Genomic DNA, 229,719 nt, shown 5'->3' with positions numbered 1-229,719 from the left:
TGAGCCTATCGCCGATTGCTCGAGTGGCATGCGACGCGAAAAAAAAATGGAGCCGCCTGGGGGAATCGAACCCCCGACCTTCTCATTACGAGTGAGATGCTCTACCGACTGAGCTAAGGCGGCGCACCCGGTGAACCGGGCGGCACCACTTTACGGCAGACGCCACCCAGGACCCAACTTGATCCCCGAGTCGCTGCGCTCCTGCCCGCCGGACCTCACCCACGCAGCGCCTGCCCGACCGTCGCCACCATGGCGTCGACGGCGAACTTCGGTTTGACGTTGATCGCCAGCGCCTCGCGGCATTCGAGCACCGCCTCGATGCAGCGCAGCAGCCGGTCGGGCGGCACGTGGGCGGCCATGGCCTCCACTTTCTCGGCCATGTCCGGGTGGTTCGCGGTGACTCCGCCGGCTCCCGAGGACACCAGCAGCGCATCGCGGAAGTACGTGGCGAGGTCGATCAGGGCCCGGTCCAAAGCATCGCGATTGGCCCGCGTGCGTCGTGACTTCTGCCGATTCTCCAGCTGCTTGAGCGCACCGGCGGTCCCGCGGGTGGTGGCGGCGGTGCCTTTTCCGGTTCCACCGGCACCGAGGGCGGTCTTGAGCTCCTCGGTCTCGGTCTCGTTGCGCCCCGCAGTCAACGCGAGTGCCTCGGACTCGGCGACGGCCACCATCTCCTCGGCAGCCGCGAACGCCCGCGCCGGCGTCGCAGCGTCCCGGGCCAGCCCGAGCGCCCGCTTGCGCCGCTCTCTGGCCTCCGGATCGGTCGCCAGCCGTCGAGCCCGGCCCACGTGGCCGCCGCTCACCGAGGCTGCCCAGCGGGCGTCGCCTTCCGGCAGCCCGTCTCCGGAGATCAGCACGTCGGCGATGGCGTCCACCGACGGCGTGGTCAGCGCCACGTGCCGGCAGCGTGATCGCAGCGTGATCGCGATGTCCTCGGGGTCTACCGACGGTGCGCAGAGTAGGAACACCGTCGATGCCGGCGGCTCCTCGACCACCTTGAGCAGTGCGTTGGCGGCACCCTCGGTGAGCCGGTCGGCATCCTCGATCACCACAACCTGCCAGCGTCCGGTCCCGGGACGGCGCGACGCGATCTGGACGATGTCGCGCATCTCCTTGACCGCGATCGACAACCCCTCGGGCACGATGCGGCGCACGTCGGCGTGGGTGCCGGCCATCGTCGTCGTGCAGGCCCGGCATTCACCGCACCCCGGCGTCCCCTCTGACGTGCACTGCAAGGCCGCCGCGAAGCACAGCGCGGCCACCGAACGCCCCGACCCGGGCGGGCCCGTGATCAGCCAGGCATGTGTCATGGTCCCGACAGTGGTGCCACTGTGTGGCGAATCACCGCGGGCCGCCGACGCGGCCGCCACCAGCTCCTGTTCCACCGCGTGCTGGCCCACCAGCCGCGTAAAGACCCCGCTCATCGTCCCCAACAGTAGTGGTCAAGCCGACACAACCACGTCACAGCAGGCGCTGAACGTCCCTGCGGCCCGATACGGTGAACGGGTGACCACGGAGCCGATACCCGTCGCGCGAATCGGTGCATTCGCGCGCTGGGTGGCGCGCACCCCGTGGCCGGTGTTCACGCTGGGCATGTTGCAGGCCGACATCATCGGCGCGCTTTTCGTGCTGGGCTTCCTACGGTTCGGCCTGCCGCCGGAGGACCGCATCCAGCTCCAGGACCTTCCGGTCGCCAACCTGGCGATCTTCCTGGGGTACCTGTTCGTGTCGTTCACGGTCGGCGCCTACCTGGCACTGCGGCTGCTGATCCCCATCATCCGGTGGCAGCGCCGCGACACCTTGTTGTCCAAGTCCGACCCCGCCATCACCGAGCTGGCGCGGGTGCGGACGCTGAAAATGCCGTTCTACCGGACCATGATCAGCGTCACGAACTGGTTCCTGGGCTCGATCGTGTTCATCGTGGCCAGCTGGCCGGTGGCCAGCAAGTCAGCTCCGGTGGTACTGGTTGCCACGGCGCTTGGCGCGACCGCGACCGCGATCATCGGCTACCTGCAGTCCGAACGGGTGCTGCGGCCGGTGGCGGTCGCCGCGCTGCGCGGTGGGGTGCCGGAGAACTTCCGCGCCCCCGGGGTGATCCTGCGCCAGGTGCTGACCTGGGTCCTCTCGACGGGTGTGCCGGTCCTGGCCATCGTCCTGGCCCTGGTTGCCAGCAAGTTCTCGATCCTCTCCGCATCCGCGGACCGGCTGATCACCCCACTGTTGCTGCTGGCCATCGCCGCGCTGGTGATCGGATTGTCCGGCACCGTGCTGGTGGCGATGTCGATCGCCGATCCGCTGCGCCAGCTGCGCTGGGCGCTGGGCGAGGTGCAGCGCGGTAACTACAACGCGCACATGCAGATCTACGACGCCAGTGAGCTGGGCCTGCTGCAGGCCGGGTTCAACGACATGGTGCGCGAGCTGGCCGAGCGGCAACGGCTACGTGACCTGTTCGGCCGTTACGTGGGTGAGGACGTGGCCCGACGCGCCCTGGAACGCGGCACTGAGCTCGGCGGCCAGGAACGGGACGTGGCGGTGCTGTTCGTGGACCTCGTGGGTTCGACGCATCTGGCGTCGACGATCCCCGCCGGTGACGTGGTGAACCTGCTCAACGAGTTCTTTCGGGTCATCGTCGACACCGTCAACCGTCACGGCGGGTTCGTCAACAAGTTCCAGGGTGACGCAGCCCTGGCCATCTTCGGTGCCCCCATCGAACACCCCGATGCCTCCGGCGGCGCGCTGGCGGCATCCCGTGAACTGCACGACGAGCTGCTCAGCGTTCTGGGCACCGATACCGAGTTCGGCATCGGGGTCTCGGCCGGCCGCGCGATCGCCGGCCACATCGGCGCTCAGGCCCGATTCGAGTACACGGTGATCGGCGACCCGGTGAACGAGGCTGCGCGCCTCACCGAGCTCGCCAAGCTGGAGGAAGGCCACGTGCTGGCCTCCGCGATCGCGGTCAGCGGCGCACTGGATGCCGAGGCACTGAGCTGGGACGTCGGCGAGATCGTCGAGCTGCGTGGGCGCACCGGGCCCACCCAGCTGGCCCGCCCGATGAACCTGGTGCTCCCCCGCGATCTGGAGCGCGATGACGCCGAGAGCGACCTGACCGGCTAGAGCAGGTCAGGCTTTCTTGGCCGCAGCCTTCTTCGCCGGAGCCTTCTTGGCTGCCTTCTTCGCCGGGGCCTTCTTGGCAGCCTTCTTCACCGGCCCGCGGGCCCGACGATCGGCCAGCAGTTCCGAGGCACGCTCATCGGTGATCGACTGCACGTCATCGCCCTTGCGCAGGCTGGCGTTGGTCTCACCGTCGGTGACATAGGGGCCGAATCGGCCGTCCTTGATCACCATCGGCTTGCCCGAGGCCGGGTCGGTGCCCAGCTCACGCAGCGGCGGGGCCGCAGCAGCCTGGCGCCCACGGCGTTTCGGCTCGGCGTAGATCTTCAGCGCCTCGTCGAGGGTGATGGTGAACATCTGCTCCTCGTTGGCCAGCGAACGAGAGTCGGTGCCACGCTTGAGATATGGGCCGTAACGGCCGTTCTGCGCGGTGATCTCCTCGTTGTTCGACGGGTCGACGCCGACCACGCGCGGCAGCGACAGCAGCTTGAGCGCGTCGTCCAGCGTCACGGTCTCCAGATCCATTGAGCGCAAAAGGGAACCAGTGCGCGGCTTGGGCCCGGTCGGCTTCTTGCCCTTCTTGGCCGTCGTCCCGGCGTCCGGGTCCTCGGGCGGCTCGGGGAGAATCTCGGTGACGTAGGGGCCGAACCGTCCGTCCTTGGCCACGATTTCGTGCCCGGACACCGGGTCGACACCCAGCACCCGGCCCTCTTGCGGTGTGGCGAAAAGCTTTTCGGCCAGCTCGAGGGTCAGCTCGTCAGGGGTCAGCTCATCCTTGAGGTTGGCGCGCTGCGGCTTCAGCTCCCCGGGATTGTCAGGGTCGGCGATCATGCGCTCCAGGTACGGCCCGTTGCGGCCCACGCGGACCACCACAGCACGGCCCTCGGAATCGTCGAAGAGCTTGATGGAGTTGACTTCTCGCGCGTCGATACCTTCGAGGTTCCCGCCGACCAGGTGCTTGAGCCCACCGGCCCGCGCGATCGAGCCCTCGACGCCGTGCTCACCACCGAAGTAGAAGTTCGACAGCCAGTTGGTGCGCTGCTCCTGCCCGTTGGCGATCTCGTCGAGCTCGTCCTCCATGGCCGCGGTGAAGTCGTAATCCACCAGCCGGCCGAAATGCTGCTCGAGCAGGCCGATCACGGCGAAGGCGACCCACGACGGGACCAGCGCACTGCCCTTTTTGACCACGTAGCCGCGGTCCTGGATGGTCTTGATGATCGAGCTGTAGGTCGACGGGCGGCCGATGCCGAGTTCTTCGAGGGACTTGATCAGCGAGGCCTCGGTGTAACGGGCCGGCGGGCTGGTGGTGTGTCCGTCGGCCGTCAGATCGGCAGCATCGACGCGCTGCCCCTGGGTCAGGTTCGGCAGGCGGCTCTCGGCGTCGTCGGCCTCACCGCCCGCCTGCTCGTCGAGGCTCTCGACGTAGGCCTTGAGGAAGCCCGCGAACGTGATGGTGCGGCCGGAGGCGTTGAAGACGACCTGCTCGCCCGAACTGGCGGCTCCGGCGATCCGCAGCGACAGTGTGGTGCCGCGCGCGTCGGCCATCTGCGAGGCCACGGTGCGCTGCCAGATCAGCTCGTAGAGCCGGAACTCGTCGGTGTCCAGAGCGCTGTGCAGCTGGCCCGGGGTCTGGAACACGTCCCCCGAGGGGCGGATCGCCTCGTGCGCCTCCTGGGCGTTCTTGACCTTGCGGGTGTACTGCCGCGGCGACGGATGCACGTACTCGTCGCCGTAGAGCTGCCTGGCCTGGTTGCGCGCGGCGTTGATCGCGGACTCCGACAGCGTCGTGGAGTCGGTACGCATGTAGGTGATGTAGCCGTTTTCGTACAGCCGCTGGGCGATGCTCATGGTGCGCTCCGAGGAGAACCGCAGCTTGCGGGCGGCCTCCTGCTGCAGCGTGGACGTCATGAACGGCGCATAGGGCTTGCGGGTGTACGGCTTCTGCTCGACGGAGCTGACGGCCAACTGGGCGCCACGCAGACCGGCGGCCAGGGCCCCGGCGCTGGCCTCGTCGAGCACGAGCACCTCGTCGGGCTTGCGCAGCTGGCCCAGCGAGTCGAAGTCACGACCGGCGGCGACCCGGCGGCCGTCGACGGTATTGAGCTTGGCGGTGAACTTGGGTGGCGTGGCCTGCGGGTCGGAGACCGACGCGTCCAACTCAGCACTGACGTCCCAGTACCCGGCGCTGCGGAACGCCATGCGCTCCCGCTCGCGCTGCACGATGATGCGCGTGGCCACCGACTGCACCCGGCCTGCGGACAGCTTCGGCGCGACCTTCTTCCACAGCACGGGTGAGACCTCGTAGCCGTAGAGACGGTCGAGGATGCGCCGGGTTTCCTGTGCGTCGACCAGGGCGATGTCCAGGTCACGGGGATTTTCCGCGGCGGCCCGGATGGCGGGTTCGGTGATCTCGTGGAACACCATCCGCCGCACCGGCACCTTGGGCTTCAGCGTCTCCAGGAGATGCCAGGCGATCGCCTCACCCTCGCGGTCACCGTCCGTCGCGAGGTAGAGCTCGTCGACACCCTTGAGCAGGTCTTTGAGCTCGGTGACGGTGCTCTTCTTCTCCGGGCTGACGATATAGAGCGGTTCGAAGTTGTCGTCGACATTGACCCCGAGGCGCGCCCACGGCTCGGATTTGTACTTGGCGGGCACGTCAGCGGCATTGCGCGGCAGGTCGCGAATGTGTCCGCGGGAGGATTCGACCACGTAGTTGGAACCGAGGTAGCCGGCTATCTTGCGCGCCTTTGTCGGCGACTCGACAATTACGAGTCGCCGGACGGGTCCCTTGCTTCCGCTGCCGCCATTATCGCCAGCCACCTGTGCTTACGCTCCACTCCTATAGTTGCCGCGCCACGCCCGGCAACTGACAATTTCGCATTACGCACGAGCCTACGCAAACCGGCTCTCCGTATGTCCACCATTAAATACGTGGCCACTGCGCCAACGCCGCCGCCTCCCCGGGCGGTTCCCCCACGTTCTCTACCAGGCGTGACAGCCGTCGCCGCCCACCGATTCGCAGGGCCGGATGAGCGCCTCTGGTCCCGATCAACGTCGGGGCGATTCCCACCCGCATCATCGCCGCGGCCAGCGCCGCGTGGGTATCGGGCGCATGCGGGTCGAGCCCCAGCACATAACGGTCGTCGGCCTCGGGCGTACCCGCCGCCAGCGTCCAAGCCCGCAACTCACGGGCGCCGGGCAGCCATCCCGGCGGCACCGTCTTGACCGCGCCACGGGTCCACTCCCTGGCGATCAGCATCAACTGCGGCTCCAGCTCGGTACGCACCAGCGGGTTGTTCTCGTCGGTGCGGGAGATCTCCGGCACCAGACCGGCGTCACTGATCATCTCGGCCAGGCCCTGGGCCCGCCACAGCTCGTCGACGACCACCGAGATCCGGGCCGCCTGCCGATCGCCGGTGCCCGCGAGGACGATCTGTCCCGGCCCGGCAAGAACGCCGGTCAGGTCGGCTACCGCGGGCGGCAACGACTCGGCCGAGAAGAACGACAGCTGGCTCACAAATCGACACTAGGCCAGCGCAGGCCGCAAAAACGAGAACACCCCCGCGGTGTCCGGTACGGACTCAGCGGGGGTGTCTGTGTTGGGTTTTTGTCTCAGACGGCCCGAACACCCGTGGCCTGCGGCCCCTTGGGGCTCTGGCCAACCTCGAACTCAACCTTCTGGTTCTCCTCCAGGGTGCGGAATCCGCTGCCCTGGATTTCCGTGTAGTGGACAAACACGTCGGCAGAGCCATCCTCCGGAGCGATGAAGCCGAAGCCCTTCTCCGCGTTGAACCACTTCACAGTTCCCTGTGGCATCTTTTGTTCTTTCCTTCTCTTTCAACCGGGTGCGGTCCACCGACTTCCGGTGCACCGGGCCCGTTCCGACCGCCATACCAACGCGCGAGCCGCCGGAACTGACCCGACCTACAACCCTCGCAGGAACCGCGATCGCAACGACGATCCTGCGAGTGCGAGTACAAACACAGAAGCTGCGACCGCGATTAGTCAATCATGTTCGGGGCGACTGCGACAGTCTCGGTTTGCGGCGCGTGGTGAACAATTCGTTTACAAATCCGGGCCGACGACGGCGGGGTGGATCGTAGGAGGACAGACAGTGCTGGAGCAGGGGTCAGATTTCGGCCGTGAGCTGCTCGCTTGCGTTGTCGAAGGCACCCCGTCGGACGAAAATCCGCTACGCCATGTCGCGGATATCCCTCCGCGACACGGCAAACCCCATCAGTGGCCGCAATGGGCCCCTCCAGAGATCGTGCAGGCGTTGCGGGATCGCGGCGTCACCGCGCCGTGGTCACATCAACTCGACGCCGCCGAGTTGGCCCACGGCGGTCGGCATGTCGTGGTGTCCACCGGAACTGCATCGGGCAAGTCCCTTGCCTATCAGCTGCCGATCCTGACGGCCTTGGCCGAGGACCGGCAGGCTCGCGTGCTCTACCTGTCACCGACCAAGGCGCTGGGTCACGACCAGCTGCGCACGGCGCAGAGCCTGACCGAGACCGTCGCTGCCCTGCGCGACGTCGCACCGGCACCGTATGACGGTGACAGTCCCACCGAAGTGCGCCGGTTCGCCCGGGAGCGGTCCAGGTGGATTTTTTCCAACCCGGACATGATCCATCTGTCCCTCCTGCGCAACCATGCCCGCTGGGCGGTGTTCCTGCGTCACCTCAAGTACGTCGTTGTCGACGAATGTCATTACTACCGTGGCATTTTCGGTTCCAACGTGGCTATGGTGCTGCGCCGGCTGCTGAGGTTGTGCGCGCGATACTCCCCTGATGACTCGGTCCCGACAGTCATTTTCGCCAGCGCCACCACGGCGTCACCTGCAGAGACCGCCGCGGAATTGATCGGGCAGACCGTCGCCGAGGTGACCGAGGACGGCTCACCGCAGGGCGCGCGCACGATCGCGCTGTGGGAACCGGCGCTGCTGGACGATCTCACCGGCGAGAACGGCGCGCCGGTGCGGCGTTCGGCCGGCGCCGAGGCCGCCCGGGTGATGGCCGACCTGATGACCGAGGGCGCACGTACCTTGACCTTCGTCCGGTCCCGGCGCGGTGCGGAACTCACCGCGCTGAGAACCCGGGCCCGGCTGGAAGACACCGCACCCGAGTTGGCCGATCTGGTGGCGTCCTACCGGGCCGGTTTTCTCGCCGAGGACCGCCGCGAGCTGGAACACGCACTGACCGACGGCCGGCTGCGCGGGCTGGCCACCACCAACGCGCTGGAGCTCGGCATCGATATTGCCGGGCTGGATGCGGTGGTGCTGGCGGGGTTTCCCGGCACCGTCACCTCGTTCTGGCAGCAGGCCGGCCGGTCCGGCCGGCGTGGGCAGGGCGCGCTGATCGTGTTGATCGCCCGCGACGATCCCCTGGACACCTATCTGGTGCACCATCCCGCGGCGCTGTTGGACAAGCCGATCGAGCGGGTGGTCATCGACCCGACGAATCCGCACGTGCTGGGCCCGCAATTGCTCTGTGCCGCAACCGAGCTTCCGCTCACCGCGGCCGAGGTCCGGTTGTGGAACGCCGAGGCAGTGGCCGAAACCCTGGTCGACGACGGACTGCTACGGAAACGCCCCAGCGGCTACTTCCCCACTCCTGGAGTCGATCCGCACCCCGCCGTGGACATCCGCGGCTCCAGCGGCGGTCAGATCGCGATCCTGGAGGTCGATACCGGCAGGATGCTGGGCAACACCGGCGCCGGGCAAGCGGCGGCGGCACTGCATCCCGGCGCGGTATACCTGCACCAAGGTGAGACCTATCTGGTCGAGTCGTTGTCCTTCGAGGACGGGGTGGCATTCGTGTATGCCGCCGATCCCGGCTACAGCACGTTCGCCAGGGAACTGACCGACATCTCGGTCACCGGTCCCGGCGAGCGCAGCACCTTCGGCCCGGTCACCGTCGGTCTGGTGCCGGTGTCGGTGACCAACACCGTGGTCGGCTACCTGCGCCGACGGATGGACGGCGAGGTCATCGATTTCGTGGAGCTGGACATGCCGCCCAGCACCCTGGACACCATGGCAGTGATGTGCACTGTCACCCCGGAAGCATTGCAGGACAATGGCATTGATCTGCTATCCATGCCGGGAAGCCTGCATGCCGCCGAACACGCGGCCATCGGCCTGTTGCCCCTGGTGGCCAGTTGCGACCGCGGTGACATCGGCGGGGTCTCGACGGCCGTCGGACCGGTGGACGGCCTGCCGTCGATCTTCGTCTACGACGGCTATCCCGGCGGCGCAGGTTTCGCCGACCGCGGATTCCGCAATCTCAGTACCTGGTGGGGAGCGACGGCCGACGCGATCGAAGCGTGTGAGTGCCCACAAGGTTGTCCCTCGTGCGTGCAGTCACCGAAATGCGGCAACGGCAACGACCCGTTGGACAAATCTGGTGCAGTACAAGTACTCCGCCTGGTGCTCGGCGCGCTGAGTACGTCCTCAGCGTGACCCCCGACCGCGTTGACGACCGACCCCTCGACGGCCGACTACGCGGATCTACAACTGCGTGGCTGCATTCGGCCACGCCGAACACACAGACGGTGCGACGAACGGTCGGACAACGCGATCCGTTCCCAATCCCGGAGGCCGGGCGCAGTGGCAAATTACGTGAACTCACTCATGTTTGCAACCCGAACGGCCGTACTTCGGATATCCGCGACCGTAATCCGCAGGTTTCTGCTGCGGATTACGTCGTCGCTGCGCGCGAATACAGCTACGCGCACCCCGGTAAAATGCCGCACATGACCCACGACTGGCTGCTCGTGGAGACACTGGGTAGCGAGCCTGTTGTGGTCGCACGAGGTCTGCAAACGAAGAACCTCGTCCCCATCAGTGTGTTTCTACGACGAAATCCGCACCTGATGGCTATTCAGAGCGCCATCAGGGAAACCGTGCAGGCCGGCCAGGGCCTCAGCAGCATCACACCCAAGCACGACCGCGTAATCCGCACCGAAGTGGTGCGAATGTCCGACGGACGCATCCACGGGGTGCACGTCTGGATCGGGCCGACGGACGTCGACGCGCCCGAGCGGCCCATTCCCGGCCCACTGATCTGGGACCTGACCGCCGGCGTGGCCACCGACACCGCAGAATCACTGCGCAACAGTGGAATGAACCCGGAAACCGAAGCCACCCACGGCCGAACCTTCGCCGACGACCTACCGGCCCGGGACCTCAACGGCAGCGAGGCCAAAGTGCTGGCCATGACCGTCAAGCCGGTCGTCGGCAGCACCTTGTGCACCACCTGGGATGTCACCGACCACCGCGGCGATCCCATCACGGTGGGATTCGTGGCCCGGGTGACCCTGGAACCCCATGACGACGGCTCCGACCGGCTGATCTCCCGGGCGATGAACTGGCGCAGCGAGCGCGAGGGTCCCGCGACACCCGTCGACAACCTGGCCCAACGCATTCTCGACGGGCTGGCTTGTCCCGGCGTGCACCGGGCCCTGGTCGGCCTCGACGACTGGAAGTTGCTGAAATGGCTCGACGAGCCGGCACCGTTCTTCGACTGGAGTAACCGCGACGGCGGAGCGTCGCGCATCAACCCGGCCGATGCCCGGCACATGGCGCGTATGACCACGGACTTCTCCGACGGCGTCACCACGGCTGTGTTGCGGATGCGCGCCGACGACGGCGGCTGGCGACCGGTGCACATGACGATCAACCGGATCGAACTCGCCGAGGACACCTTCGCGGGCCTGATCGCCTTTCGGTTGCCGACCGACGACGAGGTCGCCGCCGCGGACCTCGACCAGCTCGACTAGGCCACCTTCGACTAAACGACGAGATCCACCGGGCCCGCGCGCGCCACCGCCCGGGCCGGACCTATGCCCCACCGCCCGAGGCGGACCGGAACCGATACCTCGAGCACCACGTCGAGCCTCTCGATCCGGCAGGCGCCGAGGACCGAACGCATCCGTACCGCGATCCGGGTGGCCTGCGCGCATGCCGCATCCGGCCCGGAGACCACGGCGCTGGCTGCGCTCAGAGCGGCCAGATCCGCCGCGGCCTGGGCCCGGTGCCGGGCCGTGACGGCGGCGCCCAGATAGGCGCCGCCGGCCGCAAATGCGATCACCACCACGATCATCGCCGCAGCCAGCAGCGTGGCCGACCCGCGCTCACCGCGCGCCGGGTTCGGGGGCCGCGGCCGCCTCGGCCGACACCGTGAAGCCCGGCAGCGCTGTGGCGGCGCTGACCCGGGCCACCACCAGACCGCCATCGCGGCCGACGTGCACCACTGCCCCGGACGGGGCGACTCGGCGAGCGGCGGCCGCCGCCGCTTCCCCCTCACCGCGTGCCGCCAGGCGGACGGCTTCACGCGCCGCGTCGATACACCGGATCTGCATGCCCACCGCGCCGAGGCCGCCGACGCACAACGCCAGGACAACCACCAACGATGCGATGGCGAAGGCCGCCTCGACAGTGACCGCACCCCGGTCGTCCAGCCGGTCATCTAGACGTTCGTGTTCAGCGCCCGGCTGATGATGTTGGTCAGCGCACTCACGATCGAATCCCCCGTGACCACGGTGTACAGGATCGCCCCGAACGCCGCAGCAGCAATCGTGCCGATCGCATATTCGACGGTGCTCATCCCCGACTCGTCGAGCATCAACAGCGCCACCCTGGCATTCGTCTGCCGAATCATGTTTCCTGCCATGAAATTTCCTCCCTCTGCGATGTGTAATCACAACAAACCCGAACCCAGCACATCACCGGCCAAACCGGCGACTACCGGGATGACACCGAGGCACAGGAACGCCGGCAGATAACACAGCCCCAACGGCCCGGCGACCAGTACCGAGGCACGTTCTGCCACCGCATCGGCCGCGGCGATGGCATCGTGTCGGGCCTGGGCAGCCAACTCGGCCACCCCGTCGGCCAAGGCGCTGCCCGAGGCGGCCGACCGACGAGCCAGCCGCAACAGTGCCTCGGCATTTTTGTCCTGCGGTACCGCGTCAGTGCTGCCGGACCAGGCTCGGGCCGGGTCCGCCCCGAGCGCGAGGAGCTCGGCTGCGCGCCGCAGCATCGGCGCCAGTGACGGTGGGGCCGATGGGGTGGCGGCCGCAGCCGCGGTCGACACCGCCATCCCCGCAGCCAGGCATGCGGAGAACAAGTCGAATGTCGAGGCCGCAGCGAGCGGGTCATCGGTGCGCCGGCTTCGGGGGTTTGCCCTTGTCACCGGTGCGGGTGCGGCGCGGGATCGCACCTGGCCCGGATCTGCACCGATCAGCAGTGCAGCAGCGAGAAGCAGTGCCGCCCAGCTCATCTCAATGCCTTCTCGGTGATCTGATCCGACCACATCAGTCCGGCACAGGCCAGCAGCGCTCCGATGACCAGCAGCCAACCACCCGCGCCCGGGCCGCACAGAAACGCCAGGGGCTGCGCGCCGATCAGCTGACCCAGTGCAATCCCGGCCACGGGCAGCCCGGCCAGCACGGCCGCCGTCGCCCGCGGGCCCGCCATCGCCGCTTCGACATGACTGGAAAAGCGTTCGCGCTCAACGATGTCGCGCTGCGCGGTGCGCATCAGGGTGGCGATCGAGAGTCCGTATGCGTGGGCCAGCCGCCAGCAGACCGCGAGCCGTTCCCAGTGCATCGGCAATTGCGACGCCGCCGCGACATCTTCGAGACCGGCCGCGACATCGGCGCCCAGGCGGGCCCGTGCGGCGACTGCTCCCATGCCCCGGCGTACCGGTCCGGTCACCTCGCCGGCCGCGGTGCCGAAGGCGTTGACGGGATGCACTCCGGTGCGAAGTTCACCCACCAACACGTCCAACGCGGCCTGCAGCGCCGCGGATTCCTGTTGCCGCTGCCGCAGTGCAGCGCGACGCCTGCGGCGTACCACGACCGTCCCGGACACCAGAGCCGTGGCCACGGCGGCCGGCAGTGAAACCAGCCAGGCCAGAACGACTCCCAGCACCACGACGACGGGTGCTGCGCGCAGTCGACGCTGACCCGGCGCATCCGTTCGCCGGAGCGCATCCGTTCGCCGGAGCGCGGCCGCCCGCCGGGGCGTGGCCGGCCACAGCAGAAGCGCGGCAGCCAACGCCAGTGCACTCGCCGTCACGGCGACACCCGCTGTTCGACGAGACCATGGAGAGTCTCTGCGCCGCAGCCCAACCCGGTGTCGATGTGCCAGGCAGTGACCACCTCCAGATCACCCCGGGTCGATCGGCGTAGGACCGCGATCTCGGCGAGCCTGCGCCGCCCGGCGCCGTCACGCCCGACATGCAGCAGCACCTGCCCGAGTTATCTGTAGTTAACTCGATAAAGAGTGCCATAACTACGTGTTTATCAGCACAAATACCTTAGAGTACATGTACTCTATGAGGGTGCGTAGCAATATCAATCCCCTCGCCACGCCGGTACGGCGTGTTGCTTGCGCTCCCTGTTTTTGTGTGCGAAATTCGCCGTGTGAACCTACAAGAGCGGTTGCGCAAGGCGGTGTCGGATCATGGGCCGTCGTTGGCGACGCTGCGTTACGACTTGGAGGTGGTGATCCCCAAGGTCGGCCAGATGTGGCAACCGTTGTTCGAGGATCCATTGGACATTCACGGTCAGGCGTTTTGCACGTGTGTGCGCCAGATGGTGTTGCGGATGCGCGAGCTTCGCAAGCCGATTCCTGGGGACACGTTGTTGACTTCCCGCGGCAGTGGGTTGTCGGTGCAGATCGCCGATTCGCGGGGGATGGATTTTCGGGCCCGTCGGTGGCCGTCGAAGGTGTTGCACGGGGAGCGGGTTCGGGTGGTGACACATCCGGCCGGCGGCGATCTTCCGGTGCTGCGGCCGCCGAAGGCTCAGGTCGACGAGCAGATGTTGTTGGACGAGGAGGAGCCGGCGCCGTTGTTTCCGTCGCCGATTGTGACTCCGGCCGGTACACCGGATATCTTCGCCCTGTGGTGGCCGACCGACGATGGATGGGGATTGTCGGAGGCGGTGTTGGCGTTCGTGGTGGATGTGGACAATGCGTCGCGGGTGCAGATTTTGGCAACCGAGCCGCTGCCACCGGTCACCGACTCTCCGCTGGTGAATCCGCCGGCGCAGGGCCAGGGACTCACCGACGACTTCGGCGAGTACGAGCCGCCGGCGCTGGGTACGGGCGAGGATCCCGAGGAGCCCGCTTAAGGGGTCGTGGTGTCGGGGGTCGATGCGAATGTCAGCGGGTGGCTGTTGAATCGAGGTCGCAATGACGACGACCGTGGACGTGTATGGGTTGCGGGTCAACCAGGCCCGGGTCATGCGCGCGATGACTGCCACTGCGGTGATGGAAGCGTTGGGCTGGAAGCATTCTCGGTTGAATCGGCTGGAGAAGTCGACGATGACGGCGTTGCCGGTCGAGGATTTCGAACGGCTGGTGGCCGTGTTGCGGTTCCCGGCGAAGTTTTTCACCACGGCCCCGACGTCGCGGGTGCACCAGTCGGATCTGTTGTTTCGGGCACCGCGGTCGATCACGGCGACCGAGCGGGAGTATTTGGCGCAGTTCGCGGCGTTGGCTGGAGAGTTTCTCGACGAGCTCAATGGCCGCACTCAGTTACCTGCGGTGAAGTTGCCGATACTTCCGGTCGACACCGCGGTGGTCCAGGCCGCTGCGGCGGTGCGTGCCAGTTGGGGGTTGGAGCACGATCGGCCGATCGAGTACTTGACGCATGAGATTGAACGCAGCGGTGTGGTGGTCGTGGTGCGCCGATTGTTGACCTCGTCGTCGCGGCGGATCCTGGGTGACGGGGATTCCACCGGCAAGATCGACAAGCATTTGGGTTATTCGGTGCGTGTCGGGGAGTTCAATACTCGGCCGTTAATCGTTGTGCGGCAATCGAATTCGTGGGAACGCACCCGCTGGACGCTGGCTCATGAGGTGGGTCATTTGGTGTTGCATGCCTCGGGCAGTGTCACAGAGGCGTGTGAGGAGCAGGCTTCGCAGTTCGCGTCGGAGTTGTTGGCGCCGGCGGCGGTGCTGGCCAAGGAAGTGTCGCGGGCGCCGTCGCTGGCGGAGTTGTTGCCGGTGAAAGCCAAGTGGGGTGTGTCGCTGGGGGCGTTGATCAAGCATCTGCATACCTCGGATTTGTTGACTGGGGCGCGGTTTGAGGCGTTGCGCCGTCAGCTTTACACGCGGGTCAACCCGGATACCGATACGACGTGGGGTCGGGTGGAGCCGGGCTGGAATGACCGTGAGGTGGAGCGGCCCCGGTTGATCAGCAAGTGGCTGGAGATGGCGTTTTCGGCGCGTTCGGCGGCGATGCTGGCGCCCTATGACTTGGTGTGGCCCCAGGATCTGCTGGAGGACTTCATGGCTGGGCAGCGGGCCGCGCCGGGCGCGGCGGCGGTGCGGGTGGCGGCCGGCAGCGGCAGAGCGACAGCGGGCCCAGCGACACCGGTGCCCAGTACTGGGAGCAGCAATGTGATTCCGTTGCGGCAGCGAAGCCGGCGCGGCTAAAACACAAGGGGTCGGGGGGCCGGTGGCGCGGGTGCAGCGGGTGATCTTTGCCGATGAGCCCGTGACTTACACGATCGTCGGCGCGGATCATCTGCCGGTGGCCCCGGCTGCGGAGTACTTGAGGTTTCTGCGTGAGGGGGGCGCGTCCCCGCACACGGTGCGCGGCTACGCCGCGGGTTTGGCGCGGTGGTTCACGATGCTCGAGCACACCGGCCACCGCTGGGATGACTTCCCCACCAACCTGTTCGGGCAGTACCTGCAGTATCTGCGGACCGGGGATCTGCCCGGAACGCTTCGCATCGGTGCCCCCGAGATCAAGATGGTGGCCAGTTCTTTGCAGCCTCGGGCGGCCGCGGTGTTGTCGATGTATCGCTATCACGCCGATGCCGGCACCACCGAGGTGCCCTATCGGCGATTGACCACTCAGCGGGGCAGCTGGCGGCGCCACACCCGCTACGTCGGGTTCCTCGACGGCGTCGGCCCACACCGCGACGGCGAGCATCCGATCTACCCGGTGCGCAACCCCCGGCGCTCAGCCACCCCGGTCCTGTCGCCTGCTCAAGTGACCACGATCCTCGACGGCTGCTCGGTACAGCGCGACGGTGGGGACTGGACGGGTGGGCCGGCCGGGGTGCGCAACCGATTGCTTTTCGCTGTGCTGGCCGAAACGGGAATGCGCCTGGGTGAAGCCTTATCGCTACGCCACAACGATTTTCATATCGGTGCCGGTGCGACGCCGTGGATCGACATCGTGGAACGCCAAGATCATCCCCATGGCGCTCGGGTCAAGACCGGGCCGAGGCGGATCTATGTCGGCGATGACCTTGAGGCCCTGTATTCGGAGTATGTGTGGCAGCTGGTGGCGATGAACGCCGACCAGGTGGTGGCGGATCTGTCGCATCATTTTGTGTTCGTCAATCTGCAACGGGGACCGCAGTTTTCGCCGATGCGCCAGGAGAATGTCTACGAGAAGGTGCGTGGCCTGCGCTCAGCCCATCCGAGCTTGCCGCCGGATTGGTCACCGCACTGGCTGCGCCACACGCACGCCACCGCGCTGCTGCTGGCGGGGGTGCCTGAGCATGTGGTGATGCGGCGTCTGGGCCACGCGGATGTGCAGACCACCCTGTCCACCTACGGCTGGGTCACCCAGGACGCAGCGATGCGGTCGCTGGCCGGATGGAAAAACTATGTCGCCGGATGGAAAGGGCTGCACGATGGCCAGCCATGAGGACCGCCTGATCAGGCAAGCAAGCGACCTGTCCACCGCGGCGTGGCAGGGGCAGTGGGCCCAGGTGCCCGAAGGGTGGCGCCGCCCGGCCTATCAGGTCCATCTGCCCCCGGCAGATCGGGTGTTCCTGTCCCGCAAGAACGATCTGCCGCCCGCTGCGGCCGTCGGGGTGTACGACTTCACCCCGCACGCCACCCCGGCGCGGTTCGCCGACGAAATCGCCTGGTGGGTCTGGGTGTGCTACCAGGAGGGGCTGCGCAAGATCGAGCATTCCCTGCTGCGCTGGGCCACTCAGGCCATCAGCGCCGCCACGGCCGAGTACCGCAGTGCCCACGGCCGCCACCCGGTGAGCATCACTGACCTGGCGGTCACCGACATGGTGCGCCACGCGGTCGTGGTGTTCGAGCGGCGCAACGCGCGGCTGCCCGCCGGCGGCACCCGCCGCAACATTGTGGGCCTGATCGAGCATCTGCACCTGTTCTTGTCGGTGCGGGCCACCACCATCGACTGGTGGGCCTATGACACCTGGGATCTGCGGGCCGATCCACGGATCCCGCAACGCGAACACGAACCGTGCCACGAGAAATCGGTCCGGATCGGGGTGGTCGAACCGGCCTGGCTGCGCGAAGGGGTGCGGTTTTGGCTGCGCACCTGCCTGGATGCGGAGTTGCTGCGTTGGTCATCGGCAGTCGATCGTGCCCGCGAGATGGCACGCCACTTCGGCGAATTCGTGATCGAGCGTGGCTACACCGATCCGGTTCTGTCCGATGACCCGGCGCAGCTGCGCCTGATTTTCACGGCCTACAACGAATACCTGCGCTCCCCAGCCGCGGCCGCCAGACCCGACAAGCCGTTGTCTGCCACGGCGATCGGCGACAGCCAATCCCAGCTCCAGAGCTTCTACACGTTCATGCTCGACCATGCACCCGAGGCCGCCGCAGCCACCGGCGATGCGCGTTGGGAGAACCTGTCCGCGGCACACACCCGGCTGTGGGGGCCGGCGTTTCGCACCCGACGCGCCCACCGCACCCGGGAACTGACCTGGTATTCCACCGGAGACCTTCAGCAGATGCTGGCCTACCTCGACGTGCTCGCCGCCATCCGCGGCGCCCTGGTGTCGGTGACCCACCCCGATGGCACCGTGTCACTGATCAAGGGCCTCGGCGACCCTCAGGCCGCCCGGATCTGGCTGCTGCAAGCGCTGACCGGGCGGCGGGCCTCAGAAATCCTCATGCTCGACCACAACCCGCTCGAAGCGATCCCCGGAGCGCAGCGGCCCACCGCAACCGATGACCCCGATGTGTTCGTGGCCAAACTGCGCTACCAACAGACCAAAGTCGACGGAGTCATCCCGACCATCCTGGTCGAGCAGGCCGTGGTCAACGTGATCAGAGAACAACAACGCTGGCTTGCCGACACCCACCCCCAGCTGTCCCCGAAGTACCTGTTCATCGCGGTCAAACAGAACCTGGCCGGGCACCGGCCCCGCCCGTATGCGACCTATCGGGCCGCCCTGGACAAGCTCGACGTGATCCACGGGTTGACCGATACGGCGGGAAACCCGTTGCGGTTCACCCAAACCCACAGGCTGCGCCACACCCGGGCCACCGAACTGCTCAACGGCGGCGTGCCGATCCACGTGGTGCAGCGCTACCTGGGCCACAAGAGCCCCGAGATGACCATGCGCTATGCCGCCACACTGGCCGCGACCGCCGAAGCCGAATTCCTCAAACACAAGAAGTTCGGCGCCCACGGGACCGACATCGGAATCAGCCCGTCCGACATGTTGGACATGACCCAGCTGTCGGTGCGCACCGACCGGGTGCTGCCCAACGGGGTGTGCCTGTTGCCGCCACTGAAGACGTGCGACAAGGGCAACGCCTGCTTGTCGTGCGGGCATTTCGCCACCGACGCCACCCACCTCGACGAACTCAAAGACCAGCACGCCAAAACCACCGCGTTGATCGAGATCAGGCGCGAGCAGTACCGTCAGCGCACCGGTCGCGAACTCACCGATGACAACGTGTGGGTCGCTGAGCGCCTGCGCGAATTGCACTCGTTGCAAGCCATTCTGGATCGCCTGACGGCCGAGCAGGCCACCCACGCCGAAGCGATCGCCGGGGCCGGAACGGCCAACCGTATCCCGCTGCAACCTGTGGCCACCCGCGGTACGCATGATTCCGCACTGCGCAAAGCCGACCCCCACAGGCCCGCATGAGCGTCACCCAAGCGTCGCGCAAAGCGTTGGAGGCCAGCGCCCGAAAACGCAGTCACGATGTGGAAGCCCGAATCGAGCGGGCGATCAAAACGATGCGTAAGCAGGGCCTCGACATCACCATCTCCGGTCTGGCCCGCCACGCCGGAGTGTCACGCAGCGTCATCCATCGCCGCCCCGAACTGCGCGAAAAGATCCGCACGCTGGCGCCGCTGGCCGCCGCCCCCGACCTTGCGCCGCTACCGCCAGCTTCCGACTCCGAAAACAGCATCATCGCCGCGTTACGGATCCGGCTGAAGACACAAGACGGCCAGATCGCCGACCTGAAAGCCCAACTGCGCGAACGCGACCACATCATCGCGACCCTGCACGGAGAACTGGCCCGCAAGTCCTAACGCCGATACCAGCGCCCGGGATCTGCCCCCTTGCACAAACCGGTTGCGCCGCGAGTGGGAACCGTGCGCCCACACACACCGTCTAACCCCTTATGGACAGCCACCCACGCGACGAACTGCACTCAGAAGGCCTCGATCCCGACGACCCCACCGTGGCCGCACCCTAGCTGGCTGGTTGTGCGGGTCGCTGCGTGGTTTGCGCGGTGATGAAGTCGTCGACGATGCGGGTGCAGTCGTGGTGGCCGATGGCGCGTAGGCCGGTCATTCTGGCGAAGACCAGGGGGCCGACCAGTTGGCACAATGCCAGTTCGATGTCGAGTTCGCCGAGTTGGTCGAAGGTTTCGGGGCTGTGCAGGATTTCGTCGAAAGGCCGCCGGTACTGCTCGATCACCCGGGTGCGCAGCATGCTGGCAGTGGCGTGTTGGCCGGTATCGCTGTCGCTGTCGTGTGTTTCGGTGGGGCCCAACGCGGCCCAGGCCAAAGTGGTGACGTGCAGTGGCGCTTCGGCGAACAGGTCGGCTTGGCGCGAGAGCAGTTCGATGAGCCGCTCTCGCAGGGTGCCGCTGGTCGGGGCGGGCGGGATGACTTGGGGCAGCAGACGTTCGAAGGTGGCCGCGAGCAGTTGTGAGGAACTGTTGAAGTGGCGGTAGAGGGTGGTGCGGGCGACCTTGGAGGCTTTGGTGACCGCGTCGATGGTGACGGCTTCGATCCCACCGGTTTTGAGCAGGGTGGCCGCGGCGTCGAGCAGTCGGGTGCGTGACCGGGTGCGGCGCGGGTCGACGTCGTCGTCGGGTGTCGCCGCGGGTTCTGTCCCCACCTGACCTCCTGGTGTGTTCCGATCGCCGGTGCGTTGCCCCCGCTCTCCCGGTTATGGTACCGATAGTAGCGCAGCGAAACTGCTAGTACCGGCGGTATCGGGTCGGGACGCGGTGGTGGCGGGGCTGCCCGGGTGCCAGGAGGCCGTGATGGATGCTGATGAGCCGCAGCGGTTGCCGTCGCACACGCCGACCTGCATGGGCTGCGGGTCGGATAATCCGCACGGTTTGCAGCTGGAGGTGTTTCGGTGCGGCGATGAGGTGTTCGCTGATCTGGTGTTCGATGAGCGCCATATCGGTGCGCCGGGGCTGGCGCACGGTGGCGCGATCGCCGCGGCCTGTGATGACGTGCTGGGTTTTTCGTTGTGGATCGCGGCCACTGCGGCGGTGACGCGCCGTTTGACGGTGGACTATCTGCAGCCGGTGCCGTTGGGGTGTACGCATCGGCTGACCGCGCGGATCGCCTCCCGTGAGGGCCGGGCGTTGCATGTGGACGGGGTGGGGGTCGGTGTGGACGGTGTCACCCGGTTCACCGCCTCGGCGGTGTTCATCACGGTGGATGCGGCCCATTTCGCCGCCCACGGTGACATCAGCGGTTTCGGGGAGTTGTTCGCCGAGCTGACCCGCTACGGTGGCGCCGGTGACGACGCGGGGTCGCGGTGAGCGTGCCGACCGCCGCACCCCGGGACCGGGTGCGGCGCCCGCGCCGGCCGGCGGCCTCGGTGTTGGTGCGCCGCGAGGCGATCCTGGATGCCGCCTGGGCGGTAGCCTCAGCACAGGGTTTTGACGGTGTGCAGATGCGGGCGGTGGCCGCGCAGGCCGGCATTGCCGCCAGCTCCCTGTATCGGCATTTCCGATCCAAAAGCCATCTGCTGGTGACGGTGCTGGCCCGCGAATTCGAGCATCTCGACACCGAGTTCGACTGGAGTACCGGTGATCTGGCGCCGCAGGCCCGGCTGGGGCGGTTGACCACGCACCTGCACCTGGCCTGGCAGGGCAACCCGCGCCTGACCGAGGCGATGGCGCGTGCGTTCGTCGTGGCCGACGCCGAGGCCACCGGCGCGATCGAGCACGCCGCCGCGGTGATCGAGGACATGCTGGCCCGCACCCTGGGCGGGCCCACCCCCACCGCCCATGACCGCGACGTGGCCGGCCTGATCGCCGACGTGTGGCTGGCCAACCTGATCGCCGTCATCGGCGGCCGGATCGATGCGGACCTGGCCCGCGAGCGCATCGACCGCGCCACCCGACAGCTGACATCAGGGTCCGGCCCCGGTACCACCACTTAGTGAGACTAGTAGTATCGCTGCGCTACTCCCAGTACCATAAAGCGACACAATGACGTGTCGAAGGGAGCCGGGCATGCACACCCCCTGGATCGAGCGGTGCACCGTTCAGCGTGTCTCGTTGCACGACGGATTGGTGCTCGACCTCGACGACTACAACGAATTGGTGATCGCCACCCCGATCCGGCTCACCCTGCCGCCGATCGGTTCGTCTTATCCCGAAGAGCAGGTCCTCATCGATCCGGGCAACGTCTCAGCCCAGCAGCGTCCGCTGCTGGACCTGGCCGGCGCGGTGTGCACGGGGGCGTGGTGCGACGAGGACGGCGGGTTGCACCTGGGTTTTTCCCGCGGCCATCGCATCGATGTCGCCCCCCAGGAGGCCGCGACCTCCTGGGAGCTCTACGGCAAACGGCACGGCTACATGGCGTGCCTGCCCCGCGGGCGGGTGCGGGTGGTGCGCCACGACCTACCCGACGACGAATCTGACGACGCCGCAAGTTAATTCACCCCCCGACGCCCTAGACCGGAATCCATGGCACGAAAGGTCCGCACGGCCCTTCCGATCCCCGTGTGGGACTATTAGTATCGTAGCGATACCGATAGTTTCGTTTCTGTGGGAGGCGTGGGGATGGCCGATCGAACCGGAGATGCTGGGCCTTGCCGTGGCCGGCGCGGGGTCGACCTGTCCGGATCCTCGGAATACAGCGCCCGGCTGGGGCGGCTGGCGGCGTTCACGGTGGGCCACAAGGCATTAGTGATCGGTGGATGGATCGCGGCCGCGGTGGTGCTGGCGCTGCTGTTCCCGCAGCTGGAGACGGTGGTGCGCCAACAGTCGGTCGATCTGATCCCGCGTGATGTGCCCTCGTTTCAGACCGTGGACCGCATGAGCGCGGCGTTCGGTGAGCAGGGGTCCAAGACGATGCTGTTCGTCGCGATGCAAGACCCGGCCGGTCTGACCCCCGACAATCAGCTGCGCTATCAGGATCTGGTGGGACGGTTGCGGGCCGATCACGACCATGTGCTGCTGGTCCAGGATCTGCTGGCCGACCCGATCACCAGAACCCAGGCGGTCAGCGGAGACGGCAAGGCCTGGTATCTGCCGGTCGGGGTGGCCGGCACCCTCGGTGATCCCACCGCGGCCGAATCCGTGCAAGCCGTGCGCGACCTCACCGACGCGGCGTTCGCCAACACGTCCACCACGGCCTATGTCACGGGGCCACCGGCCACGTTCGCCGATCAGATCTCCTCAGCCGAGCACGATCTGGTGTTCATCTCGATCGCCACCGCCGGGCTGATCGCCCTGATCCTGCTGATCGTGTACCGGTCGGTATTCACCGCGCTGCTGCCGCTGCTGGTGATCGGGCTCAGCCTGGCCGTCGGGCGTGGGGTGCTGTCTGCCCTCGGCGAACTCGGCATGCCGGTCTCGCAGTTCACCGTGGCGTTCATGACCGCGATCCTGCTCGGCGCCGGCACCGACTACACCGTGTTTCTGATCAGCCGCTACCACGAACAACGCCGCGCCCAGGTGCCCGCCGATCAAGCGATCATCGCAGCCACCGCCAGCATCGGCCGGGTCATCTTGGCCTCGGCGGGCACCGTGGCCCTGGCCTTTCTGGCCATGGTGTTCGCCACCTTGAGTGTGTTCGCCGGACTCGGCCCGGCCTGCGCGGTCGCCGTGGCAGTCGGATTCGCCGCCACCGTCACCCTGCTGCCGCCGGTGCTGGCACTGGCGGCCACCCGCGGCATCGGCGAACCCAAACCCGACCGCACCCGACGCTACTGGAACAGCGTGGCCGTGGCGGTGGTGCGCCGCCCGGTGCCGCTGCTGGTCATCAGCCTGACCATCCTGGTGGCACTGTCAGCGGCCGCGGCGACCATGACCATCAGCTACGACGACCGCCAAGGACAACCCGCCACCACCGCCAGCAACCAGGGCTACCAGCTGCTGGACCGCCATTTCCCCAAAGACGTCGTCATCACCGAATTCCTCGTCGTGGAAAACCCGACCGACATGCGCACCGGCAAAGCCCTGGCCGACCTCGACGAGATGGCCTCACGCATCGCCCAAATCCCGGCCGTCACCCGTGTTTCCGGGGTCACCCGACCGGCCGGGCAACGCCTCGACCAAGCCCAACTGTCCTGGCAGAACCGACAAATCGGCGACAAGATGGCCGACTCGGTCGCCCAGGGCAACGACCGGCGCAGCGACCTGGACAAACTCACCGACGGCGCCGACCAACTCGCCGACGGCCTGGCCCAACTCGACACCACCGTGCGCACCGCGCTCACCCCCCTGGGCGGTGTACTCACCCAAGCCGGTACCGCCGGAAAGAACATGCAACGCTTCGGCCCACTGCTGCAACAACTCTCAGCCACCGCACCCGAGGTCGACACCGCCATCCAAGCCGGCCCCGGCATCCGGCCCCTGGCCGAACGAGCCCAGACCGCCATCGCCGCCCTCGACCCGCTCGTCACCGCACTCAACACCTCACCGTGGTGTGTGACCACCCCGCAATGCACCCAGATCCGCGACCAGGTCACCGTGCTGACCACCCTGCGCGACAACGGGTTTTTCACCCAACTCGCCACCCTGGGCGACCAGTACAACCCGGCCACCAACGCCACCGTCACCGGCACCCTCACCGAACTGCAACACACCGTGGCCGCCATGAACAGCGCCTTCAAAACCCTCGGCAACCCCGAGAACCTCGCCGCCAACATCGGCCGACTCCAACACGGCATCGGCCAACTGGCCTCCGGCGCACGCGCCCTGGCCACCGGCGTGCACACCCTGGCCGACAGCAACATCCAAATGCTGTCCGGGATGAGTCAAATCGCGGCCCAACTGCAAAACTCCGCCCGCGCCACCGCCGGATCCGACGCCGCCACCGGCTTCTACCTACCCCCCGAAGCCTTCGACAACCGCCAATTCGCCGACGTCGCCAAACACTTCCTCTCACCCGACGGCAAAACCGCCCGCTTCGCCATCGACACCAGCACCGACCCCTACAGCGGCGAGGCGATGAACCTGGCCCGCCACATCACCGACGTCGCCAACACCGCACGCCCCAACACCTCCCTGGCCCACGCCACCGTCTCGGTTGCCGGATTCCCCGCCGTCAACTCCGACATCCAACGCCTACTCTCATCCGACTTCACCCAACTGGCCATCGCCACCCTGGTCATCGTCGGACTCATCCTCATCGCCCTGCTGCGCGCCCTGATCGCCCCGCTATATCTGCTGGGCACCGTCGTGCTGAACTACCTGGCCTCACTCGGTATCGGGGTCATCGTCTTCCAATGGATCCTCGGCCACCAAATCGCCTGGCCCGTACCACTATTAGCGTTCATCATCCTCGTCGCCGTCGGCGCCGACTACAACATGCTGCTCGTATCCCGACTCCGCGAAGAATCCACCCACAACATCCGCGTCGGCGTGCTGCGCACCGTGGCCACCACCGGCTCCGTCATCACCTCCGCCGGCCTCATCTTCGCCGCCAGCATGTTCGGCCTGATGATCGGATCGATCGCCATCATGATCCAAACCGGCCTCATCATCGGCTGCGGACTCCTACTGGACACCTTCCTCGTGCGCACCCTCACCGTCCCAGCCATCGCCACCCTGCTCCGCCACGCCAGCTGGTGGCCACAACGCCCCACCACACACCCCACACGCCCCACACGACAACCAGCCACCGCCACAACCTGACACCGCCAACAGATTCCAACCACCGCCACACGCGGCATTCCCGATTCACACCGATCCGCCGAAACCCGCCGCCGCGGAACGCAGATCATCGAGTACAGCACTACAGATAAACCTGTCGCCCACGGTCGCAAACACAATCCCCACCACCGTCAGCGACAGTCGAGGACACCCACAACCGACCTACAGATAACACGGCGGCGGCCAACTGACTGATCAGCGCCGCACGGTCCAGACCGCCGAGTGCGCCGAGGGCCTCCAGCCGGGCCGGAACTTCGGCCGGGTTGTTGGCATGCACGGTGCCCGCCCCGCCGTCATGCCCGGTGTTGAGCGCGGCCAGCAGATCCACCACCTCGGCTCCGCGAACCTCGCCGACGACGATGCGGTCTGGGCGCATCCGCAACGCCTGCCTGACCAGATCGCGCACGGTGACCTCACCGACGCCCTCGATGTTGGCGCCCCGGGCCACCAGCTTGACCAGATGGGGATGCGGCGGAGCCAGTTCCGCGGCGTCCTCGACACACACGATGCGTTCGTGGGCGGGAACGGCACCGAGTGCCGCGGCCAGGAGAGTGGTCTTACCGCAGCCGGTGCCGCCCGAGATCAGGAATGCCAACCGCGCCCGGATGATCGCCCGCACCAGATCGGCAGCGTGTGCAGGGATCGCGCCGGAACGGGTGAGGGTGTCGAGGTTCTGAGTGGCCGGGCGCAACACCCGCAGCGACAGGCAGGTTCCCTCGGACGCCACCGGAGGCAGCACCGCATGGAGCCGCACGGTGAACGGGCCGATGCCGCAGAGTTGACCGTCCACCCAGGGCTGTGCCTCGTCGAGACGGCGCCCGGCCAGCAGCGCCAACCGTTGGGCCAGCCTGCGGACCGCGCTCTCGTCGGGGAAACACACTGCGCTGCGGTGCAACCCGCTGTCGTCGTCCACCCACACCGCGTCGGGGGCGGTGACGAGAACATCGGTGGTGGTCGGTGCGCACAACAGTGGTTCCAGGACGCCGGCCCCGGTCAGTTCGGTCTCCAACAGCCGCAGATTGCTCAGCACCTCGGTATCTCCGAGGAGGCCGCCGGACTCCGCCCGGATCGCCGCGGCCACCACGCCGGGGCTGAGTGGAGAGGCTTCGGCCACCAGCCGTTCGCGTACCCGGTCGATCAGCGAGGTGTTCACGCCGGCTCCTGCACCGGGTGCCGGGCCAGGACCGACAGCACCCGCCGCGCCGCCGAGCCGAGTGGCGATCGTGACCGCACCCGTAGGCCGCCACGCTCCAACACCTCGGCGATACCGGCCTGTGGTCGCATCGCAGCGAGCAGCGGCAGGTCCACGATGCGGGCCACCTCGGCCGCCCGCAGCCCGCCCGGTGACGGGCCGCGCACCACCACACCGGCATTCGGGTTGCAGGCCAGCACCCACGGCCGTGCGGCAGCTGCGGCGGTACACGACCGCACGTCGGCCGGTGTCACCAGCACCACGAGATCTGCTGCGTTCAAAGCGGTTTCGGCCGCCTCCGTGGCGCGCCGCGGCACATCGCACACCACCGTGACGCCGCCCCGGCACCCCGCCTCGATGACCGCCGCCACCGGCCCGGCCTCGATATCGGCTCCCGAGCGCCCGCTGGAGAGCACGCTGACCCCGTCACGGCAGGGCAGCGCGTCGCGCAGTGCCGGATAGCCCAACCGCCCGCCTTGCAGGGCCAGGTCCGGCCAACGCAGGCCGGCAAGGTGCTCACTGCCCGCCACCAGGTCGATCCCCCCACTCCACGGGTCGGCCTCGATCAGTAACGCGGCCGGCGCCGATTGAGCCAGAGCCACCGCGAACACCGATGCCCCGGCACCGCCTCTTGCGCTCACCACTGCCACCGCGGGGCCGCGACCGCCGTCGTCGCAGCAGGCCGCCTCGGACAGGGCCGCCACCAGGTCGGCGTCCTGGGCCGGCAGTGTCACCACGTGTTGTGCGCCGACCGAGATGGCGGCCTGCCAGTCGTCGGGCCGCGGGTCGTCACGACCGACGAGGACCACCCGGGTGCGACGGGGCAGCCCCCGGGCGGCGCACCGCAGGGCGGCCGCGGCATCGAGCAGCACCGCGGCGGCAGCCGTCCAGGCCTTGCGCCCGGACGGGTCGTCGAGGACGACGAGCCCGACGCCCGCGGCAGCGGCCACCCGGGACACGTCCTCACGCAGCTGGGGGTCGCCGATCAGCGCCAGCACGGTGCCGGACGGGGTGATCGAGGCGATCGGAGTGGCCATGTGCCCACCCTGCGGGCAACGACGGGGTCGGCACCATCACCAATTCACGGATTGTGGATGAATTGCGCGCTGTGGATCAATCCCGAGCGCAGAACACGCCGGGCGACACGCTGAAAATGCTATTCCGCAACCACCGAGGCCGGGCCGGGAAGAATTTTCCCCCCAGAAAAGGGACGACCCCCGCCAGGGGGGGAGGAGGCGGAGGTCGTCGTGTATCAGCCCCGGGGGGTCGGGCTGATACACCCTCGGCATAAGCCGAGTAATGCTCACTATACACACGGAACTGCCAAAACATGCAAGAGACACCGCTGCGGGCTACCGCGGTGATCCGGCAATCACCGTCCGAAAGAATGTGTCTTGAACTGCCATTTTGCGTTGCCGGTCGGATAACTGGTCGCACGTGCCTCTATGCTGGCGCTTGTGACCGCATCCGATCGGGCTGCCGGGGAATTGATCGCACAGCAATCCGGGCCGCTCGACCGTCGGCCGGTACGCACAGCGGCCTTTTTCGACCTCGACAAGACCGTCATCGCCAAGTCCAGCACACTCGCTTTCAGCAAACCTTTCTTCAATCAGGGTCTGCTGAACCGGCGCACCGTTCTCAAGTCGACGTACGCCCAGTTTCTGTTCCTGATGTCCGGTGCCGACCACGATCAGATGGACCGGATGCGCAGCTACATCACCAACATGTGCACCGGTTGGGATGTCGAGCAGGTCAAGTCGATCGTCGGCGAGACCTTGCATGACATCGTCGACCCCCTGGTGTTCGCCGAGGCCGCCGAGCTGATCGCCGACCACAAGCTGTGTGGCCGCGACGTCGTGGTGGTTTCGGCCTCGGGCGAGGAGATCGTCGCGCCGATTGCCAGGGCGTTGGGCGCCACCCATGCGATGGCCACCCGGATGGTGGTCGAAGAGGGTCGGTACACCGGCGAGATCGCGTTCTACTGCTACGGCGAGGGCAAGGTCGAGGCGATCCGCGCTCTGGCCGCACGTGAGGGCTACTCCCTCGACCACTGTTACGCCTACTCGGATTCGATCACCGACGTTCCGATGCTCGAATCGGTGGGCCACCCCACCGCGGTGAATCCCGACCGGGGACTGCGCAAGGAGGCCGCTTCACGCGGCTGGCCGGTGTTGACCTTCACCCGGCCGGTGTCGTTGCGCGACCGGTTCCCGGCGCCGTCGGGGGCCGCTGTCGCCACCACCGCGGCCGTCGGCATCAGCGCCTTGGCGGCCGGCGCCCTGACGTACTCGCTGCTGCGCCGCTTCACTTCCTGAGCTACTGCATGTAGTAGCTGAAACCCAGGCGTAACGATCGGAACTCGGGTGCATTTCACCCTTGCTGTGACCGTGGTCACGTAGTACAAAGGAACCACGGAAGCTTGGATGAGGCCAAGGTGTAGCCGGAAGAGAAGGCTAAATCTCCCGAACCAGGCTCCCTAGCACGGGTCCGGCACCCACGCGGAGCACATGCCGCGGAATAGGCAAAAGTGTTGCGGGCCTGCGTGATTGCGAGGAGCGGACGGCCACGACGGCCCTTTGGGTAGGGTTGCAGCCGAAGCGCATCGCAAGGACGCCGAGGCCACCCACGCAACCCACGTTGGCACGCTTGGTAACCGGTATCCGTGCTAGCGGGCGACGAGCCGAGACACTGTTTCGGACCGTCGCCCGCTTTCGTTTGCTGCCAGTAGTTCGAGCGGCAGCCTCAGCCTGCCGCCGACTGGGCGATCTGCAACGCCTCGCGCGCACCGCCCTTCAGTGCCTCACTGCTGAGCAGCAGCCACGCGGTCAGCCCGTCCGCTGTCCCGGAGGCGAATCCCCGTGCAGCAGCCCGGTACTCCCCCGACTTCCGCATCCAGTGCACCTCGGGGACACCAAGACCGTGCGGATCCAGCCCGCTGGCGATGGTCACCAGGCGCGACACCGCGCGTGCCACCACCCCGTCGGCGGTCCCAAATGGAGCCAGGGTGATGAGTTCGCCATGGGCGACCGCGGCCAGCACCGGAGCAGGCACCTTGGAGCCGCCGGCCACGATCTCGGTCAGCAGCTCGAGGCGGCGTCCGACGTCGGGGTCGGTCCGTGGCCGGCCCAGATGCTCGTCATCGGTGAGGTCGGCCGCGGCCAACGCGTGCAGCCGGGCCAGCGCCTGCATCGGCGCCCGCTGCCACACACCGACAAGCGAGGTAGCGCCACCTTCCAGCGCCTCGGCGACGCGGATGGCGCCTGCGGTCACCGAATCGGGTTCACCGTCGGCGGACAACTGCAGGGCCCCGCCGTCGAGCACTGCGGAGGCCCGCGCCGCACGCATGGCGGCCTCGGACGCCGTCTGCGGCCAGCCGCGCAGATTGAACTTGTGTCGATGCGCCCGGCCCAGGGCCTCACGCGCCTCGTCGCTGGCCGCAGAAACACCGGGCAGGTCGACCAGCGGTGCGAGTGGATCGGTCATACGCGAAACGCTAGCGGACCGCTGAACTCCGTCACGCCGACCGTTGGGCGCATCAGGACCGCCGCCCACCCGGCATCTTGTGACGTCCCAACGCCGGTGCAACGTTTGGTGACTACGCTCACACCCATGTCAAACGCGCCAGCGACGCCTATCGAAGTTCCGTCAGCCTATCCGCCGCCTGCCGATTTCGCGGCCAATGCCAACGCGACGGGCGAGTTGTACGCCGAGGCCGAGAAGGACCGGCTGGCGTTTTGGGCTGCCCAGGCCAACCGGCTGAGCTGGCAGACCCCGTTCACCGAGGTGCTGGACTGGTCGGAGGCTCCGTTCGCGAAGTGGTTCACCGGCGGCAAGCTCAACGTGGCCTACAACTGCGTGGATCGTCACGTCGAGGCGGGCAATGGCGACCGGGTCGCGATCCACTGGGAGGGCGAGCCGGTCGGCGACGCCCGCGACATCACCTACGCCCAACTCAAGGACGAAGTCAGCAAGGCCGCCAATGCGCTGGCCGCCCTCGGCCTGACCGCCGGCGACCGCGTCGCGATCTACATGCCGATGGTGCCCGAGGCGATCGTGGCGATGCTGGCGTGCGCGCGCCTGGGCGCCATGCACAGCGTCGTGTTCGCCGGGTTCTCAGCGTCGGCTCTCAAGGCGCGGGTTGAGGACGCGCAGGCCAAGCTCGTCATCACCACCGACGGCCAGTACCGGCGCGGTAAGGCCGCCTCGCTCAAAGACGCCGTCGACGATGCCGTCTCGGACCAGCCGTCCGTCGAGCATGTGCTGGTGGTGCGCCGCACCGGCATCGACGTGAACTGGACCGAGGGTCGCGACCTGTGGTGGCACGAGACCGTCGACAAGGCGTCGGCCGAACACACCCCGGAAGCATTCGACTCCGAACAGCCGCTGTTTTTGCTGTACACCTCCGGCACCACGGGCAAGCCCAAGGGAATCGTGCACACCTCGGGCGGCTACCTGACCCAGGCGGCCTACACCCACTACAACGTGTTCGACCTCAAGCCCGAGACCGACGTGTACTGGTGCACCGCCGACATCGGCTGGGTCACCGGCCACACCTACATCACCTATGGCCCGCTGGCCAACGGCGCGACCCAGGTGGTCTATGAGGGCACCCCCACCTCGCCGACCGAGCACCGTCACTTCGAGATCATCGAAAAGTACGGCGTGACAATATATTACACCGCGCCCACGTTGATTCGCACCTTCATGAAGCTGGGCCGGCAGATCCCGGCCGACCACAATCTGTCCAGCCTGCGGCTGCTGGGTTCGGTGGGCGAGCCGATCAACCCCGAGGCCTGGCGCTGGTACCGGGAAGTCATCGGCGCCAACAAGACTCCGATCGTGGACACCTGGTGGCAGACCGAGACGGGCGCGATCATGATCTCCCCGTTGCCCGGTGTCACCGCGGCCAAGCCCGGCTCGGCGATGACCCCGCTGCCCGGCATCTCGGCCAAGATCGTCGACGACGACGGCAACGAGCTGGTGCCCGGCGCCGACGAAGCCGAGCACGTCACCGGCTACCTGGTGCTGGACAAGCCGTGGCCGGCGATGCTGCGCGGCATCTGGGGCGATCCCCAGCGGTTCAAAGACACCTACTGGTCACGCTTTTCCGAACAGGGCTGGTACTTCGCCGGTGACGGCGCCCGCTATGACGCCGACGGCAACATCTGGGTACTGGGCCGCATCGACGATGTCATGAACATCTCCGGGCACCGCATCTCGACCGCCGAGGTGGAATCAGCTCTGGTCGGCCACTCCGGGGTAGCCGAAGCGGCCGTGGTCGGCGCCAGCGACGACACCACCGGACAGGCGATCTGCGCGTTCGTCATCCTCAAAGCCTCCGCGCACGGCGGGGCCGACACCATGATCGAGGAACTGCGCGCCCAGGTGGCCACCGAGATATCCCCGATCGCCAAGCCGCGAGAGATCCACGTGGTGCCCGAGCTGCCCAAGACCCGCAGCGGCAAGATCATGCGCCGGCTGCTGCGCGATGTGGCCGAGGGCCGCGAACTCGGTGACACCTCAACCCTGGTCGACCCCAGCGTGTTCGAGGCGATCCGCGCCGGCAAGTAACTCTGCCGAGCAGTCCCCCCGCTTGCGGGGGACTGCTCGCGGGATCACGGAATCGGGACGAAACCCGTTCCCGGTCGGTTCTTGGCGGTGATGTCGGCCAGCTGCGTGTTGAACGACATCGTCACTGCGGGCGTGTGAAGGGGCACGAACTTCACCACGCAGGTGGGCAATTCCTCGCTGTAGGCGCCGTGGATCATGCCGACCAGCCGGTTGTTGACCGTGACGGGCGCGCCCGAGTCTCCCGGCTGGCCGCACACCTGGTTGACGATGGTGCCCGGGTCCTTGCCCGGACCCCAGGTGACGCCACACGAATAGCCGGTGGTTCGGCCGAGCTTGCAGGCCACTTCACCGAACGCCGGGTCCGGCCCGAGCCCGTCGATCTGGAAACCGTTGACGTTGTTGGTCGGCGTCACCTTGGCCGGATCGAACTGGATGACGGCGTAGTCCAGCCCCTCATTGCCGGCCACCATCGTGCCCACCACTCCGGCGCTGTCGGCACCTTCAGCCGACACAGTGGCACCCGGCCCGCCGCAGTGTGCCGAGGTGAAGCCGATGAGCCGGCCGGCGTTGTCGTGCCCGATCGCTGTGAGGGTGCAGAACGCGTCGCCGTTGACGACGATCCCCGAGCCACCACCCAGTACCACCGGCGGATCAGCATGTGCAGGGGCCGAAGTCAACAACGCAAGGAGGGCGATGATCGGCGCACCAATGTGCAACTGCCAGCGGTGTCTGCTCGTCAAGTGTCCTCCGATCGACGCGCCCGACCCGCGCAACTCAAGAATGGGGTCAGTCTACTAAGAGCCGGATGTCGGCCGGGATCGTTAACGGCTTCGCCGCATGGCAACATGAACGCCATGAGCACTGGCGACCGCAGGGACGGCGTTCCGACGACGGTGACCTCGATTCCGCTCGTCGACCCGCATGCCCCCAAGCCGGACCCCTCGATCGGTGACCTGGTCAAGGACGCCACCGCGCAGGTCTCCACCCTGCTGCGCGCCGAGGTGGAGCTGGCCAAGGCCGAGATCACCCGGGATGTGAAGAAGGGCCTGACCGGCAGCGTGTTCTTCATCGCTGCCCTGGTGGTCCTGTTCTACTCGACCTTCTTTTTCTTCTTCTTCCTGGCCGAGCTGCTGGACACCTGGCTGTGGCGCTGGGTGGCTTTCCTGATCGTGTTCGGCCTGATGGTGCTGACCACCGGTGCGCTTGCGGTGTTCGGCTTCCTGAAGGTGCGACGGATCAAGGGCCCGCAGCAGACCATCGAATCGGTCAAGGAAACGCGCGAGGCACTGACGCCCGGCCATGACAAGGCCGCGCTGCCCGCTATCCAGACCACACCGGCCTCCGATCCGTCAGGCTGGTAATGGCTCCACCCGCCCCGTCGGTCGCCAGGATCGAGGGGCCGTGGCGGCATCTGCAGGTGCACGCCAACGGTATTCGGTTTCATTTGGTGGAGGGCGAGCGCTCGCAGCCCGACCGTGTGAGAGAGGGCGAGGCCGGTGAGCTCTCTCAGGCGGACCGCCCGCTGGTCATTCTGCTGCACGGTTTCGGCTCGTTCTGGTGGTCGTGGCGTCACCAACTCACCGGGCTGACCGGCGCCCGGGTGGTGGCGGTCGACCTTCGCGGCTACGGCGACAGTGACAAACCGCCTCGCGGTTACGACGGCTGGACCCTGGCCGGGGACACCGCCGGGCTGGTGCGCGCACTGGGGCACAAGACCGCGACGCTGGTGGGGCACGCTGACGGTGGCCTGGTGTGCTGGGCGACCGCGGTGCTGCATCCGCGTGTGGTCAACGCGATCGCCCTCGTCAGCTCGCCGCACCCGGCGGCGCTGCGGGCCTCCACCTTGACCCGTCGCGACCAGGGGCGCGCCCTGTTGCCGTCGATGCTGCGCTACCAGCTGCCCGGGTGGCCGGAACACGCGCTGACCCGCCACGACGGCGCGGAGTTGGAGCATCTGGTCCGTAGCCGGGCCGGAGCCAAATGGCAGACCAGCCAAGACTTCTCCCTCACCATGGGCCATCTGCGTCAGGCCATCCAGATCCCGGGGGCCGCGCATTGTGCACTGGAGTACCAGCGGTGGGCGGTGCGCAGCCAACTACGCGGCGAGGGCCGGCGGTTCATGCGCTCGATGAAGCGTCCGGTCAACGTGCCGGTGCTGCACATGCGCGGTGACGCCGACCCGTATGTGCTTGCCGACCCGGTACACCGGACGCAGCGCTATGCGCCGCATGGACGGTACGTATCGATCACGGGCGCAGGGCATTTCGGCCATGAAGAACAGCCGGACGCGGTCAACGAGCAGCTGAGCCGGTTCCTGGCCCAGCTGCACGCCAACTGATCAGGAGTTGATGCAGGTTCCGGTCGCGACGCGCTGGGTGTTGCCGATCTTGGCCAACTGATGTTCGACTTCCTTGGCGGTCAGTACAAACCCGGTGTCGGCGTCGTCGACTGCCGCACCGAACACCACACCCAGCACCTTGCCGGCCCGGTTGATCATCGGCCCGCCCGAATTGCCTTGCCGCACCGTGCCCCTGACCGTGTAGACCTCACGGGTGACGGTGGTGGTGCGGTAGATGTCGGGTCCGTTGAGCTCGATGATCTCGCGCACGCGGGCCGGGGTGGCCAGGAAGTCACCGCCGCCCGGGTAACCCATCACCACGGCGTCGGTGCCCTTCGGAGCCGGTTGTTCGGCGAACTGCAGCGGGGTGATCGGCAGATCCGGAACGTCGAGGATGGAGATGTCGGCGTTGGGGTCGTAGGACACCACGCCCGCGTCGTAGGTCTTGCCGTCGGCCTCGATGGTGACGCTGTCCGCACCGGCGACCACGTGGGCGTTGGACATCACTCGGTTGGGGGCGACCACGAACCCGCTGCCCTCAAGCACCTTCTGGCAACTCGGCGCGACACCGCGGATCTTGACCACACTTGCCCGGGAGGTCGTCACCACCGGGTCGGTGGCCAGCGCGGCGTCCGGGGCGTCGACGTTGACGATCGGGGTGCGGCTGAACGGTTCGAGCACATCGGGCAGCCCGGAGGTGTCCAACAACGCCGACAATCGGTTGGGCACTGAGCGCAGCCAGTCCGGCGCCACCTTGTCGACCTCGGTGAGCACCCGCGAATTCTTCACGGCCGCAGCGAGATTCGGCTGATCGGAGGAGGTCAGCAGGCTACCCAGCAACCAGGACGCGACGAGGACGGCGACCAGCATCAGGCTGACGCCGACCGCCGAGTCCAACACCCGGAACAAGGGGTTTCGGATGGTGCCGCGCACGGCACGGCCCAGCACCACGCCGGCGATCTCACCGATCACCACGAGGGCGAGGATGAGGAACAGGGTGGCGAACAGTTTGGTGCGGTCGCCGCTGACGTGAGGGATCACGTGCGGTGCCAACAGCACGCCTGCCACCGCACCCAGCACCACCCCGATGAAGGACAGCAGGGAGCCGAGTGCGCCGGAACGCCAGCCGGAGATGGCTGCGACGAACCCGATGCCGAGGATGGCGAAATCGAGCCAGACCGAAGGTGTCATCTATATCCACTTCAACATTGGGCTTCACCGTAACCGTTGTGATGCCCGACAAGGGCCATTGCGTCGTCGAGTCCGCGCACGTCGTCGGTGTTCCACGGTTTGGCCCAACCGGCGACGTCGAGAATCGCCGAGATGACCTGGCCGGTGAAACCCCATACCAACATCTCGTTGAGGAGGAACGCGGGCCCGGCGAACTGGCTGGTGTTGGCCTCCCGATACACCATGAGGCGGTTCTCCGGGTTGATGAAGGCGCGCACCGGAACCCGGGCGACGACGGCGGTCTCGGATTCGTTGACCACGGCGACGGGCCCTGGGTCGGGCGAGTAGGCCAGCACCGGGACCACATGGAACCCGGACGGCGGGATGAACATCTTCTCCAGCGTCGCCAACGGGGCGAGCCGGCTGGTGTCGATGCCCGTCTCTTCCCACGCCTCACGGAAGGCCGTGCCCACCGGCCCGTCGTCGCCGGGATCGGTCGCCCCGCCGGGGAACGCGGCCTGGCCGGCGTGGTGACGCAGAGTCGAGGCGCGGACCGTCACGAGCAGGTCGGCGTCTTCGGGAAGGATCGCGGGCGTGCCCCCGGACGGGCCCGCCGGACCGGAGAACAGCACCAGCACTGCGGCGTCGCGCCGCGCACCGGCCTGGGCGGCTTGATTGTTGGCTTCGACGATGCCCGCCAGCACTTCCGGGGGAACCCGTCGCCGGTAGGCGTCCGGCACCCGGTCGAGGTTGTCCACCAGCGGTTTGAGCCAGGCCGGAGCGGCACCCGGGAACAGCCCATCGCGCGTCGATCTCACCCCGGTGCTCCTATCGGCTAGAGCGGATCTTCTCGTCGACCGCCGCCGCGATCTCGTCGGCGCTCACGAAGGATCGGGGTAGGGTCCCGGCCACGCTACCGTCCGAGCGCAGCACCACCGTCGCAGGCATGACGTTGGGCACCTTGAGGGCGGCCGCGATCAGTCGGCGACCGTCCTGCAGAGTCGGCAGCCGTACTCCGAGTTCGGCCAGACGCACCAGCGCCGCCGTCTCGTTCTCGTCCTGGTGCACGGTCACGACCAGCACGTCGTCGCCGACGCGACGCTGGTATGCGGCCATCGCCGGGAGCTCGTCGGCACATGGCCCGCACCAGTACGCCCAGAGGTTGAGCACCACGGTCCGGCCGGCCAGCGCGCGGGCCACATCCACGGACTTCCCGTCACCGGCGCATTCCAGGGTGATGCCGCGCAGCGCCCCAGAATCGGGCCCGGCCCCGTTCCCCGGTCCGGGGCACGGCGGCAGATCCGCGCGGGCCCGGGGGCCGGCCAGGGCCTCGGGCGTATCGGCATCGCGGTGATCACGGGACGTGGACTGCCCGGCCCCGGCCTGCGGTGCGGGCTCGTCACGCAATTCCATCCAGAACGCGGCGCCCAGCGCCACCAGGATCACCAGCACCACGACGGTCCAGCGGGCCGATCGACTCATCGTGTGTTCACAGCCCGGCCAGCGCCAGCAGATGCTCGGTTTCGGGACCTTTGACCAGTGCGGCGGCTGTGGGCGGATCGGTGGGCCCGAGCCCGAACGACGGGCAGTCCTTGGCCAGTACGCACACGCCGCATGCCGGCTTGCGGGCGTGGCAGACGCGGCGGCCGTGGAAGATCACCCGGTGGCTGAGCAGGGTCCATTCCTTGCGTTCTATGAGCTCACCGATCGCGAACTCGACCTTGACCGGGTCTTCCTCAGCGGTCCAGTGCCAGCGGCGCACCAGCCGTCCGAAATGGGTGTCGACGGTGATCCCGGGGATGTCGAAGGCGTTGCCCAGGATGACGTTGGCGGTCTTGCGCCCCACCCCGGGCAGCGTCACCAGGTCCTCGATGTTGTCGGGCACCTCGCCGTCGAACCGGGCCACCAGCTCCTGGCCCAGCCGGATCAGCGAGTTGGTCTTGTTCCGGTAGAACCCGGTGGGCCGGATCAGCTCCTCCATCTCGGTGCGATCGGCCTGCGCATAGTCCAGTGCCGTGCGGTATTTGAGGAACAGGGCGGGCGTCGTCAGGTTCACCCGTTTATCGGTGCTCTGTGCCGACAAGATGGTCGCGACCGCCAGCTCCAGCGGATTGGTGAAGTCCAGCTCGCAGTAGACGTGTGGAAATGCCCGAGCGAGTTCACGATTCATCCGTCGAGCCCGACGAACCAGGCCCAGGTGGGTTTCGGTGTCCCACTTCTTGGACCGGCGCGTTTTCCCTGTTGGGGCGGCAGCTTCAGTCACGTCGATCAGCGTACTGACCTCGCCGGACATTCTCCTGCGCGGACCGGTGATGATTCGTGACCCCACTGAGACCTACGCCGTGTTAACTACTGCCTTGTGTCGTGGTTGCTGGTAGCGCTCATTCCGGGGTTGCTCATGCTGGCGGCGTTCGGGCTCGAGCGGCTGGAATCGGGTTTGGACCGAAAGCCCGTGCCGGCGGCGGCCGTGCCGCGGGTCAAGCCGGTGCTCCTCGACGTCGAGAGTGAGCGTTTGCCGACGCGCTACTACGAACCGCAGGCCATAAATACCGGGTTTCCTGCGTCTCGACCTGTCAATCGTGTGTAGCGTGGGCTAGTCGCGAAACCGCGTACCTCTAGACTGAGCAGGAAATATCAGTAAGAGGACAACACACCCAATAGCTTAAGGGGCAACGTGGACGAGATCCTGGCCAGGGCCGGAATCTTCCAGGGCGTCGAACCGACCGCCGTTTCGGCGCTGACGAAGCAGTTGCAGCCCGTCGACTTTCCGCGCGGGCATACGGTCTTCGCCGAGGGCGAGCCCGGCGACCGCCTGTACATCATCATTTCCGGCAAGGTGAAGATCGGCCGCCGTTCACCGGACGGCCGGGAGAACCTGCTGACCATCATGGGGCCGTCGGACATGTTCGGTGAGCTGTCGATCTTCGACCCGGGGCCTCGTACCTCGAGCGCCACCACCATCACCGAGGTGCGCGCGGTGTCGATGGACCGCGACGCGCTGCGCGCGTGGATCGCCGACCGTCCTGAGATCGCCGAGCAGCTGCTGCGGGTGCTCGCGCGTCGTCTGCGCCGCACCAACAACAACCTGGCCGACCTGATCTTCACGGACGTTCCCGGCCGGGTGGCCAAGCAGCTGCTGCAGCTGGCCCAGCGGTTCGGAACCCAGGAGGGCGGCGCGCTGCGCGTCACGCACGATCTCACGCAGGAAGAGATCGCCCAGCTCGTCGGCGCTTCCCGCGAGACCGTCAACAAGGCACTGGCCGATTTCGCCCACCGCGGTTGGATCCGGCTGGAGGGCAAGAGCGTCCTGATCAGCGACAGCGAGAGGTTGGCGCGCCGCGCGCGCTAGCCTCTCCGCCGAGCAGACACAAAACTGCCCCTTTTCATTGGAAAAGGGGCAGTTTTCTGTCTGTCCGCTAGGCCGTCAGGTAATCCAACTGAGCCTGCACCGACTTCTCGGCGGCATCCCAAAGTTTCTGGTCGACATCGGTATAGACGTGCTCGACGACCTGACGGGCCGAGGCGTCCTCGCCGAGTTCTCGTAGTGCTGCCCGGATCTGGTCCAACCGCTCCTCGCGGTGCGCCAGGTACATCGTGGTCACCGCATGAAGATCGGGAAGGTCGGGTCCGTGGCCGGGAAGTACCGGGCGGGCGCCCAGGCCTTGCAGCCGGCGCAGCGAGTCCAGGTAGTCACGCAGGCTGCCGTCCTCGGTGTCGATGACGGTCGTGCCGCGGCCCAGCACGGTGTCGGCGGTCAGCACCGCCCCTGGTCCGTTGTCGTCGTCGAGCACGAAGCTGAGTGAGTCGACGGTGTGGCCGGGCGTGGCCATCACCTTGATCCGCAGACCGGCCGCGTCGATCACCTCGCCGTCGCTCAACGGGCCGCCGAGGCCTCGCAGGAAGCCACTACCGACCGAGCGGACGGTGGCGCCCGTCAGGTCCACGAGCTTGTCGATGCCGCCGGTGTGGTCCTCGTGCTTGTGACTGATCAATACCAACGCGACGGTGCCCAGTTCGGCGATGCGGGCGATGTGCGCCTCATCGTCGGGACCGGGGTCGACGACGACGATCTCGTCGCTGCCCCGGCCGCGCAGGACCCACGTGTTGGTGCCTTCCAAGGTCATCAGCCCCGGGTTGTCGCAGAGGAGTACGGAAGCCGACACCGCATCCGTTTCGATGACCGGCCGCAACAGCCCGTAGGCCGGGTGCTCGGCTGCCGTCACGCCGTTTCGGCGATGATCTCGACTTCGACCGGCGCGTTACGCGGCAGTTCCGACACGCCGACGGCCGAACGCGCATGAGCGCCCGCCTCGCCGAAGATCTCGCCGAACAGTTCGGAGGCGCCGTTGACGACGCCGGGTTGTCCGCTGAATCCGGGTGCGGAGGCGACGAACCCGGTCACCTTGATGATTCGGACGACGGAGTCGATGCCGACCAGCGCATGCACGGCGGCCAACGCGTTGAGGCCGCAGACCCGGGCCAGTTCGTGACCCTGCTCCGGGCTGATGTCCGCGCCAACCTTGCCGGTGGCCAGCAGCTCACCGGCCTGGATCGGCAGTTGACCGGCGGTGTAGACCAGGTTGCCGGTTCGTACCGCGGGCACGTAGGCGGCCAGCGGCGCGACCACGTCGGGCAGTTCGATCCCGAGTTCGGCCAGCTTCGCGGTGACCGTCATTTCGGCCGCTTCAAGTAGGCGACATGCTGCTCACCGGTCGGGCCCGGCAGCACCGACACCAGCTCCCATCCGTCCTGACCCCACTGATCGAGGATCTGTTTGGTCGCATGGGTCAACAACGGCACCGTGGCGTATTCCCACCGGGTTGGTTCGCTCATGACCCGAGCCTATCGGGCGGACGCTCAGGCTTGGTTAGCATGCACTGGTGGCAACCACAGAGAGCGGCGCCAAACACGTCGGCTGGCCGTCAAGGCTGACAAAGGCCCGGCTCCATTTCGTATCCGGCAAGGGCGGCACCGGCAAGTCCACCGTCGCGGCGGCATTGGCACTGGCCTTGGCGGCCGGCGGCCGCAAGGTGCTGCTGGTCGAGGTCGAGGAACGTCAGGGCATCGCGCAGCTGTTCGACGTGCCGCCGCTGCCGTACGAGGAAGTCAAGGTGGCCACCGCCGATGGCGGTGGCCAGGTCAACGCGCTCGCGATCGACATCGAGGCCGCATTCCTGGAGTACCTCGACATGTTCTACAACCTGGGCCTGGCCGGCCGGGCGATGCGCCGCATCGGGGCGATCGAGTTCGCGACCACGATCGCGCCCGGTCTGCGTGACGTGCTGCTCACCGGCAAGATCAAAGAGATCGTGACGCGCACTTCCAAGGACGCAAAGGGCAAGCGCGGCGTTTATGACGCCGTGGTGGTGGATTCCCCTCCCACCGGCCGTATTCCGCGATTCTTGGACGTCACCAAGGCGGTCTCTGACCTCGCCAAGGGTGGGCCCGTGCACTCGCAGGCCGATGGCGTGGTCAAGCTGCTGCACTCCGAGCAGACGGCGATCCATCTGGTGACGCTGCTGGAAGCGCTGCCGATCCAGGAGACCCTGGAGGCGATCGACGAGCTCACCGAGATGGGACTGCCGATCGGCAGCGTCATCGTCAACCGCAACATCCCGGCGTACCTACCCGCCGAGGATCTGGCCAAGGCCGCCGAGGGTGACATTGATGCCGACGCCGTCCAGGCAGGCCTGCGGAAGACCGGTATTACGTTGGCGGACAACGATTTCGCCGGCCTTCTTACCGAGTCCATCCAGCACGCCACCCGGATCTCGGCACGTGCCGAGAGTGCCGAACTGCTCGACGCCATCGATGTACCCCGCCTGGAGTTGCCGGCGCTGGCCGACGGTGTGGACCTGGGCAGCCTGTACGAACTCGCCGAAGCACTCGAACAGCAGGGGGTCAGATAGTGAGCACCAAACCGCCCGCCCTTGACATGCACACAATCCTGTCCGACACCGCCAACCGCGTCGTAGTCTGTTGCGGCGCAGGCGGAGTCGGCAAGACCACCACTGCGGCCGCGATGGCGTTGCGCGCCGCCGAGTACGGCCGCACCGTCGTGGTACTCACGATCGACCCGGCCAAGCGATTGGCCCAGGCGCTCGGGATCAAGGATCTCGGAAACACCCCGCAGCGGGTTCCGTTGGCCCCGGAGGTCACCGGTGAGTTGCACGCGATGATGCTGGACATGCGCCGCACATTCGACGAGATGGTGGTGCAGTACTCCGGCTCGGACCGCGCCGATTCGATTCTGGAGAACCAGTTCTACCAAACCGTGGCGACCTCGCTGGCCGGCACGCAGGAGTACATGGCGATGGAGAAACTCGGCCAGCTCCTGGCCGAGGACAAGTGGGATCTGGTGGTGGTGGACACCCCGCCGTCACGCAACGCGCTGGACTTCCTCGACGCTCCGAAGCGGTTGGGCAGCTTCATGGACAGCCGGCTGTGGCGGATGCTGCTGGCGCCCGGGCGCGGGATCGGCCGCTTGGTCACCGGCGCCGTCGGGCTCGCGATGAAGGCCCTGTCCACTGTGCTGGGATCGCAAATGCTCTCCGATGCAGCAGGTTTCGTCCAATCACTGGACGCGACTTTCGGCGGGTTCCGAGAGAAGGCCGACCGCACCTACGAATTGCTCAAGCGCCGCGGAACCCAGTTCGTGGTGGTGTCGGCGGCAGAGCCCGACGCGCTGCGCGAGGCCTCGTTCTTCGTCGACCGACTGTCGAACGAGCACATGCCGCTGGCCGGTCTGATCCTCAACCGCACCCATCCCACGCTGTGCGAACTTCACGCCGACAAGGCCGAGGAAGCCGCCGACGAGTTGGCGGCCGAGGATCCGAATTCGCTGGCCGCAGCCGTGCTGCGCATCCACGCCGACCGGGCACACACCGCCAAGCGCGAGGTGCGGCTGCTGTCCCGGTTCACCGGGGCCAATCCGCATGTGGCGATCGTCGGGGTGCCGTCGCTGCCGTTCGATGTATCCGATCTCGACGCGCTGCGCGCGATTGCCGATCAGATCACCGGAGTGGCCGAGCCCGCCTGATATCAGGCGGGCTCTGCGGGGATTGCCGGATCGGCGCGGTCAGACCGCGCTGCGGTGGTGCTTGCGCTGGGCGGCGAAGAACTCGGCCCACGAATTGACTTCGGGGTGCTGCTTGAGCAGGGCACGACGCTGACGTTCGGTCATTCCGCCCCAGACGCCGAACTCCACGCGGTTGTCCAGCGCGTCGGCACCACACTCGAGGATCACGGGGCAGTGCCGGCAGATCACCGCGGCTTTGCGTTGCGCAGCACCGCGGACGAACAGCTCGTCCGGATCGGCCTGACGGCAGCGCGCCTGCGAAACCCACGCGATCCGGGCTTCACCCTCACCTCGGTGGACCAGGTTGGTGGCGGGGGCGGAAGCGTTCATGTTGTCTGCGACAGTTCGTGTACCTGACACCAGCGATCCCTTCGTTCCTGCCATCTCCCCAGATGGCGGGCTTTGAACCTTCCGGTGTAGAACGCCATTGCGATCTACGCCACATTGCGCCAGCCCGTGTTACCTGGATCGCACTGTGTGTCCAAGCTAGGTGGTCAGAGGGTATTAACGCAACAGTTTGTGGACCACTTTTTTGGGACGGCCGTCCCGTCTGACCGGCATTTGGGCGCACTGCGGTGTTTCTGCAGGCAAGCGGGATGTGCCCAGGGGCCTGCTCTCAGAAAGTGCCGCTCGGCGAGCTGGCTACTCTGTACCCATGCCGGAGCCGCCGACACGACCGCCCGCGCAGCCACCCCAAGCGGTCACCATCATCAAGCTCGCCTGGTGCTGCCTGCTGGCGAGCGTGCTGGTGGCCACGTTCATGTTCCCCTTGGTGGGTGGATTCGGCCTGATGTCCAACCGGGCCTCCGACGTGGTCGCCAATGGCTCGGCCGCCCTGGTCGACGGTGAGGTTCCGCAGGTCTCGACCATGGTCGACGCCAAGGGCAACACCATTGCGTGGCTGTATTCGCAGCGCCGCTTCGAGGTGCCGAGCGACCAGATCGCCAACACGATGAAGCTCGCCCTGGTCTCCATCGAGGACAAGCGTTTCGCTGAACACAACGGCGTCGACTGGCAGGGCACGCTGACCGGCCTGACCGGATACATGCGCGGCGACTCGGACACCCGCGGCGGTTCGACGATCGAGCAGCAGTATGTGAAGAACTACCAGCTGCTGGTGATCGCCCAGACCGAGGCTGAGCGCCGCGCCGCCATCGAGACCACCCCGGCGCGCAAGCTGCGTGAGATCCGGATGGCCCTCACGTTGGACAAGACGTTCACCAAGCCCGAGATCCTGACCCGCTATCTCAACCTGGTCTCGTTCGGCAACGGCGCGTTCGGCGTCCAGGACGCCGCACAGACCTACTTCGGAGTCAACGCCTCCGAGTTGAACTGGCAGCAGGCCGCGCTGCTGGCCGGCATGGTGCAGTCCACCAGTGCGCTGAACCCCTACACCAACCCCGACGGCGCCTTGGCCCGCCGGAACCTGGTGCTGGACACCATGATCGACAACATCCCCCAGGAGGCCGAGGCCCTGCGCGCCGCCAAGCAGCAGCCGCTGGGCATCCTGCCGCAGCCCAACGAGTTGCCGCGCGGCTGCATCGCCGCCGGTGACCGGGCGTTCTTCTGCGATTACGCGCTGGAGTACCTGGCCCGCGCCGGGCTTTCCAAAGAGCAGGTGGCCAAGGGCGGTTATCTGATCAAGACCACGCTGGATCCCGATGTGCAGGGTTCGGTGAAGTCGTCGATCGACAGCATCGCCCGCCCGGATGCGCCGGGCATCGCCAGCGTGATGAGCGTGATCAAGCCGGGCAAAGAATCCCATCCGGTCCTGGCGATGGGCAGCAATCGCACCTACGGTCTGAACACCGACGCCGGCGAGACCATGCAGCCGCAGCCCTTCTCGCTCGTCGGCGACGGTGCCGGGTCGATCTTCAAGATCTTCACCACGGCCGCGGCCATGGATATGGGAATGGGCATCAACACCCAACTGGCGGTGCCCGGGTCCTTCCAAGCCAAAGGGCTGGGCAGCAGCGACACCCCGGGTTGCCCGAAGGACACCTGGTGTGTGAAGAACGCCGGCGGCTACCGGGGTTCGATGAGTGTCACCGATGCCCTGGCCACCTCGCCGAACACCGCATTCGCCAAGCTGATCTCGCAGATCGGCGTCCAGCGGTCCGTCGACATGGCGGTCAAGCTGGGGCTGCGGTCCTACGCGTTGCCCGGCACCGCCCGCGACTACGACCCGGAGAGCAACGAGAGCCTGGCCGACTTCGTCAAGCGCCAGAACATCGGCTCCTTCACCCTGGGCCCCATCGAGGTCAACGCGCTCGAGTTGTCCAATGTGGCCGCCACCTTGGCCTCCGGCGGCACCTGGTGCCCGCCCAACCCGATCGCCCAGGTGCTCGACCGCCACGGTCAGGAGGTGTCGGTGACCACCGAGACCTGCGATCAGGCGGTGCCCGAGGGCCTGGCCAACACGCTGGCCAACGCGATGAGCAAGGACGACCAGGCCGGCGGCACCGCCTCCGGTTCGGCCGGTTCGGTGGGCTGGGACCTTCCGATGTCGGGTAAGACCGGCACCACCGAGGCCCACCGCTCGTCGGGCTTCCTGGGCTTCACCAACCAGTACGCCGCGGCCAACTACATCTACGACGATTCCACCAGTCCCGGCGAGCTGTGCTCGTTCCCCCTGCGCCAGTGCGGGGACGGCGACCTGTTCGGTGGAAACGAGCCGGCCCGCACCTGGTTCACGGCGCTGAAACCGATCGCGAACAGCTTCGGCCCGGTGGTCATGCCGCCGACCGATCCGCGCTACGTCGACGGCGGCCCCGGCTCGGTGGTGCCGACCGTGACGGGACTGGATGAGACGGCCGCGCGTCAGCGGCTCAAGGAGTCCGGATTCCAGGTGGCCGACGGCGCCGCTTCGGTCAACAGCAGTTCGCGCTACGGGACCGTGGTCGGCACGGCGCCCAGCGGACAGACGATTCCGGGCTCGATCATCACGATCCAGATCAGCAACGGGATTCCGCCGGCCCCACCGCCGCCCCCAGTGGCATTCCCGTTCCCCGGCGGCCCGCCGCCCGAGATCGGTCAGACGGTTGTCGAGATCCCGGGACTGCCGCCGATCACCGTTCCGGTGCTCGGGCCTCCACCGCCCCCGTGAGGACACGTTCGCAGTAGGCTTGCCTGCATGTCAGTCAAGAAGGCAGCGGCCATCACCGCCGGTTCGCTGGTCGCCGGGATCGGCTACGCGTCCCTGATCGAGCGCAATGCGTTCGTGCTGCGGGAAGCGACCATGCCGGTACTGGCGCCTGGCTCCTCGCCCCTGCGAGTGCTGCACCTGTCCGATCTGCACATGCGTCCCAATCAGCGCCGCAAGCAGGCCTGGTTGCGTGATTTGGCGCGCCTTGAGCCCGATCTGGTGGTCAACACCGGCGACAACCTGGCCCATCCCAAGGCAGTGCCCGCGGTGGTGCAGTCACTGAGCGATCTGCTTTCGGCGCCCGGCCTATTCGTGTTCGGCAGCAACGACTATTTCGCGCCGCGCTTGAAGAACCCGCTGAACTACGTCACCAACCCTCAACACCGGACGCACGGTGAGCCGCTGCCATGGCAGGACCTGCGCGCGGCGTTCACCGAACGCGGCTGGCTCGACATGACCCACATCCGTCGCGACGTCGAGGTGGCCGGGCAGCACATCGCGGTGGGCGGGGTCGACGATCCGCATCTCAAACGCGACCGCTACGACACCATCGCCGGCCGGGCCAACGGTGCGGCGAACCTGACGTTGGGGCTCACACACTCCCCCGAACCGCGGGTGCTGGACCGCTTCGCAGCCGACGGCTACCAGCTGGTGCTGGCCGGGCACACCCACGGCGGGCAACTGTGCCTGCCGTTCTACGGCGCCATCGTGACCAACTGCGAGCTGGACCGGTCCCGGGCCAAGGGCGCCTCGAAGTGGGGATCGCACATGCAGCTGCATGTGTCGGCGGGAATCGGCACATCGCCGTTCGCGCCGGTACGGTTCTGCTGCCGTCCCGAGGCCACCTTGTTGACGCTCGTCGCGGCGCCGACCGGCGGCGGCCACGTCGGGATCAGGGCCGGGCAGTCCAGCCCCGCCGTCTCGGCCCGGTGAGCCAGCCGGGCTGCACCGCCTCGCGTCCCCGGCCACGCCGGTGGGTCGACAATGCGGTGCGGCTGATCGAGGCCGATTCCAAGCGCAGCGCCGACACCCATCTACTGCGCTACCCACTGCCGACGGTCTGGCGCGACGACATTGACGTCGCGCTGTATCTCAAGGACGAGTCGACGCACATCACCGGCAGCCTCAAGCACCGGCTGGCCCGGTCCCTGTTCCTGTACGGGTTGTGCAACGGCTGGATCGGTGAGGGCACCACGATCATCGAGGCGTCCTCGGGGTCGACGGCCGTGTCCGAGGCCTACTTCGCAGCGCTGCTGGGGCTGCCGTTCATCGCAGTCGTGCCGGCCTCGACCAGTGGCTCCAAGATCGCATTGATCGAAGCCCAGGGTGGCCGTTGCCATTTCGTCGCCCAGTCCTCGCAGGTATACGCCGAGGCCCAACGGTTGGCCGAGGAGACCGGCGGGCACTATCTGGACCAGTTCACCAATGCCGAGCGGGCGACCGACTGGCGCGGCAACAACAACATCGCCGAGTCGATCTACGAGCAGATGCGTCTCGAACCACATCCGGTTCCGGAGTGGATCGTCGTGGGGGCCGGCACCGGCGGCACCAGTGCGACCATCGGTCGCTACATCCGCTACCGCAGGCATGCCACACAGTTGTGTGTCGTCGACCCGGAGAATTCGGCGTTCTTCCCCGGCTATGCGCAGGGCCGCGATGACGTCGTCACGGGCGCGTCCTCACGTATCGAGGGCATCGGCAGGCCGCGCGTGGAGCCGTCGTTCCTGCCCGGCGTGGTCGACCGGATGATTGCCGTCCCCGACTGCGGATCGGTCGCCGCGGCGCATCACGCCAGCCGGGTATTGGGCCGTCGGGTCGGGCCGTCGACCGGCACCAATCTGTGGGGCGCGTTCGGCCTGTTGGCCGAGATGATCGCGCACGGCCGCAGCGGATCGGTGGTGACCCTGCTGGCCGATAGCGGCGACCGCTACGCGGATACCTACTTCGATGCGGACTGGCTCAGCGCCCAGGGACTGGACCTGTCGGAGTCCGCGGAGGTGCTCTCGGAGTTCGAGTGCTCAGGCAGCTGGTCCTGATCCGTCTCGGCCGTCAGGAACAGCCAAAACGCTGCCAGGGCGAAGAACCCCAGGTAGATGGTGGCGCCCAGGACGGTCATGATGTGAATAACGCCACCGATAGCTCGTTGCTTCCCGGTTTCTCGCCGATTTCTACCTGAGGGCTGTGAAACGTCCCGCCAACAACCCTCAAGTGGAAAACGACGACGATCCGTGGCGCGTCGGCGCAGACATGGCCGTTTGGCTTTCGAGGTACCCGGTGCGATACGCTGTCGGAGCTTCACGCGGGGTGTGGCGCAGCTTGGTAGCGCGCTTCGTTCGGGACGAAGAGGTCGTGGGTTCGAATCCCGCCACCCCGACTCGTGTGTCCGCAAGTGAGAGGCCCTGACTGGTTATCCGGTTCAGGGCCTTCTTGCTTTCTGGCCCGCAGTTGGTCCGGTAGCGGATTTCAGAGCATTCCTGATTCGCCATTGCGCCGGCGAGATCGATGAGTGCATGCTGACCGCGCCGGGGGCGGCTTTCCCGAAATCGCAAGGTACCCAGTCAGTTACGCCGCGCCTGACGCCTGGCCGATATACGACGCGGTAGCCCCGATCATCGACGGTGCGTCGACAGCTGGTACAGCTCGCCTATCCCGGTAGTCCTTGTTCTTCCGGCGGCAGTGGAGCAGGTCCCTTGATTCCCGGAGTGGCCATGGGGATCTCGGGTGCCTGCGCCGGGTTGGATGGCGTGATGGTTACCCCGGTCTGCATCGGAGATGACGGCTCGAACCCGAGAAGAGAGACGGGATGACTCTGCTGACCCCCGACGACCCCGAAGACACCCAGCGCAACGGCAGCGCACCCACCGATCACGGTGGCGACCTTGATGCCGAATTTACTCATAATCGAACCAATCCATCGAACGCATAGCTTTCCTATGCATTAGGGAACGTCGCGGCCCCGGCGTCTATTCCCAACCTCGGGCCTGTCCCCAGACGGATCGCCAAGCGGGTCAGGCGCCGTCAGCCATGCGGATGGCCTTTCTTGCCGTGGCCCTTGCCATTCCCATTGTCATTTCCGTTGCCGTGACCGTTCCAGTTGCCCCAGTCCCCTTCGTCCTCGGGCAGCGTCGGCGTGACGGTCGGGATGCTCGTCGCGGCAGGCACGGTCGGCGCGACAGAGGTGATCACCGGCGTCACGGCCGGCGCACGCTGCGGCGGCGGATCGGCGATCAGCAGCATCGCCCCGAGGATGACGGCAGCGACGACACCCGCGGCCGCCAGCACCCACCGGACCGGCGACCGACGAGGCGGCAGCGGGGCCGGCAGAAGCAGGGTCGCCGGTCGCGCAGGCGGCGCGGCGTGCAATGCCGCCCGCATCGCGGCAGCATCGGCGAAACGGTAGGCCGGGTCCCGCGCCATGGCACGCTCCAGCGCCTGAACCAGAGCAGGATCGACATCGGGGCGCAGCATGCCGATCGGCACCGGGGCTTCGTCGACGGCGGCGCGCATGGTGGCGATCGGGTGGTCCCGCGCGAAGGGCCGCCGCCCGGTCAGCGCCTCGTAGCCGAGCACACCGACGGAGTACAGATCGTCCGAGGCGGATGCCGCTTGTCCGGTAATCCGTTGCGGGCTCAGGTAATCCGGTGTGCCGAAGACCGTTCCAGCGTGGGTGTGGGCGGTTCCGGCGGTCTTGGCGATACCGAAGTCGGCAAGCTTGGCGGAGCCGGATGCGGTGATGAGAACGTTGCCGGGCTTGATGTCGCGGTGCAGGATGCCTGCACCGTGGGCGGCTGTCAGCGCGCCGAGGAGGTCGGCCAGCACCCAGCGCACGCGGTCGGCTGAAAGTGGTCCGGCCGCAATCTCTTCGGCCAGGGTGGGCCCGGGCAGTCGTTCCATCACGATGTACGGCGTGCCGTGGTCTTCACCGCTGTCGTGGACCGCGACGATGTTGGGGTGGTTGAGTGCGGCAGCGGCCCGCGCTTCGTCCTCGAATCGCCGACGCGTGAACTCGTCGGCGGCCAGGGCCGGATAGAGAAGTTTGATCGCGACCGGACGCGACAGCCTGGTGTCCCAGCCGTCACGCACCTCGGCCATGCCGCCGCGGCCGAGCACGCCACGTAGCTCGTAGCGGTCGGCGAGCGCCGCCGTCATAGGTCTCCCTCCGGTATGCGCGTGTATCCGAGTATCCCGCAGTGACGTGCCGGGGCATTCCAGGGCATGCTGGCACCATGCCCCGGTTCACGCTGGAACCCGCCGACTCGGACTTCTTCACGACCGCGCCGCACATCTTCACCTATCGGAAGCGTTTCGCGGCACCGCCGGAAAAGGTATGGGAGTCGCTCGTATCCGATGAGTCCCTGGCCGCCTGGGGGCCGTCGGTCAAGGACGTGACCTGGTTGGCGCCGCGGCCGTTCGGCGTCGGCACCTCCCGCGAGGTGACGCTGGCGCCCGGGGTGGTCCGGGTGCACGAGACGTTCTTCCGGTGGGAGGACGGCCGCCGGTATTCGTTCACCGTCGATCACGCCAGCATTCCGTCGCTGCGCCGGTTCGCCGAGGATTACCTGGTCGAACCCGCCGGCGACGGGCAGACGCAGTTCACCTGGATCGTCGCGATCGAACCGAAGCCGCTGTTCGCGATCCCGTTCAAGGGCCTGGCGCCGGTGGTCAAAGCGGCGTTCGGGCGGCTGGCCTCCGATGGCCGGCGCTATTTCGCCGAGCAGGTGTGAGCGCGGTCCCAACCAAGCAGTTGATAGCCTCGGCCGATGGCCGCGCTGAGCTGGATCGCCCAACTGTTGCAGTTCGATCGTCACGGCGATGACTTCTGCGTTCGCGAGCCGCGCCGAGGTGCGGTAGAGCGGTTGTTCGGCGGCCTGATCGCGGCGCAGTCACTGGCGGCGGCCGGAGCCACGGTCGACGACGGCAAACTCCCGCAATCGCTGCACGCCTACTTTGTCCGCGGCGGACGCTACGACGCCGACGTCGAGTTCCACGTCGACCGCATTCGGGACGGACGCGCGTTCGCCACCCGCCATGTCACCGCCAGCCAGGGCGGGGCGGTGATCCTGGAGATGATCGCGTCGTTCCACCATCCCGAACCGGGACTCGACTGGTTCCCGGATGCACCGCCGGCGCTGGAGTTCGCCACGGCGGTTCCCAAGGCCGAGGTGTTGGATTTCGGTGACAAGTTCGAATTGCGAACCACTCACGACGACGCCTCGGAGTTCGCCATCCCGCCGTTCTGGGTGAGGGCCAGCACCCCGATCGAGGACGATCCGCTGATCCGCGCCTGCACGCTGACGTTCATGTCCGATCTCGGTCCGGTGCCCTCGGCACTACCTCCGACGGTGCCGCTACGGTCGGACCTCGGCTTCGCCGCCAGCCTGGATCATTCGATCTGGTTTCACCGCCCGTTCCACCCGGAGCACTGGCACCGCTATGAGATCCGGCCGGCCAACCACAACGACTCGCGGGGTCTGGCGGTCGGTTCCCTCTATGACGCCGACTCCACGCTGATCGCCAGCGTCACCCAAGAAGCACTCTGGCGGATCTAGCCCGGCACGTTTGCAAGGCCGCCGCGGCGGGCAGTCGGTGGCATGAAGATCTCCGATGTCGCGTCCTGGCCGATCGAGTTCGGTGCTGCGGTGCGGCACCGGCGGCTGTTCCACCCGAACGGCGTGCTGGCACGCGGCGCCCTCGAGCGCACGGCGCCCCCCAGCAGGGGACTGCCGCTCTACTCGTGTGACGTCGTCGGGCGATTGTCCAAAGGGATCGGCACACCCGATTCCGTGCCGGACATTGCCGGCCTGGCCTGGCGGATGCCACCGCAACTGTCCGGCACACCGTGGGATGTGCTGCTGGCCTCGACCCTGGCCGGCAATCGATTTGTGTTGTGGCCGGCCAATTCCTGGGCGGGGATCACGTTCTCGAGCGTGATGCCGTTGCGTTTCGGCGGTGCACTGTGGTGGCTGCGGGCTCGCCTGACCACCGAGTTCGACGGCGGCGGGCTCTGCCTCGACAGCGTCAACAGTCAGTTGGAACGTGGTGGGGTCCAGTTGGACATCGAACAATCCCCCGTCACCGGCGAATTCGAGCCATTGGCCCGGTTGTCACTGCTCGAGAAGCTCCCGCACGGCCGCGACGTCTCGTTCGACCCCGCGCTGCACGAGGCCGACGGTGTCCGCCTGGTGCCCAACTGGCTGGCCGACGTTCGACGCACCGCGTATCACAGCAGCCGTGTCGGGCGTTCCGCTGAATAGCCTCGCGGCGTGACACTGCCCGGAGTCAGGCTCAGTCGGGTGGTTCCTGGCTGGTGCTCTCGGTGGTGTCCACGTCCGGGGTGTCCTCCGGCACATTCTTGACCCGAGCCCGCCGTGCGGCGGCATCAGCTTTGTCGCCTTTGCCGCCGTGATCCGCCCCGTGCTCTCCGTCGTAGATCCCTTTACCCGTTGGCATCTAGCTGAGATACCCGTCGCCATGAGTTTCAACCCGATGGCCGGGGCAGGACCTAAAGCCGCGCCTTGACCGCTGCCGACAACCGCGCACCGTCGGCCTTGCCCGCGGCAATGGCTGTGGCGGCCTTCATCACCTGGCCCATCTGGCGCATGCCCGGCCGTTCCCCGATCTGCTCGGCGACCTGCGCGATGGCGGTGTCGGCGACGTCGGCCAGCTCGGCATCGGTCAGCGGGGTGGGCAGGTATTCGTCGATGACCCGGGCCTCGGCGTGTTCCCCAGCCGCCAGTTCCCCCCGGCCGTTCTGGGTGTAGATCTCGGCCGCCTCGCCACGCTTCTTCGATTCACGGGCCAGCACCGCGATCACCTCGGCGTCGGACAGTTCGCGGGCCTGTTTACCCGAGACCTCCTCGCTCTGGATCGCCGCCAGCACCATGCGCAGGGTGGCGGTGCGCAGTTTGTCCTGCGACTTCATCGCGCCGGTCAGATCCGCGCGCAGCTTGTCCTTGAGGTCGGCCATAGCGTCAACCTAGCTGCGATCAGTTCTCGCCCGCCACGAATTTGGCGTCGACCGACATCGAGACCTCGATATCGGCGGGCGCGAATTCGAGTTGAGGTGCCCCGCCGCCGCCTGCGGGCGCCGCCATGGCCCGCACGAATCCCGGCCCGGACGCCCCCGCGGGGCTGTGCCCCAACATTCCGGCGTCGCCGATCGCCACCGGCCGCACCGGACCGAGAGCAAGCGCATCGGAGTAGCGCTGGGCACGGATGACGGCGTCCTGCACGGCGCGGGTGTGTACCTGGGCGACGAGCTCATCGCGATGCTCGGTGGTCAGGGCCCATTCGATCCGCGACAACGAAAAGCCGCCCGTCTCGGTGACGTGGCCGCCGACCCATCGCGACAGGGCGGTGAAGTCGCTGAACTTGACCTTGATGTCGACGCTGGCATGGTGCACCAGCGGCAGCTGCTTGCCCTCGTTGTTCCAGGGCCGGTTGGCCCAGGTGCGCACCTGGCCGGTGGACCACCACGTGACCGGGCCGGCATCGGGCTGGTGCAGTGGGGTGATAGTGGATTTCACCGTGTCCAGATCACGGACCACCCGCTCGTAGACCGGTTCGATCGCCGGCCCCTCGTAGCCGAGCGTCGCGTGGACCGTTGCACGTTCGGGCGACTGAAAAGCGGAAAAAGAGCCCTGCACGATGATCTCGGTCGGCATGGGGTCCACCGTAGTTGCTGGCGGGAACTACGGTGAAAGGATGACGAGCGGTCGGCCATATTTGGGGAGTGTCATTCCGCTTCGCCCGTTGAGCCTGACCGACATCCTCAACGGAGCCGTCGCCTACGTCCGCACCAATCCGAAAGCGACGCTGGGTCTGGCCACCGTGGTCGTTCTCGCGTCGCAGATCATCACGCTTGCACTGCAAGTCGGGCCACTGTCGGCACTCGGCGAATTCGACTCGACGGTGCAGGGTGAGGCGCCGTCGCCCGGGACGCTCGCGGTGTTCGCCACCGGCGCGTTCGTCGGCATCGTCGTCACGACGCTTGCCTCGCTTCTGCTCAGCGGCATGCTCACGGTGGTGATCGGTCGCTCGGTATTCGGCGGGAGCATCACCATCGGTGAGGCCTGGCGGCGGCTCCGCGGACGGTTACCCGCGCTGATCGGGTTGACGGTGCTGCAGGCCCTGGCCCTGGTCGTCTTCGCCGGCGGGGTCGCCGTCGTGATCGTCGGTGCAGACGCGCTCGGCGGCGGGCTGGCGGCGTTCGCCGTCGGGGCGCCGCTGGTGCTGCTCACCCTGGTCGGTGTGCTCTACGTGTCGACGGTTCTGCTGTTCGCCCCCGCGGTGATCGTGCTGGAACACCGCGGCATCGTCGATGCGGTCAAACGGTCATTCGCGTTGGTGAACAAGGACTTCTGGCGCGTCTTCGGCATCTGGGTGCTGTCCTCGATCGTGGCCTCGGTGATCGCCTGGGGGGTGGGTGCGCCGTTCAACGTGGCCGGGCAGATCATGTCGATGGTCGCCGACGGCCCGACGGTGCCGGCGCTGATCCTCGGTGCCGTCGGCGCCGCGATCGGGCAGATCGTCACCGCGCCGTTCAGTGCGGGCGTGGTGGTCCTGCTCTACGCCGACCGGCGGTTCCGGGCCGAGGCGTTCGACCTGATGTTGCAGACGGGTGCGGGTGCACCGGTGGAAACTGCCGACCAACTATGGCTGCCGCGGTACGTCTGAGGTGACAGGCATCGACATCGACCGCGACGCTGCGCACGACGCTGCGCAGAACGAGCTGACCAAGCCGATCTACCCCCGGGCTTCACCGACCGATCAGATCGGGGACTGGCTCAAGGATCTGCTGTACCGGATCACCGCCGCAGGATCCACGATCCCCGGTGGCTGGTTCACCATCTCGGTGCTTGCCATCCTGCTCGTGGTGGCCGTCGTGGTGGCGGTGCGGATCGCACGGCGCACCATGCGTACTGCGCGCGGCGCGGACCGTGCCCTGTTCGGCAGCGCGGAGCTCAGCGCCGCGCAGCACCGCTCCATCGCTGAACAATATGCCGCACAAGGAGATTGGTCGTCCGCGATTCGCCACCGGGTCCGCGCCCTGGCCCGTCGCCTTGAGGAGACCGGGGTTCTCGACGCGGTCCCGGGTCGTACTGCCACCGAACTCGCGCGCGACGCCGCGGCGGCGCTACCGGGTCTGTCGGCCCAACTTTTCAGCGCGGCCACCACATTCAACGACGTCACCTACGGCGAACTACCGGGTACCGAATCGGCCTACCGGCAGATCGCCGCGCTCGACGAGGCCCGGGTGCCATGACCACTGCTTCGGTCAAACACCGATTCCGCACGGCACGCTGGGTCCTGTTGGCATTCGCCGTCATCGTCGCGGTGGCCGTGGCGACGGTGTATCTGACCGCACCGCGCCCGGGTGGCGCGATGGATCCCGAGTCGACGTCGCCGGAGGGCACGCACGCGTTGGTCAGTCTGTTGCGGGATCACGGGGTCGAAGTGATCACCGCCGACGATGTCGACGCGGTGAAACGCGCCGCCCGGCCCGGCACCTTGCTGGTGGTGGCGCAGACGATGTTCCTGTCCAGCGACAAGACCGTGGGCCGGCTCATCGATACCCCCGGGGATCTGCTGCTGATCGCGCCGTCCGGGCTCACGCGGGAGAAGCTGGCCCCGCAGATCCGGCTCGGGAAACCGACGGAGTTCGGCGGCGACGAGCCGGATTGTGAACTGCCCGAGGCAAACCGGGCCGGAACAACGCAGCTCGGCACCACCGATACCTACACCGCGGCCGACGGTATACCGCTGACATCGTGCTACGACGGCGCGCTGGTCCGCTACCGCGATGGCCGGCGCACCGTCACCGTGATCGGCACCGGCTCCTTCATGACGAACTCGCGCCTGCTCAAAGAGGGCAACGCGGCACTGGCGATGAATCTGGCCGGGGCTGCTCCGCGGATGATCTGGTATGCGCCACAGCATTTCGAGGCCGAGTCGACCGGGGATGGCACGCTGTCGGATCTGATGCCGCCGCAGGTCCGGTGGATCGTACTGCAGTTGTGTCTGGTGGTCGCACTGTTGGCGGTGGCGCAGGCGCGACGCCTCGGTCCGCTGGTCGCCGAATCCCTGCCGGTGGTGGTCCGCGCTTCGGAGACGGTCGAGGGACGTGGACGGCTGTACCGCTCCCGCCGCGCGCGGGACCGCGCCGCCGACGCGTTACGCACCGCGGTGCTGGGCCGCCTGTTGCCGAGGCTCGGCCTGACCTCCGCCGCGGCACCGCACGCCGTCGCGGCCGCTGTCGCCGCGCGCTGCGGCACCGCGTCGAACACGGTCGGTCACATCCTGTTCGGCCCACCGCCTGCCACCGACGCCGAACTCGTCCACCTCGCACATCAACTCGACGACATCGAAAGGCAGGTCGCGCAGTCGTGACTCAGCCCAACCCGGAGACCACCGCCTCGAAAAACGCCCGTGAAGCACTACTGGCCCTGCGCAATGAGATCGCCAAGGTGGTGGTCGGTCAGGATGCGGTGATCAGCGGACTCGTGGTCGCGCTGCTCTGCCGCGGGCATGTTCTGCTGGAGGGTGTGCCCGGGGTGGCCAAGACCCTGCTGGTGCGCACCCTGGCGGCGGCCCTTCAGTTGGAGTTCAAGCGCGTGCAGTTCACGCCGGACCTGATGCCCGGCGACGTCACCGGTTCCCTGGTTTACGACGCGCGTACCGCCGAGTTCGAGTTCCGCGCCGGTCCGGTGTTCACCAACCTGCTGCTGGCCGATGAGATCAACCGGACACCGCCGAAAACCCAAGCGGCGCTTCTGGAGGCCATGGAGGAGCGTCAGGTCAGCGTCGACGGCACACCCCGGCTGCTGCCCGATCCGTTCATCGTGGCGGCCACCCAGAACCCGATCGAGTACGAGGGCACCTATCAGCTGCCCGAGGCCCAGCTGGACCGTTTCCTGCTCAAGCTCACGGTGCCGTTGCCGCCGCGGGATCAGGAGATCGCGATCCTGAGCCGGCACGCACAGGGCTTCGACCCGCGCGACCTGTCGGCCGTGCGGCCGGTGGCCGGGGCTGCCGAGCTGGCCGCCGGGCGCGAGGCGGTGCGCCAGGTGCTGGTCGGTGACGAGGTGTTGGGCTACATCGTCGACATCGTCGGGGCCACCCGGCATTCCCCGTCGCTCCAACTCGGCGTGTCACCACGCGGTGCGACTGCTCTGCTGGCCACGGCACGGTCCTGGGCCTGGTTGTCCGGCCGCAACTACGTCGCCCCTGACGACGTCAAGGCGATGGCCAGGTCCACGCTGCGCCACCGGGTGGCGCTGCGTCCGGAGGCCGAACTCGAAGGCGCCACCTCCGACGGAGTGCTGGACGGCATCCTGGCCGCCGTCCCGGTGCCACGCTGATGGTTCTCACCGGCCGCGCCGGTCTGGTGGCACTGGTGTGCGTGCTGCCGGTCGCGTTGGCCCCATGGCCGGCAATGGCTTTCGTGGTGCTGGCGGCGCTGTTGGCCGGGGCCGTGGCAGCCGATGTCGCGCTCGCCGGCCGCATCGGCGGATTGGAGATCAGCCGCGGCGGCGAGTCGACCACCCGCCTGGGCCAGACCGTCGACGCCGTGCTCACCGTGCACAACACCGGACGACGGGCAGTGCGTGGTGCGGTTCGCGATGCCTGGCCGCCCAGCGCGTCGGCGCAACCGCGCAAGCACCGCGTGAACATCGATGCGGGACAAAAGGTATCCCTGGTCACCCGGTTGCGTCCGGTGCGCCGCGGCGATCAGCGCTGCGAGCTGGTCACGGTGCGCTCGATCGGCCCGCTCGGGCTGGCCGGCCGCCAGCGTGCGCAGCGGCTGCCCGGCCAGGTGCGGGTCCTGCCACCCTTCCTGTCCCGCAAGCACCTGCCGTCCCGGCTGGCCAGGCTGCGGCAGCTGGACGGTGCAATCCCGGTGCTGATCCGCGGCCAGGGCACCGAATTCGATTCGCTGCGTGAATATGTCGTCGGTGACGATGTCCGCTCGATCGACTGGCGCGCCACGGCCCGGCGGGCCGACGTGGTGGTGCGCACCTGGCGCCCGGAGCGCGACCGGCGGGTGGTGATCGTGCTCGACACCGGACGCACCTCGGCGGGCCGGGTCGGGGTGGATCCGACCGCACTGGATCCGGGCGGGTGGCCACGACTGGACTGGTCGATGGACGCGGCGCTGCTACTGGCCGCGCTGGCCGCCCGCGCCGGGGATCACGTCGACTTCCTGGCCATCGACCGGGTCACGCGCGCCGGGGTATGGGGCGCCTCGCGCACCGAACTGCTGGCCGCGCTGGTCGCTGCGATGGCTCCGTTGCAGCCTGCGCTGGTGGAATCCGATGCAACCGCGATGGTTTCGGCGGTCTCGCGCCGGGTACGGGGCCGGGCGCTGGTGGTGCTGCTGACCGATTTGAACGCCTCGGCGCTCGACGAGGGGTTGATGACGGTGCTGCCGCTACTGTCGGCGCGCCATCAGCTTCTGCTGGCCGCGGTGTCCGATCCGCGGGTGGACCAGTTAGCGGCGGGTCGCTCCGACGCCGCGCAGATCTATGACGCTGCTGCCGCCGAGCGGGCCCGCAACGATCGCCGGGCCATCGCGTCGCGGCTTCGCGGCCACGGCGTCGACGTGGTCGATGCCCGCCCCGAAGACCTGGCGCCGGCGCTGGCCGACCACTATCTGGCGATGAAGGCCGCGGGCAAGCTCTAACCCGTCGGCACCACGTCGGGGGCGTCCTCGAGGTCGCCGCTCTCCCCGGCCCGTACGGCCTTGCGCCCGTAGTGGAACACGTAACCCAGGAAGGCGAGTTCGGCGGCCACACCGATTCCGATCCGCATCCAGGTGGGCAACGGCGACGGGGTCACCAGGGCCTCGATCAGACCAGATACCAGCAGGACGACGGCCAGCCCGATCGCGGCCGCCACCACCGCCCGGCCCTGTTCGGCGAGCACCTGCGACCGCGGTCGGTCACCGGGCGCGATCACCGTCCAGCCCAGCCGCATCCCCACCGCGGCGGCCAGGAACACTGCGGTCATCTCCAGCAGTCCGTGCGGCGTGATCAGGCCGAGGAACAGATCGCCTTTGCCTGCGCTGAACATCAGCCCGGCGATCAGGCCGAGGTTGGCCGCGTTCTGGAACAGCACGTACGGGATGGGCAGACCGAGCAGGATCGCGAAGGCGATGCACTGCGCGGCCACCCAGGAGTTGTTCACCCAAACCTGCAGGGCAAATGATGTGGCGGGGTGCTCGCTGTAGTACGACGCGAAGTCATGGTTGACCAATTCGTCGATCTCGCTGGGGGTTCCGATTGCCGCGTGCACATCCGGGTTGCCCGACACCCACAGCGCCAGCGCCACGGTCACGATGAAGAACGCCACTGCCGATCCCAGCCACCAGCGCCAGGACCGGTAGGCGACCACCGGGAAGGACACTGTCCAGAACCGGACGAATTCGCGCCAGAGCGGGGCGTGCGCTCCGGTGACCGCGGCACGTGCCCGGGCCACGAGCCCGGACAGCCGCCCCACCAGAACCGAATCCTGCGATGCCGACCGCACCATCGACAGGTGCGTGGAGACCCGCTGATAGAGGTCGACGAGCTCGTCCACCTCGGCGCCGGTCAACCGTCGGCGTCGTTTTATCAACTGTTCCAAGCGGTCCCAGGTGGGGCGATGGGCCACGACGAACGCATCGACATCCACGTGGCAAAGCGTAGTCGGTAGCGTGTGTCGTTATGGTTTGGCAGCCCGCGCCGGTGGTGACCGGGGACGCCGTCGTCCTCGACGTGGCGATCGCCCAGTTGCCGGTGCGCACGCTGGCCGCATTGATCGACATTCTGGTGATCGCCGTCGGCTATGTGACGGGGCTCGTGCTGTGGTCGATCACGCTGAGTCAGCTCGACGACGCGCTGTCGGCGGCCATCCTGATCATTTTCACGGTGCTGACCCTGGTGGGGTATCCGGTGGTGATGGAGACCGCGACCCGTGGCCGGTCGCTGGGCAAGATGGCCTTGGGCCTTCGGGTGGTGGCCGACGACGGCGGCCCGGAACGTTTCCGCCAGGCCCTCTTTCGCGGCCTGGCCGGATTCATCGAGATCTGGATGCTCACCGGTGGACCCGCGGTGATCTGCAGCCTGGTGTCTGCCAAGGGCAAACGCCTCGGCGACATCTTCGCCGGGACCGTGGTGATCAGCGAGCGCGGGCCCAGGCTGAACCCACCGCCGGTCATGCCGCCGGCGCTGGCCTGGTGGGCCGGCTCGCTGGAACTGTCGGGGCTCGGCCCCGAGCAGGCCGAACTGGCCAGGCAGTTCCTGTCCCGCTCGGCCCAACTCGATCCGCGGATACGCCATGAGATGGGACACCGGATCTTCGCCGAGGTGGCCTCGCGTATCTCACCCCCGCCGCCACCGGGCGCGCCGGTCGAATACGTGCTGGCCGCGGTGCTGGCCGAGCGGCACCGTCGGGCCCTTGCCCGGCTGATGCCGCAGGCCCAACCGATGCCCTATCCCTCGCAGTACCCGACCTATCCGTCGCCTCCCACCAGCGGATTCGCCCCTCCCGGCTAGATAGTGGGACACATGTGTCCCATTTTGGCCCAAATGTGCTACATTTTGATTCATGACCAATTCGGCGTCGACGCACAGCGGCCCGCGTGAGCGCACCCGCAAGGCGATTCTCGATGCCGCCATGACGGTCCTGGCCGACAACCCGTCGGCTTCCCTCAGCGATATCGCCACCGCCGCCGACGTCGGCCGCAGCACCGTGCACCGGTACTACCCGGAACGCTCCGATCTGCTGTGCGCCCTGGCTCGGCATGTCCACGAGCTCAGCAACGCGGCGATCGACCGCGCGGATCCCACTCACGGTCCGGCCGATGCGGCACTGCGCCGCGTCGTGGAAAGCCAACTCGACCTGGGCCCCATCGTGATCTTCGTCTACAGCGAGCCGACGATCCTGGCCGATCCCGAACTGGCGGCCTACCTGGACACCGGCGACGAGGCGATCGTCGAGGTGCTCAACCGGGCCTCTGTCGACAGGCCCGAATATCCCCCAGGATGGGCACGGCGGGTGTTCTGGGCCCTGCTGGACGCCGGCTACGAAGCCGCCAAGCAGGACGGCACCCCCCGCCATCAAATCGTCGACGCCATCATGACCAGCCTGACCGCGGGCACCATCCGTCTCCCGCGCGGCTGAACGAAACTTCCTTGGAGCTCCCCGCATGTCCACCTGCCTCGACGGCTCACCGTCGGTGAACTCAACGCCCAAACGCGCCTGGCTGGCACTCGCCGTACTGGCGCTGCCGGTCCTCCTGATCGCGGTCGACAACACCGTGCTGGCGTTCGCCCTCCCGGCGATCGCCGAGGATTTCCGGCCCGCGGCATCCACTCAACTGTGGATCGTCGACGTCTACTCGCTGGTGCTGGCCGCACTGCTGGTCGCCATGGGCAGCCTCGGCGACCGGCTGGGCCGGCGCCGGATGCTGTTGATCGGCGCCACCGGTTTCGCGGTGGTGTCGGTGGCGGCCGCCTTCGCACCGAGCGCGCAGTACCTGGTGCTGGCCCGCGCGGTGCTGGGCGTGTTCGGCGCCATGTTGATGCCCTCCACGCTGTCGCTGATCCGCAACATCTTCACCGAGGCCTCCGCACGCCGGCTGGCGATCGCGATCTGGGCGTCCTGCTTCACCGCCGGATCGACCCTCGGCCCCATCGTCGGCGGCGCGTTGCTACAGCATTTCCATTGGGGTTCGGTGTTTCTCGTGGCAGTGCCGATCCTGCTGCCGCTGCTGATCCTGGGGCCGAAGCTGATCCCGGAATCCCGTGACCCCAATCCGGGTCCGCTGGACCTGGTCAGCGTGGCGCTGTCCTTCACCGCCATGCTGCCGATCGTGTGGGCGATCAAGACCGCTGCCCACGACGGGCTGTCATTGTTGGTCGGGTTGGCCCTTGTGGTGGGTGTCGCGTCGGGCGTGCTGTTTGTGCGTCGCCAGAAGCGAAGTGCCACACCGATGCTCGACCTCGGGTTGTTCTCCTACGCACCGTTCAGCTCGTCGATCCTGGCGAACTTCCTGTCCATCGTGGGGTTGATCGGCTTCATCTTCTTCATCTCGCAGCATCTTCAGTTGGTGCTCGGCCTGTCCCCGTTGGCGGCCGGCCTGGTGACTCTGCCCGGCGCCCTGGTGTCGATGGTCGCCGGTATCGGGGTGGTGCAGGCTGCCAAGCGGTTCTCCCCGCAGGCGTTGATGACCACCGGATTGATTTTCGTCGCGCTCGGCTTCGTGATGATCCTGACGTTCCGGCACGACCTGACGGTGATGGCGATCATCGTCTCGTTCATCGTGCTCGAGCTCGGTGTCGGCATCTCGCAGACAGTGTCCAACGACACCATCGTCGCCTCGGTGCCGGCCGCCAAAGCCGGTGCCGCGTCGGCAGTCTCGGAGACCGCCTACGAGCTGGGTGCCGTGATCGGCACCGCCACGCTCGGCACCATCTTCACTGCGTTCTACCGCAACAACATTGCGCTACCGGCCGGCTTGAGTTCGGAGCAGGCGGCCGATGCCGGTGAGAGCATCGGCGGGGCGGTGTCGGTGGCCGCCGAGTTGCCCGCCAAGACCGCTGACGTGCTGATGGATTCGGCCCGCACAGCGTTCGACTCCGGCATCGCACCGACAGCGATCATCGCGGCAACGCTCGCGCTGGCCGCTGCCGGGATCGTCACGGCTGCGTTCCGCAAGCAGGCTCAGCGGTAGGCAAGCCCAGCCAACATCAGCGCCGAACCGACGAACCCGGTGGCGGTGCGGACATGGTTCCACGCCGTCCAGGTCGCGAAGTAGGACTCCCATTCGGCGGCCGCATCCGCCAGGTCGACCTGGTCGAGGTGGTTGTTGAGCGGCACGTTGAACGCCATGGTGACCACCATGCCGAGGACCCCGAAGACCGCACCGGCCAGTAGGTACCAACTGCCCGGGCGGCCGATCTGGGCCACCGCGATCACGCCGACGGTCAACGAGAGCAGCGCGGAGCCCAGCAGGAACAGCAGGAACGGCGCGTTGGTGTTGGCTTCGGCGTTCATACCGCGCATGGCGGCGATCGCGGCGGCCGGCCCGGTGCGGTCGAGGCCGCGCATCACGAAGGTGGAGAACGCGTAGAAGATTCCGCCGGCGGCGGCACTTCCGAGAGCGGCAGCTGCGGTGAGTACGACGACGGGGGTGCTGGTCATGGTTTCAGTCAACGGCGTCGATTCGAGACGTTCCATGGCCGAGACTCCCGATTCCATACGTGATCGTCTCGCACTACCCGGGTGTCAAGATGAGTCCATGACGTTCGACGAGTTGGTGGCCGAAGCGGATGCGGCATCCGTGGACGGCTGGGACTTCTCGTGGCTGCGGGGTCGGGCTACCGAAGCCCGGCCGACGTGGGGCTATCAGCGTTTGATGAGCCGTCGTTTGACGACCGTGTCCTCGGCGCTGGACATCCAGACCGGCGGCGGTGAGGTGCTCGCCGGTGCGGCGGCGTTCCCACCGACCATGGCGGCCACCGAATCCTGGCCGCCCAACCTGGACCGCGCGACCCGGCTGCTCGGCCCGCGCGGAGTCGTCGTGGTCGCCGATCCCGACGAGCCGCCGCTGCCGTTCGCCGATGCGGCGTTCGAGCTGATCCTCAGCCGGCATCCGGCCACCGTGTGGTGGGACGAGATCGCGCGCGTACTGCGCCCCGGCGGCACCTACTTCGCCCAACACGTCGGCCCGGCAAGCGTTTTCGAGCTCACCGAGTTCTTCCTCGGCCCGCAGCCACAGGCCCGTCGGGCCCGTGATCCCGACGTCGAATGCGCCGCCGCGCGCGACGCCGGCCTCGACATCGTCGACCTGCGTGCCGAGCGGCTGCGTATGGAGTTCTTCGACATCGGCGCGGTGGTGTATTTCCTGCGCAAGGTCATCTGGATTGTGCCCGGCTTCACCGTCGCGGCCCATCATGACAGGCTCGCCGCGCTGCACCGGCAGATCGAGGCCGACGGATCATTCGTCGCGCACTCATCGCGGCATCTGATCGAGGCGCGAAAGCCGGACTGAGCGTTACCCTACCGGGGTGGACGCCCTGGTCGGATTGCTCGACGGCGTACGCGCACGGGGCGCATTCGTGTTGCGGCTCCGCATGGATTCGCCGTGGTCACTCGCCATCCGCGACGAAGCCCCGCTGGCTCTGATCTGCCAGACGCGCGGCGACGCCGTCATCGTCGGCGAGCACAGCGGCATGTTCCGGCTCGGCCCCGGCGACGTCGCGGTGACCCGCGGCACCGAGAACTACGTCTTCGCCGACGATCCGGCCACGCCGCCCAGCGTGATCATCAATCCCGGACAGCAGTGCACCACGCTGTCCGGGGAGGATCTGCATTTCGAGATGTCGCTCGGGCTACGCAGCTGGGGCAACAGCGTCGAGGGGGCCGCGGAGTCGATCGTCTGCGCCTACGAAGGCCGCAGCGAGGTCAGCGCCCGCCTCCTCGACGCGCTGCCTGCGGTACTGGTGTTGCGCGCCGAAGAGTGGGACACCCCGCTGATCGATCTGCTGTCGGCCGAGGCCGGCCGCGACGGGTCCGGGCAGGAGGCCTATCTGGATCGACTGCTCGACCTGCTGCTGATCGCGGTCCTGCGCGCCTGGTTCGACCGGGACGGCAATGCACCGCGCTGGTGGCAGGCCGAACAGGATGCCGTCGTCGGGCCTGCGCTCAAGCTGATCTACAACAACCCGGCACATCCCTGGACGGTGTCCGATCTCGCTGCGGCAGTGGGTTGTTCGCGTGCGGTGTTCGCGCGTCGGTTCGCCGATCAGGTCGGTGAACCGCCTATCGCGTTTCTCACCGGTTGGCGCCTGGCATTGGCGGCCGACCTGCTGCGGGGCAGCGAGGCCACGCTCGCCGCCGTCGCCCGACAGGTCGGCTACTCCACACCTTTCGCGTTGAGCAGCGCGTTCAAGCGCTCGTACGGAGTCAGCCCGAACGAGCATCGGGCGGTTTGATCGCGAAAGTGACGCTACGGTCGCGATTTGCGACGCGCAGCGACCCTTGCGTCACTCTGGCGACGCAGCTGCAGGCCGATTGGCCCGGGCCGCCACCGCCCCGGCGATCGACGTGGTCGCGATGGTCAGCAGCGCACCGAGCATCAGGCCCGCGGGCTCGCCCGGCGCCAAGAGGTGCTGCTCGGTGCCCAGAGTGGCGGCCGCAACAGGGACACCGAGCTGGGCAGCGGAGAAGACCGCGAGTGTCACCGGCTGGCCGAACAACCGGCCCGCGCAGTGTGCGAGGACCGCACCGAGACCCAATGCCACACCGAGCGCGATGAATTCGGGATGGTCACCGAGTTCGCGCACCTGCAGCGAGGCGCCGAGCCAGACGAAGAACAATGGACCGAAGAATCCGTCGGTGATACCGAACAACTGCCTGGCCAGCCGGCGGGGCTCCCCGATCGCCGACACCACCAGGCCCAGCGCGAAACCGGCGAGCATGATCGAGACGTGGGTGGTCAACGCGACCGCCGAAAGTCCGAACAGGAAGATCAGGCTGAACCGAAGCTCGAGTGCGAACTTGTGCTTCGCCGAGTAGTGGTGCACGCGGCGGCGCAGGCCCCGGGCATACCCGGCCCGCAATACGAGGAAGAGCGCGCCCGCACACCCCGCGATGGCCAGCGCCCCCAGTGCGGCACGGGGGGCTCGCTGGATGTCGATCACCAACGGCAGCAACATGATCGATGCGGTGTCGGCGATGGCGATCTGCGCGGTGACGGACAGCACGGGTGGTCCCTCCAGGCGTAGCCCGTCGATGACGGGCAGCGCCAGGGCTGCCGACGAGGACGCCATGACCACGGCGTACAGCGCCGCGTGCCCGGTGCCGAACGCGCGCGCGATCACGACGCCGAGCACCGCGGCCACCACACCGACGAAGACGGCCCGCAGTAGCGCCCCGGGGATCGCGGTACGCAGCGTCCTGTCGCGCACCGGGACATGGGTGCCGACGACAAACATCACCAAGGCGAAGCCGATGTTGGCCAGCAGGGTGAACGTCGGGTCACTGTAATCGACGATTCCGAATCCGGTTCTGCCAACTACGATCCCAGCCATCAGCTCACCGATCACCACGGGGATGCGCAACCGCGGCACGGTCGCCAGCGCCGGTCCGGTCAGGCCGATGACCGCGACCAGCGCCAGTGTGTCGAACCCGAACCCTGCCACCTCAGCCCGTCATACCTGCCAGGAAACCAGATGGCACGGTATCGGTGTGTTCTCGTCGGTGACATAGCTCGCGCACACCCGGTGATAGCCGTCGGCGATCTGCAACAGCACACCGCCGACCGCCTGGCCGCGCGGCTCGCAGGATGTCTTTCGCCTTGCGGTACACCACCTCCGCCGTCTGTAGAGCCGCCACCGTGTCCGTCACGGCGGCGGTCTCGGCGATCAGGCTGAGATAGTCGGCGGCGGCGTCATAGTCGTGCTCCTCGGGAGAATCGAGCCACTTCACGGCCATTGGCCCAGATTAGGCGCTGATCCAGTTCCCGTGGAACCCGTAGGGCACTCGGCGCGGCAGTTTGATGGTGGCGACGGGCTTTCCGCTGAAGTCCGATGCATCCAGAATCACGAGATCACTGCCGTCCCGCTCGGGGTTGTAGACGTAGCCCAGGTACCACCCGTTGCTCTCGTCGGCCGGACCCGCGCCGGGGACGAACACGGCTTCCCCCGGTCCGCCGGATCCGAGTTCGTGCCGCACGCCTGCGCCGGTGGTCAGGTCGTAACGGATCCAGGCGTTGGCCGCGACGGAGACCGCGTACCGCGCAGGCAGACCCGCCAGCCGATCGTCTATGCGCGGGAACTCCACCCCGCGGTCGTCGAGCGGGCGTTCGCGCACCGTCCCGGCGTTCAGGTCGATCCGCCATTCCCACAACACTCCCTCGACGTCGAACCCGCCGTCGTTTCGCCACAGCTCGGGGTAGCGAACTGCTTGCAGCACAATCGAATTACCCTCGTCGTGGGCATTGACGACGTGGAACACGTAACACGGATCGATGTCGAACCACCGGATCGGTGCGGCGGGATCGTCCCGGCGCAGTACGCCGAACCGGGCGCCGTAGTCATCGCTCCAGCGGTAGGGCATGTCACCTTCACCCTTGACCGCGATGTCGAGGTCGAACACCACCGGCAGGTCCATGAAGACGACGTGGTCCGCGGTCATCGCGAAGTCGTGCATCATGGTGTGCGCCTTGACGTCTATCGGCTGGCTGATCGTCAGTGCACCGTCGGCGTCGGCACGGTGATAGGTGACGTAGGGCTCGAAGATGCTGCCGTAGCCGAAGAAATGCAGCTCGCCGGTCGTCGGGCAGATCTTGGGATGCGCCGTCATCGAGTCGACGAGCTTGCCGCCGAAGTCGTAGGCGCCCACGGTTTCCAGGTCATTGGTGATCTCGTAGGGCAGTGAGGATTCCACGAGCGCCAGGGTCTTCCCCGCGTGATTGACAACGTGGGTGTTGGCGACGGCGGAGCGCAGGTTGCGGGTGCCGTCCTGGTTGTACAGCGGGAAGTCCTTGATGAAGCTGTCGGTCCGGACCCAGCGGTTGCGGTACCACTTGGCCGCGCCGTTCTCGATGCGAATGCCGTGGATCATGCCGTCGCCGGTGAACCAGTGCTCTCCTGCCTGACGCGGGTTGGGCCCGTTGCGCAGGTACCAGCCCTCGAGTTCGGCGGGAATGGCGCCTTCGACGGGCAGGTCGTGTTCGGTGAGTTCGTCGGCGACGGGGGCGTAGTTGCCGCGCCGGAAAAAGTCGCGTTCGCCGATGGGCAGGGCTGAAGTCATGCACCCCACGGTGACATTCCATAACTGACATGTCAATAGTGAAATGTAGACTCGCGGGCATGAGTCTGCGGATGGCGGCACTTGGCCTGTTGGCACAGCACCCCGGCAGCGGGTACGACCTGCTCAGGCGGTTCGAGAAATCGATGGCGAACGTCTGGCCCGCCACCCAGAGCCAGCTGTACGGCGAGCTCAACAAGCTGGCCGAATCCGGCCTCATCGAGGTCTCGGCCATCGGTCCGCGCGGCCGCAAGGAATACCGCGTCACCCCCGCCGGCCGCACCGAACTGAAGCGCTGGATCACCAATCCGGCTGACGATCCGCCCGAGCGCAGCGCCGGACTGCTACGAGTGTTCCTGCTCGGCGAATTGCCCCGCGACCAGGCGCTCGACCATCTCGCCACACTGGCCGCCCAGGCCGAATCCGAAGTGACGCGGCTCAGAGAACTGGAAGCAGCCATTTCCTGGGCCGACACCGACGGGGACCGGTACGGGCACGCAGCCCTGGAGTACGGCCTGCGCTTCAACAGGATGCAAGCCGAGTGGGCACATTGGCTCAAGAAGACACTCGACAACCGATAGATCCCGATATATCGTTGACGCATCGGAAGCGCTGACAGCGCTCCTCCACGACAACGAAGGACCTATCCCAATGACCAACGCATTCAATTCACCCGGCGGCTTCGGCTTCGTACCCCTCGGCCGCGAAGAAGCGCGCCTCATGTTCCACCAGGCCCGTGCCGCACGCCGCGACATGCGCCAACAGATGCGCGCCCAGGCAGAGGCCGCCCGTGAGGGCGTCGACGCCAGCTGCCAGACCGGATTCGGCTTCGACCCGCGCGGCGGGCGAGGGCTCGGCTTCGGATTCGGGCCCGGCCCCCTCGGCGGACCCCTTGGCGGCCCCCTGGGCGGACCGTTCGGCGGGCACCGCGGACGTGGCGGTCGACGCGGTCGACGCGGCGATGTCCGCGCAGCCATCCTGACCCTGCTGGCCGAACGGCCCATGCACGGCTATGAGATGACCCAGGAGATCGCCGCCCGCAGCCACAACCTGTGGAAGCCCAGCCCGGGCTCGGTGTACCCCACCCTGCAACTGCTGGTCGACGAAGGCCTGATCGCCCCGACCGAAACCGAGGGCAGCAAGAAGACTTTCGAGCTGACCGACGAAGGGCGTCAGGCCGCGGCCGCCATCGAAACACCACCCTGGGAACAGATCACCGAAGACGCCGACCCGGCTGCGATGAACCTCCGCGGCGCGCTCGGCCAGTTGATGGCCGCCGTCGGGCAGTCGAGCTTCACCGCCAGCGAGGACCAGCAAAAGCGCATCCTCGACATCGTCAACAACGCCCGCCGCGAGGTCTACCAGGTCCTCGGCGAGGAGTAGCGGCCCGTAGGCTGCCTGTGTGAGCAGCCTCGTCACAATCATCGCGCCGGCCGTCGTCGCAGTTCTGACCGCGGCCGGCGCGGTCATCGGACTTCAATTCCGTGATGTCGACGCCTACGAGCGCCGACGCGGCATCTGGCAGTGGCTTCTGGTCCTGCTCGCCGCCGCCGCGACGATGGGGGCCGTCGGCTCGGCGTCCGGTGTCGGCACCGGCGACCTGCGGGAAGCCATCATCATGGCGGTGGTCGGCGTGGGTGCCGTCATCGTCGCCCATGTGATGTGGCGGCGACGCGTCCCCGATGCCGAGCCCCGCAACATTGCGATCGCGACCGCCGCGGCCGCGTGCGCGGTCCTGGTGATCGTGGGAGTGACCGCACTGACGTACACCGGAAACAAGGGCTGCCGGCAAGCCCAGCTACTGGTGGATTACACCCGCGCGAGCTCCGGCGCGGTCATGCCTGCGTTCGACACCAATCAGGGTCCGACGGTGGGTGACTACGAGAACTGGTCGAAACTGATCCGTGAGGCGGCCGACCAGGTGACCGACGGCGAGACCGCGCAGCACGCCCACCGGATAGGCGAGCTCGCCGGGCAGATCACCGACGCCGTCCGCAACAAAGACAAGGCCACGCACGCAATTCTCGGCACGCAGTATTTCGACGAGCTCAACGCGATCATCGCCAAGTGTCAGCGGCAGTAGGTCAGTCGATCTCGACCCAGTCCAGGGTGCGCTCAACGGCTTTGCGCCAACCGGCGTAACCCCCGGAGCGCTGCGCGTCATCCCACTGAGGGCTCCAGCGCTGACCTTCCTGCCAGTTGGCCCGTAGATCGTCGGGGCTCGCCCAGAATCCCACCGCGAGCCCGGCCGCATATGCCGCGCCCAGCGCCGTAGTCTCGGCCACCACGGGTTTGATCACGTCGACTCCCAGCACGTCGGCCTGGATCTGCATGCACAGCGCATTGGCGGTGATGCCGCCGTCGACCTTCAAAACCTCAAGGTGCACACCGGAATCGGCTTCCATGGCCTCTACCACGTCGCGGCTCTGATAACAGATCGCCTCCAGAGTGGCCCGCGCCAGGTGGGCGTTGGTGTTGAAGCGGGACAGCCCGACGATCACGCCCCGGGCGTCCGAGCGCCAGTACGGGGCGAACAGCCCGGAGAAGGCGGGGACGAAGTAGACGCCGCCGTTGTCCGCGACCTGCCTGGCCAGTGCCTCGCTCTGCGCCGCCCCGCTGATGATGCCCAACTGATCACGCAGCCACTGCACTGCGGACCCGGTCACCGCAATCGAACCCTCAAGGGCGTAAACAGGTTTCGAGTCACCGAACTGGTAGCACACCGTGGTGAGCAGTCCGTTCTCCGACCGCACGATCTTCTCGCCCGTATTGAGCAGCAGGAAATTTCCTGTGCCGTAAGTGTTCTTGGCCTCCCCCGGTTCCAGGCACACCTGGCCCACCATGGCGGCCTGCTGGTCGCCCAGAATTCCCGTCACCGGCACCTGCCCGGCCAGCGGGCCGTTGTCCCGGGTGATCCCGAACGAGGCCGGGTACGACGACGGCTTGATCTCGGGCATCATCTGCCGCGGAATGGAGAACAAGGACAACAGTTCATCGTCCCAGTCCAGGGTCTCCAGGTTCATCAACATGGTGCGGCTGGCGTTGGTGACGTCGGTGACGTGCACGCCACCGCGGTAGCCGCCGGTGAGGTTCCAGGTCACCCACGTGTCGGACGTTCCGAAGATCGCGTCGCCGTTCTCCGCATCGCGCCGCACCCCGTCGACGTTGTCGAGGATCCACTGAATCTTGCCGCCCGAGAAGTACGTCGCGGGCGGTAACCCGGCCTTGCGCCGGATCACGTCCCCGCGGCCGTCTCGGTCCAGCGCGGCCGCGATGCGGTCGGTGCGGGTGTCCTGCCAGACGATGGCGTTGTGGTACGGCCGGCCGGTGTGGCGGTTCCAGACGAGCGTGGTCTCCCGCTGGTTGGTGATGCCCAGTGCGGCAAGGTCTCCGGACACCAGGTTGGTCTTGTTCAGTGCGGTCATGATCGCCGCAGAGGTGCGTTCCCAGATCTCGACCGGGTTGTGTTCCACCCATCCGGCCTTGGGCAGGATCTGTTGGTGCTCGAGCTGATGGCGGCCCACCTCGGCACCGGCATGATCGAAGATCATGCACCGGGTGCTGGTGGTGCCCTGGTCGATCGCAGCTACGAAGTCGGCCACTGTGCCCCTTTCCCGGGTCGCTGTCGCTTCTGCCCTCCGAAACGTCCATCATGGCTTACATGGCTCCCGACCCCCCAGATATCGACCGGATGCCACGGGGCGGGTTCCGCGCCTCGTGTTTGGACCGCCTGCTCGAGACCGACCGGCTGGAGTACCTCGACCGCGACGACGTCAGCGTTTCGGTCAAGCATCAGGTGATCGGGGCCCTGGACTGGACCGGACGGTTCTTCAAGAACCATCAGCGCTTTGCCGCGATCGCGCTCGACCTCGTCGCCGATGTGCCCGATCCACGAATCCTGGAGTTGGGTGCCGGGCACGGCGGGGTGTCGCGTCAACTGCTGGCCGATCACCCGTCGGCGCGGGTCACCGTCACCGACCTCGACGCGGAATCGGTGGCCCGCATCGCCGCGAGCGATCTCGGCAACCATCCCCGGGCCGAGGTCCGCCAGCTGGACGCCACCGCGATCGACGCCGCCGACGACAGTTACGACCTGGTCCTGTTCGCGCTCTCATTCCACCATCTGCACCCGGTGCAGGCCGCGCGGGTGTTCGCCGAGGGCACCCGGGTCGCCGGCACGCTGCTGATCATCGACCTCCCCCGGCCGCCGGCTCCACTGCACCTGTTGCGCCTGGCGACGATGCTCCCGGCGGCGGTGCTGCTTCCGTTCGCGCACGACGGCGTCATCAGCTCACTGCGCAGCTACAGCCCATCGGCATTGCGCAGCCTGGCGCGGCACGCCGACCCGTCGATCGAGCTCACGCTGCGTAGCGGGCTGAACCAGCCTCAGATCGTCATTGCCAGACGCGGCCGGTGAATCCCGTCAGGCGCGCCTCTGGACCTGTGGCGCCACCGAGAACAGGTCGGCGACGGTGGAGGCCAGTTCCAGGAACGCCTGCCGGGTGGGCCGGCTGAGGAAACCGAGGTCCACCTCGGCACCTTCGGCGAGGTGATCGTCGAACGGAATCACGTGCAGGGCCCGCACCCTGGGCAGGAAATGGTTGGACAGCTGCCCCATGTCGAGCCCCAGGGCACCGGGTCGCGAGGCACTGACCACCACCACCGCCTTCGGCACCAGGTGTGAATAGCCGTTGCGCTCAAGCCAATCCAACGTCGCCAGGGCGCTACGCGCGGAGTCGATGGCAGGCGATGCCACGATCACGATCGCGTCCGCCACATCGAGCACTCCCGCCATCGCCGAGTGCACCAGTCCGGTGCCACAGTCGGTCAGGATGATGTTGTAGAAGCGCTGCAAGACACTCAGCACGCCGCGATAGTCGTGCTCCGAGAACGCCTCCGAGGTGGCCGGGTCGCGCTCGGAGGCCAGGATCTCCAGGCGGCTGGTGCTCTGGGAGGTGTGGCGGCGGATGTCGGAGTACCGCGATATGCCGTCGTCGAGGAGCACGTCGCGCACGGTGGAATGGCATTCGTTGGGTCCGCGCTGGGCGAGCGTCCCGAAGTCCGGGTTGGCGTCCACCGCGATCACGCGATCACCGCGGGTCGCGGCCAGTGTGGCCCCCAACCCGACGGTGGTGGTGGTCTTGCCGACCCCACCCTTCTGGGACAGCAGGGCGATGTTGAACGGCCCGCCCACCACCGGCTGGTTGACCCGATCCATGAGCGTCTTGTGGGCCGACTCCTGTTCGGAGACACCGGGATTCATGCCGGTGGCCCGGTAGACGGCCTTGCGCCAACCTGACTTCGGCGTGGGCGCGGCACGGATGAGGCCGAGTTCGCCGTTACTGGGCACCACGGACGGGCGCTGCCCATCTGCGGTCCGCGGCTTGATGGACGTGAACGGAGTCGGCTCCGGGGGCCCGACGCTCAACCGCTCGTCGTCGCTGTCGGTCATGGCTACTTCCCTCCTGTCAACTCGATGCCGTCATGCCGAGCACCTGTTTGAGCGCGGCCCGCATGTCCACCGGTTCGATCCGCATCAGCTGCGCCTCGTCGAGATCCGACAGATTCATGCCGTGGACCTCACTGAGCCGGTATTCGCGTTCCTCTTCGGCGGCTTCGATCACGTTGCGCACAAACCGCCCGTTACCGGCCAGGTCGATCCCGGGGCGCAGTTGTCCCGACTGGTCGAGCGCCTCGCTCTGGCACAGCGTGACGCACGCGGAGACAAGTTCTTCGTAGGCGGCCTCGGACAATTCCGAGTCCCGGGTGCGGGCGACGAGCTTGCCGATGTCCGCGAGCTCGTGCGGTCCGTAGGAGCCGAATCGGATTCGTTTCGTGAACCGCGACGCCAGACCGTCATTGGAGGCCAGGAAGCGATCGATCTCGGCGTCGTAGCCGGCAATGATCACGACGAGGCGGTCGCGGTCGTTCTCCATGCGGGCCAGCAGGGTGTCGACGGCCTCACGGCCGAACGCGTCGCCGCCGGACAGCCCGGTCTGGATCAACGTGTAGGCCTCGTCGATGAACAGCACTCCGTCCATGGCCGAGTCGATCAGCGCGGTGGTCTTGATCGCGGTGCTGCCGAGATGCTGGCCGACGAAGTCGTGGCGTTTGGCCTCCACGATGTTGGGCGTGCGCAGCAGACCGAGGCCGCAATACGTCTGTGCCACCACGCGGGCGATCGTGGTCTTGCCGGTGCCGGGCGGGCCGGTGAACGCCAGGTGCAGACTGCGCGCCGCCGAACTGAGCCCCTTGTCCCCACGGACCTTTGCCAGCATCGCCGCCGACTTCAGTTTGGCGACTTGGAGTTTGACCTCTGACAAGCCGATCTGGCGATCCAGTTCCTGCTGCGCCGCCTGCAGGTATTCGTTGCCCCGCTCCGACAGATCGTCGGCCAGGAGGTCCTCCGCCGACGGCACGCTGGCCGGGTCCCAACGGTCGGAGCGTGAGTCGACGATCTCCTTCGAGGTGACCACCAGCCGGTACTTGGGATCGGCCAATGCTGCGGCGTTCGCCTCGAATCCGGGGTCCTCGCTGTAGATCCTTTCGAAGATCACCCGGGCGTCCTGCTCTTCGCCCATCTCCCGAAGGGTCAGCCCCTTGCAGAACTCCGCGGCCCGCCGTGCTCCCGGAACCGGGCCCTCGATGGCCCGGTCGAGTCGGCGGATGCCCTCCCCGAACAGTCCCATCTGCGCACATGCCGAGCCGACCATCAGATCTGCACCGGCGCCGATGTAGTTGTCGGTGAATGATCCCGACCGGCTCAGCGCACTCAGTACGTCGGGCCATCGCTGCGTCGTGAAGTGCAGTACGCCACGGATATACGCGCAGATCTCGCCGGTGTCGCCGTCCGGTCCGGCCGTCGTCTGCTCCAGCTTGTCGAGCACCTGCTCAGCCTCGTCGAAATCCCTTGCCCAGATCATGCTGGCCGCGTAGGCGAGCCACATCTCGGTCTTGGTGCTCAACGGGTAGTCGAGGTAGAGGCCGGTCTGGAAGCGTCCGCTCAAAGACCGTTGCGGCAGACCGAGTCGGCGCTGCTCGCGGAACAACGAGAGTGTGCTGGTTCGGTACAGGTGATAGATGACCTCGGAGCTGGTGTCACCGGTGGCGGCGCGGCCCAACCACGCATCGCACATATCCGGGTCATACTCCGTGGCCCGGCGGAACGCGAGCGCCGCGTACGGCAGGTCGCGCTCGGTCTCCAATCCGTCGATGGGAATGCCGAGCGACAGCACTCCGGCATCGAAAACCCGCTGCGCATCGGTGGATCCACTCATCGGAGGTGACACATCTCCTCACTGCACGGTCCGGACGGACGCCCGCGAGTGTACTAAGTTGAGCAGAATGGCACAGCCGGTGCAGTCAGCTGGTGGAACGATTTCGGTGCACACCACCGAACGCGGTCTGCCGGTAGCGCTTCGCCTCGATCCCGTCGAGTTGAAGAAGCCGCCCACACAACTGGCCGACGAGATCATGGCGCTGTGCCGCCTGTCGGCGGCCCGCGCCCAGGTCGAGCGCAGGCGTGACCTGGCCGAAAAGGGTTACAGCACATCGGTCATCGATCCGCTGCGGCTGGCGACCGAGGATGAGCTGAGCCGCGCCGAGGACGAGGTCCTCGGCGAGGAGGGCGAACTCCCGCCCACCTGGGGCAGGTCGGTATGACCGGGCTCGCCGACTCCCTCCTCGGCCGCATCCGTAAGCAGCGTGACCTGGTACAAGCGATGGATGAGCACTGCCAATCGATTTCGGCGCGCGTCACCAGCCGTGACGGGAATGTCAGCGCAGAGGTCGACGGCCTGGGCGCGATGACCGGGCTGTGGCTCGGGCCCGCCGCGCACAAGCTGGGTGCGGACGCGCTGGCCAAGCTGATTGTCGAGACCGCCGGCGCTGCCGCGCAGGTCGCGGCGGCCCGCCAGCAGTATCTGTCCCAGGAATTCGCGCAGCGGATGCAGGAACTGAACCAGGCGCCGCTGACGCGCTGGGACGGCACCGCTTTCGAACCGCGGGGCTAGCGACCCCTCGCCGGCAAACCGTAACCAACCCGAGCGACCCGACCAACCGGTTGGCACCTGAACTGCAACGGAACACCCGTGACGCCGGCGGGATGCGCACGAAAATCGTTTATCCAGCAATTTTTGCCATTGCGCTAATTAACAAACCGAACGATTTACACGCATTATTCGCGGAAAATTCAGTTAGCTGGGAGGGGTGGGCGCGGCTATAGTTTATTGGTCTCGTGCCCGCACAGCCCCCGCGTCCAGCTGGAAAGGTATCAGCACGATGAGCGACATTTTCGCCGCCCAACCCTCGGGGATGGCTACCTTTTCCGCTGCGAATGAAGCGGCTGCATCCGCGATAACCACAGCTGGATCGGCCGACTCAGCTGCGATGCTGATGTCCGCGGCAACTGCACTCGGGCCGATCGGTGCGGTGTATCTCGCAGCGTTCGGCCCAGCTCAAGCCAATAATTTGGCCGGCACACTACTGGTGGGCGGAGTGCATGCCGCCACCGGAGCCGCCACCGAAGTGTCCCGGTCCGCCGTCCTGTCCAACGACGACGCTTAGGCCGGACGCCCCATGCCTACGGTTTTGCCTCCACAGCCGGTAACACCGGTCGGACAGTTGGCTCAACGCGTTCCCGGCTACGACGCCACACCGGTTATCGCTGCTCAAGAACAGAACTTGCAAGACTTTCTGAATTTGCCAGTCCAACAAATTCTTGATCGCCTGGGTTTGCCGCCCATAGCGGATCAAAAGCCGGGAGAAGAACCGCCTCCCGAAGGCCAACCCGAGCAGCAGCCCCCCGCCAACCCCATGGATCCGAGCGCGTTGATCAGCCCGGTCACCGATGCGCTCAGCACGCTGGGCAGCGGCATGTTCGAGGGGGTGGATCCGACGACGATGCTGCCGGCCATCACCAAGATGTTCCAGTCCACCGGCGGCCCCATGGCGAAGTCGGTCAGTGCGGCGGGTGACGCCTGGCAGGGCGCGTCCGGCACTGCCGCGGCAGCCAAGACGACGACCGCCATTTCCAACGGAGCCGAGGTCGGTGCCCAATCCGATGCCCTGAGTAGCAGTCTGACCGCGGCCGCCGCCAACGTCGGCCAGGCCAGGGTCCGGCTCATCGCCACCATCACCGAGTTCGCCGCCACCATCGCGGCCATCGGGCCCATGATCATCTTCCCGTGGGGCTGGGCCGCGGCAATCGCCGCTGCCAACAAGGCAATTGCCACCACTGCCGAGGTGATGACCGAACTCCAGACTTCACTCGCCACCCAGGCCGCCGAGGTCACCGCGGCCGGTGCGCCGGTGGGCGTCACCGCCGCACCCGAGGGTGCGTCGTCACTGGCCGGCCTGGCGCCGCTGATGCCGATGGCGATGAAAGGCGCCGAGGCCGGAGTGCAGGCCGGCACCGGAGCGGCCTCCGCAGCCAGCCAGAACGCCGCGAATCCAGCGATCGATCCAATGGACCCGACCGCCGACGCGGCGGGAGAAGGTGAAGGCGACCCCGCGCTCGCGGGCGGGGGAATGGGTGCCGGCGGTCTCGGCGGCGGGGTCGGTGGCAGCGGAACACCTGCACCCCGGTCGCTACCGATGTCAGCGATGCTCCAGGCCGAAAGTGCCGGCGCACCAGCACAATCAGCCGCACCGCGCGTCGGCGGTGTCGGCTCGCCCGGCATGATGGGGGGTGCACCCATGGGCGCGATGGGCGCCGGCCAGGGCGCGAACGCCTCGTCGAGCAACAATCACACCTCGGCGTCCTTCCTGCACACCACCGACCAAGGCAGCGAGATCGTCGGCGATCTCGGCACTGCGGCACCCCCGGTCCTCGGGGAGGCCGACCCGTATCAGCCTCCGGACGTCGAACTCCGGATCTAGTGATCCCCAACCAAGGAGAACGGTCATGGCCGACAGCGACGGAATGTCCATCCAGCCCGCAGAGGTGCAGGAGGTCAGCCGCCAACTCGACGAACTCGCCAACCGGGTACAGCGGGTGATGACCGATGAGGCGCCCAACCTCACCGTGACGCCGTCGGCCCGTGACGAAGTGTCACAACGAATTGCCCAGACCCTCAACGAGGTCCACACCTCGTTCGGTACCTCCACCGATCAGGGTATGGCCGAGGTCCACGAGGTGGCTGCGACACTGCGCGGTCATTCGTCCAACATTGCCGCCTCGGAGGACTTCGCCGGCTGACCATCACACATACATCTGGTTCTGTTCTGCGAGGGGAGGTTTCTGGGCGTGGGGTTCACCGACGTTGCGTGGGAGTCACGTAGCACCGAGCAGCTGGCGCGAGACCTCACCGAAGGGCCCGGTCCGGCATCGGTCGGCGGTGCCGGCGCGGCCTGGATCCGGGTCGCCAACGAATTGGCCAATGTCTCCGTTGATTTCGACAAGCTCGTGGCACGCCTGCGGACCGCCTGGGACAGCCAGGCCTCCAGCGCGGCGGCACAGCGCCTCGAAGAATTCGGCAAGTGGCTGCAGGCGATCAGTCTCAGCGCGGCAGGCAACGGTCAACGCGCCGAGGAAGCCGCGGTCGCCAACACGGTGGCGGTGCTGGCCATGCCGAGCGTGTCGGAGGCCATCGAGGCGAAGACCGCCCAGGACATGATGGCCTCCCTGTCCGCTTACAACGGGGCCGTGCTGACCGGGACGTTCGCCGAGTTCGACGCAGCCGCAACCGCCGACGCGGCCAGCGCTGCGGCCGTCATGCAGCAGTACGAAGAAGCTGCTGCTCCCCTGGCTCAGCCGTGGGACCAGCCCCCACCTCCACAGGTGTCGAAAGGCAATGCCCTGGCGGCCGAACAGGGCGGCGAAGGCGCACCCGGTGGCGGCGGCGCGGCAGCCGGCGGCGCTCCTGCGGTACCGCCACCGCCGCTGGCACCGATGTTCGCACCGGGCATCAAGTCGACTACCGACCCGAAGGCGTTGCAGAAGACCGGATTCGCCGGCACCGGCGGTTCCTCGGGCAGCGGCGGGATGGGTGGCGCGCCCTATGCGCCGATGGGCGCCATGGGCCGCAACGACCAGAGCCGCGACTACGAATCGGTGCAACCCGCGGCGACTCTGGACGGGGCCGGCGAACCGGGGGCCGGAGTGTCCGACGCCGGTCAGTCCTGGCTTCCCGCCGCGCAGCAGAACGACGCACCGTTCATGGTGTCGAACGTCAGTTGGGGCCCGGACACCGCGGTGTTCGACGAACTCGCGGCCCCCGAGGTGCCCGCCGGCGAGGGCTTTGCCGACGAACCGGAGCGCACGCTCGAACAGGTGGACAACCGCTGGGTCACTCCCCCGGTGATCGGCGTCGACCGGGGGCTCAACCTATGACGGCATCTCTTGCTCCACATTTCGTCGTCACCGACGATGAAATGCACGTTCTGGCGCTACGTCTGGGAGTCCAAGCGCTGCCATTGGTGCTGGACCTACGATCGCGACACCCCACCGAATCCGCACACAGCGAGGCCGCCGGTGTGGCCGCCCGGAGCCTGACCGAGCGCGGCCTGCTGTCGGCCGGTGAGGTCAGCGCCGAACTCGCCGTGGTCGTGCAATCGTTGCAACGGCCCGATCGCGAACTCGCGATGCGTTTGGTCACTCCCGATGGCCTGGCCCGCGTCACGGTCGTCCGCCATGGCACACAATGCATCTCGGCCTGCCGGGTCGGCAATGAGATCACCTTGGACCTGATCGACGACGGAGCGAAGCTGCCCAGCGCCACCGGTGCCCTGCTGCGTCGGCTCCCGGCGTCGGTCCCAGCTGAGATCGGCCCCGTCGGCGCCCCACTGACCGAGGTCGCCCAGGCACTGTCGGACACCCATGACGCCACCGAGTTGTCCGACCGGATCCGGGCCCTCGGAGCCGACACCCGAACCGCGATGACGCTGGGCTCGGCGCTGGCTGCACGATTGGCCTTCGCCGAGATCGTCTACTACGCACTCGATGAGGACGTGGACCGCGTCTCACGTTCCGCCGGGGCGGTCGGCGTGTTCTACACCAAACGCGGACGTATCGTCGGCGCCCCGAGCTCCTCACCCAGCGGCCAGCTGTGGACCACCCTCAAGCCAGGGTCGGATCACACGATCAAGCAGGCCATCGGCCAGCTTGTCGAGCTGTCCGGCTACAGATGGGGGGACTGCTAGATCCGCTCCGTGTTCAAAAGCGAATTCTCAACCACCGTCCGGCGATTCATGCCGGTTCTGACAAAGAGAGGTAAGGCATGACGCTCCATCTGACGCCCGCGGAAGCCCAGAGCAAGATCGAGAACATCGACAAACAGATGATGGATGTCAGGCGGCTGGCTTCCCAGATCCTCGATTCCACCGAGTCGATGACGGCCAGCTCGTGGACCGGCGGGAAGGCGGCGAAGTTCCGCGGAATCATGACGCAGCATCACGAGGACTTCAACTACGTCATCAACAACCTGCAGCACATCGTCGACAAAGGAAAGTCGGACATCAACGCACTCGTCACCCACGACGCCGACTAGACATCGAAAGGTTTTGATCAATGGATACGGATAGCATTCGGTACCAGTACGGCGCCAACTACGCTTCCCTGGACGACATTCAGGGGACGACCAACAACGCGATGCAGATGCGTGAGGAAGTCAGCCAGGTGTTCGCCGCGCTGCAGGGCGTATACGAGGGCGACGCCGCGGCGACGCTGCACACGCAGCAGACGCAGATCCTGCAGCAGATGGACGCGATCCTCAACGAGATCACCCAGACCCGGTCCGGGGGAAATCAGTCGCAGGAGGACGCCGCGGCACTCGACAGGCATCTTGCGGGCGGCTTCTAGCAAGCCCGTTCGTCGGCGGGCTCGGTCGATGACTCCATCGCGACCGAGCCCGCTTACGCGTTCAGTTTCCAGCAGTCAGAGAGAAAGCAGCTCAACGTGATCACCGACAAAGTGGCCCCAATCCGCCATGACGTCGAACCGTGGTTCATGAGCGGCTTCGACTTCCGCTGCTTGTGTGAGGTGATCGGCCTCGACCGGCTGCCGTTCCCCCTGGCCTATCGAAACAGCCAGCAGAAGTACAAGGCTGAACTCGAGGCCGATCGGCAGACCGCGCTGGCCCGGCAGCGCGCGGGCATGACTCCTACCCGACTTGGCATACTCGACGCTCTGCGCACGCCGGTGTTCCTGCTGCAGGGGTTCGGACAGATCGAAGACCGCGCAGGGACGCGCTTGTATCGCCTGTTCGGGGTGATCGGAGCGTCGGGATACTGCGCCGTCGTAACCCAGGATCCCAGCGAAGAAACCATCTTCGGTGAAGACGTCCAGATCATCGGGTGCGTGAACGTGGATTTCCCGCAGGTGGTCCTCGAGGCCTTGCCGGACTACAAGCCCGGCAGCAGGCCACGCAAGGATGGTCAGTTCGAGGACGAGACGCCCGCGCAGGTGCTACGGGACGTGCGAATCACCGGTTCGATTCTGCTGTCCGGCTCCTCGGAATTCACCAAGGATTACGCCCTGCGCAACGAGAACCACCTGACCCTGATCAACGTTGCCGACGACGGCGCGTACGTGGTGAACGAGGGCATCAGTTCGTTTCAGATCATTCCGGCCAGTGTCCCGAACCTGCTGGCCGCCTTCAAGAAGATCGAGACTGCACACGTCAAGACAGCGGAGGACAGACTCACCGCAGCGCGGACAGAACAAGAGTTCAATGGCCTTCCTTAGCACCGTTTCGACGTACATACCCGGCGGCACGGACAGCGCCGGTCGACCGAAACACCTCGCGACCGCAGCGGAGGAGATGCAGTCGGTCCACGAAATGGTGGAGATGGCCGGGCGCCAGATCGACGGCTCCGCGCTGTCTGCGGCGGCCGACAGCATGGCCGCGTCCTTTCATTGCGGCACGTTGTACCAGGGCGAGCATTTCTGGCCGATACAGAATTCACTCCAACAGTCCTTGCTGGGCAAGACATCCACCGGTTCCGCGACAGAGATCCGGCAATTCTGCTCCGGCGGACTGTACGGAGTGATGCTCGCTGACGCAGTGCTCCAGGCGGGTTGGGCCGGGGACAACGCGATGGTGACCGGCGGCGACAGCATCTTCTACTTCGACCGGCACGAGTACGCGGCCAGCCCGGCGACCGAAGGTTCCCTGCTGGGCGACAGCGGTTTCTGCGCACTTCTGAACAGAACCGAAGGGTTCGCCCGGATCGTGTCCGCCGCGGCACGTTCGCACAATCCGTCGGCCGGCATGATGCACGGCAGAACTGACGGCGCCATCGACGATCCGACGTTCCCGACCTTGGCGGATTGGATCGCCAGGTGGGAGAACTATGACCGGCGAGGTTCCGGGACCGTGAAAGACAATGCAATAGCCAGTTTTCGGGTAGCTGTCGGAACCGTGATCGAATGCTACGAACGCGCCGGTCTCAAGCCAGACGACATCGATTGGTTCGCACCGTCATTCATCGAGCCGAGACAGGTCACGGACGCCCTCGCCATGCACGCCCGACTCCGGCCGGCCCCCGGTCTGCGTGACTTCGCGGCACAGTTCGGGCATCTGACGGTCTCGGACTTCGGGGTGAGCCTCGCCTATCTGATGAATCACAAGATCGCCAAACCGGGCGACCTGGTCATGCTGTTCGCTGCCGGGAATTTCGTCAACTCGGCCGCGGTCCTGCTTCGAATCGAGAAAGAGGTGACGTTGCCATTCAATGCAGCACAATCAGATTCAGCACAACCGTGACGATCGCCGCAGAGGAGAATCATGACTAGTCCCTGGCCCGGCCTGGACGCTGCTACCACCGACGGAAAGCTCTACCTCCACCTCGAACCGGGTGTTGTCACCGAACTCGAGACGAGTGCCTTCGATCCTTACGAGGCGAAGTTGCAGGCGATCATCGACAATGCCCTGGATGACACCACGGGCTACTTCGGCAAAAATCCGAACAACGACCTGGCCAAGGCCATGGAGACCGCCTTCAACGCAAAGGGCAAGGCGCTGACCGACTACGTCAGGGAACAGCTGGCCCAGACATCGGATTTCATCAAGACGGCGCACGACGCGGCGGATGCGCTGAAGAAGCACGAAGCCGACTAGCCATGAGCGGTTTCGGAAACTACGTGGGTGCCGTGTTCGGCGGCGAGTATTTCACCTCCTATGCCCCTTCTTGGACCGAATCAGAGTGGAACACCCTGATGGGCAACCAGGAGCAGCCCGACTACCAAACCGACAAATTTGAAAACAAGCCCGTCCAGGGGATGGACGAGCTAGATGGAATCGAGACGGAAGAGAGAGCGCCGGACACCTCCACGCTCGACGCAATTCCGGGAATGACCCCAGACCGAACCGTTCAGGATGCGGTGACTGCCGCCACGACCGGCGGCAAGGCCATCAACTTCGAGAGCTGGACATTCAAAGATCTCCGCGACGAAAAGTCCACGTTGAAGTCGAACCTCACCGCGATCGATGCCCTGGCCACGGCCTGGACAACTCACGGGGACAACCTGAAGGAACATGCCGAGACCTTCAAGGACAAAGTCGACAAGGCAATCGAGGGAAAGTGGTCTGGCGACAGCGCGACGGCGGCGGAAGCCGCGTCCAAGCAGGTCACCAAGACCTCGATCTACGATTTCACGCCGTCGTCGGAAGAGATCTCCGACCGGCTGAAGGTGCTCTATACCGCATTCGACTATGTCCAAGAACATTTCCCCAACTCTGCAAGCGATGACGTGGTCAAGGATTTTGATTCGAAGAATTTGCAGGGGGTCAATGCCGAGATTGTGGCATACAACAACCGATACCATTTCGATTCCGACGGCGCTCTGAGGCTCGACAATGGCCAGTATGTGAACGTAGACACCGCCGTCAAGGACAAGGAACGGGTCGAGCAATCAATCAAGGACTACACCGAGGCGGTGCAACTCTTTGAAGGCACCTACCAGCCGGCCATCGAAGCGGTAGCCCAGAACTTCCCCAATCTTCCTCCGCTGCCGAACATGAAGTTCGAAGCTCCCACCGGCGATCCCACCGGCCCCGGCGGGCCAGGCGGACCGGGTGGTACGAGCCCGTTCAGCCCGGGCGGCGGCCCCGGAGGCATCAAGCCTTTCGACAAGTCGGCCTTCGACAAGCTGAACCCCGACAAGCCGACCGACCTCGACAAGCTGAAACCAGTCGACCAAAAGCCCATTGATCAAAATTCCACGACCGACCCCACGAAGGATGCTCTCGAGAGCCTGACCGACCCCGCCAAGTCGGCGTTGGACACGGCAACCAACGCCGCCAAGGACGCGATGGGCCAGGCCATGGACGCCGCCAAGAACGCCGCCCAGCAGAACCCGCTTGGGTCAGGGATGGGAGGCCCGCCCGAGGGGGTCCTCGGCCTCGGGCCGCAAGGGCTCGGTGGTGCGGGCGCCGGAAAGGGTGCAGGCGGCGCCGGTGGCGGAGTTCCATTGCGGGGCCTGCCAAGTGGCCTTCCGACGGGAGCACCCGCGACTGCGGCGGCGAAGATGCCCGCCGGAGCCGCCGGGGCCGGGGCCGGTCTCGGTGCGGGCGCGGGCAGCCCCGGAGCAGGTGCTCCGGCCGCGGGCCAGCGCGCCGGCGATCAGAACGGCAAGGGCCACCAGGTCAACAAGGCGTTGCGACGCAAGAAGAACGGCAAAGACGTCATGGGCGACTCGGAGGCCTCGGTACCCGTGGTCGGCGCCGACGAGGAAGCCGAGCAGTCGGAGGGCGCGAAGCCCGAGCAGCCCGAGTCTCGCCGCCGCATTCCGCAGCGGGGCACCCCCACCTGGCAGCCCGACTCGGGTGTCCAGCCAGGACCGGCGCGTCCGGCCCGGGGGCAGCAATTCACGCCGGGGCGTTCAGAGTGAGGCGTCAGGGCTTGTCTTGTTGCTCCAGGGCGTCGGCGGTGAGCTGAAGGCCGTCGGCGTAGTAGTCGAGCAGGTCGGTCTTCGCGGTGATCGACCCGTCGACCCAATCCAACTGGGCCTTATAGCCTTTGCCGCCGTCGGCGAACTGCTTGCCGATCTTGTCGTGCCCCCAGGCCTCGCCTTCACCGCTGAGCATGTGCATCAGCGCCGACTGCACGGCTTTCATGTCATTGCTGACAGAGGCGAGGTATCGCGCGGTGCCACGCAGGTCGGCCGGCGTGACACCCAGCGGAACGGTCATCGCGCACTCCTCACAGTGGGGTAGCCGCCTGGCTCTTCTACGCCGTCGCCAGCCGGCGGCGGCGCCGGGTTGGACAGCAGCACCCTGATGTCGGGGGCACCGTCGATGATGTCCGACAAGGAAGGCATCTCCGCACGGCGCTGCGCCAGTGGTGCAAGGAGTTCGGCGACTTTCCGCTCGACGTCGCGGGTGGCGTCTTGGGCCGCGGCGGTGATGTAGCTTCCGAGATCGCCCAGATCGTGCTCATCGAAATAGGATTCGCTGACGGCGGTCGCAATGACGACGCCGTGCGCGTCGACGGTCACCGTGACGGTCCCGTGAGCGGTACTTGCCGCTGAGTACAACTCCGCTCGCGCGGTCTCTACTGCGGCAAGATCGGCGAACTGTTCCTGCAGGAGGGCAAGCGCGTCGATGAGTTCATGGCGTGCCGCGTCGTTGTCCATGTCTAGTCCCCGTCTCCCCCGCCGGCCGCCGCGGAGGCACCGCCCCCGTCCGCCGTCGACGCCTTGCTGCTGTGTGCCGCGGCTCGGCCGCGCACCCCGCCGGTCACGGCAGTAGGCACCGATCCGAGGACCGAAACAGGGTCGATCTGGCTGCCGGTGGCCAGCGCTCCGGTCACCTTCTTGGACATGCCTGCGACGTATCCGACGGCCGCACCCTTGACCGCCGAATTACCCAGTAGCCGCTGGCCGTAGATGCTGACCGTGCCCTGGGTGGCCCCGCCGACGGAGTTGGCGAGTGCGACGGTTCCCAGCCGGTCCCAGTCGTAGCCGTTCTGATGTCCCTTGGACTGCTGGATGTTCTGGATGAACAGTTCCTGCCCGAGAGCCTCAGCGGCCTCGACGCCGGACTTCTTGATGATGCGGTGCACCGTCGTCTTCGTCATTGCCTTGCCCAGGTCGGTCATGACATCTTTGAGCAGCACGGACACCATCCGCTGGATCGCGGCGGAGGTCGACACTTCGATGAGCGGGATCTCGGCCGCCGACGCTCCGAATGTCACCGAGGTCTGAGCCAGCGCCCAGGAGATCTCGAACGCCGCGATCGCCAGGGAAGTCAAGATCTGCAACTTGGTGTATTCGATGTTCTTGCCGGTACTTTCGGCGAGCTCACCGAGCGCCACCATCGCATCGGCGAGTTTGTCGACCGTGGCGTCACCGTCGAACAGCAACGCGAACTGCTGGTCGGCGGTGCCGGCGGTCACGCCCTGCAGGACAGCACTGGTGCTGGCCCGCATCCGGTTCAGTTCGGGTATCAGCTCTCTCAATTGCTCGGCGCGGTTGCCCCATTCACCGCCGATGCGGTACATGGCGTCTTCGTCACCCTTGGGCCATTGCGAGCCGACCAGGTAGGACACCCATTGCAGCGGACCGGGAATCTGCAGGGTCATCCGATCCCCCATCGGCGAAAAGTTCCGTGCAGCATCGCAATTCACGTTATTGCGCAGTACCGCAGACCGCCATTTCTGACGGCCTTGTTCGCCGAGAGTTCAGCTACCCGCCAGTTCTAGGTCAACAGACCTGCCAGGCTCAACTGGTTGGCCGCGGCGTACACCTGTGCGTCGGGGTGGTCGTCGAACACTGCCGCCACGTCGTCGACCGTGGCGGCGCCCTCGGTGGCGACCTCCAACAGGGCCTGGCAACGATCGAGCGTGTCCGCCCCGGTCTGAGACACCATGGCCGCGACTGTTTCCTCCGGTGTCCAGACAGCCGGAACCGGTACGTCGAGTTCGCCGGAGGTGTCGGTCGCACCGCGATGCCACTGACCGTTGCACCACCAGAAGCAGAAACTCAGCAGTCCGTTGCGATTTCGGGTGTTCAACACGGAGTCGTTGACCCACGCAGGGGCTCCGCCGTAGAGATCGGGTAGCGGACCACCGCCGTTGTAGGCAGCCTCCAGCAACCCGGAGTTCCACTTGCCACCGGAGAGCACCGCACGGTCACCGGGCAGCAGGTACAGCGTCGACCCGCTGCGGGCATCGCTCTCGAACCAGGCATACCCCGGATAGATACGCGGGCCCCAGTCCGACCCGATTCCGACGTAGGCGGCCGACAACACCGCCCACCGCGCCACCAGGTCGGGAAGCGGCGGGATCTGGTCGGTGACGACGGCGGCGCGGCCTGCGGCCTCGTCGGCCCGGGCCGCATCCGCAGCCCGGGCCGCGTCGCGCCCCTGCGCATCGGGCCCGGCGGTGTAGCCGGCCAACCACACCGGCACCTGCCTACGCGGGTAGGTGTCGAGGTCGTTGCGGTAGTGCTCTGCCGCAACGATCTGGTCGTCCGGGAACGGCTCGTCGCCGTAGTCGTAGTCGACCGTCGCCTGACCGGTGTTGGTGACGTTCAACAGCAGTCGCCACCACGGTCCGGCACTCATGCGGGCCGAGACCTCTCGTTGTTGGCGCACCAGGTCGGCGATCGATTGCGGCACCGGGACCAGGCCGGTGCGGTCCTGGGCCCAGAACTGCAGCTGGGCGATCTGGGAGGTGACGGTGAAGGCGAACACCGCGGAGAACTCGTCCCAACCTTCTGGGCCGAGCTGAGCCAGCTGCTGCACGATCGAGTCGATGAGGCGGGATGCTTCCTCGGCGCTCGCGGCGTCTGCACTCGTCGGCGCGTCGCCGACGGGCGTGGGCGCGTCGTCGACGATCGTGAAGTCGGCGATCACGTCCGGGTCGTCGGCGGCAGCCAGCCGGAACTGCCGCTCGAACTCGGCCATGAATGCCGCTTCGTCGGAGTCGTCGCCGTTCGGCTTGGCCGCACCGTTCGACTTGGCCGCGGGTTCCTGAGCGCTGAACGCCTCGCGCGCCTGCTGCGGTGGAATCGACGACGACACCTCTTCGATGCGTCCGGAATCACCCACCAGGAAGATCGACCGCCCGACCGGGATGTCCAGGAACGCCATCGGATCGCTGTCGTCGATCTCGACCGGTGCGTACACGCTCCAGCCCTTGTCGAAGCGATCGGCTGCCAGACCTTCGGTCGGATAGTCGAGCCCCCGCGACCTGATCCAGTCTGCGACCAACGAGATCGCCTGTACCGCTTCCATCGCGTCTACCTTCCCGTGTTCTTCTGCTCGGCTTCGATCACATCGGCGAGTGCAGCGCGTTCGGCCTGGTGTCTGGCCAGGAGGGGTGCGCTGAACGCCGTCCACTCCGCACCCTGCTCCGGAGTCATCTGGCCGTCGTCGAGCTCGGATTCGATGTCAGGATGAGCGTCGTGGAACTGCGTGAACAGCGCACTCATCTCCCGGCTGTGTCTGCGGTTGAGCTCGATTCTTCGTGGGTCCATGCCTACTCCCCACCGTCCTGATCCAACGCCAGTTGGTCGAACACCACGAGGGCGACCTGATCGGGATCGTCGACCGGATGCACCCGCAGCGTGTGGTGCGGGTTCGGCGTGTCGTCCACGATGACAACGGTTTTGATCCCTGCGGGCAGGTTCGCCGGCCAGTCGATCTCGTCGGTGGGCTCGTCGACGAGCACGCGCGCGCGCCTACCGCGCAGCCCCGACTGGTCGAAGCGCAACGGCGTGGGCTGCTCGCTGCTCATGTCGTGTCACCTTCCTGATCTTGATCTTGCGGGCCGTCGTCGTCGGGCCCTCTCATCGGCGGCAGATCGGGCGGATTCTCCGGATCGATGCCGAGATCTTCGTTCACACTGCCACGGCTGCGCGTGGAGCTGGCGATGATGGCCTCGTAGATCTCATCGCCGACGCGGCCCTTCGCCCGGTTTCGCTCCACGAGCGCCTCGAACGTCGGATTCTGCTCGTTCTCGTTCAGCCAGTCGGCCGTCGCGCGGTCCGCCATCAGGGACCGGGTCCAGCTGCGGATGGTTGCCCGCATCCCATACATGGTCCTGGCTCGTTCCTCGACGCTCACGCCATCGCGCAGAAGTTGGTCCCGCAGTTCCCGCATCCGCAGCTCGTAGTTGGTGTAGACGGTGCGGGTCTCCTCGTTGCTCAGGGTCCCCGCCGAGTAGTGACTGTGGGTGGCCCCGTCGATGATGGCGTTGTAGACGTCGTCACCGGTGAGCCCCTTGCGTTCGTACCGGGCGACGAGGTCTTCGAAGCTGGGGTTGCTCTCGTTGGCCGCCATCCAGTCCGCCGCCGGGCGGTTCTCCATCAGTTCCCGGGTCCAGGACCGCAACGAACTGCGCAACCCGGACAGCTGCCTGGCCCGTTCTTCGGCACTGACGCCGTCACTGACCATCTGCTCGTTGAGCGCCCGCAGTCCGAGCTCGAACTGCGAGTACACCGCACCGGTTTCGATGTCGGTCAGGCTGCCCGGAGCCAGGCGGCTGTGCGTCGAGCTGTCGATGATCGCCTCGAAGACCGCGTCGCCCGTCAGACCGCGTTCCACGTTCCGGGCAACTAAATCCTCGAAGGTCGGGTTGACCGTGGCGCGCGCCAGGAACTCCGCGGCCTCTCGGTTGCTCATCAGGTCATAGGCCCACGCGCGCAATGAGTTCCGCAGTTCCGACAGCCTACGCGCGCGTTCCTCGGCGTTGACGCCGTCGCGACTGAGCTGGTCGTTGAGGTCACGCATCCGCGCTTCACCCTGGCTGAACGCCGCGATTGACTGGCCCTCCGACAGCGTCCCGGATGCGTGGGCGGGCAGGCCGAGGACGCGGACCGGATCGGTATCGAAACCGTCCGGACCTGGTTCGGGATGCCCCTTGACATCCCCAACCGAATCGGCGGCGCGCATGCCCAGCTGCAGCGGCACGTCGTGCAGCGGTCGGATCGCCTCGCCGTTCTCGTCGAGGTAGCCGACGGCGGTGAGGTCCACCGCGTCGCCCCACTCCGGTGGCCACGGCGAATACTGCCTGGTCTTCGGGTCGTAGAGCTGCACCTGTCGGCCGTCGGTGACGGCGAGGTAGGCGTGCCCACCCTGTCGGCCACTATCGGATGCCCACCGCGACACCACGATTGCCGACGATCTGGCAGGCCTGCCCAGCAGCTCGGCCTCGATGTCGTCATGGGTCGCGAACTCGGAGCGGGACTGCGCCGCCTGGAACAGGGCCCAGGCCGGCACGCCGGTGCTCGAGGGGGGATAGGTCAGATCGAAGCGCCCGGGATAGATCCGCGACAACTCGCCGGCCACGTCATAGGCGCAGTTGTCGTCGGTCAGACGCGAAGCAGAGTCGCGCCCGAACAGGTTCTGCAGCCACCCCTTCAGACCGGTCCGGGTTGACGGGACCGATGCCAAGTCCAGGTATTTGACGTAGTTCACGGCGTTGGTGTGTTTCCCGGCCGCACCATCCAGCAGGCGCTGGCCCAGATCCGGTTCCTCGCGGGTGGCCAGGCTTGCCAGGTCGATGGGTTCCGACAGGCGCGGATTACTCGGATCCAACTGTGATACAACCTGATCCAGAAGATCCTTGGCTTCGTCGCTGACGGTCTCACGTAGCTTGCCGGCCGACTGTTTCACCCGGTCCAGCGATTGCAGCAGCTGGTCGGGCCGGGGATTCCACGCGTAGCCGCGTCTGGCGAAGGCGAAGGTGCCCTTGTCGTGGGTGGTCACCTCGATGCGGTCGAAGCCGGAGCGCACGTACAAGCGTTCCAGCTCGTAGGTCACGGCCTTGGAGAACCCTTTGCCACGCAAATTCTTATCATCAATGTGCAGGCCGCTGTGCACGGCGACGAGGGTGCCGTCAGGATCCCGCACGAACTCCCGAATGATGGTGCCGATCTTCTTGTTGCCGTCGAAGATGTCGCCAGTCAGCTGGACCGAACGGGTAAAGTCCTCGGCTTTCATCTGAACGAAGTACGGGCCGTACCTGCCGGACAGATCCTGGGCGAGCTGATGAACCCGGGCCCGGTCGGTGGCGTTGTCGACCACGTCACCGAGTGGTTCGGCGTAGCGGGTATCGACGAGCCGGGTGGCCGGATCCTGCGCGCGGTACTCGGCCTGCCGCCGGGTGAAGTCCTGATCAGTCTGCGGGCCTTGCACATTGCCGACCGCATCGGCTGCGTCCAGCTGCAGTGGGACGTCGACGGTCATCGGGCCGACCGGATCGCCGTTGGTCTGCAGATAGCCGACGGCGGTCTGCGTCACCGCGTGCTGTCCCCAGTGCGGGGGCCACGGCGAGTACTTCCGGGTGTGCGGGTCGTACAGCTGCACCTGACCGTCGACCTTCACGGCCAGGTAGGCGTGACCGCCCTGTCGCCCACCGGCCCACTGTGAGGTCAGCACGGCCACCCGCAGCGACGGATCGCCCAGCAGAGTCGCTTCGACCTCGTCGTATGTCGCGAACCGCGCATCGGAACCGACCGCCTGGAACAGCGCCCGCGCGGGTACACCGCGCCGTGACGGCCTGGCATCCAACCCGAACTTGCGGCCCTCGAACAAAGAGGACAACTCTTCAGTGACGGTGACCGCACAGTTGGGTGGTCGACGCCACAGCACATTCCAGAACCGCTTGCCCCCCACCCGATCTCCGGCGGGTTCGACCGTACGCAGCGCCGGCGCGCGCCGACTCCGGCCCAGCTCGGTGCGGTGTTGCTCGGTGGTGACGGCGTCAGTACGCCCGGCAGCAATGCGACCGAGGTTTGTCGTCGCCTCCGTGTTCAGGAAATAGGTGTGATGGGTGCCGCCCGTGAGCGGACGGTTCATGGAAGCCTGCGGTTCGGCAGTGACTCGCACGGCGCCGAAGGAATCCATCGCCGGGTCGGTGCCGAGGCCGATCCCGAGGATCCGTCCGTCGGAGCCGGCGGTGCGCCCGCCCAGTGCGGTCACCACATCTCGTGCCGACGACGCGGCGAAGACATTCTCGGCGCCGATTCCGAACTCGCCGGCGGTACGCACCGGGCCCGCGCCCGGCGAGCCAACCAGGGACACGGTTCGGACGTGGCCGGCGAATCTTCCGTTCTGCCCGGCGTATCCGGCGGTGGTCGATCCGTAGGAGTAACCGAAGACATGGTTACCCGCGAAGTGGCTGCCGTTGCCGGCGAGCGTGTCACGGGCGGCATTGAACGCTCTGATGTCGCTGTAGAGGATGTCGCCGGCGGTGCGGGCCATGCCGTGACCGGCAGCACGCAAGGTGCTCCAGCCGCTCGGGGCGTCGTATCCGATCCAGGCGATCGAAGCCGCCGACAACCCTGGATTCTCCTGCCGCACTGCCTGCAGATGATTTAGTGCGGACGTGGTGTTGAAGCCCAGCAACGAGTCGACCGAGCTGGCCACTCCAGGCACATGCCACGACACCGATTCCGCGGTGTACGGATCAGCACCGTAGCTGAGTACGGCGCGTCCGTCGCCGCCGAACGCCGAGACGTCGAGCGCCAGCAGCATCGGAGGCTTCAGCCCGGCCTGCACCGCATCGCCATCAGCCTTGCGTATCGCGAGGTCGAGTTTGTCCATGCGGCGCAGCAGTTGCCGCTCGGCGCGCGTCGGCCGTTCTCCCCGGTCCGCCTTCGACCGGACCGCATCCGATTGTTCGCGCATCTGCTGCAGGACATGGCGGTTCGCGCGGTCACGGTCCGCCGCCGCGATGCCTTCCGCGTTGCCGATGTGCTGCGGGTATGTCTCGACGAGGGCGTTGCGCTGTTCCTCGTTCAGGCCGGCCCACCAACGAGCGTTGTTGGTCGCACGCGCGGAGGCTTCCTCGGCCGGACCGAGTGGGTTGCGCAGCTCGTCGGGCCGCACCGGCGGTATCCGCCGCGACAGGGCGTCATCGGCCACCTGACGAACCGCCTCGCTGTGAGCGGGCTCTGTTGCAGTGTTCGTACTTTCGTGCTCCGCCTGTGGGCGGATAGGCGCATCCCCCACCATGGCGTCGGTGCGGCCCGGGTGGTCGGTGGCGACCCAGTCCACGCCGAGATCCCGCGCGAACTGCACGTCGGCTTCGTTGTTGACCGTCCAGCAGTAGGTGGCCAATCCTCGCGCGGCCGCCGCCCCGACGAGTTCGGGGTTGTTACGCAGCGTTTCGATCGACGGGCCGATCGCCGTGGCGCCCACTATGCCGGCCAGGTACCGGGCCGCCGGGCCCAACAGGACGGTGGGGACGTTCGGGGCGGCCATGCGGACCCGCACCAGCGCATCGGGGTTGAACGAGATCACCGCCGCCTTGACCAACTGGTCCGGCCCCGGGTTGGTCAGCCCATGCCGTTCCAGCGCGGCGACCACTTCGCGCTCGATCTTCAAGCCCTGCTGCGCAGGATGTTTGGTCTCGATGAACAACGTCACCGGCTGCTCTGCGTCTTGGGCGAGCTGGATGAACTCGTCGAGAGTGAGAATGCCGTGACCGTCGAAGTCGAGCGCCTGCAGCTCGGCCAGCGTCATGTCGCCGACGCGACCGGTCCCGTTCGAGGTGCGGTCGACGGTCTTGTCATGGATGAGCACCAGTTCACCGTCTTTGGTGAGCCGGACATCGCATTCGAGGGCATCCGCCCCCTGCCGCAGCGCTTCGGTGTACGCGGCCCGGGTCTGTTCCGGGAAGTCGTGGGACGCTCCCCGATGAGCCACCACCTGGGTCGCGGGCCGCTCCGCGGGAATCCGCGAGTCAGCCTGGGTGACAACGTGATTCCCAGTGAACGGCCCAGGCCCCCCCAACGACTGCCGGGTGGCGTGGAATTCGGCCAGTTGTTGATGCAGTGCCCCGGTGTCCGAGCCGATCCACGCGATGGCCGCCGCATCCTGGGATCCTTCCAGCCCGTCGAGCGCGCGTGCCGTGACGGTGCCCAGCTGCTCGATTGATCCACGGGCGGTCTGCCAGGTCACGGTCGAAGCGTGGAACGGGTCAGCGCCGAAGCTGATGACGGCGTGCCCACCGCCGTCGAAGGCCGAGGTGTCCAACGCGAGCACCAGCGGGGCGTCGAGGCCGGCCCGCGCCGCGTCGGCGTCGGCCTTTCGCACCGCGAGGTCGAGCCGATCGATGCGCTCCAGGAAGGCACGCTCTTCACGGGTGGTCGAGCCGAACTGGTCGAGCTTTGTCCGGATATGGTCGGCCCGGTCTCGATAGTGCTGCAGCGCAGCACGACTCGCGGTATCCCGGTCGACTGCCGTTCTGGTGTCGACGTTTCCGTGGGCCAGGCCGTCGGGAAGCCCCTGCACCCGGCCGATGGCGGCCGCGGCGAACTGGTTGTACCACCGCCCGCGTTCCACGGGAACGCCGTTCTTGTCCAGGTAGCCGACGGCGGTCTGGGCCACCGCGGCCTGGCCCCAGTGCGGGGGCCAACCCGAATACTGCCGGGTGTGCGGGTCGAACAGATACACCCGGTCGTTGATGTTGACCGCCATGTACGCATGCCCGACGGGTTGTCCCCCGCTCCAGCGCGACGCCATCACCGCCATCGAGCCCGAGGGCCTGCCGAGCAGCGTCCGTTCGATATCGGCGTACGTCGCGAAATGGGCGCTGGAGCCGAACGCTTTGAACATCGCGCGCGCGGGCGTGCCACGGCGTGAGGGCGCGACGTCGAGCTGGATGTTTCGGCCGGTCCGTGCCGATACTTCCTGTGTCAGGACCTGCGCGCAGTCGCCGCCCCGGGCCCAGCGTGGGACGCGGTTCCGTTGGTGGGTATCGGTCGGGTGAAAGACACCGGGATCGTCGTCGAGCCGCATGACCGGCCGGGCCGCCGCGGGTTCGATGGTGCGGGAACGGTTTCCGTCGACCGTACGGTGCGGTTCGGTGTGAACGTCGTCGTAGTTTCCGGCGGCGATGCGGCCGATGTTGGTCAGCGACTCGGTACGCACCGCGTGTGACGGGGTGACCAACCACTGCCGGGTGCCCGGGCCGTCGGTTTCGAGGAAGTCGAAGTACGCGTTGTGGGTCGTCAGGGTGTCTTTGCGGTCCATCGACGCCGGGAACTCGCCGCTGACGCGTCGCGCACCGAACGTGTCCATCGCCGGGTCGGTGCCGAGGCCGGTCCCGAAGCGCCCCATCGAGCCCGGTGTCCGACCGCCCAGGCCGGTGACGAAGTCCCGCGACGAGGAGACCACGAAAACCCTGCCCTCGTCGAGGCCGAAATCGCCGGCATGCTGCAAGGAGCCGGTACCCGGTGAACCGACCAGCGTGACCGTCGTGACGTGGGGAGCCAAGCGCCCGTCGACCCCGGCGTAGCTCGTGGTGGTCGAGCCGTACGAGTGGCCGAATACGTGGTTGCCATTGAAATGGCTTCCGTCCCCGGCGAATGCATCCCGGACCGCGGTGAACGTGCTGACGTCGGTGTAGAGCATCTCGCCGCCACGCTGCGCCAAAGTGGTACCCGCCACCCGTGCCGACGCCGATCCGTTCGGTGCGTCATAGCCCAGCCAGGCGATCGAGGCGGATGACAACGACGGGTTCTCGGCGTGCACAGACTGCTGAATGTTCAACGCGCAGTGCATGATGTAGTCGAGCTTGTCCAGCTGTGAGCCCAGGCCGGGGACGTACCACGACACCGAGTCCGCCGTGTACGGGTCCGCCCCGAAGCTCACCAGCGCACGGCCATCACCGCCGAACGCACCCATGTCGAGTGCCAGCAACAGTGGCCGGCCTTCCCCGGCCACCTGGGAGGCGTCGTCGGCCCGCTGCATCGCAGTTTCTAGCCGGTTGATCCGGACCAGGAAGGCTTCTTCCTTCGGAGTGGCTTTCTGGCCCGCGTCGATCTTGGCCTGCACCTCGGCGGCCTCCCGGGCGTGCTGCCGCAGTACCTCGCGGTTGGCGTGGTCTCGGACGGCGGAAGGGATGCCCTCGGCGTTGCCGATCTCCTGCGGGTACGCCTGCACCAGAATCTGGCGCTGCCCCTCTTCCAGCCCGGCCCACCAGGCCGCGTTCTGCCGGGCCAGCGCCACTGCCTCGGGACCGGTGCCCAACGGGTGAACCAGGTCCGCGGCAGTCATTCGCGGATTCCGTTGGTGCAGTAGCTCATCCGCTGCTACCTGGACGTCAGACGGCGCCGCCTCGCCCGGACGCCATCGGGGATTCCACGCGCGGCGCTCGCCCTGATCCACTTGGATGTCCCCATCCAGGCGCAACATGCGTCCGGTGGCCGGTTCCACGGTGCGCCCGTCGACCAGCCGGCGAGGTTCTTCCAGTTGCAGATCGTTGGTTCGGCCCGCCGCGATCCGCCCGAAGTTGGCCCCCGATTCGGTACGCACCGGCGGGCCGGCACCATCATCCGCGTGGTGGTGGAAGTAGCTCTTGTGGGTACCGAAGGTGCGCGGGGTGTTCATCGCATCGGAGAACTGAGCGGCCACCCGCACGGCACCGAACTCTTCCATCGCCGGGTCCATACCCAGCCCGCGCCCGGCGACCCGACCATCCTCGTCGGGAGTACGCCCGCCGAATGCAGTCACCGGGTCCAGCGAGGAAGACGCGACGAACACGTTGCCAGGATCGAGGCCGAATGCGCGTGCGTGCCGAATCGGTCCCGTTCCCGGTGAGCCCACCAGTGTCACTGTGGTGATGTCGTGCTTCAGTCGGCCGTCACTGCCCGCGTAGCTTGCCGTGGTCGAACCGTACGAGTGGGCGAAGACGTGGTTGCCCCGGAATCTGCTTCCGTCTCCGGCCAAGGTATTACGCGAGGCGTTGAATGCCCGGATGTCGTTGTGGAGAATCTCGCCGCCACGGCGCGCGAGCTCAGGGCCGACCACCCGACCGGCAGCTGAACCGTTGGGTGCGTCATAGCCGATCCAGGCGATCGAGGTTGCCGTCAGCCCCGGAGCGGCGCGCATCGTCGACTGCACGTGGTTGAACGCATTGCGCATGTTCACTTCGAGCTTGTCGATCGTCGTGGCGAACCCCGGCACCAACCACGACACCGAATCCGACTGGTACGGGTCGGCACCGAAGCTGACGATCGCGCGACCGTCGCCCCCGAACGCCGGGGGATCGAACGCCAGCACCAGCGGCGCGTCAAGTCCGGCCTCCGATGCTTCGCGCCCCATCTGCTGCAAGCCGGCCTCCAACCGGTTGACCCGCAGCAGGTAATTCAGCTCGGCGTCGCTCGGCCGAACACCACGATCGATCATCGATTGCATGTGGTTCTGGAAGCGGTCGATCGCAAGACGGTTCGCCGCATCACGATCCACCGGCGGAATACCCTCGGCATTGCCGATCCGGGTCGGATACGCATCGATCAGGGTCTGCTGCTGGTCGACGTCCAGAGACGACCACCATCGCGCGTTGGCTTCGGCTCGTGCCACGGCATCGCCGGACCCGTTCAGCGGGTTGACGATGCCGTCGATGGCGACCGGCGGAATCCGCTGCTGCAACAACCTGTCTGCAGCCGCGAGGACTTCCCTGCGGTGGGCCTCACTGCTGTCCTCGGTCTCCGACCAGTCGGGCTCGGCAACGGTCTGCTGCGGATCGACGTCTATGTCGGATGCCCGCCACCGCGGATTCCACCAATTGCGCCGCTGGCTACCGCTGCGGGTCGCCGCGGGTTCGACGGTCTCGCGGCGAGTGCCGAACAAACGTCCCGGCCGCTCGGCCACGGTGCGGTGTTCTTCGAACTGGAGCCCGTCCAGGTTTCCGGAAGCGATGCGACCGAGGTTGGCCAGTGATTCCGAGGGGACCGCACGCGAAGGTGTGACCAGCCATTGCCGCGTACCAGGCCCGTCCGTCTCCTGGAAGTCGAAATACGCGTTGTGAGTGGAGGTGGTGTCCTTGCGGTCCATCGACGCCGGGAACTCGGCACGAATTCGCTGTCCGCCAAAGGTATCCATCGCCGGGTCCGTGCCCAGCCCGCGTCCGAGACGGCCGTGCGAGTCCGATGTCCGCCCGCCCAGGCCGGTGACGAAATCCCGGGACGACGACGCGACGAAGACCCGGTCGGTGCTGATGCCGAAATCGCGGGCATGGCTCAGCGGGCCGGCACCCGGTGAACCGATCAGCGTCACCGACTCGATGTGGTCGGCCAGTCGGCCATTGCGGCCCGCGAAACTGGTCGTCGTCGAACCGTACGAATGCCCGAACACATGATTGCCCTTGAAATGGCTGCCGTCACCGGCCAACGCATCCCGCGCCGCGTTGAACGCGCTGATGTCGGCGTGCAGGATGTCACCGCCGGCTTCCGCCAGATCGGTGCTCCCGACCTTGAGCGTCGCCGAACCGTTCGGCGCGTCATAGCCCAGCCAGGCGATCGAGGCCGCCGAGAGCGACGGGTTCTCACTCCGCGTCGACTGCAGGATGTTCAATGCGCAGTGCATGACGTAGTCGAGCTTGTCGACCTGCGCTCCCAAGCCGGGCACGTACCACGACACCGAATCCGCCACATACGGGTCGGCCCCGAAGCTCACCAGCACCCGGCCGTCGCCGCCGAAGGCCGGCGGATCGAAAGCCAGGATCAACGGCTCTCCCACCCCGGCCTGCCGGGCCGCCTCGCCCGCGCGCGCCAGGGTGCTCTCGAGCTTCTTCACCCGCAGCAGGAAGTCCAGCTGCGCGTCGTTCGGCTTGGTGCCGGCGTCGATCAGCTCCTGAATACCGGCCGCGCGATCCAGATAGCGCTGTAGCACACGGCGATTGGCGTCATTGCGCACGTCGGCGGGGATGCCTTCGGCATTGCCGATCTGGAAGGGATGCGCGTTCAGAAGCGCTTGCCGCTGATCCGGCGACAATCCCGACCACCACTCCGCGTTGGCACGGGCCCGAGCCGCGGCCTCCGGCTCGTCTCCCAGCGGGTTGGTCATCCCGTCGATGGATACCTGCGGATTCCGTTGTCGCAGAGCGTCAGCCACGAGTGGGTCGGTCGTGCGGGTGACCTCGCCCGGATGCCACCGCGGGTTCCAGCGGCGCAGTTCCTTCGCCTGTTCGGTGTCGGTATCACTGTCCAGCCGCAGCGGCCGTCCGGCAGCCGGATCCACGGTGCGCCCATCGACAACCCGCCGGTATCTCTCCGTGTGCAGCCTCTCGGCGTGCCCGGCGGCGATCCGACCGAAGTTGGCCAGCGATTCGGTGCGTACCCGCGGATCGGCGTCGCCCGGCATGTACTGGTAGTAGCTCCGGTGCGTCCCGACCGCACTCAAGTCGTTCATCGAATCAGGGAATTGCGCGGTGATCCGCACCGCACCAAAGTCTTTCATCGCCGGATCGAGGCCCAGTCCCCGTCCGAGGAACCGGCCGTTCTGTCCCGGTGAACGCCCGCCCAGCCCGGTAACCGGATCCAGCGACGACGATGCGACGAAAACGTTCTGAGCGCCGATCCCGAATCCCCGGGCGTGCCGTATCGGACCCGCACCCGGCGAACCGAGCAATGTCACCGTGTTGATGTCCTCGGCCAGCCGACTGCCCTTACCGGCGTAGCTCGCAGTGGTCGAGCCGTAGGAGTGCGCGAAGATGTGGTTGTTCCTGAATCGAGGCCCGTCCCCGGCCAGCGTGTTGCGCGCAGCATTGAACGCCCGGATGTCGCTGTAGAGAATCTCCCCGCCCTTGCGTGCCAATCCACGCGCGGCGACGCGAGGGATGGCCGCATCATTGGGCGCGTCATAGCCGATCCAGGCGATCGACGCCGCTGCCAGGTCCGGATTCTCCTGTTGCGTCGACTGCAGATGGTTCAGCGCGTTGCGCATGTTGCCTTCAAGCTTGTCGATCGTCGTCGCGAACCCAGGGATCAGCCACGACACCGAATCCGCCACGTACGGGTCGGCCCCGAAGCTCACGACCGCCCGGCCGTCACCGCCGAACTCCGGAGAGTCGAACGCCAGGACCAGTGGTGGGTCGATCCCGGCCGCCGCCGCTTCGCTCTTCATCGTCGCCAACGCGTTGCGAAGGTTGTTCATGCGTCGCAGCAATTTGAATTCGCCCTTGGTGGGCTTCTCACCACGATCGATCTTGTTCTGCACAAAATCTCGGGCGCGCTCCATGGCAAGACGGTTCGCCTTGTCGCGGGCCGTCGGTGTGATCCCCTCGGAGTTACCGATCTGCCTGGGATAGGTCTCTATCAGCGCTTGGCGCTGCGCTTCGGACAAGCTCGCCCACCACCGGGCGTTGTCCTCGGCCCGGGTCACGGCATCGTCCGCCCGGCCCAGCGGATTGACCACCTCGTCGATGCCGACCGCTGGCTCTCGTTGCGCCAGAGCCTCATTCGCGGTCGTGCGAGTGGTGGGTTCAACGGTGGTGTGCTCGGGAGGATCGGCCGGAGCCTCGGTCTCAGAAGACGCCCCGAAGGCTTCGCCGGCGGGATCGGTGCCGAGATTCACCTCGACGATCGGCGTGCGCCCGGTGAGCACGGCGGGCAGCTCTCGCGCCGACGATGCGACTCGGACGTTGCCGGTACCGAGGCCGAACTCGGAGGCATGGCGTACCGGCCCCGCCCCTGGCGAGTCGGTGAAGCTGATAGCGCGAATATCGTGTGCCAACCGGCCATCTCGACCGGCATAACTGACCGCGGTGGTGCCGTAGTCCTGCGCGAAGATGTGGTTCTCGTTGAAGTGTCCACCGTCGGCGGCCAAGGTGTCACGCGCGGCGTTGAACGCCCGGATATCGCTGTAGAGGATCGCCCCGCCTTCACGGGCGAGCTGGTGTCCGGCTGCGCGCCAACGGTTCCAGCCGCTGGGGGTGTCGTAGCCGAGCCACGCGATCGCGGCAGCCGTCTGGGTCGGATTGTCCTGTTGGACAGCCTGTAGGTGGTTGAGCGCGTCGGCCATGGTGGCACCGATCCGGTCGATCGTCACCCCCTGGCCGGGCACATGCCACGACACCGAATTCGCTTGATACGGATCGGTGCCGAAGCTGACGACCGCGCGACCGCGACCACCGAACTCCGACGCATCGAAAGCCAACAGCAGCGGGCCGTCGATGCCCGCTTCCCGGGCCCGGGTCTGCGCCTCGGTCAGCGAGCTCTGAATCCGCTCCAGCCGCGCCAGCATCTTGCTCTGCGCTCTGGTGAGGCGATGACCGCTGTCACGCCAGGACTTCAACTGGTTGCGCTCGCCTTCGAGCAGTTTGGTGTTCGCCTCATGGCGCGCCTTCGGCGAGATCCCCTCGGCGTTGCTGATCTGCCGCGGGTGCACGTCGATCACGGCACGCTGCTCTTCCCCCGAGAGCGCGGCCCACCAGGCCGCGTTGGCGCGCGCCCGCGCGTCAGCAGACTCCATCAACCCCAACGGATTTCGCAGCTCGCCGTCTCGCTTGGCGAGCGCCTGATCGGCGAGATCGCTCTGGCGGGTGACGCCCTGCCACTGCTCACCCGGGGTCTGGTCCGGCGTGCCCTGTACGTCGCCGACTGCGATCGCGGCATCGAGATCATCGGGGCGGAGCCCGAGCTCGTCGACCGGATCGCCCTGTGAATCAAGGAAACCGACCGCGGTCGTCGATACCGCGTGCTCACCCCACGACGGCGGCCACCCCTTCCGCTCGCCGCGGTGGAGCAGGTACACGTCTTTACCGTCGAAGACCGCTACGTAGGCGTGCCCGCCCTGACGCTGCCCGTCGCCGGCCCACGCCGACGTGATGACCGCGGCCGAACCAGGTTTCATGCTGCGTAGCGTGGCCTCGATCTCGCGGTAAGTGGCGAAGTCGGCCCGCGACCGGATCGCCTGATACAGGGACCGCGCCGGCATTCCGGTGGACGTCGGCTCCCCGTCGACCTGGTACTGCTTGCGGAAGTGCTGGGACAGATCGTCGGCCGCATCGAGCAGACAGTTCCGATCGCCATGCGGCGGACCGCCGGTGTCGGTGACCTCGGGCGCCACACCCGCCGGCGTGACGTCCTCGTTGATGTCCTGGGCGGCGCTCTGATTCGTAGGCTGGGCGGTGTCCTGGACCTGCGCGGCCGGCACGCCCGCCACCTGCGCCTCCGGCCCGGCGGGCCGTGCGGTCGGAGCTTCCTGCTTGGGTACGGCTGACTTTGAATCTGGTTTCGCTGCAGTCGGTTTGGCGCTCTGCTCGGGTGTCTTCGGCGTAGTGGTGACCGGGGTCTGCGAAGTGGGCACCGACGACACCGTGCTCGGCGATGACGGTGCGGCGGGGGCACCGACAGCCGGGGCCTGCTGTTCGGGAGCGTCCGGCACGGAAGCCTGCTGCGCCGGATCAGCAGGTTGCTGTGCGACGTCTGCGACCTGAGCGACATCCTGCGTACTGCCGACCGGTGTCCCGTCGACCTGCCCGGTATCGATCGACACCGGCTCTGCGGCGACTGCGGCATGCGGCACGTCCGTCGTCGCAACGTTGGCCGCGGGATTGGCGACATCCTGGTCCGAGCTCAGCGTGGCAGTGTGCGCCGGCTCATCGGCGGGAATGTCAGCCGAGTCGTTGTTGTCATGCTGCGTATTCGGTGAGTGCTGCCCTTCCGGCGCGACGGCGGGCGCATCGTCGGATTCGTCCTTGGTGTCGGTATCGGTGTCGGTATCGGTGTCGGTGTCTGCCTGATCCGGCGTCTGGTCGGAGTCCTGGACCGTCGGCTTGCCGGCCGCGGCGTGCTGTTCGCCGTTGCGGGACGCAGATTTCGAATCCGATTGCGGTGTGGTGTTATTCGTCTGGCCGGCGCCGGCGCGTCCCGGACTCGACTTGGCGGGAGCGGCCGGCTGCCCGGCGGAATCGTTCGGCGCAGTTCGGTTGGTGTCATTCTCACCGTCGTCATCGCTGTCCTGCCGGCCGGTGTCGAGCTCCGCATCCGGATTCTCACCCCGCAGCCCGACGTTCGGGGCATCGGGCCGCGGGGGACTTGCCGGATTGGTCTGGTTGTTCTGCTGCGGCGTGTGGCCTCCGCCGATACCTTTCAGACCACCGATGCTGGTGCTGGTGGAACTGGCAAGGATCGAGATCGTGTCGAATTCGCCGCCCACCGCCAATGTGCCGGCCACGTTGCCCGACACCCCGGCGGTGAACATGGTGGTTGCGCCCTTGGTCGCCGCGGTTAACCGGTTGCGAGCGGGTCCGAGCCCATGCGCAACCGGCACGGCCGTGACTCCGCCCGCTCCGCCACCGACCACGGAGGAGATCGCCGTCTGTTGGAACCGGTCCCACCGGTAAGCGGAATGTCCGTTGTTGGCCTGGATGCCCTGGACAATCCCTTCTTGGAGTAGACCCTGCCCCAGCTCCTCCAAGGCTTCCGTCCAGCCTTCGTGCAGGAGCCTCTTCATCATCGTCTTGGTCAGCAGTTCGGCCATCTTCTCGCCGAGACGCCTGATCGCCCACATCACGAGTGCGCGTATCCACGCGATGGTCGTTGTCTCGATGACGGGAATCGCAGCCGTCGACGCCCCGTAGGTGGGACCCGCCATGGCAAGGCTGTACGAAATCTCGGCGGCGGCGAGTGCCAGCCCGACGATGATCGACAGCTTGCTGTATTCGATCTCGGAGCTGAAATTGGTGGCGCCCTCACCCATTCCCGAGATGCCTTGGGAGAGTTTGTCCACCGTGTAGTCGCCGTCGAACAGCATGGCGAACTGTTGATCCGCTGCGTCGGCGGTGTCGCCGGTCAGTACCGACATCGTCTCACCACGGACCCTGTTCAGATCCGGGACGAGGTCCTGCAGTGCTTCGGCCGCAGCTTGATAATGCTCGCCGATTCGGCGGGTTCGGGTTTCGCTGCCTTGCGGCCACTCACCACCCGCGAGATATGACACCCACTGGAGTTCGGGTGGGATCTGGATGTCCATAGGCGAATTGGTGTGGCAACGGGCCTACGCGGCGCACCACCCCGTCCGGTTGACGGCTACGGCTGGTCGTTCTGTTCGAAGGAGTCCGCAGAGCCCTTCAAACCGTCCGAGTAGTAGTCGAGCAGATCGGTCTTTATCGCCACCGAGCCGTCGACCCAGTCCTTTTGCGCCAAATACCCCGCACTGCCTTTCGCGTACCCGTCACCCATCTTGTCGTCACCCCACGCGGCACCTTCGGCCGCCAGATTGGCTTGCAGGGTGGACAGCACGTTTTTCATCCTGACGCTGACATCGTTCAGGTTCCTCGAGGTTGCCCGCAGGTCAGAAGGTCCGACACCGAGCTCGTCAGCCATCGATTCAGCTCCTCACGGTGGGGAATGCGGATTCGTCCCGGTCGGTGTCCTCTGGCTCGCCCGCCTGGACACCTGCATCGTCATTGCCGAACACGGATCTGGTCAGGTCGCGCAGATCGGGTGCACTGTCGGCGATGTCGGACAGTGCCGGCATCATCCGGCGCCGTTCTTCGATCGGCATCATCAGCGCGGCCGACCGCTGCGCCACGACGTGCGCCGCGGACTGCGCGGCCGCCGTCACGTGGCCACCGAGCTCTTCGAGTTCGTATTCGTCGAGATATGTCTCATCGATCACGGTTTCGACGACATGACCACGGGCGTCGACCGTCACCTGGACCAAGCCGTCGGCCTCCTCGGCAGTCGCAGTGAGCTGCGCCTGCTCGCGCTGCACTGCAGCGATATCGGCCATCTGCTCGGAGACCAAGGCGAGCACCTCGGTCATCTGATGCCGGAGGGCATCGTTACTCATTCCGACAAGTGTTCCAGATCCACAAAGGCGCCGCCACGTTCTTTGCCGAATTCGATTACGACCGACCATATTTGAGTGCATGAACAATTACGTTTGTGAAATTGCCATCGTTGCAACGCCACTCACACCGCAATTTGCCACCGTCGCGTAGATAACCGAGATTTACTCGACAGTCCGCATCCCCCGGCGATAGCTCTCATGCCGTCGACCGATCCGCGAGTTCTTTGCCTCAACCCCGGGTCGGTTCGGGCGCCGTCACCGGTACTGAGGTCCGCCACGGAGTCTGGGAAACTTCTCCGCAACTGCCGCGGCAAGTTCCAGATAGGCCTGGAGGGTGGCCGGCTCCAGCAGGTCGAAGTCGACGTCAGCCCCCTCGGCCAGGTGCGGATCGAACGGGATCATGTGCACCGAGCGGCATCGGGCCTCGAAGTGTTCGTAGACCTTGTCCAGCTTGAGCTTGGCCGAGCCGGGGCGGGAAGCGCTGAGCACCACATGGGCTTCGCGGACCAACGCCGAGTGTCCGTGCTGCATGAGCCAATCCAACGTTGCCGACGCGCTGCGGGCCGCGTCGATCGCCGGCGAGCTGACCAGCACGATCGCATGCGCCAGATCGAGCACGCCCGCCATCGCCGAATGCATGATGCCGGTGCCACAATCGGTGAGGATGATGTTGTAGTAGCGACGCAGGATGCTGACGGTGCGTCGGTAGTCGGATTCGCCGAACACTTCCGAAACCGCGGGCTCCTGCTCGCTGGCCAGTACTTCCAGACGGCTGCCCGCCATCCGGGTGTGGCTCCGTACGTCGGCGTAGCGCTGGATATCGGGATCCGACAACAGGTCGCGCACCGTGGACTCACTGGACACGTCCCGCACCCGTTCGGCGAGCGTTCCGCGGTCCGGGTTCGCATCCACCGCGATCACCCGGTCATGGCGCATCATCGACAGCGCCGAGCCCAATCCCAAGGTGGTGGTGGTCTTTCCGACCCCGCCCTTGATCGACAGCACGGCGATCCGGAAGTCGCCGGCAATCGGCTGACGAATCTGGGCCAGCAGGTCTTCGTGCTCCCGCTCTTTGCGTGATTCACCAGGTCTGACCCGTCCAGCACTCGCGAGGTGTACGGCACGGCGCCATCCGGAATGCGGCGCGGTGCGGGAACGGTTGAGGATCCCGGCGTCATCAAGCGAAGGCGGCACTGGCGAGTACTGCGGTGGCTGGACCGCGCCCGGCGGCTGTGGCAGCGGCGGAGGCAATGGCGGCATGAAACCCGGTGGTGGCGGTGGCAACGGCGGCAGGGGCGGGGGCGGCAGTGGCGGCCTCGTTGCCTCCGGCGGCGGTGAATGTCTTGCCGCCTCCGGCAGCGGTGAATGTCTTGCCGCCTCCGGCAGCGGCGGAATGGGCACCAGCGGTTCCGGGCGCTCAGGCGCCGGGGGCTCAGGCGCAGGTTCCGGCTCTGGGCGCCGTGGCTCGTCCAGGTCGAACCGCTCGGCGAATTCCCTGGATCCGATCGAGCTGTGCATCTGCCACGGCGGCGGGGCCAGCCTACGGGCCGGCGCGGCGGCCGGCGGCTCGGCGGGGGGCTCGGGCTCGGGCTCGGGCTCGGGAGCCGGCTTCGTAAAGGCATCGGTCACGTCATCGGCGGGCGACGTCGCGGTATGGATCTGCCGGGCTGATCGTTGCGCCGCAATCTGTTCCAGCAACGCGGCGGCCCGGGCCTCCACCTCGTCCAATTCACCAGGAGCCAAGTCGTCGAGCGATCTGGGCTCGCCGATCGGCCGATTCTCGTCCGGCATCTTTCCCCTAACTCACCTGGTCCGTCGCCGGGCAGCAGCAACCGCTACCGCCGCCACCATCAACGCAAGACATGCCGCGGTGACGGTGAAGACGATCCTGCGGGCCCGCACATTACCTGGATCAGGTTGCGGTGGCCCGCTGATCGGTGAAGAGGCAGTGACATCGCGACCGTCGGCCGCAGGTGGGAGCTGGTAGGTCAGTGCCGCGACTGGGTCCACAACTCCGTAACCCGTGGCCTGGTTGGGTCCATTCCCGGGAGTACGGGCGGTGCGTTCAACGAGATCTTTGACCTCGCCGGCGGTCAGACCGGGATACCGCGACCGGATCAACGCCACCACACCCGAGACGAACGGCGCCGCGAAGCTCGTTCCGTTCAGCGGAGCGAGCCCCTGCTGGCCGAGCTGTCCATTGCTCAGTCCGGGCCCGCCCGGATCCAGGGAGGTGACCCGCTCCCCCGGGGCGGCCACCGCCACCCACGGACCGTGGAGGCTGAAGTCAGCGGGAGTGGCCGAGGTGGTCACCGCGCCGACCGTCAGGACATAGTCGGCGAACCAGGCCGGGCTGGCAATGGTGCTGACACTGTTCCATCCGTTGTGCAGCGGTTGGTTCGGATCGTTCATGTTGTTCTGCGCGTTGCACATGCTCTGGCTGTTGAAGTTGCCCGCAGCAGCCACCACCACGACATTGCGTTCGTAGGCGTATCGCACCGCGCGTCCGAGTTCGCGGTCGTCCAACCCGGCCGAAACGGGCGCGCAGGCCACCTCGGACAGGTTGATCACCGTGGCGCCGAGATCCACCGCGCGGGTGATCGCAAGCGCCAGGGTGTGCGTGTTGCCGTAGCCGATCGACGTCGCATTGGGATCGTCGTTCTGGCTGCTACTCGTGCCTGCGACGCTGTAGGCACCGCTGTTCTGGCGAATGGACAGGATCGCGGCCTCCGGGGCTACCCCGGCGAAGCTGTCACCGTCGGCGGGGACCGCAGCGATGATCCCGGCGACCAGGGTGCCGTGCGCATCGCAGTCGACAAGGCCGTCGCTGCTCGACACATAATCGCCGCCGGGCTCGAGCGCGGGCAGTCGCGGATGACGGTTGACGCCCGTGTCGATCACCGCCACCTTCTGCCCCGCGCCGCGGGAAAAGCGCCAGGCCCGGCGATATTCGAGCATCGCCTCGGCGCTGGTCTGTTTGGTGAAGTCGGTGCCCGGCAGCACACCGGTGGGAATACCGCAGATCGCCTTCAGTTCGGTGGGCTGCGCCGGTGCGACGGGCCCACTCGGCGGCGGACCGGGTTCGACGACGGGCGGTGTCACGGCACCGGCCGGGGGTGCTCCGAAGCCGGCCACGGCGACCGTCACGATGACCGTCGCGACTGCCGCGCACCGTCGGGCGCTCACTACCGGCCCAGCCGTTCGTACAGCCCCAGCGGCCACAGTGCCAGCGGTATCACCGCCGCCACGGCCAGATACTCCAGATAAACCGCAGCCATGTGCAACCGGCGGATCTGCGGGGCAGCCGGTAATACCGCGCCCACGCCGCCGACTGCCAGCGCGGCGAGCACGACCACGCCGGTGAGCTGCAACGGCCACCCTCCGGTCTGGGCCTGCACGCAGGTGATCAGCGCGAGCCCCAGGGCGGGCACCGCTAGCGCAACCCGCTCCGGCCAGGTGGCCGCCCGGCGGGCGTGCAACGCCGGCACCGAGGCGCAGATCAGAGCGAAAGCGAATGCCGGCCAACCTGTCTCGACCCGCATCAGCGCCGTCGCGGCGATCAGCGCCACCGTTGCCGCGCCGGCCAACAGGCCCGACCGGGTCAGCACAGCCGAGTGCACCCTGGCCCATACCTGCTCGGCGCTCGGCATCGGGGTGCCCGAAGGGACCTGTCCTGCCGACGTCGTGAATGGGTCGTCGGTACGTGATGTGTCGGCCGACGCCACCGGGTACTGGTCGAGCCGCGCCGTCAGCCCCGGCACGGCCAGGCAGCCGAACACCGCAACCACCGCGACGACCGTGGCCACAGCCGCGACGGGCGCGCCCGATGCGCGGCCCGCGAACGCCACCGTCCCGAAGCCCAGGACGACCGCCGCCGCGACGTACGACCAGTGGCCCGCACCGATCACGCGGTAACAGATCGCGGTGAGCCCCAACAACACTGCGCATCCGCAGGCCAGGCCGATCGCCCCGCGCGGCGCGGCCAGCACCCAGGCCGCGGCGGCACCGATGGCGATCACGGGCGGCCCCACCGCTGCGGCGATGTCGGCCCGGGCCAGCGTCCGGCGCACGAGTGCGCCGCCTGCGACCAGCGCCGCGATCGTCAGCGCCGCCGCGCCCATGACCACCGGCCGGGGCGCCGACAATGCGGGCGCCAGCAGGAGCACCACCCATACCGCCGAGCACAGCCACAACCCGGCGAAGGCCATCGTCTGCGCCGCGGTGGCACTCCAGGCCGCGTATGAGGCTCGGTTCAGCCGGGCGGCCGCGTCCACCACATCGTCGTACAGAGTGGGTGGGGACAACGCCCGGCGAGCCGAGAGATGCAGCAGTTCACCGTTTTCCACACCCGCGGCGCGCAGAGTCCGATCGGGCTCCAGCGCACCGGCTCCGCCGGCACGGCTGAGCACCCAGAACGTCCGTCGCTCGTCGCGGTCGGCCAGGTCGTCGTCGCGTTCGGCGTCGCGGGATTTGACCAACCGGGCCAACTCCGGCAGGAACGCCGCCACCGGGACATCGGCCGGCAGCGCGACATCGAGTTGGGTGCGACCGCCCACCACCGACACCCGGATCGCCTCGGGCGCCGCGGATACCACGTGCAGCTCGCGAAGCTCCTCGACCCCGGTCACAGGTCGGGCATCCGGGACAGTTGGACCACGCCGCTACGGGTGGTCCGGGAAACCAGCATGCCGCGGCCGGGAGGCATCGGGCCGGCCTTGTATCCGCCGAACAATCCGCCCTCATCTCTGCTGCCGCTCATCACCAAACCGTTGCAGGACAGGTCTTTCAGACGCCCGATGATCGGATCCATCATCGCCCGCCCGGCACCACCGCTGCGTCGGACGACCACGACGCGCAGACCGATGTCACGGGCCTGCGGCAGATACTCCACCAGCGGTCCGAGCGGATGGCTCAGCGATCCGCCGGGTATCAGGTCGTAGTCGTCGATCATCACGAACAGATCCGGCCCCGACCACCAGGAGCGTTCCTTGAGCTGCTGCTGGGTGATGTCGTCGGGAGGCAGGCGATCTTTGAGCGCACCGGCCAGTGCTGTCATCAGATCGTTGCAGGACTGCGGGGCCGTGGCATAGCCGCCGAGGTATTCGTCGGGGACGACACCGAGCATCGAGCGACGGAAGTCGACCAGGATGATCTTGGCCTCGACAGGGCTGGCGTTCTCCATCACACCGGCTGCGATGTTGCGCAGCAGACCGGTCTTTCCGCACTCGGTGTCGGCGAAGGCCACCAGGTGTGGCTGGGAATCGAAGTCCAGTACGACGGGGGCCAGTTCTTCTTCGTTGATACCGATCGCAATTCGGGCCTTGCTCAACTGCCCGGCATCGCGGGCCACCCGCACGACGTTGTCGCGGTTCACGTCATGCGGCAGCATCCGCACCTTCGGCGCCTCGCGATCCTGATAGTGCGCGCGCACCGCCTCGACGGCGCCGGCCACCCCGGCGGGCAGATCCTCCACCGCAGAACTGGAGTCGAGCCGGGGCAACCCGATCAGGATGTGCAGCCGCTCGGAGTTGATGCCGCGTCCGGGCCGCCCGATCGGCACCAGCTCAGCGGACCGCCGCGCCACCTCGCTGTCGATCGGGTCGCCCAGACGGAGCTCGACCCGGGTGCCGAGCATGTCCTTGACCGCAGGCCGGATCTCCATCCAGCGCGACGCCGTGATCGCCACGTGCACGCCGTACGACAGGCCCTGGATGGCCAGCGATTGGATCACCGGGTCGAGTGTCTCGAAGTCGCTCTTGATCGACGCCCAGCCGTCAACGACAAGCACCACGTCGCCGAAGTTGTCCTGGCTCAACGGATCTTGCGCGGCCTCGGCCGGCGAGAGCGTGGCCAGCCGTGCCTTGCGCTGACGGAAATCCCGCATGGATTCGATACCGAGTTCACGGAACAGTTGCTCGCGGGACCTCAGGACCCCGGCCACCTCGGCGACGGTGCGCCGAATCGCGTCGGCGTCCATCCGGCCGGCCACCCCGCCGACGTGCGGCAACTTGGCCAGGCTGGTCAGGGTGCCGCCGCCGAAGTCCAGACAGTAGAACTGCAACTGCTCGGGACTGTGGGTCGCGGCCGCGGACAGCATCAGTGTGCGCAGTGCGGTGGACTTGCCCGACTGCGGCCCCCCGACCACGGCGACATTGCCCTGGGCGCCGGACAGGTCCACCATGAGCACGTCGCGGCGCTGATCGTAGGGTCGATCCACCACGCCCATCGGCATCCACAACCGGCCGTTGACGTTGGCCGGTGCCGACCAATCCGATTCCGGCAGCAGTTCGTTCACCGCGGGGCTGTCGTCGAGCGGCGGCAGCCACACCTCGTGGGCGGGCCTGCCGTGGCCGCGCAACCGGCTGACCACCATGTCCAGCAACGTGGTCTTGCTAGGTCCGGAACTCGCCCTTTCCGGCTCGACCTCCGCAACATCGTGCGGCAACGGCATTCTCGCGGGTACCGGATCCTTCTTGACCGGTGTCGCGGTGAACAGCTTCGGCGCCAGCGCCCCCAACTGGGTCACCCGCCCGGTGCGCGCCGATATCCGTGGTTTGACGTAATCCCCCGAGACATAACACGCGTTGAACCGGATGGGTTCGGAGGCATCGCATTTCAGGAACGCCGAACCGGGCACGCTGGGTAGGTGGTACGCGTCGGGGACCCCGAGCACACTGCGCGATTCACCGGCCGAGAACGTCTTGAGACCGATCCGGTAGGACAGGTGCGAGTCCAGGCCACGCAGCTTGCCCTCCTCCAGGCGCTGTGAGGCCAGCAGCAGATGCATGTGCAGGGAGCGGCCCAACCGGCCGATCATCACGAACAGCTCGGCGAAATCCGGTTTCTGGGAGAGCAGCTCGGAGAACTCGTCGACCACGATGAACAGTGCGGGCAGTGGATCGAGGTCGGCACCCGCGGCCCGGGCGCGCTCGTATTCGGTGACGTTCGGGAAGTTTCCGGCGGAGCGCAGCAGTTCCTGGCGGCGGTTCATCTCACCGGCCAGTGCATCGCGCATGCGGTCCACCATGGTCAGCTCGTCTTCGAGGTTGGTGATGATGGCCGCGATGTGGGCGATGCCGTCCAGGCCGAGGAACGTCGCCCCGCCCTTGAAGTCGACCAGCACCAGGTTGAGCTGCTCGGGCGAGTGCGACGTGATCATCGAAAGCACCAGGGTGCGAAGAAATTCCGACTTTCCCGATCCGGTCGCGCCGATACACAGCCCGTGCGGGCCCATCCCGCCCTCGGCGGCCTCCTTGATGTCGAGTTCGATGGGCTGACCGTTCGGGGTGATACCGATCGGCACCCGCAGACGCTCGCGCGGGGATCGCTGCCTCCACACCTGCTCGGGCACGATCCCGGCGGCGTCGGGAATCTTCAGCAGCGACATCAGGCCGGGGTCGACCGCCCGCGAATCGGCTTCCAGGCTGACGATGTGCGCGGCGTTGGCCGGGCGGTAGCGCCCGATCCGCCGGGCCGTGGTCTCGGCTTCGGGGATCGTGATCGTGTCCGGGGTGGCGAATCGTTCGACGCCCACCGCGGTGCGCGCGGCCACGTCATCACCCTCGACAACCAGCTGCAGGCTGCGGCGGGCCGAGCCGCCCGGGCGCAGGCCGTTGAGGTCGAGCAGCGTCACACTGTCCAACCCGGCATCGGTGACCAGCTGCTCGTCGCCGGTGACGAATCCGTCGTCGAGCACGACCACGAGTTGTTTGAGTCCCTGGGTCGGTTGCGCGTTGCGGGTGAACCGGCCGCGTTCGGCCAGCTCCGCCGAGAGTGCCGTCTCCATCAGCTCCAGCGTGGGGAACAGCAGCCGCATCGAGCCCATGCCGTCGCGGGTCGACGCATGTTGCGCGTGCGGGAGCCATTTCACCCAGCTCCAGCTCTCACCATCCGGGTTGGCCGTGACGATCGCCACCTGCACATGGTCGGGTCCGTGAAAGGCGCACAGTTCCAACACCATCGAGCGCACCAACTGCCGTGCGAGCGTGCGTTCCCCTTCGAAGCTGATGGTCGGAAACGCCCGCAGCGACACCGCAGTCGGCAGCGCGTGCACCACGGAATGGGTCTTGACGAACCGGCGCAGCGCCACGGTCGACACCGGTTCGAGGTCCTCGGGCGGGCCGGTCTCGGGCGCCATCAACCGGGTCGCCAACCGGTGGGTCCCGATACCGACCCGGATGTGGCAGTAGTCCGCATCGCTGGGCCGCCGCTCCCACATCCGCCGGGTGCCCACCACATCGGTCAACGCCCGCGGATCGGGATGACTCCACTCCAGTGCCGTACGTTGTTCGGCCCCGGTGGTATCGGCCTCCTCGCGAAGATTCGCCAGGTAACTGAAGTAGTCCTTGCGTTCCTCGTTGAGCTCGGCGGCGGCTTTGCCATTGCCCTTCCCGCCGCCCATGAACATGCCGACCATCGACATGATCATCATCATCGGGAAGAGCAGGAACATCGGGCTTCTGGCCATGTCGCGGCCACCGACGGTGACCATCAACGCGATCATGCCGATCACCGCGACCAGCATCACGAACGGCATGAGGCGCATCGCCAGGTTGCCCGGGATGGACCGCGGAACCTCGGGCGGTGGGGCCAGGCTGACCTCGCCACCGGGCATCCTCGGCGGCGCCACCCGAAGTCGGCGGACGAATCCCTGCGTACTCAACCTGCCCTCCCCGGAAGCTACGGAGCCGGATGCTGGGTATTGTTCGTGTCGAGCAATCCCATTGCGCAGGAGGCCGACCGGATTGTGACCCTACTTGAGTCAGAGCTCGAACCCGAAGCTGAACCCGAACTCAGCCGGCTGACGCTGGTCGTCGGCGAGCTGAACCTCGACGTCGGGCTGCCTGCACACGTCAGCATCGCCCAGTACATCCCCGATGTCATCGATATCGCGAATGAACAGATCTCCGCGAATGACGCGATCATCGAATTTGACGCTGCCGACGGGCAGTGGACGCTGGCCCCGCTGGGCGGCGCACCGATCGCCCCGCACCTCTCACTCGGCGAGGCAGGGATCCACGACGGCGATCTGCTGATGATCTGCGCGGCAAACCAGCCGGTCAGTCCACTGCTGTTCGACGACGTCGACGACACCCAGGACGTCGAGCAGGGAGCGGTACGTCGCTGGTTCGCCGGCAATGCGCCCACGTTGGCCGGCTTCGGGGTCACCGCGGCCGCCGCCGTCACGCTCGCTTCGGTGTTGTCGCACTGGGCAGGCCGGCCCGCGGTGCCCGCAGCGGTGCTGGCCCTCGGCGTGTTGGGGATGCTGCTGGCCTGCCTGGTCGCGCACCGGTCGCCGGTCACCGCAGCACCGGCCTGGACCACCGCCGTGTCGGTCCCGCTGGTCTTCGCGGGAGCACTGTTCGTGGTGCCCGACGGTTCCGGCACCACTTCCCTACCGATGGCGTTCGCCCTCACCGCGTTCGGTGCCCTGCTGGTGCTCCTGGTTTCGGGAACCGGATCCGCCGTGTACACCGCGATCATCGCGGCATGCATTTTCGGCGGCGTCAGTTCTGCGGCAATGTTGCTGTGGCAACCGCCCTTCCGCACGGTGGGCGCTTTGCTCGCAACCATTGCCGTTATCGTCGTCTACCTCGCCCCGCGGGTGACGATCGGCTTGTCGAAACTGCCGATCCCGCGGGTTCCGACGGCAGGCGAACCACTCGACGACATCGAGACCCAGGGCGGCCCCACCGTCGAGGGCGTCAACGCGATCGGCAAGCAGATCATCCCCACCGAAGAGGATCTGATCAGCCGGGTGCGGCGGGCCAACCAGCACCTCACCGGCATTCTGGTCGCCGCCGCACTGGCCGCCGTGGTGGGCTGCTACCTGGCGGTGGATGTCAGCAATGGGTTCTATTGGCAAGGGACGGTTTTCGCCGTCATGGTGGCGACAGTGCTGTGTCTGCGCGGCCGCGGCCACCATGACCTGGTGCAATCGGCGACACTGATCGGCAGCGGGTTGACGATCGCGGTCGTCGTGGTCCTCAAGACCGCGGTGACCGTCGAGGGTTGGCAGGTCCGAGCGGTGGTCGTGCTGCTCGCACTGATGGTGCTGATCCTGGCGTGCGGGCTGGCCGCGCCATTGCGCGAGTTCTCTCCGGTGATGCGCCGTCAGGTCGAGATACTCGAGTACATCGCCGTCGGATCGCTTTTCCCACTGTGCTTCTGGATAATCCGGGTCTACGCGTTCTTCCGCGAGATGCGCCTGTAGAACGGCTGGTCAGCCCGCCGACACCTTCGTGCTGTCCGGGTCGGCGGCCATGCCGTCGTGCGCGACGAGCGCCGCCTCCTGCGACAGTTCCGGCCCGGGCGGTAGCAGCGATACCACCGGCCACGGCGCCCACTGCGGCGCATTGGCGGGGCCGTCGGGAACCTTGACTCCACCGACCCCCAGCGCCTCGGCTGTTGGCGAATCCTTGATGTGGTACCGCACTCCGGTGTCGGAGACGTAGAACAACTGTCCCGTCGAGCGGCTGTCCGGGTCGTTGCCGGTCGCCTGTACATACTCCCCGGCCCCTGGGGTCAGGTACACCGAGTCCACCGCCGGCCCGCTGCCGTCGGCACTGGCCAGCCGGACCGTCTGCGCCCCCTCTGCGGTGGGCAGACGGTGCCCGATCAGCAGCCGCACCTCGGCCCGCGCATCGGTGTTGGACCGCTGCCAGCCCATGCATGCCACCCGATCGGGATTGGGCGACACGATCCGGGGGGACACCAGCGGGTAGTGGTCGACCGGCAATCGGTGCACGGTCGGCACCTCGGCCAGCGTCGCCGGGGAGATCTCGGCGGCCTGCCCGGTGGCCACCTCGCCGGACGCGCCGTATCGGATGATGTCGGCCGTGGCCTGCGACACCGGCTGCAGACCTTCGCGTAACACGACATAGAGCTGTTCGCCGCGGGAGTCGACCGACTTGACGATGGCGCCGACGGGATGGTCGGGCCCCAGCGGTCCGGGCTCCCCCGAGCCTTGGATCTGCACCGGCATGATCGGATCGGCCAGGGGGAAGGTGTTGAGCAGCGACAACGACATCGGCCGGGTAGCCGCCCCTTGGAGGTGAAGTCCGTTGACCAGCACCGGATCTGACACGTCGATCGGAGCCCGCACGCCGCGGTAGACCAGGTAGGTGGTCCCGCCGGTTTCGGTGAGGATCGCCTCGGCGGGATCGACCGGGCGGATTGCGTCATCGAGCACCGGGTCGTTGGCCAGCACGGTGGTCTGCAGGCTGGGGGCGCCGGTGGTCTCCGTGACGGCCGGGCTCAGCAGGTTGTCGCAGACGGTCCACGACGACTTCGCCATGTCGTCGCCACGGTTGATGCTGGCGGGCGCACCGACGATACCGACCATGGGGCCCCGGGGTACGGCGTCGAGAAACTTGTCATCGACCTGCTTGGGGCTGTCGTTCTTGCCGACGATCAGACGGGCCGACGCCAGGTTCAGCACGGGATGGATCTGGTCGCCGATCCGCACGAACGGCGCACCGCTGGACTTGCTCAGCACGATCTGCGCATCGCCGAGACTGGGAGCGGGCTTGAAGAACGCCATCACGGCCGCCGCCCCGGTGATCAGGACAGCGATCACCGCCCCCACGATCAGTGCCCGGGTCTGGCCCCGCATCGGGTCATGGATCATCCGCGAATCGCCCCGGATGAGCGCGTGCTCGAGCCGGCGGAGCAGGAAACGGTAGCCGTTCACCTGGGCGCGAGTGGTAACTTGCGCTGGCATGCGTAGGGTATAGCACGTCCGCACCACCTCGACATGACAACCGAGGGGCCATTTGAAATGCGATGCGTCCATTGGCTTTCGCAGCAAAGCTGACCGCCGCCGGCGATACCGGTCCGCAGCGGGTCGTCCCCCTGGCCGACCTGATCGCCCTGCAAATACTCGTCGTCGTCGGCATCGTCGTCGCGCTGGGGCTGCACCGACCCGGCTGGCAGGGCGCGGTCGCGGGTCTGGTGATCGCTTTGCTGCTCGTCGCCCCGATAGCCAAAGGCGCGACAGCGCCTCGGGCGCTGGCGGTGCGCGGGAGGTTTCTGCGTAATCGACGACGGCGCACAGCTAAGCGCACCGGTAAGACCGGGCCCGCTTCCCTACCTGTCGACCCGTTCGACGTTCCCACCCCCGACGGTCTACAGATCGGATTCCGTTGGAATGGCGCGACTTTGCTGTCGCTGCTCAAGATCGACGAAAACCCCAGGGCTCTGACGGTTTTGGAGCCCGGGGTCACCGTTTCCGGCGAGATGGTCCCGGTGCAGGCCCTGCTGGACTGCCTACGCCAGTTCGACATCACGCTGGAATCCATCGACATCATCAGCCAGGGCGCCCGCTCGGCCGGCCACACCGATGTCGCCGCGGTGTATGACTCCGTGCTGGGGCCGCTGCCCGCGATTGCGCAGCGCACCGTGTGGATCGCCGTGCGGTTCAACCCGTCACGTTGCGCAGAGGCCGTCCGGCGCCGAGGTGGCGACCGCGACGGCATCCTGCGCGCCGCGACCACCGCCACCCGGCGCGTCGCCAATCGCCTGGCCGAGGCGGGCCTGCAGCCCCAGTTCCTGTCTGCGAGCGGCATCGCGGCGGCGACCAACCAGCTCAGCGACGGGGTGGGTCTCGGCACGGTCGAGGAGACCTGGGAGGACTGCCGCGAAGGTCAGTTCCGCCTGTCCAGCTTCGCCGTGCAGCCGAACATGCTGACCACGGCCGGCCTGGGGTTGTTGTGGACGGTGCCCAGTTACTCCACCACGGTGTGCCTGTCGCTGCGTGAGGCCCCCGATCACGGCGGCGAACAGGACGTGGTCCAGGTGCGCGGACTGGTGCGCTTCGACAGTGACGTGCGCGTCCCCACCCAGCTGCGTGGTCTCACGCCGCTGCACGGCCAGCAGTTCTCGGCACTGGCCGCCACCCTGCCGATTCCGGCTGTTCCCGGGGCTGGGCAGATCGAGCACTGGGCGTCCGGCCTTCGTGTCGACGCGCTGAGTGAGCTGGCGCTGCCCGCCTCAGGCTGCGGTCAGGTGATCGGCGCAGACCAGGAGGGACGTGCGGTGGCACTGCCACTGTTCGGTCCGCAGATCCGCCGCGTGGAGATCGTGGGAACCCTGCACCTGGCCCAACAGGTGGTGCTGCGCTCGCTGGCGCTGGGTGCCCGGGTGCTGGTCCACAGCCGGCGTCCGGCCTTCTGGCGCGACATGGTCGAGGCGGTCGGGCGCCATGACCTGCTGTGGGTCGCCGACTTCAATCGGCGCACCATCCAGGCCGGCGCGGAGCGCAACTACACCGTCGAGGTGTTCGACGGCGTACCGGAGCAGTCGGTGCGGATCGGGGTCACGGCCATGGTCGTCGCCCCGCCGAACACCCGGGCATCCGAACAGGCCGACGTGGTGCTCGACCTGATCTCGCTGGAACACGACACCGTCAAGGTCAGCACCCAGGCCGGCTCGGCGGTCGTCACGATGGTCGCCACCGACGACGAGATGCGTTATCTGAGAGCATCCGCAAACAGCATCGACTGAGGTAAAGGAGTGATCGTGGTCAATCCGCTTCCCCGCAACCTGGCCATCCTGGTGGTGGTGCTGGGCCTGGCCGGCTACTGCGTGAGCTTCGGACCGGCGACCGCCGGTGGTGGCAACGACTGGCACGTCCGGTTCGCCGTCCTGGCGGGCCTGACTGCCGCTCTCGGATTGATGCCCAAGCAGACCGGCCGCCCATGGCTTACCGTCCTCCTGGCCGCTGCGGGTTTCCTCGACGCGCTGTCGCGCGTCGTGACCGATCAGTCCGGGTGGGTGCTGACCACGATCGTGATACTCAACGGATTACAGATGGCGGCCGCCGCCGCGGTCCTGTGGCTCACGCCGGAGCCGACGGCGGCCACCGCCGACGGCGGGTACGAGGCCTACCTCGACTACTACAACCAGGCGGTGCAGCAGTACTACCAGCAGAGCGCTGTGGCACAACCGGATTCGGCGCAGCGCAGCGCCTACGGGCAGGCCTATGGCCAGGCTTATGCCCAGTCCCACGCCCAGGCGCCGGCGACACCTCAGTACGGCGATTACGCCGATCTGCTGTCGCCGCAACAGGATTACGGTCGGGCCGCGGCCGCAGCGCCGGCCCAGCCCAGTGCGTCCGTCGCCCCGCCGGGGCGCGCCGGGGCCGGACCGGCCCAGTCGCCCGTCCCGCACGTGCCGCAACGCGCCGACGAATCAGCGCGGCCGGGTCAACCGATGTAGCAGCCAGGCGAAGGGGACCGTGACCACCAAGGTCACGAGGAACAACACGGTCGCCGAACCGGTGTACACGTTCCAGCCCAACACGAACTCCATCACCAGGTCCATGGCGACCACGTGGAGCAGGAAGATCTCGTACGAAATCTCGCCGAGGGCGACCATCGGCCTGCTGCCCATCACCCGCGCGTAGAGTCCGTCGCCGTCCAGCGCGAGCGGTGCCACCACCAGCGTGGCGATCAGCACGTAGAACATTGTCTTGGCCACGTCCTCGCCCAGGCCGAGCGTGAGCGCCGTGGTGGTACCCGCGATCGGGGTCGAGACCACCAGGTAACAGGCCAGGGCCAGGGGCAACGCCGCCATCGCGTAGCAGCGCGCGCCCATCCTCGCCAGTACCGCCAGCATCATTCCCCCGACGAACCAGACCAGATAGTGCGGTAGCCAGGCCCCGCCGCCCACCGGCAGCCAGTCGGTGTTGTGCAGCAGCACCAGCCAGAGCGGGCTGATCGCCGCCAGGCCCGCCAACCCGACCAGCAGCAGCACCGGCCGAAAACGTCTGCGACACAACACCACCAGCAACAGATAGGCCAGCAGCGGCAACACCGCGTAGAACGCGACCTCGACCGCGAGGCTCCACATCTGGCTCAACCCCTGGTGCAGGTAGGCCGTGAAGTAGTTGTCGCTGTAGATCTGGGTCAGCGTCAGATTGCGCAACAGGCCTGTCCAGGTGTGCCCGGGATTCGGTTGCACGGGCCGGAGTTCGTAGATGCCATAGACGAGCAGGACGGTAACGACGTAGGCGGGCATGATGCGGCGGAACCGATTCCGCACATAGCGCCGGGTGCTCGGCGCATCGGCGGCTGTGGCGGCGGCCTGCACCCAGGGACGGAACAGCAGCAGCCCCGACAGCACGAAGAAGATTGCCACGCCGACCTCGAGGCGTGCGCTCATCAGGCCCACGTATCCCTGCGAGAGCAGACCGGTGCCGTACGCCGCATGGGTTCCCATGACGGTCAGCGCCGCCACCGCGCGCACCCCGGTGAGCCCGGCGATCCGATCCGCGTGCGAGACCTGTTCGAGCCCGCCCTGATCATCCTCCGTGATCATTGGTCGGCCCGCCTCCGCCCCTGAAGCCATTTGGCCATTCTGCTGCGCGCACCACCATTCGCGTTGTTGCATCGCGGTGTGGGTGAAGAGGTCCGGAACACCGAGTTCAGCCGCGCGCACCGGCAGGAGTACCGGCGCAAGGTACAGCTGTGCCTGGACGTATTCGAGACCATGCTGGCTCAGTCGAGTTTCGAGTTCGAGCGTCCGCTCACCGGCATGGAGATCGAATGCAACCTCGTCGACAACGAGTACCAGCCCGCGATGACCAACCAGGAGGTGCTCGCCTCCATCGCCGATCCGGCCTATCAGACCGAATTGGGCGCCTACAACATCGAATTCAACGTCCCACCACGTCCACTGCCGGGCCGGGCGGCGCTGGACCTTGAGGACGAGGTGCGGCGCAGCCTCAATGCCGCCGAGATCAAGGCCAGCGAGGACGGCGCGCACATCGTGATGGTGGGCATCCTGCCGACCCTGATGCCAGAGCATCTGTCCGACGGCTGGATGAGCCAATCGACGCGGTATCAGGCCCTCAACGACTCGATCTTCACCGCCCGCGGCGAGGACATGCCCATCGACATCTCCGGACCCGAACGCCTCAGCCTGCAGTCGGCGTCCATCGCACCAGAGTCCGCATGCACCAGCATGCAGTTGCACCTGCAGGTGTCCCCGGCCGACTTCGCCCGCAACTGGAATGCCGCCCAGGTGCTGGCCGGGCCGCAACTTGCGGTGGGCGCCAACTCGCCCTATTTCTTCGGCCATCAACTGTGGGCCGAAACCCGCATCGAGCTGTTCACCCAGTCCACCGACACCCGACCCGATGAGCTCAAGGCTCAGGGCGTGCGGCCACGGGTCTGGTTCGGCGAGCGGTGGATCACCTCGATCTTCGACCTGTTCGAAGAGAACGTCCGGTACTTCCCGTCGCTGTTGCCCCAGCTGTCCGATGAGGACCCGGTGGCCGAGCTCGCGGCGGGGCGAGCACCTCAGCTGGCCGAGCTGCGGCTGCACAACGGGACCATCTACCGGTGGAACCGCCCGGTCTATGACGTAGTGGACGGCGTCCCCCACCTGCGCGTCGAGAACCGCGTATTGCCCGCCGGCCCGAGCGTCGTGGACATGCTGGCCAATGCGGCGTTCTATTACGGCCTGCTGCGGACGCTGTCTGAGGAGGACCGGCCGCTGTGGACCAAGATGAGCTTCGCCGCTGCCCACCACAACTTCGTCGAGGGCGCCCAACACGGCCTGGACGCGCGGCTGTACTGGCCCGGTCTGGGCGAGGTGACACCGGACGAATTGGTGCTGCGCAGGCTGCTGCCGATGGCGCACGACGGGCTGCGCCGCTGGGGTGTGGCCGGGGAGGTGTGCGACCGCTATCTGGGGGTCATCGAAGGCCGGGCGAAGACCGGCCAGACCGGGTCGACCTGGCAGGTCGCGACAGTGCGGGACCTCCAGTCACGGGGGTTGACCAGGCCCGAGGCGCTGGCCGAGATGCTGCGGCGATATGTGCAGCTGATGCACAGCAATGAGCCCGTCCATACCTGGGATTGAGACGCGTACGTTGGAATCATGTCATCTGAACAGGTTCTGGACTGGGACGGCGCGTACAAGGGGGAAGCAGGTTTCGAGGGTCAGCCGCCGTGGAATATCGGTGAGCCACAACCCGAGCTTGCGGCGCTGCACCGGGCCGGAAAGTTCGAGAGCGATGTCCTCGACGCGGGCTGCGGGCATGCCGAGCTGTCACTGGCACTGGCGTCCGACGGATACACCGTCGTCGGGCTCGATCTGAGCCCGACAGCGATCGCCGCGGCCAACAATGCCGCGCAGGTGCGCGGGCTGTCGACGGCCAGTTTCGCCCAGGCCGACATCACCTCGTTCACGGGCTACGACGGCCGCTTCAACACCGTTGTGGATTCGACCCTGTTCCACTCCCTTCCGGTCGAAGGCCGTGACGGATACCTGCAGTCGATTCGCCGAGCCTCCGCGCCGGGTGCGCACTACTACGTGCTGGTGTTCGCCAAGGGCGCGTTCCCGGCCGAGTTGGAGACCAAGCCCAACGAGGTGTCCGAAGAAGAGTTGCGCGCCGCGGTATCGAAGTACTGGGAGGTCGACGACATCCGGCCGGCCTTCATCCACGCCAATGCCATGGCACTGCCCGCCGATGTCCCCTTCGAGTTGCCCGAACACGACCTCGATGACAAGGGCCGGATCAAATTCCCGGCATTCCTGCTGACTGCGCACAAGGCAGGCTGAGGCCACCACCCTTTGGTGTTCGCGTGAGTAACGCACTGGCGGAGATCCGCGCCCAGAATCGCCACAGCGTTACTCACGCGGAGCTTGCCGCCGATTCGCGATATCTGACGGAACCATCAGGCCGTCATCACGACGCGACTCTAAGGCACGTCCCGCAGCACCACGGCGAACTGCTCCAAATCCTCGGCAGTCGTGTCGACGTGCGGTGAGATCCGCAGCACCGGCTTGGTCATCTCGAACGGTGCCCGCGCGAGTTCGCATGCGGTGGTGACGATTCCGCGTTCGGCGATCAACCAGGCCCGTACCGCCGCAGGGTCGGCGCCGGCAGTGGGTTCCAAAGTAGTGATCGCGGTGGGCTCATCGACGGGTTCCACGACCCGCCATCCCGGCACCCCGGCCAACACCTGCCGCGCCGCGCGACCCACCTCGGCAAGCCGACCCCGGACGAGTTCCGGCCCAGCTGCCAGATGTTCTCCCAGAGCAACCGAGTAGCCGATGCGGGTCGCGGCATTGTGCTCACCGTGTTCGAAGCTCTGCAGCACCGTCACCGGCACGTCCCACGACGCCGGCGGCACCCGCCGCTGCAGCCGCGCAACCAGTTCCGGCGCCACCGCGAGGAATCCCACGCCGCGCGGTCCGGCCAGCCACTTGCGCGACGACGAGTAGATCGCATCGGCACCGACGTTGCAGTCCAGATGCCCGAACGCCTGCGCGGCATCCACCACGATAGGAACGCCCGCCGCGCGGCAGACCGCGACCATCGCGGCCAACGGCTGGGCCACCCCGCGATGGCTGGCCAGCGCCGTGAAGTGCACCAAAGCTGGTGAATCAGAGGCGAACTGGCGGGCCGCCGTGTCGACATCAACGCGGCCGTCCCCGTCGACGGGCAACGCACGCACCTGGAAACCGTTGGCGGCCATGACCGCGAGGTTCGGCCCGAACTCGCCGGGCAGGCAGGCAAGGGTGCGCTCCCCCGGCCAACTGCCGAGCAGCAAGTCCAATGAGTGGTTGGAACCCGACGTGTACACCACATCGGCGGCGTCGAGTCCGGTCAGTGCCGCGACCGCTGCCCGCCCCGCCGCGAGCACAGGTGCAGCCGCTTCGGCGGCCACATACCCGCCGACTTCGGCCTCATGGCGAGCATGCGCGGCGACGGCATCGATGACCGCAAGGCTCTGCCGCGAGCAGGCACCGCTGTCGAAATGCAGGCCGGCGACCTTGGGGCGGGCTTCGGCCCACTGCTGGGCGAGGCTCATTTCACCGCCAGCGACAAGCCGAAGTCACCGGCTTCATCGGTCCACCAATGAGTCTGCCGCAAACCGGCTTTCGCCAGTTCATCGGCAACTCCGTCAGCCCGGAATTTGCAGGACACCTCGGTCAGCATCTCCTCACCGGCGTCGAATGCGACGTCGAGATCCAAGCCGGAGATCCTGACCTGTTGTGGCGCGTCTGCCCGTAGCCACATCTCGATGCGTTCCTCGTCGGCATTCCACTTCGCGACATGCTCGAAGGCGTCGAGGTCGAAATCGGCGTCGAGCTCGCGGTTCACCACCGACAACACATTGCGGTTGAACGCCGCGGTGACGCCTGCACTGTCGTCGTAGGCGCGGACCAACCGGTCGGCGTCCTTGACCAGGTCGGTGCCCAACAGCACGCTGTCACCGGGCTGCAGGGTCTCGGCCAGCGATGCGAGGAAATCAGCCCGCGGACCGGGCGTCAGATTGCCGATCGTCGAACCGAGGAACGCCACCAGGCGGCGCCCGACCGGCGGAATCTTGCCCAGGTGTTCTTCGAAATCACCACACACCGCATCGATTTCGATTCCCGGATACTCCTGACCGATGGCATCGCCGGCAGCCCGCAACACACCGGCGTCGACGTCGAACGGGATGAAGCGACTCAACTGCCCGCCGTCGCGCATCGCGTCGAGCAGCATCCTGGTCTTCTCCGAGGTGCCGCTACCCAGCTCGACGAGAGTGTCCGCCCCGGCGGCCGCGGTGATCTCCGAAGAGCGGTCTCGCAGGATCTGCGCCTCCGTGCGCGTCGGGTAGTACTCGGGCAGCCGGGTGATCTGGTCGAACAGGTCGCTGCCCACCGAATCGTAGAACCACTTGGGCGGCAGCATCTTCGGCGACTGCGCCAGCCCGTCGCGCACATCGCGGCGCAGCGCGGTGGCCGCCGAATCGGCGGCCAGATAGTTGGACAGGCTGAGCGTCATACCGAACCTTTCAGTGGGGTGAGCTCGACATGCGAGTCAGAGACGTGCACCAGGTGGCGGTCCGGGATGTCGGACCAGCCGGGATCGTCGTCGTAGGGTTCGCTCGCGAGCACGACGCCGTCCGGCAGTTGCAGCATCGACAGGGTATCGCCCCAGGTGGTGGCCACCAATCGAGAACCGTTGGCGGCCAAGATGTTCAGCCGGGCATTCGGATCCAGCGCGCCGACTTCGGCAATCGTCTGCCCCAGCGCATCCAGGCCCCGGGCGAAGATCAGCGCCGCCAGCACCGCGCTGTCCACGACGGATTCGGCCTCCCCGGTCAGCGGCAGAACCGCACGGTCCACCACTCCGTTGTGCGACAGCAGCCATTGCCCGTCGGTGAACGGCGCCGAGGCCGAGGGTTCGATCGGCATGCCGATGGTCGCCGAACGCACGGCCGCGACCACGCATCCACTGCTCAACGCCGGCGCCACCGAGGCGAACGACGCGTCACCCCACAGCGGTTTGTCACTGCGCCACCGACGCGCCACACCGTCAGGCGAGAAAAACCCTGCACCCCAACCGTCGGCGTTCATCAACCCGTGCTTCTGCCGACGCGGTGCATACGACTGCACCAGGAGGCCCTGCGGCGGATCCAACACCAGCGAGGCCACCGATCGCGGCGCGCCCAGCCACCCGATATGCCGGCACATCAGAGAGCATCCCAGGCCAGGCGTACACCCGAGAAAATCTGCCGCCGGATCGGATGGTCCCAGTTGCGGAAGCTCGGTCGCAGGATATCGGCGGACACCGCCCACGCACCGCCGCGCAGCACCCGGTAGTCGCCGGCCCCATTGCCGTCGAAGAAGGGCTCGGTGTAGCGGTCATAGACCATCGGGGTGAAGCCTGGCCACGGCCGCAGCGGCGACGTGGTCCACTCCCAGACATCGCCCAACATCTGCTCGACGCCGTAGGCTGACGCGCCGGCCGGATACGCCCCCACCGGAGCGGGCCGACGCGCCTCACCCCCGAGGTTGGCCAGCGCCTCGGTGGGTTCGGAAGTGCCCCACGGGAACCGGCGACGGGCTCCGGCCACCGGATCCCAGGCGCAGGCCTTCTCCCATTCGACTTCGGTGGGCAGCCGGGCTCCGGCCCAGGCGGCGTACGCCTCGGCCTCGAAGAAGGTGACGTGCTGGACCGGTTCGTCGGCCGGGATGGTCTCGATGTGGCCGAACCTGGTACGGGTGCCGTCGGGGCCCCAGAACTGAGGTGCGGTCAGACCGGCCTCCTGGCGATGCGCCCACCCGCGCGAAGACCACCAACGGGGCTGCTGATAGCCGCCGTCGTCGATGAATTCGCGCCATTCGGCATTGGTGACCGGGACGCGCCCGATATAGAAGGGAGGCAGCTGGACGATATGCGCCGGACGCTCGTTGTCCAGTGAATGCGGTTCCGTCAGTTCGTCGACGCCGAGCACGAACGGCCCGCCCGGGATCAGCACCGAGGTGCCGGCCAGCCCGGGCCGGCCGGTGGGCAACGCGCTGCCGGCGTCGAGCAGCGGCGGCCCGGACCGCAGGTTCAGTGCCTGCAGCATGGTCTCGTCGTGCTGGTTCTCATGGCTGATCACCAGACCGAAGTTGAACCCGGAGTCATCGGCGTCCAGGGAATCGAGCGCGTCGAGTGCACGCGATCTGACCGTCGCGCAATAGGTTCGTGCGTCTGTCGGTGGCAGCAGCGGAAGTTCGACGCGGCTGGCGCGGGAGTGCACGAAGGCGTCGTAGAGCCGGTCCACCTCCGGGGCCAGCATGCCCGGACGGTCCGCGTTGCCGCCCCGCAGCAGCCACAACTCCTCCTGCTGACCGATGTGGGCGAGATCCCAGACCAACGGGCTCATCAACGGGCTGTACTGGCGATGCAGTTCGGCATCGTCGAAGTCGACCAGGCGCAGGGTGCGTTCCCGCGCTCTGGTGAGCTGCTGAGCCAGCGCCTCGCGTGTGGTCAAAGCTCACCCTTCACCAGTAGGCCCATCGCAGAAGCGATTCCGTGAGCCACCACCCGATCGGCGAAATCGTCGGCCGGGCAGCGTCCCTCCTGGACCGAACGCGTCAGCTGCGCCATCGATTCCGCCAACCCCGCCGGGGCCCGCTGCGCCGCGGCCGACACACATGCGACCGCCGATTCCTGCAGCCGGCGATCGGCCAGTCCGATGCGGGCGGCCCGGTCCCATGCGGTGGCCACCGGCGCCGTCGCCTCGGTCGCGATCGCGGCGGCCCCCGGATCGTCGAGGAGAGTGGTCAGCGTGAACACCACGGCGGGCCACAAGGCGTCCGGCACGCTGTCGAGATAGCGGATCTCCAGCCAGCGCCGCGGCCGCACCGGCGGGAACAACGTGGTCAGGTGATACTCGAGGTCCGCTTCGGTGGGACGGCGGCCGCCGAGCACCGCGCGTCCGTCGGCCCAGTCGGCGAACGGGACCCAGTTGGTCACCGGGACGGCATCCGGGGTGTTGACGAGCATCACCGGCGCCCGCAGCGCATAGCGCGCCCAGTCACTGACCGGATCATCGCCGTCGGCGCCGAGGATCGGCCCGCAGCGCGCGGAATCCAGCTGCCCCCACACCCGCTGCCGAGAGGACTGCCAGCCGGTGAACTGTCCGCCGAGCATCGGCGAGTTCGCGGTGATGGCGATCATCGTCGGACCTAGCGCGTGGGCCAGCCGTACCCGCTGAGCCCAGCCGTCCCGCGGGCCGGCGTCGAGGTTGACCTGAACCGACGCGGTCGACGTCATCATCGCAGCGCCCGCCTCGGCCGATCCGCTGGCCGCGAAGAACTGCTCCATGGCCTCATAGCGCGGGCCGGGGTTGACCCGTTGGGTGGGCCGTACCGGATCGGCGCCCAGCAGGACCAGGCCCAGACCGCGGTGTTCGAACTCCGAACGCAGCACGGCTCGGTCGGCCAGCAGGCCGGTGATCGCTGCCGAGGGGCCGTCGGCAGGCGGTCCGGACAGTTCGATCGCACCGCCCGGCTCGACGGTGATGCGACTGCCACCGGGCAGCGCGGGAATCGAAGCGATGACCTCGGAGAGCTCATCCCAGCCCGGGCGCCGCAGCGGATCCTCGACGTCGAAACAATGCGCCTCGATCTCCAGACCCACCTGCCCGACCGGTACGTCGTCCAGACAGCAGGCTTCGATGAAGTCAGCGGCCTGTTCGGCACTGGTGAACTCGACGGGAGTGAGCCGAGCGGGACCAGCCCTGACGGGTTCTGCCATGGCCACCACCCTCCCGGACGTCACCGTCTCAAACGGCTCGGTTGTGTTCCATCATCCAGATAGCACCGACAACTTCTACTGCCCCAAGGTGTTCTGCATGGCACCGGCAAGGACATTGACCGCGGGGCCGGCGTTGCCGGACTGGCATACCTTGGCTTGTAGCAGGACGTTTTCCCGTTTGCGGGTGGTGTTGAAACAGCGACGGTCCGTGCCGGCTTCCTGTTTCACCCAATCGGCGTCGGTGGCGCTCGCCGGGCCGCCGGTGAAGGTCCACACCTGGGTGACGAAGTTGTCCAGGTGCATCGCGGTGGTCTGGCCCGAGCACCCGTTGGTGCGGTCCACCACCCGATGGAACGCGCGGTCCGCGGCCTCCGGTGTGGCGAACACCCCGACAGCCTGCTTGACGTAATGGCTCTGGTCGTCACCCGCCGTCTGCGTGGTGGCGCCGTTGAACGAGGCGAGATCCGGATCGTTGTACACCTCGGGCAGGCCGATATCGGCCCAGTTGTTGCACACCGGGTTCTCGACCGAGAAGCCTTGGAAGGGGACGGTGAACTCGGACTCCCACGTCATCGGGGCACCGATGATGTTGCCCACCGAACCCTTCGGCATGACGGCATAAGACACCACACCAGGATCCGAGGGACGCGCACCAGCAGGTGCAGCCAATGCCAGCGCGAGACCGGCCAGCCCGAAACCGACAGTCAGGGCACGCATGGCCTCGATCATGCCAGTTAGTGAACCGTGCGCGTGCAGTAGGTTCGCGCCGGCGACGGATAAGGCCAGGCGTAGTGCCCGGTTTCGGCGGGACAGGCCGAACCGTCCCGCACGTCGAGACGCCTGGTCACCTCGACCATCACACCCGGGCCACGGTCGGAGCGCACCGCGCAATCAGCCAGCTCCACCACGCCCGCGGGCATGCCGAGTTCATAACAGTGATTGGCCACCAGATTGGGAACCAGACACAGCCGCGCGGTCGACGGGTCGGCGAGTTCGGCAGGCAGATGCTGATACTCGGCGCTCGGGCAGGCCCCGGTGCCGTCGGCGATGGCCCCGACGGTGTAGCTGGGGTCGACGTTGCAGGACACCTTGCCGGCCCGGGTCACTTCGGGGGCTGCTGGTGTGGTGGCCGGGACACTCACGCAATCACCCACAGCGAAGACCATGGCCGCGCCGCGCTCGGGTTCGGATTCGGCGCCCGCACCGCAGCCGGCGGCCAGCACCGGCACCGCGACCAGCGCGGCAACCACCACCAGCCGATTGCGCGTCATGGTTAGCGAGAATCTCACGATTCCCAGTCGCCTGCCCAGCGCTTGGCCGAATACCGCCGAATACCAAGGCGCCCCGGCCACAAGGGGAGGTGGCCGGGGCGTCCGTTGGGCTGCAGAGTGGTCTTATGTGGTGACGGCGGCCTTCTGGCAATCGGCACAGATTCCCCAGAACACGACCTCCGCCTCATCGACGGCGAAACCGGCCAGGTCAGACGGCTCCAGGCAGGGCGCCTCCCCCACCGCGCAGTCGACATCGGCAACCACACCACACACCCGGCAAACCAGGTGATGATGATTGTCGCCGGCGCGCGTCTCATAACGTGCCGAGGAACCGGCCGGTTCGATCCGACGGACCAGGCCCGCGTTGACGCAGGCCCGCAGGACGTCGTAGACCGCCTGGGTCGACACCGAACCGAGGTTCTCGCGGGCCAGCCCGGCCACATCGTCTGCAGTCGAATGCGGATGGTCGGCCAGCGCCTGGAGAACCGCGACCCGCGGTGCAGTCACGCGCAGCCCAGCAGCCCGCAACAGGGCCTTGGGGTCGTGTTGATGCACCGTGGTCACGGCTCCAGTATGCGCGCTCTTTGGAGTCAGTCCAAAAGAGTGGGCTGTGATTATGGTCGCGCAGGCGATGCCGGTGTCGGCGGGGTCTCAGGACGCTCAGAGCCGCTACCCGGACCACCGGGGCCACCGGGACCACCCTGTCCACCCGGACCGAACCCGCCGGGGCCACCCGGACCCCACGGCGGCATCATGCCGTGGCGCGGCCCCATCTGCCCCGGACCACCTCCGGGTCCACCGTGGTGGAACATCATCATGCCGCCACGGTCATGGCCGCCGCGATGGTGATGACCATCGCCACCGCCGGAATGTGCGCCTAGGAAGAAGCCGGTGCCGAAGACGACAGCGACGATGAAAACGCTGCCGGCGGCAATGCCCACCCACGCGAGCGCTTGCATGAGCCGGCTCGGCTTGTTCTCGGCGGGCGGGGCGGGAGGGACGACCACGGTCGCCGGCGCTGCCGCGACTGGTTCGGTCGCGGGATCGGAAGGTGTTTCAGTCATGTCACGAGCATGCGAGCACTGCTGAGGTGCAGATCAAGAATTGGCTGTGAATCAGCTTTGAAAGTCCCGGGAGCTACTGCTCAGGTGGGTCCGCGCCGCCGCTTTCCACACCACGGCTGCGCGGACGCACGAACCACAGCCCCACGGTAGAAAACGGCGTAAGGCGTGCCAAGCGTGCCCCGGCTACTGCTCCCAAGGCTTGAACGGATTCACCGCGTACTGGATCACGCGGTACGGGGTGCCGCCGCGGGCCATGGTGTTCCACTGGCTGATGAAGACCCTGACCTGATCCAGCGTGGATCCCGGTGAGATGTAGCCGCCGTAGGGCTGGGCCAACTCGTTGATCTCCGGCGGGGGCAACGCGTCGACAGGGTCAGGCCAGGCGCTGGCGAACACCACTGTGGTTACGGGTGCGGTGCCCAAACCCGTGGGGTCGTAGGCGACCCGCACCTCCATGTTTCCGTTGGTGGCGTTGAAGTAGGACAGCACCGGCTTGCCATCGATCTGGCGGATGCTCATCTCGCCCACCCGGTCGGAGAACAACGCGGTCGGGGGCTTGCCCCAGCCACCCGCCGACGACCAACCCTGCCAGCTCGCACGGTCGGTGAAGGTCTTCGGGCTGGCCCGGTACAGGAAAGGCGGACCGCTGCGGTCGAAATTGTTGGCCACGATGTACACCCACCCGCTCGGTGAGTCCGGCGCCGGGACCGGGTCGTAGTAACCGGTGATCTGCGTCTGGGCCCCGCCCTGGTACTTGGCATCACGTACCGAACCGGGCACCGTAGGCCAATTCGGCCGGGCCGCATCGGCTTTCACCAATCGGGAGCTCTGCGGCCGGAGATCCTTGGTGGTGGTCACCAACATGTAGTTCTCGCGGTTAATTGAGATCACGCCGGCAGGCAACTGCGACGAACCGGCCGGCGCGGCGTCGGCCAGCAGCGGTTTGTCCACCCCGGTAACGCCCCGGTAGCGCACGCCGCCGGCATCCTCGATCGAATCGGCATCGACGTGCAGCGCTACCGGCGAGTGCCAGCCGCCGAAGCCCACGGCCTGTCCCGCGAAGCTGTCACCGCACACCTGGAGCACCCGGCTGGGGAACTCCATGAACTCACACAGATCCGTCGCGCCGATACCGTAATCACGGGTGGGCGTACCGGTTCCGGCACTCGGGCCGATCCGCAACACCTGACCCGGAGCCAGCGGCGGCACGACGAGATCCCCGAAGCCCGGGGTTGCACCTGCTGCCGGCATCGCCGAAATGGCATTCCAGCAGAGAAAGATCGAGAGAACGCCTGCTGGAATGCGGTTTCGGCGCAAGGCGACGCTTAGAGCTCGGCGGCCAGCAACTCGGCGATTTGAATCGTGTTCAGCGCAGCACCTTTTCGCAGGTTGTCGCCGGACACGAACAATGCCAGGCCACGCCCCTCGGGCACACCCGGGTCTTGCCGGATCCGGCCGACCAGGGACTCGTCGATACCGGCGGCGGCCAACGGGGTCGGAACATCGACCAGCTTCACACCCGGCGCAGCGCCCAACAGTGCCTTGGCGCGCTCGACCGAAAGCGGCTGAGCGAACTCGGCATTGATCGACAGCGAGTGTCCGGTGAACACCGGAACCCGCACACAGGTACCGCTGACCAAGAGCTCGGGGATGCCGAGAATCTTGCGGCTCTCGTTGCGCAGCTTCTGGTCCTCGTCGGTCTCGCCGGAGCCGTCGTCGACCAGTGAACCGGCCAGCGGGATCACGTTGAACGCAATGGGCGCGACGTATTTCACCGGCTGCGGGTACTGCAGAGCCGAGCCGTCATGCACCAGCTGCTCGGCACCGTCGACCACCGCGCGGGTCTGCGACGCGAGCTCCTCGACACCGGCCAGCCCACTGCCCGACACCGCCTGATAGCTCGACACGATCAACCGGGTCAGCCCGGCCTCCTCGTGCAGCGGCTTGAGCACCGGCATCGCGGCCATGGTGGTGCAGTTCGGGTTGGCGATGATGCCTTTAGGCCGGTTGCCGCCGTCGCGCTTGAAGTTGACCTCGCTGACGACGAGGGGTACCTCGGGGTCCTTGCGCCAGGCCGACGAGTTGTCGACGACGACGGCGCCCGCCGCGGCGAACCGCGGGGCCTGCACGCGCGACATCGTCGCACCGGCGGAGAACAGGGCGATGTCGAGACCCGACGGGTCGGCGGTCTCGCTGTTCTCGACCTCGATCTCCTGGCCGCGGAACGTCAGCTTCTTGCCCTCGGAACGGGCTGAAGCGAAGAACCGGACCGAGCTGGCCGGGAAGTTCCGCTGCTCCAACAGGGCGCGCATGACCTGGCCGACCTGGCCGGTGGCACCGACAATCCCTATTCGCGGACCGCTCGAAACCATCTCAGCGCCCCGTTCCGCCGTAGACCACGGCCTCGTCGTCGCCGCCCAAGTCGAACGCGTCATGCAGGGCGGAGACAGCGGTGTCGAGATCCGTGTCCTTCACCAGCACCGAGATGCGGATCTCCGACGTGGAGATCAGGTCGATGTTGACGCCGACCTCGGCCAGCGCCTCACAGAACTTCGCGGTGACGCCGGGATGGCTGCGCATGCCCGCGCCGACCAGCGACACCTTGCCGATGTGGTCGTCGTACAGCACCTGGCTGAACCCGATTTCGTCCTGCAACGAGGTCAGCTTCTGCACCGCGCCAGGCCCGTTGTCCATGGGGCAGGTGAAGGTGATGTCGGTCTTGCCGTCCTCCACCTTGGAGATGTTCTGCAGCACCATGTCGATGTTCACGTCGGCGTCGGCGACGGCGCGGAACACCCTGGCGGCATAGCCGGGCACGTCCGGGACGCCGACGACGGTGACCTTGGCCTCCCCGCGGTCGTGGGCTACTCCGGTCAGAAGGGCGTCTTCCATGGGGATGTCCTCGATCGATCCTTTGACGATGGTGCCGGGCTTGTCCGTGTACGACGAGCGCACGTGAATCGGAACGTTGTACCGGCGGGCGTATTCCACGCAGCGCAGCATGAGCACCTTGGCGCCGCACGCGGCCATCTCGAGCATCTCCTCGAAGGAGACGGTGTCGAGGTGGCGGGCATTGGGCACGATGCGCGGGTCGGCGGTGAAGATTCCGTCGACGTCGGTGTAGATCTCGCAGACGTCGGCTTTGAGGGCGGCGGCCAGCGCGACGGCGGTGGTGTCGGAGCCGCCGCGGCCCATGGTGGTGACGTCCTTGCTGTCCTGGCTGACGCCCTGGAACCCGGCGACCAGCACGATGACGCCCTCGTCCAGCGCATCGCGCAGGCGGCCGGGGGTGACGTCGATGATCTTGGCGTTGCCGTGGATGCCTGTGGTGACAATGCCGGCCTGCGATCCGGTGAACGAGCGGGCCTGCGCACCGAGGGACTCGATGGCCATCGCGACCAGAGCATTGGAGATGCGCTCACCCGCGGTGAGCAGCATGTCCATCTCACGCGCCGGCGGGGCCGGGGAGACCTGACGGGCCAGGTCGAGGAGGTCGTCGGTGGTATCGCCCATCGCGGAGACCACGACGACGACATCGTTGCCGGCCTTCTTCGTCTCGACGATGCGCTCGGCCACGCGGCGGATCCGATCGGCATCCGATACCGAGGATCCGCCGTACTTCTGTACGACGAGCGCCACTGTCTAACCCTTCAGAAAGCTGGATTGAGTCCCACACAGAATAAGGGAGACGCGCACGCGGTTTTCCCCGCCGGTAGCTTGGCTGATGTGCCTGACACGCCGAACGGCCGCCTGGCCAGCACCAGCGTGCCGATCCACCCCGACCTCGCGGCCCGTTGGAGCCCCCGGGCCTTCGACCCCGACGCCTCCATCAACGCTGACCACCTCACCGCACTTCTGGAGGCCGCGCGCTGGGCAGCCAGCTGGGGCCACCGCCAGCCGGTGCGGTTCGTGGTCGGGATCAGAGATGACGAGACATTCACCACACTGGCCGGCCTGCTCAAGCGCGGCAACAGCTACGCCCATGCGGCCTCGGCGCTGGTTCTGGTGTGTACGGACCAGGGAGAAGATGCGAGGACGGCCTTATATGCGGCAGTCGACGCCGGAGCGGCGATCGCGCAACTGACCGTCGAGGCGGTGTCCCGCGGGCTCGTCGTCCATCCGATGGCCGGCTTCGACGTCGAGGGCGCCCGGGCAGCGTTCGGCATCCCGGAAGGCGTGCGACCGCTTGCCGTGGTTGCGGTGGGGACGTTGGGTGACTATTCCGAAATGGGAGAAGAAATTGCCGAGCGCGACGGCCGACCCCGGGAGCGGTTGCCGCTGGAGCAGATCACATTTGGCACGCGTTGGGGAATTCCGCTCGACTGACAAATTCGTACAGGATTGACGCTACCGTTGGATCCATGGCAGAGCACATCGACCTACTGCTCGACGCCCGACATATCAATCAGAGCGGTATCGGCACATATATCCGGACCGAGTTGCCGACCGTAGAGAAGACGCTGGCCCAACAAGGTCTTTCGCTCGGCGTGCTCATCGACGAGGGTAAGGAACCGCCACTGGACGGCGGCACCACAGTGGCATTCGCGAAGCCGTCGAACGCGGGGATGTACTCGGCGGGCGAGCAGCAGGTGTGGCGTCACGCCTTGAAAAGCCTTCGCCCGAGGGCGTTGTGGCTACCGCACTACCCCTTTCCACTTGCAATTCTCGGCCGTGGCAACAGCCATACGAAACTATTTGTCACGATTCACGACATCTTGCATCTGCAACCTCAGAGTGTCTCCGGGAAGAATTTCGCGTACCGCGCCTACGCGCGCGCGATGATCTCCATGGATGCACGGAGGTGCAGAAAGATCTTCACACCGTCACAGGCGACCGCGAAGGCTTTGGCCGAGGTATCGCCGAAAGCGCAGACGGTAGTGACGCCGATCCCGGTCGGAGAAGCCTGGCTCACCTCTTCGGACGCTGCGTTGACCCCCGTGGAGGGCAGGTACATCCTCTTCGTCGGCAATGCCAAATGGCACAAGAACCTTCCTATCCTGTTCGAGGCGTTTCGAGAGATCGCCTCGGAGATCCCGCAAAAGCTGGTGATCGCAGGCGCAGGTGAGTCGGTCCGAAACCTCGACGAGCGCCTTGTGGGCTACGCGACCGAGCTGGCCGACCGGGTTCAGATGATCGGGAGATTGGAGTTCGAGACGCTACGGGCGATGGTCGCAGGCGCAGATCTATTGGTAATGCCCTCCCTTTACGAGGGTGCTGGACTACCACCGCTCGAGGCGATGGCATCCCACACAGCCGTTTTGGCGTCGAGCATCCCTTCGTTGCGGGAAACTTGCGGCGATGGCGCCGAGTACTTCGACCCCTACGCCTACCGAACACTGGCTGAGCTTCTCCGCACATACTGCCGCGACGACACCGCCAGGTCAGGTTTGGTTGAGCGGGGGTGGGCTCACGTGAACAGCAGGCAGTGTCAGATCAAGCCCACCACCGCGGCGGAAACCATCTGCGCAGAACTTCTCGGGACGGGGCGGTGACCATTCCCAGGCGATCGGTCCTCTCCGTCCTGCCAGCTCTGACAGCAATGGCGGGTTTGGCACCGAGGGCGTCGGCCGCGCGGTCCGTGGTGAACGTCCGTGATTATGGGGCCAAAGGTGACGGCGATACCGACGATTCAACCGCAATCCAGGCCGCTGTCCGGGCAGTGCGACCGGGCAGCATCTTGTACTTCCCTAAGGGGCGCTACCGGTTCGCGGAGCCAAATCCCGATGGTGCGGCCGCAGTTGCCATCTCGGCAATCTCGAACGTAGAGATCAAATTCGATACCGGTGCCGAGCTCCTCATGGACAACCTGGACGACAAGGGCATGGGAGCAGGCCACGCAATCCTGATACAGGGTCCGGCGTCGCACATCTCTCTGAGCAACGTAAAGATTCGTTGGGCGACAAAGGCGCCCCGGTCGATGGGTGACGGCATCCGTATCGTCGGATACCCCGTCGACAACACGTCGCCCATTGGCTGGACCGGTCCGCCTGCACCGGTTGGCAACGTCCGGATCTCCCACTGCGAGGTCCAGTCCAGCCCGCAGGCAGGCGTCATCCTCATGGCGGTCTCCGACGTCAGCGTCACCGACCTGCGGGTCCACGACACAGCTGCCGACGGTTTGCATTTCAACGCGTGCCGCCGGGGACATGTCGACGGTTATACGGTCACCGACAATGGGGACGACGGCCTGGCACTGGTCACCTACTATTCCGATCAGCCGGCATACGACAGCGCAGCACAGACGTTTGCTTTCCCGGGCCTCACCGCGTGGTCAAATACCGATTTCACGATCAAAAATGTCACCGTTTCCGGCGGACGCGCCAACGGCGCTCGATTCGCAGGCGCCAACGGTGTGGTACTCCGCGGCCTGACCGTTCGGGGAAAGACGTATGGAGCCGGAGTCGTAGTGGACTCAAGTGCAGAGATCGACTCCGGCACCGATTGGCGGTACGTGGCTTCCCGCGGCCTGAAACTTGAGGGAGTCACAATCGCCGACTGCGAAATGGGCGTACAGGTACTGGCACGGTCAGGGGCTGGCGGCGACAGCAGATTCACCGAGTTCGGCGTTTCCGTCGTCGACGCGAGCATCCACAATTGCAGCAATTGGGCCGTGCGGGCCGAGTCCCTTACCGACCAATCGATCACCGGCTTCCGACTGACCGACTGTGTCGTGGACGCTACGTCCACCACCGGCGGCAACGGTGGAATCGGCTTGGGCCACACCCGAGACATCAGTTTCGGCAAGATCTCGGTCACGCACTCTCAGCCGATTGTCACCTTCAGCGCGAACGACACGAGCAATCTGACGATCTCCGCACTGCAACTCTCCATCAGCCGGGTCGGTCAATCCGACGACGCTCCGACGCCGAGCGCGATCTTCGACAATTGCGAAGGCGCGATCCACACGATGCGAGTCAGTTGGCCAGGGGCGCCCACGTCATGGACGCCCGTACAGATCAAGAAACAAGCCAATGTTGTCGACCGGACAGTTACGGCACAGCCGGTCGCCATCAGGAAGCTCTTGGTGCATCCGACCACTGTGGTCAACCACGTGCGCACGACCTAGGTCGTCCCCACGACACCTGACGGAGAGGAAACACATGGCACAACAGACCATCCGCAAAGCCGTCATTCCCGCGGCCGGCATCGGTTCACGCCTGCTGCCCCTGACCAAAGCCATCCCCAAGGAGATGTTGCCGGTCGGCGACAAGCCTGTCATCGAACACACGGTGCGAGAGCTGATCAACTCCGGCATCACCGACATCACCATCGTGGTCTCCGGTGAGAAAACATTGATACAGGAGCACTTTCGTCCGAATGCGACGCTCAGGGACCAGCTGCGAAGAGACGGAAAAGACGCATACGCCGACGCCGTCGAAGAAGTCGGGCAGCTGTCCGCCCGCGGCCACATCACCTATCTCCATCAGCACGGTCCATACGGCAACGGCACCCCAGTGCTCAACGCCTCACGCTCATTCGGCGATGAGCCGGTGCTCGTGCTCTGGCCCGACGATGTGTTCGTCGCCGAAGTGCCCCGCGCCCAGCAGCTGATCCGGGCCTACGAGCAGACGGCATCCCCCGTGTTGGCGTTGATGCCTATGGCCCCCGAGGACTCACGTCGGTATGGCGTGCCGATCATCAAGGAGGATCTGGACGGCGGGCTGCTGCGGATCACCGGCATCGTCGAGAAACCGCAGCCGAACGAGGCTCCGTCGGATTACGCCGCGATCGGCGGCTACGTCATCACACCCGGTGTCATCGACGAATTGCGCCAGCAGACCAAACGCTGGTACGAGGGCGATCAGACCGGCGAGATCTACCTGACCGACGCCATCAACGCCTACGCCAAGGACCATGCCGTCTACGGCCAGGTGATCCAGGGACATTGGTGCGATACAGGCAATCCCGCCGACTATCTGGTCGCGCAGTTCGCCTTCGCATTGGCCCACCCCGAATACGGCCCGGTTCTACGCGATCTGGCGGCGCAACTCGACGGACCGCTGTTGCACACGATCGCACACGAAATCGGAGGGGACAGGTGATGTCGGACAGCAGAATCGCCATTGTCCACGAGCGCTTCACCGAGATCGCTGGGTCGGAGCAAGTAGTCGAACAACTAGCGCTGCAATGGCCTGATGCTGAAATCTTCGCCGCGATAACCAAACCGGGCAGTATCCCGGACGGCATCACCCGACCTCCGCATGCAACGTGGCTGAACTCCGGCTACCGCCTTCTCGGGCAACGCTCGTATGCGCCGCTTGCGCCGCTGATTCCGGCAGCTTTCCGCCACATGGATCTGCACGACTTCGACGTCGTGGTGGTGAGCCATCATGCCTTTGCCACTCAAGCGGTGTTCGCAACGGATGCTCCGGTCATCGCCTACGTGCACAGCCCGGCTCGGTGGGCATGGGAACCCTCCATGCGCGCCCAAGAGGCAGGCGGGTGGGCCGGCGCGGCCGCCCTCGCAGTTCTGGGTCGCATAGCCAAGAGAGGCGAAAGTGCGGCCGCACCGAAGTTGCGCCACATCGTCGCCAATTCGACGGCGGTAGCCCAGCGAATCAGCCAATGGTGGAACCGTGATTCGACGGTGGTTCACCCACCTGTCGACACCGAAGGGTTTACCCCGGACCCGTCGGTCGAACGCGAGGACTTCTTCCTCCTCGCCGGGAGGCTGGTGCCGTACAAGCGACCGGACCTCGCGATCGCCGCGGCAACCCGAGCTGGTGCGCGGCTCGTGGTCGCCGGAGACGGGCGATCGATGAAGCAGTGCCAAGACCTTGCGGGTCCCAACGTGACGTTCCTCGGCAGAGTCCCACACGACCAGTTGCTCAGCTTGCACCGCCGTGCGCGCGCATTGCTCATGCCGGGGATCGAAGACTTCGGGATCGTGCCGGTCGAGTCGATGGCAACCGGCACGCCCGTGATCGCACTCGGGGCAGGGGGCGCCCTCGACAGCGTCGTCCCGGAGTCCACTGGGGCGCTCGTCACTCCGGGTAGCGATCACGAAGTAATCAACGGATTCGTCTCGGCCATGAAGACCTTCGATCCTTCGGCGTACGACGGCGCTCACATCCGAGAGTGGGCAGAAGGATTCTCGGAGGCCAACTTCCGGGCGAAGATGCAAAAAGTCTTGGACGAAGTGCTGGGTTGACGTATCCGCCTTCGGGCGTCGAGTGAGCCCCAAGCCCTAGCCGACGCCCAGACGATTGGTGACCGAGGCCGGTGTCACGGTCAGCTCCTCTACCGCCAATGTCTGCGCCCTGAACGTCTCGATGGTGAGCTGAACCGGAATCCATGATGCGGGTGCCTGCGGCCAACTGACGTCCATCGAGGTGATCCTGCCCTCGCAGTTGTCGAAGTACGCGCACGGTATCGACAGATCCTCCGGTTGGGTCGCCTGGGTAACCGCCAGCTTCAGCGTGTCGACCGCCAGGCCATGTGTATTTTCCGCGAGGAAGATCACGGCTAGTTCGGAATGGGTAACCGAAACCTTGTCGAGAGTCAGCCCACGCGTGTTGCCCAGTCCCACACCACCGTTGCCCTCGGACACCGATATCGCGCCGACGGTACACGTGGAGAGTCCAAATCCGGTGATGGGTTGCGCCGTCAGGGATTCCGCCCGTACCGCCCAGTTGGTGCAGTTGCGAATTTCCGCGTTGCGCGCGGTCACGTCGAAATCGGTGAACCGGCCGTCCGCGCGGGAACCCGGACGCGCAAGCACCTGGATGCCCATCTCGCAGCCGGAAACGGAGATGTCTTCCAGCCGCACGCGACGAGACGCCACATGCTGCCACTCGCTTTCCGCGGTGATCTCGGCCGTCGAGTCGACCATGACACCAGCTCCGCCTCGCTTCTCCCGCACGCTCAGCGTGCTGAGCTGTACTCGATTGGCACCCGAGAGTCGAACGCCGTTGGCCCGTCCACCGGAAATCTTGACATCCGTGATCGCGAAATCCGCGTTCGACCAATCCGTTAGTTCGGGGAAGGCGAAGGTCTGCTCATTGCTCTTGAAGAGGGGTGGATCGGAATACTCGGTCACCAGTGCGAGTCCGTCGTCGCCGTTGTCGGTTGCGGTCAGTCGGCGGATGCGCGCGCGTCGGCACGCGTTGAAATGCAGGCCGTCGGCGGATGTGTCATGGACCTGCAAGTCGGTCACATCGATATCAGACGCCCCGATGACGATCACGCCGGCCTGCGGACTGGAGCGGATCTCGCAGCCCGACAGGGCCACATTGCTGACCGGGGCCGGCTCTCCACTCCAGCCGCGCGGTGGGCCGCCAAGTCCAGTTGGATAGCCGATGATCCTGATCCCGTCGCCCAGTGAGCGCGGCGGCCGGGATGACCACCGAATCTTCACATTGCGTAGTGCGATGCGCGAAGCCGGACCGGTGATCAGGATTCCGTGGCTGGTCCCTGTGCCGTCGTCCTCATCGAGGTTGTCCATGACCAGTTCTGCACCACTGTCGAATTCGATCGCTACATCGGAGATTCCGGTGATCGAAATCGCGGCCATGCCGGGCGGGTTCTGCTCGGCGAACCTGTACTTCCCGCTCGGGAAGTACAGGGTGTCGCCCGACCTCAGCACTCGAACCGCCGCCTGGATTCCCGCTGAGTCGTCGGTCTCACCATCTCCGGTGGCGCCGTAGTCGCGCACGTTGACTGAAAACTCCCTCTTTGCCGGCACATACCCCGCCAATGCTGCCAACGCCACCGCGGATAGCACCGATCGTCGGGGGATGCTCACCGCTTCGCTCCGTCTGTCAACTCATACCAGCGGCTGTGTTCCGCTTCGACCCGAACGGCCAGCGTGCCGCGATCACCGCACAGCCCACCGTCGACAGCAGCAGGAAGATGACGAAGCCGTAGCTCACGATCTGGATGCGCCATACCTCGGAGAAGCAGTAGGCCAAGACGCCGCCCGATGCTGCGATCATGGTGTTGTAGCGGACAATCTTGGCCAACAGGAATCCGCAGAATCCGTAGAGGAGAAATGTGTAGTACCAGCCCCATGCCCCGAAATCGGCATAGGTGTCGGCGAATACGGAGTTCGTGAAGAAACTGGGTCCGAATGACGCGGAGTAGCCGTAGACCTCGTCACCTTTCCAGCTGTTGTCCTTGGACACCTTGTTGAACTGCAGGAACGTCGGCTCGATTGCGTTGAAGGAATCGACCGGATCACCGTTCTTCTCCCAGGTTCCCAGCATGATCGCACCCGCACCCCCGAGCGACACCTGTGCGGGAACAGACAGGTATGCACCCATCTGGAAGAAGTTCATCTCCGCCGGATTGGTGATGCCGGCATCGCGATAGTAATTGGCATTACGGAAATAGTTGAGCGCCGCCAGGAGAGAGAACCCGACGACGAGAATCGCGATCATCGCCATCCAAAGGCGACGCCGGCCACCGGGCCGGCGTGAGGGACTCGCTGTCTTTGCCCAGATCACGAGGTAAACGACGGTTGCCATCAATAACGACAACCGACTCGATATCACCGCGTCCAACAACAGCAGAGCTACACCAGCGGTCATCAACGGCCAACCGATGACTTTCTTCCGCCACAGGTAGATGCCCAGTGGAGCGGCGAGGATAGGGGCGTAGCGAAGTGTTCCGATGCCGGCGGATTGGGAGATGGACTGGCTGAACGCATTTGCCTGCTGGGAGGTCAGTGCGCCGAGGATCGAGGTGGCGCTCGCGATCTGGACGTAGGTGTAGCCGACGCCGACGGTTGCGATGGCCGATATCAGCAGGAAGTATCGCTTTTCGAAGCGTGGACTGGCCGTCGCTGCCATCACCCTTTGGCTGGGTGGCCGGCCCGCCGAACCGATCCGCCAGCCCAGGGTCGCCACCGCGACCATGGTGGCATACCACAGCACCAGCAGGACAATACCTTTCGGCTCGACCGATGAGGGTATCTGCCAGCCTGAGAGCTCGTCGAACGGACCGAAGCGGTATGAGCGGTTGCGCCAGGCCGCCAACGCTACCCATGCGGTGAAGGACATTGCGACCGGGCCCAGGATGAACAAGGCTGGGGTGAACCACCTCGGCATGACCGAAGTTGTTGCAGCCGAGCCTAATTCACTATTGAACACCATCGCCGCCGGTTGCCGACCGCCGACCGGATCGCAGCTTGCGGGCCACCACATCGACGGCCCCTTCGAAATCAGCGATATATCTGCGCGCCACCTGGCGGTACAACATGCCGGTGAAGATCTCGGCGATCACGAACGCGAGGAAGATGGCGATAGTCGAGTGCCAGACAAACATGAACGCCAGCCCGATCGCGAGATATGCCACTGTGCTGACCGCGCGGCACCAGAAGACGACGGTGGTCTCCCCCGCTTTTCGCAAGGCAGCGAACGGAACGGTGGACAGCAGCATCAAGCCCTTCCACAGGCAAGCCAGCAGCAGGGCGATTACTCCGACATTGCTCCAGGCGGGTCCGAAGACGAGCCGACCGAACCCACCGAAGGCTGCGATGAGGACAGCGACAAGACCCGCCACGAAGATCACGCCGACCATGGCTGCCTCACGCATGTTCGCGTGGGACAGCAGGCGGTATCTGCCGTAGGCGATGATCGGTTCCAAGGCACCCGACACCGTCGAGATGACTCGAAACGCCACCGAGGACGCCGGGCCCATGGCAACCAGCACGGCAGACGTCATGGCCGGCACAACGGCGCCCACCACCGCCGTCTCTGCCGTGACCCAACTGGCCTTGCCGAGGTCAGGTGGCATCCCCGAACGCCCGAACGGGGTACGTGGCAGGTAGCGCATCAATGTCGCGGCAACGGCACCCGCCGCCAATACCCGAACACTGTGGCCGTTGTGTCCGATAGCGAGTACCAGCGCAATCACACCGGAGACGATCAGGGTCATCGAGGCCACCGCTTCGCGTTTCCATCTGCCGCTGACCATTCCGATCGAGCGGCCCACCAGCATGCCGGTCATCAACCCGATCGCGCTGATGATCAGCACGGCCGGTATCGCGACAGCTGGCCCGAAGATCAGTAGCGCCCCCGATCCCACGCTCACCAAGGCGACCCATATCGGCAGGCAGAAGTTCTGGTCGGCTCCCGGTGTGGCGAGACGTCCTTCGATGATGAACGCATTGATCAACTGGGCTACATATACGCCCACGGTCAGCGCGAGCGCCAGAAAACCCTGCACCTCGATCGGCGCGAGCCGGGCGTAGACGGCGATGAAGATAGCGGGAAAGATGTTCAGGCCCAGTCCGGCGATGACCTGCACCACTGCATGGAACGCCTTGCTCTCAAGCAACCTTCCGGTCAAGGACACCTCCCGTTACGAGCGGCCGGACACTTAGTCGTCGGGGCTGTCAGCATGGTGTACCGGTCCCCGATCCGACATACGGCGGAAGTACCACCACGGCAGCGAGGTGAAGACTGCGCTCAGGGGGGCGTCGCTCGATGCCGCCGACGAGAGGGCGAGGTGAACTTGCTCATCGGTGTCGACGCCGAGGCGGGAAACCAGGACAAGGTCGGTGGCCGAGGCGATCGCCTCGGGAATCGATTCCGATGCACCTATCGGCCCGGCCTTCACGATGACGGTCGTCTCGGGATCCGGCCGGGTGCCCAGAACGTTCGTCAGATGCACCGGCCCGCGCTCGGCTGCGGCCAATTCCAGCACTGCCGCCACTGTGGAGGTCCCCGACGAAGGCGAAGCGCCGATGAGGACAATCGTCCGGCCTGCGGCCGGTGCGCCCAGTTGCGCATACAGCTTGCGACCGAGGGTGATTTGGTTGTCGCCCCACTCCGAGCGGGGTGGCTGTTGGAGATCGACCACCGGAATGAGGATGCGGTCGACAGAATCGGCCAGGCCAGATGCACCCGAAGCCAGCGTCACGCGTCCGGACCGCTTTCTGCGGGCCATAAGTATCAACGGGGCCAGCGCGCCACCCAAGAAGCCGCCGAGGACCGCACCGATCAGCAACCGGTGGGAGCTCACATAGTCAGGTGTCGGCGGCTCCAGCACTGGCAGCGTGCCGGCCTGCGCGGCCTGCAGCCGAATCCGGTCGCGCACCTCCCGTATTTTCTGGATTTCGTCCGGATTGTTCGCGGCCTGCTCCGACTGGTCCAGTCGCGGAAGGATGGTCTGCAGCTGCCGATCGGTTCGCGCCGCCACCTGTTGCCCATACAGGTCGATGGTTGTCTGCACTGCCCTGATCGCGTCGGGGCGCGAAGGGGAGGTGTTGGTGATGGACACCACCGATGAGCGCCCCTCCTGCACCACCTTCAGTTTCGGGGGCTTGGTGAGGCCGAGCCGCGCGCCGACCGCCTGCGCAAACCCATCGCCTGTCAGGTAGGCCACCTCGCCTGCCACATACCGTTCTGTGTTGTCGGGAAGGACGGGTGTCGATTGGACCGCCCCGCCGGCAATGGCCACCAGGTCCGGCGGTTCCTTGATCCGCACGAGCGCCGTTGCCGTCGTGTCCGCCGCCATCGCGCCGAACAGAAAGGCACCGAGAATCGCACCAATTCCAACGCCGACGAGTGCCCCGGCAAGCAACTGCGTGAACCAGTCGCGTGCCTCGAACTTCTTGGCAGTCGTCAAAGCATTTGCTGAGGCCGATACGTTCACTGCGGTCAATATGCACCTTTACGCTTCAGAACAGCGCCAACGGTACGCCAGATGATCACCAGATCCCCAACGACCGACCAGTTGCCGGCATACGACACATCGAGCCGGACCCGGTCCTTGTCCTCCAGGTCCGACCGCCCAGACACCTGCCACAACCCCGTCATTCCAGGTTTGACATGTTCCCGGTGCTCGATGAAGGCCGCGTCCGATCCCGCTTCTCCGACGGCCAGCGGCCGGGGCCCGACGACGCTCATCGACCCCCCGAGCACATTGAACAGCTGGGGTAACTCGTCGATACTCGTGGCTCGGAGAACCTTGCCGACCCTCGTCACACATGAATCGGAGGTTCGTTTGTGGAACATGCTGCCGTGCCGGTGGCTTTCCGGCTGCGCCGTCTTATCCGTATCCACGTACATGCTTCGCAACTTGATGATCTTGAACGGCTTGCCATTCATTCCCACCCGTTGCTGTTTGTAGAAGACGGGGCCCCGGTCATCGAGTTTGATGGCCAGCCCGGCGAGCGCGATGACCGGAAGCGCCACTACCAATCCAATGACCGACAGGACGACATCCAGCACTCGTTTGGAAACCATCGACATGGCGTCATGGGTGGGCTCTTCGACAACGAACAACGGCAAATTCTCAAGCGGTCGCAAGTGCAGCCGGTGGGCGGCCACCTCGGTCAATCCTGGGACGACGATGAATTCAGTGTTGATCGCCTGCATTCGCCACGCCAAGAACTTGACCCGCTCGGGCGCCAAATGCCCGGAATAGACCACCGCGAGAGTGTCGGCTCCCGCGGATTCCACCGCGGCCTCGATCTCACTGTCGTCGTTGAAACCGAGGATGGGAACGGATCCGGCGGGCAAATCGACATTTTGTCCGATCCGATCACCGGCGTCGGGGAAACATACGCCAACCACCCGGTACCCGGCACTCGGCGAACGAGCAAAGTATTCACTCAACGTACGCGCCGCGCCGGGTTCGCCCAACGCCACGACGCGGGAGATGTACTCGCCGTGTTTCCTGCGTCGGCGCACGTCGGCTCTCAACAGAAACCTGGCGAGGGTCAGGCCGAGGGCCCCGAACGCGAACGCGGCGAACTGCAGACGCGAAACCGGGTTGGAGAGGAATACGTCGGCCGTCGCGGTCAAGAAGAAGGTCGCGAACGTGGCCACCGCAACACGCCGAAACTCCTCGGCCTGCTGACCCACCAACGAAAGATCACGCGACTGCGTGTAACTGAGCGCAGCGAACCACAGGATGCCGACGAACGCGGCAAAAATCGTTGAATGCAGAGTGTCAGCGAACCCGCGGGTATGCCGCAACGATCCGAGCCATTCGGCAAGAATGCCGGTAGCCACAAGGACCAACACGTCGGCGAGCACCACCCGCCGGTGATACGCGGTTCGCCACCTACGGGCTTGGGCCCGCGCCTGCGCGGGTGCGACATCCGGACTGCCGAAAGAGTTGGCCTTCACCTCGGGTGACGTGGTCAGATGCTCATTCATCGGCGGTCCACCAGACGTTGGGTCGGGACGAAAACTCGGCATATGACATGTGGCCGTCTCCTTCACCCGCCACATTACGTCCCGTGATTATGGCCCGTAAGTTTTGGCTCGACAACGATTTCGGTTGCCGAACATCCGGGCGAACCCGACCGCTTGGCCCGCCACTCGCCGGTATAGTCCGACGCCAGTGTGGGTTTCCGCAAAACGGGAGAATCGTGAATCCGATCCGTACATCGTCCTCGCCCGATTCGGATTACCTGCCGCACATTGGGCGGACCGCCGCTCCGCGGCGGTTTACGCTCCCGATAAAAACATTCCGGCTGATCTTCGCGCTGCTCGTGGCCGCGAGTGCCCTCGCCGCGCCGGCGGCGGCGGACACCGAGCCCGGCACCGTCACACTGTCCTGGCCGTCCCTGGGCCTGCCCCGCACCATCAACCTCAACGCCCCGAACAGCAACCAAGATTTCGATGTGCCGGTACCTGCCGGGCTCGCCGCCGTCAGGCTGCACGGCCTGATCCATGCCCCGGTGAATCTCGGCGCAGGTTTCCTGGAGGTCTCCGACCCGAACGGCGGCTTTCTGGGTGCGGTGAATTTGCCGCCGGTGGCGGCCAATCAGGCCGTCACGCCCTTCACCGTTGACATTTCGGCTGCGCGCGTTCGGAGTTCAGCGATCGGACTGTCGTTCACGGTGCGCCAGGTGGATGGCACCGGCCAGATCTGTGGACCCATGCAACAGCTGCAGATCAGCGATCTGGAGGCCGATTTCACCGGAACGGAGCCGGCGCCCGCGACGGTCGGCACGTTCTTTCCGCCCGTGCTACAGCGCGTCACGGTCTATGCGCCGAACGACGCCGACGCTTCCGAACAACAAGCAGTGCTCACCCTGGCGTCGGCCCTGGTGCGGGAATACGCGCCCCAACCCCTCGGCATCACCGTCGTCAGCCAAGCGCGCGGGGCGACCCCGCCGCCGTCCGGTCAGTTCACCCGCGCCGTTGTCGTCGAACGTGGTCCTGCCGGCCTCACTGTCACCAATCCCGGTACCCCCGGAGTATTTCTCCGGTTGTCAGGTCGCGGCGATGAATTGACCGCACAGACATCGTTGATCGTCAACGAACTGCAGGCGCTGGCGCAGGTCGACACCGCCAGGGTCTACCAAGCAGGCAGCGACGCCAAGCCCACCATCGACACCATGACGTTCGACCAACTGGGCATGAAGGGTCGGGCCGAGGTGCTCCGGTCCGGGAACATCGCCGTCAGCACCGATCGCGCCGCCCTGGGCGCCGGCCGTATCGAGAGTGCCCGGGTGCATCTGCTCGCCCACTACACACCGGTGGCCAAAGAAGACGCCGCGACGGTGCTGGTGCGCGCCAACGGCATCGTCGTCCACACCCAGGCCCTCGATCCAACCGGCAGGCTCGATACAACCTTCGACCTGCCACAGCGGACGCTCACACAACAGGTCGCCCTCGATTTCGCCCTCACCTACAGCCCCCGTCAGTTGTGTGGGCCCATGATCGCGCCCCTCACCTTTCAGGTCGACCAGCAGTCGAGCGTGACCGTAAAGCGCGGCGGGCCGGCGCCCGGCGGGTTCGATTCCCTGCCATCAGAGTTCAGCCCGAAGTTCTACGTGGCGCTCGACGGGACCAGTCCGAACCAGCTCAGCTACGCCACGCGCGTGCTCACTGATCTGGCTCGCCAAACGAAAGCCCAACTGATGCCTCAGGTCGTGGACATCAAGGCGGCCGCCGGAGCTTCCGACTCGGCGCTGATCGTGGCAAACGCCAACACCCTCAAGCAGACAACGCTGAACCCACCGTTGGGCGGCACGGGCTCGGCGATCACCGTCGAACTGCCTACGCAGTTGCGCGCGGACATCAATCGGGGCCTCGGCTCGATTCAGGTTTTTGCCGACGAACCTCGCAACCGAACCGTCGCGCTGATCACGACCACTGATGCGTGGACCCTGGTGGATCCACTGATCGACTACCTCGACAGACCGGACATCGGCTGGTCGCACCTCACCGGGGATGTGCTGGCCGCCGGGGCGGCGGGCGTCCCGGTCGCCGCGTCCATCCGCGATGATGACAACGGATCCAGGCTCACCCCGTCGGATGGCCGAAGCCACGCACTCGAGATCGCCGGGGGCGTAGCACTGGTCGCGCTGGCGGCGATTGCCGGAATTGGGTTGTGGCGGCGCAGAACAAGGAGATCTGTTGATGCGTAAGGGATTGGTGTTGCTCTCCGCCGCCATGGTGGTGCTCGCTGGTTGTGGATCGCCGTCCAAACCCAATTCGGATTCCGGGGAGGAGGCGCCGCACAACCTCGGCTCTGTTCCGCTGACGAATGTCGTCGACCCTGTGCGCAACGCCGCTGCATCGATGGACGTCGTCACTCACATCTCGCGCTCGGGCATCGATGACACTCAATCCCAGGTGACAACTTCGGTTTTCGTCCCAAAGGGCGATGCGCCGGAGGGCGGATTCCCGATCGTCGCGCTGTCCAACAGAACTACCGGCATTGCACCGGAATGCGCGCCGTCTCTTTCACCCACGCTGCTGGGTCTCGCGCCAACGATAGAGGCGTTGCTGAAGGCACACTATGTCGTGGCGGTTCCGGACTTCCAGGGTCTGGGCAAGCCTTCCGATGAGGACGACGGCAACCAATACAACCCGTATCTGGATTCGACTACCGCCGGCTACAACATTGTTGACGCGGTCCAGGCAGCCCATGTCGCGGTGCCGCAGTCGTCGGCGTCCTGGCTGCCGATGGGGATCGGAGAGGGCGGGCAAGCCGCCTGGGCGGCCAATGAGCTCGCGGACAACTACTCCTACGAGCTCGAACTCGCCGGCTCAGTCAGCATTTCGCCGATATCTGACATCGACGGACTCTTGGAAGCCGCGAAGAACGCCACGTTGAGTAACGAGCAGAAGGTGATGCTCGCGAGATTCCTTGCCGGCCTGGAAGCCGCGTACCCGGACGCGATCCACCTCGACGAGTTTCGCCGCGGCGCCGCCCAACAGCACTGGGACGCGCTTCTAGCCTGCCAGTCCGATCCGACCGCGGAGCAGGTCGCCGGACAGATCCCGGCCACGGACCTGCAACCGGCCGACGCAGATGCCGCATCTACGCTGCAGGGTTTCCTATCCAAGGCCACTCTGCCGCAGGGGCCGACACGAGCGCCGATGCTCGTGGTCTACAACGATGGCGATCCTTTCAGCCCGGGTACGTGGACCGATACCGCGCTCACGGCGGCGTGCAAGTTGGGCGACACCATCACGATCCGGAAAAACCCACAGCCACAGCCTGATTCAGCCGAGACACTGGCTTGGATCGGTGACCGATTCAAATCGGAGGCAGCCCCGAACGATTGTGAGGGCCGAACCAAATGAACCTGTCCCTGACCAACGGCTTGATCCCGATAACCCTCCAACTGCTTGCCCTGATCGCGATCGTGGTGTCGATCGGCCGCGGCCGGTCCCGGGAGTGGATGCGGCGCTGGCTGCTCACAGCCGTACTTGTCGGCGTGGGCCTCGCCGCCGCCGCTCGACTTTTCGTACGCGACCAAGGCTGGTCCGCCGAGGCCATCGCTTTCGGAACCGTGTTCTGGACGGCGATGCTGGGATTCAGCGCAACGATCCTGATCGCCGGCTGGGGCGGCAGTGCGTGGTGGCGCCGGCTGGTATCGGTGCTGTCCGTGGTGTTGGTTGTCGTGTGCGGGTTCGCCGCGCTCAACACCGCCACCGGCTACCTGCCTACCGTCAAGGCAGCTTGGCTTCGGATTACTCAAACCGAGCCCGAACAGTGGATCGATGAATCCCAGCTCGCCGCACTTCAACAGAAGGGAGAGGTACCGACCCGCGGAACCGTGGTGCGAGTCGACATTCCCGCCGATGCATCAGGTTTCGCGCACCGCACCGAAGTGGTGTATCTCCCGCCGGCCTGGTTCGCCAGCAATCCACCACCGCAATTGCCGGCCGTGATCATGATGGGTGGCGAGTTCAATCATCCCAACGACTGGCTCCAGTCGACAAGCGCCCTGCAAACACTGGACGACTACGCCGCGCTGCATCACGGCAACGCGCCCATCTTCGTATTTCCCGACATCTCAGGTAAGTTCAGCAATGACACCGAATGCGTCGACGGCACCCGCGGTAATGCTGCCTCACATCTGACCAAAGACCTGGTTCCGTACATGATCTCGCGTTTCGGGGTCAGCCCGAAGGCCGAGAATTGGGGTCTGGCCGGCTGGTCATCGGGCGCGACCTGCTCCCTGGTCACTGCGGTTCGGAACCCCGACATGTTCAGCGCCATCGTCTGGCTCGACGGCACCCTCGGCCCCAACGCAGGCACCAAGGACCAAACTGTCGCACGGCTTTTCGGTGGAGACGAGAAGGCCTGGGCAGCGTACGACCCCAAGACCGTGATCACCCAACACGGCCCGTACGACAACATGGCGGCCTGGCTCGGCGTCGCCGATGACACGCCGACCGTCCACCGCGACGCCGGTACCACTCCACCGCCCCCTGACGCCGTCGAGGATTGGGACACCTTCTCGGAGGAACACGCTCCCAACGCCAATAAGCTGTGCACCCTGCTCAGCGGTTACAACATCGAATGCTCGGTTGTGGGTTACACCGGCGACCATGACTTCCAGTCGGCCGGCGCGGCCTTCGAGGCATCCCTGCCCTGGCTAGCCAGTGAGCTCGGCACTCCCTATGCGCGGGACAGGGCGCTGCCCGGGGCGGACGGAAAGTAGCTCACCCCCACAACACCTCCAGCGAGGTGACCGACTGACCGAGTGCTCGGGCACTCAAGGCCCGCAGAGCACGCCGTTCGACGACCTCGAAGCTCGCCCCGACATGCTCGTGCAAGGCCTTGCGGCCGGCATCGAGCTGATCGTCCAACAGGAGATCGACGATCTGGAGGTGTTCGGTGATGGTGGCGGCCACCCGCTCCTCGGTGACGAAGTCGTACATCCGGATGAGCCGGATGCGCCGGTTGACGTTGTCGAGCGCGGCGACCATCGCCGAATTGCCCGATGCAGTGCACAACGAGATGTGGAACGACTCGTCCATCAACACCATGTCTGCCTCTGGCGGTGGTGGACTGGCTTCCAGTACGGCCCACTCGGCCCGCAGCGCGGCCAACCGGTCCTTGTCGTAGCGCAGCTCGTCGGTTTCCAGAATTCGGGCGATGCCGCGAAGTTCGATCGTGATGCGCAGCTCGTAGAGGTCTCGGACGCCCGCGATGTCCAGGGCCACCGGGTAGTACCCGTCGGAGCGCCGCTCGAGCATGCCATCGGCGTGCAGCCGGACCAGGGCTTCACGCAGCGGTGTTCGGCTGACGTCGAGCGTCCCGCAGAGTTGGGACTCGACAAGCCGGGTGCAGTGGTCGATCTCACCGACCATGAGCTTCTTTCCCAGGTCCACATAGACCCGGTCGCGCAGCGATACCGGTTGCTCGACCCGCGTGCCGGTCACTGCAGTTCCTTGAGCGCGGCCACCACATCGGAGCTCGGGGCGTGCGCCCCGAAGACACCGCCCTGCATCGTGATCATGTTGAGCGCCGCAACGTGGTTGGCGTAATCGGTGGCGCCGGTGGCGTCCGAGACGACGAGGCATTCGTATCCGCGGTCGTTGGCGTCGCGCATGGTGGTGTGCACGCACACGTCGGTGGTGATGCCGGTCAAGATGATGTGGGTGATGCCGCGGCTGCGCAGCACCAGCTCCAGATCGGTGGCGTAGAAGCTGCCCTTGCCCGGCTTGTCGATCACGGGTTCGGCTGGCAGGGCGGCCATCTCGGGGACCAGTTCCCAACCCGGTTCACCGCGGGTCAGGATCCGGCCGCACGGGCCCGCCGATCCGATCTCGGCTCCGATCTGGGCCGAACGCCAGCGCTTGTTGGCCGGCAGATCGGACAGGTCGGGCCGGTGCCCCTCCCTGGTATGGATGACGAACAATCCCGCCGCGCGGGCCGCAGCCAATACCTCCTGCGCCGGACCGAGCGGGGTTCGCACCAGCGACAGGTCATACCCCATGGTGTCGACGTAGCCGCCCTCCCCACAGAAGTCGACCTGCCAGTCGATGTTGATCAATGCGGTCCGGCCGGCGGGGATATCGCCGTCGTACGGCCAGACATAGGGCGCGGCCTTGATGGTGACGGTCATGCCGGCTGCACCACGGCCGACCGTACCGGCAGATAGGTGAGGGCGGTGAATGCCAGGCCGCCGATCACCATCGCCACCACCGCGTCGGAGAGCTGAGGCGCATAGAAGTGCGTCAGCAACGCTCCTGCAGCTCCGATTGCCCACGCCGCGAACGGTTTCCAGCACAGCGGTGCGATGGCCCGCCGGTGCGCGAACACCAGCTGGTCGAGGATGAGCACGATGCCGATCGGGGGCACCAGCACACCGAGGATGTTGAGCCACGTAGCGAAGTAGGCCCAGATGCCGGCGACGGCCGCGACGGTTCCCACCACACCGAGCACGATCGTCAACTGGCGCATGGTCTTTCCGGTGATGTTGCCGAATCCGACTGCACCGTTGTACAGGCAGTGCGCGCACACGCTCCCGAGGTTGACGAACACGAACACGATCGCCAGAGGCACCAGGATGCCGCCGCCACCGACCAGCACGTGCAGGAAGTCACCACCTGCCGTACCTGGTGCGGCCGCGGCACCGAGTGCGACCACGAACGCCCCGGCCAACTGAGCGATCAGGTAGGCGATCGGAAAAGCGGAGAACGCCGCCAGCGCGGCTTCCCTGCCGTTGCGCGCCCATCGCGTGAAGTCCGCGGTCATGGTCCCGGAATCGGCGAAGCACGCGAAAACCATTGTCACGGCGACACCGAAGCCGAAGGCACCCACCCCGGCGCCGCCGCCATAGGAGAGCGCGGAGCCGATACCGTGATCGGCCGCCGCCAACACCACGGCGACGATGCCGAGCGGGATGAACAGCACCGACGCCACCACCCCGATCCACGAGATGGCCCGGATCCCGACGAACGTCAGCGCCACGGACAACACCCCCGCCAGCAGGGTGATCCACGGTGCACTCCACCCCATGGACAGGTTGAGCGTGGAACCGACCATGCCGGTCTGGAAGGCGAACCAGCCGATCACCAATGCGGACAGGAACGCCGACACGATGCGAAAGCCTTTGGTTCCGAAGGTGTCCGCCGCAGTGAGTGCGAAGTTCTTGCCCGAGCGCCCGGCGAGGTAGCTCAGCATGCCCACATAACCCATCAGGATCAGGTCGCCGACTGCGATGGCGACCATGCCCATGGCGAAGCCCAGGTTGTAGACCACGATGCCGGCGAACACGGCCGAGGTCATGATCATCGGAAACCCGACCCACACCGCGGACACCGCGAACAGTGACTTGCGGGCCGACACCGGGACGGGCTGGTTCTCGTACTCCTCACCGAGCGCCGAGTGTTGTTCGGCGTGCGCTGTATCCATGGCTGTATACGGTGCGGTATACGGATTTCTCCGGCGTTTCTGTCGATGAACGTTCCGTAACGGGGTGCTCACCGCCGCGCGGCACCGAGCTTTACGTCACCGCAACACAACGAGCCGGTCCACGTAACAGAAACGTCGTCAACTCCCAGTGATCGGCCCGCCCGGGCCGCCACCCCCAGGAGATGTTGATGGATACAGGAACCACGGCGTTCATGCTGTGTTGCATCATCGGCCTCACGCTGATGATCCCCGGCCTTGCCCTGTTCTACGGCGGCATGGTCTCGGTGAAGAGCTCGACCAACATGATGATGATGACGTTCGGCGCAGTCGCCCTGGTGGGTGTGCTGTGGGTGCTGTTCGGATTCTCGATGGTCTTCGGGACGTCCTACGGCGGATTCGTCGGCAGCGTCACCGAATTCGCCGGCATGAAAGACCTCATGGAACCCATGACCACGGTCGCAGGGCTTCCGGTCAGTTTGTTCTCCATCTTCCAGGCCCTGTTCGCGGCCATCACCGTCGCGCTCATCTCGGGCGCGGTCGCCGACCGGATGAAGTTCGGCGCCTGGATGATCTTCGCCGCCGCCTGGGCGGTCCTGGTGTACTTCCCGGTCGCCCACTGGGTGTTCGCCTTCGACGGTGTCGTCACCGAGAACTCGGTCGGCGGCTGGATCGCCAACAAGCTGCACGCCATCGACTTCGCCGGCGGCACCGCCGTGCACATCAACGCCGGCGCGGCCGCCCTGGCCGTGGCGATCGTGCTCGGCAAGTCCGCGATGTTCGGCCAGCTGCGTAAGCCGCACAACGTTCCGCTGACCCTGCTGGGCGCCGGCATGCTGTGGGCCGGCTGGTACGCCTTCAACGGCGGGTCCGCCCTGGCCGCAGGCAATTCCGCGGCGATCGTAATGGTGACCACCTTCGTCGCCACCTGTGCGGCCACCCTGGCCTGGATCGGCGTCGAGAAGCTCAAGGACGGCCACGTCACCGGCGTGGGCGCCGCCTCGGGCGCAATCACCGGCCTGGTCGCCATCACCCCGGCCTGCGGTGCGGTCACCCCGATCGGCGCGATCTTCGTCGGTGCCATCGCCGGGGCGATCTGCGTCTACGCCGTCGGCTTCAAGGAGAAGCTGGGCTACGACGACTCGCTCGACGTGGTCGGTGTACACCTGGTCGGTGGCGTGGTCGGCACCCTGCTGATCGGCTTCTTCGCCAGCGAGGGCATGCCCAACGCCACCAACGGCCTGTTCTACGGCGGCGGATTCGACCAGCTGTGGAAGCAGGCGATCGCGGCCGGTGCGGTAATGGCCTATTCGTTCGTGGTCGCCTTCGCCATCGCGTTCGTCCTCAAGAAGACCATAGGTATCCGGATCTCCTCCGAGGAAGAGGAGAAGGGTATCGACGCCGCGTTCCACCGAGATTCGGCCTACGAGCTCGAATTCGCCTGACAGTCAGTTCGATTCCCCGGCCCGGCTGCCGTGGACCGCTCCCACGGCAGCCGGTGACCGGGGATTCCTCGGCTTGCCGATGTTTCCTACTGTGATACTTTGATTCATATAAAGAGACGAAAGTGCTGGTGCTATGCCCTCCGATCTCGCCACCCTCGCCGAACAATCCGGCACCAAGTTCATCCTCGCGCTGTTCGTAGACTTGCGCGGAAAGCCTTGCGCCAAACTGGTTCCCGTTGAATCGGTAGAGCTGCTGGCCACCGACGGCGTCGGCTTCGCCGGCTACGCGGTCGGCGCCATGGGCCAGGAACCCAAAGACCCCGACCTCATCGCGATCCCCGATCCGGCGTCCTTCACCCCGATACCGTTCATCAAAGAGGGCCTGGCCCTGGTGCACTGCGACCCCCACGTCGAGGGCACACCGTGGCCGTACGCACCGCGGGTCATCCTCAAGGGACTGATCCAGCGTGCCGCCGACGCCGGATTCGAACCCTGGGTCGGCGCCGAGGTCGAGTACTTCCTGCTGCGCCGCAACGCCGATGGCGCGCTGGCCACGGCCGACGCTGCGGACACGGCCGCCCAGCCCTGTTACGACGCGCGCGGCGTCACCCGGATGTATGACCACCTCACCGCGATCTCCACCGCGATGAACACGCTGGGCTGGTCCAATTACGCCAACGACCACGAGGACGGCAACGGACAGTTCGAGCAGAACTTCGAATTCTCCGACGCTCTGACCACCGCCGACCGGGTGATCACCCTGCGCTACCTGTTGTCGATGATCGCTGCCCAACGCGACATGGTGGCCACCTTCATGCCCAAACCGTTCTCCGATCGCACCGGCAGCGGCCTGCACCTGCACATGTCGCTGACCAGCGGTGGGAATCCGGTGTTCCCTGCAGGATCTGCCGATTCCGACGAGCGGGGCCTCGGCCTGTCCGAGACGGCGTACGCCTTCATCGGCGGGATCCTGGACCACGCCTGTGCGCTGCAGTCCGTCGTCGCCCCAACCGTCAACTCCTACAAGCGAACCGGTGCCACCTCGACCGCGTCGGGCGCCTCATGGGCCCCACGCAAGCCGAGCTACGGTGGCAACGACCGCACCCACTACATCCGGGTGCCCGACAGTCAACGTATCGAATTGCGCGGCGGTGACGGGTCGGCCAATCCGTATCTCGCGATCGCCGCGTCGCTGGGCGCGGGGCTCGACGGCGTCAAACGCAGCCTCGACCCCGGGGCGGTGGGCGCCCAGGGACCGGCGGCACTGCCACCCACGCTGCTGCATGCGATCGAATCATTGGAAACCGATTCGATCGTCACCGGCGTGCTCGACGTCGCAGGCGACGGCGTCGCCTCCTACTTCGCCGACGTCAAACGCGCGGAGTTCTTCGCCTACCACGGCACCGTCTCACCGTGGGAAATCGACCAATACCTGACGGCGTTCTGAGAGGAGAAATTGTGTGTGGAATCGTCGGGCTGCATCTGCGTAGCCCAGAGTTGTATCCGCGCCTCGGCGAACTGCTGGCCGCCATGCTGGGCGAGATGTCCGACCGCGGTGCCGATTCAGCGGGTATCGCGGTCTACGGAGACCCGGAGTGGTCGCCGTACGGACAGGGCTGCGTTTCGGTCACAGATGTCCCGGAACCACCCGACCTGGGTCCGGATGTGGATGTGGTGCAGGTTGATTCGACCTATCTGCTGTCGGCCGATATGGATTCCGAGGAACTACTCGTCCTCGTCCGGGCCGCGTACCCGACCGCTCTGATCTCCGGGTTCGGCGCCGACCTGGCGGTGCTCAAAGGAGTCGGTCATCCCCGCTCGCTCACCGACGCCTGGGGCCTGTCGAAAGCGCAGGGCTGGCAGGGCGTCGGCCATACCCGGATGGCGACCGAGTCTGCGGTGACGCCGTCGGGCTGCCATCCGTACACCGTTGGCCCGGGACAGTGCTTGGTACACAACGGATCTTTCGCCAACCACGCCACCATCCGCCGCGAGCTGCGCCGGGCCGGGGTGGCGTTCGACAGCGAGAACGACACGGAGGTGGGCGCCCGGTTCGTGGCCGAACAGCTGGCCGCCGGCCGCGATGTGGCCACCGCGCTCAAGGAACTGTGCGCCACCTTTGACGGCTTCTACACCCTGCTGGTCTCCGATCACGACTCGTTCGCAGTGGTGCGTGACGCCATCGCCTGCAAGCCCGCCGTGATCGCCGAAACCGCCGACTGGGTGGCGATGGCCAGTGAGTACCGGGCCCTGGCCGGGCTACCAGGGGTCGAGCAGGCACGCATTTGGGAACCGGAACCGGAGGTGGTCTACGCATGGACCAGGTAACAGCCACTTTAGTTGGGTTCGATTTACGCACAACGCCTTTACGTGAGGTCAATGCGGCGCTGCACCGGCCGGGCGTCGACGGCGAGTACGTCATCGCCCATCCCGACGGCGCGCACAACGTGGCCGTCGGCCTCGACGCCCCTGTGCGGGTGACTGTCGAGGGCCACGTCGGCTACTACGCCGCCGGGATGAACCAACTCGCCGAGGTGACCATCAACGGCAACGCCGGGACCGGGGTCGCCGAGAACATGATGAGCGGCACGGTCCGCGTCACCGGGAACGCCTCGCAGTCCGCGGGCGCCACCGCGCACGGCGGGCTGCTGGTCATCGAGGGCGACGCGGCTGCCCGCTGCGGAATCTCGATGAAGGGCGTGGACATCGTGGTAGGCGGCAACATCGGCCACATGAGCGCATTCATGGCGCAGGCCGGCCGGCTGGTGGTTCGCGGCGACGCCGGCGAGGCGCTGGGCGATTCGATCTACGAGGCCCGCATCTACGTGCGCGGCGAGGTGGCTTCACTGGGTGCAGACTGCATCGCCAAGCCGATGCGTGCCGAACACCATGCCGAGCTGGCGGAGCTGTTGGCGGCCAGTGGATTCCGTGACGACGACACCGCGTCCTACACCCGCTACGGCTCGGCCCGAAACCTCTACCACTTCCACGTCGACAATGCGAGCGAGTACTGATGCGCGAATCCGCCACCTTCGATCGATCCACGATCGCCGATATCCAACGGGCCGCCGAGACCGGCATCTACGACATCCGCGGCTGGGGAGCCAAGCGTCGGCTGCCGCATTTGGATGATCTGCTGTTCCTGGGCGCGTCGATGTCGCGTTACCCCTTGGAGGGTTATCGGGAACGCTGTGGCACCGACGTGATCCTCGGTGACCGGCACGCCAAACATCCTTTGCACCTCGACATTCCGGTCACCATCGCGGGCATGAGCTTCGGCGCGCTGTCCGGGCCGGCCAAGGAGGCCCTGGGCCGCGGGGCCAGCGAGGCCGGCACCTCGACCACCACCGGCGACGGCGGCATGACACCCGAAGAGCGCGGGCAGAGCAAGCACCTGGTGTACCAGTACCTGCCCTCGCGTTACGGGATGAATCCCGACGATCTGCGCAAGGCCGACGCCATCGAGGTGGTGCTCGGCCAAGGCGCCAAACCCGGCGGCGGCGGAATGCTGTTGGGGCAGAAGATCTCCCCTCGCGTCGCGCAAATGCGGACCCTGCCCGAAGGGATCGACCAGCGCAGCGCGTGCCGTCATCCGGACTGGACCGGGCCCGACGACCTCACCATCAAGATCAACGAGCTACGGGAGATCACCGACTGGGAGAAGCCCATCTACGTCAAGGTGGGCGCCACCCGCACGTACTACGACGTGAAGTTGGCCGTGCACGCCGGGGCCGACGTGGTGGTGGTCGACGGAATGCAGGGCGGCACGGCCGCCACCCAGGAGGTGTTCATCGAGCACGTGGGTATCCCGACCCTGGCCGCGATCCCACAGGCGGTGCAGGCGCTGCAGGAACTGGACGTGCATAGGAAAGTCCAGCTCATCGTCAGCGGTGGCATCCGCTCCGGCGCCGACGTCGCCAAGGCACTGGCACTGGGTGCCGACGCCGTGGCGATCGGCACCGCCGCGCTGATCGCACTGGGCGACAACCATCCCCGCTACGCCGCCGAGTACGAAAAGCTCGGCAGCGCGGCCGGTTTCTACGATGACTTCCAGGACGGACGCGATCCGGCCGGCATCACCACCCAGGACCCGGAACTGTCGGCCCGGTTCGATCCGGTCGAGGGCGGCCGGCGGCTGGCCAATTACCTACGGGTGCTGACCATGGAAGCCCAGACCATCGCCCGAGCCTGTGGGAAGGCCCATGTGTGCCACCTGGAGCCCGAGGACCTGGTGGCGATCACCATCGAGGCTGCGGCGATGGCGCGGGTTCCGCTGGCCGGCACGAACTGGATACCAGGCTCATGACCGACCCGAAAAGCACAGACGTCGTCATCGTCGGCGGCGGCCTGGAGGGGGCCGCCGCGGCCTGGGCGTTGAGTCGACGTGGCGTCACCGAGGTGACTGTCCTGGAACGCAATACCGTCGGCTCCGGGATGACCGGGAAATCCAGCGGGATCGTGCGCTGCCACTACGGGGTCAGCTCGCTGGCCGCCATGGCCACCGTCGGCCTCGAGGTGTTCGAGAACCCTCAACATTTTTTGGCAGATCAGGTACAAGACATCGGATTCCGGCAAACCGGCTATGTCGTCGGCGTCGGTGAACCAAATGTCGAGGCGATGCGCAGGAGCCTGGCCGCCCAACGCGAGGTCGGGGTGCAGACCGAGGAGATCGACCGCTCCGAGGTGGCCGAGCTCTGGCCGTGGGCCGATCTGGAACCGTTTGCCGCCTTCGGCTGGGAGGCTCGCGGCGGATACGGTGACGCCTACCAGACCGCGCAGGCGTTCGCGGTGTCGGCGAGGGCCGCTGGAGTGCGAATCCGCCAGGGCACCAACGTGACCGGGCTGCTGCTCGACGGCGACCGGGTCACCGGCGTCACACTGGCCGACGGCACAAAGGTTTCGGCAGGCACCGTCGTCGTGGCCACCGGCGCATGGACCCGGCCGTTCCTGACCCGCTACGGCGTCGACGTACCGATCCGCGTGGTTCGGGAGCAGATCGTGACGATCAAACCCGGAGTGCCGATCGGAGCGGTCCCGGTGTTCTCCGACCTGGTGTCACTGCAGTACGTCCGCCCCGAATTGGGCGGGGAGATCCTGTTCGGCAACAGCGATCTGGCGCACTGCGAGCCCGCCGACCCCGACGACTATCTGAACCGGGCGACCGACGGGTTCATCGATCTGACCGTCGACAAGGTCGGTACCCGGTTTCCCGGCTTCCCCGACGCGGCGATCACCGGCAGCTACGCGGGCTGCTACGACGTCACCCCGGACTGGAACCCGGTCATCTCCGCGACCGGTATCGACGGCCTGATCGTGGCGGCCGGATTCAGCGGGCACGGCTTCAAGATCGCGCCCGCCGTCGGCAGGCTCGTCGCCGACCTGGTGACCGAGGGCCGCAGCTCCGACCCGCGGATACCTGAGACGGATTTCCGGCTGACCCGGTTCGCGGAGGACAATTTGCTCAAGAGCCGGTATCCGTACGTCGGTGCCGGGGAGATGCGCTAGACAGGAGTGCCGTGAGCGACCTGCCCCTGCTCCGCAATGCCGGCACGGCCCGCGAGCGGGATCCGCACGCGCCCGTCGAGGAACTGGAATTCGAGGCGGCGATCGGACGCAATGTGCGTCAGCTGCGGCAGCAGCACGGGCTCACCGTCGCCGACATGGCCGCCCGGGTGGGCATCTCCAAGGCGATGCTGTCCAAGATCGAGAACGCCCAGACCTCGTGCAGCCTGTCCACCCTGGCACTGCTGGCCAAAGGTCTCGACGTCCCGGTGACCAGCCTGTTCCGTGGGGCCGACGTCGAACGGCCGGCGGCATTCGTCAAGGCGGGCACCGGCCCGGAGATCGTGCGCAACGGCACCAAACAGGGCCACGAATATCAACTGCTCAGCTCTTTGCGCGGTGAGCACAAACGCCTGGAATGCCTGCACGTCACGCTGACCGAGAAGAGCCAGACCTACCCGCTCTTCCAGCATCCCGGTACCGAGTTCCTCTACATGCTCGAAGGCGTCATGGACTACAGCCACAGCCGCTCGGTGTATCGGCTGCAGCCGGGCGACTCGCTACAGATTGACGGGGAAGGCGCTCACGGACCGGTTGACCTGATCGAACTGCCGATCCGGTTCCTGTCGGTGATCGCCTTCCCCGATTCGCAGGTGTGAGCCGACACCCGGTACGTCGGGAGTTGGCAGGCAGCGGCGCGAATGTCACTGTGGTGGCTATGCGCCACCGTGCCCGTCGAGCGGTCCGCGACGCGTCTACCTGCCTCGCCGTGATCGTTCGGATGGCGTTGACCAGCGCGGTCGCCGTCGCGCCCAGTCTGGTCAGCCTGGTCCAGGAGAACCGGGTACGGCCGGCGGCCGCGGTCCTGCCGTTGCCCGACCTCGCCGGCCAACCCTGGGCGGCGGCGCCAACGGCGCGTCCACCTACCGCGGCGCCGGCTACGACGGGGCCACCGCCACCCCCGGAGGTTCAGGCACCGGGTGCGGTGCACATCCCCGCGATCGCACTGGCGGCCTACCAGAACGCAGACGCCATGATGGCGCAGAGCCAACCCGACTGCGGTGTGACCTGGAACCTGCTCGCCGGGATCGGGTACATCGAGTCCACGCATGCGTTCGGCGGCGCCGCCGACGAACGCGGTAACCCTGTCAGTCCCATCTATGGCCCCGCCCTCGACGGCTCACTGCCCGGCAACGAGATCATCGTCGCCGGCAGCTTTGGCGGCGGCACGACCTACGCTCGCGCGCAGGGGCCCATGCAGTTCCTGCCGACCACGTGGCTGCTGCACGGCGCCGACGGCGACCGCGACGGTCGGGCCGATCCGCACAACCTCTTCGATGCCACCCTGGCCGCGGCCCGCTACCTCTGCAGTGACGGTGCGGACCTGCGCGACCGGGCGCACCTGACCGCCGCGGTGCTGCGCTACAACCATTCCATGGCCTACGTCGCCAACGTGCTGGGCTGGGCGCAGGCCTACGCCACCGGTGTGGCTCCGGTGAACCTGCCGCCGCTCACCGCGCCGCGGCCGCCGAGCGTCGCTGTTCGCGCGGTCGACGGCCCCGCATCGGCCGTCGGGTCGGCTGAAACCGCCACCGCCACGCCGGACAAGACCGTGGGTCGAGACGACCACGGCGACACCGGTTCAGCGACACCCCGGCCGGGATCTTCGGTGACGCGCACGGGCTCCACCAACACGAGCACGAGCGGGTCCCGGCACAGCACCGGCACCGCCACACCCAAGGTCAAGTTCGGCAACGGCCGTTCCGGCGGTGCGCGCTGACAAGACGGGGAAGGCGCTCACGGACCGGTAGACCTGATCGAACTGCCGATCCGGTTCCTTTCGGTGATCGCCTTCCCCGATTCGCAGGTGTGAGTCAACGCTTCGGTCTACTCGTAGATGCTGGTGATCCGCTGCGGGCCGTGGTGGTTGTGCCAGCCGGGCTTCATTCCGGGGGCCGGGGTGGCGTAGGTGTCCGGGCTGTAGAGGTTGCCCGAGCCCTGCGGTGTCTGAGCCACGGCCGTGCCGGCCAGGCCGAGCGCGACGGCGCCGAAAACGCCCGCGGACAGGATGGGCAGTGCCAGAGCCTTGGTGAACTTCGTCATGATCGTGAATCCTTCTGTCTCAGTTAGCTTTTCGATTGGCTTGGCGGCTTGTTCGGCCACTGAGACAAGAGTGCGGCTTGGACGGCTCAGAGTCTGTCCGTCGATCGGGCGGTGCGGTGGGTGAAGTTGCGTTCCCCCAATCGGGGGACGTGCACGTCAGCCATGGGTTTTGGCCTGGGTTTGACGCGGAGTACAGTTGACCGCGTGCAGCGGGTGCTCCTTCTCGGACGCCGCGACGGGGTCTGACCAGACCGGCTTCCCGTCGCGGGTTTTTGCGATGCGCCGGTCGAGTCCCCCACTCAAAACTCCCGGAGCAAACATCATGACCACCCCCGACATCTCTGCAGATGCCTTCACTTCGGTTCGCGCGATCAATACGCCGGCCGGTGCACCCAACCCCGGTCAGCCCGTCTGGAACACCCAGCGCGCCTCGTCCATGCCGGTCAGCCGCTATCGCAGCTTCGCCGAGGAGGTCCCCGGCGGTAGCCCGGCCTTCGGCACCGGCGTTCCGTTCGACCGCACCTGGCCGGACCGCGTCATCGACAAGGCCCCCATGTGGTGTGCGGTCGACCTGCGCGACGGAAACCAGGCGCTGATCGATCCCATGAGCCCGGCGCGCAAGCGCCGCATGTTCGACCTGCTGGTCCGGATGGGTTACAAGGAGATCGAGGTCGGGTTCCCCTCGGCCAGCCAGACCGACTACGACTTCGTCCGCGAGATCATCGAAGACGGCGCCATCCCGGCCGACGTGACGATCCAGGTGCTGACGCAGTGCCGGCCCGAGCTGATCGAGCGCACGTTCGAGGCGTGCGCGGGAGCCCCGCAGGCCATCGTGCACTTCTACAACTCGACGTCGATCCTGCAGCGCCGCGTGGTGTTCCGCGCCGACCGCGACGCCGTCAAGCAGATCGCCACCGACGGCGCCCAGATGTGCGTCGAGGAGGCCGAGAAGTACCCGCAGACCCGCTGGCGCTTCGAGTACTCCCCCGAGTCCTACACGGGCACCGAGCTGGAGTACGCCGTCGAGGTGTGCAACGCGGTTGCCGACGTGGTCAAGCCCACTCCGGAGTGGCCGCTGATCGTCAACCTGCCGGCCACCGTGGAGATGGCCACCCCGAACGTCTACGCCGACTCGATCGAGTGGATGAGCCGGCACCTGACCCCGCGTGACTCGATCATCCTGAGCCTGCACCCGCACAACGACCGCGGAACCGGTGTTGCCGCAGCAGAATTGGGCTACCAGGCCGGCGCCGACCGGATCGAGGGCTGCCTGTTCGGCAACGGCGAGCGCACCGGCAATGTCTGCCTGGTGACCCTGGGCTTGAACATGTTCAGCCGCGGTGTCGATCCGCAGATCGACTTCTCAAACATCGACGAAATCCGTCGCACCGTCGAGTACTGCAACCAGCTGCCCGTGCACGAACGTCACCCCTACGGCGGTGACCTGGTCTACACCGCGTTCTCCGGCAGTCACCAGGACGCGATCAACAAGGGCCTGGACCAGATGAAGTTCGACGCGGACGACATGGACTCGGACGTCGATGAAATCCTGTGGCAGGTCCCATACCTGCCGATCGATCCCAAGGACGTCGGCCGCACGTACGAGGCCGTGATCCGGGTGAACTCGCAGTCCGGCAAGGGCGGCGTCACCTACATCATGAAGGCCGACCACGGGCTGGTGCTGCCACGCCGGCTGCAGATCGAGTTCAGCCGCGCAGTCCAGCAGCTCGCCGAAGGGGCCGGCGGGGAGGGTGGCGAAGTGTCGCCCAAGGCGATCTGGGACGTGTTCTCCGAGGAGTACCTGGCCCCGATCACCCCGTTGGAGCGCATCCGCCAGAAGGTGGTCGCCTCCGAGGTCGACGGTGGCACCGACACCATCACCGCGATCGTGAAGATCGACGGTGTCGAGCGCGAGATCATCGGTGCGGGCAACGGCCCGTTGGCGGCGTTCGTCGATGCCCTGGGGGCGATCGGCTACGACATCAACGTCCTGGACTACTCCGAGCACGCCATGTCTTCGGGTGAAGAAGCCCAGGCCGCGGCCTACGTCGAGGCGTCGATCGGTGGCAAGACCGTCTGGGGCGTCGGCATCGCAACCTCGATCACCACGGCATCGCTGCGGGCCGTGGTGTCCGCGGTGAACCGCGCGGCGCAGGGCTGACTCCCACAACCCCTCACCACCTCTCACCACCTCTCACCACCGAATCGCGCGCCGAGTCGCCCGGCATGGGCCATCCGCGCGTGGTTAGCTGACGTTCGCGTAGATGACTACGCGAACGACAACGTCAAGGAGCGGTTATGGACTGGGGTTCGACTTGGGATTTCCTGTGGCATTTCCTGATCATCTTCGCCTGGATCGCCTATTTGCTGGTCCTGTTCCAAATCCTCACGGACCTGTTCTGGCGCGATCACAAGACCTCCGGCTGGGTCAAGGCCGTGTGGGTGATCTTCCTGATCCTGATTCCGTGGCTCACCGCGCTGGTGTACCTGATCGCCCGGGGCAAGGGCATGTCCGAACGCGCCCAGGCGGCAGCGCTGGCGGCCAAGAAGGAGACGGACGACTACATCAAGCAGGCCGCAGGCCGGTCCCCGGCTCAGGAGATCGCCGACGCCAAGGCTCTGCTGGACGCCGGCACGATCACGCAGGCAGAGTTCGACGGGCTGAAGGCGAAGGCGCTGGGCTGAAAGCCGAGCTGAGTCAGAAAAGCGTGTACTGATCGCTTTCTGCGGGGGTGTCGCAGAACTCCTCGATATCGGCGCCACCGACGATGTGGGTCAGCAGACCCATGAACGTCTCGTCGTCGACTAGCGGCACCCCCAACTCGGCGGCCTGGTAACCCTTGCCCTGACTCGGTGCGGTCTCATTGCAGATCACGAGTGAGGTCTGCTGGTCCACCAGGTCGGTGTAGGACAGCCCGGCGTGCAGGATGCGCTCGACGAGCTCCTCGTGGGTGCGCACCACCTCCGCCGACAGCGCCACCCGCATGCCCTGCACCAGCGGCCGCCCCGGCACCAAGACGCCGGGGTTGGCGTACTCGCACGGCAGCCGCGAGGCCAGCATCTTCAACGGCCGCAATTCTTCGTGGGTGACGTGGCCGTTGGGCCAACGGCGTCGGCTCACTTCGCGCAGCGGCAGCCAGACCTTGCGGTCGCGGGCCCTGGCCAGCGTCGGCTTCAGGATCTGTGCCAGCACCAACGCGTCATCGAGCGCATCGTGCGGCCGCATCTGGCTCACGCTCCAGTGCGCCGCCAACGTCTCCAGCCGCAGATTTTCGGTACCCAGAGCCAGCCGACGGGCCAGTTCCACAGTGCACATCACGCTGTCGATGGGCAGCTCCGCCCCGACCAGTTCGGCCTCGGCGGCCAGGAAGCTGTAGTCGAAGCCCACGTTGTGCGCGACCATCGTGCGTCCGCGCAGGATGTCGCTCAGCTCGCCGACGACGTCGCCGAAGGTCGGCTGGCCTTCCAGCATCTCGGCGGTCAGCCCGTGCACATGGGTGGGCCCCGGATCCACACCCGGGTTCAGCAGGGAGGCGACGCTGCGCTCGACATTGCCGTCATCCCCGACCGCCAGTGCGGCGACGCTGACGATGCGAGCCTGCCCGGGCCGAAACCCTGTGGTCTCCACGTCGACGACCGCCCAGCCCGCTCCCGGCTCCTCCGCCGGCCTGCCCCACGCGCTGCTCATATTCGCCAGGATGGCACGCGGGCCCGACAGAGTCGCCCGGCACGCTTGCGTGTCGTGCCCCTAAAATCGCCGGATGCTGACCATCCGTGGGCGCGCCGCACTGGCCGCCGGAGCAACCGCACGCTGGGCGTCGCGGGTTACCGGCCGCGGTGCGGGCGCGATGATCGGCGGACTGGTCGCCATCACGCTGGACCGTTCGATCCTGAGCCAGCTCGGCCAGGGCCGCCGCAGCGTGGTCGTGACCGGCACAAACGGCAAGTCGACCACCACCCGCATGACCGCGGCCGCCCTGGCCACGCTCGGCCCGGTGGCCAGTAACTCCGAGGGCGCCAACATGGACGCCGGGCTGGTGGCGGCGCTGGCCTCGGCGCGCGACGCCGAGCTGGCCGCCCTGGAAGTCGACGAGATGCACGTCCCACATGTGTCTGACGCCGTGGACCCGTCGGTCATCGTTCTGCTGAATCTGTCCCGCGACCAGCTCGACCGGGTCGGTGAGATCAACCACATCGAGCGCACCCTGCGCGGCGGCCTGGCCCGCCACCGCGACGCGGTGATCGTGGCCAACTGCGACGACGTGCTGATGACCTCGGCCGCCTACGACAGCCCGAACGTGGTGTGGGTGGCCGCCGGCGGCAGTTGGTCGGGTGACTCGGTGAGCTGCCCACGGTCCGGCGAGATCATCGTGCGTGACGGGCGGGACTGGCACTCGACGGGCACCGACTTCAAGCGTCCCAGCCCGCAGTGGTGGTTCGACGACACCCACATCCACGGGCCCGACGGCCTCGCGCTGCCGATGACGCTGGCCCTGCCCGGCGCCGTCAACCGCGGCAACGCCACCCAGGCCGTAGCGGCCGCCGTGGCGCTCGGCGCGGACCCGGCCGCCGCGGTGGCTGCGGTTTCCGGCGTCGACGAGGTTGCCGGGCGGTACCGCACAGTGCAGATCGGCTCACACACCGCCCGGATCCTGCTGGCCAAGAACCCGGCCGGGTGGCAGGAGGCGCTGTCGATGGTCGACAAGCAGGCGGCCGGAGTCGTCATCTCGGTCAACGGGCAGGTGCCAGACGGGGAGGATCTGTCGTGGTTGTGGGATGTTCGGTTCGAGCACTTTGACGACACTCAAGTGGTGGCCGCCGGCGAGCGCGGTACCGACCTCGCGGTGCGGCTCGGGTACGCGGGCGTCGAACACTCCCTGGTGCACGACACCGTCGGCGCGATCGACGCCTGCCCACCCGGGCACGTCGAGGTGATCGCCAACTACACCGCATTCCTGCAACTGAATCGGCGGATCTCATGACGGGTGTGCACGCGAGGAGCAGTTCAACGGTCAGCATCGGGCTGGTGCTGCCCGACGTGATGGGCACCTACGGCGACAGCGGCAACGCGGTGGTCCTGCGGCAACGGCTGCGGCTGCGGGGTATCGACGCCGAGATCGTGGAGATCACGCTGGACGATCCCGTGCCCGACTCCCTGGACCTCTACACCCTCGGCGGGGCCGAGGACTACGCGCAGCGGCTGGCCACCAAACACCTGATCCGGTATCCCGGTCTGCAACAGGCGGTTTCGCGGGGCGCACCGGTGCTGGCCATCTGCGCGGCCATCCAGGTACTCGGCCACTGGTACGAGACCTCGGCCGGTGAACGGGTCGAAGGTGTCGGGCTGCTCGATGTCACGACGTCACCGCAGGAGACCCGCACCATCGGCGAGGTAGCCTCCAGACCTCTCCTGGATGGGCTGACGCAGCCGTTGACGGGATTCGAAAACCACCGTGGCGGAACGGTTCTGGGCCCCGATGCCAGGCCGCTGGCGGCAGTCACCAAAGGCGCGGGCAACCGCTTGGGCGACGGATACGACGGGGCCGTGCAGGGCAGCGTGATGGCCACCTACCTGCACGGACCGTGTCTGGCGCGCAATCCGGAACTGGCCGACCATCTGCTCGCTCAGGTCGTCGGTGAACTGCCGCCGCTGGAGCTGCCCGAGGTGGATCTGCTGCGCCGCGAACGGTTGACGGCCCCGCGTCGGGCCTAGGCGAAAGCGTCGACAGCTGCGCCGATACGCGCTGCGGCGTCGGCGAGGATCGGCTCGCCGTGCCCGAACCCGGCGCGCTGCGCACCCGTGGCGGCGAGAATCCCCGCCGCACGTGAGGCGCCCGCCCGGTCGGTGTTGAACACCCCGAGGATCACCTGTCCGTGGAACTCGGCTATCGCATCGCCGGTGAGCACGGTGTCGGCAGCGGGGAGATACAGCGCGATACTGCCCGGAGTGTGCCCGGGCACGCCGACGACCCGGGCACCGTCGGCGAATTCGAGGACATCGCCGTCACCGACCACGCGGTCCACCGAACACGGCGGCCCGTTCGGCGGCTCGACAAGGTCGGGACGAAGCGTGCGCTCACCCGCAGTCAACACCGGCACCGGACCCGGCGCACCGCGTACGAACTCGGCGTCGCCCGAGCCGGCGATGACCTCGACATCGGACCAGCCGGCGATTTCGGCGGCCGCACCGCAGTGATCCTCGTGGAAGTGGGTGAGCACGATGCGCTTGACGTGAATGCGACGCCGGCCCAATGCGGTCAGCGCGTCGTCGATCAACTCGGCACTGTCCGGCCAGCCGGTGTCGATCAACGTCACCCCGTCCGGCTCGGTCCACAGGTAACTGTTGAGTAGATGAGCCTGGCCGCCGGGGATGCGCAGTCGATAGAGCGAATCCGCCATCTGGAGTAGGTCGGGCATGACTCCGACGTTAGTGGCGCCGTGGCCAGTACAGGTTCCCACTTCGCTCACAGCGCACTAGGGCGAACGTGCAGGCGATCAGCCGCGAATCAAGCCACCGCGGCGAGCCGCGAATCAAGCCACCGCGGCGAGCCGCGAATCAGGCCATCGCGCGGCGGCCGGCCAGCGCCCGGCCCAGGGTGAGCTCGTCGGCGAACTCCAGGTCACCGCCCATCGGCAGGCCCGAGGCGATGCGGGTGACGCTCAATCCAGGGATATCGCGCAGCATCCGCACCAGATAGGTGGCGGTGGCCTCACCCTCGGTGTTCGGATCGGTCGCGATGATCACCTCGGCCACGTCGACGCCGTCGACGCGTTCACCGATCCGGTTCAGCAGTTCGCGGATGCGTAATTGATCGGGCCCGATGCCGGACAACGGATCCAGCGCCCCGCCCAGCACGTGATAACGACCGCGGAATTCACGGGTGCGCTCGACGGCCTGCACGTCCTTGGGCTCCTCGACCACGCACACCAGTGACGCGTCCCGGCGCGGGTCTTTACAGATGCGACAGCGTTCCTCATCGGAGACATTGCCGCACACCGCACAGAACGTGACACCGTCACGGACGCGGCCCAACACCGCGGTCAGCCGGTCGATGTCAGGCGGCTCGACGCTCAGCAGATGGAAAGCGATCCGCTGCGCGCTCTTGGGCCCGATCCCCGGCAACTTGCCGAGCTCATCGATCAGATCCTGAACCGGGCCCTCAAACACTCACAGTCCCGGAAGTCCGAATCCGCCCAAACCGCCGGCCAGCGGTCCCAGCCGACTCTGCGCCAGAGTATTCACCTGATTGGAGGCATCAGCGAGCGCGCCGACGATGAGGTCCTGCAGGGTCTCCGGGTCGGACGGATCGATCACCTTGGGATCGATGGCCACCGCGACCACCTCACCGCTGCCCTTGACCGTGACCTGCACCAATCCGCCACCGGCCTGACCGTGCACCTCGGAATTGGCGAGCGCCTCCTGCGCCTCCATGAGCTGCTGCTGTACCTGCTGCGCCTGCGCCAGCAGGGCCGACATGTCGGGCGTGCCTCCGGGTTGCATCGACTGGATCCCCTTGCCGTGTTGATTGCGTCTTGGTCTCGACTTGGTTGCTCTCGCCTGTCGGCGGCGATTTGAGCTTTCAGCCTAGTCGGCGTGCGGGCTAGCGTGACGCCCGTGCGAGTTCCAGTCCGCGTGCGTGTCGGCGCCGCCCGAGCAAGCCGAGCAGCCATCTGCGTTCTTGTCGCTGCGACCGCCTCCGCGATCGTCGACGCCCCCCACGCCACCGCCGCCCCCTCGAACGTCGCCGGCATGATCGTCTTCCTCGATCCCGGCCACAACGGCGCCAACGACGGGTCGATCAGCCGCCAGGTGCCGACCGGCCGCGGCGGTACCAAGGACTGCCAGGCCAGCGGCACATCCACCGAGGACGGATTCCCCGAGCACACCTTCACGTGGGACACCACCCTGCGGGTCCGCGCCATCCTGACCCAGATGGGTGTGCGCACCGCGATGTCGCGCGGCAACGACAACGCGCTGGGACCGTGCGTCGACGAACGCGCGTCGATGGCCAACGCGCTGCGACCCAACGCCATCGTCTCCATCCACGCCGACGGCGGCCCGGCCAACGGTCGCGGCTTCCACGTGCTCTACTCGTCGCCGCCGCTGAACAATGTGCAGGCCGGACCGTCGGTGCAGTTCGCCAAGACCATGCGCGATCAGTTGTCCGCGTCGGGTATCCCGCCCGCCACCTACATCGGGTCGGGTGGCCTCGACGCCCGCTCGGACATCGCCGGGCTGAACCTGGCGCAGTTCCCGTCCATCCTCGTCGAGTGCGGCAACATGAAGAACCCGGTCGACTCCAGTCTGATGAAGACCCCGGACGGCCAGCAGAAGTACGCCGAGGCCATCGCCCGGGGCGTCGTGGCCTATCTGGGAACCCAGGCCGGAACCCCGGCGCGCTAGCCCGCCGCACCAGATGGTCGGGCGCTACGCGCCCTCCACTTCCTTCTTCAGGTTTGCCAGCACCTCGTCCTGGATCTTGCGCAGGCCCAGCGGTGCGAACGTCTTCTCGAAGAAGCCCTTGACCCCGCCGGCACCGGTCCAGCTGGTTTTGAGGTTGACCGAGGACCCGCTGCCCGCCGGGGCGACAGTCCAGTTGGTCACCAGGCTGGAGTTCGCGTCCTTCTCGATCACCGTGTGGCCTGCCACGTCCACCGAGGCCTTGATGTCACGCACCCGCGACTCGGTGGCCTGCAGCTTCCAGCTGGCCACCGTGCCCGCGCCCTGGCCACCCTCGAGCACCTGGAAGTCGCGGTAGTGCGAGGAGAGGATCTTCGGGCGCACGGTCTGGTAGTCCGCGATCGCGGCGAACACAGCGGCCGGCTCGGCGTTGATCAGAACCGTGCTGACCGCACTGACCTGTCCCATGAATGAAACTCCTTCAACTCGTGTCTGCGGTCGCATCGTCGGCAACCTCCGACTAGCGTATATGTGTGTCTGTTGTTGCGACTGACGCACAAGCTGTCCATGCCATGGGCGTGCAGCGCCTGTTGGACAGCTACCGCGCCATACCGCCCAATTCGACGGTGCGGCTTGCCAAGCCCACGTCGAACCTCTTCCGTGCGCGCGATCGCAGCGATGTCAAAGGTTTGGACGTAACGGGTCTGACCAATGTGATCGCTGTCGACGCCGAAGCCCGCACCGCCGACGTGGCCGGCATGTGCACCTACGAGGATCTGGTGGCCGCGACGCTGCCGCACGGACTGGCCCCGCTCGTGGTGCCGCAACTCAAGACCATCACGCTGGGGGGCGCGGTCACCGGGCTCGGCATCGAGTCGACGTCGTTCCGCAATGGTCTGCCACACGAATCGGTGCTCGAGATGGACATCCTCACCGGGGCAGGCGAAATAGTCACCGCAACACCCCACAAGCACTCCGAACTCTTTCGAACCTTCCCCAATTCCTATGGCACGCTGGGCTATTCGACCCGGCTACGCATCGAGCTGGAGCCCGTCACACCGTTTGTGGCACTGCGCCACCTGCGCTTTCACTCGCTGACCGAGCTTGTCTCGGCGATGGATCGGATCATCGAGACCGGCGGCCTCGACGGCGAGCCGGTCGATTACCTCGACGGCGTCGTGTTCAGCGCCGACGAAAGCTATCTGTGCGTCGGGTTCAAGACGACGACACCGGGACCGGTCAGCGACTACACCGGCCAGGACATCTACTACCGCTCGATCCAACACGCGCAGGGTGAAAAGCACGACCGGCTGACCATCCACGACTATCTGTGGCGGTGGGACACCGACTGGTTCTGGTGCTCACGGGCATTCGGCGCGCAGAACCCGACGATCCGGCGATTCTGGCCGCGCAAGCTGCGTCGCAGCAGCTTCTACTGGAAGCTCATCGCCTACGACCAGCGGTTCAACATCGCCGACCGGATCGAGAAACGGCACGGCCGCCCACCCCGCGAGCGGGTGGTGCAGGACATCGAGGTGCCACTCGAGAACTGCGAAGGTTTCCTGGCGTGGTTCTTGGGGAATGTACCGATCGAACCGATCTGGCTGTGCCCTCTGCGGTTACGCGACGATGACCGCAAGGGTGCGGGCTGGCCGCTGTACCCGCTGCGGCCCCACCACACATACGTCAACGTCGGATTCTGGTCATCGGTGCCGGTCGGCCCGGTCGAAGGCCACACCAACAAGCTGATCGAGACCAAGGTCAGCGAGCTCGAAGGTCACAAGTCCCTGTATTCGGATTCCTATTATGCGCGTGAGGATTTCGACGAACTCTACGGCGGCGAGGCCTACAAGACGGTCAAGAAATCCTACGACCCCGATTCACGCCTGTTTGACCTGTATTCGAAAGCCGTTTTGCGCCGATGAATGGAGAACAGCGATGACCACCTTCAAAGAGCACTCGACGCACCCCACCGACGGCAAGCTGAGTCTGGCCGAGATCCTGGAAATCTTCGCATCAGGCAGGCTGCCACTGAAATTCACTGCCTACGATGGCAGTTCGGCCGGCCCCGCCGATGCCACGCTGGGCCTGGACCTCAAGACCCCACGCGGCACCACGTACCTGGCCACAGCCCCGGGTGATCTGGGTATGGCGCGCGCCTATATCTCCGGCGACCTGGAAATGTACGGGGTGCACCCCGGTGATCCTTACCCGCTCCTGTGCGCACTGGCCGAGAAGATGGCGTTCAAGCGTCCGTCGGCCATGGTGCTGGCGAACATTGTGCGATCCATCGGCATCGAGCACCTCAAGCCCATCGCTCCGCCTCCCCAGGAGGCGCTGCCCAGGTGGCGGCGGGTGGTCGAGGGGTTGCGGCACAGCAAAACCCGTGACGCCGAGGCGATCCACCACCACTACGACGTGTCGAACACGTTCTACGAGTGGGTGCTCGGGCCGTCGATGACCTACACCTGCGCGTGCTACCCGGATGCGGATGCCGGCCTGGAAGAGGCACAGGACAACAAGTACCGGCTGGTGTTGGAGAAGCTGCGGCTGGAGCCGGGCGACCGGCTGCTCGATGTCGGCTGCGGCTGGGGTGGCATGGTGCGCTACGCGGCCCGCCACGGCGTCAGGGCCCTCGGTGTGACGCTGTCCAAGGAGCAGGCGCGCTGGGCACAGGAAGCCATCGCCAGAGAGGGGCTCGAGGACCTGGCCGAGGTGCGCCACGGCGACTACCGCGACATCGCCGAGACCGGGTTCGACGCGGTGTCCTCGATCGGCCTGACCGAACACATCGGTGTGCACAACTACCCGGCGTACTTCGGCTTCCTGAAGTCGAAGATGCGCCCCGGTGCGCTCTTGCTCAACCACTGCATCACCCGCCACGACAACCGGTCGAACGCAGTTGCCGGAGGCTTTATCGACCGCTACGTGTTCCCGGACGGTGAGCTGACCGGCTCCGGGCGGATCATCGCCGAGGTGCAGGACGTGGGCCTTGAGGTCATGCACGAGGAGAACCTGCGTAACCACTACGCCATGACGCTGCGCGACTGGTGCGCCAACCTCGTCGAGCACTGGGATGAGGCCGTCGCCGAGGTCGGGCTGCCCACCGCCAAGGTATGGGGCCTGTACATGGCCGGATCCCGGCTCGGCTTCGAGACGAATGTGGTTCAGCTGCACCAGGTTCTGGCCGTCAAACTCGACGAGCGCGGGAGCGACGGCGGACTGCCGCTGCGGCCGTGGTGGACGCCTTAGCTCTCGATCTTCCGCGCGCCCAGTTCGTTCTGCAGCAGCTCGAGCGCGACCTCTTCGGGGTCACGACGCGGCCCGGCTTCGCTCTGTGAAGCCTCGGCGAGCATCGCTTCTTCTTCCTCCTCGGGGGACGAGGGCGGTTCCGGATCCGGCACCGGTTCAGGTTCGGGAATGACTCGGCCCGGCCGGGTCGGCACCCGAGGCGGGGGCTTCGCAGCCTTCGGCGGGGGCGGCGGGGCCGCCTCCGCGGTGCCCACCTCGCACCGGATCTGCCAGTCCACCCCGAGCGCATCCTTCAGCGCATCACGGATCACATCGGCATTGCGCGACTCCGTGAGCCGCTTGGCCAACGGCGGCGAGTCATGGGACAGCACAAGGGTTTTGTCCTCGACCGCCCGCACGATGGCACCCGACAGCATGACCTCGGTGGTACGGCTGCGCTCGCGCACCTTCTCCCGCACGGTGGTCCACATCGAGCGCACCGCTGCTGCGTTGGGCTCACCACCGGTGGCCACCGGTGCCTGCGCCGGCTGGGGTTCAGGCTCAGGTTCCGGGGCGGGCTCGGGCTCGAAGTCGGGCTCGGGCGGCAACGGCGGCGTGGGCTCGGGTTCCGGCGCCGGGGGCGGAGGCGGAGGCGGAGGCGCGGAGACAGGTTCAGGTGCGGAAACAGGTTCGGGCGCAGAGACCGGTTCTGGGGCTGCCACCGGTTGCGGCGCAGCCTCTGGTTCAGGAGCAGGCGGGGGCGATGTAGGGGCAGGCGCAGGAGCCTCAGCGGGGGCGGCATCCGGAGCAGCTTGGCTGCGGCGGGTGAAGGTCTTGGCCGGCTCGACAGACCGAGCGGCCGATGACGACGACGCCTCGCCGGCCGGGATCGACATGTCCAGCCGGGTCTCGATACGTTCGATGCGCTGCAACAGCGCCGATTCGGTGTCATGCGCCGAGGGCAGCAACAGCCGGGCACACACCACTTCCAGCAGCAGCCGTGGCGCGGTCGCGCCACGCATCTCGCCGAGGCCGGCGTGCACCACCTCGGCATAGCGGGCCAGCGTGGCCGCGCCGGCATGGGCGGCCTGCTCACGCATCCGTTCCAGCACGTCCGCCGGTGCATCCACAACACCACGGGCGGCCGCGTCGGGCACAGCCTGCAGCACGATCAGATCGCGGAAGCGCTCGAGCAGATCGACGGCGAACCGCCGCGGATCATGACCGGCATCGATGACGGCCTCCACGGCACCGAACAGGGCGGCCGCGTCCCCGGCGGCCAGTGCCTCGACTGCAGCGTCGATGAGCGCCATGTCGGTGGCGCCGAGCAGGGCCAGCGCCCGCTGATAGGTGATGTGGTTGCCGTTGGCACCCTGCTCGGAGCCTGCCAGCAGCTGATCGAGCACCGAGAGGGTGTCGCGGGGCGAACCGCCGCCGGCCCGGATGACCAACGGGTATACCGCGTCGTCTACGTCGACGTTCTCCTCGGCGCAGATGCGCTCCAGCAGCGGGCGCATGGTGCGCGGAGCCAGCAGCCGGAACGGGTAGTGATGGGTGCGTGACCGGATGGTCGGCAGCACTTTCTCCGGCTCGGTCGTGGCGAAGACGAAGATCAGGTGGTCGGGTGGCTCCTCGACGATCTTGAGCAGCGCGTTGAAGCCGGCCGTGGTGACCATGTGCGCCTCGTCGATGATGAAGATGCGGTACCGCGACTGGGCCGGCGCGTAGAACGCGCGGTCACGCAGTTCACGGGTGTCGTCGACACCGCCGTGGCTGGCCGCGTCCAGTTCGACCACATCGACATTGCCCGGGCCGTTGGGCGCCAGCGCAACGCACGAATCGCACACTCCGCACGGGGTCGGCGTGGGCCCCTGCTCACAGTTGAGCGAGCGGGCCAGGATACGGGCTGACGACGTCTTACCGCAGCCGCGCGGCCCGGAGAACAGATACGCGTGGTTGATCCGGTTGGCGGTCAGCGCGGTCGATAGCGGCTCGGTGACATGTTCCTGGCCAACGACTTCCGCGAAGCTTGCCGGCCGGTATTTGCGGTAGAGAGCCACGGGAGAAGGCTACCGACTGGCTCTGACGCCGCGCGGGTGCCCGTTCACTTTGAAACCACGCACACCGCTACTCGCACAAATTCAGCGTCAGTTCAATGTCGACGCAGAGTTCTGCACAGAGTTCGATTCATCCACAGGTGGCGACGCCGGCGCTGGCACACACCCATCTTTGTCCCCGATACCAGCGACTCTCGCCGAATGAGTGAGCCCTTCATCGGCACCGAAGCCCTGGCGGCCGGCGTCGTCAACCGCTACCAGCTCAGCCGCTATCACCGCACGATCCTGCCCAACATCTACGTGGACAAGCGAACTGCCGTGTCGCTGCGGCAACGAAGTACTGCGGCATGGTTGTGGTCAGGCCGTAACGCGGTAATCGCAGGAGCCGCCGCATCGGCGCTCCACGGCGCGAAGTGGGTGGCCGACGACGTTCCCATCGAGTTGATCAGCGCCAAGACCAAGCCACCCGAGAAGGTGATCACGCGACAGGACCTGATCTACGACCGGGAGGTTGTGCGCATCGACGGTCTGTCGGTCACGAGCGTCGAGCGCACTGCTTTTGACCTTGGGCGCCGCGGGTTGATCGGGGCGGCCGTCGCGCGGCTCGACGCACTTGCTCGTGCCACCGGAGTAACGGCGGGCGACGTGCTGACGCTCGCCGCGCACCACCGCCACGCCCGTGGCCTGCGGCAACTCGAACGGGCGCTGGACCTGTTCGACCCCGGCGGACAGTCCCCGAAAGAGACCTGGCTGCGGCTGATGCTCGTCGACGCAGGTTTTCCGCGGCCGCAGACACAGATACCGGTGCCCGGGCCCGACGGCTACCGGAGGTACTTCCTCGATATGGGTTGGGAAGAACTGATGCTGGCGGTCGAATACGAGGGTGCGCAGCACGCCGATCAGCTCGGCTATGACATCGTGCGTGCCGACTACATCACGCGAGCCGGTTGGACCCACGTGAGAGTGGCCGCGGGACACCGACGGCCCGCCATCCTCATCCGGGTAGAGCGTGAATGGGATCGACTTTGGCGGCCAGAGCTCGGGATCACGCCGCGGAGGCCGCCCCTCGGCGGTCCCCCGCTGGAACTCGGTTGTTGACTTTGAAACCACGCACACCGCTACTCGCACAAATGCACCGTCAGTTCTAAGTCAACGCAGAAGTTGCTCGGTCGCCGCCAGCAGCGCGCAGGTGGCCAGACCGTCGATCGCCTCACGCAGATCGGACGGCGACGGGAACGTCGGGGCGATGCGGATGTTCTTGTCCTCGGGGTCCTTGCGATACGGGAACGACGCACCCGCCTCGGTCACCGCGATCCCGGCGTCCTTGGCCAATGCGACGGTGCGCTTCGCCGTGCCGGGCCACACGTCGAGGCTGACGAAATAGCCGCCCTTGGGATCCGTCCACGACGCGATCTTCGACTCACCCAACCGGTCCTCGAGGATCTCGGCGACGAGAGCGAACTTGGGCGCGATCAACTCGCGGTGACGCTGCATCTGCAATTTCACGCCATCGGCGTCGCCGAAGAAGATCCGGTGGCGCAATTGGTTGATCTTGTCCGGTCCGATCGACTTCTTACCCGCGTGCTGCAGGTACCAGGCGATGTTGCCCAGCGAGCCGCCCAGGAAGCTCACCCCCGCCCCGGCGAAGGTGATCTTGGAGGTCGAGGCGAACACCAGCGGACGGTTCGGGTTGCCCGCCGCCTCGGCCAGCCCCAGCACGTCGACCTGACGGATGAATTCGCCGGTGAGGGTGTGGACCGCATACGCGTTGTCCCACATCAGCCGGAAATCGTTTGCCGCCGTCCGCATCTGGACGAGGCGCCGGACGACCTCCCAGGCGTAGGTGACGCCCGTCGGGTTGCCGTACACCGGGACGCACCACATGCCCTTGATCGCCGGGTCGGCCGCGACGAGTTCCTCGATCAGATCGACGTCGGGTCCGTCCTCGCGCATCGGCACCGGGATCATCTCGATACCGAAAGACTCGGTGATCGCGAAGTGGCGGTCGTAGCCCGGTGCAGGGCACAGGAACTTCACGACGGGTTCTTTTATCCAGGGCCGCACCGAATCCACCCCGCCGTGCAGCAGCGAGAACACGATGACGTCGTGCATCATCTCCAGGCTCGCGTTGTTGCCTGCGATCAGGTTCTGCACCGGGATGCCGAGCAGCTCCCCGAAGATCTCCCGCAGCTCAGGCAGGCCGTGCAGGCCGCCATAGTTGCGGGTATCGGTGCCCGTGCGGTCGCGGAAGGAATCTTTTTCCGAGCCGGGAAGCGACAGCAGCGCATTGGACAGATCCAACTGCTCGGGGGCCGGCTTGCCGCGGGTCAGGTCCAAGCTCAGCTTCTTCGCCTGCAGCTCTGCGTAGTTGCGCCGTTGGACTTCGTGCTGCGCGAGCAGATCGTCGCGGCCAAGAGACTGGAACGACACCGCGCGCCTTTCACAGAAGCGGAACGAGCTGGACATAAGGGGACCCCGCGCACCCGCCAGAGCCCGTTGACCCTTGCTGCCTTCCGGCCCTGGGGGAGTTCACAGGATGGACGCCGCGCGGGGTCCAAGGCGAGTGTAATACCCGCCCTGTCCCCCGCGTTTACGGGACCGGTTCGAGCGTCGGCTACGATTGCCGACGGAGGATTCGCCTAGTGGCCTATGGCGCTCGCCTGGAACGCGGGTTGGGTTAACAGCCCTCAGGGGTTCAAATCCCCTATCCTCCGCGCTCGGGTCCGGGGTGCGACCTGCTGAATCAACCCTGATCAGCAGCTCGCACCCCGGCCCAATTAAGTACCCCGAGGAGGAGTATGGGCCGCACCGTCGCGGTGATCTGGCACGTGTCGTTTTCGATCGTGGCCGCCGGCCTGTTCTTCTTTTTCGTTCTTCCGCGCTGGCCCGAACTCATGGGCCAGACCTCGCCGACGCTCGGGCTGATCCTGCGCATCGTCACTGGTGCGTTGATCGGTCTCGCGGCCCTGCCGGTGGTGTTCACGCTGCAGCGGACCAAGCGTCCCGAGCTGTCCACCCCCGAGATGGCGCTGCGGTTGCGGACCGCCTCGATCGCCCTGCACGTGCTGGCCGCAGTGCTGATCGTCGGTACCGCGGTCTCCGAGATCTGGCTGTCCTTGGACAGCTTCGGGCCGTGGCTGTTCGGAATCTACGGCGCCGCCGCCGCGATCGCGCTGCTCGGCATCTTCGCCTTCTACCTGGCCTTTGTCGCCGAGCTGCCGCCCCCGCCGCCGAAGCCGGTCAAGACCCGCGAGAAGGCCGAACGCCGCGGGCGCAAGAAGGCCGTCGCCGAGGATGAAGAAGCTGATGAGGCGGACGAGTCCGAGGAGACTGAAGAGGCCGAAGCGGTCGACGAGACCGAAGAGTCCACTGAGGTCGAGTCCGAGGACGACGCTGACGAGGCGGAAGAGACCGAGGACCAGGCCGAAGAGTCCGGCGCCGAAGAGCCTCAGTCCACGGCCGAGGAAGCCGAGCCGAGCGAGGGCAACTCCCTGCGCAACCGGCGGCCGTCGAGCAAGAGCGGCACCAAGCGGCGGGGCCGGCGCTCGCGCGGCGAAGTCACCGCCGAGGACTGACGCACGCCAATCGCGTCGACATCGGGTACTTATCCAGCCAAGATGGGTATATGAGCAAAGTGAGCTCACATCCGTTCAGAACGATCGTCGCGGTGGCAGTGGCCGCCGCGACGGCCGTTATCGCCCCTATTGCACCTGCCGCCGCCGCACCCGGTGATCCGGACGCGGTGGCCGCCCAGGTCGAACCGTCGGTGGCCCGCATCGACACCGTTGTGGATTACCAACAGGCCTACGGCATCGGCACCGGCATCGTGCTGTCGCCGAACGGTGAGGTGCTGACCAACTATCACGTCGTGCAAGGGGCCAACTCGATCAGCGCCACGGTCGGTGGCCAGAGATTCCCCGCGGACCTGGTCGGATACGACCGTCAGAACGACATCGCGGTGCTGCAACTGCGCGGTGCGGCCGGCCTCGCGCCGGCACCGATCGGCGATTCGGCCGCACTGGCACCGGGCCACCCCGTCGTCGCACTCGGCAATGCCGGGGGCACCGGCTCGCCCCTGACCCACGAGGTCGGCACCGTCAGCGCGTTCAACCGCACCGTCAACGCCGAAGACGAGCTGACCGGCACCAGTGACGAGATCAACGGCCTGTTCGAGTTCGCCGCACCGGTGCGTGCCGGTGACTCCGGCGGGCCCGTGGTCAACGACGCCGGCCAGGTCGTGGGTATGACGACTGCCGCGTCGGTGAACTTCCGGATGGGCCCCGGCGGCAAGGGGTTCGCGATTCCGATCAACGACGCGATGGCCATCGCCGGGCAGATCCGCGCCCGCACCCCGTCGGGCTCGGTGCACATCGGACCGCCGACCCTGCTCGGCGTCGGCGTCCGTACCGCGCAGCGCCAGAGCGGCGGCGTGATCGTCCAGGACGTCATCGCCGGCGGCCCGGCCGATGCGGCCGGCCTGATCCCGGGCGACGTGCTCACCAATATCGACAGCACCCCGCTGGATTCGGCGCGCACTCTGACGCTGGTGCTCGATCGGCACTACCCGGGCGACGTGATCGGCCTGACCTGGTTCGACCAGGGCGGCCAGCAGCACACCGGCAAGGCCACGCTGGCGGCCGGGCCGTAATCCGTGGTCACGCTCGACCGCCTGATCAACGTCCTGGGCGGCTACGGGGTGCGGCTGCGCGCCCCGGCACACGGACTCGGTCCGGCGCCGCGCTCGACCGAGCTGCGCAGCGTGGTGATGCACGAACCCGGCCAGGTCATCGGTGATGTCCTGCTGGCGGTCGGGGCCGGGTCGGTGGCCGAGGCGGTGCGGTGGGCGAAGGCAGCGCGCGCCGTGGTCGTCCTGGTCCGCGGCTCGAACGGCCCCGCCGATGACGACGGACTGACAGCCGACGACCGCATCGCGGTGATGACGGTCGAGCCCGAAGTCTCCTGGAGCGAGCTGGCGGCCGTGGTCTACGGCGTCGTGCTGGAAGGCCGGGAGACCGAATCCGGGCGCGGCCCAACCGATTTGTTCGCACTGGCCGACAGCCTCGCCGATGCGGTGGGTGGCGCGGTCACCATCGAAGACCGGCGTAGCGCGGTGCTGGCGTACTCGCGGCTGCAGCAGCATGCCGATCCGGCTCGCGCCGAGACGATCCTGAGCCGTGGGGCACCCGAACCGCTGCGCACCCTGTTCGAGACCCGTGGGGTGTTCCGGCACCTGGCCGAATCGGACGAGCCGATGTTCGTCGACGGCGATCACGAGCTCGGCCTGACCGGGCGGATGGTGGTGGCTGCCCGGGCTGGTCGCGAACTGCTCGGTTCGATCTGGGTGGCCTGTACCGCTCCGTTGCCCGACGCGCGCCGGGCCGCGCTGGCCGACGGTGCCCGCATGGTCGCCCTGCATCTGCTTCGCTCCCGCGCCAGCGCCGATCTGGAACGCCAGGTGGAGTCGGAGCTCGTCATCCGTCTCCTCGAGGGCGCCGCCGATGCCACCACGGCAGCCAGCCGGCTCGGGTTGCCGCAGACGCCGTTGCGGGTGATCGCGTTGCGTGCCCGGACCGCCGACGAGCGGCACGCCGCGCTGCTGCTGGCCTTCGAGCGGGCGACCGCGGGCTTCGGCTGGTCACGTCCCGGGCGCAGCGCCCTGGCCGGCAACACCGTCTACACCGTGTTGCCCGGCGCCGAGGCCGACGCCGCGAGCCGGTGGGTGGCGGGGCTGCGCGCCGCGTTGCCCGAGCCGGTGACCGTGCTGGCCGGCATCAGCGGTCCGGCCACTGCCGTCGAGTTGGCGCTGGCCCGCAGTGAGGCCGACGAATGCCTGGCCCTGCACGAAGTCCTGCACGAGGTCCGGCACGAAGGTGCCCTCGGCCTCGACGACAGGGTGCCGGTCTACGACGAGGCCTGGGACGAGATCCTGCTGCAGCGCCTGCGGATCGCTGCCCGCGCCGGCCGGGCGCCGCAGCGCGGACCCGTCGCCGAGCTACGGGCCCACGACCAGGCCAATGGCACGCAGTACGCGGCCACGCTGCGGGCCTGGTTGGAAGCCCAGGGCGATCTGGCCGCGGCCGGGCGGACGCTGGGTGTGCACGAGAACACCGTGCGTTACCGGTTACGCAAGATGATCGAACTCACCCAGTTGGACCTGGCCGATGCACGCAAGCGGCTGGCGATGATGATCGAGCTGGCCGCGACCGAAGAGTTGTCGTAGCTCGACAATCTCTCACCTGCTGTTTGTCGAGCTGGCGCAAATACCGAACGGGTGAGCGGCCCCACCATGGAAGACATGTATGGGGTCGAGCGCATTGACGGTGCACCGCGGTCAGCGGTTGTCGTGGGTGCAGGCATCGTCGGCCTGTCCACCGCATGGTTTCTCCAGGAGCATGGGGTCAAGGTCACCGTTGTCGACCGCACCGGGGTCGCCGCAGGTGCGTCATGGGGCAATGCCGGCTGGGTCTCGCCGACGCTGACGATCCCGCTCAACGATCCGGCAGTGCTGCGTTACGGCCTCCGGTCCCTTTTCGACCCGGCCGCTCCCCTGCACATCCCGCTGACATCGGGCCCCCGGTTGCTGGCGTTCCTGGCCCGGTTCGCCATGAACTGCCGGCTCTCGACCTGGACCAGGGTCGCCAGAGCCAACGTGCCGCTCAACGAGGAATGCCTCGAGGCCTACGACGTGCTGACTTCCAACGGGGTGTCGGTACCCACCACTGACGGTCCGATCACCGCGCTGTTCGAAGACTCCCACCAAGCCGAACATCTGATGACCGAACTGCGCCGGATGGCCGCCGTCGGACAGACCGTCACGGTCACCGGCCTGTCCGGTGAGATGCTGCGCGACCATGTCCCGCTGGCGTCGTCGGCGATCACCGCGGGCATCAGTGTGGAAGGCCAGCGCTTCGTGGACCCGGGCCGGTTCGTCCAGGCGCTCGGCGACGCCGTCACCGCCAGGGGCGCGGAGCTGGTCATCGGGGAAGTGACCGACGTGCGCGCTGTGGGTGCCGACGTGAAGGTAGACCTGACGGACCGAACATTGAGCGCCGAGACCGCGGTGATCGCCACCGGGGCGTGGCTGTCGAAGCTGGCGAAGCCCTGGGTCCACACGCCGGTGCAGGCCGGACGCGGTTACTCGTTCACTGTGCCGGTGGACCGCCCGGTTCTCGGTCCCATCTATCTGCCCGACGCCCGTGTCGCCTGCACGCCGTATCAAGGCCGGTTGCGGGTGGCCGGAACTATGGAGTTCCGCTCCCCCGACGATCCGCTGCAACCGCCGCGGGTCGACGCGATCATCGCCGCGGCCGCCCCGCTGCTCGATGGGGTGGACTGGGAAGCCCGCACCGATGCGTGGGTGGGCCCGCGGCCCGTCACCCCCGACGGGCGTCCACTGATAGGCGCAGTGGCACAAGGCATTTACGTGGCAGGCGGGCACGGTATGTGGGGGCTGGCGCACGGCCCCGTCACCGGCCGACTGCTCGCCGAATACATGACCACCGGGAAGCAACCCGAGGCGCTGCGGGAATTCGATCCCCTGCGCTGACGATTCACGACCTTGCCCTGACGGGCCCCCAAAGCCGTCAGGGGCGGTGCACAACCCGCCCCTGACGGCAACTGGAGCATCATCGGAAGGAAACCACAATGACTGTCAGCCAACGTGTTTGGTTATCACCGCAGGCCTACGAGCGCCTGCAGGTCGAACTGTCGACGCTACGTGATCTGATCGCAGGAGAAGCAGCCTCCGACTCCGACGAGAACGAGGTGGCCATCCAGCGGGCCCGGCAGACCCGCATCCAGCAGATCCACGATCTGCTGCTCAACGCCGTCGTCGGTGAGGATCCGCCGGACGACGGAGTGGCGGAGCCGGGCATGGTGCTGACGGTGCGCTACGACCAGACCGGTGAGATCGAGACATTCCTGCTGGGTGTCCGGGGCGCCGAATACGGCGACCTGGAGGTCTATTCGGTGAACTCACCGTTGGGCGAGGCCATCGTCGGTGCGCGTCCCGGCGAGCACCGCAGCTACCCGGTGCCCAGCGGCGAGGCCGTGCCGGTCACTCTGATCAGCGCGGTGCCGTTCGGGATGCACCTGCCGGCCGCGGGATAGGGCGCATCCGTCCTACCCTGTTCGGATGGCCGAACGCAAAGGCACGCCCGGCAGCTTGACCGCCGATGACTGGGTGCAGGCCGGGTACGCCCTGCTGGCCTCCGACGGGATGCGGGCACTGAAGATCGAACGCCTCTGCGAGCAGATCGGCGCGACCCGGGGCAGCTTCTACTGGCACTTCACCGATATGAAGGGCTATCGGGCCGCCCTGGTCGCGTCGTGGAATGTGTTCCTGGAACAGGACCGGCGCTCACTTGCCGAACTCGAACACCTGCCGCCGCGCGAGCGGCTGTCGACGATGATGAAGCAACTGCTGTCCCCGCGCCACTGGACCTTGGAGCGCGCGATGCGGGAGTGGGCCAGATCCGACGACGTCGCCGCGGCCAATGTGCGGGCGGCCGACCATCGCGTTCTGGTCGCGGTCACCAAGGCGTATGCCGACTACGGGTTCAGCCCCGAGAACGCGGCGCTGCGCGGCCAGGCCACCTTCGCGACGGGTATCGGAGTGCTGCATCTGATGGACTCGGCCGACGCCCTGACCACCGCCGACAGGTACGAGCGTTTTCTGGATCTGATGCTGGGGAGCTGACGCTCGGCCTTGGCGCCGGGCTCAGTCCAGGTCAGCATCGATGATCGTGGCGAACAGGCGCTCGAACAGAGCGGTCAATTGGCCGGTATCGCAGTCGGTCAAGCCCGGGCTTCGCATCACCCGGCGCATCAGAAGGACACCGCTGACCACCGACAGCATCGCGTCGGTGCGGAGCTGCCGTCCGGGCTCGGGGAGCTGGCGGCCCAACCGCCGGCCGACGTGGCGCGCGATCGCGTCGCGCACGATGTTCACCGCGACCGGGTTCGAGACAGAGCGGAGCATGATCAGGAACGGCTCCAGTGGGTCTGCATCCGGGTCGGAGCGCTGGACCAGCGCGGTGGCCATGTCGCGCGCGAGGGCGTCCGGTTCCTCGGCGACGATCGCCGGTGGTGCGAAGGAGGTTTCGACCGCCTCGGCGAACAGCTGCTCTTTGGACCCGAAGTAGCGGTTCACCAGCATCGCGGTGACCCCGGCGTCTCGTGCGATCTCACGAACGCCGACACCGTCATAGCCGGACAGCGCGAAGTGGCGGATCGCCGATTGCAGGATCGCTTCGCGCGTGCCTGCAGCATTGCGTGGTCGTGAGGAACCCATGCCGAGAACGCTAGGGAATATCCGGGCGCAAGTCTACGTCTGTATACCTATCGAATGTATACAGACGTAGACATGGGAGTGGGTCATGGATCTCGGGTTGTCGGGTAAGCGCGCACTGGTCACCGGATCGAGCACCGGACTGGGGCAGTCCATCGCAGAAACGCTTGCCGCCGAGGGTGCTTCGGTCGTGGTCCACGGGCGCGACGCATCACGCACGAGGGCCGTCGCCGACGGCATTCGAGCCGGCGGCGGCGACGCGGTGTCCGTCACCGGTGACTTGACCACCGACGATGGCGCCGACGCCGTTGCCGCGACCGCGGGCGACATCGACATCCTCGTCAACAACGCCGGGTACTACGACGGGCTCGGATGGTCCGATCTCACGGCCGAGTCGTGGGCACAGATCTATCAGGTCAACGTCGTATCCGGCGTACGCATGATCGAGCGCCTTGTGCCCGGGATGCGGCAGCGCGGGTGGGGCCGCGTCATTCAGATCGGTGGAGGGCTGGCGATCCAGCCGGTCGCCATGCAACCGCACTACAACGCAACCCTCGCCGCCCGGCACAACCTCACTGTGTCGCTGGCCCGGGAACTCGCCGGCACGGGCATCACGTCCAACGCCGTCGCGCCGGGCGCCATCCTGACCGAACCTGTGCGGGACATGGCCATCCGCGCCGCAGCAGTGCACGGGTGGGGCTCGACGTGGGAAGACATCGAGAGAGCCGCCGCGACCGAGTGGTTTCCCAACGACATCGGCCGCTTCGGTATGCCGCACGAAATCGCCTCCGCAGTCGCATTTTTGGCCAGCATGCAGGCCGGCTACATCAGCGGAGCCGATCTGCGCGTCGACGGCGGAACAGTCCGCAGCGTCGCCTGAACCACTACTCCACCCAGATATGTCAACCGAAAGTAGGTAACGCAATGTCGAACGTGTTTCTGGTATCCGGCGCATCCCGGGGTCTGGGTCGCGCCATCGTCGAAGCCGCGTTGGACGCAGGGCACCGCGTCGTCGCCGGAGTCCGCTCCGCCACTGCCCTGGCCGACCTTGCCGAGCAGGAGCCGGATCGCCTCGCCGTCGTCGAACTCGACGTGACGGACGACGCCCAGGTACACGCGGCCGTGGCCACCGCGGTCGAGAGGTTCGGCCGACTCGACGTGCTGGTCAACAATGCGGGCTACGCGAACATGGCCGCCATCGAGGACTTCGACTTCGACGACTTCCGTGCCCAGATCGACGCCAACTTCTTCGGCGTCGTACGGCTGACCCAAGCCGCATTGCCCGTCATGCGCACCCAGCGCGCCGGCCACATCGTCCAGATCTCATCGGTGGGCGGGCGACTCGTGCGCGCCGGCCTGGGCGCCTACCAGTCCGCCAAGTGGGCAGTCACCGGATTCTCCGGCGTGCTCGCAAAAGAAGTCGAGCCTCTCGGAATCAAGGTCACCGTGCTCGAACCCGGTGGTATGCGCACTGATTGGGCCGGATCGTCGATGCGGGCCGCCTCGGTCCGCGAGGAGTACGCCGGCACCGTCGGTGCGTCGATCGCACAGAGCACACCGGAGAACCTCGGTGCCAGCGACCCCGCCAAGGTGGCCGGACTCGTCCTCACCATCGCCGAGATGAGTGATCCCCCAGAGCGATTGCTCGTCGGACCCGATGCCTACCGCTACGCGACCTCCGCCGGACACGACCTGCTCGCCGACGACGAGAAGTGGGAGTCCCTCAGCCTTTCCACCGCGGCCGACGATGTCACCGCCGATCAGGTCGACCCCCTGGGAGCGGCCAAATGAGGACAACCCTCGGGCATTCCGATCTTACGGTGCGCCCGATCGGCCTGGGCTGCATGGGAATGTCGCAGTCCTACGGCGAAGCGGACGACAGCGAATCGGCAGCCACTATTCGCATCGCACTTGAGCTCGGGGTGGATTTCCTCGATACCTCCGATGTCTATGGCGCCTCCGACATCACCTTCGGTGTGCCGATCCGTGGCTTCGGCCACAACGAGCAACTGATCGGCGGCGCGATCGCCGGGCACCGGGACGAGATCGTGTTGGCTACCAAGTTCGCGGCGAAGGTCAACGACTCTGCCGACGGGATCGCGATCGACGGCCGGCCCGAGTATGTGCGGTCGGCATGTGAGGCCAGTCTGCACCGCTTGCGTACCGACGTCATCGATTTGTACTACTACCATCGCCTCGACCCGAGCGTGCCGATCGAGGAAACCGTGGGAGCGATGGCCGAACTCGTCACGGCGGGCAAAGTCCGTGCCATCGGACTCAGCGAGGTCGGCCCAGATCAGATCCGTCGCGCACACGCCACCCACCCGATCACCGCGCTGCAATCCGAGTACTCACTGTGGGAACGGCACGTAGAGGACGGCATCACATCGACATGCCGGGAATTGGACATCACCCTCGTGCCCTACAGCCCCCTGGGCCGCTCGGCGCTCACCGGATCCGTGAAGGCCGGTAGCACCTTCGCTGCAAGCGACTTCCGCGCCACGAACCCGAGGTTCTCCGCCGAGAACCTCGCGGTCAACCTCGAGCCAGTCGAGAAACTTCAGGCCATCGCGACGGAGAAGGGTTGCAGCCCGGGACAACTGGCGTTGGCCTGGCTGCTGGCACAGCCGCTCGATGTAGTGCCGATTCCCGGAACCAAGCGGATTCCGTTCGTCCGGGAGAACATCGCTGCCACCGATGTTGCGATCAGCGCAAACGAAGTGGCGCTTCTGGCCGAGATCTTCGCACCGGACCGAGTCGCCGGCGAGCGCTACGCCCCGGTTCACGCCCGAACCATTCGATGAGGCCGCTGGGACGTTGAACGGTTCCGAGCCGATCGTGCGCAGATTGCGAAAACTGTCTACTGCGACCTGCGCGTGTCATACATTGACGCTCGAGAATCGACGCTTCTCGGGGCAGGAGACACTGTGGCGCGACTATCGGTTTGGCTCGGGGCAGGCGCGGTGGCGGCCGGGGTTTCTGCGGCAATGGTCGCCGGAGCCGATGTGGCGACTGCCGACACTGGATCAGGTTCCGACGGCCCGAAGGCATCCGAGTCCGCTGCCAGCGCAAGTCCGTCGAGCAAGGGCCACCGGGCGGGTCCACGTCGCAGCCCCAACCGGACACGTCATTCAGCCCGGTCAGCTGACGCCGATCGGGACGTCGTGGGCAAGAAGGCGATCAAGCCCGCCAAGATAGCCGCGTCCCGGCCCACCCCGGCGGCAGTACCTGGCGCAAGCGGACGCGAAACGCGTGCCACGCAACGCAAGACCGTATTGGTCAACTTCCTCTCGAAGGCACAGCCGAGCGCTGCACCCACCGCACCGGGAGCGTCCGCGGAGCCCGTCGAGTCCGTCGAAACCAATGAGCAGCAAGCCGCGCCGATGCTGCGACACGTCTTCAAGCGCGTCGCGGCCTCGTTCGCAGCGCCAGATCCACAGGCCGCGGCGCCCACCTTGCCGGTGCCGCCAACCGCGGCGCCGTCGCTGTCACTGCCCGACCAAATCCAGTCATTCGTCTTCGACTTCGTCGGTGTGGCCGTCACCGCCATCGCGGGTCCGCCCAGGGTTCCCGCCGGCAGCAACGTCACGGTACGAAGTTCCTCGTTGGAGATCACGGAAGGCCGCAACGTACCCGCTGACTGGTACTACCCGGAGGGCGACGAACCGCCGGAGCGGATCATCCTGCTGCAGCACGGGTTCCTCGGCGTGAGTGCGATGTACAGCTACACCGCGGCAAACCTGGCCGAGCGCACCAACAGCGTCGTGGTGGTGCCGACCTACTCGTCGAATCGGTTTGTCCGGGACGGGTTCTGGTTGGGTGACGATCAGGTCTATCGCGCAACAGCCGAGCTGTTCCTCGGTGACCGCGAGGCGTTGACCGCCAGCGCGCAGGCAGCCGGATACGCCGCAAGGTACGGTGCCGACGTACCCCTTCCGGAAACGTTCGTCCTGGTCGGGCACTCGCTGGGCGCGGGTGTGGTGGCCGGCGCCGCGGGCTACTACGCGGATGCCGTCAAATCGACTGGGGCAGAGAACCATCTGGCCGGCGTGGTACTGCTCGACGGCGCGCCGCCGGAGAACGTACTGCCGGATGCGTTGGACAAACTGGACGGGCTGGATACCTACGTCCCGGTACTGGAACTGGGTGCGCCCAAGGAAGTGCGCCGGGTCGATGCGGCGCTGATCGAGCATCGACCGGACATGTTCAACGGCGTAGTGCTGGCTGACGGCCAACACCTGGATGCCATGCAGGGTGGGAGCCCGGCCATCCAGCTCCTGTCGTACCTGTTCTACGGGTTCTCCACGGAGCCGAACAAGGCGGCCTCACAGACCCTCATCACCGGCTGGGTGGATGACATGTTCGCGGGCCGGATCGATGCGTCCACCGGAGCCTGTGAAGGCGTTGACTGCTCGGGCATCTACGGCGAGCCAGGCCAGACGCTCAACCTGCCGACACCGGCCGGACCTACCAGCGCCGTCGTGATCGGCGGTTCCGCCCCGGCACTGATCACCACCGCATTCCAGCCGACGCTTGCCACCGCGCCGGTGGCTCCCCGGCCACCGTCAGACTTCGCTCTGCTCCGGCTGCTCTGACTGCGTCAGCGACGATTGCCCTGCTCGTCCCAGTTCTCGGCGACCTTCTTGCTGGGCTGCACCCGCGGCGGCTCGCCCGGCATCTTCGGATAGCTCGGCGGGTACGGCAGATCCCCGAGGCCGCGCTCCTCATCGGCGGCCACCAGGTCCAGCAGCGGCTGCAGGGACTGCTTGTCGTCGTCGATGCCGGCCCATGGATCAACCCGTCCGGCAAGGAAATCCGGCACGGTGGCGATGGTGTAGTCGTCAGGATTGGCCGTGCGGAGCTCGTCCCAGGACAACGGCGTCGACACCGTCGCGATCGGGGTTTTGCGCGCCGAATAAGGTGAGGCGAACGTGCGGTCGCGGGCATTCTGGTTGTAATCAATGAACATCCGCTCGCCCCGCTCTTCCTTCCACCACGAGGTGGTGACCGCGTCTGGCGCACGGCGTTCGACCTCGCGGGCCAAGGCGATCCCGGCCCGGCGCACCTCGATGAAATCCCAGTCGGTCTTGATCCGCAGAAAGATGTGCACGCCCCGACCGCCCGACGTTTTGGGATAGCCGACCAGGCCGAGTTCGTCGAGCAGCGGCTTGAGCACATCGCACGCGACCGCGGCGGCCTCGGCGAAACCGGTGCCGGGCTGTGGGTCCAGATCGATGCGCAGCTCGTCGGGATGTTCGGTGTCCGGGCATCGAACCTGCCAGGGGTGCAACGTGATCGTGCCCATCTGCGCGGCCCACGCAATGGCCGCCGGGTGAGTCACCTTGAGCGCGTCGGCGGTGCGCCCGGACGGGAAGGTGACGACGCAGGTCTCCAGATAGTCGGGGTGCTTCTGCGGCACTCGCTTCTGATAGATCTCCTCACCCTCGATGCCGTCGGGGAAGCGCTGCAAGTGCGTCGGCCGGTCTTTCAACAGCGTCACCATCCGGTCGGCCACTGACAGGTAGTACTCCATCAACTTGCCCTTGGTCCCGGCCGAGCCGAGCTTCGGGTAGTACACCTTGTCCGGGCTGGTGAACCGCACCTTGATCCCGTCGACGTCGAGTTCGGTTGCTCCTCCAGCTTTTTCAGCCATGTCAACTGTCTCCCTCAAGCACGTCGTACAGGTCGTAGTTCAGCGGCACGTCGAGCTGGTCGAACGTGCAGCTCGAGGGTTCCCGGTCGGGGCGCCAGCGCATGAACTTCACCGCGTGCCGGAATCGCCTGCCGTTCACGGTGTTACCCTCCATCTGGTCATAGGCCACCTCACACACCCGCTCCGGGCGCACCGGAATCCAACGCTTGTCGGCGGCCGAGTTCCAGCGGCTCGGGTCACCGTCGCGGACTTCGTCGCCCTCGCGCAGCGGTTCCAGGTCGGCCAGCAGTTTGAGCCGGTCCTTGACGCTGAACGACGCTGCGCCACCGACCATCTGCAGCTCGCCGTCGGCGCGGTAAAGGCCGAGCAGGATCGAGCCGATACCTTCCCCGCTCTTGTGGATGCGGTAGCCGATGGCCACGCAGTCGGCGTCGCGATGGTGCTTGACCTTGATCATCTCGCGCTTCCCGGGCAGATACTGCCCGTCGAGCTTCTTGGCGATCACCCCATCGAGCCCCGCACCCTCGAAGGTCTGCAACCACTGCGCCCCGAGTTCGGGATCGGTGGTGGTTCGCGTGACGTGGCACCACTGCTTGGATTTGACGGCGTCGATCAATGCTTCACGGCGTACCCGGAACGGCTCGTCGAGCAGTGACCGGTCGCCGGTGGCCAGTGCGTCGAATCCGATGAAATGCGCCGGCGTCTGTTCGGCGAGCATCCGCACCCGCGACTCGGCGGGATGGATGCGCTGTGACAACGACTCCCAGTCCAGACGTACCCGCCCGTCGATCTGTCGAGGCACCACCACCTCGCCATCGAGGGCACAGCGGTCGGCGAGTTCGTCACGCAGCACATCGAGCAGTTCGGGGAAGTATCGCCCGAGTTCCTTTCCGCTGCGCGACTGCAGCACCACCTCGTCGCCGTCACGGAAGACCAGCGCGCGGAAGCCGTCCCATTTCGGCTCGTAGGACCACACCCCGCCCTCGTCGGGCACTTTCACCTGGGCTTTGGCGAGCATCGGTTCGATCGGCGGCTCTACGGGTAGGTCCACGGGCTCCATCCTGGTTCATCGGGTGTCCTGGATCTAGACCGCCGCGCCGCCACCAACTCATCGCGCCGACGCCGGCGGCGGGTGGGACCAGTCACGCTCTGCTTGACGCATGCCGTGGGGGCCGCCTGAAACCCTGTGTTCCCGCTCTTGCCTCGCGACTCGGCCGGCGTTGTCGCACCATACGAGTAGCCAAAACGCCGGTATTTCACACCCTCCGTGGGCATCGCTACATCAGGTTGACGACCACCTTGCCTTTTGCCCGTCCTCGTTCGATGTAACCCAGGGCTTCCTTGGTCGATTCGAACGGGAAAACCTTTTCGACAACTGAGCGAATGATGCCTTGGTCGATGAGGGAGGTGATCTCGCTCAGCTGTTCGCCGTTGGCCCGCATGAACAGGAACGAGAACATCACGTTGCGTTGCCTGGCCTTTCGCCTCGCCCCAAAGCTCAACGCGCGCATGATGGGTTTGACATACCAGGGCACGCCGATTTCGTCCGCGAAGGCCGGGTCTGGTGGCCCGGATATGGAGATGAGGGCCCCGCCTGGCTTGAGTACCCGCAGGGATTTGTCCAAGGTTTTCGAGTCCTGACTGTGCAGAACGACGTCGTAGCCGCGCAGTTTCGTCTCGAAGTCCTCGGTTTTGTAGTCGATCAGGACATCTGCCCCGAGGGCTTTGACCAGTTCGAAGTTGGCGGCACTGGCTGTGGTGGCGACGGTGGCACCCAGGTGTTTAGCCAGCTGGATGGCGAACGTCCCCACCCCGCCGGTGCCTGCCTGGATGAAGACCTTCTGCCCGGGTTGTACGTTCGCCTTCTCGACGAGCGCCTGCCACGCGGTCAAGCCGACGAGCGGAACGGACGCCGCTTCCACCATGCTCAGCTCTCTGGGCTTGAGCGCGACGTCGGCTTCGTCCATCGCAATGAATTCCGCGAAGGTGCCGATCCTGTCCTTGTCCGGCCGCGCATACACCTCGTCGCCGGGCTTGAAGCGCCGCACCTGGGCTCCGACCTGCACCACGACGCCGGCCACGTCGTTGCCGAGAACAAGCGGGAATCGATAGGGCAGGAAAATCTTGAATTCGCCGGCGGCGATCTTTGTATCCAGGACGTTCACCCCGGCCGCATGGACCTGGACGAGTACGTCTTTGTCGCCGACGTCGGGTTGCGGCAGGTCGACGATGCGGCCGCCGTCCTTGCTCTTGTATCGGTCGATCGCGAAGGCTCTCATCGCAAACGCTCCTGGACGGGCTTGTCCATCTGCGCCCGGACACCGCGGGTCATTTCATCGGCCAGCACCTCGTCCGCACCGGACTCGATTCCGTCGAGAACCTGACGCACCACGTCGGCCGGGTCGGACTTGGGAGCATCGGCGAACGTGGCCATATCGGTGTCCACCAGGCCCATGTAGACGCCGACCACCTGCACGCCACGTGACCCGAGTTCAAGCCGCATCGAGTCGGTGGCGCTCCACAGCGCGGCCTTGGTCACCCCGTAACTGGCGCCGATGGGCATCCACGCGAGCACCGACGATACGTTGACGATCGCGCCGGACTTTTCCGCAATCCGATCGGCGAAAGCGGAAGCCATCGCCAGCGGACCGAAGAGGTTGGTCTCCATCTGTTCCCGCAGACCGGAGCTGTCGTGGTCGAGCACCGAGGCTGCGCGCACAATGCCGGCGTTGTTGATCAGCACGCTGACATCGGACGCTGCCTCAGCCGCCTCGGCCACGGACGTCGCATCGGTGACATCGAGTTCAAGCGGGACGACGCGCGGATCGATGACGTCGATCGTCCGCGGATCACGGGCAGCTGCATACACTTTCGTCACGCCACGGTTGAGGAGCTGCGCGACGTATTCGCGGCCCATGCCGCGGTTGGCTCCGGTGACCAACACGGTCTGCTCGGTGAGTGAGGTCATGAGATCGATGCTCCCAGGAACTCGAGCGCCTCGGGAACGAACCGCTCGTGGGCCTGAAAGATGCCGCCGTGTCCTGCGTCGGGGTAGATGCGCAGCGTCGCATCGGGCAGGCGTTGAGCCAGGTCGTAGGAGTTCCGCGTGGGTACCATGCGATCGTCATCACCGTTGGCCACCAGGACGGGCTGACGGATGGTCGCGAGATCGGCCGGTTTCTCAAGGCCCCAGGCGTGAATCGCCTTGAGCTGTGTTCGGAATGCTCCGAGCGCCATCGCCTTGTCCCGATCGTCGGTGCGTTCCTTCAGCCGCTTGATGAATGCCTTGGCTTCCGACTTGCCGTGGTCTGTTCTCGTGAAAAAGAGAAGTTCCTTGGGATCTTTGAACGTGGCGAATGCGTGAAGCGTGTCGAGGTAGGTCAGTCTTGTCACGTTGACGATGCCTTCGCCTCCCGCAGGTCCCGTCCCCGCGAGGATGATCTTCCGCACCAGTGCGGGCTCTTGTTGGGCGATCACCTGCGAGACCATGCCGCCGAGCGAGAACCCGAGGAGATCGACCTGCTCGAGTCCGAGCGCACGGATGAACGCCACGGCGTCGTGGGCCATTGCCTCGACGGTGTCGGGCGTCTTGCCCTCGGAACCACCGACACCGCGATTGTCGAAGGTGATCACGCGGTGTTTCGCCGCGATACCGTCGACGACCCTCGGGTCCCAGTTGTCGAGGTTGGCCGCCAGGTGATTGAGGAAGATCACCGGCACCCCGGTATCGATGCCCAGCTCCCGGTAGACGAATCGAGCGCCCTTCACGGACACCGATTTCGTCGGCGCGTTTTTGTACGACACGCCATTTCGGGTCCTTCGATTGCCTGCCATGATTGCCTTCCTTGGTAAACCGGTGTGCTTCATCTGGATGTGGTTGCCGCAGCCAGTACCGCGTCGTTGACCGCGGTGGGCGCGATTGCGGCGACGGCTTTCTGGGTCCGGCTGACGATGTCGAGTAGATAGCGACGCTTCGGACGCCTCGATGTCAGCGCGTGGTCGACGGCCTTGGTGACCCTGCTGGGATCAGCAGCCAGCTTCTGCAGACATCCCAGCAATTTCCGGCTGCCGGCGAGGTGCGACGCATACAGTCGGCGATGCTCGTCGCTGAGTTGTTTGGTCATGTGGTCGTAGTCGTCGAGCACGTCAGCCCACATGTCGGTCCGGATCGGACCCGGCTCGATGAGCGACACCGGAATTCGCCACGGGCGCAACTCCATCCGGAGCGCATCGGCCAGGGATTCGATCGCGTACTTCGATGCGGTGTAGGCACCGGTGCCCGGTGTGGTGATCAACCCGCTGACCGAGGACATGAACACCACTCGGCCGCCGGCGGAACGGATGTTCGGCAGCACCGCCTGGGTCACTGCGATCTGCGAGATCACATTGACGTTCAACTGCTGCGTCAGATCATCGAGGGACAGCCCCTCGACCGGCCCGTTGACGATGATCCCCGCGTTGTTGACGACGCCGTTGAGCTCAGCGGGAAGCCGATCGGGAAGCGCGGCGATCGCAGATCTGTCGGTGATGTCGAGCGCTACCGCGTGCACATTGGGCAAGCGATCGAGGCTGCGCAGGGCAGCCTCGGATCGCGCCGTGGCGTACACGTCCCAACCTCGTCGGCTCATGTGCTCGGTGATCGCCAGACCGATTCCCCGGCCTGCTCCGGTAACCAGTACCGAACCGGGACGTTGCTGATTCATACCGACTCCTCCTATACCGATCGGTGTACTTGCTGATCGCTGACGCTACACGCCCTTGCCGGCGATGTAAACCTATCGGTATACTTGAGTCATGACCGGCCGCGGCGCTCGGGAGCGCATCCTCAACACCGCCATCGACCTGTTCTACCGCGAAGGCATCAATGCCACCGGCGTCGAGCGACTCGCCAATGAAGCATCGGTCTCCAAACGGACTCTGTATCAACACTTTCCGAGCAAGACCGCGGTGGTCGAAGAGTACCTACGGTGCATCCGGCAACTCGTCGACGACCCAATCCGACCCGGACCGAATGCCTCGAACCGCACACCTCGCGAGCGCATTCTCGCGCTGTTCGCCACCCCGTCTCCGGACGGGCAGATGCGCGGTTGCCCCTTCCACAACGCGGCCGTCGAAGCCGCCGAGGCGATGCCGGAAATTCACGACATCGTCCACGAACACAAGCGCAGCTACATCCAGGGGCTGATCAAGCTGGCCCGCCAAGCCGGTGCCACCAACCCGACACTGCTGGGCAATCAACTCGCCCTTCTGTACGAAGGTGCAGCCGCACTGTCAACCTCCCTCGACGACCCCGCCTGCTGGACACATGCACGTAAGGCCGCTGCGGCGCTGCTCGATCAGGCGGTGCGCTGACCAGGTGGGCGGTGCTGGGCGATCAGTTCCTTGAGGTGCCGGGCGGCCTGCGTCAGCGGCTTGGTCGAACGCGCGGCGCGGGACAGGATGACCGCCCCTTCGAGCGCGGCCACGACAGTCGTCGACAATGACTGCGCCACAGCCCGGCTGATGCCGTCTTCGGTCAGCCTGTCAGCCAGCAGCTGACCCCACTCGGCGAACACATCGGCCGCGGTGTCGGCAGCCTCGGGAGCTTCGCCACGGCTGAACGCCGCCGCCACAATGGGGCAGCCGCCCTCGAAGTCCGTGGTGACCAGCATCTCGGTCCACACACGGGTAAACGCGCCGATCGGATCACGCTGCGCGATGCAGTCGCGCAATACAGCGGTCAACTCGTCCCCCGAGGCACGCGTTGCCGCCGCGACCAACTCGGACTTGCCGCCGGGAAAGTTCAGATAGATCGATCGTCGCGTCACGCCGCTGGTCGACAGGATCTCCGCAATCCCAGTCCCGGCCACACCTTGCTTCTGCATCAGGGTGGCCGTGGCCGACATCAGACGTTCCCGCGCACTCATGTCTTGCACTATACCATTCGGTGTACTACCGTCGCTCTTGCCAGTAGACCGATTGGTATACCTCGCGGATCTCTGGCCAACTCTGCCAAAGAAAAGAGATGACTGTGTCCTCCATGGCTCCTGACGATTTCGCCTGGCTGCCGGCGACCGAACAACTGGCGGCGCTGGACGCTCGGGAGGTATCCAGCACCGAATTGGTCGACCTCTACCTGTCGCGTATCGATGCACACAACGCGTCGCTCAACGCGATCGTCACGATCGACGAGGCGGCAGCGCGGCTTGCCGCAAAAGAGGCCGATGCGGCGCGCTCGCGTGGAGATGCGCTCGGTCCGCTGCACGGACTGCCGATCACCGTCAAAGACAGCTATGAGACAGCAGGCATGCGTACGGTCTGCGGCCGGCCGGACCTCGCCGATTACGTACCGACGCAGGACGCTGAGGCCGTCGCCCGGCTACGCCGCTCGGGGGCCATCATTTTCGGCAAGACCAACATGCCGACCGGCAACGCAGACGTGCAGGCCAGTAATCCGGTGTTCGGCCGGACGAACAACCCCTGGAATCTGTCACGCACCTCCGGTGGTTCTGCTGGTGGTGGGGCCGCCGCCACCGCGGCCGGTCTCACGAGCTTCGACTTCGGGTCCGAAATCGGTGGCTCCACCCGGATTCCGGCCCATTTCTGCGGTCTCTACGGCCACAAATCGACATGGCAGTCCGTGCCACTGGTCGGCCATATCCCCAGCGCGCCAGGAAATCCCGGACGGTGGGGCGAAGCCGACATGGCCTGCGCCGGAGTGCAGGTACGCGGCGCCCGCGACATCATCCCTGCACTGGAAGCCACCGTCGGGCCGCTGAACCCCGACGGCGGATTCTCGTACGCACTCGCCCCGCCGCGCGCGAGCGCGCTCAAGGATTTCCGCGTCGCGGTATGGGCCGACGATCCCGCCTGCCCCATCGACACAGACACCCGTCGAGCCATGGACGACGCCGTCACCGCCCTGCGCGACGCGGGGGCTCGGGTCACAGAGCAACCCGCGAGCATCCCGGTGGACCTGACCGCGTCACATGACCTGTTCCTGAGCTTGGTGATGGCCGCGTTCTCGGTTGACCGGTCGACCATGAGCCCGCAGTTCGCCGGTGCCCTTGCCCTACGCTCACTGATGAGCCCGCGCGGTGACGCTGCCGCCGCGCTGCGCGGGACGATCCAAAGCCACCGGGCGTGGTTGTTCCGCGATGCGGCGCGACGGGAAACCGCGCACCGATGGGTGGGATTCTTCAAGGAATTCGACGTACTACTGTTACCCGTCACGCCCACCGCGGCCCCCGGCCACCACAACAAGGACCACGACCGCTTCGGCCGCACCATCGACGTCGACGGCGTCACCCGCTCCTATTGGGACCAAACCAAATGGAGCGCATTGGCCAACATCGCCGGAGCTCCGGCCACGACGATGCCCATCACGACCACCGCAACGGGCCTACCCGTCGGCATCCAGGCGATGGGCCCCGCCGGCGGCGACCGCACCACCGTCGAATTCGCGGCCCTGCTCACCGAGGCTCTCAGCGGCTACCGCATCCCGCAGAACTACCGCTCACACGTGACGAGCGTCGCCTGATGCGGCGCAACTTGTCGGGCCAGAAGCTGGTCATCACCGGAGCCGCACGGGGTATCGGGGAGAAGGTCGCACGTCTTGCCGCCGCCCGCGGTGCTCGCGTCGCCCTCATCGGACTCGAGCCCGAACGGCTGCGCGCACTTTCCGACGATCTTGGCCCTGGTGCGTCATGGGAGGAAGCCGATGTGCGCCACGGCACCGCTTTGCGGTCGGCGATCGACAATTGCGCAATCACCATGGGTGGCATCGACTTCGTCGTCGCCAATGCCGGGGTTGCCGCGTACGGAACGGTGCGCCAGGCTGACGAGGCGTCGTTCGAGCGAGTCCTGGACATCAACCTGAACGGCGTTTTCCGCACGCTCAAGTACGCGACACCTCACCTGGAACAGAGTCGAGGCCATGCGATGGTCATCGCCTCGGCGATATCCTTCACGCCGATTGCCGGGCTGGCCTCTTACGCCGCAAGCAAGGCAGGCGTCGAGATGCTCGCCCTCGCCTACCGTCAAGAGGTGGCACACCTCGGAGTGACCGTGGGACTTGTCCATCCCTCGTGGATCGACACCGATCTGGTCCGAGGCGCCGAGACGGATCTCCCGTCGTTCCAGGAGCTTCGACGTCGGCTGCCCTACCCAGGCAATGTCACTACGAGTGTCGACCGGGCGGCTGCTGCAATCGTGCGCGGACTCGCGCGCCGACGCAGCCGGATTTACGTGCCGCGCGCTGTTGTCGTGGCCAACTGGGCGAAGGCTGCGCTGAACTCGCCGGCCGCGTGGCCGTGGATGAGGCGCTTCGCAGCCGAGGTGGCACCAGCGCTCGAGCGTGAGGTCTCGGCGCTGGGAAGGCACGACCAACTCGTGCCGTCCCCGCAGTCGCCCGCGCTGATCTTCCCTCCCGACGAAATCACAACGAAAGCAAAGCAATGACACAGCACCTCCAGGTCGAGGACCGCGGCGCCACCATGATCGTGCGAGTCGACGGCGGCCCGCACAGCTTGTTCGGAGTCGAGATCGCCAACGAGCTCGACGAACTGGTCGACCGGGTCGACCGTGATCCGAGCGTCCACGCCGTCGTGTTCACCGGGGCACGCCCTGGCCGGTTCGTCAGCCACGCCGACGTCCGGTGGCTGCAAGAAGGCGGAGCGGTGAAGCCGAAGCTGGGCCGGCGCGGCGCCTCAGCCGCCTTGCGGCTGGCCCGAGGCATCGACCGTGCCGGTGTCCCGGGCCCGGTTGTGGACAAGACTCCGCTGAGCGGCGCCGGCCAGCTCGACCGGCTGCACGAAACGTTCATGAAGATGAATGCCAGCGGCGTCATCTTCGTGGCGGCACTGAACGGTTCGGCCTTGGGCCTGGGAGCGGAATTCGCGTGGGCGTGCGATCTGCGTGTCATGGCCGACGGGGATTACTTCATCGGCCAGCCGGAAGTCCTCCTCGGCATCATGCCGGGAGGTGGTGGCTCGCAACGGCTCACACGCCTGATCGGCACCCACAAGTCATTGGTCGCGATCCTCGAGGGCAAGCCGTTCACACCTGCGCAGGCGCTGGCCAATGGTGCCGTCGACGATGTCGTCGTACCTGACGAAGTGATCGCGCGGGCGACCGAGCTGGCCGAGTACTTCGGAAAACGGACTAAGGCGTCGGTCGAGGGCATCAAGAGGGCGGTCTACTTCGGCGGCTCGATGTCACTGGCCGAAGGTCTCCACGTCGAGCGGACCGAGTTCTTCCCCACCGATCAGTCCACGGCCGGTCAGGAGCTGATGGTGCAGTATCTTGCGGATACCGACACAACCGGCGAGCTGCCGCTCTACCGCCCCGACACCTATGCACAAGCGCTCGCATCGGGCCGGGTGCCCGCGGTCGGTGCGGCCAATGGAGCGGTGAAGAAGTGAGCGCCGCACAGCCTTTCACCCGCCACGACGTATCGTTCACTTCCGGCGGGGACACCTGTGCCGCGTGGCTTTACCTGCCCACCGGAGTGACGTCACCGCCCGTGGTCATTCTCGGGCACGGTCTCGGCGCGACACGCGAGATGCGCCTGGACGCCTTCGCCGAGCGGTTCGCGCAAGCCGGGATCGCCGCCTTGGCGTTCACCTACCGCCACTTCGGCGACAGCAGCGGCGAACCCCGCCAGCTTCTGTCGATCAAACGACAGCTCGCCGATTGGGATGCCGCCATCACGTGGGTGAAGAATCGTGACGGCCTGGACAGCTCCCGGGTTGCCGTTTGGGGCAGCTCTTTCGGCGGGGGGCACGCCATCACCGTCGCGTCGCGCCATCCAGAGCTCAAAGCGGCAGTGGCTCAATGCCCGTTCACCGACGGCTTGGCCTCCGCGCTCGCACTGGGCCCGGCTGAATCCCTGAAGGTGTTGCCCTTGGTCGCACGAGACTACGCCGCCATGTTCTTTCGTAGGCCGCCCGCGATGATCCCGCTTGCCGGTCCCCCGAGATCGCTGGCGCTGATGAACGCCCCGGACGCGCTTCCCGGCTACCAGGCGTTACTGCCGCCTGACACGACATTCCGCAACGAGGTGGCAGCGCGGGTCGCGCCGACGATCGCGACCTACCGACCCGGCCGTTCGGCGAAGAAGATCAAGTTTCCAATCCTGTTCTGCGTCAGCAACACCGACAGCGTGACGCCTCCGGCCCAAACCCTGCGGTACGCGCGCACCGCACCCAGAGGCGAGATAAAGCGATACGACGCCGGCCATTTCGACTTCTACCTAGGTGCGCCCTTCGACGCGCTGGTCCGCGATCAGGTCGAGTTCCTCACTCGCCACCTGCAGCCGAGAGCACACGTTTCATGAATTTCGCGTCGTTGCCCGACCGACGGGCGGATCTGGATCCGGACGGGGCCGCCGTGTCCGACGGCATCCGGCCGCTCACCAATGCCATGCTGCTGCAGCGGGTGCGGGCGGCAGCGCACCATCTTCACGAGCTGGGCGTCGGCGCCGACGATGTGGTGGCGCTCAAGTTGCGTAACCGGGTTGAGTTCGTGGTGCTGTTGTTCGCGTCGTGGCGGTTGGCCGCCACTGTCACACCGGTCAACCCGAGCCTGACCGACGGCGAGGTCACGCTGCAGGTCCACACCTCCGGGGCGCGACTGCTCGTGGTCGAGGACGGGGACAGCGGACCGGCCGGGGTTGCGACGCTGACCGTCGGGGATCTTCACCTGGAGACGCCGGGGCAGGAGGAACCACCGCTGGTTGATCCTTCGGCGCTGGCCCTGCTGATCTTCACCAGTGGCACCACCGGTGTGCCGAAGGGCGTGATGCTCGACCACGCCAACCTCGATGCCATGGCAGAGATGGGACGGCAGGCGCTTCACATCGACCCAACGGATCGGTGTCTGCTGATCCTGCCGCTGTTCCACGTCAACGGCATTGTGGTCAGTGTCCTGATGCCGCTGCTCGCGGGAGCGAGCGTCGTGATCGCCGAGAAGTTCGATCCGCACACCTTCTTCGGCGTCGTCGAACGCCACAGGCCGACGTTCTTCTCGGCAGTGCCGACCATTTACCGCATGCTGGCGGCACTGCCCGACGACGTCACACCCGACACATCGTCGTTGCGGTTCGGCATCTGTGGGGCCGCCCCAGCGTCAGCAGAATTGCTGGACCGCTTCGAGGCGCGCTTCGGGTTTCCGCTGGTCGAGGGCTACGGCCTGTCCGAAGCGACATGTGCCTCCACCATCAACCCGGTCGCCGGCGAACGACGCGCCGGCACAGTGGGAATCGCGTTTCCCGGCCAGCAGATCCGCATCGTCGACCAACTCGGCACGGATGTGGCGCCAGGGGCCGACGGTGAGGTGCTCATCGCCGGCGCGAATGTCATGCGCGGCTACCTCGGTCGCCCCGACGAGACCGCCCGCGTCGTCATCGACGGCTGGTTGCACACCGGTGACATCGGTCATGTCGACACCGACGGCTACCTGACACTGGTAGGCCGGTCCAAGGACATGATCATCCGCGGTGGCGAGAACATCTACCCCAAGGAGATCGAGGACGTCCTCACCGGTGACCCGACTGTCCTGGAGGCCGCCGTCATCGGTGTTCCCGACGACAAATGGGGTGAGACCGTCGCCGCGTACGTCCAACCCCGACCCGGCCTCGTCATCGATCTCGCAGCGCTGCAAGACCTTTGCTCTCGTAAACTCGCCGGCTACAAGCGGCCCACCTCGATCACCGCGGTGGACGCCATCCCCAAGAACGCTGTCGGCAAGCCCGACAAGGCACCGCTGCGCGCTGCCCACCTGAAAGGAACATCCATATGACTTCCCTGCACGACCCGCTGACACTACCGTGCGGCCAGGTACTGCCCAACCGAATCATGAAGGCCGCGTTGAGCGAAGGGCTCGGCGACAAGCACAACGCCCCCGACGAGCGCCTGGAGCGGCTCTACACGAGCTGGAGCCACGGCGGCTACGGTCTGATCGTCACCGGCAACGTGATGGTCGACCGCACACAGCTCGGGGAGCCGGGCAATGTCGTCATCGAAGACGAGCGCGACCTGGATGCGTTGTCACGTTGGGCCAAGACCACCAAGGACGCCGGCGTTCCGATCTGGGTTCAGCTCAACCATCCAGGGCGGCAGTCAAACCCACTCGCGCTCGGCCACACGCCCGTCGCGCCCAGTCCGGTGGCGCTCAAGTTCCCCGGCGCCACCACACCGCGGGAGCTGACAGCCGGCGAGATCGAAGACATCATCGAACGTTTCGCGAACACGGCGGCGGTATGCGAGACGGCGGGCTTCGACGGCGTGCAGATCCATGGCGCGCACGGCTACCTGGTCGCACAGTTTCTGTCGCCGTTGTCGAACAAGCGCACCGACGAATGGGGCGGTGACACGGAGCGCCGGATGCGTTTCGTGGTCGAAGTCGTGCGCCGCATCCGCGCGCGGGTGGCACCGAGCTTCGCGGTAGGCATCAAGCTCAACTCGGCCGACTTCCAGCGTGGCGGGTTCACCGAAGACGAATCACGCCTGGTGGTGGCGGCGTTGGCACGTGAGGGCCTCGACCTGATCGAGGTCAGCGGCGGCAGCTACGAGCAGCCCGCCATGATGGGCAAGGCCGCCGACAGCACCCGGGCGCGCGAGGCCTACTTCCTGGAGTATGCCCGCACGGTCCGCGACCTTGCCGGCGATATCCCACTGGCGGTAACAGGTGGCTTCCGTTCGCGTGGCGCGATGGCAGAGGCGGTCGAGTCCGGTGAGTGTGACGTCATCGGTTTGGGCCGGCCCACCGCCACCACGCCCGACGCCGCAGATGCGGTGTTGGCCGGCCGCGCCGAGACACTGGCTTCACACTCACTGCGCGCCGGAATGCGGGGTGTCCTCGGCCGTTTCATCGATCTGAAGTCTCTCGACGGGATTCTCGAACTTTCTTGGCACACAGACCAATTGCACCGGGTTGGGGCCGGCCTGAAACCCGACCTCAAGCGGGGTCGCATCGCCACCATGTTTGCGATGCTGCGCCGTAACGGCACTGTGTCAGTCGGACGCAAGCGTGGTCTTTGACGTGGAGAGGACCGGAGCCGGCCGCCGGCTGGGTGAATACTGGTCTCATGCGGTTACCCGTGATGCCGCCCGTCTCGCCGATGCTGGCCAAGCCGGCAACTGTGATTCCACCGGACGCGTCCTACGAACCCAAGTGGGACGGCTTCCGGGCGTTGGTGTTCCGCGACGGCGACGAAGTCGAGTTGGGCAGCCGTAACGAGCGCCCGATGACGCGGTACTTCCCGGAACTCGTCGAGGCCGCCAAGGCCGAGCTCCCACCCCGATGCGTTGTCGACGGCGAGATCGTCCTGCCCACTGATGGTGGCCTGGATTTCGAGGCCCTGCAATTGCGTCTGCATCCGGCGGCGTCCCGGGTGCGTCTACTGGCCGAACAGACACCGGCCTGCTTCATCGCATTCGACCTGCTCGCCCTCGGGGACGAGGATCTCATGGGCCGACCGTTCAGTGAACGTCGCGCCGCCCTGGTGGATGCGCTGGGTTCAGGCCCGTCGTTCCATGTCACCCCGGCGACCACCGACGTGGCCACCGCGCGGCGCTGGTTCGACGAGTTCGAAGGAGCCGGTCTCGACGGGCTGATCGCCAAACCGCTCACCCTCACCTATGCGCCCGACAAACGGGTGATGGTGAAGATCAAGCACCAGCGGACCGCGGACTGTGTGGTCGCCGGTTATCGGCTCCACAAGTCGGGCCCTGATGCGATCGGATCGCTACTACTCGGGCTGTATACCGAGGACGGCGAGCTGGCATCCGTCGGCGTCATCGGCGCGTTCCCGATGGAGCGACGCCGGGCCCTGTTCGCCGAATTGCAGCCCCTGGTCACCGAGTTCGAGAACCACCCCTGGAACTGGGCCGCACAAGTGGCCGCCGATCCGGACCTCGCGCGCAGGTATGGCGGCGGGTCGCGCTGGAACGCCGGCAAGGACCTGTCCTTCGTGCCCTTGCGACCCGAACGCGTCGTCGAGGTCCGCTACGACCACATGGAGGGCCGGCGTTTCCGTCACACCGCCCAGTTCAACCGCTGGCGGCCCGACCGCGACCCGCGGTCGTGCACCTACGCCCAACTGGAACAACCGGTCACCTTCCGGCTCGACGACATCGTTCCCGGTCTGGGTCACCGCTAGTCAGTGCTCCGGCGGCTGCAGCCAGGTGGCGATGTTGCGGACGTAATCCTTGAACACCCCCAGACGCGATGGATCGGCCCGTATCTGCCAGCCGGGCCGATCGGTGACGAACGACGGCGCGCCACAGTCCAGATCCCAGTTGTAATCGGCGAAGTGGTGGAACGTCGACTCGGCCACGGCCCGGCCCATCGGTCTGCCCTCCGGCGTGCGCTCACCGTTCAGCGCCACCGCGAGATTGAATTCCCTGCCCGTGGCGGTGCTGCGCCCCCGGGCCACCACCGTCGCGAACGGCACTCGCGCCGACACCAATCCCTCGTGAGGATGGGCCGGGAACCACTCGATGCGCCCACTGGCGGTCCGGCTGGTACGCAGCAGCTGGTGCACCGGCTCCTCGGCCAACACCGGCTGGTAGTCGCCGTTGGCGCCCGAGTGGTAGTTGGGCCACGAGATGTCGGGATTGTCCTGGTCGTCGCACCGTGACACCGGGTCCAGGCTGGTGTCGTGGAACTCGTTGACCTGCCCCAACGAGCCCAGCCCAAGCAGGCAGCTGCCCAGGTTCTGGTGGTCACGCGCGGTGAGCACCCCACCACCGAGCCCGCGGAACCTGCCGATCGCCGCACATTCGTCAGGTGTCAGACCGTTGCCGACGTCGACCGCCATCAACCACAGCTGGTCGAATCCGAGCTCATCGAGATGGCTGAGCACCGGATCTTGCACGACGCGATCGGGCCGATTACGGGCCAGGACCTCGTGCCCGTCGGCGCGAAGCTCGGCGGCCAGCATCGAGAACCGGCTGACATCCCAATCGTCGGGGCTTTCCGTGATCGTGGTCTGCAACAGGATGGTCGCCATTCGATGAGCCTGACGGCTGCAGTCATGTCTGGGACCCTTGAAAACCCGTGGTCTGGCGTCGTGTGGATTTGATGTCGTACCCCTCTGTGATGATGGGGTCATGTCCTCCACCGCAGCCACATTCGCCGCCGAGGCGAGCCCGGCGCAGCGTACGGAGGTGTTGTTCGCGGAGTTGTCGGAGCTGTGCGGTCAACGCAACGCGATCGACGGCCGCATCGTGGAGATCGTCGCCGAACTGGACCGCGACGAACTGTGCGGAGCGACCGGCGCCCGCTCGATGAAAGCGTTGGTGGCCTGGAAAACCGGGGTCAGCCCCAGCAACGCCGAAACTGCAGTGGCCATCGCCCGCCGCATCGAAGAGTTTCCCCGCTGCACCCAAGCCCTACGCGAAGGACGCCTATCCCTGGATCAGGTCGGAGTGATCGCCAAGAAAGCCGCCGACGGATCCGATGAGCACTACGCCCAACTCGCCCCCGTAGCCACGGTGGAACAACTACGCACCGCAGTCAAACTCGAACCACGCCCCCAACCCACGCCCAAACCCGAACCGCCACGGTCATTTACCCGCACCGAAGCCGACGACTACACCACCTACACCATCCGCCTGCCCCGCCTCGAAGCCGCCAAATTCGACGCCGGCCTGCGGTCGCATCACGACAGGCTGGTCGCGGATTGGAAACGCGACCACGACATCGACGACACCGGTGCTCAGGTCGAGGACGAGCAGGTGCGGCCGTTTCCCAACCAAGTCGACGCGTTCATGAGCCTCATCGAGGCGGGCTGGGACAGCGAGGCTGCCCGCCGCCCCCACGGCCAACACACCACCGTCAACGTGCACCTGAACCTCGACGCTGACCCGCCCGTCGCCTCGCTACACCTGGGGCCACTGCTCACCGACGCCGAACGCCAATACCTGCTGTGCGAAGCCACCCTGGAAGCCTGGTTCCAACGCCACGGCCAACCCATCGGCGTAGGACGCAATACGCGGACCATCAGCCGCCGACTACGCCGCGCGCTGGAGCACCGCGACCACTGCTGCGTGGTCCCCGGTTGTGCGGCCACCCGCGGCTTGCACGCCCACCACCTCGTGCACTGGGAAAACGGCGGCCCCACCGACCTGGACAACGTGGTGCTGGTCTGTCCCTATCACCACTGTGCTCATCACCGCGGCGAGATCACCATCACCGGCCCCGCCGGCCGCCTCGTCGTCACCGACAGTGCCGGAAAACCCCTACCGGGCGGATCCCTGGCCCGACCGCCGACCACACCGCCGCCGGATGTCCCGCCCTGTCCGGGACCGACCGGTGAACGCGCCGACTGGTGGTGGTACACACCCTTCCAACCCCAACCACCACCGTCGACGAACTAGCTACTCCACGACACCGAGCGCAGTTGCCTGCGCGACCGGACCCCGAGCTTGACGAAGACCTTGCGCAGGTGCCATTCGACGGTGTGCGTGCTGATGAACAACTGCGCACCGATCTCCTGATTCGTCAGCCCGTCGCGGGCCAACTGGGCGATCTGTGCCTCCTGCGCGGTCAATTGATCGCCCGAGGCCAACGGCTGTTTGCGCACCTTCTCCCCGGTGGCGGTCAGCTCACGACGGGCACGCTCGGCGAACGCGTCCGCGCCCATCTTGGTGAACATCTCGTAGGCGGTGTTGAGGTGCTCACGCGCGCTGGTGCGCCGCTTCTGGCGACGCAACCATTCCCCGTAGCGCAGGTGGGTTCGGGCCAACTGAACCCGGATCCGAGTGCGGCCCAACCGATCGAGAGCCTCGTTGAACAGCGCATCGGCTTCGGCGTCGTCGACGATCAGGGCCCGTGCACTGGCCAGCGCACCCAGACCCCAATCGGTACCGCTGGCGCGTGCGCCCGTCTCCAACCGGCGTACCGCATCCTCCGCGGCATCCCGCGCGCCGACGCGAACTCCCGCCTCGGTCAGCTCAATCAGCGTCCAGGTGTAGAACCCCAGATCGTTGTACTGGCAGACCTGTTGGGCGGCGTCAAACGCCTCCTGATACCGGCCCAGCCCGTTGTAGAGCACCGCGGCGGCGTACCCGGCGGCTCCCAGCAGCCGGCCCTCGCCCTTGGCGGTGCCCTCAGCGATCCCGGCCTCGATCAGACTGCCTGCCTCGTCCAGATCACCGCGCCAGGCCGCAAGCTCCACCTTGTGGTACCTCATCGGGCGATGACCGATGGCCTCCGAGATCGAGCCCGCCTCTTCCATAAGCCTTGCCGCCGTGATGAATTCGCCTTTGTGAACGTGCACGCCGGATTTATAGGCGATCGCCTGCGGCAAGACGGCCAATGCTCCGGTGGCTCGGGCATAGCCGATCATGTCGGTGGCGAGCCGCTCGACCAACTCGTCATCCCATATCTCGTGGGCGGCGGATTCCTGCACGATCGGGAAGGCCAACGCCAACCAGCGCAGCGCCCTACCGTCATGGCGCCGGGCGTGCTCACACCACAGCTCCAGCGCGCTACGCAGGTGATCGACCGCCGCGGGCAGGCCGTCGGTGATCAGATTGGCCATCCCGATGAGCAGGAAGTCGATCGGTCTGGAGGGCGCCACGATTCCCTCGACCGCCGCACGTGCCGCCTCGGCGGCCACGACCAGGGCCTTCGGTTCGCTGCGCGAGGCGAACATCGCGGCCGCCAGCGCCTCGATATACGTCTCCCGTGCCAACTCGTCGTCGACGTTCTCCAGCCGCTTGGCGGCCTCTAGCAGCAGCGCGGCCGCATGCCGGACCGGCGGCGATCCGGGCAGGCCGCCCCGGCTGCTGGTGAAATCCATCTGCGCCCGTAGCCGGCCCACCTGGGCCTGCTGCAATTCGGTCATCGGGATCAGTTCGGCCAGTGCCAGCAGCTCGTAGGCAGCTGTCGGCGCGGCAGCTTCGCGTTTCGCCTCGGCCGCCGCGATCGCGCGGGAACTGCGCAGGGCCGGATCGGCGGACAGGACCGCGGCACGCTCGAGAAAGACTGCCGCAGCGGCAATTCCGCCGCGGCCCTGTGCGCGCCACGCCGAGGCTTCCAGCTCGGCGGCCACCGCATCGTCGGGGCCGGCTGCTGCATTGGCCGCATGCCAGGCGCGGCGATCGGGATCGAGTTCGGGATCGGTGGCACTGGCCAGCGCCCGGTGCACCGCCCGGCGGTCGGCCACGTCCGCGGCCCGGTAGGCCGCCGACCGAACCAGTGGGTGGTGAAACCGCATACGGGGGCCGAACTCGATCAACCCCGCGGCCTCGGCCGGCGCGAGCGCATCCATTCCGATACCCAAATGCCCTGCGGCACGCGAGAACACCACCGGATCACCGACCGGATCCGCCGCCGCGAGCAGCGCCAACTGACGAGTATCCGCGGGCAGCGACTGAATTCTGCGGACAAAGCCTTCCTCGACCTGCCCGACCGACGGCCGCGTCCCCGCAATCCAAAAGCCACCGGCCCGCTCCGCAGCCGAGACATTGCGCGGCACTTCCAGCAGGGCCAGCGGATTACCGCGGGATTCGGCGATGAGCCGGTCGCGTACCCGCTCGTCGAGCCGCCCCAGAACGACTGCGTCCAGCAGGTCTCTGGCATCGCTGTCCGACAGACCTTCGAGCCGCAGCTCGGGCAGGCCGGGCAGACCGGGCAGCACGTCGGCGGGTCCGTCATGACCATCGCGGACCCCGAACACCAAGACAACCGGCTCGGCCAGCAGCCGCCGCGCGACGAAACCCAAGGTCTGCACCGAAACCTGATCGAGCCACTGCGCGTCGTCGACCACACATAGCAGCGGCTGGTCCTCGGCAGCGGCGGCCAGCAGGCTGAGCACCGCCAGGCCGACCAGAAAGCGATCGGGCACCGGCCCGACACCACGACCGAAAGCGACCGAGAGCGCGTCGCGCTGCGGTTCGGGAAGTTTGTCGAGATGGTTCAGCAGCGGCGCACACAGGTGATGCAACCCCGCGAAGGCCAGTTCCATGTCGGACTCGACCCCACCGACCTGGGTCACCCGGAAGGCCGGCGCCTGTTCGACGACATAGTTGAGCAGCGCCGTCTTACCGACGCCCGCCTCACCACGCACCACCAGCACCGCGCTGCCGCCCGAACGGCCACCCGATACCAGTGCCCGAAGTGCTGCGCATTCGCTGACGCGGCCACGTAGTGACGGGACTGCGCCCATAATCGCCATCACACCACCGCTCCGAATTTTGCGGTGACCTTATCAAGGCAGGAGAGGTTCAGCCGATCCGGCGACCACCGGCTCAGCCGAACCGCAGCGACGGCGCGCTCAACGATTCGACGCCGTGGTGAGCGAATTGTGTCCAGCGAGTACGCATCTCGGAGGAAAGCTGTTTGTCGATCGCCCGCTGCGGGCCGAGCATCGGGGCATCCGCCCAGGTCTGGGGTGAACCGAACAGGAACGGCAACTCCATGCAATGGCAGGCGCCCAGCGGGGCACCCTCAGGTGTCCAGTCGAAACGATAGGTGCCCACCCGGCCGCCGTGCGTCTGCCACGCCTCGGCCAGGCGTTCGGAGGGGCCGGCGAACGCCTGTTTCGTGATCGATTTCGAACCGGCCCGGACCGCGACCCTGCCGAGGACAGGCACCCGGTTGAGCCTGGCCACCCGAGGATCCATCGCGACGAACGGCGCGGCGTCATCCTTCGTATAGCCGATCAGCAGCTCGATGCGACCGGCAGCGTCGGCGATGGCGTCGGGCACGTCCCCGGGGTCCGGCAGCGGCCCCCGGCCGAGCCGCGGCGAGAACGCGAGACCGCTGAGGAGACCCAACCCCTGCGCGGCGGCCACTGCAGCGCCTTCGGCGGCCAGCAACCGGTCGACGCTCACCTCGGCCGGATCGGCACCGGCGAGCGAGGTGGCCATGGCCGCGCCCATCTTCTGCGCCATGTCGTCGCGCCCGCGGTCCAGTTCCAGCGGGGCGCTCTGCAGGATCGCGCGGTGGAACAGCCCGGCCGCGTCCTTGCACAACATCAACGACCACACGGAGTGGGCGCCCGCCGACTGACCGAATGCGGTGACGTTGGCTGCGTCGCCGCCGAACGCGGCGATGTTGTCGTGCACCCAGCGCAGCGCCAGGATCTGGTCACGCAGACCCAGGTTGTCCTCACCTGCCCCGGGTGGCGCCAGATAGCCGAAGATGCCGAGCCGGTAACTCACATTGACCACCACCACGTCGCCGGCGCGGGCCAGGGCACCGGCGTCGTACTTGGCCGACTCTCCACTGCCCGCGACGTAGGCACCGCCGTGGAACCACACCATGACCGGGAGCCGCTGCGCATCGGCCGGTGCCGTGACGGTCAGCACCAGACAGTTCTCGTCCGTCGACAGGCCATCGAGCACGTTGCCGGTCACCCAACCCAGCCGCGACGGCCGCTGCGGGCAGGCCGGACCCGACTGGGTGGCGTCCCGAACCCCCGACCAGGCCGCGGGCGGTTCGGCGACCGCGAATCGTCTGGCCGTGCCGTAGCGCACGCCCCGCGCACGTACCAGCCCGTCCTCGTGTTCAACCTGGATCGTGCCGCCTGTGATGTGTCGCTCCCGCACCCGCCCAACGCTAGCGTTTACCGGCGCCCGTAGCCGGGCATGCCAACAGCATGTCTGTAACCGCATTTCAGGACCTGCCGCTGGCTGATCGGGACCGGGAGTGGGACGGCGACGCCGCCGACAAACGGGTCCGCAAATGGGCCGATGCGCAGGACGAACCCAACCAGAAATACCGCGACGCGCATGTCTGGTACGACAAGGACGAGAAGGACAACTTCACCGCGTACAAGCTGCTGATCGCCGACGTGGTCGGCGGCAAGCTCGAGGCCGTGCCGCGTGGGGTGATGGCTGCCGGCGGAATCATGGACGGCGCCCGCGGTGGTGTCGATCTTCCCAAGGAGGACATCGACCGGGTGAAAAGCCACCTGGCGAAGTACTACAAGAAGATGGGCGAGACTGCGCCCTGGGACCGCGATTAGCTAGATTGCGGGCGTGAGCCCAACCCCCGCCGGGCGGTTTGCGCCGAGCCCGTCGGCTGACCTGCACATCGGCAACCTGCGCACCGCGGTGCTGGCCTGGTTGTTCGCCCGGTCCACCGGGCGCCGGTTCCTGCTGCGGGTCGAGGATCTCGATGACCGCACGTTTCCCGAGATCGGTACGCGGCAAGTGGCCGACCTGGCCGCGATCGGGCTGACGTGGGACGAGCCACCGGAGTGGCAGACCGGCCACCAGGACCGCTACGACGCGGTGATCGGCGAGTTGTCCGAACGTGGCGCGGTGTACGAATGCTATTGCAGCCGAAAAGATATCGCGCAAGCGCCGCGGGCTCCGCATGCCCCCGAAGGCGCGTACCCGGGTGCCTGCCGGGACCTCACCGAGGCCGAACGCGCACAGCGCCGAGCCGAAACCGGCCGTCCGCCCGCGCTGCGGCTCCGCACCGAAACATTCGTCGGCACCGTGACCGACCTGCTGCACGGCACATACACCGGGATCATCGACGACTTCGTGGTACGTCGCGGCGACGGCGTGCCCGCCTACAACCTGGCCGTGGTGGTCGATGACGCCGCCTCCGGCGTCGACCAGGTGGTGCGGGGCGACGACCTGTTGAGCTCGTCACCGCGCCAGGCGTATCTGGCCCGGCTGCTGGACTACCCGGAACCCCTTTACGCCCACGTTCCGCTGGTGCTCAACGAAGACGGCGCCCGGCTGGCCAAACGCGACGGGGCGGTCACCCTGGCCGAGATCGGCGTCGACCGGGCATTGGAGCAGATCAGCGCGTCGCTGGGATGGCCCGCGCTGAACGTCGACGGCATGCTCGACCGGTTCGACCCGGGCGCGCTGCCACGGCATCCGTGGATATACCAGCCGGGCTGAGCAGAAACCTGCAGAACAGCTCGCGCCCCTGTTAGCGTCCGGCAGTGCGCTCCCGACGAATTCCACTGCTGGGGCTCCTGCTGATCGTCGCGGTACTGCTGGCCGCCTGCGGGCCGAAGACGGGCAATACCGACGAACCGCTGAGTTCGGCCGGCGTGCTGCGGGTCGGCACCGAAGGCGTGTACTCGCCGTTCAGCTACCACGACACCGCCACGGGTCAACTCGTCGGCTACGACGTCGACGTCGCCCGCGCGGTTGGCGACAACCTCGGCGTAAGAGTCGAATTCGTCGAGACACCGTGGGATTCCATCTTCGCCGCGCTCGAGGCCAACCGGTTCGACGTGGTGGCCAACGAGGTCACGATCACGCCCGAACGGCAGGCCAAATATGACCTGTCCCAGCCCTACTCGATCGGCGAAGGCGTGATCGTCACCCGCGCCGACGACAACACGATCAAGTCGCTCGCGGACCTGAAAGGCAAGGTCGCCGCCGAGAACGCCACCAGCAACTGGTCGGAGATCGCTCGTAAGGCCGGCGCCCGGGTGGAAGCGGTCGAAGGGTTCACCCAGGCCATCAAGCTCCTCAACCAGGGCCGGGTCGATGTCGTGGTCAACGACAGCATCGCCGTCTACGCATATCTGGCCGAGACCAACGACAAGTCGGTGAAGATCGCAGGCACCGTGGGAGAGAAGAGCGAACAGGGCTTCGCCGCGCGCAAGGACAGCGGCCTGCTGCCCGAACTCAACACCGCACTCGACCAGTTGCGGGCCGACGGCACCCTGGCCGCCATCTCGCAGAAATACCTCAAGGCCAACGCTTCGGGGGCACCCGAAGAAGGTGCACCCGCGCGCACACATTCGACGGGGCGGCTGATCGCCGACAACCTGTGGCCGCTGGCCAAAGCGGCTCTGACGATGACCATTCCGTTGACGATCATCAGCTTCGCCATCGGCCTGGTCATCGCCCTGGCCGTGGCACTGGCCCGGCTGTCGCCGAATGTGGTGCTGAGCAACATCGCCCGCTTCTACATCTCGATCATCCGCGGGACCCCACTGCTGGTGCAGTTGTTCATCGTGTTCTTCGCGCTGCCCGAGTTCGGGGTCAAGATCGACCCGTTCCCGGCGGCGGTGATCGCGTTCAGCCTCAACGTCGGCGGCTACGCGGCCGAGATCATCCGCTCGGCGATCCAGAGCATCCCGAAGGGACAATGGGAGGCCGCCGAGACGATCGGCCTCAACTACACCGGCACCCTGCGTCGCATCATTCTGCCGCAGGCGGCCCGGGTCGCGGTGCCACCGCTGTCGAACACCTTGATCTCGCTGGTGAAGGACACTTCCCTGGCCTCAACAATATTGGTGACCGAACTGCTGCGGCAGGCCCAGATCGTCGCGGCACCGACGTTCGAGTTCTTCGCCCTCTACGGCACGGCCGCGATCTACTACTGGGTGATCTGCCTCGTGTTGTCGTTCGGCCAGAGTCGCCTCGAGCGCCGACTGGAAAGGCACGTTGCGCGATGACCACAGAACGCGAAGACCGGATCGTCGCCACCGACGTGCACAAGGCGTTCGGCGACGTGCAGGTGCTCAAGGGTGTTTCGTTCACCGTGCCGCGCGGCACCGCGACGACGGTCATCGGCCCCTCGGGTTCGGGGAAGACCACGCTGCTGCGCACCCTCAACGCGCTCGATGTCGCCGACTCCGGCGTGATCCGGGTCGGTGACAGCGAACTCGACTTCGCCAAGCCGGTCCCCAAGGATCAGCTGCGTCGCTACCGGGCACAGAGCGGCTTTGTGTTCCAGTCCCACAACCTGTTTCCGCACAAGACCGTGCTGCAGAACGTCACCGAGGGGCCGCTCGTCGTGCAGAAACGGCCGCGGGAGGAGGTGCTGGCCGAGGCTACCGAGCTATTGCGTCAGGTCGGGCTGTCCGACCACCAGGACAAGTATCCGTACCAGCTCTCGGGTGGCCAGCAACAGCGCGTCGGGATCGCCCGGGCACTCGCGTTGAAACCGAAAGTGGTGCTGTTCGACGAACCGACCTCGGCACTGGATCCCGAACTGGTCGGCGAGGTGCTCGCGGTGATCCGGGACCTGGCCGTCGAAGGCTGGACGCTGGTGATCGTCACGCACGAAATCCAGTTCGCCCGACAGGTTTCCGATCAGGTGCTGTTCACCGACCGCGGCGTGATCCTGGAGCAGGGGCCACCCGCCGCCGTGATCGGAGACCCCAAGGAAGAGCGCACCCGCCAGTTCCTGCAGCGGATCCTCAACCCGCTCTAGCCGTTCGGTACCCGTTCAACGGCGACCGCCCACTCGACAAGCGAGCGCAGATAGGTCAGCACCTCGTCGTCAGGATGGTCGCCCGCATTCTCCAGGTGTACGCGGGCGAGCTCCTCGATCGCCGACAACAGGATTCGCACCGTGGTCCCGTCCGGGTCGACGTCCACGCCGGCAGCCACCGAGAGCGGCCGCGCCGCGACCTTCCTGGCGTAACGGCGGCCCACTTCGATGCGTTCGCGCACCTGCGGGGGCGCGCCGTCGGGCGGCCGCAAGATGATGCGCCAACTCGTCGGCGCATCATGCAGGTAGGCCAGAATCCCCCTGCCGAGCTGCTCGGGATCGAGGTCGGGCTGGTCCACGGTACTCATGCCGGCGAACGCGACCGCCGACTCACGGTCCAGAAGCGCGGTGGTGAGCCCGGCCAGATCAGTGAACTGTTGGTAGACAACGGTTCTGGTGATCCCCGACCGGCTCGCAACCTGCTCGACGGTCAATGCGGGGTAGCCACCTTCGGCGACGATGTCGCGCGCGACGTCGAGCAACTGTGCCCTGCGATCCGCGCCGCTGAGCCGGCGGCGGGTCATTGCCGGAATTCCAGTAACAGGGCTACCGCATTCGCCGCGCTCTGCACCGCGCTCTCCATGGTCGCCGACCAGTCGGTGGCCGTCCAGTCGCCGGCCAGCACCAACGACGGCACCGAGGTCCGTTGCGGCGGGCGCAGCCCGTCCGTGCCGACCACCTGCGAAAAGGTCGCCTTCGGCATCTTGACCACCTGAGCCTGAAGCACTTTCGCCTCCCGTGCCGCCGGGTAGTACCGGCGCAACAACGCCACCTGCTCGTCGACGATCTCGTCGTTGCTCTTGTGGATCTGCTCGTAGGCGCCACTGGTGGTCAGGCAGTACAGCCAGGACCGGTCGGTGTTACGGCCATGCATGATCTGGCGGTCGAACACCTCGTCGATCACCCCGGTTCCGCCGATCAGCCCCTCGAACGCCGACTCGGTGCCCAACGGACGATCGAGGTAGAGATTGGTGCTGACGATGGGTGTGTAACCGAGTTTGTCTGCAGCCGCATAGATCTCGGGATGCTCCGGCAGGTCGTCGAGCAGGCCGCCGATGTTGGAGTTCGGAACCGCGCAGACCACGGCGTCGGCGGGTACCTCGGTTCCGTCGGCAAGGAGCACGCCGGTGACGGTGCCGTTCTCGATGCGGATCCGTCGTGCGACCGCGCGGTAGCGCACGTCGACACCGCGTTCGGCGAAGACCTTCAACGCTCCGTCGACGTAGAGGGTGTCGAGGTCGACCGTGGGGTAGCCGATGGTGACGGGCGTGCGGTGGGCGATCCCGAGGCGGATACCGGTGGCCATCACGTTGGCGAAGACCTTGGCCGATTCGCGGGCCACCGGCTCGGCGGCAATACCCAGGGCAAGCCAGTCCCACAAGGCTTCTCGTGCGGGGGCGGGCATGCCGACGCGCTCGAACCACTGTTCCGTGGTGAGGTCGGCCAGGTCTGCCGGCTGATGCAGGGCCTGCCAGCCGAGCCGCAAGGTGGCACGGGCGGCGCGCAACCGGTCGGCCCAGCTCGCGTCGGGGTGAACCCCGAGCAGGGTGCGGACCGCCCCGGCGCCCGTGGTCTGCATGGTGACCTTGCGCCCGTCAGGCCACCGCAATGTCGACGATTTCGGGAAGGCGATGTGCTGCCGGGTGCCGACGCTGGTCAGGTATCGGTAAAGGTGTTGGTAGCCGCTGGCGATCACGTGCTGACCGTTGTCGGGGACGTCGTCTACCTCGTCGGCCCGCATCGCGTGGGTGCGTCCGCCCAGGCGGCCACGGCGCTCGAGCAAGGTGACGTTTTTTCCAGCTTCACTCAGCCACACCGCGGCAGCCAATCCCGCCAGCCCACCGCCGATCACCACATAGCGTTCGCCCATGCTGCAGCCCTCCGTCGACTAAGTTACAAATTGTAAGTTAGTCGACGGGCACGCGGGCGTTATCGGACGGGCGAACGTCCCTGTGCCGCACGCTCAGCGGCGGCCAACATTTCGTCTCGGAACTGCGGGTGTGTGATCGCGGCCAGGGCCTCGCCGCGCTCGCGGACCGTCCTGCCCTCCAGTTCGGCTGCGCCGTACTCGGTGACGATCACATCGACCTGATGTCGCGGAGTGGTGATCACCGCCCCGGGGCCGAACCACGGCACGATCCGCGACTGGAGCACCCCGTCCTTCTCGAACGTCGAGGGCAGGCAGATCAACGAACGGTCCGACAGCTCAAGGCCGGCACCGGCCACGAAATCCTCGGCGCCACCGATCCCGCTGAACTGGTCGCCGGCGATGGTGTCCGCGACAACCTGGCCGTGGACATCGACCCCGAGCGCGCCGTTGATCGTGACCATGTCGTTGTTGGCGCCGATCACCTCCGGCGCGTTGACGATCTCGACCGGCAGGAACGCGACGTCGGAGTTGCCGTCCAGCCACGCGTAGAGCTCGGTCGAGCCGAACGCGAAAGTCGTCACGCTCACACCCTCGTACAGGCCTTTCCCGACGTTGGTGACCTTGCCCGCACGGTGCAACTGCATGCACCCATCGGTGAACATCTCGCTGTGCAGCCCGTAACCTCCCCCGTCCCCGTCGGCGAGCAGTGCCGCGATCTGGCTGGGAATTGAGCCGATACCCGTCTGCAGCGTCGCGCCGGACGGGACGTACGCGACGGCGTGCCTCGCAATCGCCCTGTCGACGTCGGTGGGCGAGGCCACGGGCAGCGCGAGCGGTGCGTCGGTGGACTGCACCAGGATGTCGATCTCGTCGACGTGCAGTGCATGGCGGTAATCGTCGAGGCCGAACGTTCGTGGATAGGCATCGGACACCTCGACGACGAGTAGCCGTTGCGGATCGGCACCCGCGCGGCGCAATTCGCCGACCGTGGCCCCCGCGTGCAGCGACAGGGAGCACCAACCATCCGCGTCGGGCGGCGCCGCAACGGTCGTCACCACGCGCGGCGCCTGGCTCTGGAGCAGCGGGGCGAACCGACGGAAGTCCGCCGGCGCGAACTCCACATCGGCGCCCATATCCCGCAGCATCCGCTCGAAAGGACCGTAGAAGCCGGATAGGTAATGGACGCCCGGACGGGTGAACAGTTCGGTGCCGACCCCGAGCAGCGCACCGTAGACGCGCAGGTCCGTCCAATCCGTGCGCTCGCCGAGGGCCCGCAGGAACGCCGGAGGCTGGCCGGGCCCCAGTGGGATCCCGAGCGTGTCGGCGGGCGCCAGGCGGGTGGCGGCCTGTTGGGCGGTGAGCTCTTCCGGCATGGCGTCACTCTTCCGTGAGCCACCGCATTTGTACACCCGCCCGAACGCCTCAGGCTTGCCACACCGCATGGTCCGATTCCCGCCAGCACCCCCGCGCGTGGACTCATAACGTCAGCGGCATGACACCGCAGCCTGAAATGCGCCGAATCACCGTGTGGTTCATGGCGATTGCCGCAGCACTGGGCACCGGCGCCAGCTATCCTCTGCAACCGGCGATATCCGATGTCGCTGGCAGTCTTGACATCTCGGTGGCCCAGGTCGGCGTCGCGCTGGCGTGCGGTCCCGTCGGCTACCTGCTTGGGCTCGCGACGTTGGTACCGCTCGTCGACCGGTTCCGACCGAACTACCTTCTGGCTGCACAGTTCGGCGCCTTGGCCGCAGCCTTGGCGGCCAACGCCGCCGCAGGTGGTCTGTGGATGTTGGGGCTCACGGTCGGCATCATCGGCGCCTGTTCCACCGTCGGCGCACAGTTGAGTTCGATCACGGCGCGCTTCGTCCCGGAGGGCCGTCGGGCAACTGCGCTGGGCGTTGTGACAGCGGGCATTTCGGCCGGGATCATCGGTGGCCGAATCGCCGGCGGCTGGCTGACGGAAGTGGCGGGATGGCGTGGCGGCCTGCTCGCCTTCGCGCTCGCATGCGCTGCCGCCGCGGTGGTCGCATTGCGGACACTGCCCGCCACGGCCGGTTCGGCCACCAGCAGCTACCTGGAGACGCTTCGTAGTCTGCCCGGCCTGTACCTGAGGTTCCCGACGTTGCGCATCGCCGCGGTGCGCGGCGCGCTCTGGTTCTTCGCTTTCTGCGCGGTGTGGGCCGGCCTCGCAGTCGCGCTGGCACAACCGCCGTACTCCTACTCGGCCGAACGGATCGGCATGTACGCCCTTGCCGGCCTGCTCGGCATTGTCGCCACCCGCATCGCCGGTGTCTGGACCGACCGGGTCGGCGCACGACGGGTCACGATGGTCGGGCTGATCCTCGCCGGTTCGGCCGCGGTCGTCCTCGCCGTAGGTCTGTCGAATCCGGTGGTCACTCTTGCCGGTCTCGCCGTGTTCGACGCCGGACTGTTCGCCGCCCAGGTGGCCAATCAGAGCACTGTTCTGGCAATCGACCCTGCCGCGCCCGCCCGGTTCAACAGCGCCTACATGGTGGTGTACTTCGTGGGCGGCAGCCTCGGTACGGCCTTCGGCGCAGCCGCCGTCGGTTGGCTGGGTTGGCCGGCGACCGCAGGTGTCACCGCCGCGGCGATCGCTCTCGCGATACTGCTCAGCGCACAGAAGTCCCGTAGTACCGACCCAGCACATCAGCCCGCAGCTCATCGAACTCACCAGCGATGATCGACGCCCGGATCCGGTCGACCAGCCGGATCACGAACCGCTCGTTGTGGATCGTGCACAGCGTCGCCGACAACATCTCCTTGGCCTTGAACAGGTGGCGGATATAGGCGCGCGAGTAGTTGGCGCAGGTGTAACAATCGCATTCGGCGTCGATCGGGGTGAAGTCCCGCTTGTACCGGGCCCCGGTGATGTTGTACCGCCCCGTCGCCGAGTACACCGCCGCATTGCGCGCCACTCGCGACGGCGACACACAGTCGAAGGTGTCGGCCCCGGCGGCCACCGCGTCGAACAGGTCATCGGGCTCGCTGATACCGAGCAGGTGCCGAGGCTTGTCCGCGGGCAGTTCACTGCTGACCCAACCGACGATGGTTGCCAGATTCTGCTTCTCCAGCGCGCCGCCGATGCCGTAGCCGTCGAAGCTGAGCCCCTCGGCCGGCCCGGCCTCCTGTCCGATCGCGGCCAGGCCGCTCGCGGCCTGCCGGCGCAGATCCTCGTACTGGGCACCCTGCACCACCCCGAACAACGCCTGACGCGGCCGCTCCGGCGACAGAGCCTGCAGCCGGTGATGCTCGGCCAGGCACCGCGCCGCCCACTCATGGGTGCGCTGCACCGAGCTTTCCTGGTAGGCGCGGGTGTTGACCAGCGTGGTCAGCTCGTCGAACGCGAAGATGATGTCGGCACCCAGCTTGTTCTGGATGCCGATCGACACCTCCGGGGTGAACCGGTGTTTCGAACCGTCCAGGTGGGAGCGGAACGTGACGCCGTCGTCGTCCACGACAGCCAGCCGTTCCTTGCCCTTGGCGATGATGTCGTCGTTCTTCAGCCGTGCGGTGTCCATCGCCAGGACCTTCTTGAACCCGACACCCAGCGACATCACCTGGAAGCCGCCGCTGTCGGTGAAGGTCGGGCCTGGCCAGTTCATGAACGCCCCGAGCCCGCCGGCCTCGGCCACGACGTCCGGGCCCGGCTGTAGGTACAGGTGATAGGCGTTGGCCAGGACCGCTTGGGCGCCAAGCTGTTTCATGGTCTCGGGAAGGACCGATTTCACGGTGGCCGCGGTGCCGACCGCAACGAACGCCGGGGTGCGGATATCGCCATGCGGAGTGTGAATGGTCCCGACCCGGCCGAGTCGGCCGGGCAACTCGGCCTCCACGGTGAAATACGGCTGGTCCACACCAGGTATTCAACCGGATGCGCGTCCGATTTCCGTCACGGGGGCGGACGCGTCCATACTGCGGACGTGAATTTGGTCCTGAGCCGCCCCATTGTCATCGCCGCCGGATTTGCTGTTTGTCTGGCCGCAGTCGCCGGATGCTCGTCGCAGGAATCGGGTTCTTCTTCAGGGAAATCCGGCGGGGGCCGGGTCACCTTCGGTCCCAACGACGCCGGCCCGGTCACCAGCGTCGCTTGTGAGACCAAGGAAGGACTGACCACGATCAGCATCAACGGCAACATGCCGGCCTCCGTGGCGCTGACCGACGGGGAAGCACCGGTGGTGCAGTCGGTGAACATCGGCGATGTGAACGGTGAAGGCGCTTCGCTGACCTACCTCTCCGGCCTGTCGAGCGCGCCGGTCGTGGCCGCGCGCGACGGCAAGGGCTACACGATCACCGGCAACGGCATGGGCATCGATCCCAACGAACCGGGCGCGCCGGTGGACATGCCGTTCGACATCGCCGTCACCTGCCCCTGAGGAAGGTCACTATCGCCCCGGCGAGCTCCTCGCCGGCATCTTCCTGCAGGAAATGACCGGCATTCGCGATCACCGGGTGCTCGATACCCTGCGCGCCGCGCATCTCCCGCTGGAAGATGGGCGCCATGGCTCCGGTGATCGGGTCACCGTCGCTGAACGCCACCAGCATCGGGGTTTCACTGGCCGCCAACGCTTTCCAAGCTGACCGGTTGGCGGCGGCAGCAGGGTCGTCGGGTGTGGTGGGAACCAGACCGGGCATCGCGCGCGGACCCGCGCAAAAGGTGTCGTCCGGGAACGGGGCGCCGTACGCTGCCCTGACCTCGTCGCTGACCGGGCGACGGCACCCCGCCTCCACGAACCTGCCGACGTCGATCGTCGGCAGGTTCTGGATGGCCGTGCGGAACTGCCACCAGATCTCCGGCATGGGAATGTCACCGCTGGGCAGTCCCGTGTTGGCGACGACGATATCGGCGAACCGGTCGGGATTCTCGGCCGCCAGGCGGAGCCCGATCAGACCACCCCAGTCCTGACCGACCAGGGTCACCCGCCGCAGGTCCAGGACATCGCAGACCAGCGTCCGCATCCACTCGACGTGCCGGGCATAGGTGTGATCCTCGATGCGCGTGGGTTTGTCCGATCTGCCGAAGCCGACCAAGTCGGGGCATACGACGCGATGGCCCGCCGCGGTCAGGATCGGGATCATTCGCCGGTACAGAAACGACCAGGATGGTTCCCCGTGCAACAACAGCACCGGGTCGGCCTCCGGTGGACCGGCCTGCACCCAGGCCACCCGAAATCGACCACCGTCGCCGTCATCGATCTCGGAATACTCTGGTAGATAAGCAAACTCAGGCAGGTTACCGAACCGGTCGTCTGGAGTGCGCAACGTCTGCATGGTGCTGAACTTACGACCAGCCCGCGGCCGTTGCGAACAATTCGACCAATCGCATGCCCACGACCTGCACGAACCCCAATACTTCTGCCTGACAGCCCGCCACTGAAAGCGGGCTGCGCAACCCTGAGGAGATCCTGGTGAAGCGTGAGTTCCTGGTAGCCGTCGGCGGCGCCGCGATCGTCATCGCCGGCCTGTCCGGCTGTTCATCGAGCGACAAGAAAGACAGCTCCAGCGACACGAAGGCGACCGCATCGGCGTCGGCGACCGCATCGGTCGAGGCCGGCGATGCCAAGGCGACCACAGGTGCGGGCACCGCGCGGGTCTCCATCGACGGCACGGACCACAAGCTCGAGGGCACGGTCGTGTGCGCCACGGTTGCGGGCAATGTCAGCCTGACGGTGGGACAGGGCATGTCCGGAGTCAGCGCCACGCTCAGCGAGGGCGACCAGCCGTCGGTGACCGCAGTGGCACTCGGCAATATCGACGGCGTCAGCCTCGGCTACACGCCCGGTGTGCCCGGCGGCAGCGCCGAAGCCACCAAGGATGGCAACAAGTACACGGTCAAGGGTGAGGCAACGGGTCTGGACGGAATGAACCAGGTGACCAAGCCTTTCGAGCTGGAAGTCTCCTGCCCGTAGCGATCGGGTCATTTTTGGCAAACATCTGGCATAGTGTGGGCCCGGACTGATCCCGGGCCCACGCTCCGTTCTCAGTCGTTTCACCCGGACGACATGAGGAGCAACGTGGCCAGTCACCGGAAGCGCGCGCGTTCATCCGCCGCCGTAGTGGCGGGTGCCACCGCGGGCCTGGCGGCGGTACTCACGTTCGGACATGTCGCCGACGCGCTGGCGGCCACCCTTCCGGGCAGCTATGCCGTCGTCGGCGTCGGCGGGGCGAACAATCCGACCAGCGACCGGATCCAGAACAAGTTCCAGCGCAACTACGTGCCGTACAACGGTGGGTACGCCGAACCGGCTGACGGTCGCTTCTACGGCGTCAACTATCCGGCCACGTTGCCGATCGACGACAGTGTGGCGCAGGGCCGTGAGCCGTTGATCCAGCAAGTGGGCGTGGCGCGCGACCACGTCGGCGAGGACGGCACCGTCTATATCGTCAGTTACTCCGAGGGCACCATCCTCGCCGAGAAATACAAGCGCGAACTCGACGCCCAGGGCGGCCACGGCACCGACGCGCTGAAGTTCGTGTACATCGCAGCGCCCACGGTTCCCAACGGCGGTATCTACGCCCGCTTCCCCGATCTGGGACCACTCGGTCTGCTCGGATTCACCAGTACCGGCGCAGCCGAACAGTCGCCGTACGACGAAACTTTCATCACCATCGAGTACGACCCCGTCGGCGACTTCCCGGCCTACGCCAACCCACTGTCTGTGGCCAACGCCGCGGCCGGCTTCTTCTATCTGCACGGCGATCCGACCCCGGACGCCACCGACCTCAACGACCCGGACGCGGTCATCGTGAAGACGGTCAACACACCGGGTGGCGGCAACGACACCTACATCCTGGTCAAGACCGAACATCTGCCCCTGCTGCAGCCGATCCGCGACGTGTCGACCGCGCTGCACACCACGGAATTCACCGAGCCGGTGCTCGGCGCGATCGAGCCGACGCTCAAGCTCGCCGTCGACATGGGCTACACCGATCGCGACTACTCCGACCCCGCAACACCGACGCGCTTCTCGCTGATCACGCCACCGAAGCGGATTGCCGAAACCCTGAATCAGCTGCCCGACGCTCTGCAACAGGGTGCGGACAACTTCAGGGGCGGATTGCCTTCTAAGACATCACCTTCGGTGACAGACAAGGCCGAGGCCCCGAAGAAGCCCGTCAAGCGCACCCCGACACAGCGGCACGACGACGTGCGCAACGCCATGTCCGACGTCGGGAAGACCGTCAAGGACAGACTCAAGCCTGGGCCCAAGTCCGAGCCCAAGCACCGGGCCAAGCCGCAACGGGCGTCGGGCACGGACAAGGCCGCTTAGGCTCTGATGTCATGCTGGGGACATGACTCGACGGCACCATCCCGCCATCGTCTGGTTCCTGCTGCTCGGCCTGTTCCTCCCGGTCGTCGGATGCTCGTCTGCCCCGGATCCGGCTGACCGATTCGCCGCCTTTGCCGATGCCGTGCAACGCAAAGACGCCCACGGGGCGGCCGCGCAGACCAACGACCCCGCAGCGGCCGAGCCGGCAATCACCTCGATGTTCAACGGCATGGGCGACGCCGCCTCGGTCAAGGTCAGCGCCGAACCCGATGATCGGAACGGCGCGACCCTGAAGTATCAGTGGTCCTGGGGTGAGGGCCACGATTTCGGCTACGACACCGCCGGCACCGCGGCCAAGACCGGTGACGACTGGCTCATCACCTGGACGCCGACGCTGTTGCACCGAGACCTGCGGGACGGCCTGCGATTTCAATACAGCACCGACAGCGACCTGCAGACTCCGGTGCTCGACCGGACCGGCCAGCCGTTGATGACGTGGCAGACCGTCGGCGTGATCTCGCTGGACCGCGCCCACCTCGATTCCGCCGCGCCGCTCGCCGCGGCGCTGAACCGCTTCGATGCCGGCACTACCGCGGAGTCCATCGGCGCACAGTTCACGTCGAACACCGACGATCGCGTGACGGTGATGAAACTGCGCGAAGACGACCTCGCCCAGGTACGCGACCAACTGACCCAGATTCCCGGCGTCACCGTCGCCGAGCAGGGCGACCTGCTGACCACGGACCGCCAGCTGTCGTCGCCGGCCATCGGCGGGCTGGCCCAGCTGTGGCACGACCGGATCACCAAAGCTGCCGGGTGGTCGGTCTACCTGGTCGCCGGGGACAGTGCACCCGCGCAGCGGCTCACTGCCCAACCGCCCGCGCCGACCGACCCGATGCGCACCACCCTGGACCTGCGGCTGCAACTGCTCGCCCAACAGGCCGTCGCCCAGGAGGCCCGGCCCGCGGTGCTGGTCGCGATCTCCGGTACGACCGGCGGCATTCTGGCCGCCGCGCAGAACACGGCCGCGGATCCCCAAGGTGCCATTGCGTTTTCAGGGCTCTACCCGCCAGGGTCGACATTCAAGACCATCACCACCGCGGCCGCGCTGGAGGCCGGTCTGGCCACCCCGGACACTCCGGTGGCCTGCCCGGGGCAGTTGACCATCGAGAACCGCACCATTCCCAACGACGACGACTTCGACCTGGGGACAGTGCCCTTGTCGTCAGCGTTCTCCCATTCGTGCAACACCAGCATGGCGGCGCTGTCGGACAAGCTGCCCGCTGATGCGCTGACCAACACGGCCCGCGCATTCGGCATCGGGGTGGACTTCACCATTCCCGGACTCACCACGGTGACCGGCCGGGTTCCCAACGCCGACACCGCCGCCCAGCGAGTGGAAAACGGCATCGGCCAGGGCACCGTGACCGTCAGCCCGTTCGGACTCGCGGTCGCCGAGGCCAGCCTGGCGCACGGCTCGACCGTCCTGCCCAGCCTGGTCGACGGCGAGAAGGTGACCGCCGATACCGCCTCCGAGCCGCTGCCGGCCCCGGTCACCACCGCGCTGCGGGACATGATGCGCAAGACCGTGACCGAGGGCACCGCAAGCCAATTGAGCGACATCCCCGACCTCGGCGGCAAGACAGGCACGGCGGAATTCGGCGACAACACACACTCGCATGGGTGGTTCGCCGGGATTGCCGGGGACATCGCGTTCGCCACGTTGGTGGTCGGCGGGGACTCGTCGACACCCGCGGTGAAGATCTCGGGCGATTTCTTGCGGGCTACCCGCTAGATCGCGGAGAGGTGCACCAGCCCTGATGCCACCGCAAACCGCGGACCGTGCACCCCGTCGATGTTGGCTCGCCCCACCACAACTCCCGCGCTACGCAGAGATTCGCCGACCGTGCGCAGCAGCTCGTCATCGAGCGCGCCGCCGCCGGCCAGCACCAACGCCGTCGGGGGTTTCTCGAAGGCAGCCAGGCAGCGGGCGATGTTCGCTGCCACGGTCTCCTGTTTGATCGCCAGCCGTAGGCTGCGCCATTCCTCGGCAGCCAGTTTGGTGGAGAACGGCACCAGCCCGGCGGTGCCGCGGGTGCAGAGCCTGCCGATCGCATCAGCCGGGGCGGGCGTGTCGAGGAACAGCCGCCGCCCGTCCTCCTCGTGCGCCACGTGCGGTCCCTCGACCCGGATCGCCGGGGTGCGCTTGACCCGTTCGGCCAGGGCCCGGGGGATGTTGAGCATCCGCGCCACCGCCACGGTGATGGTCTCCCCCGCGCCCGCGGCCGTCACCGTGCGATCGGCACCGATCAGATCGATGGTGCCGCCGCCGATATCGCACACCACCGAATCCGGCGGCAGGCCCGGCGTGGTGTGCGCGCCACGGGCAGCCGCTTCGGGTTCAGTGGCGATGGTGCGGGCCGGACGCCCGGTCAGTTCGGTAAGCGTCGACGCGGCATCCTCGACGTGATCGGCGGCCAGCAGCGCCACGACCGTGCCGCGGGCGTCGGCAACGCCGCGGCGCAGCCACGTGCCGCTGTCGAGGGCAGCGAGATCGGTGAAAAAGGCGTCGTCGACCGCGATCTCATGATCGGGAGTCGGGACGGAGCGCAACCGGATCCGCACCACGCTGCCCGGCGGTTCGCGGCGCAGGATGGCGTGCGCCTGGGCCGGCGAATACCGTACGGGCGCGCCGTTGATCCTGAACTCGACGTAGTCGTCGTCCACCGCAGGTGGTTCCGGCGGCTCGGTCCGCACCGTCACGGCGATGGCCGGAGAATCCGAGAGCTCCCTGGTGAATTCGGCGACATCGTGGATCTGGTCGTGCCCGAGCTCCAGTGCCGCGCACAGCGCGATCGGATCCGCCAGGGCCCGGTAGGCGCGACCCTCGGCCACCACCTCCACCGCGACCAGCGCACCGGCCGCCAAACCGTCGAGGATCACCTCATCGACCACCGGAACGTCGAGCGGAATCCGGTTGCGGATCAACACCGCATCGTCCTGGGCGGCCAGCACACCCGCGATAGTCCAACCCCGCGACACCGCTTGGGTGATCGCAGCCGCCGCGACCTCGAAATCGGTGTCGCCGTCCACCGAGACGACCACCGGGCCGGGCTGGGCTTGGCCGGCCAGTTCCGCCAGCGCCACATGTCGCCCGACTGCGTAACCCGTACCAGCCGGGGTACTGGCGTCGGGCCGGCGCAGGCTGCGCACCGGCGAGCGCGGCGACGCTGCCGGAGCCAGCGGGGCGGTTTCGGTGTCGACCGGCCGGATCGCCGAGAGTGCCAACTCATCGGCCGATACCTCAGCCTCGACCTCGATGCGGTGCAGCAGCGCAGCCGCCCCCTCCAGAGAGTCCCGGGATCCCTTGCGGCCCCGAGTCGGTGCCTGTCCATGGCTCAGTGGTTGCACCTCGCCGTCCACGATGCGGGCCAGCACGATCTCGGTGGTGTGGTTGCCGACGTCGATCCCGGCGACGATGCGTTCGGGCACCGTCACCGCAACAGGCCCCGCCGGGCGTAGACCGCGGCCGCCTGCCGCACCAGTTCCGCGCAACGTGCGGCACCACGGGTTTCCAGCGATGCCTGCAATGCATCGAGTTCGGCGGCCGTGGAGCGGTGCGGGCGCAGCGCCTCGTACAGCCCCATCACCTCTTCGTCGTCGATGGTCGCCAATTCCGCTGCGCGCAGGAAATTCTCGGCCAGCTGAGGGTTGCCGTTCTCCTCGGCGACGACGGCCTGGTGCGCCAGCGTCGTCGGGTCCATCCGCAGATCCGACAGGTCGAGCTTGCCGTCAACGGCGGCCGCAACAGATATCTTGTCGCTCATGCCCGCGTCACCTCCACCGTGACCGGTGCCTGGCCCGGTTCACTGGCCTCACGCTCCAATGCGACCAGCGCGACGGCGCGGGCGTGATAGCGCGCCGAGATCGACTCGTCGGTACCGCCGGTGAGGATCGGCACCGGCGCCATGCCCTTGGCGTGACGGGCCGCGTTACGGCCCAGTTCGCGGTAGTTGCGCCCGGTCAGCAACGGGGCCACGCTGAACAGTTCGAGGTTGGCCAGGGGCGCCAGATCCCGACGATGGATGAGCGCAGTACCCTTGCCCTGCAATCCGATTCCGATCCCGGACCCGGACAGCTTGGCCGCGGTCAGGCCGATCAGGCCGACGTCGATGGTCGAGCGCACCCGCACGAACCGTGGCACACAGCCCTCCTCCTCCAGTCCGGCGCAGAGTTGGCGGATCACCTCCCCGATCGGCAGGCCGCACAGGCTCAGCCACACACTGCGGCCCAGCGCCGGCGAGAGGCCGATGCACACTTCCCGCGGATCGCTGCCCTGCCGGGCGGGTTCGAGGTCGGTGACCGTGATGTGGCCGGCATGCGCGGTCTGGTCGGCGGTGAGTTCGGTGGAGTTGCGCTGTTGGCGGATGTTGTCGATCTCGGCGTGGCGCGCGTCGGTCAGCGTGTAACCCGTTCCGGGACCGGTGTAATCGTTCGGATCGGTGATCTTGGACAGCACCCGGAACTGCTCGTCGAAGATCGCCGAGGTCTGCAACTGGTCGCCGCGCAGACGTTCTGCCGTGAGCCGCATGATGGCCTCGGCCTCGTCGTCGTAACCGGTGCGCTTCAGCGAGGCCACCACGTCGAACACCGTGAGCTGTTTGGCCTCGATGGCATTGGCGGCTTCCGCGACGGCCTTCGGGTCGCCAGGTGGCAGATCGCGTGACCCGTTGGCGACCACCACCTCCTCGATGTGGCTGTCGGCGAAATCCGCCAGGCCCAAATCGCGGTACACCGCCTGCACGGCCGTCGCGGCCCGCCGCCGCACCGCGGCCAGATGCTCGGCCGACACGGTGCGCAGACCGCCGTCGGCTCCCCAATCCCGTTGCAGGACCAAGAAATCGTCCATGTCGTCGGAGTTGAAGTTGGACAGTGCGAAGGCGTTGTCGTAGCGCGGGATCGAGCCGAACCCGGAGAAGATGAAATCCGCGCCGGCCAGCAGGACCGGCAGGGTGTGGGCGGTGCGACGGATGTCGGATTCGGAGATCAGGTTGTCATTGCCCGCGCACGATTCCAGGTCGCGCATCATCACCATGAGGTTCTCGGCGAGCAGTTCCTTCATGCCCTCGGGCACCGAGGCCACCACACCGACCCCGTCGATACCGCCGTTCTGCACACCCTGCGAACCGAGCGCCCGGGCCAGCGACACGCAACGCGATTCCAGGTAGAGGATCGAACACTTCTCGGCCGCGCCCATCAGCACCTCGGCGCCGCCGCCGCTGGTGACCCGCATCTTCAGGCCACGCGACGCGTAGGCACTCGTCAGGATCGCCTTGGAGAACGGGGTGTCGTCGCCGTCGACGAACACCTGCTCGGTGCCGTAGATGGAAATGGTCTCGGCATAACTGGTCAGCCCGCGCATACCCAACCGCAGTTCCAGCGCCTCCTCGATCGCGCATTGCGCCATCGCACCCGGGGTCCCGACCTGCGAACCGATCAGCAACGCAACGGCATTCGACGGGGCATCGCCGAGCACCGGTACCGTCGTCTCGACCTCCCGGAACCCGTAGGCAACCGCGCTGGCCGCGTCGGCGGCGATCAGCATCGGATCGTCGAGCTGATTGGTGACGTGGGCCTGATTGCTCGGGGTGCGCCGCGCCCGCATCTTTGTCATCGCCACCTGCATCTCGACCGGCGTCAATACGGCGATGACCCTCGCCAGTTTGGCGGGCGTGGTGCCGCCGATCAGCCGGACCACCTCGGCGCGC

At 66.8% G+C, this 229,719-nt stretch carries 204 protein-coding genes, 3 tRNA genes, 1 other RNA gene and 4 pseudogenes (1 of these 212 running past the window's edge); 112 read left to right on the top strand and 100 right to left on the bottom strand.

From position 1 onward, the window contains the following. Nucleotides 1-47: 47 nt before the first annotated feature. Together ACZYZF_RS19305 and ACZYZF_RS19300 are read right to left on the bottom strand one after the other, a co-directional pair. Nucleotides 48-123 (bottom strand) — tRNA-Thr (locus ACZYZF_RS19305). Between the two features lie 92 nt (nt 124-215). Further along, complete coding sequence (locus ACZYZF_RS19300; protein WP_463836514.1) at nt 216-1,424, bottom strand: DNA polymerase III subunit delta'; 1,209 nt, start codon at nt 1,422-1,424, stop codon at nt 216-218. Nucleotides 1,425-1,506: 82 nt separating this feature from the next. Between ACZYZF_RS19300 and ACZYZF_RS19295 the strand changes: the two genes are divergently transcribed. Beyond that, nucleotides 1,507-3,114 carry an adenylate/guanylate cyclase domain-containing protein gene (locus ACZYZF_RS19295; RefSeq protein WP_463743933.1) on the top strand — a complete coding sequence of 536 codons (1,608 nt, stop codon included), beginning with the start codon at nt 1,507-1,509 and terminating at the stop codon, nt 3,112-3,114. Nucleotides 3,115-3,120: 6 nt separating this feature from the next. Here ACZYZF_RS19295 and topA read toward each other — a convergent pair whose 3' ends face one another. The 3 genes from topA to ACZYZF_RS19280 all read right to left on the bottom strand — a co-directional run bounded on the left by topA (nt 3,121) and on the right by ACZYZF_RS19280 (nt 6,927). Continuing rightward, nucleotides 3,121-5,931, bottom strand: coding sequence for a type I DNA topoisomerase (gene topA / locus ACZYZF_RS19290; protein ID WP_463743932.1), 2,811 nt, complete (start codon nt 5,929-5,931; stop codon nt 3,121-3,123). A gap of 103 nt (nt 5,932-6,034) precedes the next feature. Continuing rightward, complete coding sequence (locus ACZYZF_RS19285; protein WP_463743931.1) at nt 6,035-6,628, bottom strand: hypothetical protein; 594 nt, start codon at nt 6,626-6,628, stop codon at nt 6,035-6,037. Between the two features lie 95 nt (nt 6,629-6,723). Next, nucleotides 6,724-6,927, bottom strand: a complete 204-nt coding sequence (locus ACZYZF_RS19280; protein WP_006243848.1) for a cold-shock protein — start codon at nt 6,925-6,927, stop codon at nt 6,724-6,726. A gap of 301 nt (nt 6,928-7,228) precedes the next feature. On the opposite strand from ACZYZF_RS19280, the gene ACZYZF_RS19275 reads away from it, so the two are divergent. Beyond that, nucleotides 7,229-9,565, top strand: coding sequence for a DEAD/DEAH box helicase (locus tag ACZYZF_RS19275; protein ID WP_463836629.1), 2,337 nt, complete (start codon nt 7,229-7,231; stop codon nt 9,563-9,565). A gap of 293 nt (nt 9,566-9,858) precedes the next feature. After that, on the top strand, nt 9,859-10,884 hold the full coding sequence (locus ACZYZF_RS19270) for a PAS domain-containing protein (protein WP_463836513.1): 1,026 nt from the start codon (nt 9,859-9,861) through the stop codon (nt 10,882-10,884). Nucleotides 10,885-10,895: 11 nt separating this feature from the next. Here the strand turns inward: ACZYZF_RS19270 and ACZYZF_RS19265 are convergent, their stop codons facing one another. From ACZYZF_RS19265 to ACZYZF_RS19240, 6 genes are read right to left on the bottom strand one after another with little or no spacing between them, the layout of a single operon-like run. After that, nucleotides 10,896-11,207 (bottom strand): Rv3654c family TadE-like protein, encoded by a 312-nt coding sequence (locus ACZYZF_RS19265; protein ID WP_463836512.1) that lies wholly within the window; start codon nt 11,205-11,207, stop codon nt 10,896-10,898. 31 nt (nt 11,208-11,238) lie between these two features. Then, nucleotides 11,239-11,565: a TadE family type IV pilus minor pilin gene (locus tag ACZYZF_RS19260; protein WP_463836628.1), complete on the bottom strand. Its 327-nt coding sequence runs from the start codon at nt 11,563-11,565 to the stop codon at nt 11,239-11,241. Nucleotides 11,566-11,573: 8 nt separating this feature from the next. Beyond that, a complete protein-coding gene (locus ACZYZF_RS19255; RefSeq protein WP_463743928.1) occupies nt 11,574-11,777 on the bottom strand; it encodes a DUF4244 domain-containing protein in 204 nt (67 codons plus the stop codon). A gap of 27 nt (nt 11,778-11,804) precedes the next feature. Continuing rightward, complete coding sequence (locus ACZYZF_RS19250) at nt 11,805-12,386, bottom strand: type II secretion system F family protein (protein WP_463743927.1); 582 nt, start codon at nt 12,384-12,386, stop codon at nt 11,805-11,807. Beyond that, entirely contained in the window at nt 12,383-13,186 is an 804-nt protein-coding gene (locus ACZYZF_RS19245; protein WP_463836511.1) for a type II secretion system F family protein, read from the bottom strand. Before ACZYZF_RS19245 ends, ACZYZF_RS19250 begins: the two co-directional genes overlap by 4 nt. Further along, nucleotides 13,183-13,359, bottom strand: coding sequence for a conjugal transfer protein TrbB (locus ACZYZF_RS19240; protein ID WP_463836510.1), 177 nt, complete (start codon nt 13,357-13,359; stop codon nt 13,183-13,185). The genes ACZYZF_RS19245 and ACZYZF_RS19240 overlap by 4 nt, the downstream gene beginning before the upstream one ends. A gap of 174 nt (nt 13,360-13,533) precedes the next feature. Between ACZYZF_RS19240 and ACZYZF_RS19235 the strand changes: the two genes are divergently transcribed. The 5 genes from ACZYZF_RS19235 (at nt 13,534) to ACZYZF_RS19215 (ending at nt 19,391) form a co-directional block, all read left to right on the top strand. Then, nucleotides 13,534-14,244 (top strand): hypothetical protein, encoded by a 711-nt coding sequence (locus tag ACZYZF_RS19235; protein ID WP_463836509.1) that lies wholly within the window; start codon nt 13,534-13,536, stop codon nt 14,242-14,244. A gap of 61 nt (nt 14,245-14,305) precedes the next feature. Beyond that, a complete protein-coding gene (locus ACZYZF_RS19230; RefSeq protein ID WP_463836508.1) occupies nt 14,306-15,553 on the top strand; it encodes an ImmA/IrrE family metallo-endopeptidase in 1,248 nt (415 codons plus the stop codon). Nucleotides 15,554-15,575: 22 nt separating this feature from the next. Continuing rightward, nucleotides 15,576-16,781: a tyrosine-type recombinase/integrase gene (locus tag ACZYZF_RS19225; RefSeq protein WP_463836507.1), complete on the top strand. Its 1,206-nt coding sequence runs from the start codon at nt 15,576-15,578 to the stop codon at nt 16,779-16,781. Next, a complete protein-coding gene (locus ACZYZF_RS19220; RefSeq protein WP_463836627.1) occupies nt 16,768-18,999 on the top strand; it encodes a tyrosine-type recombinase/integrase in 2,232 nt (743 codons plus the stop codon). Before ACZYZF_RS19225 ends, ACZYZF_RS19220 begins: the two co-directional genes overlap by 14 nt. Next, entirely contained in the window at nt 18,996-19,391 is a 396-nt protein-coding gene (locus tag ACZYZF_RS19215) for a DUF6262 family protein (RefSeq protein ID WP_463836506.1), read from the top strand. Before ACZYZF_RS19220 ends, ACZYZF_RS19215 begins: the two co-directional genes overlap by 4 nt. A gap of 163 nt (nt 19,392-19,554) precedes the next feature. On the opposite strand, the gene ACZYZF_RS19210 is transcribed toward ACZYZF_RS19215, so the two are convergent. Beyond that, nucleotides 19,555-20,208, bottom strand: a complete 654-nt coding sequence (locus tag ACZYZF_RS19210; protein ID WP_463836505.1) for a TetR/AcrR family transcriptional regulator — start codon at nt 20,206-20,208, stop codon at nt 19,555-19,557. 148 nt (nt 20,209-20,356) lie between these two features. Between ACZYZF_RS19210 and ACZYZF_RS19205 the strand changes: the two genes are divergently transcribed. From ACZYZF_RS19205 to ACZYZF_RS19190, 4 genes are all read left to right on the top strand, one after another. Beyond that, nucleotides 20,357-20,869: a PaaI family thioesterase gene (locus ACZYZF_RS19205; RefSeq protein WP_463836504.1), complete on the top strand. Its 513-nt coding sequence runs from the start codon at nt 20,357-20,359 to the stop codon at nt 20,867-20,869. Nucleotides 20,870-20,928: 59 nt separating this feature from the next. Further along, nucleotides 20,929-21,495, top strand: a complete 567-nt coding sequence (locus tag ACZYZF_RS19200; RefSeq protein WP_463836626.1) for a TetR/AcrR family transcriptional regulator — start codon at nt 20,929-20,931, stop codon at nt 21,493-21,495. Between the two features lie 73 nt (nt 21,496-21,568). After that, nucleotides 21,569-21,994, top strand: coding sequence for a DUF6188 family protein (locus ACZYZF_RS19195; RefSeq protein ID WP_463836503.1), 426 nt, complete (start codon nt 21,569-21,571; stop codon nt 21,992-21,994). A 126-nt stretch (nt 21,995-22,120) separates the two neighbouring features. Continuing rightward, nucleotides 22,121-25,201 carry an MMPL/RND family transporter gene (locus tag ACZYZF_RS19190; protein WP_463836502.1) on the top strand — a complete coding sequence of 1,027 codons (3,081 nt, stop codon included), beginning with the start codon at nt 22,121-22,123 and terminating at the stop codon, nt 25,199-25,201. 100 nt (nt 25,202-25,301) lie between these two features. Here ACZYZF_RS19190 and ACZYZF_RS19185 read toward each other — a convergent pair whose 3' ends face one another. Both ACZYZF_RS19185 and ssd read right to left on the bottom strand, forming a co-directional pair. Continuing rightward, nucleotides 25,302-26,372 carry a TadA family conjugal transfer-associated ATPase gene (locus tag ACZYZF_RS19185; protein WP_463836501.1) on the bottom strand — a complete coding sequence of 357 codons (1,071 nt, stop codon included), beginning with the start codon at nt 26,370-26,372 and terminating at the stop codon, nt 25,302-25,304. Continuing rightward, nucleotides 26,369-27,448, bottom strand: coding sequence for a septum site-determining protein Ssd (gene ssd, locus ACZYZF_RS19180; RefSeq protein WP_463743924.1), 1,080 nt, complete (start codon nt 27,446-27,448; stop codon nt 26,369-26,371). Before ssd ends, ACZYZF_RS19185 begins: the two co-directional genes overlap by 4 nt. Before the next feature lie 420 nt (nt 27,449-27,868). On the opposite strand from ssd, the gene ACZYZF_RS19175 reads away from it, so the two are divergent. Next, entirely contained in the window at nt 27,869-28,726 is an 858-nt protein-coding gene (locus tag ACZYZF_RS19175) for an HAD-IB family hydrolase (RefSeq protein WP_463836500.1), read from the top strand. Between the two features lie 427 nt (nt 28,727-29,153). Here the strand turns inward: ACZYZF_RS19175 and ACZYZF_RS19170 are convergent, their stop codons facing one another. Next, nucleotides 29,154-29,894 (bottom strand): Fic family protein, encoded by a 741-nt coding sequence (locus tag ACZYZF_RS19170; protein WP_463836499.1) that lies wholly within the window; start codon nt 29,892-29,894, stop codon nt 29,154-29,156. Nucleotides 29,895-30,020: 126 nt separating this feature from the next. On the opposite strand from ACZYZF_RS19170, the gene acs reads away from it, so the two are divergent. Continuing rightward, a complete protein-coding gene (gene acs, locus ACZYZF_RS19165) occupies nt 30,021-31,982 on the top strand; it encodes an acetate--CoA ligase (protein ID WP_463743921.1) in 1,962 nt (653 codons plus the stop codon). A 44-nt stretch (nt 31,983-32,026) separates the two neighbouring features. On the opposite strand, the gene ACZYZF_RS19160 is transcribed toward acs, so the two are convergent. Further along, nucleotides 32,027-32,680, bottom strand: coding sequence for a S1 family peptidase (locus tag ACZYZF_RS19160; protein ID WP_463744187.1), 654 nt, complete (start codon nt 32,678-32,680; stop codon nt 32,027-32,029). A gap of 156 nt (nt 32,681-32,836) precedes the next feature. On the opposite strand from ACZYZF_RS19160, the gene ACZYZF_RS19155 reads away from it, so the two are divergent. Together ACZYZF_RS19155 and ACZYZF_RS19150 are read left to right on the top strand one after the other, a co-directional pair. Beyond that, nucleotides 32,837-33,343, top strand: coding sequence for a phage holin family protein (locus ACZYZF_RS19155; protein WP_463743920.1), 507 nt, complete (start codon nt 32,837-32,839; stop codon nt 33,341-33,343). Then, on the top strand, nt 33,343-34,320 hold the full coding sequence (locus ACZYZF_RS19150) for an alpha/beta fold hydrolase (RefSeq protein WP_463836498.1): 978 nt from the start codon (nt 33,343-33,345) through the stop codon (nt 34,318-34,320). Before ACZYZF_RS19155 ends, ACZYZF_RS19150 begins: the two co-directional genes overlap by 1 nt. Here the strand turns inward: ACZYZF_RS19150 and marP are convergent, their stop codons facing one another. The 4 genes from marP to nth are packed head-to-tail and all read right to left on the bottom strand — an operon-like array spanning nt 34,321 to nt 37,660. Beyond that, on the bottom strand, nt 34,321-35,511 hold the full coding sequence (gene marP, locus ACZYZF_RS19145) for an acid resistance serine protease MarP (RefSeq protein WP_463743918.1): 1,191 nt from the start codon (nt 35,509-35,511) through the stop codon (nt 34,321-34,323). Between the two features lie 11 nt (nt 35,512-35,522). Continuing rightward, the gene (locus ACZYZF_RS19140; protein ID WP_463743917.1) at nt 35,523-36,308 is read right to left on the bottom strand and encodes an NUDIX hydrolase; all 786 of its coding nucleotides are present in this window, start codon (nt 36,306-36,308) and stop codon (nt 35,523-35,525) included. A gap of 10 nt (nt 36,309-36,318) precedes the next feature. Continuing rightward, nucleotides 36,319-36,972: a TlpA family protein disulfide reductase gene (locus tag ACZYZF_RS19135; protein ID WP_463743916.1), complete on the bottom strand. Its 654-nt coding sequence runs from the start codon at nt 36,970-36,972 to the stop codon at nt 36,319-36,321. 7 nt (nt 36,973-36,979) lie between these two features. Further along, complete coding sequence (nth, locus tag ACZYZF_RS19130; protein WP_463744186.1) at nt 36,980-37,660, bottom strand: endonuclease III; 681 nt, start codon at nt 37,658-37,660, stop codon at nt 36,980-36,982. 504 nt (nt 37,661-38,164) lie between these two features. Here nth and crp point away from each other — a divergent pair. Beyond that, nucleotides 38,165-38,839 carry a cAMP-activated global transcriptional regulator CRP gene (gene crp, locus ACZYZF_RS19125; RefSeq protein WP_003883807.1) on the top strand — a complete coding sequence of 225 codons (675 nt, stop codon included), beginning with the start codon at nt 38,165-38,167 and terminating at the stop codon, nt 38,837-38,839. Nucleotides 38,840-38,906: 67 nt separating this feature from the next. On the opposite strand, the gene ACZYZF_RS19120 is transcribed toward crp, so the two are convergent. From ACZYZF_RS19120 to ACZYZF_RS19110, 3 genes are read right to left on the bottom strand one after another with little or no spacing between them, the layout of a single operon-like run. Beyond that, the gene (locus ACZYZF_RS19120; protein ID WP_463743915.1) at nt 38,907-39,713 is read right to left on the bottom strand and encodes an MBL fold metallo-hydrolase; all 807 of its coding nucleotides are present in this window, start codon (nt 39,711-39,713) and stop codon (nt 38,907-38,909) included. Beyond that, on the bottom strand, nt 39,710-40,165 hold the full coding sequence (locus tag ACZYZF_RS19115; protein WP_463743914.1) for a RidA family protein: 456 nt from the start codon (nt 40,163-40,165) through the stop codon (nt 39,710-39,712). The genes ACZYZF_RS19120 and ACZYZF_RS19115 overlap by 4 nt, the downstream gene beginning before the upstream one ends. Continuing rightward, the gene (locus ACZYZF_RS19110; RefSeq protein ID WP_075908995.1) at nt 40,162-40,323 is read right to left on the bottom strand and encodes a DUF4177 domain-containing protein; all 162 of its coding nucleotides are present in this window, start codon (nt 40,321-40,323) and stop codon (nt 40,162-40,164) included. Before ACZYZF_RS19110 ends, ACZYZF_RS19115 begins: the two co-directional genes overlap by 4 nt. A gap of 44 nt (nt 40,324-40,367) precedes the next feature. On the opposite strand from ACZYZF_RS19110, the gene bagA reads away from it, so the two are divergent. Together bagA and bagB are read left to right on the top strand one after the other, a co-directional pair. Further along, nucleotides 40,368-41,399, top strand: coding sequence for an ATPase BagA (gene bagA, locus ACZYZF_RS19105; RefSeq protein WP_463744185.1), 1,032 nt, complete (start codon nt 40,368-40,370; stop codon nt 41,397-41,399). A gap of 26 nt (nt 41,400-41,425) precedes the next feature. Continuing rightward, nucleotides 41,426-42,529, top strand: a complete 1,104-nt coding sequence (gene bagB, locus ACZYZF_RS19100; RefSeq protein ID WP_463744184.1) for an ATPase BagB — start codon at nt 41,426-41,428, stop codon at nt 42,527-42,529. A gap of 39 nt (nt 42,530-42,568) precedes the next feature. Here bagB and ACZYZF_RS19095 read toward each other — a convergent pair whose 3' ends face one another. Then, nucleotides 42,569-42,898 (bottom strand): WhiB family transcriptional regulator, encoded by a 330-nt coding sequence (locus ACZYZF_RS19095; protein WP_454792607.1) that lies wholly within the window; start codon nt 42,896-42,898, stop codon nt 42,569-42,571. Between the two features lie 325 nt (nt 42,899-43,223). Here ACZYZF_RS19095 and ponA2 point away from each other — a divergent pair, with 325 nt between their 5' ends. The 4 genes from ponA2 (at nt 43,224) to ACZYZF_RS19075 (ending at nt 48,087) form a co-directional block, all read left to right on the top strand. Further along, on the top strand, nt 43,224-45,674 hold the full coding sequence (gene ponA2 / locus ACZYZF_RS19090; protein WP_463836497.1) for a transglycosylase/D,D-transpeptidase PonA2: 2,451 nt from the start codon (nt 43,224-43,226) through the stop codon (nt 45,672-45,674). Between the two features lie 27 nt (nt 45,675-45,701). Then, nucleotides 45,702-46,646, top strand: coding sequence for a metallophosphoesterase (locus tag ACZYZF_RS19085; RefSeq protein ID WP_463836496.1), 945 nt, complete (start codon nt 45,702-45,704; stop codon nt 46,644-46,646). Further along, entirely contained in the window at nt 46,643-47,749 is a 1,107-nt protein-coding gene (gene cds1 / locus ACZYZF_RS19080; RefSeq protein ID WP_463743911.1) for an L-cysteine desulfhydrase Cds1, read from the top strand. Before ACZYZF_RS19085 ends, cds1 begins: the two co-directional genes overlap by 4 nt. A gap of 264 nt (nt 47,750-48,013) precedes the next feature. Further along, nucleotides 48,014-48,087 (top strand) — tRNA-Pro (locus tag ACZYZF_RS19075). Nucleotides 48,088-48,357: 270 nt separating this feature from the next. Here the strand turns inward: ACZYZF_RS19075 and ACZYZF_RS19070 are convergent. Then, a complete protein-coding gene (locus ACZYZF_RS19070; RefSeq protein WP_463836495.1) occupies nt 48,358-48,612 on the bottom strand; it encodes a hypothetical protein in 255 nt (84 codons plus the stop codon). 119 nt (nt 48,613-48,731) lie between these two features. Next, entirely contained in the window at nt 48,732-49,862 is a 1,131-nt protein-coding gene (locus tag ACZYZF_RS19065; protein ID WP_463836494.1) for a serine/threonine-protein kinase, read from the bottom strand. 77 nt (nt 49,863-49,939) lie between these two features. Between ACZYZF_RS19065 and ACZYZF_RS19060 the strand changes: the two genes are divergently transcribed. Genes ACZYZF_RS19060 through ACZYZF_RS19050 form a run of 3 tightly spaced genes read left to right on the top strand, consistent with a single transcriptional unit; the run spans nt 49,940 to nt 51,967 of the window. Then, on the top strand, nt 49,940-50,437 hold the full coding sequence (locus ACZYZF_RS19060; RefSeq protein ID WP_463743908.1) for an SRPBCC family protein: 498 nt from the start codon (nt 49,940-49,942) through the stop codon (nt 50,435-50,437). Between the two features lie 36 nt (nt 50,438-50,473). Further along, nucleotides 50,474-51,262, top strand: coding sequence for an acyl-CoA thioesterase (locus ACZYZF_RS19055; RefSeq protein WP_463743907.1), 789 nt, complete (start codon nt 50,474-50,476; stop codon nt 51,260-51,262). A gap of 42 nt (nt 51,263-51,304) precedes the next feature. Beyond that, the gene (locus ACZYZF_RS19050; protein WP_463836493.1) at nt 51,305-51,967 is read left to right on the top strand and encodes a phosphodiesterase; all 663 of its coding nucleotides are present in this window, start codon (nt 51,305-51,307) and stop codon (nt 51,965-51,967) included. Nucleotides 51,968-51,998: 31 nt separating this feature from the next. On the opposite strand, the gene ACZYZF_RS19045 is transcribed toward ACZYZF_RS19050, so the two are convergent. From ACZYZF_RS19045 to ACZYZF_RS19035, 3 genes are read right to left on the bottom strand one after another with little or no spacing between them, the layout of a single operon-like run. Then, nucleotides 51,999-52,163 (bottom strand): hypothetical protein, encoded by a 165-nt coding sequence (locus ACZYZF_RS19045; protein ID WP_463743905.1) that lies wholly within the window; start codon nt 52,161-52,163, stop codon nt 51,999-52,001. A gap of 52 nt (nt 52,164-52,215) precedes the next feature. Next, nucleotides 52,216-52,680, bottom strand: coding sequence for a GatB/YqeY domain-containing protein (locus ACZYZF_RS19040; RefSeq protein WP_463743904.1), 465 nt, complete (start codon nt 52,678-52,680; stop codon nt 52,216-52,218). Between the two features lie 19 nt (nt 52,681-52,699). Next, nucleotides 52,700-53,377: an SIMPL domain-containing protein gene (locus ACZYZF_RS19035; RefSeq protein WP_463743903.1), complete on the bottom strand. Its 678-nt coding sequence runs from the start codon at nt 53,375-53,377 to the stop codon at nt 52,700-52,702. Nucleotides 53,378-53,417: 40 nt separating this feature from the next. On the opposite strand from ACZYZF_RS19035, the gene ACZYZF_RS19030 reads away from it, so the two are divergent. The 5 genes from ACZYZF_RS19030 to ACZYZF_RS19010 are packed head-to-tail and all read left to right on the top strand — an operon-like array spanning nt 53,418 to nt 58,395. Further along, on the top strand, nt 53,418-54,389 hold the full coding sequence (locus ACZYZF_RS19030; protein ID WP_463743902.1) for a DUF7847 domain-containing protein: 972 nt from the start codon (nt 53,418-53,420) through the stop codon (nt 54,387-54,389). A gap of 1 nt (nt 54,390) precedes the next feature. Then, complete coding sequence (locus ACZYZF_RS19025) at nt 54,391-54,978, top strand: DUF4129 domain-containing protein (RefSeq protein WP_463836492.1); 588 nt, start codon at nt 54,391-54,393, stop codon at nt 54,976-54,978. Further along, nucleotides 54,975-56,102 (top strand): DUF4350 domain-containing protein, encoded by a 1,128-nt coding sequence (locus ACZYZF_RS19020; RefSeq protein ID WP_463836491.1) that lies wholly within the window; start codon nt 54,975-54,977, stop codon nt 56,100-56,102. The genes ACZYZF_RS19025 and ACZYZF_RS19020 overlap by 4 nt, the downstream gene beginning before the upstream one ends. Next, entirely contained in the window at nt 56,099-57,073 is a 975-nt protein-coding gene (locus ACZYZF_RS19015; RefSeq protein WP_463743899.1) for an AAA family ATPase, read from the top strand. Before ACZYZF_RS19020 ends, ACZYZF_RS19015 begins: the two co-directional genes overlap by 4 nt. After that, nucleotides 57,073-58,395, top strand: coding sequence for a DUF58 domain-containing protein (locus ACZYZF_RS19010; RefSeq protein ID WP_463836490.1), 1,323 nt, complete (start codon nt 57,073-57,075; stop codon nt 58,393-58,395). The genes ACZYZF_RS19015 and ACZYZF_RS19010 overlap by 1 nt, the downstream gene beginning before the upstream one ends. Here ACZYZF_RS19010 and ACZYZF_RS19005 read toward each other — a convergent pair. Then, complete coding sequence (locus tag ACZYZF_RS19005; protein ID WP_463836489.1) at nt 58,392-59,384, bottom strand: stage II sporulation protein M; 993 nt, start codon at nt 59,382-59,384, stop codon at nt 58,392-58,394. The genes ACZYZF_RS19010 and ACZYZF_RS19005 overlap by 4 nt on opposite strands. 32 nt (nt 59,385-59,416) lie before the next feature. Between ACZYZF_RS19005 and ACZYZF_RS19000 the strand changes: the two genes are divergently transcribed. Genes ACZYZF_RS19000 through lfrA form a run of 3 tightly spaced genes read left to right on the top strand, consistent with a single transcriptional unit; the run spans nt 59,417 to nt 62,427 of the window. Continuing rightward, nucleotides 59,417-60,247, top strand: coding sequence for an RDD family protein (locus tag ACZYZF_RS19000; protein WP_463743896.1), 831 nt, complete (start codon nt 59,417-59,419; stop codon nt 60,245-60,247). Nucleotides 60,248-60,299: 52 nt separating this feature from the next. Then, nucleotides 60,300-60,875, top strand: coding sequence for a TetR/AcrR family transcriptional regulator (locus tag ACZYZF_RS18995; protein ID WP_463743895.1), 576 nt, complete (start codon nt 60,300-60,302; stop codon nt 60,873-60,875). 25 nt (nt 60,876-60,900) lie between these two features. Then, nucleotides 60,901-62,427, top strand: a complete 1,527-nt coding sequence (gene lfrA, locus ACZYZF_RS18990; RefSeq protein WP_463836488.1) for an efflux MFS transporter LfrA — start codon at nt 60,901-60,903, stop codon at nt 62,425-62,427. Here the strand turns inward: lfrA and ACZYZF_RS18985 are convergent. Next, nucleotides 62,418-62,897 (bottom strand): anthrone oxygenase family protein, encoded by a 480-nt coding sequence (locus ACZYZF_RS18985; protein ID WP_463743893.1) that lies wholly within the window; start codon nt 62,895-62,897, stop codon nt 62,418-62,420. The two genes, lfrA and ACZYZF_RS18985, sit on opposite strands and share 10 nt — an antisense overlap. A 97-nt stretch (nt 62,898-62,994) precedes the next feature. Between ACZYZF_RS18985 and ACZYZF_RS18980 the strand changes: the two genes are divergently transcribed. Together ACZYZF_RS18980 and ACZYZF_RS18975 are read left to right on the top strand one after the other, a co-directional pair. Then, the gene (locus ACZYZF_RS18980; protein ID WP_463836487.1) at nt 62,995-63,747 is read left to right on the top strand and encodes a class I SAM-dependent methyltransferase; all 753 of its coding nucleotides are present in this window, start codon (nt 62,995-62,997) and stop codon (nt 63,745-63,747) included. A gap of 16 nt (nt 63,748-63,763) precedes the next feature. After that, on the top strand, nt 63,764-64,690 hold the full coding sequence (locus tag ACZYZF_RS18975) for an AraC family transcriptional regulator (protein ID WP_463836486.1): 927 nt from the start codon (nt 63,764-63,766) through the stop codon (nt 64,688-64,690). A gap of 51 nt (nt 64,691-64,741) precedes the next feature. Here the strand turns inward: ACZYZF_RS18975 and ACZYZF_RS18970 are convergent, their stop codons facing one another. From ACZYZF_RS18970 to ACZYZF_RS18960, 3 genes and pseudogenes are all read right to left on the bottom strand, one after another. Next, nucleotides 64,742-65,899, bottom strand: coding sequence for a cation:proton antiporter (locus ACZYZF_RS18970; protein WP_463836485.1), 1,158 nt, complete (start codon nt 65,897-65,899; stop codon nt 64,742-64,744). A gap of 9 nt (nt 65,900-65,908) precedes the next feature. After that, a pseudogene (locus ACZYZF_RS18965) lies at nt 65,909-66,191 on the bottom strand (hypothetical protein). Nucleotides 66,192-66,200: 9 nt separating this feature from the next. Then, on the bottom strand, nt 66,201-67,511 hold the full coding sequence (locus tag ACZYZF_RS18960; RefSeq protein ID WP_463836484.1) for a carotenoid oxygenase family protein: 1,311 nt from the start codon (nt 67,509-67,511) through the stop codon (nt 66,201-66,203). A 59-nt stretch (nt 67,512-67,570) separates the two neighbouring features. Between ACZYZF_RS18960 and ACZYZF_RS18955 the strand changes: the two genes are divergently transcribed. The 3 genes from ACZYZF_RS18955 (at nt 67,571) to ACZYZF_RS18945 (ending at nt 69,591) form a co-directional block, all read left to right on the top strand. Next, entirely contained in the window at nt 67,571-68,089 is a 519-nt protein-coding gene (locus ACZYZF_RS18955; protein WP_463836483.1) for a PadR family transcriptional regulator, read from the top strand. Nucleotides 68,090-68,159: 70 nt separating this feature from the next. Further along, nucleotides 68,160-68,891 carry a PadR family transcriptional regulator gene (locus tag ACZYZF_RS18950; RefSeq protein ID WP_463743887.1) on the top strand — a complete coding sequence of 244 codons (732 nt, stop codon included), beginning with the start codon at nt 68,160-68,162 and terminating at the stop codon, nt 68,889-68,891. 19 nt (nt 68,892-68,910) lie between these two features. After that, on the top strand, nt 68,911-69,591 hold the full coding sequence (locus ACZYZF_RS18945) for a hypothetical protein (protein ID WP_463743886.1): 681 nt from the start codon (nt 68,911-68,913) through the stop codon (nt 69,589-69,591). A gap of 1 nt (nt 69,592) precedes the next feature. On the opposite strand, the gene glpK is transcribed toward ACZYZF_RS18945, so the two are convergent. Then, the gene (glpK, locus tag ACZYZF_RS18940; RefSeq protein WP_463836625.1) at nt 69,593-71,059 is read right to left on the bottom strand and encodes a glycerol kinase GlpK; all 1,467 of its coding nucleotides are present in this window, start codon (nt 71,057-71,059) and stop codon (nt 69,593-69,595) included. Between the two features lie 101 nt (nt 71,060-71,160). On the opposite strand from glpK, the gene ACZYZF_RS18935 reads away from it, so the two are divergent. Continuing rightward, nucleotides 71,161-71,925, top strand: a complete 765-nt coding sequence (locus ACZYZF_RS18935; RefSeq protein WP_463836482.1) for a class I SAM-dependent methyltransferase — start codon at nt 71,161-71,163, stop codon at nt 71,923-71,925. A gap of 6 nt (nt 71,926-71,931) precedes the next feature. Here the strand turns inward: ACZYZF_RS18935 and ACZYZF_RS18930 are convergent. Both ACZYZF_RS18930 and eccA read right to left on the bottom strand, forming a co-directional pair. After that, a pseudogene (locus ACZYZF_RS18930) lies at nt 71,932-72,921 on the bottom strand (MinD/ParA family ATP-binding protein); the annotation flags it as partial. A gap of 55 nt (nt 72,922-72,976) precedes the next feature. Next, nucleotides 72,977-74,785: a type VII secretion AAA-ATPase EccA gene (gene eccA, locus ACZYZF_RS18925; RefSeq protein ID WP_463836481.1), complete on the bottom strand. Its 1,809-nt coding sequence runs from the start codon at nt 74,783-74,785 to the stop codon at nt 72,977-72,979. Between the two features lie 67 nt (nt 74,786-74,852). Between eccA and ACZYZF_RS18920 the strand changes: the two genes are divergently transcribed. The 13 genes from ACZYZF_RS18920 to ACZYZF_RS18860 all read left to right on the top strand — a co-directional run bounded on the left by ACZYZF_RS18920 (nt 74,853) and on the right by ACZYZF_RS18860 (nt 84,339). Beyond that, the gene (locus ACZYZF_RS18920; RefSeq protein WP_463836480.1) at nt 74,853-75,170 is read left to right on the top strand and encodes a hypothetical protein; all 318 of its coding nucleotides are present in this window, start codon (nt 74,853-74,855) and stop codon (nt 75,168-75,170) included. Next, nucleotides 75,167-75,520, top strand: a complete 354-nt coding sequence (locus tag ACZYZF_RS18915; protein WP_463836479.1) for a YbaB/EbfC family nucleoid-associated protein — start codon at nt 75,167-75,169, stop codon at nt 75,518-75,520. Before ACZYZF_RS18920 ends, ACZYZF_RS18915 begins: the two co-directional genes overlap by 4 nt. 268 nt (nt 75,521-75,788) lie before the next feature. Further along, nucleotides 75,789-76,073, top strand: a complete 285-nt coding sequence (locus ACZYZF_RS18910; RefSeq protein ID WP_463836478.1) for a hypothetical protein — start codon at nt 75,789-75,791, stop codon at nt 76,071-76,073. A gap of 249 nt (nt 76,074-76,322) precedes the next feature. Then, nucleotides 76,323-77,387 (top strand): hypothetical protein, encoded by a 1,065-nt coding sequence (locus ACZYZF_RS18905; RefSeq protein WP_463781776.1) that lies wholly within the window; start codon nt 76,323-76,325, stop codon nt 77,385-77,387. A gap of 25 nt (nt 77,388-77,412) precedes the next feature. After that, nucleotides 77,413-77,706, top strand: a complete 294-nt coding sequence (locus ACZYZF_RS18900; protein ID WP_463743879.1) for a PE domain-containing protein — start codon at nt 77,413-77,415, stop codon at nt 77,704-77,706. A 48-nt stretch (nt 77,707-77,754) separates the two neighbouring features. Next, entirely contained in the window at nt 77,755-78,840 is a 1,086-nt protein-coding gene (locus ACZYZF_RS18895) for a PPE domain-containing protein (RefSeq protein ID WP_463836477.1), read from the top strand. Then, nucleotides 78,837-79,649, top strand: a complete 813-nt coding sequence (locus ACZYZF_RS18890) for an ESX secretion-associated protein EspG (RefSeq protein ID WP_463836476.1) — start codon at nt 78,837-78,839, stop codon at nt 79,647-79,649. The genes ACZYZF_RS18895 and ACZYZF_RS18890 overlap by 4 nt, the downstream gene beginning before the upstream one ends. Nucleotides 79,650-79,726: 77 nt before the next feature. After that, nucleotides 79,727-79,996, top strand: a complete 270-nt coding sequence (locus ACZYZF_RS18885; RefSeq protein WP_463743876.1) for a hypothetical protein — start codon at nt 79,727-79,729, stop codon at nt 79,994-79,996. A gap of 20 nt (nt 79,997-80,016) precedes the next feature. Then, nucleotides 80,017-80,307, top strand: a complete 291-nt coding sequence (locus ACZYZF_RS18880) for a hypothetical protein (protein ID WP_463743875.1) — start codon at nt 80,017-80,019, stop codon at nt 80,305-80,307. A gap of 96 nt (nt 80,308-80,403) precedes the next feature. Further along, nucleotides 80,404-81,192: a hypothetical protein gene (locus ACZYZF_RS18875; RefSeq protein ID WP_463743874.1), complete on the top strand. Its 789-nt coding sequence runs from the start codon at nt 80,404-80,406 to the stop codon at nt 81,190-81,192. Nucleotides 81,193-81,268: 76 nt separating this feature from the next. Then, nucleotides 81,269-82,213: a 3-oxoacyl-[acyl-carrier-protein] synthase III C-terminal domain-containing protein gene (locus ACZYZF_RS18870; RefSeq protein ID WP_463743873.1), complete on the top strand. Its 945-nt coding sequence runs from the start codon at nt 81,269-81,271 to the stop codon at nt 82,211-82,213. 21 nt (nt 82,214-82,234) lie between these two features. Next, nucleotides 82,235-82,567, top strand: coding sequence for a hypothetical protein (locus ACZYZF_RS18865; RefSeq protein ID WP_463743872.1), 333 nt, complete (start codon nt 82,235-82,237; stop codon nt 82,565-82,567). Nucleotides 82,568-82,569: 2 nt separating this feature from the next. Beyond that, nucleotides 82,570-84,339, top strand: coding sequence for a hypothetical protein (locus ACZYZF_RS18860; RefSeq protein WP_463743871.1), 1,770 nt, complete (start codon nt 82,570-82,572; stop codon nt 84,337-84,339). A gap of 4 nt (nt 84,340-84,343) precedes the next feature. On the opposite strand, the gene ACZYZF_RS18855 is transcribed toward ACZYZF_RS18860, so the two are convergent. From ACZYZF_RS18855 to eccCa, 13 genes and pseudogenes are all read right to left on the bottom strand, one after another. Beyond that, entirely contained in the window at nt 84,344-84,640 is a 297-nt protein-coding gene (locus ACZYZF_RS18855) for a hypothetical protein (RefSeq protein ID WP_463743870.1), read from the bottom strand. Further along, a complete protein-coding gene (locus ACZYZF_RS18850; protein ID WP_463743869.1) occupies nt 84,637-85,083 on the bottom strand; it encodes a YbaB/EbfC family nucleoid-associated protein in 447 nt (148 codons plus the stop codon). Before ACZYZF_RS18850 ends, ACZYZF_RS18855 begins: the two co-directional genes overlap by 4 nt. A gap of 2 nt (nt 85,084-85,085) precedes the next feature. Next, the gene (locus tag ACZYZF_RS18845) at nt 85,086-86,030 is read right to left on the bottom strand and encodes a WXG100-like domain-containing protein (RefSeq protein WP_463743868.1); all 945 of its coding nucleotides are present in this window, start codon (nt 86,028-86,030) and stop codon (nt 85,086-85,088) included. 116 nt (nt 86,031-86,146) lie between these two features. Then, nucleotides 86,147-87,685 carry a hypothetical protein gene (locus tag ACZYZF_RS18840; RefSeq protein WP_463743867.1) on the bottom strand — a complete coding sequence of 513 codons (1,539 nt, stop codon included), beginning with the start codon at nt 87,683-87,685 and terminating at the stop codon, nt 86,147-86,149. A 5-nt stretch (nt 87,686-87,690) separates the two neighbouring features. After that, nucleotides 87,691-87,927: a hypothetical protein gene (locus tag ACZYZF_RS18835; protein WP_463743866.1), complete on the bottom strand. Its 237-nt coding sequence runs from the start codon at nt 87,925-87,927 to the stop codon at nt 87,691-87,693. Between the two features lie 2 nt (nt 87,928-87,929). Beyond that, on the bottom strand, nt 87,930-88,187 hold the full coding sequence (locus tag ACZYZF_RS18830; RefSeq protein ID WP_463743865.1) for a DUF7161 family protein: 258 nt from the start codon (nt 88,185-88,187) through the stop codon (nt 87,930-87,932). Next, nucleotides 88,184-103,159, bottom strand: a complete 14,976-nt coding sequence (locus ACZYZF_RS18825; protein ID WP_463836475.1) for an alpha/beta hydrolase — start codon at nt 103,157-103,159, stop codon at nt 88,184-88,186. The genes ACZYZF_RS18830 and ACZYZF_RS18825 overlap by 4 nt, the downstream gene beginning before the upstream one ends. A gap of 56 nt (nt 103,160-103,215) precedes the next feature. Next, a complete protein-coding gene (locus ACZYZF_RS18820) occupies nt 103,216-103,512 on the bottom strand; it encodes a WXG100 family type VII secretion target (protein ID WP_463743863.1) in 297 nt (98 codons plus the stop codon). 4 nt (nt 103,513-103,516) lie between these two features. Then, on the bottom strand, nt 103,517-103,981 hold the full coding sequence (locus tag ACZYZF_RS18815; protein WP_463836474.1) for a YbaB/EbfC family nucleoid-associated protein: 465 nt from the start codon (nt 103,979-103,981) through the stop codon (nt 103,517-103,519). Nucleotides 103,982-104,236: 255 nt separating this feature from the next. Then, nucleotides 104,237-105,622, bottom strand: a pseudogene (locus ACZYZF_RS18810) (MinD/ParA family ATP-binding protein); the annotation flags it as partial. 162 nt (nt 105,623-105,784) lie between these two features. Beyond that, a complete protein-coding gene (mycP, locus tag ACZYZF_RS18805) occupies nt 105,785-107,167 on the bottom strand; it encodes a type VII secretion-associated serine protease mycosin (protein ID WP_463836473.1) in 1,383 nt (460 codons plus the stop codon). Beyond that, complete coding sequence (gene eccD, locus ACZYZF_RS18800) at nt 107,167-108,609, bottom strand: type VII secretion integral membrane protein EccD (protein ID WP_463836472.1); 1,443 nt, start codon at nt 108,607-108,609, stop codon at nt 107,167-107,169. The genes mycP and eccD (ACZYZF_RS18800) overlap by 1 nt, the downstream gene beginning before the upstream one ends. After that, the gene (gene eccCa, locus ACZYZF_RS18795) at nt 108,606-112,643 is read right to left on the bottom strand and encodes a type VII secretion protein EccCa (protein WP_463836471.1); all 4,038 of its coding nucleotides are present in this window, start codon (nt 112,641-112,643) and stop codon (nt 108,606-108,608) included. The genes eccD (ACZYZF_RS18800) and eccCa overlap by 4 nt, the downstream gene beginning before the upstream one ends. 45 nt (nt 112,644-112,688) lie before the next feature. Here eccCa and eccD (ACZYZF_RS18790) point away from each other — a divergent pair, with 45 nt between their 5' ends. Then, nucleotides 112,689-114,194 carry a type VII secretion integral membrane protein EccD gene (gene eccD, locus ACZYZF_RS18790; RefSeq protein WP_463836470.1) on the top strand — a complete coding sequence of 502 codons (1,506 nt, stop codon included), beginning with the start codon at nt 112,689-112,691 and terminating at the stop codon, nt 114,192-114,194. A 9-nt stretch (nt 114,195-114,203) separates the two neighbouring features. Here eccD (ACZYZF_RS18790) and eccB read toward each other — a convergent pair whose 3' ends face one another. Then, nucleotides 114,204-115,703, bottom strand: a complete 1,500-nt coding sequence (gene eccB, locus ACZYZF_RS18785) for a type VII secretion protein EccB (RefSeq protein WP_463836469.1) — start codon at nt 115,701-115,703, stop codon at nt 114,204-114,206. 62 nt (nt 115,704-115,765) lie between these two features. Between eccB and eccE the strand changes: the two genes are divergently transcribed. After that, nucleotides 115,766-117,484 (top strand): type VII secretion protein EccE, encoded by a 1,719-nt coding sequence (eccE, locus tag ACZYZF_RS18780; protein WP_463836468.1) that lies wholly within the window; start codon nt 115,766-115,768, stop codon nt 117,482-117,484. 15 nt (nt 117,485-117,499) lie between these two features. After that, entirely contained in the window at nt 117,500-118,198 is a 699-nt protein-coding gene (locus ACZYZF_RS18775) for a DUF5336 domain-containing protein (protein ID WP_463836467.1), read from the top strand. On the opposite strand, the gene ACZYZF_RS18770 is transcribed toward ACZYZF_RS18775, so the two are convergent. Next, the gene (locus ACZYZF_RS18770; protein ID WP_463836466.1) at nt 118,172-119,329 is read right to left on the bottom strand and encodes an acyltransferase family protein; all 1,158 of its coding nucleotides are present in this window, start codon (nt 119,327-119,329) and stop codon (nt 118,172-118,174) included. The genes ACZYZF_RS18775 and ACZYZF_RS18770 overlap by 27 nt on opposite strands. A 48-nt stretch (nt 119,330-119,377) precedes the next feature. Between ACZYZF_RS18770 and ACZYZF_RS18765 the strand changes: the two genes are divergently transcribed. Further along, the gene (locus ACZYZF_RS18765) at nt 119,378-120,847 is read left to right on the top strand and encodes a glutamate-cysteine ligase family protein (protein WP_463836465.1); all 1,470 of its coding nucleotides are present in this window, start codon (nt 119,378-119,380) and stop codon (nt 120,845-120,847) included. Between the two features lie 18 nt (nt 120,848-120,865). Then, the gene (locus ACZYZF_RS18760) at nt 120,866-121,549 is read left to right on the top strand and encodes a class I SAM-dependent methyltransferase (protein WP_463743852.1); all 684 of its coding nucleotides are present in this window, start codon (nt 120,866-120,868) and stop codon (nt 121,547-121,549) included. Between the two features lie 140 nt (nt 121,550-121,689). Here the strand turns inward: ACZYZF_RS18760 and egtE are convergent, their stop codons facing one another. The 12 genes from egtE to ACZYZF_RS18700 form a co-directional block, all read right to left on the bottom strand. Continuing rightward, nucleotides 121,690-122,805, bottom strand: a complete 1,116-nt coding sequence (gene egtE / locus ACZYZF_RS18755; RefSeq protein ID WP_463836464.1) for an ergothioneine biosynthesis PLP-dependent enzyme EgtE — start codon at nt 122,803-122,805, stop codon at nt 121,690-121,692. Continuing rightward, a complete protein-coding gene (gene egtD, locus ACZYZF_RS18750) occupies nt 122,802-123,767 on the bottom strand; it encodes an L-histidine N(alpha)-methyltransferase (RefSeq protein ID WP_463743850.1) in 966 nt (321 codons plus the stop codon). Before egtD ends, egtE begins: the two co-directional genes overlap by 4 nt. Next, entirely contained in the window at nt 123,764-124,459 is a 696-nt protein-coding gene (gene egtC / locus ACZYZF_RS18745) for an ergothioneine biosynthesis protein EgtC (RefSeq protein WP_463836463.1), read from the bottom strand. Before egtC ends, egtD begins: the two co-directional genes overlap by 4 nt. Beyond that, nucleotides 124,459-125,748: an ergothioneine biosynthesis protein EgtB gene (gene egtB, locus ACZYZF_RS18740; protein WP_463743848.1), complete on the bottom strand. Its 1,290-nt coding sequence runs from the start codon at nt 125,746-125,748 to the stop codon at nt 124,459-124,461. Before egtB ends, egtC begins: the two co-directional genes overlap by 1 nt. Next, entirely contained in the window at nt 125,745-127,016 is a 1,272-nt protein-coding gene (gene egtA / locus ACZYZF_RS18735; RefSeq protein ID WP_463836462.1) for an ergothioneine biosynthesis glutamate--cysteine ligase EgtA, read from the bottom strand. The genes egtB and egtA overlap by 4 nt, the downstream gene beginning before the upstream one ends. A gap of 75 nt (nt 127,017-127,091) precedes the next feature. After that, entirely contained in the window at nt 127,092-127,733 is a 642-nt protein-coding gene (locus tag ACZYZF_RS18730; RefSeq protein ID WP_463836461.1) for a sensor domain-containing protein, read from the bottom strand. A gap of 17 nt (nt 127,734-127,750) precedes the next feature. Next, nucleotides 127,751-128,287, bottom strand: coding sequence for an LppU/SCO3897 family protein (locus ACZYZF_RS18725; RefSeq protein ID WP_463743845.1), 537 nt, complete (start codon nt 128,285-128,287; stop codon nt 127,751-127,753). Between the two features lie 123 nt (nt 128,288-128,410). Next, on the bottom strand, nt 128,411-128,851 hold the full coding sequence (locus ACZYZF_RS18720) for a Fur family transcriptional regulator (RefSeq protein WP_463743844.1): 441 nt from the start codon (nt 128,849-128,851) through the stop codon (nt 128,411-128,413). Between the two features lie 50 nt (nt 128,852-128,901). Further along, nucleotides 128,902-129,351 carry a hypothetical protein gene (locus ACZYZF_RS18715; RefSeq protein ID WP_463836460.1) on the bottom strand — a complete coding sequence of 150 codons (450 nt, stop codon included), beginning with the start codon at nt 129,349-129,351 and terminating at the stop codon, nt 128,902-128,904. A 183-nt stretch (nt 129,352-129,534) separates the two neighbouring features. Then, nucleotides 129,535-130,602, bottom strand: a complete 1,068-nt coding sequence (locus ACZYZF_RS18710) for a DUF4185 domain-containing protein (RefSeq protein ID WP_463836459.1) — start codon at nt 130,600-130,602, stop codon at nt 129,535-129,537. A gap of 74 nt (nt 130,603-130,676) precedes the next feature. Next, nucleotides 130,677-131,723 carry an aspartate-semialdehyde dehydrogenase gene (locus tag ACZYZF_RS18705; protein WP_463836458.1) on the bottom strand — a complete coding sequence of 349 codons (1,047 nt, stop codon included), beginning with the start codon at nt 131,721-131,723 and terminating at the stop codon, nt 130,677-130,679. A gap of 1 nt (nt 131,724) precedes the next feature. Continuing rightward, nucleotides 131,725-132,990: an aspartate kinase gene (locus ACZYZF_RS18700; protein ID WP_463743840.1), complete on the bottom strand. Its 1,266-nt coding sequence runs from the start codon at nt 132,988-132,990 to the stop codon at nt 131,725-131,727. Nucleotides 132,991-133,077: 87 nt separating this feature from the next. On the opposite strand from ACZYZF_RS18700, the gene ACZYZF_RS18695 reads away from it, so the two are divergent. From ACZYZF_RS18695 to ACZYZF_RS18675, 5 genes are all read left to right on the top strand, one after another. Next, on the top strand, nt 133,078-133,677 hold the full coding sequence (locus ACZYZF_RS18695; protein ID WP_463836457.1) for a nitroreductase family protein: 600 nt from the start codon (nt 133,078-133,080) through the stop codon (nt 133,675-133,677). A gap of 35 nt (nt 133,678-133,712) precedes the next feature. Further along, on the top strand, nt 133,713-134,843 hold the full coding sequence (locus tag ACZYZF_RS18690) for a glycosyltransferase family 4 protein (protein ID WP_463743838.1): 1,131 nt from the start codon (nt 133,713-133,715) through the stop codon (nt 134,841-134,843). Nucleotides 134,844-134,932: 89 nt separating this feature from the next. Then, entirely contained in the window at nt 134,933-136,417 is a 1,485-nt protein-coding gene (locus ACZYZF_RS18685) for a glycosyl hydrolase family 28-related protein (protein WP_463743837.1), read from the top strand. A gap of 34 nt (nt 136,418-136,451) precedes the next feature. Then, nucleotides 136,452-137,393: a UTP--glucose-1-phosphate uridylyltransferase gene (locus ACZYZF_RS18680; RefSeq protein ID WP_463836456.1), complete on the top strand. Its 942-nt coding sequence runs from the start codon at nt 136,452-136,454 to the stop codon at nt 137,391-137,393. After that, entirely contained in the window at nt 137,393-138,502 is a 1,110-nt protein-coding gene (locus ACZYZF_RS18675) for a glycosyltransferase (protein WP_463836624.1), read from the top strand. The genes ACZYZF_RS18680 and ACZYZF_RS18675 overlap by 1 nt, the downstream gene beginning before the upstream one ends. 36 nt (nt 138,503-138,538) lie before the next feature. On the opposite strand, the gene ACZYZF_RS18670 is transcribed toward ACZYZF_RS18675, so the two are convergent. The 5 genes from ACZYZF_RS18670 to ACZYZF_RS18650 are packed head-to-tail and all read right to left on the bottom strand — an operon-like array spanning nt 138,539 to nt 145,460. Continuing rightward, nucleotides 138,539-140,095, bottom strand: a complete 1,557-nt coding sequence (locus tag ACZYZF_RS18670; protein WP_463836455.1) for a glycosyl hydrolase family 28-related protein — start codon at nt 140,093-140,095, stop codon at nt 138,539-138,541. Between the two features lie 16 nt (nt 140,096-140,111). After that, nucleotides 140,112-141,398 (bottom strand): hypothetical protein, encoded by a 1,287-nt coding sequence (locus tag ACZYZF_RS18665; protein ID WP_463743834.1) that lies wholly within the window; start codon nt 141,396-141,398, stop codon nt 140,112-140,114. 31 nt (nt 141,399-141,429) lie between these two features. Then, on the bottom strand, nt 141,430-142,647 hold the full coding sequence (locus tag ACZYZF_RS18660) for an MATE family efflux transporter (RefSeq protein WP_463836454.1): 1,218 nt from the start codon (nt 142,645-142,647) through the stop codon (nt 141,430-141,432). Between the two features lie 24 nt (nt 142,648-142,671). Beyond that, nucleotides 142,672-143,922 (bottom strand): hypothetical protein, encoded by a 1,251-nt coding sequence (locus tag ACZYZF_RS18655; RefSeq protein ID WP_463743832.1) that lies wholly within the window; start codon nt 143,920-143,922, stop codon nt 142,672-142,674. Nucleotides 143,923-143,954: 32 nt separating this feature from the next. Continuing rightward, nucleotides 143,955-145,460, bottom strand: a complete 1,506-nt coding sequence (locus tag ACZYZF_RS18650) for a sugar transferase (protein WP_463743831.1) — start codon at nt 145,458-145,460, stop codon at nt 143,955-143,957. 338 nt (nt 145,461-145,798) lie between these two features. On the opposite strand from ACZYZF_RS18650, the gene ACZYZF_RS18645 reads away from it, so the two are divergent. From ACZYZF_RS18645 to ACZYZF_RS18635, 3 genes are read left to right on the top strand one after another with little or no spacing between them, the layout of a single operon-like run. Continuing rightward, nucleotides 145,799-147,685 carry a hypothetical protein gene (locus ACZYZF_RS18645; RefSeq protein WP_463743830.1) on the top strand — a complete coding sequence of 629 codons (1,887 nt, stop codon included), beginning with the start codon at nt 145,799-145,801 and terminating at the stop codon, nt 147,683-147,685. Continuing rightward, nucleotides 147,678-148,850 (top strand): lipase family protein, encoded by a 1,173-nt coding sequence (locus ACZYZF_RS18640; RefSeq protein WP_463743829.1) that lies wholly within the window; start codon nt 147,678-147,680, stop codon nt 148,848-148,850. Before ACZYZF_RS18645 ends, ACZYZF_RS18640 begins: the two co-directional genes overlap by 8 nt. Then, nucleotides 148,847-150,217 carry an alpha/beta hydrolase gene (locus tag ACZYZF_RS18635; protein ID WP_463743828.1) on the top strand — a complete coding sequence of 457 codons (1,371 nt, stop codon included), beginning with the start codon at nt 148,847-148,849 and terminating at the stop codon, nt 150,215-150,217. The genes ACZYZF_RS18640 and ACZYZF_RS18635 overlap by 4 nt, the downstream gene beginning before the upstream one ends. Nucleotide 150,218: 1 nt before the next feature. Here ACZYZF_RS18635 and ACZYZF_RS18630 read toward each other — a convergent pair whose 3' ends face one another. The 3 genes from ACZYZF_RS18630 to ACZYZF_RS18620 are packed head-to-tail and all read right to left on the bottom strand — an operon-like array spanning nt 150,219 to nt 152,919. After that, nucleotides 150,219-150,941, bottom strand: coding sequence for a GntR family transcriptional regulator (locus ACZYZF_RS18630; RefSeq protein WP_463743827.1), 723 nt, complete (start codon nt 150,939-150,941; stop codon nt 150,219-150,221). Then, entirely contained in the window at nt 150,938-151,627 is a 690-nt protein-coding gene (gene biuH, locus ACZYZF_RS18625) for a biuret amidohydrolase (protein WP_463743826.1), read from the bottom strand. The genes ACZYZF_RS18630 and biuH overlap by 4 nt, the downstream gene beginning before the upstream one ends. After that, nucleotides 151,624-152,919 carry a cytosine permease gene (locus tag ACZYZF_RS18620; protein ID WP_463836453.1) on the bottom strand — a complete coding sequence of 432 codons (1,296 nt, stop codon included), beginning with the start codon at nt 152,917-152,919 and terminating at the stop codon, nt 151,624-151,626. Before ACZYZF_RS18620 ends, biuH begins: the two co-directional genes overlap by 4 nt. 188 nt (nt 152,920-153,107) lie before the next feature. On the opposite strand from ACZYZF_RS18620, the gene ACZYZF_RS18615 reads away from it, so the two are divergent. The 9 genes and pseudogenes from ACZYZF_RS18615 to ACZYZF_RS18575 form a co-directional block, all read left to right on the top strand. Next, entirely contained in the window at nt 153,108-154,361 is a 1,254-nt protein-coding gene (locus ACZYZF_RS18615) for an ammonium transporter (RefSeq protein WP_463743824.1), read from the top strand. A gap of 133 nt (nt 154,362-154,494) precedes the next feature. After that, complete coding sequence (glnT, locus tag ACZYZF_RS18610; RefSeq protein WP_463743823.1) at nt 154,495-155,808, top strand: type III glutamate--ammonia ligase; 1,314 nt, start codon at nt 154,495-154,497, stop codon at nt 155,806-155,808. Between the two features lie 11 nt (nt 155,809-155,819). Beyond that, nucleotides 155,820-156,689 carry a class II glutamine amidotransferase domain-containing protein gene (locus ACZYZF_RS18605; protein ID WP_463743822.1) on the top strand — a complete coding sequence of 290 codons (870 nt, stop codon included), beginning with the start codon at nt 155,820-155,822 and terminating at the stop codon, nt 156,687-156,689. Next, a complete protein-coding gene (locus tag ACZYZF_RS18600) occupies nt 156,677-157,375 on the top strand; it encodes a protein glxC (protein WP_463743821.1) in 699 nt (232 codons plus the stop codon). The genes ACZYZF_RS18605 and ACZYZF_RS18600 overlap by 13 nt, the downstream gene beginning before the upstream one ends. Further along, nucleotides 157,375-158,667, top strand: coding sequence for an FMN-binding glutamate synthase family protein (locus tag ACZYZF_RS18595; protein WP_463836452.1), 1,293 nt, complete (start codon nt 157,375-157,377; stop codon nt 158,665-158,667). Before ACZYZF_RS18600 ends, ACZYZF_RS18595 begins: the two co-directional genes overlap by 1 nt. Then, complete coding sequence (locus tag ACZYZF_RS18590) at nt 158,664-159,866, top strand: NAD(P)/FAD-dependent oxidoreductase (RefSeq protein WP_463836451.1); 1,203 nt, start codon at nt 158,664-158,666, stop codon at nt 159,864-159,866. Before ACZYZF_RS18595 ends, ACZYZF_RS18590 begins: the two co-directional genes overlap by 4 nt. An 11-nt stretch (nt 159,867-159,877) precedes the next feature. Next, entirely contained in the window at nt 159,878-160,522 is a 645-nt protein-coding gene (locus ACZYZF_RS18585; RefSeq protein ID WP_463743818.1) for a helix-turn-helix domain-containing protein, read from the top strand. A gap of 59 nt (nt 160,523-160,581) precedes the next feature. Beyond that, the gene (locus ACZYZF_RS18580) at nt 160,582-161,643 is read left to right on the top strand and encodes a lytic transglycosylase domain-containing protein (protein WP_463836450.1); all 1,062 of its coding nucleotides are present in this window, start codon (nt 160,582-160,584) and stop codon (nt 161,641-161,643) included. A gap of 3 nt (nt 161,644-161,646) precedes the next feature. Next, nucleotides 161,647-161,736 (top strand): annotated as a pseudogene (locus ACZYZF_RS18575) (helix-turn-helix domain-containing protein); the annotation flags it as partial. A 14-nt stretch (nt 161,737-161,750) separates the two neighbouring features. Here the strand turns inward: ACZYZF_RS18575 and ACZYZF_RS18570 are convergent. Further along, complete coding sequence (locus ACZYZF_RS18570) at nt 161,751-161,966, bottom strand: hypothetical protein (protein ID WP_463743817.1); 216 nt, start codon at nt 161,964-161,966, stop codon at nt 161,751-161,753. A gap of 322 nt (nt 161,967-162,288) precedes the next feature. Here ACZYZF_RS18570 and leuA point away from each other — a divergent pair, with 322 nt between their 5' ends. Both leuA and ACZYZF_RS18560 read left to right on the top strand, forming a co-directional pair. Beyond that, a complete protein-coding gene (gene leuA, locus ACZYZF_RS18565) occupies nt 162,289-164,127 on the top strand; it encodes a 2-isopropylmalate synthase (RefSeq protein WP_463836449.1) in 1,839 nt (612 codons plus the stop codon). 137 nt (nt 164,128-164,264) lie between these two features. Beyond that, nucleotides 164,265-164,651: an SHOCT domain-containing protein gene (locus tag ACZYZF_RS18560; RefSeq protein ID WP_463743815.1), complete on the top strand. Its 387-nt coding sequence runs from the start codon at nt 164,265-164,267 to the stop codon at nt 164,649-164,651. Nucleotides 164,652-164,664: 13 nt separating this feature from the next. Here ACZYZF_RS18560 and ACZYZF_RS18555 read toward each other — a convergent pair whose 3' ends face one another. After that, nucleotides 164,665-165,654: a DEDDh family exonuclease gene (locus tag ACZYZF_RS18555; RefSeq protein ID WP_463836448.1), complete on the bottom strand. Its 990-nt coding sequence runs from the start codon at nt 165,652-165,654 to the stop codon at nt 164,665-164,667. Between the two features lie 73 nt (nt 165,655-165,727). On the opposite strand from ACZYZF_RS18555, the gene ACZYZF_RS18550 reads away from it, so the two are divergent. Both ACZYZF_RS18550 and ACZYZF_RS18545 read left to right on the top strand, forming a co-directional pair. Continuing rightward, nucleotides 165,728-166,948, top strand: coding sequence for a MurT ligase domain-containing protein (locus ACZYZF_RS18550; protein ID WP_463836447.1), 1,221 nt, complete (start codon nt 165,728-165,730; stop codon nt 166,946-166,948). After that, entirely contained in the window at nt 166,945-167,679 is a 735-nt protein-coding gene (locus ACZYZF_RS18545; protein ID WP_463743812.1) for a type 1 glutamine amidotransferase, read from the top strand. Before ACZYZF_RS18550 ends, ACZYZF_RS18545 begins: the two co-directional genes overlap by 4 nt. On the opposite strand, the gene ACZYZF_RS18540 is transcribed toward ACZYZF_RS18545, so the two are convergent. The 3 genes from ACZYZF_RS18540 to ACZYZF_RS18530 form a co-directional block, all read right to left on the bottom strand. Continuing rightward, on the bottom strand, nt 167,676-168,383 hold the full coding sequence (locus ACZYZF_RS18540; protein WP_463743811.1) for an MBL fold metallo-hydrolase: 708 nt from the start codon (nt 168,381-168,383) through the stop codon (nt 167,676-167,678). The genes ACZYZF_RS18545 and ACZYZF_RS18540 overlap by 4 nt on opposite strands. Before the next feature lie 139 nt (nt 168,384-168,522). Beyond that, nucleotides 168,523-169,134 carry a recombination mediator RecR gene (gene recR / locus ACZYZF_RS18535; protein WP_463743810.1) on the bottom strand — a complete coding sequence of 204 codons (612 nt, stop codon included), beginning with the start codon at nt 169,132-169,134 and terminating at the stop codon, nt 168,523-168,525. Beyond that, nucleotides 169,135-169,467: a YbaB/EbfC family nucleoid-associated protein gene (locus tag ACZYZF_RS18530; RefSeq protein WP_463743809.1), complete on the bottom strand. Its 333-nt coding sequence runs from the start codon at nt 169,465-169,467 to the stop codon at nt 169,135-169,137. It lies immediately after the preceding gene. Between the two features lie 114 nt (nt 169,468-169,581). On the opposite strand from ACZYZF_RS18530, the gene ACZYZF_RS18525 reads away from it, so the two are divergent. Continuing rightward, entirely contained in the window at nt 169,582-170,370 is a 789-nt protein-coding gene (locus ACZYZF_RS18525) for an Rv3717 family N-acetylmuramoyl-L-alanine amidase (protein WP_463743808.1), read from the top strand. A gap of 24 nt (nt 170,371-170,394) precedes the next feature. On the opposite strand, the gene ACZYZF_RS18520 is transcribed toward ACZYZF_RS18525, so the two are convergent. Next, nucleotides 170,395-170,835 carry an SRPBCC family protein gene (locus ACZYZF_RS18520; protein WP_463743807.1) on the bottom strand — a complete coding sequence of 147 codons (441 nt, stop codon included), beginning with the start codon at nt 170,833-170,835 and terminating at the stop codon, nt 170,395-170,397. A 65-nt stretch (nt 170,836-170,900) separates the two neighbouring features. On the opposite strand from ACZYZF_RS18520, the gene ACZYZF_RS18515 reads away from it, so the two are divergent. Then, on the top strand, nt 170,901-172,292 hold the full coding sequence (locus tag ACZYZF_RS18515) for an FAD-binding oxidoreductase (protein ID WP_463743806.1): 1,392 nt from the start codon (nt 170,901-170,903) through the stop codon (nt 172,290-172,292). A 13-nt stretch (nt 172,293-172,305) separates the two neighbouring features. Beyond that, nucleotides 172,306-173,619: a class I SAM-dependent methyltransferase gene (locus ACZYZF_RS18510; RefSeq protein WP_463836446.1), complete on the top strand. Its 1,314-nt coding sequence runs from the start codon at nt 172,306-172,308 to the stop codon at nt 173,617-173,619. Here ACZYZF_RS18510 and ACZYZF_RS18505 read toward each other — a convergent pair. Beyond that, nucleotides 173,616-175,658, bottom strand: a complete 2,043-nt coding sequence (locus ACZYZF_RS18505) for a DNA polymerase III subunits gamma/tau (RefSeq protein WP_463836445.1) — start codon at nt 175,656-175,658, stop codon at nt 173,616-173,618. The two genes, ACZYZF_RS18510 and ACZYZF_RS18505, sit on opposite strands and share 4 nt — an antisense overlap. Nucleotides 175,659-175,856: 198 nt before the next feature. Here ACZYZF_RS18505 and ACZYZF_RS18500 point away from each other — a divergent pair, with 198 nt between their 5' ends. After that, nucleotides 175,857-176,753, top strand: coding sequence for a DUF559 domain-containing protein (locus ACZYZF_RS18500; protein WP_463836444.1), 897 nt, complete (start codon nt 175,857-175,859; stop codon nt 176,751-176,753). Nucleotides 176,754-176,804: 51 nt separating this feature from the next. Here ACZYZF_RS18500 and ACZYZF_RS18495 read toward each other — a convergent pair whose 3' ends face one another. Together ACZYZF_RS18495 and ffs are read right to left on the bottom strand one after the other, a co-directional pair. Further along, nucleotides 176,805-178,085, bottom strand: coding sequence for an aspartate aminotransferase type Ic (locus ACZYZF_RS18495; RefSeq protein ID WP_463836623.1), 1,281 nt, complete (start codon nt 178,083-178,085; stop codon nt 176,805-176,807). A gap of 34 nt (nt 178,086-178,119) precedes the next feature. Beyond that, nucleotides 178,120-178,214: signal recognition particle sRNA small type (gene ffs / locus ACZYZF_RS18490), an RNA gene on the bottom strand. Nucleotides 178,215-178,283: 69 nt separating this feature from the next. Between ffs and ACZYZF_RS18485 the strand changes: the two genes are divergently transcribed. The 7 genes from ACZYZF_RS18485 to ACZYZF_RS18455 all read left to right on the top strand — a co-directional run bounded on the left by ACZYZF_RS18485 (nt 178,284) and on the right by ACZYZF_RS18455 (nt 184,353). Next, nucleotides 178,284-178,369 (top strand) — tRNA-Ser (locus ACZYZF_RS18485). Nucleotides 178,370-178,453: 84 nt separating this feature from the next. Beyond that, nucleotides 178,454-179,230: a hypothetical protein gene (locus ACZYZF_RS18480; protein WP_463743803.1), complete on the top strand. Its 777-nt coding sequence runs from the start codon at nt 178,454-178,456 to the stop codon at nt 179,228-179,230. Between the two features lie 50 nt (nt 179,231-179,280). After that, the gene (locus ACZYZF_RS18475; protein WP_463836443.1) at nt 179,281-180,303 is read left to right on the top strand and encodes a S1C family serine protease; all 1,023 of its coding nucleotides are present in this window, start codon (nt 179,281-179,283) and stop codon (nt 180,301-180,303) included. A gap of 3 nt (nt 180,304-180,306) precedes the next feature. Next, nucleotides 180,307-181,875 carry a PucR family transcriptional regulator gene (locus ACZYZF_RS18470; RefSeq protein WP_463743801.1) on the top strand — a complete coding sequence of 523 codons (1,569 nt, stop codon included), beginning with the start codon at nt 180,307-180,309 and terminating at the stop codon, nt 181,873-181,875. Between the two features lie 75 nt (nt 181,876-181,950). Further along, nucleotides 181,951-183,201 carry an NAD(P)/FAD-dependent oxidoreductase gene (locus tag ACZYZF_RS18465; RefSeq protein WP_463743800.1) on the top strand — a complete coding sequence of 417 codons (1,251 nt, stop codon included), beginning with the start codon at nt 181,951-181,953 and terminating at the stop codon, nt 183,199-183,201. A gap of 98 nt (nt 183,202-183,299) precedes the next feature. After that, nucleotides 183,300-183,764: a GreA/GreB family elongation factor gene (locus tag ACZYZF_RS18460; RefSeq protein WP_463743799.1), complete on the top strand. Its 465-nt coding sequence runs from the start codon at nt 183,300-183,302 to the stop codon at nt 183,762-183,764. A gap of 25 nt (nt 183,765-183,789) precedes the next feature. After that, nucleotides 183,790-184,353: a TetR/AcrR family transcriptional regulator gene (locus ACZYZF_RS18455; RefSeq protein ID WP_463743798.1), complete on the top strand. Its 564-nt coding sequence runs from the start codon at nt 183,790-183,792 to the stop codon at nt 184,351-184,353. A 21-nt stretch (nt 184,354-184,374) separates the two neighbouring features. On the opposite strand, the gene ACZYZF_RS18450 is transcribed toward ACZYZF_RS18455, so the two are convergent. Next, nucleotides 184,375-184,947 carry a TetR/AcrR family transcriptional regulator gene (locus ACZYZF_RS18450; RefSeq protein WP_463743797.1) on the bottom strand — a complete coding sequence of 191 codons (573 nt, stop codon included), beginning with the start codon at nt 184,945-184,947 and terminating at the stop codon, nt 184,375-184,377. Between the two features lie 85 nt (nt 184,948-185,032). Between ACZYZF_RS18450 and ACZYZF_RS18445 the strand changes: the two genes are divergently transcribed. The 4 genes from ACZYZF_RS18445 (at nt 185,033) to ACZYZF_RS18430 (ending at nt 189,539) form a co-directional block, all read left to right on the top strand. Next, the gene (locus tag ACZYZF_RS18445; protein ID WP_463836442.1) at nt 185,033-185,824 is read left to right on the top strand and encodes an SDR family NAD(P)-dependent oxidoreductase; all 792 of its coding nucleotides are present in this window, start codon (nt 185,033-185,035) and stop codon (nt 185,822-185,824) included. Nucleotides 185,825-185,868: 44 nt separating this feature from the next. Then, nucleotides 185,869-186,735, top strand: a complete 867-nt coding sequence (locus ACZYZF_RS18440) for an SDR family NAD(P)-dependent oxidoreductase (RefSeq protein ID WP_463836441.1) — start codon at nt 185,869-185,871, stop codon at nt 186,733-186,735. Continuing rightward, complete coding sequence (locus ACZYZF_RS18435; protein ID WP_463836440.1) at nt 186,732-187,748, top strand: aldo/keto reductase; 1,017 nt, start codon at nt 186,732-186,734, stop codon at nt 187,746-187,748. The genes ACZYZF_RS18440 and ACZYZF_RS18435 overlap by 4 nt, the downstream gene beginning before the upstream one ends. 123 nt (nt 187,749-187,871) lie before the next feature. Beyond that, nucleotides 187,872-189,539, top strand: coding sequence for a hypothetical protein (locus ACZYZF_RS18430; RefSeq protein WP_463836439.1), 1,668 nt, complete (start codon nt 187,872-187,874; stop codon nt 189,537-189,539). A 5-nt stretch (nt 189,540-189,544) separates the two neighbouring features. Here ACZYZF_RS18430 and ligD read toward each other — a convergent pair whose 3' ends face one another. The 6 genes from ligD to ACZYZF_RS18400 form a co-directional block, all read right to left on the bottom strand. Beyond that, complete coding sequence (ligD, locus tag ACZYZF_RS18425) at nt 189,545-190,597, bottom strand: non-homologous end-joining DNA ligase (RefSeq protein ID WP_463743793.1); 1,053 nt, start codon at nt 190,595-190,597, stop codon at nt 189,545-189,547. Nucleotide 190,598: 1 nt separating this feature from the next. Beyond that, entirely contained in the window at nt 190,599-191,657 is a 1,059-nt protein-coding gene (locus tag ACZYZF_RS18420) for an ATP-dependent DNA ligase (protein ID WP_463836438.1), read from the bottom strand. Between the two features lie 217 nt (nt 191,658-191,874). Then, a complete protein-coding gene (locus ACZYZF_RS18415) occupies nt 191,875-192,876 on the bottom strand; it encodes an NADP-dependent oxidoreductase (protein WP_463836437.1) in 1,002 nt (333 codons plus the stop codon). Continuing rightward, nucleotides 192,873-193,565: an SDR family oxidoreductase gene (locus ACZYZF_RS18410; RefSeq protein ID WP_463836436.1), complete on the bottom strand. Its 693-nt coding sequence runs from the start codon at nt 193,563-193,565 to the stop codon at nt 192,873-192,875. Before ACZYZF_RS18410 ends, ACZYZF_RS18415 begins: the two co-directional genes overlap by 4 nt. After that, nucleotides 193,562-194,431 (bottom strand): alpha/beta fold hydrolase, encoded by an 870-nt coding sequence (locus tag ACZYZF_RS18405; RefSeq protein WP_463836435.1) that lies wholly within the window; start codon nt 194,429-194,431, stop codon nt 193,562-193,564. Before ACZYZF_RS18405 ends, ACZYZF_RS18410 begins: the two co-directional genes overlap by 4 nt. A 29-nt stretch (nt 194,432-194,460) precedes the next feature. After that, complete coding sequence (locus ACZYZF_RS18400) at nt 194,461-195,300, bottom strand: SDR family oxidoreductase (RefSeq protein WP_463836434.1); 840 nt, start codon at nt 195,298-195,300, stop codon at nt 194,461-194,463. Between the two features lie 91 nt (nt 195,301-195,391). On the opposite strand from ACZYZF_RS18400, the gene ACZYZF_RS18395 reads away from it, so the two are divergent. Further along, complete coding sequence (locus ACZYZF_RS18395) at nt 195,392-195,949, top strand: TetR/AcrR family transcriptional regulator (protein WP_463836433.1); 558 nt, start codon at nt 195,392-195,394, stop codon at nt 195,947-195,949. On the opposite strand, the gene ACZYZF_RS18390 is transcribed toward ACZYZF_RS18395, so the two are convergent. Further along, a complete protein-coding gene (locus ACZYZF_RS18390; RefSeq protein ID WP_463743786.1) occupies nt 195,934-196,503 on the bottom strand; it encodes a TetR/AcrR family transcriptional regulator in 570 nt (189 codons plus the stop codon). The genes ACZYZF_RS18395 and ACZYZF_RS18390 overlap by 16 nt on opposite strands. Before the next feature lie 98 nt (nt 196,504-196,601). Between ACZYZF_RS18390 and ACZYZF_RS18385 the strand changes: the two genes are divergently transcribed. The 7 genes from ACZYZF_RS18385 to ACZYZF_RS18355 are packed head-to-tail and all read left to right on the top strand — an operon-like array spanning nt 196,602 to nt 204,737. Then, nucleotides 196,602-198,116, top strand: coding sequence for an amidase (locus tag ACZYZF_RS18385; RefSeq protein ID WP_463836432.1), 1,515 nt, complete (start codon nt 196,602-196,604; stop codon nt 198,114-198,116). Further along, complete coding sequence (locus tag ACZYZF_RS18380) at nt 198,116-199,036, top strand: short-chain dehydrogenase/reductase (protein WP_463836431.1); 921 nt, start codon at nt 198,116-198,118, stop codon at nt 199,034-199,036. The genes ACZYZF_RS18385 and ACZYZF_RS18380 overlap by 1 nt, the downstream gene beginning before the upstream one ends. Continuing rightward, entirely contained in the window at nt 199,033-199,998 is a 966-nt protein-coding gene (locus ACZYZF_RS18375; RefSeq protein WP_463836430.1) for an enoyl-CoA hydratase/isomerase family protein, read from the top strand. The genes ACZYZF_RS18380 and ACZYZF_RS18375 overlap by 4 nt, the downstream gene beginning before the upstream one ends. After that, nucleotides 199,995-200,912: an alpha/beta hydrolase gene (locus ACZYZF_RS18370; RefSeq protein ID WP_463836429.1), complete on the top strand. Its 918-nt coding sequence runs from the start codon at nt 199,995-199,997 to the stop codon at nt 200,910-200,912. The genes ACZYZF_RS18375 and ACZYZF_RS18370 overlap by 4 nt, the downstream gene beginning before the upstream one ends. Then, on the top strand, nt 200,909-202,375 hold the full coding sequence (locus ACZYZF_RS18365) for a class I adenylate-forming enzyme family protein (protein ID WP_463836428.1): 1,467 nt from the start codon (nt 200,909-200,911) through the stop codon (nt 202,373-202,375). The genes ACZYZF_RS18370 and ACZYZF_RS18365 overlap by 4 nt, the downstream gene beginning before the upstream one ends. Continuing rightward, nucleotides 202,372-203,616 carry an NADH:flavin oxidoreductase/NADH oxidase family protein gene (locus ACZYZF_RS18360; protein ID WP_463836427.1) on the top strand — a complete coding sequence of 415 codons (1,245 nt, stop codon included), beginning with the start codon at nt 202,372-202,374 and terminating at the stop codon, nt 203,614-203,616. The genes ACZYZF_RS18365 and ACZYZF_RS18360 overlap by 4 nt, the downstream gene beginning before the upstream one ends. Before the next feature lie 47 nt (nt 203,617-203,663). After that, complete coding sequence (locus tag ACZYZF_RS18355) at nt 203,664-204,737, top strand: ATP-dependent DNA ligase (RefSeq protein ID WP_463836426.1); 1,074 nt, start codon at nt 203,664-203,666, stop codon at nt 204,735-204,737. Here ACZYZF_RS18355 and ACZYZF_RS18350 read toward each other — a convergent pair whose 3' ends face one another. Beyond that, nucleotides 204,738-205,589 (bottom strand): hypothetical protein, encoded by an 852-nt coding sequence (locus tag ACZYZF_RS18350; protein ID WP_463836425.1) that lies wholly within the window; start codon nt 205,587-205,589, stop codon nt 204,738-204,740. 100 nt (nt 205,590-205,689) lie between these two features. Here ACZYZF_RS18350 and ACZYZF_RS18345 point away from each other — a divergent pair, with 100 nt between their 5' ends. After that, nucleotides 205,690-206,958: an HNH endonuclease signature motif containing protein gene (locus tag ACZYZF_RS18345; protein WP_463836424.1), complete on the top strand. Its 1,269-nt coding sequence runs from the start codon at nt 205,690-205,692 to the stop codon at nt 206,956-206,958. Here the strand turns inward: ACZYZF_RS18345 and ACZYZF_RS18340 are convergent. Together ACZYZF_RS18340 and ACZYZF_RS18335 are read right to left on the bottom strand one after the other, a co-directional pair. Next, the gene (locus ACZYZF_RS18340) at nt 206,955-209,762 is read right to left on the bottom strand and encodes an ATP-binding protein (RefSeq protein ID WP_463836423.1); all 2,808 of its coding nucleotides are present in this window, start codon (nt 209,760-209,762) and stop codon (nt 206,955-206,957) included. The genes ACZYZF_RS18345 and ACZYZF_RS18340 overlap by 4 nt on opposite strands. Before the next feature lie 73 nt (nt 209,763-209,835). Next, nucleotides 209,836-211,137: a carboxylesterase family protein gene (locus ACZYZF_RS18335; protein WP_463836422.1), complete on the bottom strand. Its 1,302-nt coding sequence runs from the start codon at nt 211,135-211,137 to the stop codon at nt 209,836-209,838. A gap of 50 nt (nt 211,138-211,187) precedes the next feature. Between ACZYZF_RS18335 and ACZYZF_RS18330 the strand changes: the two genes are divergently transcribed. Genes ACZYZF_RS18330 through ACZYZF_RS18315 form a run of 4 tightly spaced genes read left to right on the top strand, consistent with a single transcriptional unit; the run spans nt 211,188 to nt 214,729 of the window. Next, complete coding sequence (locus tag ACZYZF_RS18330) at nt 211,188-211,556, top strand: hypothetical protein (RefSeq protein ID WP_463743775.1); 369 nt, start codon at nt 211,188-211,190, stop codon at nt 211,554-211,556. 13 nt (nt 211,557-211,569) lie between these two features. After that, nucleotides 211,570-212,451 (top strand): tRNA glutamyl-Q(34) synthetase GluQRS, encoded by an 882-nt coding sequence (gene gluQRS, locus ACZYZF_RS18325; protein WP_463836421.1) that lies wholly within the window; start codon nt 211,570-211,572, stop codon nt 212,449-212,451. A 44-nt stretch (nt 212,452-212,495) separates the two neighbouring features. Next, entirely contained in the window at nt 212,496-213,968 is a 1,473-nt protein-coding gene (locus ACZYZF_RS18320) for an ABC transporter permease subunit (RefSeq protein ID WP_463836420.1), read from the top strand. Then, nucleotides 213,965-214,729, top strand: coding sequence for an amino acid ABC transporter ATP-binding protein (locus tag ACZYZF_RS18315; protein ID WP_463836419.1), 765 nt, complete (start codon nt 213,965-213,967; stop codon nt 214,727-214,729). The genes ACZYZF_RS18320 and ACZYZF_RS18315 overlap by 4 nt, the downstream gene beginning before the upstream one ends. Here the strand turns inward: ACZYZF_RS18315 and ACZYZF_RS18310 are convergent. Genes ACZYZF_RS18310 through ACZYZF_RS18300 form a run of 3 tightly spaced genes read right to left on the bottom strand, consistent with a single transcriptional unit; the run spans nt 214,726 to nt 218,032 of the window. Next, nucleotides 214,726-215,313, bottom strand: a complete 588-nt coding sequence (locus tag ACZYZF_RS18310; RefSeq protein WP_463836418.1) for a TetR/AcrR family transcriptional regulator — start codon at nt 215,311-215,313, stop codon at nt 214,726-214,728. The two genes, ACZYZF_RS18315 and ACZYZF_RS18310, sit on opposite strands and share 4 nt — an antisense overlap. Beyond that, nucleotides 215,310-216,659 (bottom strand): hydroxysqualene dehydroxylase HpnE, encoded by a 1,350-nt coding sequence (gene hpnE / locus ACZYZF_RS18305; RefSeq protein WP_463836417.1) that lies wholly within the window; start codon nt 216,657-216,659, stop codon nt 215,310-215,312. The genes ACZYZF_RS18310 and hpnE overlap by 4 nt, the downstream gene beginning before the upstream one ends. A gap of 59 nt (nt 216,660-216,718) precedes the next feature. After that, complete coding sequence (locus ACZYZF_RS18300) at nt 216,719-218,032, bottom strand: acetyl-CoA hydrolase/transferase family protein (protein ID WP_463836416.1); 1,314 nt, start codon at nt 218,030-218,032, stop codon at nt 216,719-216,721. Between the two features lie 119 nt (nt 218,033-218,151). Between ACZYZF_RS18300 and ACZYZF_RS18295 the strand changes: the two genes are divergently transcribed. Beyond that, entirely contained in the window at nt 218,152-219,363 is a 1,212-nt protein-coding gene (locus ACZYZF_RS18295; protein WP_463836415.1) for an MFS transporter, read from the top strand. Here ACZYZF_RS18295 and tgt read toward each other — a convergent pair. Further along, nucleotides 219,293-220,537, bottom strand: a complete 1,245-nt coding sequence (gene tgt / locus ACZYZF_RS18290) for a tRNA guanosine(34) transglycosylase Tgt (protein WP_463743767.1) — start codon at nt 220,535-220,537, stop codon at nt 219,293-219,295. The two genes, ACZYZF_RS18295 and tgt, sit on opposite strands and share 71 nt — an antisense overlap. A 66-nt stretch (nt 220,538-220,603) precedes the next feature. Between tgt and ACZYZF_RS18285 the strand changes: the two genes are divergently transcribed. Then, nucleotides 220,604-221,056 (top strand): lipoprotein LpqH, encoded by a 453-nt coding sequence (locus ACZYZF_RS18285; RefSeq protein ID WP_463743766.1) that lies wholly within the window; start codon nt 220,604-220,606, stop codon nt 221,054-221,056. On the opposite strand, the gene ACZYZF_RS18280 is transcribed toward ACZYZF_RS18285, so the two are convergent. Then, nucleotides 221,043-221,951, bottom strand: a complete 909-nt coding sequence (locus ACZYZF_RS18280) for a haloalkane dehalogenase (RefSeq protein ID WP_463836414.1) — start codon at nt 221,949-221,951, stop codon at nt 221,043-221,045. The genes ACZYZF_RS18285 and ACZYZF_RS18280 overlap by 14 nt on opposite strands. Before the next feature lie 137 nt (nt 221,952-222,088). Between ACZYZF_RS18280 and ACZYZF_RS18275 the strand changes: the two genes are divergently transcribed. The 3 genes from ACZYZF_RS18275 (at nt 222,089) to ACZYZF_RS18265 (ending at nt 225,746) form a co-directional block, all read left to right on the top strand. Next, entirely contained in the window at nt 222,089-222,589 is a 501-nt protein-coding gene (locus ACZYZF_RS18275; RefSeq protein WP_463743764.1) for a lipoprotein LpqH, read from the top strand. A gap of 105 nt (nt 222,590-222,694) precedes the next feature. After that, nucleotides 222,695-223,951 (top strand): PE-PPE domain-containing protein, encoded by a 1,257-nt coding sequence (locus ACZYZF_RS18270; protein WP_463836413.1) that lies wholly within the window; start codon nt 222,695-222,697, stop codon nt 223,949-223,951. Between the two features lie 22 nt (nt 223,952-223,973). Then, on the top strand, nt 223,974-225,746 hold the full coding sequence (locus ACZYZF_RS18265; RefSeq protein WP_463836412.1) for a penicillin-binding transpeptidase domain-containing protein: 1,773 nt from the start codon (nt 223,974-223,976) through the stop codon (nt 225,744-225,746). Here the strand turns inward: ACZYZF_RS18265 and ACZYZF_RS18260 are convergent. The 3 genes in view from ACZYZF_RS18260 to ACZYZF_RS18250 are tightly spaced (at most 2 nt apart) and all read right to left on the bottom strand, a layout consistent with a single transcriptional unit that may run on beyond the window. Next, nucleotides 225,743-227,443 (bottom strand): diol dehydratase reactivase ATPase-like domain-containing protein, encoded by a 1,701-nt coding sequence (locus ACZYZF_RS18260; RefSeq protein ID WP_463836622.1) that lies wholly within the window; start codon nt 227,441-227,443, stop codon nt 225,743-225,745. The genes ACZYZF_RS18265 and ACZYZF_RS18260 overlap by 4 nt on opposite strands. Before the next feature lie 2 nt (nt 227,444-227,445). Then, a complete protein-coding gene (locus ACZYZF_RS18255; RefSeq protein ID WP_463743761.1) occupies nt 227,446-227,778 on the bottom strand; it encodes a diol dehydratase small subunit in 333 nt (110 codons plus the stop codon). Further along, on the bottom strand, nt 227,775-229,719 hold the 3' portion of the coding sequence (locus tag ACZYZF_RS18250; RefSeq protein ID WP_463836621.1) for a propanediol/glycerol family dehydratase large subunit. The gene runs 275 nt beyond the window's last position; the window shows 1,945 of its 2,220 coding nt (coding positions 276-2,220); its start codon lies beyond the right edge, outside the window; the stop codon is at nt 227,775-227,777. Before ACZYZF_RS18250 ends, ACZYZF_RS18255 begins: the two co-directional genes overlap by 4 nt.

The sequence above is a fragment of the Mycobacterium sp. IDUB_24 genome (genome assembly GCF_055419385.1).
The sequence above is the reverse complement of the archived record's forward strand: the minus strand, read 5'-3'. Positions and strand labels throughout refer to the sequence as shown.

Excerpts from the sequence above, each read along its gene's own strand:
- ACZYZF_RS18865 (WP_463743872.1), top strand. The coding sequence starts at position 82,235 with ATGACTAGTCCCTGGCCCGGCCTGGACGCTGCTACCACCGACGGAAAG.
- ssd (WP_463743924.1), bottom strand. The coding sequence starts at position 27,448 with ATGGCCACTCCGATCGCCTCGATCACCCCGTCCGGCACCGTGCTGGCG.
- ACZYZF_RS18445 (WP_463836442.1), top strand. The coding sequence starts at position 185,033 with ATGGATCTCGGGTTGTCGGGTAAGCGCGCACTGGTCACCGGATCGAGC.
- ligD (WP_463743793.1), bottom strand. The coding sequence starts at position 190,597 with ATGGCTGAAAAAGCTGGAGGAGCAACCGAACTCGACGTCGACGGGATC.
- ACZYZF_RS18385 (WP_463836432.1), top strand. The coding sequence starts at position 196,602 with ATGACTGTGTCCTCCATGGCTCCTGACGATTTCGCCTGGCTGCCGGCG.
- ACZYZF_RS18400 (WP_463836434.1), bottom strand. The coding sequence starts at position 195,300 with ATGAATCAGCAACGTCCCGGTTCGGTACTGGTTACCGGAGCAGGCCGG.
- ACZYZF_RS18435 (WP_463836440.1), top strand. The coding sequence starts at position 186,732 with ATGAGGACAACCCTCGGGCATTCCGATCTTACGGTGCGCCCGATCGGC.
- ACZYZF_RS19155 (WP_463743920.1), top strand. The coding sequence starts at position 32,837 with ATGAGCACTGGCGACCGCAGGGACGGCGTTCCGACGACGGTGACCTCG.
- glpK (WP_463836625.1), bottom strand. The coding sequence starts at position 71,059 with ATGATCTTCGATCATGCCGGTGCCGAGGTGGGCCGCCATCAGCTCGAG.
- ACZYZF_RS18825 (WP_463836475.1), bottom strand. The coding sequence starts at position 103,159 with ATGGACATCCAGATCCCACCCGAACTCCAGTGGGTGTCATATCTCGCG.
- ACZYZF_RS18850 (WP_463743869.1), bottom strand. The coding sequence starts at position 85,083 with ATGGACAACGACGCGGCACGCCATGAACTCATCGACGCGCTTGCCCTC.
- egtE (WP_463836464.1), bottom strand. The coding sequence starts at position 122,805 with ATGAGCCTCGCCCAGCAGTGGGCCGAAGCCCGCCCCAAGGTCGCCGGC.
- ACZYZF_RS18580 (WP_463836450.1), top strand. The coding sequence starts at position 160,582 with ATGCGCCACCGTGCCCGTCGAGCGGTCCGCGACGCGTCTACCTGCCTC.
- ACZYZF_RS18955 (WP_463836483.1), top strand. The coding sequence starts at position 67,571 with ATGAGTCTGCGGATGGCGGCACTTGGCCTGTTGGCACAGCACCCCGGC.
- ACZYZF_RS18355 (WP_463836426.1), top strand. The coding sequence starts at position 203,664 with ATGCGGTTACCCGTGATGCCGCCCGTCTCGCCGATGCTGGCCAAGCCG.
- ACZYZF_RS18590 (WP_463836451.1), top strand. The coding sequence starts at position 158,664 with ATGACCGACCCGAAAAGCACAGACGTCGTCATCGTCGGCGGCGGCCTG.
- egtD (WP_463743850.1), bottom strand. The coding sequence starts at position 123,767 with ATGACGCTCAGCCTGTCCAACTATCTGGCCGCCGATTCGGCGGCCACC.
- ACZYZF_RS18815 (WP_463836474.1), bottom strand. The coding sequence starts at position 103,981 with ATGAGTAACGATGCCCTCCGGCATCAGATGACCGAGGTGCTCGCCTTG.
- ACZYZF_RS18265 (WP_463836412.1), top strand. The coding sequence starts at position 223,974 with ATGACTCGACGGCACCATCCCGCCATCGTCTGGTTCCTGCTGCTCGGC.
- ACZYZF_RS18870 (WP_463743873.1), top strand. The coding sequence starts at position 81,269 with ATGCAGTCGGTCCACGAAATGGTGGAGATGGCCGGGCGCCAGATCGAC.
- ACZYZF_RS18980 (WP_463836487.1), top strand. The coding sequence starts at position 62,995 with ATGACGTTCGACGAGTTGGTGGCCGAAGCGGATGCGGCATCCGTGGAC.
- ACZYZF_RS18280 (WP_463836414.1), bottom strand. The coding sequence starts at position 221,951 with ATGCAGACGTTGCGCACTCCAGACGACCGGTTCGGTAACCTGCCTGAG.
- ACZYZF_RS19060 (WP_463743908.1), top strand. The coding sequence starts at position 49,940 with ATGCCCCGGTTCACGCTGGAACCCGCCGACTCGGACTTCTTCACGACC.
- ACZYZF_RS19220 (WP_463836627.1), top strand. The coding sequence starts at position 16,768 with ATGGCCAGCCATGAGGACCGCCTGATCAGGCAAGCAAGCGACCTGTCC.
- ACZYZF_RS18450 (WP_463743797.1), bottom strand. The coding sequence starts at position 184,947 with ATGGGTTCCTCACGACCACGCAATGCTGCAGGCACGCGCGAAGCGATC.
- ACZYZF_RS19095 (WP_454792607.1), bottom strand. The coding sequence starts at position 42,898 with ATGAACGCTTCCGCCCCCGCCACCAACCTGGTCCACCGAGGTGAGGGT.
- ACZYZF_RS18880 (WP_463743875.1), top strand. The coding sequence starts at position 80,017 with ATGGATACGGATAGCATTCGGTACCAGTACGGCGCCAACTACGCTTCC.
- ACZYZF_RS18665 (WP_463743834.1), bottom strand. The coding sequence starts at position 141,398 with ATGCCGAGGTGGTTCACCCCAGCCTTGTTCATCCTGGGCCCGGTCGCA.
- ACZYZF_RS18465 (WP_463743800.1), top strand. The coding sequence starts at position 181,951 with ATGTATGGGGTCGAGCGCATTGACGGTGCACCGCGGTCAGCGGTTGTC.
- ACZYZF_RS18475 (WP_463836443.1), top strand. The coding sequence starts at position 179,281 with ATGAGCAAAGTGAGCTCACATCCGTTCAGAACGATCGTCGCGGTGGCA.
- ACZYZF_RS18620 (WP_463836453.1), bottom strand. The coding sequence starts at position 152,919 with ATGGATACAGCGCACGCCGAACAACACTCGGCGCTCGGTGAGGAGTAC.
- ACZYZF_RS19250 (WP_463743927.1), bottom strand. The coding sequence starts at position 12,386 with ATGAGCTGGGCGGCACTGCTTCTCGCTGCTGCACTGCTGATCGGTGCA.
- ACZYZF_RS18310 (WP_463836418.1), bottom strand. The coding sequence starts at position 215,313 with ATGACCCGCCGCCGGCTCAGCGGCGCGGATCGCAGGGCACAGTTGCTC.
- ACZYZF_RS18615 (WP_463743824.1), top strand. The coding sequence starts at position 153,108 with ATGGATACAGGAACCACGGCGTTCATGCTGTGTTGCATCATCGGCCTC.
- ACZYZF_RS19110 (WP_075908995.1), bottom strand. The coding sequence starts at position 40,323 with ATGAGCGAACCAACCCGGTGGGAATACGCCACGGTGCCGTTGTTGACC.
- ACZYZF_RS18295 (WP_463836415.1), top strand. The coding sequence starts at position 218,152 with ATGACACCGCAGCCTGAAATGCGCCGAATCACCGTGTGGTTCATGGCG.
- ACZYZF_RS18840 (WP_463743867.1), bottom strand. The coding sequence starts at position 87,685 with ATGGAAGCGGTACAGGCGATCTCGTTGGTCGCAGACTGGATCAGGTCG.
- ACZYZF_RS18770 (WP_463836466.1), bottom strand. The coding sequence starts at position 119,329 with ATGGCTTCAGGGGCGGAGGCGGGCCGACCAATGATCACGGAGGATGAT.
- ACZYZF_RS18715 (WP_463836460.1), bottom strand. The coding sequence starts at position 129,351 with ATGACTGAAACACCTTCCGATCCCGCGACCGAACCAGTCGCGGCAGCG.
- ACZYZF_RS19265 (WP_463836512.1), bottom strand. The coding sequence starts at position 11,207 with ATGATCGTGGTGGTGATCGCATTTGCGGCCGGCGGCGCCTATCTGGGC.
- acs (WP_463743921.1), top strand. The coding sequence starts at position 30,021 with ATGTCAAACGCGCCAGCGACGCCTATCGAAGTTCCGTCAGCCTATCCG.
- ACZYZF_RS19190 (WP_463836502.1), top strand. The coding sequence starts at position 22,121 with ATGGCCGATCGAACCGGAGATGCTGGGCCTTGCCGTGGCCGGCGCGGG.
- ACZYZF_RS19055 (WP_463743907.1), top strand. The coding sequence starts at position 50,474 with ATGGCCGCGCTGAGCTGGATCGCCCAACTGTTGCAGTTCGATCGTCAC.
- ACZYZF_RS18480 (WP_463743803.1), top strand. The coding sequence starts at position 178,454 with ATGGGCCGCACCGTCGCGGTGATCTGGCACGTGTCGTTTTCGATCGTG.
- ACZYZF_RS19065 (WP_463836494.1), bottom strand. The coding sequence starts at position 49,862 with ATGACGGCGGCGCTCGCCGACCGCTACGAGCTACGTGGCGTGCTCGGC.
- ACZYZF_RS18845 (WP_463743868.1), bottom strand. The coding sequence starts at position 86,030 with ATGACCCTGCAGATTCCCGGTCCGCTGCAATGGGTGTCCTACCTGGTC.
- eccE (WP_463836468.1), top strand. The coding sequence starts at position 115,766 with ATGCGTCCATTGGCTTTCGCAGCAAAGCTGACCGCCGCCGGCGATACC.
- ACZYZF_RS18390 (WP_463743786.1), bottom strand. The coding sequence starts at position 196,503 with ATGAGTGCGCGGGAACGTCTGATGTCGGCCACGGCCACCCTGATGCAG.
- ACZYZF_RS19205 (WP_463836504.1), top strand. The coding sequence starts at position 20,357 with ATGGATGCTGATGAGCCGCAGCGGTTGCCGTCGCACACGCCGACCTGC.
- ACZYZF_RS18640 (WP_463743829.1), top strand. The coding sequence starts at position 147,678 with ATGCGTAAGGGATTGGTGTTGCTCTCCGCCGCCATGGTGGTGCTCGCT.
- ACZYZF_RS18900 (WP_463743879.1), top strand. The coding sequence starts at position 77,413 with ATGGCCGACAGCGACGGAATGTCCATCCAGCCCGCAGAGGTGCAGGAG.
- ACZYZF_RS18365 (WP_463836428.1), top strand. The coding sequence starts at position 200,909 with ATGAATTTCGCGTCGTTGCCCGACCGACGGGCGGATCTGGATCCGGAC.
- biuH (WP_463743826.1), bottom strand. The coding sequence starts at position 151,627 with ATGACCGTCACCATCAAGGCCGCGCCCTATGTCTGGCCGTACGACGGC.
- ACZYZF_RS18315 (WP_463836419.1), top strand. The coding sequence starts at position 213,965 with ATGACCACAGAACGCGAAGACCGGATCGTCGCCACCGACGTGCACAAG.
- ACZYZF_RS18550 (WP_463836447.1), top strand. The coding sequence starts at position 165,728 with ATGCTGACCATCCGTGGGCGCGCCGCACTGGCCGCCGGAGCAACCGCA.
- ACZYZF_RS18395 (WP_463836433.1), top strand. The coding sequence starts at position 195,392 with ATGACCGGCCGCGGCGCTCGGGAGCGCATCCTCAACACCGCCATCGAC.
- ACZYZF_RS18440 (WP_463836441.1), top strand. The coding sequence starts at position 185,869 with ATGTCGAACGTGTTTCTGGTATCCGGCGCATCCCGGGGTCTGGGTCGC.
- lfrA (WP_463836488.1), top strand. The coding sequence starts at position 60,901 with ATGTCCACCTGCCTCGACGGCTCACCGTCGGTGAACTCAACGCCCAAA.
- ACZYZF_RS18340 (WP_463836423.1), bottom strand. The coding sequence starts at position 209,762 with ATGGCGATTATGGGCGCAGTCCCGTCACTACGTGGCCGCGTCAGCGAA.
- ACZYZF_RS18405 (WP_463836435.1), bottom strand. The coding sequence starts at position 194,431 with ATGGCAGGCAATCGAAGGACCCGAAATGGCGTGTCGTACAAAAACGCG.
- ACZYZF_RS18855 (WP_463743870.1), bottom strand. The coding sequence starts at position 84,640 with ATGACCGTTCCGCTGGGTGTCACGCCGGCCGACCTGCGTGGCACCGCG.
- ACZYZF_RS19215 (WP_463836506.1), top strand. The coding sequence starts at position 18,996 with ATGAGCGTCACCCAAGCGTCGCGCAAAGCGTTGGAGGCCAGCGCCCGA.
- ACZYZF_RS18760 (WP_463743852.1), top strand. The coding sequence starts at position 120,866 with ATGTCATCTGAACAGGTTCTGGACTGGGACGGCGCGTACAAGGGGGAA.
- ACZYZF_RS18725 (WP_463743845.1), bottom strand. The coding sequence starts at position 128,287 with ATGACGCGCAATCGGCTGGTGGTGGTTGCCGCGCTGGTCGCGGTGCCG.
- ACZYZF_RS18885 (WP_463743876.1), top strand. The coding sequence starts at position 79,727 with ATGACGCTCCATCTGACGCCCGCGGAAGCCCAGAGCAAGATCGAGAAC.
- ACZYZF_RS18705 (WP_463836458.1), bottom strand. The coding sequence starts at position 131,723 with ATGGTTTCGAGCGGTCCGCGAATAGGGATTGTCGGTGCCACCGGCCAG.
- egtA (WP_463836462.1), bottom strand. The coding sequence starts at position 127,016 with ATGGCAGAACCCGTCAGGGCTGGTCCCGCTCGGCTCACTCCCGTCGAG.
- ACZYZF_RS18500 (WP_463836444.1), top strand. The coding sequence starts at position 175,857 with ATGAGTGAGCCCTTCATCGGCACCGAAGCCCTGGCGGCCGGCGTCGTC.
- ACZYZF_RS18730 (WP_463836461.1), bottom strand. The coding sequence starts at position 127,733 with ATGCGTGCCCTGACTGTCGGTTTCGGGCTGGCCGGTCTCGCGCTGGCA.
- ACZYZF_RS19150 (WP_463836498.1), top strand. The coding sequence starts at position 33,343 with ATGGCTCCACCCGCCCCGTCGGTCGCCAGGATCGAGGGGCCGTGGCGG.
- ACZYZF_RS18360 (WP_463836427.1), top strand. The coding sequence starts at position 202,372 with ATGACTTCCCTGCACGACCCGCTGACACTACCGTGCGGCCAGGTACTG.
- ACZYZF_RS18650 (WP_463743831.1), bottom strand. The coding sequence starts at position 145,460 with ATGAATGAGCATCTGACCACGTCACCCGAGGTGAAGGCCAACTCTTTC.
- ACZYZF_RS18540 (WP_463743811.1), bottom strand. The coding sequence starts at position 168,383 with ATGCCCGACCTACTCCAGATGGCGGATTCGCTCTATCGACTGCGCATC.
- leuA (WP_463836449.1), top strand. The coding sequence starts at position 162,289 with ATGACCACCCCCGACATCTCTGCAGATGCCTTCACTTCGGTTCGCGCG.
- glnT (WP_463743823.1), top strand. The coding sequence starts at position 154,495 with ATGCCCTCCGATCTCGCCACCCTCGCCGAACAATCCGGCACCAAGTTC.
- ACZYZF_RS19255 (WP_463743928.1), bottom strand. The coding sequence starts at position 11,777 with ATGGCAGGAAACATGATTCGGCAGACGAATGCCAGGGTGGCGCTGTTG.
- ACZYZF_RS19085 (WP_463836496.1), top strand. The coding sequence starts at position 45,702 with ATGTCAGTCAAGAAGGCAGCGGCCATCACCGCCGGTTCGCTGGTCGCC.
- ACZYZF_RS18935 (WP_463836482.1), top strand. The coding sequence starts at position 71,161 with ATGGCTTACATGGCTCCCGACCCCCCAGATATCGACCGGATGCCACGG.
- ACZYZF_RS18455 (WP_463743798.1), top strand. The coding sequence starts at position 183,790 with ATGGCCGAACGCAAAGGCACGCCCGGCAGCTTGACCGCCGATGACTGG.
- ACZYZF_RS18950 (WP_463743887.1), top strand. The coding sequence starts at position 68,160 with ATGACCAACGCATTCAATTCACCCGGCGGCTTCGGCTTCGTACCCCTC.
- nth (WP_463744186.1), bottom strand. The coding sequence starts at position 37,660 with ATGAATCGTGAACTCGCTCGGGCATTTCCACACGTCTACTGCGAGCTG.
- ACZYZF_RS19270 (WP_463836513.1), top strand. The coding sequence starts at position 9,859 with ATGACCCACGACTGGCTGCTCGTGGAGACACTGGGTAGCGAGCCTGTT.
- ACZYZF_RS18890 (WP_463836476.1), top strand. The coding sequence starts at position 78,837 with ATGACGGCATCTCTTGCTCCACATTTCGTCGTCACCGACGATGAAATG.
- ponA2 (WP_463836497.1), top strand. The coding sequence starts at position 43,224 with ATGCCGGAGCCGCCGACACGACCGCCCGCGCAGCCACCCCAAGCGGTC.
- ACZYZF_RS18380 (WP_463836431.1), top strand. The coding sequence starts at position 198,116 with ATGCGGCGCAACTTGTCGGGCCAGAAGCTGGTCATCACCGGAGCCGCA.
- ACZYZF_RS19030 (WP_463743902.1), top strand. The coding sequence starts at position 53,418 with ATGACGAGCGGTCGGCCATATTTGGGGAGTGTCATTCCGCTTCGCCCG.
- ACZYZF_RS19040 (WP_463743904.1), bottom strand. The coding sequence starts at position 52,680 with ATGGCCGACCTCAAGGACAAGCTGCGCGCGGATCTGACCGGCGCGATG.
- ACZYZF_RS19230 (WP_463836508.1), top strand. The coding sequence starts at position 14,306 with ATGACGACGACCGTGGACGTGTATGGGTTGCGGGTCAACCAGGCCCGG.
- ACZYZF_RS18410 (WP_463836436.1), bottom strand. The coding sequence starts at position 193,565 with ATGACCTCACTCACCGAGCAGACCGTGTTGGTCACCGGAGCCAACCGC.
- ACZYZF_RS18910 (WP_463836478.1), top strand. The coding sequence starts at position 75,789 with ATGAGCGACATTTTCGCCGCCCAACCCTCGGGGATGGCTACCTTTTCC.
- ACZYZF_RS18960 (WP_463836484.1), bottom strand. The coding sequence starts at position 67,511 with ATGACTTCAGCCCTGCCCATCGGCGAACGCGACTTTTTCCGGCGCGGC.
- ACZYZF_RS18415 (WP_463836437.1), bottom strand. The coding sequence starts at position 192,876 with ATGAGAGCCTTCGCGATCGACCGATACAAGAGCAAGGACGGCGGCCGC.
- ACZYZF_RS18985 (WP_463743893.1), bottom strand. The coding sequence starts at position 62,897 with ATGACCAGCACCCCCGTCGTCGTACTCACCGCAGCTGCCGCTCTCGGA.
- ACZYZF_RS19050 (WP_463836493.1), top strand. The coding sequence starts at position 51,305 with ATGAAGATCTCCGATGTCGCGTCCTGGCCGATCGAGTTCGGTGCTGCG.
- bagB (WP_463744184.1), top strand. The coding sequence starts at position 41,426 with ATGCACACAATCCTGTCCGACACCGCCAACCGCGTCGTAGTCTGTTGC.
- ACZYZF_RS18600 (WP_463743821.1), top strand. The coding sequence starts at position 156,677 with ATGGACCAGGTAACAGCCACTTTAGTTGGGTTCGATTTACGCACAACG.
- ACZYZF_RS19045 (WP_463743905.1), bottom strand. The coding sequence starts at position 52,163 with ATGCCAACGGGTAAAGGGATCTACGACGGAGAGCACGGGGCGGATCAC.
- ACZYZF_RS18690 (WP_463743838.1), top strand. The coding sequence starts at position 133,713 with ATGGCAGAGCACATCGACCTACTGCTCGACGCCCGACATATCAATCAG.
- ACZYZF_RS18710 (WP_463836459.1), bottom strand. The coding sequence starts at position 130,602 with ATGCCGGCAGCAGGTGCAACCCCGGGCTTCGGGGATCTCGTCGTGCCG.
- ACZYZF_RS18570 (WP_463743817.1), bottom strand. The coding sequence starts at position 161,966 with ATGACGAAGTTCACCAAGGCTCTGGCACTGCCCATCCTGTCCGCGGGC.
- ACZYZF_RS18255 (WP_463743761.1), bottom strand. The coding sequence starts at position 227,778 with ATGAGCGACAAGATATCTGTTGCGGCCGCCGTTGACGGCAAGCTCGAC.
- ACZYZF_RS18835 (WP_463743866.1), bottom strand. The coding sequence starts at position 87,927 with ATGGACCCACGAAGAATCGAGCTCAACCGCAGACACAGCCGGGAGATG.
- ACZYZF_RS18510 (WP_463836446.1), top strand. The coding sequence starts at position 172,306 with ATGACCACCTTCAAAGAGCACTCGACGCACCCCACCGACGGCAAGCTG.
- ACZYZF_RS19010 (WP_463836490.1), top strand. The coding sequence starts at position 57,073 with ATGGTTCTCACCGGCCGCGCCGGTCTGGTGGCACTGGTGTGCGTGCTG.
- ACZYZF_RS19300 (WP_463836514.1), bottom strand. The coding sequence starts at position 1,424 with ATGAGCGGGGTCTTTACGCGGCTGGTGGGCCAGCACGCGGTGGAACAG.
- eccB (WP_463836469.1), bottom strand. The coding sequence starts at position 115,703 with ATGCCAGCGCAAGTTACCACTCGCGCCCAGGTGAACGGCTACCGTTTC.
- ACZYZF_RS18920 (WP_463836480.1), top strand. The coding sequence starts at position 74,853 with ATGGCACAGCCGGTGCAGTCAGCTGGTGGAACGATTTCGGTGCACACC.
- ACZYZF_RS19070 (WP_463836495.1), bottom strand. The coding sequence starts at position 48,612 with ATGAGTAAATTCGGCATCAAGGTCGCCACCGTGATCGGTGGGTGCGCT.
- ACZYZF_RS18680 (WP_463836456.1), top strand. The coding sequence starts at position 136,452 with ATGGCACAACAGACCATCCGCAAAGCCGTCATTCCCGCGGCCGGCATC.
- ACZYZF_RS18345 (WP_463836424.1), top strand. The coding sequence starts at position 205,690 with ATGTCCTCCACCGCAGCCACATTCGCCGCCGAGGCGAGCCCGGCGCAG.
- ACZYZF_RS19280 (WP_006243848.1), bottom strand. The coding sequence starts at position 6,927 with ATGCCACAGGGAACTGTGAAGTGGTTCAACGCGGAGAAGGGCTTCGGC.
- ACZYZF_RS18420 (WP_463836438.1), bottom strand. The coding sequence starts at position 191,657 with ATGGAGCCCGTGGACCTACCCGTAGAGCCGCCGATCGAACCGATGCTC.
- ACZYZF_RS18300 (WP_463836416.1), bottom strand. The coding sequence starts at position 218,032 with ATGCCGGAAGAGCTCACCGCCCAACAGGCCGCCACCCGCCTGGCGCCC.
- ACZYZF_RS19170 (WP_463836499.1), bottom strand. The coding sequence starts at position 29,894 with ATGACCGATCCACTCGCACCGCTGGTCGACCTGCCCGGTGTTTCTGCG.
- ACZYZF_RS18545 (WP_463743812.1), top strand. The coding sequence starts at position 166,945 with ATGACGGGTGTGCACGCGAGGAGCAGTTCAACGGTCAGCATCGGGCTG.
- ACZYZF_RS18350 (WP_463836425.1), bottom strand. The coding sequence starts at position 205,589 with ATGGCGACCATCCTGTTGCAGACCACGATCACGGAAAGCCCCGACGAT.
- ACZYZF_RS18560 (WP_463743815.1), top strand. The coding sequence starts at position 164,265 with ATGGACTGGGGTTCGACTTGGGATTTCCTGTGGCATTTCCTGATCATC.
- ACZYZF_RS18860 (WP_463743871.1), top strand. The coding sequence starts at position 82,570 with ATGAGCGGTTTCGGAAACTACGTGGGTGCCGTGTTCGGCGGCGAGTAT.
- ACZYZF_RS19000 (WP_463743896.1), top strand. The coding sequence starts at position 59,417 with ATGGTTTGGCAGCCCGCGCCGGTGGTGACCGGGGACGCCGTCGTCCTC.
- ACZYZF_RS18905 (WP_463781776.1), top strand. The coding sequence starts at position 76,323 with ATGGATCCGAGCGCGTTGATCAGCCCGGTCACCGATGCGCTCAGCACG.
- ACZYZF_RS18530 (WP_463743809.1), bottom strand. The coding sequence starts at position 169,467 with ATGCAACCCGGAGGCACGCCCGACATGTCGGCCCTGCTGGCGCAGGCG.
- marP (WP_463743918.1), bottom strand. The coding sequence starts at position 35,511 with ATGACACCTTCGGTCTGGCTCGATTTCGCCATCCTCGGCATCGGGTTC.
- hpnE (WP_463836417.1), bottom strand. The coding sequence starts at position 216,659 with ATGGGCGAACGCTATGTGGTGATCGGCGGTGGGCTGGCGGGATTGGCT.
- ACZYZF_RS18330 (WP_463743775.1), top strand. The coding sequence starts at position 211,188 with ATGTCTGTAACCGCATTTCAGGACCTGCCGCTGGCTGATCGGGACCGG.
- ACZYZF_RS18555 (WP_463836448.1), bottom strand. The coding sequence starts at position 165,654 with ATGAGCAGCGCGTGGGGCAGGCCGGCGGAGGAGCCGGGAGCGGGCTGG.
- ACZYZF_RS18375 (WP_463836430.1), top strand. The coding sequence starts at position 199,033 with ATGACACAGCACCTCCAGGTCGAGGACCGCGGCGCCACCATGATCGTG.
- ACZYZF_RS18595 (WP_463836452.1), top strand. The coding sequence starts at position 157,375 with ATGCGCGAATCCGCCACCTTCGATCGATCCACGATCGCCGATATCCAA.
- ACZYZF_RS19115 (WP_463743914.1), bottom strand. The coding sequence starts at position 40,165 with ATGACGGTCACCGCGAAGCTGGCCGAACTCGGGATCGAACTGCCCGAC.
- ACZYZF_RS18520 (WP_463743807.1), bottom strand. The coding sequence starts at position 170,835 with ATGGGACAGGTCAGTGCGGTCAGCACGGTTCTGATCAACGCCGAGCCG.
- ACZYZF_RS18830 (WP_463743865.1), bottom strand. The coding sequence starts at position 88,187 with ATGAGCAGCGAGCAGCCCACGCCGTTGCGCTTCGACCAGTCGGGGCTG.
- ACZYZF_RS19035 (WP_463743903.1), bottom strand. The coding sequence starts at position 53,377 with ATGCCGACCGAGATCATCGTGCAGGGCTCTTTTTCCGCTTTTCAGTCG.
- eccA (WP_463836481.1), bottom strand. The coding sequence starts at position 74,785 with ATGAGTGGATCCACCGATGCGCAGCGGGTTTTCGATGCCGGAGTGCTG.
- ACZYZF_RS18460 (WP_463743799.1), top strand. The coding sequence starts at position 183,300 with ATGACTGTCAGCCAACGTGTTTGGTTATCACCGCAGGCCTACGAGCGC.
- ACZYZF_RS19195 (WP_463836503.1), top strand. The coding sequence starts at position 21,569 with ATGCACACCCCCTGGATCGAGCGGTGCACCGTTCAGCGTGTCTCGTTG.
- ACZYZF_RS19020 (WP_463836491.1), top strand. The coding sequence starts at position 54,975 with ATGACCACTGCTTCGGTCAAACACCGATTCCGCACGGCACGCTGGGTC.
- egtC (WP_463836463.1), bottom strand. The coding sequence starts at position 124,459 with ATGTGCCGGCATATCGGGTGGCTGGGCGCGCCGCGATCGGTGGCCTCG.
- ACZYZF_RS18820 (WP_463743863.1), bottom strand. The coding sequence starts at position 103,512 with ATGGCTGACGAGCTCGGTGTCGGACCTTCTGACCTGCGGGCAACCTCG.
- ACZYZF_RS18635 (WP_463743828.1), top strand. The coding sequence starts at position 148,847 with ATGAACCTGTCCCTGACCAACGGCTTGATCCCGATAACCCTCCAACTG.
- ACZYZF_RS18915 (WP_463836479.1), top strand. The coding sequence starts at position 75,167 with ATGACCGGGCTCGCCGACTCCCTCCTCGGCCGCATCCGTAAGCAGCGT.
- ACZYZF_RS18675 (WP_463836624.1), top strand. The coding sequence starts at position 137,393 with ATGTCGGACAGCAGAATCGCCATTGTCCACGAGCGCTTCACCGAGATC.
- ACZYZF_RS18995 (WP_463743895.1), top strand. The coding sequence starts at position 60,300 with ATGACCAATTCGGCGTCGACGCACAGCGGCCCGCGTGAGCGCACCCGC.
- ACZYZF_RS19135 (WP_463743916.1), bottom strand. The coding sequence starts at position 36,972 with ATGAGTCGATCGGCCCGCTGGACCGTCGTGGTGCTGGTGATCCTGGTG.